Annotated in this window: 215 protein-coding genes, 2 tRNA genes, 1 pseudogene and 1 riboswitch (2 of these 219 cut by a window edge); of the genes and pseudogenes, 116 read left to right on the top strand and 102 right to left on the bottom strand. The window is 66.1% G+C overall.

What is annotated here, in order from left to right:
- On the bottom strand, positions 1-67 hold the start of the coding sequence (locus KUV65_RS05965) for a helix-turn-helix domain-containing protein (protein ID WP_222188461.1). Its footprint begins 1,340 nt before the window's first position; the window shows 67 of its 1,407 coding nt (coding positions 1-67); the start codon lies at positions 65-67; its stop codon lies beyond the left edge, outside the window.
- A gap of 146 nt (positions 68-213) precedes the next feature.
- On the opposite strand from KUV65_RS05965, the gene KUV65_RS05960 reads away from it, so the two are divergent.
- The 6 genes from KUV65_RS05960 to KUV65_RS05935 are packed head-to-tail and all read left to right on the top strand — an operon-like array spanning position 214 to position 6,625.
- Positions 214-1,416 carry a pyridoxal-phosphate-dependent aminotransferase family protein gene (locus tag KUV65_RS05960; RefSeq protein ID WP_222188459.1) on the top strand — a complete coding sequence of 401 codons (1,203 nt, stop codon included), beginning with the start codon at positions 214-216 and terminating at the stop codon, positions 1,414-1,416.
- A gap of 24 nt (positions 1,417-1,440) precedes the next feature.
- Positions 1,441-2,382: an HpcH/HpaI aldolase/citrate lyase family protein gene (locus tag KUV65_RS05955; protein ID WP_222188457.1), complete on the top strand. Its 942-nt coding sequence runs from the start codon at positions 1,441-1,443 to the stop codon at positions 2,380-2,382.
- Positions 2,383-2,424: 42 nt separating this feature from the next.
- A complete protein-coding gene (locus KUV65_RS05950) occupies positions 2,425-3,603 on the top strand; it encodes a malate--CoA ligase subunit beta (protein WP_222188456.1) in 1,179 nt (392 codons plus the stop codon).
- A 12-nt stretch (positions 3,604-3,615) separates the two neighbouring features.
- Positions 3,616-4,512: a succinate--CoA ligase subunit alpha gene (gene sucD / locus KUV65_RS05945; protein WP_222188455.1), complete on the top strand. Its 897-nt coding sequence runs from the start codon at positions 3,616-3,618 to the stop codon at positions 4,510-4,512.
- Entirely contained in the window at positions 4,509-5,387 is an 879-nt protein-coding gene (locus tag KUV65_RS05940) for an FAS1-like dehydratase domain-containing protein (protein ID WP_222188454.1), read from the top strand. The genes sucD and KUV65_RS05940 overlap by 4 nt, the downstream gene beginning before the upstream one ends.
- The gene (locus KUV65_RS05935; RefSeq protein WP_222188453.1) at positions 5,387-6,625 is read left to right on the top strand and encodes a CoA transferase; all 1,239 of its coding nucleotides are present in this window, start codon (positions 5,387-5,389) and stop codon (positions 6,623-6,625) included. Before KUV65_RS05940 ends, KUV65_RS05935 begins: the two co-directional genes overlap by 1 nt.
- Positions 6,626-6,745: 120 nt before the next feature.
- Here KUV65_RS05935 and KUV65_RS05930 read toward each other — a convergent pair whose 3' ends face one another.
- The 5 genes from KUV65_RS05930 to KUV65_RS05910 form a co-directional block, all read right to left on the bottom strand.
- Complete coding sequence (locus KUV65_RS05930) at positions 6,746-7,660, bottom strand: dihydrodipicolinate synthase family protein (RefSeq protein ID WP_222188452.1); 915 nt, start codon at positions 7,658-7,660, stop codon at positions 6,746-6,748.
- On the bottom strand, positions 7,650-8,333 hold the full coding sequence (locus tag KUV65_RS05925; protein ID WP_222188451.1) for an aspartate/glutamate racemase family protein: 684 nt from the start codon (positions 8,331-8,333) through the stop codon (positions 7,650-7,652). The genes KUV65_RS05930 and KUV65_RS05925 overlap by 11 nt, the downstream gene beginning before the upstream one ends.
- Entirely contained in the window at positions 8,330-8,728 is a 399-nt protein-coding gene (locus KUV65_RS05920) for a VOC family protein (protein WP_222188450.1), read from the bottom strand. The genes KUV65_RS05925 and KUV65_RS05920 overlap by 4 nt, the downstream gene beginning before the upstream one ends.
- Positions 8,725-10,143 (bottom strand): dihydropyrimidinase, encoded by a 1,419-nt coding sequence (hydA, locus tag KUV65_RS05915; protein WP_222188448.1) that lies wholly within the window; start codon positions 10,141-10,143, stop codon positions 8,725-8,727. Before hydA (KUV65_RS05915) ends, KUV65_RS05920 begins: the two co-directional genes overlap by 4 nt.
- 203 nt (positions 10,144-10,346) lie before the next feature.
- Complete coding sequence (locus KUV65_RS05910; RefSeq protein ID WP_222188446.1) at positions 10,347-11,726, bottom strand: phosphomannomutase; 1,380 nt, start codon at positions 11,724-11,726, stop codon at positions 10,347-10,349.
- A 134-nt stretch (positions 11,727-11,860) separates the two neighbouring features.
- Between KUV65_RS05910 and KUV65_RS05905 the strand changes: the two genes are divergently transcribed.
- The 3 genes from KUV65_RS05905 to KUV65_RS05895 are packed head-to-tail and all read left to right on the top strand — an operon-like array spanning position 11,861 to position 14,901.
- On the top strand, positions 11,861-12,568 hold the full coding sequence (locus KUV65_RS05905) for a hypothetical protein (protein WP_222188444.1): 708 nt from the start codon (positions 11,861-11,863) through the stop codon (positions 12,566-12,568).
- 3 nt (positions 12,569-12,571) lie between these two features.
- A complete protein-coding gene (locus KUV65_RS05900; protein ID WP_222188442.1) occupies positions 12,572-13,678 on the top strand; it encodes an ATP-binding protein in 1,107 nt (368 codons plus the stop codon).
- On the top strand, positions 13,675-14,901 hold the full coding sequence (locus tag KUV65_RS05895) for a vWA domain-containing protein (RefSeq protein WP_222188440.1): 1,227 nt from the start codon (positions 13,675-13,677) through the stop codon (positions 14,899-14,901). Before KUV65_RS05900 ends, KUV65_RS05895 begins: the two co-directional genes overlap by 4 nt.
- Positions 14,902-14,905: 4 nt before the next feature.
- Here KUV65_RS05895 and betA read toward each other — a convergent pair whose 3' ends face one another.
- From betA to betI, 3 genes are read right to left on the bottom strand one after another with little or no spacing between them, the layout of a single operon-like run.
- Positions 14,906-16,588 (bottom strand): choline dehydrogenase, encoded by a 1,683-nt coding sequence (betA, locus tag KUV65_RS05890; protein ID WP_222188438.1) that lies wholly within the window; start codon positions 16,586-16,588, stop codon positions 14,906-14,908.
- Entirely contained in the window at positions 16,588-18,039 is a 1,452-nt protein-coding gene (gene betB, locus KUV65_RS05885; protein WP_222189637.1) for a betaine-aldehyde dehydrogenase, read from the bottom strand. The genes betA and betB overlap by 1 nt, the downstream gene beginning before the upstream one ends.
- Entirely contained in the window at positions 18,039-18,626 is a 588-nt protein-coding gene (betI, locus tag KUV65_RS05880; RefSeq protein WP_261331598.1) for a transcriptional regulator BetI, read from the bottom strand. The genes betB and betI overlap by 1 nt, the downstream gene beginning before the upstream one ends.
- Before the next feature lie 155 nt (positions 18,627-18,781).
- On the opposite strand from betI, the gene choX reads away from it, so the two are divergent.
- The gene (choX, locus tag KUV65_RS05875; RefSeq protein WP_222188434.1) at positions 18,782-19,711 is read left to right on the top strand and encodes a choline ABC transporter substrate-binding protein; all 930 of its coding nucleotides are present in this window, start codon (positions 18,782-18,784) and stop codon (positions 19,709-19,711) included.
- 41 nt (positions 19,712-19,752) lie between these two features.
- On the opposite strand, the gene KUV65_RS05870 is transcribed toward choX, so the two are convergent.
- A complete protein-coding gene (locus KUV65_RS05870; RefSeq protein ID WP_222188432.1) occupies positions 19,753-20,382 on the bottom strand; it encodes a glutathione S-transferase family protein in 630 nt (209 codons plus the stop codon).
- A gap of 77 nt (positions 20,383-20,459) precedes the next feature.
- On the opposite strand from KUV65_RS05870, the gene choW reads away from it, so the two are divergent.
- Positions 20,460-21,416, top strand: coding sequence for a choline ABC transporter permease subunit (gene choW / locus KUV65_RS05865; RefSeq protein ID WP_222188430.1), 957 nt, complete (start codon positions 20,460-20,462; stop codon positions 21,414-21,416).
- Positions 21,413-22,423: a choline ABC transporter ATP-binding protein gene (gene choV / locus KUV65_RS05860; protein ID WP_222188428.1), complete on the top strand. Its 1,011-nt coding sequence runs from the start codon at positions 21,413-21,415 to the stop codon at positions 22,421-22,423. Before choW ends, choV begins: the two co-directional genes overlap by 4 nt.
- Positions 22,424-22,561: 138 nt before the next feature.
- Here choV and KUV65_RS05855 read toward each other — a convergent pair whose 3' ends face one another.
- From KUV65_RS05855 to KUV65_RS05845, 3 genes are all read right to left on the bottom strand, one after another.
- Positions 22,562-23,623: an acyl-CoA dehydrogenase family protein gene (locus KUV65_RS05855; protein WP_222188427.1), complete on the bottom strand. Its 1,062-nt coding sequence runs from the start codon at positions 23,621-23,623 to the stop codon at positions 22,562-22,564.
- A gap of 8 nt (positions 23,624-23,631) precedes the next feature.
- Entirely contained in the window at positions 23,632-24,819 is a 1,188-nt protein-coding gene (locus KUV65_RS05850; protein WP_222188424.1) for an acyl-CoA dehydrogenase family protein, read from the bottom strand.
- A 147-nt stretch (positions 24,820-24,966) separates the two neighbouring features.
- Complete coding sequence (locus KUV65_RS05845) at positions 24,967-26,181, bottom strand: acyl-CoA dehydrogenase (protein WP_222188422.1); 1,215 nt, start codon at positions 26,179-26,181, stop codon at positions 24,967-24,969.
- A gap of 141 nt (positions 26,182-26,322) precedes the next feature.
- On the opposite strand from KUV65_RS05845, the gene KUV65_RS05840 reads away from it, so the two are divergent.
- From KUV65_RS05840 to KUV65_RS05825, 4 genes are all read left to right on the top strand, one after another.
- On the top strand, positions 26,323-27,558 hold the full coding sequence (locus tag KUV65_RS05840) for an acyl-CoA dehydrogenase family protein (protein ID WP_222189635.1): 1,236 nt from the start codon (positions 26,323-26,325) through the stop codon (positions 27,556-27,558).
- Positions 27,555-28,568, top strand: a complete 1,014-nt coding sequence (locus tag KUV65_RS05835; protein ID WP_222188420.1) for a phosphotransferase family protein — start codon at positions 27,555-27,557, stop codon at positions 28,566-28,568. The genes KUV65_RS05840 and KUV65_RS05835 overlap by 4 nt, the downstream gene beginning before the upstream one ends.
- The gene (locus KUV65_RS05830) at positions 28,565-28,984 is read left to right on the top strand and encodes a PaaI family thioesterase (protein ID WP_222188418.1); all 420 of its coding nucleotides are present in this window, start codon (positions 28,565-28,567) and stop codon (positions 28,982-28,984) included. Before KUV65_RS05835 ends, KUV65_RS05830 begins: the two co-directional genes overlap by 4 nt.
- Positions 28,985-29,094: 110 nt before the next feature.
- Complete coding sequence (locus KUV65_RS05825; protein WP_261331597.1) at positions 29,095-29,892, top strand: creatininase family protein; 798 nt, start codon at positions 29,095-29,097, stop codon at positions 29,890-29,892.
- 144 nt (positions 29,893-30,036) lie between these two features.
- Here the strand turns inward: KUV65_RS05825 and KUV65_RS05820 are convergent, their stop codons facing one another.
- Positions 30,037-31,260: an FAD-binding domain-containing protein gene (locus tag KUV65_RS05820; RefSeq protein WP_222188417.1), complete on the bottom strand. Its 1,224-nt coding sequence runs from the start codon at positions 31,258-31,260 to the stop codon at positions 30,037-30,039.
- 119 nt (positions 31,261-31,379) lie between these two features.
- On the opposite strand from KUV65_RS05820, the gene KUV65_RS05815 reads away from it, so the two are divergent.
- Positions 31,380-32,003: an ATP-dependent Clp protease proteolytic subunit gene (locus KUV65_RS05815; protein WP_222188416.1), complete on the top strand. Its 624-nt coding sequence runs from the start codon at positions 31,380-31,382 to the stop codon at positions 32,001-32,003.
- A 163-nt stretch (positions 32,004-32,166) separates the two neighbouring features.
- The gene (clpX, locus tag KUV65_RS05810) at positions 32,167-33,432 is read left to right on the top strand and encodes an ATP-dependent Clp protease ATP-binding subunit ClpX (protein ID WP_222188415.1); all 1,266 of its coding nucleotides are present in this window, start codon (positions 32,167-32,169) and stop codon (positions 33,430-33,432) included.
- 74 nt (positions 33,433-33,506) lie between these two features.
- On the opposite strand, the gene KUV65_RS05805 is transcribed toward clpX, so the two are convergent.
- From KUV65_RS05805 to KUV65_RS05795, 3 genes are all read right to left on the bottom strand, one after another.
- The gene (locus KUV65_RS05805) at positions 33,507-34,553 is read right to left on the bottom strand and encodes a hypothetical protein (protein ID WP_222188414.1); all 1,047 of its coding nucleotides are present in this window, start codon (positions 34,551-34,553) and stop codon (positions 33,507-33,509) included.
- Positions 34,554-34,631: 78 nt separating this feature from the next.
- A complete protein-coding gene (locus KUV65_RS05800; protein ID WP_222188413.1) occupies positions 34,632-35,300 on the bottom strand; it encodes a sugar transferase in 669 nt (222 codons plus the stop codon).
- 285 nt (positions 35,301-35,585) lie between these two features.
- A tRNA-Tyr gene (locus KUV65_RS05795) sits at positions 35,586-35,669 on the bottom strand.
- A gap of 132 nt (positions 35,670-35,801) precedes the next feature.
- Here KUV65_RS05795 and rlmB point away from each other — a divergent pair.
- The 3 genes from rlmB to KUV65_RS05780 all read left to right on the top strand — a co-directional run bounded on the left by rlmB (position 35,802) and on the right by KUV65_RS05780 (position 37,590).
- The gene (gene rlmB, locus KUV65_RS05790; protein ID WP_222188412.1) at positions 35,802-36,590 is read left to right on the top strand and encodes a 23S rRNA (guanosine(2251)-2'-O)-methyltransferase RlmB; all 789 of its coding nucleotides are present in this window, start codon (positions 35,802-35,804) and stop codon (positions 36,588-36,590) included.
- A 126-nt stretch (positions 36,591-36,716) separates the two neighbouring features.
- Positions 36,717-36,935, top strand: a complete 219-nt coding sequence (locus KUV65_RS05785; protein ID WP_222188411.1) for a hypothetical protein — start codon at positions 36,717-36,719, stop codon at positions 36,933-36,935.
- 175 nt (positions 36,936-37,110) lie between these two features.
- Entirely contained in the window at positions 37,111-37,590 is a 480-nt protein-coding gene (locus KUV65_RS05780) for a CoA-binding protein (RefSeq protein WP_222188410.1), read from the top strand.
- A gap of 9 nt (positions 37,591-37,599) precedes the next feature.
- Here the strand turns inward: KUV65_RS05780 and KUV65_RS05775 are convergent, their stop codons facing one another.
- Genes KUV65_RS05775 through hisA form a run of 3 tightly spaced genes read right to left on the bottom strand, consistent with a single transcriptional unit; the run spans position 37,600 to position 39,439 of the window.
- Entirely contained in the window at positions 37,600-37,908 is a 309-nt protein-coding gene (locus tag KUV65_RS05775) for a phosphoribosyl-ATP diphosphatase (protein ID WP_222188409.1), read from the bottom strand.
- On the bottom strand, positions 37,905-38,666 hold the full coding sequence (hisF, locus tag KUV65_RS05770) for an imidazole glycerol phosphate synthase subunit HisF (RefSeq protein ID WP_222188407.1): 762 nt from the start codon (positions 38,664-38,666) through the stop codon (positions 37,905-37,907). The genes KUV65_RS05775 and hisF overlap by 4 nt, the downstream gene beginning before the upstream one ends.
- Before the next feature lie 56 nt (positions 38,667-38,722).
- Positions 38,723-39,439, bottom strand: a complete 717-nt coding sequence (gene hisA, locus KUV65_RS05765) for a 1-(5-phosphoribosyl)-5-[(5-phosphoribosylamino)methylideneamino]imidazole-4-carboxamide isomerase (RefSeq protein ID WP_222188405.1) — start codon at positions 39,437-39,439, stop codon at positions 38,723-38,725.
- 174 nt (positions 39,440-39,613) lie between these two features.
- Between hisA and KUV65_RS05760 the strand changes: the two genes are divergently transcribed.
- Positions 39,614-40,000: a DUF2147 domain-containing protein gene (locus KUV65_RS05760; protein ID WP_222188403.1), complete on the top strand. Its 387-nt coding sequence runs from the start codon at positions 39,614-39,616 to the stop codon at positions 39,998-40,000.
- Between the two features lie 48 nt (positions 40,001-40,048).
- Here the strand turns inward: KUV65_RS05760 and hisH are convergent, their stop codons facing one another.
- From hisH to KUV65_RS05725, 7 genes are all read right to left on the bottom strand, one after another.
- Positions 40,049-40,687, bottom strand: coding sequence for an imidazole glycerol phosphate synthase subunit HisH (gene hisH, locus KUV65_RS05755; protein WP_222188401.1), 639 nt, complete (start codon positions 40,685-40,687; stop codon positions 40,049-40,051).
- Positions 40,688-40,691: 4 nt separating this feature from the next.
- Entirely contained in the window at positions 40,692-41,279 is a 588-nt protein-coding gene (gene hisB, locus KUV65_RS05750) for an imidazoleglycerol-phosphate dehydratase HisB (protein WP_222188399.1), read from the bottom strand.
- Between the two features lie 59 nt (positions 41,280-41,338).
- On the bottom strand, positions 41,339-42,490 hold the full coding sequence (locus tag KUV65_RS05745) for a DUF1972 domain-containing protein (protein WP_308124532.1): 1,152 nt from the start codon (positions 42,488-42,490) through the stop codon (positions 41,339-41,341).
- Positions 42,491-42,527: 37 nt separating this feature from the next.
- Positions 42,528-42,734: a hypothetical protein gene (locus tag KUV65_RS05740; protein ID WP_222188395.1), complete on the bottom strand. Its 207-nt coding sequence runs from the start codon at positions 42,732-42,734 to the stop codon at positions 42,528-42,530.
- A 171-nt stretch (positions 42,735-42,905) separates the two neighbouring features.
- Entirely contained in the window at positions 42,906-43,604 is a 699-nt protein-coding gene (locus tag KUV65_RS05735) for a YjbF family lipoprotein (protein ID WP_222188393.1), read from the bottom strand.
- Entirely contained in the window at positions 43,595-45,658 is a 2,064-nt protein-coding gene (locus KUV65_RS05730; protein ID WP_222188391.1) for a YjbH domain-containing protein, read from the bottom strand. Before KUV65_RS05730 ends, KUV65_RS05735 begins: the two co-directional genes overlap by 10 nt.
- 349 nt (positions 45,659-46,007) lie before the next feature.
- Positions 46,008-46,082, bottom strand: a tRNA-Gly gene (locus tag KUV65_RS05725).
- Between the two features lie 409 nt (positions 46,083-46,491).
- Here KUV65_RS05725 and KUV65_RS05720 point away from each other — a divergent pair.
- Positions 46,492-47,442 (top strand): hypothetical protein, encoded by a 951-nt coding sequence (locus tag KUV65_RS05720; RefSeq protein ID WP_222188389.1) that lies wholly within the window; start codon positions 46,492-46,494, stop codon positions 47,440-47,442.
- 142 nt (positions 47,443-47,584) lie between these two features.
- A complete protein-coding gene (locus KUV65_RS05715) occupies positions 47,585-47,821 on the top strand; it encodes a hypothetical protein (protein ID WP_222188387.1) in 237 nt (78 codons plus the stop codon).
- A 90-nt stretch (positions 47,822-47,911) separates the two neighbouring features.
- Here KUV65_RS05715 and KUV65_RS05710 read toward each other — a convergent pair whose 3' ends face one another.
- Both KUV65_RS05710 and KUV65_RS05705 read right to left on the bottom strand, forming a co-directional pair.
- Entirely contained in the window at positions 47,912-51,355 is a 3,444-nt protein-coding gene (locus KUV65_RS05710; protein ID WP_222188385.1) for a pyruvate carboxylase, read from the bottom strand.
- Between the two features lie 87 nt (positions 51,356-51,442).
- Positions 51,443-52,591 carry an alpha-hydroxy acid oxidase gene (locus KUV65_RS05705; protein ID WP_222188374.1) on the bottom strand — a complete coding sequence of 383 codons (1,149 nt, stop codon included), beginning with the start codon at positions 52,589-52,591 and terminating at the stop codon, positions 51,443-51,445.
- 142 nt (positions 52,592-52,733) lie between these two features.
- On the opposite strand from KUV65_RS05705, the gene KUV65_RS05700 reads away from it, so the two are divergent.
- Together KUV65_RS05700 and KUV65_RS05695 are read left to right on the top strand one after the other, a co-directional pair.
- Positions 52,734-55,178 carry an ATP-dependent helicase gene (locus tag KUV65_RS05700; RefSeq protein WP_222188372.1) on the top strand — a complete coding sequence of 815 codons (2,445 nt, stop codon included), beginning with the start codon at positions 52,734-52,736 and terminating at the stop codon, positions 55,176-55,178.
- Positions 55,179-55,272: 94 nt separating this feature from the next.
- Positions 55,273-56,316, top strand: coding sequence for a Hint domain-containing protein (locus tag KUV65_RS05695; RefSeq protein ID WP_222188370.1), 1,044 nt, complete (start codon positions 55,273-55,275; stop codon positions 56,314-56,316).
- Here the strand turns inward: KUV65_RS05695 and KUV65_RS05690 are convergent.
- The gene (locus KUV65_RS05690) at positions 56,313-56,936 is read right to left on the bottom strand and encodes a LysE family translocator (protein WP_222188368.1); all 624 of its coding nucleotides are present in this window, start codon (positions 56,934-56,936) and stop codon (positions 56,313-56,315) included. The two genes, KUV65_RS05695 and KUV65_RS05690, sit on opposite strands and share 4 nt — an antisense overlap.
- Between KUV65_RS05690 and KUV65_RS18185 the strand changes: the two genes are divergently transcribed.
- A complete protein-coding gene (locus KUV65_RS18185) occupies positions 56,935-57,462 on the top strand; it encodes an Lrp/AsnC family transcriptional regulator (protein ID WP_308124530.1) in 528 nt (175 codons plus the stop codon). The genes KUV65_RS05690 and KUV65_RS18185 overlap by 2 nt on opposite strands.
- 442 nt (positions 57,463-57,904) lie before the next feature.
- Here the strand turns inward: KUV65_RS18185 and KUV65_RS05680 are convergent, their stop codons facing one another.
- Positions 57,905-58,123, bottom strand: coding sequence for a DUF1127 domain-containing protein (locus KUV65_RS05680; RefSeq protein ID WP_222188366.1), 219 nt, complete (start codon positions 58,121-58,123; stop codon positions 57,905-57,907).
- A 203-nt stretch (positions 58,124-58,326) separates the two neighbouring features.
- Here KUV65_RS05680 and KUV65_RS05675 point away from each other — a divergent pair, with 203 nt between their 5' ends.
- The 26 genes from KUV65_RS05675 to recN all read left to right on the top strand — a co-directional run bounded on the left by KUV65_RS05675 (position 58,327) and on the right by recN (position 86,726).
- Positions 58,327-59,517 carry an MFS transporter gene (locus tag KUV65_RS05675; RefSeq protein ID WP_222188365.1) on the top strand — a complete coding sequence of 397 codons (1,191 nt, stop codon included), beginning with the start codon at positions 58,327-58,329 and terminating at the stop codon, positions 59,515-59,517.
- 51 nt (positions 59,518-59,568) lie between these two features.
- On the top strand, positions 59,569-60,663 hold the full coding sequence (locus KUV65_RS05670; protein WP_261331596.1) for an Mrp/NBP35 family ATP-binding protein: 1,095 nt from the start codon (positions 59,569-59,571) through the stop codon (positions 60,661-60,663).
- Positions 60,664-60,949: 286 nt separating this feature from the next.
- A complete protein-coding gene (locus KUV65_RS05665; RefSeq protein WP_222188364.1) occupies positions 60,950-61,195 on the top strand; it encodes a hypothetical protein in 246 nt (81 codons plus the stop codon).
- A gap of 32 nt (positions 61,196-61,227) precedes the next feature.
- Positions 61,228-61,758, top strand: a complete 531-nt coding sequence (locus KUV65_RS05660; protein WP_222188363.1) for a division/cell wall cluster transcriptional repressor MraZ — start codon at positions 61,228-61,230, stop codon at positions 61,756-61,758.
- On the top strand, positions 61,755-62,759 hold the full coding sequence (gene rsmH / locus KUV65_RS05655) for a 16S rRNA (cytosine(1402)-N(4))-methyltransferase RsmH (protein WP_222188362.1): 1,005 nt from the start codon (positions 61,755-61,757) through the stop codon (positions 62,757-62,759). The genes KUV65_RS05660 and rsmH overlap by 4 nt, the downstream gene beginning before the upstream one ends.
- The gene (ftsL, locus tag KUV65_RS05650; RefSeq protein ID WP_222188361.1) at positions 62,760-63,125 is read left to right on the top strand and encodes a cell division protein FtsL; all 366 of its coding nucleotides are present in this window, start codon (positions 62,760-62,762) and stop codon (positions 63,123-63,125) included.
- The gene (locus KUV65_RS05645; RefSeq protein ID WP_222188360.1) at positions 63,122-64,906 is read left to right on the top strand and encodes a peptidoglycan D,D-transpeptidase FtsI family protein; all 1,785 of its coding nucleotides are present in this window, start codon (positions 63,122-63,124) and stop codon (positions 64,904-64,906) included. Before ftsL ends, KUV65_RS05645 begins: the two co-directional genes overlap by 4 nt.
- A 40-nt stretch (positions 64,907-64,946) precedes the next feature.
- A complete protein-coding gene (locus KUV65_RS05640; protein ID WP_222188359.1) occupies positions 64,947-66,434 on the top strand; it encodes a UDP-N-acetylmuramoyl-L-alanyl-D-glutamate--2,6-diaminopimelate ligase in 1,488 nt (495 codons plus the stop codon).
- Entirely contained in the window at positions 66,431-67,855 is a 1,425-nt protein-coding gene (locus KUV65_RS05635) for a UDP-N-acetylmuramoyl-tripeptide--D-alanyl-D-alanine ligase (RefSeq protein ID WP_222188358.1), read from the top strand. The genes KUV65_RS05640 and KUV65_RS05635 overlap by 4 nt, the downstream gene beginning before the upstream one ends.
- Complete coding sequence (gene mraY, locus KUV65_RS05630; protein WP_222188356.1) at positions 67,856-68,941, top strand: phospho-N-acetylmuramoyl-pentapeptide-transferase; 1,086 nt, start codon at positions 67,856-67,858, stop codon at positions 68,939-68,941. It abuts the gene before it with no gap.
- A 168-nt stretch (positions 68,942-69,109) separates the two neighbouring features.
- A complete protein-coding gene (gene murD, locus KUV65_RS05625; protein ID WP_222188354.1) occupies positions 69,110-70,504 on the top strand; it encodes a UDP-N-acetylmuramoyl-L-alanine--D-glutamate ligase in 1,395 nt (464 codons plus the stop codon).
- 131 nt (positions 70,505-70,635) lie between these two features.
- A complete protein-coding gene (locus KUV65_RS05620) occupies positions 70,636-71,019 on the top strand; it encodes a VOC family protein (protein ID WP_222188352.1) in 384 nt (127 codons plus the stop codon).
- A 125-nt stretch (positions 71,020-71,144) separates the two neighbouring features.
- Positions 71,145-72,317 (top strand): putative lipid II flippase FtsW, encoded by a 1,173-nt coding sequence (gene ftsW, locus KUV65_RS05615; RefSeq protein ID WP_222188350.1) that lies wholly within the window; start codon positions 71,145-71,147, stop codon positions 72,315-72,317.
- Complete coding sequence (gene murG, locus KUV65_RS05610; RefSeq protein ID WP_222188348.1) at positions 72,314-73,435, top strand: undecaprenyldiphospho-muramoylpentapeptide beta-N-acetylglucosaminyltransferase; 1,122 nt, start codon at positions 72,314-72,316, stop codon at positions 73,433-73,435. The genes ftsW and murG overlap by 4 nt, the downstream gene beginning before the upstream one ends.
- Positions 73,432-74,862, top strand: a complete 1,431-nt coding sequence (gene murC / locus KUV65_RS05605; protein WP_222188346.1) for a UDP-N-acetylmuramate--L-alanine ligase — start codon at positions 73,432-73,434, stop codon at positions 74,860-74,862. Before murG ends, murC begins: the two co-directional genes overlap by 4 nt.
- A complete protein-coding gene (locus KUV65_RS05600) occupies positions 74,846-76,066 on the top strand; it encodes an APC family permease (RefSeq protein WP_222188344.1) in 1,221 nt (406 codons plus the stop codon). The genes murC and KUV65_RS05600 overlap by 17 nt, the downstream gene beginning before the upstream one ends.
- 238 nt (positions 76,067-76,304) lie before the next feature.
- Positions 76,305-76,577, top strand: coding sequence for a DUF2484 family protein (locus KUV65_RS05595; RefSeq protein ID WP_222188342.1), 273 nt, complete (start codon positions 76,305-76,307; stop codon positions 76,575-76,577).
- A 43-nt stretch (positions 76,578-76,620) separates the two neighbouring features.
- Complete coding sequence (locus KUV65_RS05590) at positions 76,621-76,797, top strand: hypothetical protein (protein ID WP_222188340.1); 177 nt, start codon at positions 76,621-76,623, stop codon at positions 76,795-76,797.
- Positions 76,794-77,747, top strand: coding sequence for a UDP-N-acetylmuramate dehydrogenase (gene murB / locus KUV65_RS05585; RefSeq protein ID WP_222188338.1), 954 nt, complete (start codon positions 76,794-76,796; stop codon positions 77,745-77,747). Before KUV65_RS05590 ends, murB begins: the two co-directional genes overlap by 4 nt.
- A 57-nt stretch (positions 77,748-77,804) precedes the next feature.
- A complete protein-coding gene (locus KUV65_RS05580) occupies positions 77,805-78,740 on the top strand; it encodes a D-alanine--D-alanine ligase (protein WP_308124528.1) in 936 nt (311 codons plus the stop codon).
- Positions 78,728-79,630, top strand: a complete 903-nt coding sequence (locus KUV65_RS05575) for a cell division protein FtsQ/DivIB (protein WP_222188336.1) — start codon at positions 78,728-78,730, stop codon at positions 79,628-79,630. The genes KUV65_RS05580 and KUV65_RS05575 overlap by 13 nt, the downstream gene beginning before the upstream one ends.
- Positions 79,627-80,961, top strand: coding sequence for a cell division protein FtsA (gene ftsA, locus KUV65_RS05570; protein WP_222188334.1), 1,335 nt, complete (start codon positions 79,627-79,629; stop codon positions 80,959-80,961). The genes KUV65_RS05575 and ftsA overlap by 4 nt, the downstream gene beginning before the upstream one ends.
- A gap of 189 nt (positions 80,962-81,150) precedes the next feature.
- Entirely contained in the window at positions 81,151-82,794 is a 1,644-nt protein-coding gene (gene ftsZ / locus KUV65_RS05565; protein ID WP_222188332.1) for a cell division protein FtsZ, read from the top strand.
- 270 nt (positions 82,795-83,064) lie between these two features.
- On the top strand, positions 83,065-83,982 hold the full coding sequence (lpxC, locus tag KUV65_RS05560; protein WP_222188330.1) for a UDP-3-O-acyl-N-acetylglucosamine deacetylase: 918 nt from the start codon (positions 83,065-83,067) through the stop codon (positions 83,980-83,982).
- Between the two features lie 139 nt (positions 83,983-84,121).
- Positions 84,122-85,024, top strand: a complete 903-nt coding sequence (locus tag KUV65_RS05555; protein ID WP_222188328.1) for an outer membrane protein assembly factor BamD — start codon at positions 84,122-84,124, stop codon at positions 85,022-85,024.
- A gap of 49 nt (positions 85,025-85,073) precedes the next feature.
- Complete coding sequence (gene recN, locus KUV65_RS05550) at positions 85,074-86,726, top strand: DNA repair protein RecN (protein WP_222188326.1); 1,653 nt, start codon at positions 85,074-85,076, stop codon at positions 86,724-86,726.
- Here recN and KUV65_RS05545 read toward each other — a convergent pair.
- Positions 86,723-87,196 carry an SgcJ/EcaC family oxidoreductase gene (locus KUV65_RS05545; RefSeq protein ID WP_222188324.1) on the bottom strand — a complete coding sequence of 158 codons (474 nt, stop codon included), beginning with the start codon at positions 87,194-87,196 and terminating at the stop codon, positions 86,723-86,725. The two genes, recN and KUV65_RS05545, sit on opposite strands and share 4 nt — an antisense overlap.
- A 159-nt stretch (positions 87,197-87,355) precedes the next feature.
- Here KUV65_RS05545 and KUV65_RS05540 point away from each other — a divergent pair, with 159 nt between their 5' ends.
- Entirely contained in the window at positions 87,356-89,050 is a 1,695-nt protein-coding gene (locus tag KUV65_RS05540; RefSeq protein WP_222188323.1) for a chloride channel protein, read from the top strand.
- Between the two features lie 110 nt (positions 89,051-89,160).
- Positions 89,161-90,261, top strand: coding sequence for a hypothetical protein (locus tag KUV65_RS05535; protein ID WP_222188322.1), 1,101 nt, complete (start codon positions 89,161-89,163; stop codon positions 90,259-90,261).
- Between the two features lie 20 nt (positions 90,262-90,281).
- Here KUV65_RS05535 and KUV65_RS05530 read toward each other — a convergent pair whose 3' ends face one another.
- The 6 genes from KUV65_RS05530 to cobS form a co-directional block, all read right to left on the bottom strand.
- Complete coding sequence (locus KUV65_RS05530) at positions 90,282-90,623, bottom strand: DUF427 domain-containing protein (RefSeq protein ID WP_222188321.1); 342 nt, start codon at positions 90,621-90,623, stop codon at positions 90,282-90,284.
- A 78-nt stretch (positions 90,624-90,701) separates the two neighbouring features.
- Positions 90,702-92,501, bottom strand: coding sequence for an aminopeptidase P family protein (locus KUV65_RS05525; RefSeq protein WP_222188320.1), 1,800 nt, complete (start codon positions 92,499-92,501; stop codon positions 90,702-90,704).
- A 149-nt stretch (positions 92,502-92,650) separates the two neighbouring features.
- Positions 92,651-94,528, bottom strand: coding sequence for a cobaltochelatase subunit CobT (gene cobT / locus KUV65_RS05520; RefSeq protein ID WP_222188319.1), 1,878 nt, complete (start codon positions 94,526-94,528; stop codon positions 92,651-92,653).
- Positions 94,529-94,660: 132 nt separating this feature from the next.
- On the bottom strand, positions 94,661-95,155 hold the full coding sequence (locus KUV65_RS05515) for a hypothetical protein (RefSeq protein ID WP_222188318.1): 495 nt from the start codon (positions 95,153-95,155) through the stop codon (positions 94,661-94,663).
- Positions 95,156-95,230: 75 nt separating this feature from the next.
- The gene (locus KUV65_RS05510) at positions 95,231-95,680 is read right to left on the bottom strand and encodes a thermonuclease family protein (RefSeq protein ID WP_222188317.1); all 450 of its coding nucleotides are present in this window, start codon (positions 95,678-95,680) and stop codon (positions 95,231-95,233) included.
- Positions 95,681-95,741: 61 nt separating this feature from the next.
- The gene (gene cobS / locus KUV65_RS05505; RefSeq protein ID WP_222188315.1) at positions 95,742-96,728 is read right to left on the bottom strand and encodes a cobaltochelatase subunit CobS; all 987 of its coding nucleotides are present in this window, start codon (positions 96,726-96,728) and stop codon (positions 95,742-95,744) included.
- Between the two features lie 140 nt (positions 96,729-96,868).
- Between cobS and KUV65_RS05500 the strand changes: the two genes are divergently transcribed.
- The 4 genes from KUV65_RS05500 (at position 96,869) to msrB (ending at position 99,604) form a co-directional block, all read left to right on the top strand.
- On the top strand, positions 96,869-97,408 hold the full coding sequence (locus tag KUV65_RS05500; protein ID WP_222188313.1) for a sigma-70 family RNA polymerase sigma factor: 540 nt from the start codon (positions 96,869-96,871) through the stop codon (positions 97,406-97,408).
- Positions 97,405-98,172, top strand: coding sequence for an anti-sigma factor (locus KUV65_RS05495; RefSeq protein WP_222188311.1), 768 nt, complete (start codon positions 97,405-97,407; stop codon positions 98,170-98,172). The genes KUV65_RS05500 and KUV65_RS05495 overlap by 4 nt, the downstream gene beginning before the upstream one ends.
- Positions 98,173-98,349: 177 nt before the next feature.
- Entirely contained in the window at positions 98,350-98,904 is a 555-nt protein-coding gene (locus KUV65_RS05490) for a fasciclin domain-containing protein (RefSeq protein ID WP_222188309.1), read from the top strand.
- A 211-nt stretch (positions 98,905-99,115) separates the two neighbouring features.
- A complete protein-coding gene (gene msrB, locus KUV65_RS05485; RefSeq protein WP_222188307.1) occupies positions 99,116-99,604 on the top strand; it encodes a peptide-methionine (R)-S-oxide reductase MsrB in 489 nt (162 codons plus the stop codon).
- 71 nt (positions 99,605-99,675) lie between these two features.
- On the opposite strand, the gene KUV65_RS05480 is transcribed toward msrB, so the two are convergent.
- Positions 99,676-101,526: a serine protease gene (locus KUV65_RS05480; RefSeq protein ID WP_222188305.1), complete on the bottom strand. Its 1,851-nt coding sequence runs from the start codon at positions 101,524-101,526 to the stop codon at positions 99,676-99,678.
- 232 nt (positions 101,527-101,758) lie between these two features.
- Here KUV65_RS05480 and KUV65_RS05475 point away from each other — a divergent pair, with 232 nt between their 5' ends.
- The 6 genes from KUV65_RS05475 (at position 101,759) to KUV65_RS05450 (ending at position 110,083) form a co-directional block, all read left to right on the top strand.
- Positions 101,759-102,712, top strand: a complete 954-nt coding sequence (locus tag KUV65_RS05475) for a glycine--tRNA ligase subunit alpha (RefSeq protein WP_222188303.1) — start codon at positions 101,759-101,761, stop codon at positions 102,710-102,712.
- Positions 102,709-103,173, top strand: a complete 465-nt coding sequence (locus KUV65_RS05470; protein WP_222188301.1) for a DUF6446 family protein — start codon at positions 102,709-102,711, stop codon at positions 103,171-103,173. Before KUV65_RS05475 ends, KUV65_RS05470 begins: the two co-directional genes overlap by 4 nt.
- Before the next feature lie 80 nt (positions 103,174-103,253).
- Complete coding sequence (gene glyS / locus KUV65_RS05465) at positions 103,254-105,506, top strand: glycine--tRNA ligase subunit beta (protein WP_222188299.1); 2,253 nt, start codon at positions 103,254-103,256, stop codon at positions 105,504-105,506.
- A gap of 118 nt (positions 105,507-105,624) precedes the next feature.
- Positions 105,625-108,183: a putative PEP-binding protein gene (locus tag KUV65_RS05460; RefSeq protein WP_222188297.1), complete on the top strand. Its 2,559-nt coding sequence runs from the start codon at positions 105,625-105,627 to the stop codon at positions 108,181-108,183.
- Between the two features lie 156 nt (positions 108,184-108,339).
- Positions 108,340-109,020: a cell wall hydrolase gene (locus KUV65_RS05455; RefSeq protein ID WP_222188295.1), complete on the top strand. Its 681-nt coding sequence runs from the start codon at positions 108,340-108,342 to the stop codon at positions 109,018-109,020.
- A gap of 103 nt (positions 109,021-109,123) precedes the next feature.
- On the top strand, positions 109,124-110,083 hold the full coding sequence (locus KUV65_RS05450; protein ID WP_222188293.1) for a dihydroneopterin aldolase: 960 nt from the start codon (positions 109,124-109,126) through the stop codon (positions 110,081-110,083).
- Here KUV65_RS05450 and KUV65_RS05445 read toward each other — a convergent pair.
- The gene (locus KUV65_RS05445) at positions 110,034-110,516 is read right to left on the bottom strand and encodes a GNAT family N-acetyltransferase (RefSeq protein WP_222188291.1); all 483 of its coding nucleotides are present in this window, start codon (positions 110,514-110,516) and stop codon (positions 110,034-110,036) included. The genes KUV65_RS05450 and KUV65_RS05445 overlap by 50 nt on opposite strands.
- A 106-nt stretch (positions 110,517-110,622) precedes the next feature.
- On the opposite strand from KUV65_RS05445, the gene folP reads away from it, so the two are divergent.
- Together folP and glmM are read left to right on the top strand one after the other, a co-directional pair.
- Entirely contained in the window at positions 110,623-111,645 is a 1,023-nt protein-coding gene (folP, locus tag KUV65_RS05440) for a dihydropteroate synthase (protein ID WP_222188289.1), read from the top strand.
- Between the two features lie 40 nt (positions 111,646-111,685).
- Positions 111,686-113,029 carry a phosphoglucosamine mutase gene (gene glmM / locus KUV65_RS05435; protein WP_222188287.1) on the top strand — a complete coding sequence of 448 codons (1,344 nt, stop codon included), beginning with the start codon at positions 111,686-111,688 and terminating at the stop codon, positions 113,027-113,029.
- A 123-nt stretch (positions 113,030-113,152) separates the two neighbouring features.
- Here glmM and guaD read toward each other — a convergent pair whose 3' ends face one another.
- Complete coding sequence (guaD, locus tag KUV65_RS05430) at positions 113,153-114,445, bottom strand: guanine deaminase (protein WP_222188285.1); 1,293 nt, start codon at positions 114,443-114,445, stop codon at positions 113,153-113,155.
- 106 nt (positions 114,446-114,551) lie between these two features.
- Between guaD and mgtE the strand changes: the two genes are divergently transcribed.
- Entirely contained in the window at positions 114,552-115,964 is a 1,413-nt protein-coding gene (mgtE, locus tag KUV65_RS05425) for a magnesium transporter (protein WP_222188283.1), read from the top strand.
- A 151-nt stretch (positions 115,965-116,115) separates the two neighbouring features.
- Here mgtE and KUV65_RS05420 read toward each other — a convergent pair whose 3' ends face one another.
- Both KUV65_RS05420 and KUV65_RS05415 read right to left on the bottom strand, forming a co-directional pair.
- Positions 116,116-119,739: a hypothetical protein gene (locus tag KUV65_RS05420; protein ID WP_222188281.1), complete on the bottom strand. Its 3,624-nt coding sequence runs from the start codon at positions 119,737-119,739 to the stop codon at positions 116,116-116,118.
- Between the two features lie 247 nt (positions 119,740-119,986).
- Positions 119,987-121,279, bottom strand: a complete 1,293-nt coding sequence (locus tag KUV65_RS05415; protein ID WP_222188279.1) for an O-acetylhomoserine aminocarboxypropyltransferase/cysteine synthase family protein — start codon at positions 121,277-121,279, stop codon at positions 119,987-119,989.
- A gap of 261 nt (positions 121,280-121,540) precedes the next feature.
- Between KUV65_RS05415 and KUV65_RS05410 the strand changes: the two genes are divergently transcribed.
- The 3 genes from KUV65_RS05410 (at position 121,541) to KUV65_RS05400 (ending at position 123,023) form a co-directional block, all read left to right on the top strand.
- Positions 121,541-121,918, top strand: a complete 378-nt coding sequence (locus tag KUV65_RS05410) for an NADH:ubiquinone oxidoreductase subunit NDUFA12 (protein ID WP_222188277.1) — start codon at positions 121,541-121,543, stop codon at positions 121,916-121,918.
- 65 nt (positions 121,919-121,983) lie between these two features.
- Complete coding sequence (gene mlaD, locus KUV65_RS05405; protein WP_222188275.1) at positions 121,984-122,442, top strand: outer membrane lipid asymmetry maintenance protein MlaD; 459 nt, start codon at positions 121,984-121,986, stop codon at positions 122,440-122,442.
- Entirely contained in the window at positions 122,439-123,023 is a 585-nt protein-coding gene (locus KUV65_RS05400) for a DUF2155 domain-containing protein (RefSeq protein WP_222188273.1), read from the top strand. Before mlaD ends, KUV65_RS05400 begins: the two co-directional genes overlap by 4 nt.
- Here the strand turns inward: KUV65_RS05400 and aat are convergent.
- The 3 genes from aat to accB form a co-directional block, all read right to left on the bottom strand.
- Entirely contained in the window at positions 122,987-123,640 is a 654-nt protein-coding gene (aat, locus tag KUV65_RS05395) for a leucyl/phenylalanyl-tRNA--protein transferase (protein ID WP_222188271.1), read from the bottom strand. The genes KUV65_RS05400 and aat overlap by 37 nt on opposite strands.
- A gap of 106 nt (positions 123,641-123,746) precedes the next feature.
- Positions 123,747-125,093, bottom strand: coding sequence for an acetyl-CoA carboxylase biotin carboxylase subunit (gene accC / locus KUV65_RS05390; protein ID WP_222188269.1), 1,347 nt, complete (start codon positions 125,091-125,093; stop codon positions 123,747-123,749).
- Positions 125,094-125,106: 13 nt separating this feature from the next.
- Positions 125,107-125,604 (bottom strand): acetyl-CoA carboxylase biotin carboxyl carrier protein, encoded by a 498-nt coding sequence (accB, locus tag KUV65_RS05385; RefSeq protein WP_222188267.1) that lies wholly within the window; start codon positions 125,602-125,604, stop codon positions 125,107-125,109.
- Positions 125,605-125,917: 313 nt separating this feature from the next.
- Here accB and KUV65_RS05380 point away from each other — a divergent pair, with 313 nt between their 5' ends.
- Both KUV65_RS05380 and preA read left to right on the top strand, forming a co-directional pair.
- Entirely contained in the window at positions 125,918-127,261 is a 1,344-nt protein-coding gene (locus KUV65_RS05380) for an NAD(P)-dependent oxidoreductase (protein WP_222188265.1), read from the top strand.
- A 28-nt stretch (positions 127,262-127,289) separates the two neighbouring features.
- Positions 127,290-128,594, top strand: coding sequence for an NAD-dependent dihydropyrimidine dehydrogenase subunit PreA (gene preA / locus KUV65_RS05375; RefSeq protein ID WP_222188263.1), 1,305 nt, complete (start codon positions 127,290-127,292; stop codon positions 128,592-128,594).
- Positions 128,595-128,715: 121 nt separating this feature from the next.
- Here preA and KUV65_RS05370 read toward each other — a convergent pair whose 3' ends face one another.
- A complete protein-coding gene (locus tag KUV65_RS05370; protein WP_222188261.1) occupies positions 128,716-129,327 on the bottom strand; it encodes a TetR family transcriptional regulator C-terminal domain-containing protein in 612 nt (203 codons plus the stop codon).
- 233 nt (positions 129,328-129,560) lie between these two features.
- Between KUV65_RS05370 and KUV65_RS05365 the strand changes: the two genes are divergently transcribed.
- The 8 genes from KUV65_RS05365 to KUV65_RS05330 all read left to right on the top strand — a co-directional run bounded on the left by KUV65_RS05365 (position 129,561) and on the right by KUV65_RS05330 (position 137,936).
- Complete coding sequence (locus KUV65_RS05365; RefSeq protein ID WP_222188259.1) at positions 129,561-130,892, top strand: aspartate aminotransferase family protein; 1,332 nt, start codon at positions 129,561-129,563, stop codon at positions 130,890-130,892.
- A gap of 37 nt (positions 130,893-130,929) precedes the next feature.
- The gene (locus tag KUV65_RS05360; RefSeq protein ID WP_222188257.1) at positions 130,930-132,180 is read left to right on the top strand and encodes a Zn-dependent hydrolase; all 1,251 of its coding nucleotides are present in this window, start codon (positions 130,930-130,932) and stop codon (positions 132,178-132,180) included.
- Positions 132,177-132,431, top strand: a complete 255-nt coding sequence (locus tag KUV65_RS05355) for a hypothetical protein (RefSeq protein WP_222188255.1) — start codon at positions 132,177-132,179, stop codon at positions 132,429-132,431. Before KUV65_RS05360 ends, KUV65_RS05355 begins: the two co-directional genes overlap by 4 nt.
- Positions 132,432-132,521: 90 nt before the next feature.
- Complete coding sequence (hydA, locus tag KUV65_RS05350; RefSeq protein WP_222188253.1) at positions 132,522-133,985, top strand: dihydropyrimidinase; 1,464 nt, start codon at positions 132,522-132,524, stop codon at positions 133,983-133,985.
- 35 nt (positions 133,986-134,020) lie between these two features.
- Complete coding sequence (locus KUV65_RS05345) at positions 134,021-134,815, top strand: ABC transporter ATP-binding protein (RefSeq protein WP_222188251.1); 795 nt, start codon at positions 134,021-134,023, stop codon at positions 134,813-134,815.
- Between the two features lie 72 nt (positions 134,816-134,887).
- Positions 134,888-135,850, top strand: coding sequence for an ABC transporter permease (locus KUV65_RS05340; RefSeq protein WP_222188249.1), 963 nt, complete (start codon positions 134,888-134,890; stop codon positions 135,848-135,850).
- A gap of 151 nt (positions 135,851-136,001) precedes the next feature.
- Entirely contained in the window at positions 136,002-136,889 is an 888-nt protein-coding gene (locus KUV65_RS05335; RefSeq protein ID WP_222189621.1) for an ABC transporter permease, read from the top strand.
- A gap of 45 nt (positions 136,890-136,934) precedes the next feature.
- Positions 136,935-137,936, top strand: coding sequence for an ABC transporter substrate-binding protein (locus KUV65_RS05330; protein ID WP_222188247.1), 1,002 nt, complete (start codon positions 136,935-136,937; stop codon positions 137,934-137,936).
- A gap of 54 nt (positions 137,937-137,990) precedes the next feature.
- Here the strand turns inward: KUV65_RS05330 and KUV65_RS05325 are convergent, their stop codons facing one another.
- Positions 137,991-138,290 carry a hypothetical protein gene (locus KUV65_RS05325; protein ID WP_222188244.1) on the bottom strand — a complete coding sequence of 100 codons (300 nt, stop codon included), beginning with the start codon at positions 138,288-138,290 and terminating at the stop codon, positions 137,991-137,993.
- A 356-nt stretch (positions 138,291-138,646) separates the two neighbouring features.
- Here KUV65_RS05325 and KUV65_RS05320 point away from each other — a divergent pair, with 356 nt between their 5' ends.
- Positions 138,647-140,992 carry a choice-of-anchor L domain-containing protein gene (locus KUV65_RS05320; protein WP_222188242.1) on the top strand — a complete coding sequence of 782 codons (2,346 nt, stop codon included), beginning with the start codon at positions 138,647-138,649 and terminating at the stop codon, positions 140,990-140,992.
- A gap of 278 nt (positions 140,993-141,270) precedes the next feature.
- Here KUV65_RS05320 and KUV65_RS05315 read toward each other — a convergent pair.
- From KUV65_RS05315 to KUV65_RS05300, 4 genes and pseudogenes are all read right to left on the bottom strand, one after another.
- A pseudogene (locus KUV65_RS05315) lies at positions 141,271-142,608 on the bottom strand (IS1182 family transposase).
- Positions 142,609-142,901: 293 nt separating this feature from the next.
- The gene (locus KUV65_RS05310) at positions 142,902-143,699 is read right to left on the bottom strand and encodes an ATP-binding cassette domain-containing protein (protein ID WP_222188240.1); all 798 of its coding nucleotides are present in this window, start codon (positions 143,697-143,699) and stop codon (positions 142,902-142,904) included.
- Positions 143,675-144,751, bottom strand: coding sequence for an ABC transporter permease (locus tag KUV65_RS05305; protein WP_222188238.1), 1,077 nt, complete (start codon positions 144,749-144,751; stop codon positions 143,675-143,677). Before KUV65_RS05305 ends, KUV65_RS05310 begins: the two co-directional genes overlap by 25 nt.
- A gap of 134 nt (positions 144,752-144,885) precedes the next feature.
- Positions 144,886-145,917, bottom strand: coding sequence for a substrate-binding domain-containing protein (locus KUV65_RS05300; protein ID WP_222188236.1), 1,032 nt, complete (start codon positions 145,915-145,917; stop codon positions 144,886-144,888).
- A 150-nt stretch (positions 145,918-146,067) separates the two neighbouring features.
- Between KUV65_RS05300 and KUV65_RS05295 the strand changes: the two genes are divergently transcribed.
- A complete protein-coding gene (locus tag KUV65_RS05295) occupies positions 146,068-147,270 on the top strand; it encodes an ROK family transcriptional regulator (protein WP_261331595.1) in 1,203 nt (400 codons plus the stop codon).
- A gap of 434 nt (positions 147,271-147,704) precedes the next feature.
- Here the strand turns inward: KUV65_RS05295 and KUV65_RS05290 are convergent, their stop codons facing one another.
- Positions 147,705-148,754: a polyheme membrane-associated cytochrome C gene (locus KUV65_RS05290; protein WP_308124525.1), complete on the bottom strand. Its 1,050-nt coding sequence runs from the start codon at positions 148,752-148,754 to the stop codon at positions 147,705-147,707.
- Positions 148,755-149,000: 246 nt separating this feature from the next.
- Here KUV65_RS05290 and KUV65_RS05285 point away from each other — a divergent pair, with 246 nt between their 5' ends.
- Positions 149,001-150,404 (top strand): ferredoxin reductase family protein, encoded by a 1,404-nt coding sequence (locus tag KUV65_RS05285; protein ID WP_308124524.1) that lies wholly within the window; start codon positions 149,001-149,003, stop codon positions 150,402-150,404.
- A gap of 486 nt (positions 150,405-150,890) precedes the next feature.
- Here KUV65_RS05285 and acs read toward each other — a convergent pair whose 3' ends face one another.
- Positions 150,891-152,828, bottom strand: coding sequence for an acetate--CoA ligase (gene acs / locus KUV65_RS05280; RefSeq protein WP_261331678.1), 1,938 nt, complete (start codon positions 152,826-152,828; stop codon positions 150,891-150,893).
- Positions 152,829-153,041: 213 nt separating this feature from the next.
- On the opposite strand from acs, the gene KUV65_RS05275 reads away from it, so the two are divergent.
- From KUV65_RS05275 to KUV65_RS05235, 9 genes are all read left to right on the top strand, one after another.
- Positions 153,042-154,352 carry a helix-turn-helix transcriptional regulator gene (locus KUV65_RS05275; protein ID WP_222188230.1) on the top strand — a complete coding sequence of 437 codons (1,311 nt, stop codon included), beginning with the start codon at positions 153,042-153,044 and terminating at the stop codon, positions 154,350-154,352.
- A gap of 79 nt (positions 154,353-154,431) precedes the next feature.
- Entirely contained in the window at positions 154,432-154,830 is a 399-nt protein-coding gene (locus KUV65_RS05270) for a response regulator transcription factor (protein ID WP_222188228.1), read from the top strand.
- A gap of 11 nt (positions 154,831-154,841) precedes the next feature.
- A complete protein-coding gene (locus KUV65_RS05265; protein WP_222188226.1) occupies positions 154,842-155,129 on the top strand; it encodes a hypothetical protein in 288 nt (95 codons plus the stop codon).
- 1 nt (position 155,130) lies between these two features.
- The gene (locus tag KUV65_RS05260) at positions 155,131-157,815 is read left to right on the top strand and encodes an ATP-binding protein (RefSeq protein ID WP_222188224.1); all 2,685 of its coding nucleotides are present in this window, start codon (positions 155,131-155,133) and stop codon (positions 157,813-157,815) included.
- An 82-nt stretch (positions 157,816-157,897) separates the two neighbouring features.
- Positions 157,898-158,938: a FliM/FliN family flagellar motor switch protein gene (locus tag KUV65_RS18180; RefSeq protein ID WP_222188222.1), complete on the top strand. Its 1,041-nt coding sequence runs from the start codon at positions 157,898-157,900 to the stop codon at positions 158,936-158,938.
- 65 nt (positions 158,939-159,003) lie between these two features.
- Entirely contained in the window at positions 159,004-159,771 is a 768-nt protein-coding gene (locus tag KUV65_RS05250; protein ID WP_222188220.1) for an HpcH/HpaI aldolase family protein, read from the top strand.
- A 213-nt stretch (positions 159,772-159,984) separates the two neighbouring features.
- The gene (locus KUV65_RS05245; RefSeq protein ID WP_222188219.1) at positions 159,985-160,605 is read left to right on the top strand and encodes a DUF6778 family protein; all 621 of its coding nucleotides are present in this window, start codon (positions 159,985-159,987) and stop codon (positions 160,603-160,605) included.
- A 38-nt stretch (positions 160,606-160,643) separates the two neighbouring features.
- Positions 160,644-161,846 (top strand): RSP_2647 family RNA methyltransferase, encoded by a 1,203-nt coding sequence (locus KUV65_RS05240; protein WP_222188218.1) that lies wholly within the window; start codon positions 160,644-160,646, stop codon positions 161,844-161,846.
- Positions 161,843-162,400: an RSP_2648 family PIN domain-containing protein gene (locus KUV65_RS05235; RefSeq protein WP_222188217.1), complete on the top strand. Its 558-nt coding sequence runs from the start codon at positions 161,843-161,845 to the stop codon at positions 162,398-162,400. The genes KUV65_RS05240 and KUV65_RS05235 overlap by 4 nt, the downstream gene beginning before the upstream one ends.
- 53 nt (positions 162,401-162,453) lie before the next feature.
- Here KUV65_RS05235 and KUV65_RS05230 read toward each other — a convergent pair whose 3' ends face one another.
- From KUV65_RS05230 to KUV65_RS05195, 8 genes are all read right to left on the bottom strand, one after another.
- Entirely contained in the window at positions 162,454-163,152 is a 699-nt protein-coding gene (locus tag KUV65_RS05230; RefSeq protein ID WP_222188216.1) for a M48 family metallopeptidase, read from the bottom strand.
- 64 nt (positions 163,153-163,216) lie between these two features.
- Positions 163,217-163,879 carry a DedA family protein gene (locus KUV65_RS05225; protein ID WP_222188215.1) on the bottom strand — a complete coding sequence of 221 codons (663 nt, stop codon included), beginning with the start codon at positions 163,877-163,879 and terminating at the stop codon, positions 163,217-163,219.
- The gene (locus KUV65_RS05220; RefSeq protein ID WP_222188214.1) at positions 163,876-164,268 is read right to left on the bottom strand and encodes a hypothetical protein; all 393 of its coding nucleotides are present in this window, start codon (positions 164,266-164,268) and stop codon (positions 163,876-163,878) included. Before KUV65_RS05220 ends, KUV65_RS05225 begins: the two co-directional genes overlap by 4 nt.
- Positions 164,265-165,449, bottom strand: coding sequence for a vWA domain-containing protein (locus KUV65_RS05215; protein ID WP_222188213.1), 1,185 nt, complete (start codon positions 165,447-165,449; stop codon positions 164,265-164,267). Before KUV65_RS05215 ends, KUV65_RS05220 begins: the two co-directional genes overlap by 4 nt.
- Positions 165,450-165,489: 40 nt before the next feature.
- Positions 165,490-165,651 (bottom strand): hypothetical protein, encoded by a 162-nt coding sequence (locus KUV65_RS05210; protein ID WP_222188212.1) that lies wholly within the window; start codon positions 165,649-165,651, stop codon positions 165,490-165,492.
- Positions 165,652-165,676: 25 nt separating this feature from the next.
- Complete coding sequence (locus tag KUV65_RS05205) at positions 165,677-167,077, bottom strand: DUF2927 domain-containing protein (protein WP_261331676.1); 1,401 nt, start codon at positions 167,075-167,077, stop codon at positions 165,677-165,679.
- Positions 167,078-167,084: 7 nt separating this feature from the next.
- On the bottom strand, positions 167,085-167,534 hold the full coding sequence (locus tag KUV65_RS05200) for a GNAT family N-acetyltransferase (protein WP_222188208.1): 450 nt from the start codon (positions 167,532-167,534) through the stop codon (positions 167,085-167,087).
- Positions 167,535-167,652: 118 nt separating this feature from the next.
- Entirely contained in the window at positions 167,653-168,492 is an 840-nt protein-coding gene (locus KUV65_RS05195) for an AAA family ATPase (protein WP_222188206.1), read from the bottom strand.
- A gap of 301 nt (positions 168,493-168,793) precedes the next feature.
- Between KUV65_RS05195 and dksA the strand changes: the two genes are divergently transcribed.
- Together dksA and KUV65_RS05185 are read left to right on the top strand one after the other, a co-directional pair.
- Positions 168,794-169,216: an RNA polymerase-binding protein DksA gene (dksA, locus tag KUV65_RS05190; protein ID WP_222189618.1), complete on the top strand. Its 423-nt coding sequence runs from the start codon at positions 168,794-168,796 to the stop codon at positions 169,214-169,216.
- A gap of 85 nt (positions 169,217-169,301) precedes the next feature.
- Positions 169,302-170,465: an FAD-dependent monooxygenase gene (locus KUV65_RS05185; protein WP_222188204.1), complete on the top strand. Its 1,164-nt coding sequence runs from the start codon at positions 169,302-169,304 to the stop codon at positions 170,463-170,465.
- 88 nt (positions 170,466-170,553) lie between these two features.
- On the opposite strand, the gene KUV65_RS05180 is transcribed toward KUV65_RS05185, so the two are convergent.
- From KUV65_RS05180 to KUV65_RS05155, 6 genes are all read right to left on the bottom strand, one after another.
- The gene (locus KUV65_RS05180) at positions 170,554-171,294 is read right to left on the bottom strand and encodes a proteasome-type protease (protein WP_222188202.1); all 741 of its coding nucleotides are present in this window, start codon (positions 171,292-171,294) and stop codon (positions 170,554-170,556) included.
- 39 nt (positions 171,295-171,333) lie between these two features.
- Positions 171,334-172,137, bottom strand: a complete 804-nt coding sequence (locus KUV65_RS05175; protein WP_222188200.1) for a transglutaminase family protein — start codon at positions 172,135-172,137, stop codon at positions 171,334-171,336.
- Positions 172,138-172,155: 18 nt separating this feature from the next.
- The gene (locus tag KUV65_RS05170) at positions 172,156-173,097 is read right to left on the bottom strand and encodes an alpha-E domain-containing protein (RefSeq protein ID WP_222188198.1); all 942 of its coding nucleotides are present in this window, start codon (positions 173,095-173,097) and stop codon (positions 172,156-172,158) included.
- A gap of 4 nt (positions 173,098-173,101) precedes the next feature.
- A complete protein-coding gene (locus KUV65_RS05165; RefSeq protein ID WP_261331594.1) occupies positions 173,102-174,529 on the bottom strand; it encodes a circularly permuted type 2 ATP-grasp protein in 1,428 nt (475 codons plus the stop codon).
- A gap of 114 nt (positions 174,530-174,643) precedes the next feature.
- Entirely contained in the window at positions 174,644-175,081 is a 438-nt protein-coding gene (dtd, locus tag KUV65_RS05160; protein WP_222188195.1) for a D-aminoacyl-tRNA deacylase, read from the bottom strand.
- Positions 175,078-176,007: a carbohydrate kinase family protein gene (locus tag KUV65_RS05155; protein ID WP_222188193.1), complete on the bottom strand. Its 930-nt coding sequence runs from the start codon at positions 176,005-176,007 to the stop codon at positions 175,078-175,080. Before KUV65_RS05155 ends, dtd begins: the two co-directional genes overlap by 4 nt.
- Positions 176,008-176,152: 145 nt before the next feature.
- Here KUV65_RS05155 and KUV65_RS05150 point away from each other — a divergent pair, with 145 nt between their 5' ends.
- A complete protein-coding gene (locus tag KUV65_RS05150; protein WP_222188190.1) occupies positions 176,153-176,572 on the top strand; it encodes an Hsp20/alpha crystallin family protein in 420 nt (139 codons plus the stop codon).
- 6 nt (positions 176,573-176,578) lie between these two features.
- On the opposite strand, the gene KUV65_RS05145 is transcribed toward KUV65_RS05150, so the two are convergent.
- From KUV65_RS05145 to KUV65_RS05115, 7 genes are all read right to left on the bottom strand, one after another.
- Positions 176,579-177,805, bottom strand: coding sequence for a TFIIB-type zinc finger domain-containing protein (locus KUV65_RS05145; RefSeq protein ID WP_222188186.1), 1,227 nt, complete (start codon positions 177,803-177,805; stop codon positions 176,579-176,581).
- A gap of 98 nt (positions 177,806-177,903) precedes the next feature.
- Complete coding sequence (locus KUV65_RS05140; protein WP_261331593.1) at positions 177,904-178,494, bottom strand: hypothetical protein; 591 nt, start codon at positions 178,492-178,494, stop codon at positions 177,904-177,906.
- A 110-nt stretch (positions 178,495-178,604) separates the two neighbouring features.
- Positions 178,605-179,744: an SPFH domain-containing protein gene (locus KUV65_RS05135; RefSeq protein ID WP_222188184.1), complete on the bottom strand. Its 1,140-nt coding sequence runs from the start codon at positions 179,742-179,744 to the stop codon at positions 178,605-178,607.
- Positions 179,745-179,862: 118 nt separating this feature from the next.
- On the bottom strand, positions 179,863-180,834 hold the full coding sequence (locus KUV65_RS05130) for a DUF2927 domain-containing protein (protein ID WP_222188182.1): 972 nt from the start codon (positions 180,832-180,834) through the stop codon (positions 179,863-179,865).
- 20 nt (positions 180,835-180,854) lie between these two features.
- Positions 180,855-182,060, bottom strand: a complete 1,206-nt coding sequence (locus KUV65_RS05125) for a toxic anion resistance protein (RefSeq protein WP_222188171.1) — start codon at positions 182,058-182,060, stop codon at positions 180,855-180,857.
- Positions 182,061-182,065: 5 nt separating this feature from the next.
- On the bottom strand, positions 182,066-182,983 hold the full coding sequence (locus KUV65_RS05120) for a 5-bromo-4-chloroindolyl phosphate hydrolysis family protein (protein ID WP_222188169.1): 918 nt from the start codon (positions 182,981-182,983) through the stop codon (positions 182,066-182,068).
- 299 nt (positions 182,984-183,282) lie between these two features.
- Positions 183,283-184,176 (bottom strand): hypothetical protein, encoded by an 894-nt coding sequence (locus KUV65_RS05115; protein WP_222188167.1) that lies wholly within the window; start codon positions 184,174-184,176, stop codon positions 183,283-183,285.
- Between the two features lie 156 nt (positions 184,177-184,332).
- Positions 184,333-184,411, top strand: a riboswitch (SAM riboswitch).
- A gap of 74 nt (positions 184,412-184,485) precedes the next feature.
- On the opposite strand from KUV65_RS05115, the gene metZ reads away from it, so the two are divergent.
- The 4 genes from metZ to folE2 all read left to right on the top strand — a co-directional run bounded on the left by metZ (position 184,486) and on the right by folE2 (position 188,152).
- Positions 184,486-185,691, top strand: a complete 1,206-nt coding sequence (gene metZ / locus KUV65_RS05110; protein ID WP_222188165.1) for an O-succinylhomoserine sulfhydrylase — start codon at positions 184,486-184,488, stop codon at positions 185,689-185,691.
- A gap of 10 nt (positions 185,692-185,701) precedes the next feature.
- The gene (locus tag KUV65_RS05105) at positions 185,702-186,196 is read left to right on the top strand and encodes a GNAT family N-acetyltransferase (protein ID WP_222188162.1); all 495 of its coding nucleotides are present in this window, start codon (positions 185,702-185,704) and stop codon (positions 186,194-186,196) included.
- Positions 186,193-186,927 carry a glutamine amidotransferase gene (locus KUV65_RS05100; RefSeq protein WP_222188160.1) on the top strand — a complete coding sequence of 245 codons (735 nt, stop codon included), beginning with the start codon at positions 186,193-186,195 and terminating at the stop codon, positions 186,925-186,927. The genes KUV65_RS05105 and KUV65_RS05100 overlap by 4 nt, the downstream gene beginning before the upstream one ends.
- A gap of 127 nt (positions 186,928-187,054) precedes the next feature.
- On the top strand, positions 187,055-188,152 hold the full coding sequence (folE2, locus tag KUV65_RS05095; protein ID WP_222188158.1) for a GTP cyclohydrolase FolE2: 1,098 nt from the start codon (positions 187,055-187,057) through the stop codon (positions 188,150-188,152).
- A 73-nt stretch (positions 188,153-188,225) separates the two neighbouring features.
- On the opposite strand, the gene arsB is transcribed toward folE2, so the two are convergent.
- Together arsB and KUV65_RS05085 are read right to left on the bottom strand one after the other, a co-directional pair.
- Positions 188,226-189,233: an ACR3 family arsenite efflux transporter gene (gene arsB, locus KUV65_RS05090; RefSeq protein WP_222188156.1), complete on the bottom strand. Its 1,008-nt coding sequence runs from the start codon at positions 189,231-189,233 to the stop codon at positions 188,226-188,228.
- A 206-nt stretch (positions 189,234-189,439) separates the two neighbouring features.
- Positions 189,440-189,754 (bottom strand): hypothetical protein, encoded by a 315-nt coding sequence (locus KUV65_RS05085; protein ID WP_222188154.1) that lies wholly within the window; start codon positions 189,752-189,754, stop codon positions 189,440-189,442.
- Positions 189,755-190,262: 508 nt separating this feature from the next.
- On the opposite strand from KUV65_RS05085, the gene KUV65_RS05080 reads away from it, so the two are divergent.
- A complete protein-coding gene (locus tag KUV65_RS05080; RefSeq protein WP_222188152.1) occupies positions 190,263-191,711 on the top strand; it encodes a TrkH family potassium uptake protein in 1,449 nt (482 codons plus the stop codon).
- Between the two features lie 75 nt (positions 191,712-191,786).
- Here KUV65_RS05080 and KUV65_RS05075 read toward each other — a convergent pair whose 3' ends face one another.
- Both KUV65_RS05075 and KUV65_RS05070 read right to left on the bottom strand, forming a co-directional pair.
- Complete coding sequence (locus tag KUV65_RS05075; RefSeq protein WP_222188150.1) at positions 191,787-192,989, bottom strand: NAD(P)/FAD-dependent oxidoreductase; 1,203 nt, start codon at positions 192,987-192,989, stop codon at positions 191,787-191,789.
- A gap of 138 nt (positions 192,990-193,127) precedes the next feature.
- Positions 193,128-193,760, bottom strand: coding sequence for a J domain-containing protein (locus tag KUV65_RS05070; protein ID WP_222188148.1), 633 nt, complete (start codon positions 193,758-193,760; stop codon positions 193,128-193,130).
- 76 nt (positions 193,761-193,836) lie between these two features.
- On the opposite strand from KUV65_RS05070, the gene KUV65_RS05065 reads away from it, so the two are divergent.
- Complete coding sequence (locus KUV65_RS05065; RefSeq protein WP_222188146.1) at positions 193,837-194,094, top strand: BolA family protein; 258 nt, start codon at positions 193,837-193,839, stop codon at positions 194,092-194,094.
- A gap of 3 nt (positions 194,095-194,097) precedes the next feature.
- Here KUV65_RS05065 and KUV65_RS05060 read toward each other — a convergent pair whose 3' ends face one another.
- From KUV65_RS05060 to gatB, 4 genes are all read right to left on the bottom strand, one after another.
- Complete coding sequence (locus KUV65_RS05060; RefSeq protein ID WP_222188144.1) at positions 194,098-194,484, bottom strand: DUF4177 domain-containing protein; 387 nt, start codon at positions 194,482-194,484, stop codon at positions 194,098-194,100.
- A gap of 91 nt (positions 194,485-194,575) precedes the next feature.
- On the bottom strand, positions 194,576-194,713 hold the full coding sequence (locus KUV65_RS05055) for a hypothetical protein (RefSeq protein WP_222188142.1): 138 nt from the start codon (positions 194,711-194,713) through the stop codon (positions 194,576-194,578).
- Positions 194,700-194,945, bottom strand: coding sequence for a hypothetical protein (locus KUV65_RS05050; RefSeq protein ID WP_222188140.1), 246 nt, complete (start codon positions 194,943-194,945; stop codon positions 194,700-194,702). The genes KUV65_RS05055 and KUV65_RS05050 overlap by 14 nt, the downstream gene beginning before the upstream one ends.
- Before the next feature lies 1 nt (position 194,946).
- On the bottom strand, positions 194,947-196,470 hold the full coding sequence (gatB, locus tag KUV65_RS05045; protein ID WP_222188138.1) for an Asp-tRNA(Asn)/Glu-tRNA(Gln) amidotransferase subunit GatB: 1,524 nt from the start codon (positions 196,468-196,470) through the stop codon (positions 194,947-194,949).
- A 173-nt stretch (positions 196,471-196,643) separates the two neighbouring features.
- Between gatB and KUV65_RS05040 the strand changes: the two genes are divergently transcribed.
- The 3 genes from KUV65_RS05040 to KUV65_RS05030 all read left to right on the top strand — a co-directional run bounded on the left by KUV65_RS05040 (position 196,644) and on the right by KUV65_RS05030 (position 199,063).
- Positions 196,644-197,204: a type 1 glutamine amidotransferase domain-containing protein gene (locus KUV65_RS05040; protein ID WP_222188136.1), complete on the top strand. Its 561-nt coding sequence runs from the start codon at positions 196,644-196,646 to the stop codon at positions 197,202-197,204.
- A 218-nt stretch (positions 197,205-197,422) separates the two neighbouring features.
- Entirely contained in the window at positions 197,423-198,016 is a 594-nt protein-coding gene (locus KUV65_RS05035; RefSeq protein WP_222188134.1) for a transglycosylase SLT domain-containing protein, read from the top strand.
- Positions 198,017-198,115: 99 nt separating this feature from the next.
- On the top strand, positions 198,116-199,063 hold the full coding sequence (locus KUV65_RS05030) for a transglycosylase SLT domain-containing protein (protein ID WP_222188132.1): 948 nt from the start codon (positions 198,116-198,118) through the stop codon (positions 199,061-199,063).
- Positions 199,064-199,078: 15 nt separating this feature from the next.
- Here the strand turns inward: KUV65_RS05030 and KUV65_RS05025 are convergent, their stop codons facing one another.
- Positions 199,079-199,489 carry a hypothetical protein gene (locus KUV65_RS05025; protein WP_222188130.1) on the bottom strand — a complete coding sequence of 137 codons (411 nt, stop codon included), beginning with the start codon at positions 199,487-199,489 and terminating at the stop codon, positions 199,079-199,081.
- Positions 199,490-199,587: 98 nt separating this feature from the next.
- Positions 199,588-200,535 (bottom strand): lysophospholipid acyltransferase family protein, encoded by a 948-nt coding sequence (locus KUV65_RS05020; RefSeq protein ID WP_222188128.1) that lies wholly within the window; start codon positions 200,533-200,535, stop codon positions 199,588-199,590.
- A gap of 125 nt (positions 200,536-200,660) precedes the next feature.
- On the opposite strand from KUV65_RS05020, the gene KUV65_RS05015 reads away from it, so the two are divergent.
- Positions 200,661-201,434 carry a heparan-alpha-glucosaminide N-acetyltransferase gene (locus tag KUV65_RS05015; protein ID WP_222188126.1) on the top strand — a complete coding sequence of 258 codons (774 nt, stop codon included), beginning with the start codon at positions 200,661-200,663 and terminating at the stop codon, positions 201,432-201,434.
- Positions 201,435-201,723: 289 nt separating this feature from the next.
- On the opposite strand, the gene pepN is transcribed toward KUV65_RS05015, so the two are convergent.
- Positions 201,724-204,321 (bottom strand): aminopeptidase N, encoded by a 2,598-nt coding sequence (gene pepN, locus KUV65_RS05010; protein WP_222188124.1) that lies wholly within the window; start codon positions 204,319-204,321, stop codon positions 201,724-201,726.
- Positions 204,322-204,461: 140 nt separating this feature from the next.
- Between pepN and KUV65_RS05005 the strand changes: the two genes are divergently transcribed.
- The 5 genes from KUV65_RS05005 to KUV65_RS04985 all read left to right on the top strand — a co-directional run bounded on the left by KUV65_RS05005 (position 204,462) and on the right by KUV65_RS04985 (position 207,807).
- Positions 204,462-204,653, top strand: a complete 192-nt coding sequence (locus KUV65_RS05005) for a hypothetical protein (protein WP_222188121.1) — start codon at positions 204,462-204,464, stop codon at positions 204,651-204,653.
- Between the two features lie 54 nt (positions 204,654-204,707).
- On the top strand, positions 204,708-206,246 hold the full coding sequence (locus KUV65_RS05000) for an FAD-binding domain-containing protein (protein ID WP_222188120.1): 1,539 nt from the start codon (positions 204,708-204,710) through the stop codon (positions 206,244-206,246).
- Positions 206,247-206,372: 126 nt separating this feature from the next.
- Positions 206,373-206,546, top strand: coding sequence for a DUF2256 domain-containing protein (locus KUV65_RS04995; protein ID WP_222188119.1), 174 nt, complete (start codon positions 206,373-206,375; stop codon positions 206,544-206,546).
- Positions 206,539-206,925: a RidA family protein gene (locus KUV65_RS04990; protein ID WP_222188118.1), complete on the top strand. Its 387-nt coding sequence runs from the start codon at positions 206,539-206,541 to the stop codon at positions 206,923-206,925. Before KUV65_RS04995 ends, KUV65_RS04990 begins: the two co-directional genes overlap by 8 nt.
- 102 nt (positions 206,926-207,027) lie before the next feature.
- On the top strand, positions 207,028-207,807 hold the full coding sequence (locus tag KUV65_RS04985) for a gamma-glutamyl-gamma-aminobutyrate hydrolase family protein (protein WP_222188116.1): 780 nt from the start codon (positions 207,028-207,030) through the stop codon (positions 207,805-207,807).
- 333 nt (positions 207,808-208,140) lie between these two features.
- Here the strand turns inward: KUV65_RS04985 and KUV65_RS04980 are convergent, their stop codons facing one another.
- From KUV65_RS04980 to KUV65_RS04950, 7 genes are all read right to left on the bottom strand, one after another.
- Positions 208,141-208,608: a hypothetical protein gene (locus tag KUV65_RS04980; RefSeq protein WP_222188114.1), complete on the bottom strand. Its 468-nt coding sequence runs from the start codon at positions 208,606-208,608 to the stop codon at positions 208,141-208,143.
- Positions 208,605-209,162, bottom strand: a complete 558-nt coding sequence (locus KUV65_RS04975) for a DUF2953 domain-containing protein (RefSeq protein ID WP_222188112.1) — start codon at positions 209,160-209,162, stop codon at positions 208,605-208,607. Before KUV65_RS04975 ends, KUV65_RS04980 begins: the two co-directional genes overlap by 4 nt.
- Positions 209,163-209,166: 4 nt before the next feature.
- Positions 209,167-209,535, bottom strand: coding sequence for a spore germination protein GerW family protein (locus KUV65_RS04970; protein WP_222188110.1), 369 nt, complete (start codon positions 209,533-209,535; stop codon positions 209,167-209,169).
- Positions 209,536-209,616: 81 nt separating this feature from the next.
- The gene (locus KUV65_RS04965; RefSeq protein WP_222188108.1) at positions 209,617-211,215 is read right to left on the bottom strand and encodes an ATP-dependent DNA ligase; all 1,599 of its coding nucleotides are present in this window, start codon (positions 211,213-211,215) and stop codon (positions 209,617-209,619) included.
- On the bottom strand, positions 211,212-212,102 hold the full coding sequence (locus tag KUV65_RS04960) for an alpha/beta hydrolase (protein WP_222188106.1): 891 nt from the start codon (positions 212,100-212,102) through the stop codon (positions 211,212-211,214). Before KUV65_RS04960 ends, KUV65_RS04965 begins: the two co-directional genes overlap by 4 nt.
- Positions 212,092-213,111 (bottom strand): ligase-associated DNA damage response exonuclease, encoded by a 1,020-nt coding sequence (locus KUV65_RS04955; protein ID WP_222188104.1) that lies wholly within the window; start codon positions 213,109-213,111, stop codon positions 212,092-212,094. Before KUV65_RS04955 ends, KUV65_RS04960 begins: the two co-directional genes overlap by 11 nt.
- Positions 213,112-213,390: 279 nt before the next feature.
- Complete coding sequence (locus KUV65_RS04950) at positions 213,391-214,161, bottom strand: sulfotransferase family 2 domain-containing protein (protein ID WP_222188102.1); 771 nt, start codon at positions 214,159-214,161, stop codon at positions 213,391-213,393.
- A gap of 209 nt (positions 214,162-214,370) precedes the next feature.
- Here KUV65_RS04950 and KUV65_RS04945 point away from each other — a divergent pair, with 209 nt between their 5' ends.
- The gene (locus KUV65_RS04945) at positions 214,371-215,069 is read left to right on the top strand and encodes a sulfotransferase family 2 domain-containing protein (protein ID WP_222188100.1); all 699 of its coding nucleotides are present in this window, start codon (positions 214,371-214,373) and stop codon (positions 215,067-215,069) included.
- A 4-nt stretch (positions 215,070-215,073) separates the two neighbouring features.
- On the opposite strand, the gene KUV65_RS04940 is transcribed toward KUV65_RS04945, so the two are convergent.
- The 6 genes from KUV65_RS04940 to KUV65_RS04915 are packed head-to-tail and all read right to left on the bottom strand — an operon-like array spanning position 215,074 to position 220,017.
- A complete protein-coding gene (locus KUV65_RS04940; RefSeq protein ID WP_222188098.1) occupies positions 215,074-215,775 on the bottom strand; it encodes a putative nucleotide-diphospho-sugar transferase in 702 nt (233 codons plus the stop codon).
- A gap of 25 nt (positions 215,776-215,800) precedes the next feature.
- Positions 215,801-216,445 carry a sulfotransferase family protein gene (locus KUV65_RS04935; RefSeq protein WP_222188096.1) on the bottom strand — a complete coding sequence of 215 codons (645 nt, stop codon included), beginning with the start codon at positions 216,443-216,445 and terminating at the stop codon, positions 215,801-215,803.
- Between the two features lie 20 nt (positions 216,446-216,465).
- A complete protein-coding gene (locus tag KUV65_RS04930; protein WP_222188094.1) occupies positions 216,466-217,107 on the bottom strand; it encodes a sulfotransferase family 2 domain-containing protein in 642 nt (213 codons plus the stop codon).
- A gap of 13 nt (positions 217,108-217,120) precedes the next feature.
- A complete protein-coding gene (locus KUV65_RS04925) occupies positions 217,121-217,882 on the bottom strand; it encodes a hypothetical protein (RefSeq protein ID WP_222188092.1) in 762 nt (253 codons plus the stop codon).
- Positions 217,883-217,915: 33 nt separating this feature from the next.
- Entirely contained in the window at positions 217,916-218,887 is a 972-nt protein-coding gene (locus tag KUV65_RS04920; RefSeq protein WP_222188090.1) for a mitochondrial fission ELM1 family protein, read from the bottom strand.
- Positions 218,884-220,017 carry a glycosyltransferase family 4 protein gene (locus KUV65_RS04915; RefSeq protein WP_222188088.1) on the bottom strand — a complete coding sequence of 378 codons (1,134 nt, stop codon included), beginning with the start codon at positions 220,015-220,017 and terminating at the stop codon, positions 218,884-218,886. Before KUV65_RS04915 ends, KUV65_RS04920 begins: the two co-directional genes overlap by 4 nt.
- A 158-nt stretch (positions 220,018-220,175) precedes the next feature.
- Between KUV65_RS04915 and KUV65_RS04910 the strand changes: the two genes are divergently transcribed.
- Entirely contained in the window at positions 220,176-220,937 is a 762-nt protein-coding gene (locus KUV65_RS04910) for a phosphatase domain-containing protein (RefSeq protein ID WP_222188086.1), read from the top strand.
- Here the strand turns inward: KUV65_RS04910 and KUV65_RS04905 are convergent.
- The 3 genes from KUV65_RS04905 to purB all read right to left on the bottom strand — a co-directional run bounded on the left by KUV65_RS04905 (position 220,934) and on the right by purB (position 223,820).
- Positions 220,934-222,016 carry a FliG C-terminal domain-containing protein gene (locus KUV65_RS04905; protein ID WP_222188084.1) on the bottom strand — a complete coding sequence of 361 codons (1,083 nt, stop codon included), beginning with the start codon at positions 222,014-222,016 and terminating at the stop codon, positions 220,934-220,936. The two genes, KUV65_RS04910 and KUV65_RS04905, sit on opposite strands and share 4 nt — an antisense overlap.
- A 190-nt stretch (positions 222,017-222,206) precedes the next feature.
- Positions 222,207-222,368, bottom strand: a complete 162-nt coding sequence (locus KUV65_RS04900) for a hypothetical protein (RefSeq protein ID WP_222188082.1) — start codon at positions 222,366-222,368, stop codon at positions 222,207-222,209.
- Between the two features lie 144 nt (positions 222,369-222,512).
- Positions 222,513-223,820: an adenylosuccinate lyase gene (gene purB, locus KUV65_RS04895; protein WP_222188080.1), complete on the bottom strand. Its 1,308-nt coding sequence runs from the start codon at positions 223,818-223,820 to the stop codon at positions 222,513-222,515.
- 64 nt (positions 223,821-223,884) lie between these two features.
- Here purB and KUV65_RS04890 point away from each other — a divergent pair, with 64 nt between their 5' ends.
- The 3 genes from KUV65_RS04890 to KUV65_RS04880 form a co-directional block, all read left to right on the top strand.
- Positions 223,885-224,262 (top strand): hypothetical protein, encoded by a 378-nt coding sequence (locus tag KUV65_RS04890; protein WP_222188078.1) that lies wholly within the window; start codon positions 223,885-223,887, stop codon positions 224,260-224,262.
- Positions 224,259-224,681: a DUF6314 family protein gene (locus KUV65_RS04885; protein WP_222188067.1), complete on the top strand. Its 423-nt coding sequence runs from the start codon at positions 224,259-224,261 to the stop codon at positions 224,679-224,681. Before KUV65_RS04890 ends, KUV65_RS04885 begins: the two co-directional genes overlap by 4 nt.
- 90 nt (positions 224,682-224,771) lie before the next feature.
- Positions 224,772-224,946: the 5' end (the start) of a VHL beta domain-containing protein gene (locus KUV65_RS04880; RefSeq protein WP_222188057.1), read on the top strand. It continues 722 nt past the right edge of the window; the window shows 175 of its 897 coding nt (coding positions 1-175); its start codon is at positions 224,772-224,774; the stop codon falls past the right edge of the window.

Here is a 224,946-nt window from a genome sequence, read left to right as displayed (position 1 = left end):
GTGCCTGGGTCTGTTCATGGTCCAGGCGGAGGCGGCGGAGGCGGGGCCCGATGAAGGTTTTCAGCATGCCTTTGTATCCAGAAAAATTTACAAATTCACAGATATTGTAGCATGTAAAATCTCGCGTTTACAGCGCGACCCGGAATGATTTCACTTGCGCCTGCGAAATGGGCAAACGTCGTCGCAAGCCAACGGCGGAAAAGGACTCAGCCCATGAAAATCGGTCAGACCCATCTCTTCATTCCCGGCCCCACAAACGTGCCGGATGACGTGCGCCGCGCCATGAACGTGGCGCAGCAGGACATGCGGGCGCCCGATTTCGGGGATCTGACCATCGGATTGTTCGAAGACCTCAAGCAGGTGTTCCGCATGCGGACCGGCGAGGTGTTCCTGTTTCCCGGCTCGGGCAGCGCAGCATGGGAAGCGGCGATCACCAACACGCTGAACCCGGGCGACAAGGTTCTGATGGCCCGCTACGGGCAGTTCTCGACCCTCTGGGTGCAGATGGCGGAACGCCTGGGCCTCGATGTGCAGGTGGTTGACGTGGCCTGGGGCGCCGGTGTTCCGGTGGCCGAGTTCGAGCGTATTCTCGGCGCCGACACCAAGGACGAGATCAAGGCCGTCTTCGTCACCCATAACGAGACCGCGACCGGCGTCACCTCCGACATCGCTGCTGTGCGCCGCGTACTCGATGCCTCCTTCCACGATGCGCTGCTGTTCGTCGATGGGGTCAGTTCCATCGGCTCGATCGATTTCCGCATGGAGGATTGGGGTGTCGATCTCGCCGTCACCGGCAGCCAGAAGGGCCTGATGTGCCCGGCAGGCCTTGGTGTGCTCGCCGTCAGCGAGAAGGCGATGGACGCGGCGAAAACCTCGACCATGCGCCGCGCCTATTTCGAATTCGCGGACATGCGGGCGATGAACGCGGGCGGGTATTTCCCCTACACGCCGCCGACGCCGCTGCTTCATGGCCTGCGCGCCGCGCTTGACCGCATCTTTGCCGAGGGTCTGGACGAGGTCATCGCGCGGCACGCGCGACTGGCCGAGGGCATCCGCCGCGGTGTGCACGCCTGGGGCCTGGACCTGGTGGCCGAACATCCCTCGCTCTACTCGAACACGGTATCGGCCATTCGCACGCCGGTTGGCGTGGATGCGACCGAGGTGATCCGCATCGCCTACGAGGAGATGAACACCAGCTTCGGTTCGGGCCTCGGGCGGCTGTCGGGCAAGGTGTTCCGCATCGGTCACCTTGGTGATCTGAACGAAGGGATGTGCCTGACCGCGCTGTCCATCGCCGAGATGGCCCTGGTTCGGGCCGGTGCGCAGATCCCGATGGGGGCCGGCGTGGCCGAAGCTCAGCGACATTTCACCGGGGTGGCCCACCTCCAGCCCAAGCTGCGCATCGCGGCTGAGTAACAGACTGTAAAAAGGAAGAAAATCGTGTCCCACACGCTTCATCCGCTGCGGCGGCAACGGCTTCATCGTTCCGAATTGGCCGTGCCGGCCTCCAACCCCTCCATGGTCGAGAAGGCGGCCGAAAGCGCCGCCGACGTTGTTTTCCTCGATCTGGAGGATGCCGTCGCCCCGCCTGAAAAGGAACAGGCGCGCAAGAACGCCGTGCAGTTGCTCAACGACATTGACTGGGCCGCCAAGGGCAAGACGGTCAGCGTTCGCATCAACGGGCTCGACACCCACTACATGTACCGCGACGTGGTCGACATCATGGAGCAGGCGGGCGACCGGGTCGACACGCTGCTGGTGCCCAAGGTGGGCGTGCCTGCCGACCTCTACATGGTCGAGGCGATGGTCAACCAGATCGAGCAGGCGCGCGGGCAGGAAAAGCGCGTCGGCCTCGAGGCGCTGATCGAAACCGCGCTTGGCATGGCCAATGTCGAGGCCATCGCGCAGTTCGGCGGTCGCCTTGAATGCCTGCATTTCGGTGTCGCCGACTACGCCGCCTCGATGCGAGCGCGGACCACCAATATCGGCGGGCTGAACCCCGATTATCCGGGCGACCAATGGCATGCCTCGATCACGCGCATGGTCATCGCCTGTCGCGCCTACGGCCTGCGCGCCGTGGACGGCCCCTTCGGCGATTTCAGCGATCCCGAGGGCTACAAGGATGGCGCGCGCCGCGCCGCCGCACTGGGGTGCGAGGGCAAATGGGCGATCCACCCCAGCCAGATCGAACTGGCCAACGAGGTGTTCAGCCCACCCGAGGCCGAGGTGACGCGCGCCGAACGGATCATCGAGGAACTTAAGAAGGCCGAGGCCGAGGGGCGCGGCGCCGCCAGCCTCGACGGCAAGATGATCGACGCCGCCAGCGAGAAGATGGCGCGCAACGTGATCGACATGGCCAAGGCCATCGCGGCCAAGGCGTAAGGAACGGAAGGCGCATTCGCGCACAGACCGGAGGGAAGAGAGATGGACATTCACGAATACCAAGCCAAGGAAATCCTTGCGGGGTTCGGCGTTCCCGTGCCGCGCGGCGGCCTTGCCTACTCGCCCGAGCAGGCGGCCTACCAGGCGCGCCAGTTGGGCGGCGAGGCCTGGGTGGTCAAGGCGCAGGTCCATTCGGGCGGGCGCGGCGAAGCCGGTGGCGTGAAGGTCTGCCGGTCCGAGGCCGAGATCCGCGACTATGCCCAGTCGCTTCTGGGCACCCAACTCGTCACCAAGCAGACCGGCGCGGCGGGCAAAGGCGTCTACCGCCTCTGGGTCGAGGAGGCGACCGACATCGCGCAGGAGCTTTATCTCGGCTTCGTGCTCGACCGGAAAACCGAGCGGATCATGATCGTGGCTTCCGCCCATGGCGGCATGGCGATCGAAGACCTCGCCCATTCCGAACCCGACAGCCTTGTGCGCATGGTCATCGACCCGGCCACCGGCCTGATCGAATACCAAGCCCGCGAATTGGCCTTCAAGCTGGGTCTCAAGGGCAAGCAGATCGGCCAGATGGTGACGATGCTGCGCGCCTGCTACCGGGCCTATCGCGACCTCGACGCCATGATGGTCGAGATCAACCCGCTGACCATCACCGGCACGGGTGATCTGGTGGCGCTCGATGCGAAGATGAGCTTCGACACCAACGCGCTTTATCGCCGCCCGCAGGTCGAGGCGCTGCGCGATACCAGCCAGGAGGATGCCCGCGAGGCGATGGCCGCTGACAATGGCCTCGCCTATGTCGGCCTCGATGGCGATATCGGCTGCATCATCAACGGCGCCGGCCTCGCCATGGCGACAATGGACATGATCAAGCTTGCGGGTGGCGAGCCGGCAAACTTCCTCGATATCGGGGGTGGGGCCAGCCCCGAACGGGTCGTCACGGCATTCCGCACGGTGCTGACCGACCCGAATGTCGAGGTCATTCTCGTCAACATCTTCGCGGGCATCAACCGGTGCGACTGGATCGCGAAAGGGGTGGTGCAGGCCTACGAGGAAGTCGGGCTGACCATCCCCGTCGTGGTGCGCCTCTCGGGTACCAATGTCGAGGAAGGCCGTCAGATCATCGAAAACTCGGGTCTGCCGCTCATCTCGGCCGACACGCTGGCCGGGGCCGCAGAGGCCGCCGTCGCCGCCCGCCCGCACCCCATCGCCGCCGAATAAGGAGACAGGACCATGGCTATTCTCATCGACGAAACCACCCGTGTCCTCGTTCAGGGGATGACCGGTCGGATCGGACAGTTCCACACCCAGGAAATGATCGATGCAGGCACGAATGTCGTGGCCGGTGTGACGCCGGGCAAGGGGGGTACTACCGTCCTCAACCGCCCGCAGTTCAACACCGTGCGCGAGGCGGTCGAAGCGACCGGCGCCGAGGCCTCGCTTCTCTTCGTGCCGCCCCCCTTCGCCGCCGACGCGATGATGGAGGCCGCCGCCGCGGGCATCAAGACCTGTGTCTGCGTGACCGACGGCCTGCCCGCGCAGGACATGATGAAGGTCAAACGCTTCCTGCGCCACTTCCCTGATGACCAGAAGATGTGCCTGATCGGGCCCAACTGCGCCGGCATCATCAGCCCGGGCAAAGGCTTCATGGGGATCATGCCGCCGCATATCTACAAGCCCGGTCGCGTGGGCATCGTGGGCCGCTCGGGCACCCTGGGGTACGAAGCCGCCAGCCAGATGTCGGCGCTTGGCATCGGCATCTCGTCCTCCATCGGGATCGGCGGCGACCCGATCAACGGCTCGTCCTTCCGCGACATCCTCGAATTGTTCGAGGCCGACCCGGAAACCGATGCCGTGATGATGATCGGTGAAATCGGCGGCCCGCAGGAGGCAGACGCCGCGCAATATGTCCGCGAGCACATGACCAAGCCGGTCGTGGCCTACGTGGCGGGTCTCTCCGCCCCCAAGGGCCGCAAGATGGGCCACGCGGGCGCGATCATCTCGGCCTTCGGCGAAAGCGCGCAGGAAAAGGTCGAGATCCTGCAAGAGGCCGGGATCACCGTGGCGCCGAACCCATCGGTCATGGGCGACACAATGGCCAGCGTTCTGGGTGTGAAGGCGGCCGCATGAGCCGGGTGGAGACTTTTCCAATGGTGGCGATGCGCGAGGCTGAAGAGTGGGTCGGCCGAACCGAGGAACGCTGGGGCAGCCTGACGCCCGAACTGGCGGGCATGATGAGCGCGGCGGTGTCGCATCCACTCTCGCTCAGGCGGGATGTGCGGCGCGGCTGCCTGATGCCAAGGCTTTGGCATTGGGCGGCGTTCCCCGAATTCGTTCCTCTCAGCCAATTGGGCGAAGACGGGCACCCGAAACTGGGCGACTTCCTGCCACCGCTGGCCTTCAAGCGGCGGATGTGGGCGGCGGGAAAGCTCAGTTTCTTCGGATCGCTAAGGGTGGGCGAACGGCTGCGCCGCCTGTCCACGATCAAATCGGTGACGCCCAAATCGGGCGGCACCGGCGACATGGTGTTCGTGACCGTTTCCCACCAGATCGAGGGCGAGACCGGCAGTTTCGTCGAGGAAGAACAGGATATCGTCTACCTTCACATCCCGGACGAATTCAAAGCGCCAAAACGCGTTCCCGAGTTGGAAGAGCCCGATTTCGACGAAACCGTGCCGATCAACGAGGCGCGGCTTTTCCGTTTTTCGGCAGCGACCTACAACGCGCACCGCATCCATTACGACCTGCCCTATGCGCGCGAGGTCGAGAAATACCCGGCCCTTGTCACGCATGGGCCCATGCAGGCGATCATGCTGATGGAAGCCGCAAAGCGCCATGTGGGCGAGCCGCCCAAGCGCTTTCGCTTCCGTGGTGTGCATCCAATGTTCCACAGCCATGATCTGCGGCTACAAGGGCGCCTTGCGCCCGGCGGCAAGTCGATGGAGCTGGGGACAGCCACGCCCGAGGGCTACCTGGGCATGCAAGCGACGGCGGAGTGGGACTGATGGGCATTCTCGATGGTATGCGCGTGGTCGAGGGCTCGGCCTTTGTCGCGGTTCCGCTGGCGGGCATGACACTGGCGCAGATGGGGGCGGACGTGATCCGCTTCGACCGGCTGCAAGGCGGGCTCGATGCCGGGCGCTGGCCGGTGACCCGCGACGGGCAGAGCCTGTTCTGGGCCGGTCTGAACAAGGGGAAGCGGTCGATCGCGATTGACATGAAGCACCCGCGCGGCCGCGAGATCATAACCGAGATCATCACCGCCCCGGGCGAGGATGCGGGCCTGTTCATCACCAACCTGCGGGTTCAGGGGTGGATGGATTACGAAACCCTGTCGCAACGCCGCCCCGACCTGTGCATGGTCACGTTGATGGGGGATCGCCATGGGCGTCCGGCGGTGGATTACACCGTGAACCCGGCCATCGGGTTCCCGGATGCCACCGGCCCCGAGGGATCGACCGAGCCCGTGGCGCATGCCTTGCCGGCCTGGGACTGCATCGCGGGCAACATGGTGGTGTCCGGTCTGCTTGCGGCGGAACGCAAGCGGCTGCGCACCGGACAGGGCAGCGCGGTGGACCTGTCCTTGAAGGACGTGGCGGCCGCGATGCTGGGCCATCTGGGCATCATCGGCGAGGTCGAGGTGAATGGCACCTCGCGCCCCAAGTCGGGCAATGCGCTCTATGGCGCGTATGGTCAGGATTTCCTCTGCGCCGATGGCGAGCGCGTGATGGTGATCGGCTTGACCGACCGGCAATGGCGCGGGCTGATGAATGTCACGGGCACCACCGAAGAGATGGCCTCACTGGAACAACGGCTAGGGGAAAGCCTTCGCGACGAGGGGGCGCGGTTCCGCCACCGTCACGCGATCACCGAGCTGCTGCGCCCGTGGTTTGCCGCGCGCAACGTGCCTGATTTCGCGACGCATTTCGACGAAGCCGGCGTGACGTGGTCGATCTTTCGTGATTTCCAGCGCGCGGTGGCCGAAGACCCCGACCTGTCGCTGGACAACCCGATGTTCAGCCGGGTCGCGCAACCCGGTATCGGCTCCTACAAGGTCCCCGGCACGCCCTTCGCCTTTTCCGCCGACCCGCGCGAGGCCCCGTGCCCCGCGCCGGTTCTGGGTGAGCATACCGAGGCGATCCTTGGAGACGTGGCGCGGTTGCCGGATGCCGAGATCGCGTCGCTGTTCGATGCCGGAATCGTGCAGCAGGCCGCGAAAAGCCAGGTGCAGATGGCGTCCTGACACCTTGAGGGTTTGCGCCGGCTTTGCCGTCGCCCGGGCGAGCGGCGCAAGGGGCATCGAGCCCCTTGCGCCGCTGTCGCGCGTGCCGCGCTCTTGCATATTTGAAGGATAAAGATGGGATCAGGATCGCGCGGCCAAGCTGGCCTCTTGCCGAGCGATCAGCGTTTCGATCTCTGCGATGGCCTCGGCGGAGAGGGTCGGGGCCGGTTTCCGGGCTGTGGCATGGGCGATCGCGCCGCGTTTGGCCAGCGTGTATTTGCGGATGGCTAGGCCGAGGCCGGGTTGGCTTTCGTAGCGGATGAGCGGCAGGTAGATGTCGAACAGGTCGCGCGCGGCCTCGACTTTTCCCGCGGTCACCAGCCGCACGACCTCGGCCATCAGTTCGGGGTAGGCAAAGCCGGTCATGGCGCCATCGGCCCCGCGCAGCATCTCTTCAGGAAGGAACTGCGCGCCGTTTCCGCAAAGGATCGAAACGCGCCGTGCGCCATCGGCCTCGGCATTGCGGAGCGTCGTGATCTTTTCGAGGCCCGGCCAATCCTCGTGTTTCAGCATCACGCAGGTCGGGTTCTCGGCAAAGATCTGCAGGCAGACTTTGGGCGACATCTGCACGCCGGTCGCCAGCGGAAAATCCTGCAAGACCCAAGGCGTTTTTCCCAGCACCTCGGAGACGTTGCGGAAATAGCCGGTGATCTGGTCGTCGGTGCGCAGGCTGGAGGGCGGAGCCACCATCACGCCTGCCGCGCCTTCGTCCATCGCGGTCTCTGACAGCGCCTTGATCGCGGCGAGGCCCGGCGCCGATACGCCAACCACGATGGGCACGCTGGCTTGCGCGATGACGCGGCGCACGACCGTAACGGATTCCGCCGCCGACAGTTTTCCGGCCTCGCCCATCATCCCGAGAATGGTCAGGCCTGTTGCGCCCTTCTCTTCGTAGTAGGCGACCATGCGGTCGATGCTGTCGAGATCGAGCGCCCCGTCGGGCAGGAACGGGGTGACGGCGATCGTGAAGACGCCTTTAGCGGTTTCATCCAGCATTTGAGCCTCTGATCTTGTGGCTTTGGTTCAGCGCGATGCGCCCGATGGCCGTGGCGGTCGCGGCTTGGCAGGGTTCGACCACCGGTATCCCGAGGGCGTGTTCCAGGGGCGCGCGGAACCGCGCCATGCCGGCACAGCCCATGATCAGCACGTCGGCGCCATCGGTGTCGCGCAACAGGCGGCCGACCTCGATCATCCGGGCAAGGGTTGCGTCTTCATCGGCCAGCGCGGCCACGCCGAGGCCCAAGGCGCGGTCTCCGACGAGCCGGTCGGTGACGCCCATAGCGCCGAAAGCGCGCATATGCCTTGGAATGGAGGCCGGAAGGATCGCGATGACGCCAAAGCCCTGGCCCAAGGTCAGCGCCGTCATTACCGCGCATTCCTGGATTCCGAGCACCGGCTTGGCTGTCCGATCCCGCAGCGCGTGAAGGCCGGGATCGCCGAAACAGGCGATGACGAAGCCTGCGGCGTCGTCCTCCAGGTCCGCGGCGAGGCGCAACAGGGGGGTGACGACCTCGTCAGCCTGGGCCTGCGTTTCGATGCCCGGCGGGCCCTCGGCCAAGGTCAGGCATTCGATCGTCACACCCAGGGCGCGCAAGGGCGTGACGGCGTCGTCGATGCCTTGCGTTACGATTTCCGATGAATTCGGATTGATGACGAATAATCGGCTCATGCACCGGCCCGCGTGGCTTGCTGGATTTCCAGTTGGTAGCCTTCCGGGTCGTCGAAGACGAAGGCGCGGATGCCGATCGTGTCGTTGACGAACATCGGAGACAGGTTCTCCACGCCTTGCGCCTCGATATAGGCGTACCAGGCGTCGACATCGGGCACGCGCACGCACAGCTGTACGGGGCGCGTTTCGGCCCATTTGTGCATGCCATGCGCCTCGTCCACGAGACCGATATGGGCGCCGTCACAGATACGCATGATCTTGGCCAGGCCGCCTTGGTCGATGACGAGGGGAAAGCCCATCACGTCGCGATAGAAGGCCTCAGCCTGTGCAAGATCGCGATAGTAGAGGAACGTGATGGCCAATTCGTTCGGGCTGTCGGGGCGGGGAATGGTCATGTTTGGGCTCCGGTGATGTCGGCGGGGCGGGTGCCGATGGTGGGGCGCGGAATCCAGGCCCCTGTACCCGGTTCGCCGAGATAGGTGCCGTCCTGCATGATGGTTCGGCCGCGCAGGATCGTACGCACGGGCCAGCCACGGACCGTGACCCCTTCGCAGGGATTGTAGCCGACGTTGTCATGCAGGTCGTTCGCGCTGTAGGTCACCTCGCGACCGACATCCCAGAGTACGAGGTCGGCATCCATGCCGGGCGCGATGTCACCCTTTCGAGCAAAGCCATAGAGGCGCGCGGGCAGGGTGGCGGTCAGGGCCACGAAAGCCTCCGGGCCGAGGCGCCCTTTGCTGACCATCGCGTCGAACATCAATGGTTGGCGCAACTCCAAGCCCGGCATGCCGTTGGCGATGGCGGGGAAGGGGGCGTCGGCGCCGTTTGACAGCTTGCCGGTTTCATCGAAGCGGTAGGGGGCGTGATCGGAGGAGACGAGTTGCAGATCGCCAAGCGCGAGCGCGTGCCAGAGGGCGTCCTGATCGCGGGTCGTGCGCTGCGGTGGAGAGCACATCCATTTCGCGCCTTCGACCCCCGGCTTGTCGAGGATGTCCTCGGTCTGGAACAGGTAATGGGGGCAGGTTTCCGCCCAGACGGGGGCACCGCGGGCGCGGGCGGCGCGGATCTCGGCGGCGGCCTCGGTTGTCGAAACATGAAAGATCATCACCGGGGCTCGGGCGTCTTCGGCGAGGCGACACATGCGCGCGACGGCTTCGATTTCGGCGGACCGGGGGCGAGAGGCCGCGTGGTCGATGGGCCGCGTGCGCCCCTCGGACAAGAGCCGGTCGCGCGCCGCGGCGATGATCGCGTCGTTTTCGGCATGGATGCAGGTCAGGGCGCCGGCCTCGCGGGCGATATGCAACACGCGCAGGATCTCGGCATCGCCAAGACCGATATTGTAGGTGGTGAAGATCTTGAGCGACCTGTGCCCGGCGGCGATCAACTCGCGCAGGTCGGCCTCGAGGTTGGGCACGGTGGCATCGGCAATAATCAGGTGAAACGCGTGGTCAATCGCGGCACCGCGATTGGCCCGGGCCGCGTAATCGGCGGCCGCGTCGGACAGGCGTTGACCCTTGGCTTGCGCGGCGAAGGAAATGACGCTGGTTGTCCCGCCCATCGCGGCCGAGCGTGTTGCCGTCTCGAACGTGTCGGCATTCATCAGGCCCATGCCGGACATCTGCTCGATATGGCAGTGGGGGTCGACGCCACCGGGGGTGATGATCAGACCGCCCGCGTCGACAACGTCATTCCCGTCTCCGAGGCTCTGTCCGATTGCCGCGATGCGCCCCTGCGATACCGCGATATCGGCGTGGAACTGCCCGGAGGCGGTTATCACGTGGCCGCCGCGAATTATCAGATCATAGCCCATGCAGGTCCCGTATGTTTTGGGGCGAGCATGGGGCAGGGCGCGGGCGCGAGCAAGGCCCGAGCGGCATGCATTCGGATTGAATACCGCGGCACCCGCTCAAAAGCAGATTCCACAATTCACGCCTCTATCCGGCGGTGGGTAGCGGATTGATCAGGTATCGTGATTCAAACCCGATCTATCCACAGGATATCCACAGAACCGGATCAGCCAGCGATCAGGGCCTGCATCTCCGCCAGTTTTTCCTGAACAAGGGCGGCATCAGCCTTGGACTCGATGTTCAACCGCAGCAGGGGTTCGGTGTTGGATGCGCGCAGATTGAAGCGCCAATCACTAAAGCTCAGGCTCAGCCCATCAGTCTCGTCGCGCGCGTCGGCCTTGGGGCCGTATTCCGCGTCGATCTTGGCGATCATCGCCTTCGCATCGTCCACGCGGAAATTCCGCTCGCCCGAGGACGGGTAGGAGCTGCGCAATTCCGCCACGAGGTCCTTGAGGCTCTCGCCCCGGCGACTGACCAGTTCGGCAACCAGAAGCCACGGGATCATGCCACTGTCGCAGGCCATGAAATCGCGGAAATAGTGATGGGCCGACATTTCGCCGCCATAGACCGCACCGGTGTCGCGCATGACCTGCTTGATGTTGGAGTGGCCGCATTGCGACTGGATCGCCTCGCCACCCATCTTGGACACGACCGCCTGCGTCGCCCAGATGATACGCGGATCGTGAATGATCTTGGCACCTGCCTCCTTGGCGAGGAAAGCCTCGGCCAGCAGGGCGACGACATACTCACCGGGGATAAAGCCGCCTTCGTGATCGAAGAAGAAACACCGGTCGAAGTCACCGTCCCAAGCCACGCCCATATCCGCGCTTTCGGCCACGACCGCGTCGGCGGTCACAGGCTGGTTTTCATCGAGCAGCGGGTTCGGGATGCCATTTGGAAAACGGCCATCCGGCTCGTGATGCATCCGCACGAATTGCAGCGGCGATCCGGACGCCGCCAACCCCTCGGCCAAGGCGTCGAAACTTGGGCCAGCCGCGCCATTGCCAGCGTTCACGAGGATTTTCAGCGGCTTGAGGGCGTCGATCTCGACGAACTTCAGCAGTTTTTCCACGTAGGCGGCGCGCGTGTCCGATGCATCCACAACACGACCGCCCCCGACCTCGGCGGCGAAGCCCCCCGACTCGGCCAGCGCCTGGATCTCGGCCATGCCGTCGGCCTTTCCGATCGGTGCGGATCCGGCGCGCACCATCTTCATGCCATTGTAATCCATGGGGTTGTGCGATGCGGTCACGCAGATGCCGCCATCCGCGCCCAGATGGGTCGTGGCGAAATACGTCTCTTCCGTCCCGGACAGCCCAAGGTCCAGCACCTCGACACCGCAGGCCATCAGGCCGCGCGCCACCGCGTTGGCGAGGCTTTCCGAGGTTGGGCGCACGTCACGCCCGATCACCACGCGTTTTGCCCCCAGAACCTCGGCAAAGGCGCGGCCGATGCGATAGGCGATGTCCTCGTTCAATTCGTCGCCAAGCCGTCCGCGAATGTCATAAGCCTTGAAGCAGGTCAGGGTCAGCGCGTCGAATGCCATGGGGTCGGATCCTTCCTGAGGGAACAAGCGTCACAAGCGGTATACCCAAGCTGGCAGCTACAAACCACCCGAAGCCCTTGGACCTTGTGTGTTTTACGCTAGGCTTTGCTGCAGACACTGTGAAGAGGACGCCAATGCTGGTCGTTACCCGCGACACCTTGCGCAATGCCGGCGTGTTGGAAACACGATCTTTGCCGAAGAAATTCTTCGGACGCGTGGCATTGGTGCCGCGGCGCGCCGGCATCGGTTTGTGGCTGCGGTTGCTTGTTGAAATGCAGCTCTTGCGGTATTTCGCGGCGCTCATCCCTTTCATTTTGCTGGCCTTTTCATCCTCGCGCATGGCCTTGCCCGTGACGCAGGCGCCGCTTGCGATGGTTCTTCTGATTGGCGTGGTCGAGTTGAAGGTGCTGCGCTTGTCCGACCGCGGACGGGAACGGTTGATGAGTGAGGATGAAGCCGCGCGCCGTTTGGACGCGCTCGTCTTTCGGGGCAGGGCGGTGCTGCGCAAGATCGCGGCGCGCCGAGACATGGCAGAGGGGGAGTTGGCGTTGGTGGTCGAGCAATCCGAACTGGCCCGCGTGCCGCCACTGACCCTGGTGTCGATTCAATCGGCGCATCCAGGCCCCCATGTGCTGGACCTCGACCCGGAGGAGCGCGCGCTGATCGAACGCGATCTTTTCGGGCCGGAATTGACGGAGAAAATGCTGCACCAGGCCAACCTGCGCGACGGGCAGATGATCCGCGAAGTGAGGATCGAGGCGCGGGGCGTGTCGGCCCATGCACGGCTTGCGGCATGGATGGACAAGCGCGCCGAAAGCCAGCCCGAACCGGCGGAGGCCTGAGCCATGACGGTGAATGCAAGCGCGGTGTCCGCCGGTGAAGCCTTGCGCGTTCTGCGCGCGGCGTGGGAGGTGCAGGCGAACGGGGCGCTGACCAGCAGCTGGATGCTGCATGGTCGGCCCGGCGTCGGCAAAACCGAGATCGTGCAGGCCCTTGCCCGGGAAATGGACGCTGAACTTTTCGATCTGCGCCTGACCACGATCGAGCCGCAGGACCTGCGAGGCCTGCCGTTCTACGATCACGAGGCCGGACGCACCGTCTGGTATCGCCCCGAGGATTTGCCGGACGATCCCGATCGCCCGGCGATCCTGTTCCTCGACGAACTTACCGCCGCCGCGCCGACGTTGCAGCCTACGGTCTACGGGTTGTTGCAGGAACGCCGCGTCGGTCGCCACCGCCTTCCCGATAGCGTTTTCATCGTCGCGGCGGGCAACATGGTCGAGGACGGGGCCATCGCCTACGACATGGGCACCGCGCTGTCGGATCGGTTGATCCACCTGATCGTGCAGGCCGAAGCCGAGGATTGGCTGAGAAACTACGCCGCGTCCGCTGGTGTTCACCCCGCCGTGGCGGCCTTTCTGCGCGCGCGCCCCGACCTTTTGGAAACGACCGAAGACGCGCTGCGCCGGGGCCAGACTATCGCGTGCACGCCGCGCAGTTGGGCGCGGGTCAGCCAGATCATGCACGCCGTCCCCGACCGCATGACCCGGCAGGTCATGGTCTCGGGCACCGTGGGGGAGGCGGCCGGCGCCGAATTCGCCCTGATCGCCGACGAGATCGAAGCCTCGGTCCACGTTGCCGACATGCTGGAGACGCCACGCGGGAAACGCGCAGATCTCTATCCGTCAACGCTTCACGGGCTGACGGCCCTGATCTACGGATTGATCGGCACGGCAAACGCCCAGACCATGCCCGCCGCGATCGAGATCCTTGCAGATATGCGCGGCCTGTCCGACCCCTCTCATCGCGCCTTGCCGCTGTCGGAACTGACCAGTTTCGGGTTCGAGATGCTGATCTCCAAGGCAATCGAAAATGGCTGGCAAGAGGCCTTTGCCACTTCCGATGCCTATGCCGATTACGCCCGCGCGCGCGAGGCGGCGGGCCTGCCGTGAGCATCCATTCCACCCGCGCCGCCACCGCACTCGCCCATCTCGGTGAGGTTGACCCGGCACTGGCGGTTCTGTCGCTCTGGTGCCGGCACCGAGACGGCACGGGCGCCACGCGCACCCAGGGTGACACGATCCTCTATGGCCCCGGCTTCGACAGCCTGCCTTTGCAGGAGGCGGTGGGGCTTGCGGCCCACCATGTGCTGCACGTGGCACTGCGCCATTCCGACCGGCAGGCGGGGTTGGCCGAACGCCTTGGCGCGCGGTTCGACGGTTCGCTCTTCGGCCTCGCCGCGGATGGGATCATCAACGAGACGCTGCTGTTGGCCGGACATGCCTTGCCGCGTCCGGCCGTGACCCTGACCGACCTGCTGGACGAGATCGGTGAACCAGCCCGTTCCCCGATTGCGGCCCTCGCCGATTGGGATGCGGACCGGCTGGCCATGTTCCTGCACAGCGACCCGAAACGCGCGGAGAAGGCGCGGGAATTCGGCGTGACGCGTGGATTCGCGCAGGATGTCGAGGTGGGCGAGCCCGACCCCGAGGGCGAGCGCCAGAAAACCGCCGATTGGCGCAACCAGCTGCTGCGCGCGATGGAGGCGGGGCGCAAGGCGGGAACGGGGATTGGCCGTCTGGGTGCCGTGCTTGCCGATATCTCGCCGCCCTCCGTTCCGTGGGAGGTGCACTTGCGTGGCATCCTGTCCCGCGCGCTTATCCATCGCCCGCATCTCAGCCACCGCCGCCCCGCAGCACGATGGATTGCCATGACCGCCCAAGCGCAGGCCGTGGGCACGCCTGACCCGGCCTACCAGCCGGGGATGGCCCGGCTCGACACCCGCCCGCGCATCGCCATCGGCCTCGATACATCCAGTTCGATTGCTCCGCTGACTCTGTCGTTGTTCCTGTCCGAGGCCGAGGGGATCACCCGCCGTACCGGGGCCGAGGCGCATCTGCTGGCCTTCGACGAAGAGGTGTTCGAGTCCCGCCGCCTTGACCCCGGGTCATGGCGCGACCTGCATGACATGCCCCTGCGCACAGGTGGCGGAACCGATTTCGTCCCGGTTCTAGAGTGCGCGACACGGCTTTCGCCATCGATCCTCGTGATGCTGACCGACCTCGACGCGCCTTTTGGCCCGGCGCCGGCTTACCCTGTGCTCTGGGCCGTGCCGGGCTTGGGGCCGGTTGACGATCCGCCCTTCGGCCGCCTGTTGCGGATCGGGGCGGGCTGAGGCCCTACTGCGCGGCGGTGGGCAGCGGCGTCTCGCGCTGGGCCTGCTCCCAATCCGGGGCGATCCACGGACCACGGTTGTCGCGGGGCAGGGGATCGCGGCCAAGGATATGATCCGCGGCCTTCTCTCCGACCATGATCGAGGGCGCATTGGTGTTGCCGTTGGTCACTTGCGGAAAGATCGAGCTGTCGGCCAGCCGCAGACCGTCCACCCCGATCACGCGGTTTTCCGGGTCGACCACCGCCGCGGGATCATCGCGCTGCCCCATCCGGCAGGTCCCCGAGGGGTGATAGGCGCTCTCGGCGTGTTCGCGGATCACGTCGTCAAGCGCATCGTCGCTGGCCACATCCGCGCCCGGCAGCAATTCATCGCCCGCATAGGCCTGCATGGCGGGCTGCTGGAAAATCTCGCGCGTGAGCCGGATCGCCTTGCGGAAATCGTGCCAATCCTCTTCGTGGCTCATGTAGTTGAACAGGATCGACGGCGCTGCCGCCGGGTCGGAGGAGGTCAGCGCCACGCGCCCCCGGCTCTTCGACCGCATGGGCCCGACATGCGCCTGGAACCCGTGGCCAGAGGCACTGACCGAGCCGTCATAGCGCACGGCGATGGGCAGGAAATGGAACTGGATATCGGGATAGTCGATCCCCGCGCGCGAGCGGATGAAGCCGCAAGCCTCGAACTGGTTCGACGCGCCGAGGCCCGAGCGGGTCAGCACCCATTGCGTGCCCACAAGCGCCTTGCCCCAAAGGCTCCAGTAGGGGGCGAGGGACACGGGCTGTTTCGCGGCATACTGGATGTAAAGCTCGAGGTGGTCCTGCAGGTTCTGTCCAACGCCCGCGCGGTCGACCACAACGGGAAGGCCATGTTGCACAAGGTGCTGCGCCGGGCCGATGCCGGACAGCATCAGCAGTTTGGGAGAGTTGATCGCCCCGGCCGACAAGACCACTTCGGCGCGGGCGCGGATCAGCTCTGCTTCGCCGCCGCCGCGCCTGATCCAGACGCCTGTGGCGCGGCCGTTTTCGATATGAACGCGCTCCACCAGGCCACGGACAAGGCTGCAATTTTCGCGCTTGAGGGCAGGTTTCAGGTAGGCATCCGCCGCCGACCAGCGCTGTCCCTTCCAGATCGTCATCTCGAAGGCGCCGAACCCCTCTTGCCTGTGGCCGTTGTAGTCCTCGGTCCGGCCGTAGCCCGCTTGCGATCCGGCCTCGATGAAGGCTTCGAAGAGCGGGTTGTCGCGCCGTCCGCGCGTGATGTGAAGGGGGCCGTCTGTGCCACGCCACGTGCCGCAGCCCGCGTCGCCGTGCCAATGCTCCATCCGTCGGAAGTAAGGAAGCACATCTGCATAGGACCATCCCTGCGCACCCATCTCGGCCCAGGTGTCATAGTCGCGCGCATGGCCGCGCACATAGATCATCCCGTTGATCGACGAGGACCCCCCGATCACCTTGCCGCGCGGACAGGCCATGCGGCGTCCGCCCATATGCGGCTCGGGCTCGGTCTGGTAGCCCCAGTCATAGCGCGGCATGTTCATCGGGTAAGACAGCGCGGCGGGCATCTTGATGAACGGCCCCGCATCGGTGCCGCCATGTTCCAGAACGATCACGCGCTTGCCCGCCTCGGCGAGGCGATAGGCGATGGCGCATCCGGCAGAGCCTGCGCCGACGACGATGTAATCGGCTTCCATCAGAACGGCGCCTCCACCGCACTCAGGCCCACATAGACGGATTTCGGCTGGCTATAGGCCTCGATCGCGGCGCGGGCGTTTTCGCGCCCGATGCCGCTGGCCTTGACCCCGCCGAAGGGCATCTCGATGGGCGTGAGGTTGTATTGGTTGATCCAGCACGTTCCGGCCTGAAGGGCGCGGACCATGCGATGCGCGCGGGCGAGGTCGCGGGTGAAGACGCCCGCCGCCAGCCCGAATTCCGTGTCATTCGCGCGGCGCGTCACGTCTTCCTCGGTCTCGAAGTCGAGGACCGACATGACCGGGCCGAAGATTTCCTCGCGCGCGATGGCCATGTCGTCGGTGACGTCGGCGAAAACGGTGGGCTCGATGAAGTATCCCGGACCGTCGATGGACTTGCCGCCCGTGATGAGCCGCGCGCCGTCCTCCAGCCCCTTGGCGATATAGTTCAGCACGATCCCGCGCTGCCCCTCGCTGACCATCGGGCCAAGATGCGTGGCTTCGTCCATCGGGTCGCCGATGACGGCGGCGCCCGTGCGTTCGGCCAGCCGCGTCAGGAACGCCTGTTTGATGCCGGTTTGCACGAACACCCGCGTGCCGTTCGAACAGATCTGCCCGGTCGAGTAGAAATTCGCGTTGATCGCGGCCGAGACGGCATCCTCGACATTCGCGTCGTCGAAAATGATCAGGGGCGATTTGCCGCCCAATTCCATCGTCACGTGTTTCAGGTCGCGCGCCGCCGCCTCGTAAACCTTACGACCCGTGGGCACCGACCCGGTGAGCGAGACCTTGGCGACACGCGGGTCATCGACCAGCGCCGCGCCTGTCTCGCCCGCGCCCTGGATGACGTTGAACACGCCCGGCGGTGCGCCGGCCTCCACAAGGATTTCCGCCAGTTTGAGCGCCGTCAGCGGCGTTTCCTCGGAGGGTTTGAAGACCATTGTGTTGCCGCAGGCCAATGCAGGGGCGGCCTTCCAGCAGGCAATTTGGATTGGGTAATTCCATGCCCCGATCCCCACGCAGACCCCCAGCGGTTCGCGGATCGTGTAGGCGAAATCGGCACCGAGTTGCACCGTTTCGCCGGTGATCGTCGCCGCCATGCCGCCGAAATATTCGAGGCAATCCGCGCCGCTGGCCGCATCGGCCACCAGCGTTTCCGACAGGGGTTTGCCCGTGTCGAGCGTTTCCAGAATGCTCAGGTCCCGGTTGCGCTCGCGGATGATCTGCGCCGCGCGGGTCAGGATGCGCCCGCGCTCGGCGCCTGTCATGGCCGACCATACGGGCAGGGCGGCTTCGGCCGCGCGCACCGCTTCGGCCACCATGTCGGGACGGGCGGCAAAGACGCGGCCTGTCTTCTCGCCGGTCGCGGGATAGGTCAGGGCGATCTCGGCCCCGCCCTCGTCCTCGACATAGGCGCCGTTGATGAAATGGCTGGCGTTCGGTTGCATCTCGATCATTCGCTGTCCCTTTGCTTCAAGTCACAGGCGAGGGCGGCCAAGACCTGTTCGGCGGCCGCCTTGCCGTCGGTGTCGCCCGTATCCAGCGCGGCGTGCAGGTAGAGCCCGTCGATCAGCCCCGCGAGTCGTTCGGCGATTGCGTCGGCGCGGTCACCCACGCGCGGGCGCAGTTCATGGACCAGGTTCGACCGCAGGCGACGCTGGTAGACCGTCAGGAGACGGCGCGCACCGGCGTCGGTCAGCGCCAGAACGTAGAAATTCAGCCATGCAGCGACCACTTCGTGCCGAAAGTTCGAGGGGCCGAAACTTGCGCGGATCAACGCCTCCAACCGGTTTTCGGGCCGTTTCGCGGCGACAAGGGCGCCGCGCACCTCGGCCCCGTAGACCGTCAGGATCGAGCGCATCGCCGCAAGGAACATCTGGTCCTTGCCCTTGAAATAATGGAACGCCAGCGCCGGCGACACGCCCGCGCGCTTCGCGATCTGGCCGACCGTGACATTCAACGATCCGCGTTCACCGATCTCGTGGATCGCGGCGACCACCAGTTCCTCTCGCCGGATCGCTTCCATTCCGATTTTAGGCATTTTCTCACCAACTGCTTGCAATCACGGACCTAAGACGTTTTGATTGACTCATCAATCAATAAAAATCCGGATGTGCCGCTTGCACCGATGCCAAGCGGGTGGTCAACTCCGCGCCGGAAAGACGAAACGAACAAAAACACAAGGGAGTGTTCCAAATGATCCGCCTCACCACCGCCACCGCCATTGCCGCGCTGGCCGCCGCCCCGGCCATGGCCGACTGCGACAGCGTCACCTTCTCCGACGTGGGCTGGACCGACATCACCGCCACCACGGCGGCCACGACCGTCGTGCTGGAGGCGTTGGGCTACGAGACCGAGACGCTGGTCCTGTCGGTGCCCGTCACCTACACCTCGCTGGCCGAAGGGGATGTGGACATCTTCCTTGGCAACTGGATGCCGACCATGGAGGCCGACATCGCGCCCTATCGGGAGGCCGGCACCGTCGACACGCTCCGCGCCAACCTCGAAGGGGCGAAATACACGCTGGCCACCAACGCGGCGGGCGCCGCCCTTGGGATCGGGGATTTCGCCGACATCGCGGGTGCAGTCGAGGCCCTCGACGCCGAGATCTACGGGATCGAGCCCGGGAATGACGGCAACCGCCTGATCATGGACATGATCGAGGCCAACGCATTTGGCCTTGGGGATGCGGAGTTCGAGGTGGTCGAAAGCTCGGAGCAGGGCATGCTGGCGCAGGTCGCGCGCGCCAATGATCGCGATGAGCCGATCATCTTCCTCGGCTGGGAGCCGCACCCGATGAACGCCAATTTCGAGATGACCTACCTGACGGGTGGTGACGACTGGTTCGGCCCCGACCTGGGGGGCGCGACCGTCTACACGAACACCCGCGCCGGTTATGCCGAGGAATGCCCGAACGTGGGCGCGCTGCTGAACAACCTCCAGTTCACCTTGGCCATGGAAAACGAGATCATGGGCGCGATCCTGAACGACGGAGAGGACCCGTCCGACGCCGCGCGTGCGTGGATGGCCGCCAATCCCGACCTTGTGATGGGCTGGCTCGACGGCGTGACCACGATCGATGGCGGCGATGCAGCAGCGGCCGTCAGCGAGGCGCTCGGCCTTTGAGAGGATGACCGGCTTGGGGCGGTGGCGGCTATGCCATCGCCCTATTCTACCTCGTCCAACAATGCGTCATCCAGTTCGACGGCGCGCTTGGCGGCCGGACGGTCCGTGATGCGGGCCACGTAATCCGCGAAACCGGGGCGTTCGGGCAGGGTTCCGAACTGCAAGCCCCAGGCGATCTGGCTGCCGAGATAAACATCGACTGCCGAAAAGGCTTCTCCCAGGATATGTTTTCGACCGTCTTCCAGCAGGTGTTCCAGCGTCGCCGCCACCGCCGTCAGGCTGCCCCAGCCGACGCGCCGGTAAATCTGCGGGTCGTCGGTTTCCACTTCCAGCGAGGCGACGCTGACCGCCGGGTCCACGGCGCCCGCGCCGAAGAACAGCCAGCGATAGTAAGCGCCGCGCTCGGGCGTTCCCGGTGGCGGTGCGAGCCCCGCCTGCGGCGCGAGATCGGCCATATGGGCGCAGATCGCGGCGACCTCGGTTATCACCATGCCCCGGTCGATCAGCGTGGGCACCTTGCCCATCGGGTTGATCGCCCGGTATTCGCGCGACTTCATCTCGTCCCCATAACGCACGACCTTTACCTCGTAGGGCAGGGCGGCTTCCTCCATCATCCAGCGGGCGATACGGCCGCGCGACATGGGATGCGTGTAGAGCGTAAGGTCGGACATAAAGACACCTCCGGGCTGAACTGGCCTCAGCCTGCGCCCTTTGACCGGGTCGCGACAAGACAAAAGGACACCGCCCGATGCTGAGCTGGGTGACGGAGTGCGAGACACCCGAGGATACCGAGGGGTTAGGGCCGCTTGGATACCTGACCGAGTGCAAGATCCGCATCGGGGATGCCGCCGAGGCCGGGTTCGACTGGCTGCAAGCGAACGGTTCAGCGGTGTTCGACTGGATCTCGGATTTCCTCGACCTGATGATCGAAGCGATCCTGACCCTGTTGCAGGAGCCGCCGAATACCGGCTGGATCCGCGATGTTGGCCGGGGTGAAGAGGTCTACCTGTATCCGCCCGATCTGCATTCGATCCTGATCATCGCGATCCTGACCGGGATTGCATGGTGGCTTCACCGGGGCTGGAAAGTGCCGGCCCTGGTCGCCGTCGGGTTCCTGTTCATCGTGAACCAAGGCTATTGGGAAGAAACCACCGAGAGCCTGACGCTGGTCCTGTCGGCCTGCGTGGTCTGCATGGGGTTGGGCGTGCCCATCGGCATTGCCGCAGCCCACCGACCGCGCCTCTATGCCGGGATGCGGCCTGTTCTGGACTTGATGCAGACGCTGCCGACCTTCGTCTATCTGATCCCGGCCATCGTGTTTTTCGGAATCGGCATGGTGCCCGGCCTGATCGCGACGGTGATCTTCGTGCTGCCCGCGCCGATCCGCCTGACACATCTGGGCATCTCGTCCACCCCGCAATCCCTGATCGAGGCGGGGCAGGCCTTTGGCGCAACACCAAGGCAGTTGTTGTGGAAAGTGGAGCTGCCCTACGCCTTGCCGCAGATCATGACTGGTCTGAACCAGACCATCATGCTGTCGCTCTCGATGGTGGTGATCGCCGCGCTGGTCGGGGCGGATGGCCTTGGCGTGCCCGTCGTACGCGCGCTCAACCGCGTCGACACGGGGCTTGGGTTCGAGTCGGGCTTCATCATCGTGGTGGTGGCCATCATCCTGGATCGTCTCTTGAGGGTTCGCACGAAATGACAGCTGTCCGCTTCAACGAGGTCTGCATCATGTTCGGGCCCCATCCCGCGCCCGCGCTGGCGATGGCGGATGAGGGGCAAAGCCGGGCCGAGATCCAGTCTGAAACCGGTCATGTGCTGGGCGTGCATGATTGCTCTCTCGAGGTGGCCGAGGGGGAGATCCTTGTCCTCATGGGCCTTTCCGGGTCCGGCAAATCGACCCTGCTGAGGGCGGTAAACGGATTGAACCCCGTCGCGCGCGGATCGGTAGAGGTGTCCGCCGACGGGCGCATGGTCAACGTGACCGAGGCAAAGGGGGCGGCGCTGCGCCGGTTGCGCCAGAACACGGTGGCCATGGTGTTCCAGCAATTCGGCCTGCTGCCCTGGCGCACGGTGCGCGAGAACGTGGGGCTCGGCCTGGAACTGGCCGGCCTGTCGGCCAGCGCGCGGGCTGCGGCGGTCGACCGGCAACTCAGCCTCGTCGGCCTGTCGGATTGGGCCGAGCGCAAGGTGGGCGAGTTGTCGGGCGGGATGCAGCAGCGCGTGGGTCTGGCGCGCGCGTTCGCCACGGACGCCCCCATCCTGTTGATGGACGAACCCTTCTCGGCGCTCGACCCGCTGATCCGCACGAAATTGCAGGACGAGTTGCTGGACCTGCAGCGCGACCTGAAACGCACGATCATTTTCGTCAGTCACGACCTCGACGAGGCGTTCAAGATCGGCAATCGTATCGCGATCATGGAGGGCGGGCGCATCGTGCAGGTCGGCACCCCGCGCGAGATCTTCTCGGCCCCGGCCAGTGACTACGTGGCCGAGTTCGTCGCCAACATGAACCCGCTCGGGGTCTTGACCGCGCGCGACGTGATGGAGGCAGGCCCGGGCGAGGGGCCGCGCGTGGGGGCCGAGACGCCCGTGCGCGACCTGATGGATCGGTTGGCCGCGGGGGAAACGGCGTTGATCGTGGAAGACGCCGGTACGCCGATCGGGCGGGTCACCTCGGAAAGCGTCGTCGCCCGGCTATGTGACTGAGTCGTTGCGTCGCCCGGGGAAGCGCGGGACGGGGCATCGAGCCCCGTCCTGCGCTGCGGCGCTATGCGCGCCCCTGCATATTTTCCGGGATAAAGATGCGGCAAGGAGGACAGCCAGCCAGGGGCCGTGTCCGGCGCGTCACCCTGTCTGAAGCTGTTCGATCAGGCGTTCGAGATGGTGATCGGTGTCGCCGAGTTGATGGTCGATCATCACCAGCCGCTTGGCATAGTGGCTGACGGGATACTCCCAGGTCATGGCGATGCCGCCATGCATCTGGATGGCCTCCTCGGCGACGGTCCGGGCGATCCGTCCCACGAGATGCTTGGCCTGCGCCACGCGTTTAGCCTGGTCCGGCCCAGCCATTGCGCTGGCGGCGAGGATCACGATGGAGCGCGCCTGCTCGATCTCGATGGCCAGATCGACCGCGCGATGTTGCAGGGCCTGGAACGCGCCGATGGGCTGCCCGAATTGCTTGCGGGTGCCCAAGTAGTCGAGAAGCATGGCATAGGTCGTCTCCATCGCGCCGAGGGCTTCGGCCGTGAGCGCCAAGGCCCCCCAGTCGAGTGCGTCGGTCAGGGCGGATGTCGCATCGGCGATCAGCAATTTGGCTTTCGCGCCATCGAGGAGCAATTCGGCGGCAGGGCCGCCATCGATCATGGGGTAAGGCCGCAGGTCGGCATCGTCTGCGGCCACGTCGAACAGGGCGAGGCGCTCCTCGGCCCGCGCCGCGACCAGCAAACGGTCCGCCACGCCGCCGCCATAGACCACGGATTTCCGCCCGGTCAGGCGCCAACCGTCTCCGCCATCCTCGGCGGTGCAGGTGATCCCGTCCAGATCATAGGGCGCGTCCAGTTCGCCGATGGCGACGGCGTAGCGCTGATCGCCCGAGAGCAGATCCGTCAGGGGCGCGCCCGCCGCCGACAAAAGCCGCGCCGCCATGACCGCTCCGAGCAGGGGCTCGGGACACAGGGCGCGACCGAGCTCTTCGAAGATGACCGCGATGTCGAACCCAGCCCCGCCCATGCCGCCGCGATCTTCGCCTACCAATGCGTAGAAGATGCCAAGCCCGGCAATTCCGGTCCATTTCTGCGGGTCGTGATAGGGGGCGGTGTAGGCCACGCGCAGCCGATGCTCCCAGCCGTATTGCTCGGACAGGTAGCGCCGCATCGTCTCGGCCAGCATCCGGCGGTCGTCGCTCATCTCGAAATTCATCGCTGCATCATCCCCTTGGCCAGGATATTGCGCTGGATCTCGTTCGAGCCGCCGTAGATCGAGATCTTGCGGTTGTTGAAGTAGCTCGCGGCGTGATGGGCATGCCCCTCGGGGGCGATGGGCAGGTTGCCGTCGAGGTCTTCGGAGGGGAAGGGGGCCGCGGCGGGGCCCAGGGCACGCCGGGCAAGGTCGTTGATGGCTTGCCTGATCTCGGTTCCCTTGATCTTGAGCATCGACGGCACGGCCCCAAGCCGGCCGCCTTGCGCAGCGCGCGCCAGCATGCGCAGGTTCGTGATCTTCATCGCGTCCAGTTCGGCCTCGATCCGTGCCAGCCGCGCGGCGAAGAGCGTGTTCTGGATCAGGGGTTTGCCCCCTCGCATGACCTTGCCCGCCAGCTGCTTGACCTGTTCCAGCGCCTGCACGGAAAAACCGACGCCCGCGATATTCGTGCGCTCGTGGCCCAGCAGGAACTTGGCGATGGTCCAGCCCTCGTTTTCCGCGCCGACGCGGTTGGTGACCGGCACACGCACATCGGTGAAGAACACTTCGTTCACCTCGTGCCCGCCTTCGATCAGGCGGATGGGGCGCATCTCGATCCCTGGGGTGTCCAGGTCGACGAGAACGAAACTGATGCCTTCCTGCGGCTTGCCATCGGCTTTGGTGCGCACGAGGCAGAAGATCCGGTTGGCGTGTTGGCCGAGGGTCGTCCAGGTCTTTTGCCCGTTGATGACATAGTCGTCGCCATCCCGTTCGGCGCGGGTCTTGAGGCTGGCGAGATCGCTCCCGGCGCCCGGCTCCGAATAGCCTTGGCACCACCAGTCCGTGCCATCGAGGATGCGCGGCAAATAGGTCGCCTGCTGCTCGGGCGTTCCGAATTTCATCAGTACGGGACCCAGCATCTTGAGGCCGAAAGGCACGATGCGCGGGGCGCCGGCAAGACAGCATTCTTCCTCGAAAATGTGCTGCTCGATCGGTCCCCAGCCCTGGCCGCCGAACGCCTTGGGCCATGGGCCAGCCAGCCACCCGCGCGCGTTCAGGATCGCGTGCCAGCGCTCCATGTCGTCCTTGGTCAACTCGCCGCGCGCGTTGACCTTTCGTGACAGGGCGGGCGGCAGGTTCTCGGCAAGGAATTCGCGCACGTCGGTCTGAAAGGCGCGCTCTGCTGGTGAATAGGTCAGGTCCATGCGGTCACTCTCCCTTCGGCCCCTCCCCGGGCCGGATTGAAGGGCAGAGTAACACGCGCGGTTTGCAGGGCCAGTCCGACGCCACGTCGTGCGGCGCCGGTTCTGGCCAGCGTGGTGCAATTCACGCCGCGAGGGCGCGTTGATCCTTCAGAAAAAGGCCTGCAATCCCGTCTGGGCGCGCCCGAGGATCAGCGCGTGGACATCATGCGTGCCCTCGTAGGTGTTCACCGTCTCGAGGTTCTGGGCGTGACGCATCACGTGGTACTCGGCCATGATCCCGTTGCCACCGTGCATGTCCCGCGCGTGGCGCGCGATCTCCAGCGCCTTGCCGCAATTGTTGCGCTTGATCAGGCTGATGACCTCGGGGGCGCAGCTGCCCTCGTCCAGCATCCGGCCCGCGCGCAGCGCGGCTTGCAGGCCAAGGGCGATCTCGGTCTGCATGTCTGCCAGTTTCTTCTGGAACAGCTGCGTCTGCGCGAGCGGGCGGTTGAATTGCGTGCGGTCCAGCCCGTATTGCCGGGCGCGGTGCCAGCAATCCTCGGCCGCGCCCATCACACCCCATGCAATCCCGTAGCGGGCACGGTTGAGACAGCCGAACGGCCCCTTGAGCCCCTCGACACCGGGCAGGAGCGCGTCTTCGTCCACCTCGACACCGTCCATCACGATCTCGCCCGTCACGCTTGCGCGCAGGCTCAGCTTTCCGCCGATCTTGGGCGCGGACAGCCCCTTCATGCCCTTTTCCAGAACGAAGCCGCGGATCTTGCCGCCATGGGCCTCGGACTTGGCCCAGACGACGAAAACATCGGCGATGGGCGCGTTCGAGATCCACATTTTCGCGCCGGACAGGATGTAGCCGCCCTCGGTCTTCTTCGCGACGGTCTTCATGCCAGCCGGGTCACTGCCGGCATCGGGTTCGGTCAGGCCGAAACAGCCGATCAGCGTGCCGGCGGCAAGGCCGGGCAGGTATTTCCGCTTCTGTTCCTCGGTGCCGTACGCGTTGATCGGATACATCACCAGCGAGGATTGCACCGACATCATCGAGCGATAGCCCGAGTCGATCCGCTCGACCTCGCGCGCGACGAGGCCATAGGTGACATAGCCTGCGCCAAGCCCGCCGAACTCTTCGGGGATGGTGACGCCCAAAAGGCCCATCTCGCCCATTTCCGCGAAGATTTCCGGCGCAACCGTCTCGTTGAGATAGGCATCGGTCACACGCGCGGCCAGCTTGTCCTGGGCGTAGGCACGGGCGCTTTCGGCGACCATGCGCTCTTCTTCCGACAATTGTGCCGACAGGTGGAACGGGTCGGCCCAATCGAACGGGGCGAGCGAAGGGCCGGTGTGGCGGGTCTGTCCGTCAGGCATATGCGTCTCCTCCAAACTTGGGCGCAACTCACCCCATTTGCCCGCGCAAGGCAAGCCTGACCGCTTGCGAGCCCCGGATGCGCGGTCTAGCGTCGCCGGTGGGAGTGAGGCTTTGGGGAGGAGTGGGCCATGACAGCGGCCATGGATCTGGGCATGAGCGAGCGGGTGCGCCCGCTGGTCGAACAGGTGCGGCGCATGGTGCGCGACGAGATCGCGCCGCTGGATGCCGAGTATCACGCCGAGGTCGGCCGGCATCCGTCCGGCAACCGGTTCGCCATGACCGAGCGGCAGGTGGAGATTCTCGACGCCCTCAAGGAAAAGGCAAAAGCACGGGGCTTGTGGAACTTCTGGCTGACCGACAGCGACAAGGGGTACGGGCTGACCACCGTCGAATATGCCTATCTCGCCGAAGAGATGGGGGCGGTGACGATCGCGCCCGAGATTTTCAACTGCAACGCGCCCGATACTGGAAATATGGAAGTGTTGGAGCGCTACGGCACGGACGCCCAGAAAGAGCGTTGGCTGCCCGGATTGATGGAGGGGCGGACGCGCTCGGCCTACTTGATGACCGAGCCGGACGTGGCGTCCTCGGATGCGGTGCAGATCTCTCTCAAATGCGAACGAGACGGCGAAGACTACGTCCTGAACGGTGAGAAATACTGGGCGACCGGCGCGGGCGATCCGCGGTGTTCGTTGTATATCGTCATGACCCGCACCGATCCGGATGCGCCGAAACATTCGCGCCACACCATGTTGCTGGTGCCCGCCGACACGCCCGGCATCGAAGTGCTGCGCCCGATGGAGGTGTTCGGCCATGACGACGCCCCGCACGGGCATATGCATATCCGGTTCACCGATGTGCGCGTGCCGCGCGATGCGGTCGTTCTGGGCGAAGGGCGCGGCTTCGAAGTGGCGCAGGGGCGGCTTGGGCCGGGGCGCATCCATCATTGCATGCGGGCCATAGGACGTGCCGAGTATGCCCTTGAACTGGCGTGCAAAAGGGCCCTCGGGCGCGAGGCGTTCGGCAAGCCGCTGGCCGAGTTGGGCGCGAATTACGACATCATCGCCAATGCCCGGATCGAGATCGAGATGACCCGGCTTCTGTGCCTCAAGGCGGCCTGGATGATGGACAATGCCGGTGTACGGGCGGCGCAGCCATGGATCTCCAAGATCAAGGTGCAGGCCCCGCTCATGGCGCTCAAGGTCGTGGATGAGGCGATGCAGATCTTCGGCGCGACCGGTATCAGCCAGGATACGCCCTTGGCCGGAATTTACACCGATCTGCGGACCTTGCGGTTCGCCGACGGGCCGGATGCGGTGCATCGTCGGCAGGTCGCCCGCGCCGAGTTGCGGAAATACTCGAACACGACGAAATGAGTGATCTTGACCTCGAAGCGATCGGCGCATGGATGGCGCGCCATGCGGAGGGTCTGGACCCGCCCGTATCTGCCGAGAAATTCGCAGGTGGCCAGTCGAACCCCACCTACCTGTTGCGGGGCGTGCGCTTCAGCTACGTGCTGCGCCGCAAACCGCCCGGGCAGTTGCTGAAATCGGCGCATGCGGTGGACCGGGAATACCGCGTTCAGCGCGCGCTGGCCGATAGTGACGTGCCGGTCGCGAAGATGCATGCGCTTTGCGAGGATGAAACCGTCATCGGCTCGGCCTTTTACCTGATGGAACACGTGCAAGGCCGCAATTTTGACGACCCGCGGCTACCGGAACTCCGCAAGGAAGACCGCTCACCCTATTTCACGGAGATGGTGCGCGTTCTTGCGGCCATCCACAGTATGGATCTGGACGCCGCTGGCCTGTCCGACTACGGGCCGCGCGGCAATTACTACCGGCGACAGATCGACCGTTGGACCAAGCAGTATCGCGCGACGGAAACCGGGACGATCGAGGCGATGGACGCCTTGATGGCCAGACTGGACCGCGCCTGCCCCGAGGATGACGGGCGCGTGACGCTGGTGCATGGCGACTACCGGCTCGACAACCTTCTCTTTGCGGCGGAAACCCCTGATATCGTGGCGGTTCTGGATTGGGAATTGTCGACCATCGGCCATCCGTTCGCGGATCTGGCCGCCGTGATCATGCAATGGCAGATGCCGCCCGGATCGCAAGGCCGGGGGTTGGAGGGCGTTGACCGCGCGGCCGAGGGCCTGCCGAGCGATGACGAGGTCGTGGCGCTCTACTGCGAAAACATGGGGTTGGCGCGGATCGAGAATTTCGGGTTCTACGTGGCGTTCTGTTTCTTCCGCATGGCGGCGATCCTGCAAGGCGTCAAAAAGCGGGCGCTGGACGGGAATGCCTCGAACCCCGAGCGCGCCTTGGAGCTTGGCGCCCTCGTCCCCGGCTATGCCACGGGCGGATTGGAGGCCTTGGGATGACGGACCTGAACCCGGTTCTCCGCGAAGATCCCTATGCCATCCAGCAGCATCTCGGCTACGAGGTGACGGGTTGGACCAAGGATTGGGCGCGGGTCGAAATGGACCTGGCCCCGCATATCATGAACCGGCAGGGCATCCCCCACGGTGGAATCCACGCCACGCTTCTCGACACGGCGATGGGCTATGCCGGGTGTTTCACCGGCGACCTAGGCCGCAAACAGAATGCGATGACCCTGTCGATGACGGTGAACTATGTCGGTCAGCCCAAGGGCCGTCGATTGATCGCAGAGGGCCGGCGCGTCGGCGGTGGTCGATCCACCTATTTCGCGGAGGCCGAGTTGCGGGATGAAACGGGCGCGGTGCTGTCACGGGCGACCGGCGTCTTTCGATATCGCCCGCCGCTCGGGCAGGGCTGAATGAAAATGCGGCAACGTCGCGGGCGTGTCGCGGTCAAGCCGCGCAAGCTCTGGCCAAGTGACGGTGGGCAGGATCATCTGCGGATCGCACCGCAAGACAGGAGGATGCGATGAGCCTTCCCAAACGCCATTGGCGCGAGATGACGACTCTCGATTTCACCGAGGCCGATACGAGCGATTGGATCGCGGTGCTTCCGATCGCGGCCATCGAACAGCACGGGCCGCATTTGCCCGTTGGCGTGGATTCGCTGATCGCCGAAGGCATGGTCGCGCGCTGCGCCAAGGCCGTGCCGGACGATTTGCCGGTCACCTTTCTTCCGGTTCAGCAGATCTGCAAGTCGAATGAGCATATCGCCTTTCCCGGGACGCTGACGGTCGATTGGGAACAAGCGGTCAAGACGTGGCTGCAAATCGGCGAAAGCGTCGCGCGGGCCGGGTTGCGCAAGATGGTCATCATCACCAGCCATGGCGGGAACGTGCCCCCGATGGAGATCGTCGCGCGCGAGTTGCGTCAAACGCATGGCATGTCCGTCGTGACGACGGCCTGGACCCGTCTGGCCGGAGAGCGTGTCTATTCCTATCCGGACGGTCCGATGGTGGATATTCATGGCGGTTTGTCCGAGACCTCGATGATGCTGGCGTTGTATCCGGAACTGGTTCGGATGGACCTGGCCGAGGATTTTGCGAGCGCGCAAACTGCCCTGCGGCAGGGCTCGGCCCGGTTGGGTTATCACATGGCAGAGGCGAACATCGGCTGGTTATCCCATGATTTGAACCCCAAGGGCACGGTCGGGGATGCCAGCCGCGCGACCGCGGAGCTGGGCGAGGCGGATTTGGCGTCCCAGGTCGAAGGGTTCGTCGCCTTGATGCGTGATTTGGCGCAGTTCCAGCCACCGGCCCGGGATTAGGCCAAGAACCGGACGAGATTTCGAGGGTTTGGAGCGATCTCTTCTGGCAGTCGCCTTACAAAATCGAACTTCTCTTGGCTGTTTCTGGCGCCAAATTAGCATTGAAGTGACGTAAAGCTTGTATTTTTGAAACTTGCTCGCAGATCACCTTTGCAAATGGCCGATGATGTCTGGAATCCGCTCCTTGAAGCGGAAAAACCCATGGGTTGCGTGGGGCCACGCCGCGTTGTCCCAGTCACGCAAGACCTGAACCAGGGCAATTCCCCGCTCTGCCAGCATCCTGTCCAAGTGTGAAAGGGCCCGCGCCGCCGGGCCGGTTGGCGCATAGGCGGTCACGATCTGGTCAAGCCCGAGCGCCTGCGCCCAATCGGCAATGACGACCGGGTCGGTCGCGTCTGGTCCCGGTGCGCCCATCTTGTCCTGCCACCGCGTGCGGGCGTCCGCGAAGGCACCAGCAGCGAAATGCGCAACGGGCGCGCTGACACCGCGCGGGGATCTCTGATGCGTGGAATTCAAGATGGCATGGGCGACAGGCGGCTCACGCAACGCCGAGAGCAGGACGCGCGGCGACAGGTCCTCTTCGGTCAGCAAGACGCCCGTCACTGCGCCCGGCCTCGGTGTTCCGCCCGCTGGCGGTTCGCGGCGGCTTGGGGGAGGGGGCCCGTCCAGCGGGCCAGGATCCCGCGCCAAGCGGTCGAGCCCGTTTCCGATCGGGCGATCCGTGAACTTCTCGATGTTCGACGCCCGCGCGACATAGTTCTTTCCGCGGGTCTGCAGGCCGGCGACCCAACGCCATCCGAGCGTATTGGATGCGGGGTCGCCATCCAGAAGATGGCGCAGGAAATGGTCGGCCCCAAGCTCCCACGGCAGGCGCAGAGTGAAAATCCAGATTGAGGCCGCCCACATGCGCGCGTGATTGTGAAGATAGCCCGTGTCGCGCAACTCGTGCATCCAGCCATCAAAGACGTCGATGCCGGTTTCACCCTGTTCGGCCTTTGCGACCTGCTCGGCGAACTTGGGGTCCTGCGACAGGCGCGACAGCGCAGCATCCAAACTGTTGCGATATTCGGACCAGACCGATGGCCGCAGTTCCAACCACCCCTTCCAGTAGCTGCGCCACAGAACCTCTTGAATGAACTTCTCGGCCGAAGACATTGAAAAGCGGCCCAGAACCGCTTCGACAACCTCTTCTTCCGTGAGCAGGCGATGGCGCAAATAGGGCGACAGGCCCGAAACATGCGGATGCCCCTGTTCGGGCAGATCGAAGTTGCGTTTCGCGGCGTAATCCTTGCCGGCGTGAGGCAAGAATGCGCTGAGCCGTTCCAGCGCGGCGTGTCGGGTCGGGGTGAAAGCTGCTTCCTTTGTCATCCGGGCGGACTTAGTGCGTAACCGGCCGCTGACCATGAGGCGTCGCGCGCCCTTGCAGCCCCCCACAAGCCCCCCTAAGACTCTTGGTCAAAGCGACGCGCATCAGTGAGGCAGGCGGCATGAAAGATCCCCACGAGTTTTACATGAACACCCTCGTTCCCATGGTGGTCGAGCAGACCAGTCGCGGGGAACGGGCCTACGACATTTTCTCGCGACTGCTGAAAGAGCGGATCATCTTCGTGTCCGGCCCGGTGCATGACGGCATGTCGAGCCTGATCGTGGCGCAGCTCTTGCACCTCGAGGCCGAGAACCCGTCGAAAGAAATTTCGATGTATATCAACTCGCCCGGTGGGGTCGTGACCAGCGGCCTGTCGATCTACGACACGATGCAGTACATCAAGCCCAAGGTGTCGACCCTGGTGATCGGTCAGGCGGCGTCGATGGGCTCTCTCTTGCTGACGGCTGGCGAGAAGGGGATGCGGTTCTCTCTTCCCAACAGCCGGATCATGGTGCACCAGCCCTCGGGCGGCTACCAGGGGCAGGCGACGGATATCATGATCCATGCCCAGGAAACGCAGAAGCTGAAAGACCGTCTTAACCAGATCTACGTTAAACACACGGGCCAAGACATGGAGACCGTGGTGGATGCGCTGGAACGCGACAATTTCATGGATCCCGAACAGGCCAAGGATTGGGGCCTGATCGACGAGATCGTGGAAAGCCGCGCTGGCGCAGAGGGTTGATCACGGTCGTGTTGACCGTTCCGAGGCGGAAATGACACGGTTTCTGGCCTCGGGAATTTGAGATTGTGAAGGCGCCGGGGCTGATTTAGTCTTTTTCAAAGTTCGGCCCGGCGCCGGCGAAATTGGGGCACCCGCCCCGCGACGACCCGTCGAGGGAGACGACATGGCAAGTTCATCCGGCAGCGACTCGAAGAATACGCTCTACTGCTCGTTCTGCGGCAAGAGCCAGCACGAGGTGCGCAAACTCATCGCCGGACCCACGGTGTTCATCTGCGACGAATGCGTCGAATTGTGCATGGACATCATCCGCGAAGAGACGAAAACCAGCGGCCTCAAGGCCACCGATGGCGTGCCCAGCCCGGTGGAAATCTGTGACGTGCTGGACGATTATGTCATCGGCCAGGCGCACGCGAAGCGCGTGCTGTCTGTGGCCGTGCACAACCACTACAAGCGTCTCAACCATGCCGGCAAATCGGATATTGAACTGAGCAAATCGAATATCCTGCTGATCGGCCCGACCGGCTGCGGCAAGACGCTCTTGGCGCAGACACTCGCGCGCATTCTCGACGTGCCGTTCACCATGGCCGACGCCACCACGCTGACCGAAGCGGGTTACGTAGGGGAGGATGTGGAAAATATCATCCTCAAGCTGCTGCAGGCGAGCGAGTACAATGTCGACCGTGCGCAGCGCGGCATCGTCTATATCGACGAGGTCGACAAGATCACCCGCAAGTCGGATAATCCCTCGATCACCCGCGACGTGTCGGGCGAGGGGGTGCAGCAGGCGCTTCTGAAGATCATGGAGGGGACTGTCGCCTCCGTCCCGCCACAGGGCGGGCGCAAGCATCCGCAGCAGGAGTTCCTGCAGGTCGACACGACGAATATCCTGTTCATCTGTGGCGGCGCCTTTGCCGGTCTGGAAAAGATCATCGCGCAGCGCGGAAAAGGGTCGGCCATCGGCTTCGGTGCGGACGTGAAGGACAATGACAGCCGCGGCATCGGCGAGGTCTTTACCGAGCTTGAGCCCGAAGACCTGCTCAAGTTTGGCCTGATCCCGGAATTCGTGGGCCGTTTGCCCGTGATCGCCACCTTGACGGATCTCGATGCCGATGCGCTGGTGCAGATCCTGACCGAGCCGAAAAACGCCTTGGTCAAGCAGTACCAGCGTCTGTTCGAGCTCGAGGACGTGAAGCTGAAATTCACCGATGATGCCCTGGTCGCGATTGCCAAGCGCGCGATCGAACGCAAGACCGGGGCGCGGGGCCTTCGGTCGATCATGGAGGATATCCTGCTGGATACCATGTTCGATCTGCCGGGTGCCGAAGGCGTCGAAGAAGTGGTCGTGAACGAAGAGGCCGTGACCTCGGACGCGCAGCCGCTGATGATCTACGCCGAACGCAAGAAGGACGAGTCGGCGACGGCGGGCTAACACTCGGCTTGACGAAAAAACGAAGGCCCGTCGCTGATACGCGGCGGGCCTTTCTGCTTGCGATCAGGCGCGTTTCATCGAAGCCAGAGGTTTTCTCGCTTCAAGGTATTTCGGATTTGTTGTTCCCGGCGTGGCAGGTCGCCTTGATCGAACAGCGCCCGCGCCTTGGCGCCTTTGCCTTGATAAATCATGCGCTTGAAGGGCTCGTAGGCCTTTAGGACTTTCTTGACCTTGTTCGGCGCGGTGACCTTTTCGAGCACGTCGATGACCCTTTGATCCTCGCGCGCGTAGAGCAACGGCAGGACACGGTAGTGGCAACTGATCTCACCATCGAGCAGGCCAGCGGGGAGTGTCTCGCGCCCGCCGCCGAAAGAATGGATCACGAGGGGAAGCGCCACTTGGTCCAACCACGGATCAAGTGTTTGGCACACCAATTCCGGCGGGGGATCGTCGCGGATGGCGAGGCTGTATTCGAGGAACGGTTCCCCGAATTCCTGCGGGCAGCGGAAAAAGAAGAAGCCGGCGTTGAAGTAAAGGTAGCGGCGCCAGTATTCGTCGGGCTGGCCCAGGTCCAGTGAGCTTTCGAAATCCAGGCCGAATTTGTCGTAGAGCGATTTCCAGATCTGCGTATAGCCAGGACCGTAAAGCTCCAGTTTCGGCCAGGTGCCTTCCACGCGCTTGCTGGCGCCAGGCCTGTCGAAATCGAAGGGCACCGTCGCCAGATCGCCAAGGATCAACGTGTCACTGTCGAAGAACACGAAGGGCTCGTTGGCCGGCAAGGCGGACAAAAGCTCGATCTTGTTGCCGTAGGGATAGGCCTCTCCGAAGTGGTTTGCTTCGAAGGGAAGAATTTCGACGTCCAGGTCACTTAGGAGTTGCCGAACAGCGTCGTCATTCATGCGCGGATTGCGTGACCAAGCGGCATTCGGAACGGGTTCCGCAACAAACAGACGGCCGGCAAAGTTGGGGTTGGTCGCTCGAAACGAGACGCAAAACAGAGCTGCTTCATATTGCAGCCGACCGCTCTGTCCAACGATCACGACGTTGAAGGGGCGGTCTATCCCGGATTTGCCGCCCTGTGGCGACTCCGATGCGGGTTTTGACGTGGTATCGCCGGGCATGGCTGCTCTTCTTGTCCCCGGGCATTGTAGGATTTTTCGTATGCTAGCAGCGTCGGAAACGGGCTGCCATCACTACGATCATTCTCCGTGCATGCCGACGACGGTGCGGATCGTTTGCCACAGGATCCAGGTGTCGAGCTTGAAGCTTGCCTTGCGGATATATTCGATATCAGCCGCCGTCTTCAGTCGTGTGGCCGCGTACCCTTCGGCATATCCCAGTTCAATCTGCGCCAGACCGCTGATGCCGGGACGTACGACGTGTCTGTCGCGGTAGTCGGGGATCGTTCTCATGAAGCGATGGGCGTGAATGTAGTAATCCGGGCGCGGCCCGATCAGGCTCATGTCGCCGCGATACACGTTCAAGATCTGCGGCAACTCATCGAAGCGAGAGCGGCGCAGGAAACTTCCGATCGCCGTAATGCGATCCTTTTCGAGGGGGGCATCGATCGGACGGCACTGCTTCGCCGAGTTCTTGGCCACCCGCATCGTCCGGAACTTGAAGGTCCAGAACGGCTTGCATCCGCGGCCCATGCGAATCTGGCGGAAGAACAAGGGTCCGGGATTGTAGATCGGGTTGAGAACAAGCAGGAGCGCCGCAACCACCAGCATCGCCGGCAGCAAGACAATGGTCGAAAAGACGAGGTCGAACCCTCGCTTGGCGATCAGGTAGCCCTGACTACGCAGCACTTCAACGCGGGAAGGCCGCGCTTTCGTACGAAAGCCTGACGCGTCGGGTGTATAGGTCACCACAATTCCCCCAGTGTCATAGCAGCGGCTGCTTTCAGATTCTCACAGCGCCGTCGGCAGTCATTGACAAGTCCCACTATATGCGACGGGTCGTCAACGGCAGATGCTGAATACAAGCAGGGTGTCGCCGTAGTTTCATTTTTGCCACATTCTTGGGCAGTTTGGGCCGGGTTTTTCAGCCCGACGTGCAGGCGACATCTGGTGTGGCAGCCGAATTAACCGGCTCTGAGCCTACTCGATCCGCGGCAGAACAACGAATTTCTGTTCAATCTGTGGGAGGGGGAATGGTGGGCGACCCTGGAATCGAACCAGGCATGGGTCTCCCCGGCGGAGTTACAGTCCGCTGCCGCACCTTGCAGCACGTCGCCCGACGCGAGGGGGTGAATAATAGCGCACCGCGGGGGCGTCAACGGGGAATCTGTCATAACTGCTGCGCCGGGCTTGGCATTTCAAAGAAGGAGCCGTAACCCCTACCCGAATAGAGAGACAAACGGTGAAAGCATGGCCAGGAAACCCACTTGGGTGATCGAGAAAGAGCGGGGCAAACGGGCTGCCGCGGCGGAAACCGTTTGGCTCTTCGGTCTGCACGCGGTGCGGGACGCATTGAACAACCCCCGCCGCGAGAAACTGCGCCTCGTCGTCACGAAGAATGCCGAGGCCAAGTTGGCCGACGCCATCGCCGTCGCCGGGCTGGCCCCGGAGATTGCGGATCCGCGCAAGTTCCCGGTGCCGCTTGATCCGGGCTCTGTGCATCAGGGCGCCGCGCTTGAGGTCAAGCCCCTCGATTGGGGCAGCTTCGATGACATCGTCTTGCGCGGCGAAGGGAGGGCGTGCCTTGTCCTGCTGGATCGCGTGAGCGACCCGCACAACGTGGGCGCCATCCTGCGCTCGGCCGAGGTGTTCGGGGCGCGCGCTGTCATTGCGCCGGCCAGGCACTCCGCGCCGGAAACGGGCGCGTTGGCCAAGACGGCATCGGGTGCTTTGGAACGCCAGCCCTATCTGCGCGTGGCAAATCTCGGCAACACGATGGAGCGCTTGCGCGAGATGGGGTTCTCGCTGATCGGCCTCGACGGGGACGGAACGGTCGAGATCGGAGAGGCACTTGCCGATCACGCAGACCGACCCGTCGCGCTCGTGATGGGGGCAGAGGGGCCGGGGCTGCGTGAGCGGACCCGTGATTTGTGCGATCTGCTGGCCCGGATCCCTGCGTCTGGCCGATTTGGGTCGCTCAATGTCTCGAATGCGGCGGCAGTCTCTCTATATGCGGTGTCACAAGCCAAGCCGGAGTGAATGCCTGTGCCCTATGACACTAAGATCGCCACCTGTTCCTATTGCGGAAGCCGGCAGACCTTGCGGCTGACGGCACGGCAAGGCCACGAACTGGCCTGCGGTTCCTGCGGGGCGCCCTTGCACGAGATGAAATGGCTCAAGCCCGAAAAAGAGCGGGGCGGAGCCAAGCGCAGCCCACGGACGCCTGCCCCACACGGACGCCCTCAGCCGGACTGGGCCGGCAGCGGGGATTGGCAAGGCGGAGCGGATCCGCGCCGGAAAAAGAAAAAGCACAAGAAACGCAAAGGGATGCTGCGCGAAGTGATGGAAGAAGCGTTCGATTTATTCGACGATATCTTCGATTGATGGTGCGCAAGGCGTGATCACGAATTTGTTTCCACCCTTCAAAACGCGCCAGAAGGCCCCATTTGTTAAATAGATGCAGCGGCCCGGAACGCCGTAGCATCCATCACTGTCCCTCGTTCCGTGACTTGCGCCCGCCGGATTTCCGCTGCGGGCGCTTTTTTGACGTGCTATGCGAATGGGCATGACAACAAACCCGTCAGATGACCTGCTTCGTCGCGTTCTGCGCGAGTCCAAGAGTTTTGCCTGCGTCGGTGTCAGCCCGAACCCGGTGCGACCCAGTCACTACGTGGCGCGATACCTCAAGCTCAAAGGCTACCGTGTGGTGCCCGTCAATCCGGGGCAGGCCGGAAAGGAGTTGTTCGGCGCGACCTGTGTGGCCGACCTGTCCGAGATCGAGGGCGGGGTGGATGTGATCGATATCTTCCGCCGCCCCGAGGCCGTTCCCGAGATCGTGGATGCAGCGCTTGCCATGGAGCCACGCCCCAAGGTGATCTGGATGCAGATCGGGGTCGAACACGCCGAGGCGGCTGCGAAAGCCGAAGCCGCAGGTCTGACGGTGATCCAGAACCGCTGTCCAAAGATCGAATATCAGCGCCTCTTCGGCGAATTGCGCATGGGCGGCTTCGCCACGGGAATCATCAGTTCCAAGCTCTGACCAAGCAGGTCAGCGTCGGGCCTTTTCCTCGATGCCCGAGGTGCCCTCGCGCCGTTCCAGCTCGGCATAGACATCGGCCAGGGCCACGTCGCGCGAGGCGAGCATGACGAGGAAATGGTACAGGACGTCCGCGGCCTCGCTCGTCAGCCTTTCCCGGTCGCCCCGGGCGGCCTCGATGATCGCTTCGACGGCCTCTTCCCCGAATTTCTCGGCGGCTTTCTTGGGGCCGCGGGCCAGCAGCTTCGCCGTCCAGGAGGATTTCGGATCGGCGCCCTTGCGGGATTCGATCGTTGCGGCCAGTCGTTCCAGCGTACTCATGTCAGCCTCATGGGGATGCCCGCCGCGGCCATATGGGCCTTGGCCTCGGCAATGGTGTAGGTCCCGAAATGAAAGATCGACGCGGCAAGCACCGCGCTGGCATGGCCTTCAGTCACGCCCTCGACAAGGTGATCGAGCGTGCCGACACCGCCAGATGCAATCACCGGCACCGGCACCGCATCGGCAATGGCGCGGGTCAGCGGGATGTTGAAACCCTGTTTCGTGCCGTCCCGATCCATCGAGGTCAGCAAGATTTCCCCCGCACCCTTGGCCACGATCGTTTTGGCGAACTCCACGGCATCAATGCCGGTCGGTTTGCGCCCGCCATGGGTGAAGATCTCCCATTTGCCGGGGGCGACCGTCTTGGCGTCGATGGCGCAGACGATGCACTGGCTGCCGAACTTGTCCGCGGCGCGGGCGACGACATCCGGGTCGGCCACGGCGGCGGAGTTGAAACTGACCTTGTCGGCGCCTGCCAATAGCAGGTTACGCACATCCTCGACGGTGCGCACACCGCCGCCGATCGTCAGCGGCATGAAGCAATGCTCGGCCGTTCGGGTGGCGAGGTCATACATCGTACCGCGATTCTCGTGGGTCGCGTGGATGTCGAGGAAACACAACTCGTCCGCGCCGGCGGCATCATAGGCCTGCGCCTGTTCCACCGGGTCGCCGGCATCGATCAGGTCGACGAAGTTCACGCCTTTCACGACGCGCCCATCGGCGACATCGAGGCAGGGGATGATGCGGGTCTTGAGCATGGGACTGAACTACGCGATCGCAGGGGCAGGGGGAAGCGTGTTCGCGCGCAACAGGCTCATCCGAGTGCTGCCAACGCGTCGGCAAGGTCCAGGGCGCCGTCATAAAGCGCCCGCCCCGAGATCGCGCCCGAGATCACGCCCGTGTCGCGCAGGGCCACGAGGTCGGTCAGCGACGACACGCCGCCAGAGGCGATCACCGGGATCGAGGTGGCCCGCGCCAGATCGGCCGTGGCCTGAACGTTAGGGCCGCCCATCGCGCCGTCGCGGTCGATATCGGTATAGATGATCGCCGCGACACCGGCGTCTTCGAAGCTCTTGGCGAGGTCGGTCGCCATCACATCGGTTTCCTCGGCCCAGCCCTTGGTCGCGACGCGGCCATTGCGGGCGTCGATGCCAACCGCGACCTGGTCGGGAAAGGAGGCGGCGGCGTGCCAGACAAGGTCGGGGTTCTCGACCGCGACGGTGCCCAGGATCACGCGGGCAATCCCCTTGTTCAGCCACATCTCGATCGTCTCCAGGTCGCGGATCCCACCGCCCAGTTGCGTCGGCACGCTGGTTGCTTCGAGGATCGCTTCAACCGCCGCGCCATTGACGGGTTCCCCGGCGAAGGCGCCGTTCAGATCGACAAGGTGCAACCATTGGCAGCCCGCATCCTGAAACGCTCGCGCCTGCGCCGCGGGGTCGGTGTTGAACACGGTCGCCTTGTCCATCTCGCCGCGCAGCAGGCGAACGGCGGCTCCGTCTTTCAGGTCGATGGCGGGATAGAGGATCATGGTGTAGTTCCGGGCTTGGGTGGGACGTCGCCGTGCTTTTGCACCCTGGAACGCGGCGGGGCAAGCCGGCCTTTCGAGGGGCGCGGTGCGCGATCCCGCCGCCACGTCAGCCTTGCCAGATCGCGTGAATTGACCGCACCCTCCGCCCTGAGGAGATTTTGGGAGGAAATCCAGATGAAGAAACTGGCTTTGGGCCTTGCCCTCGTCATGGGGCTGGCAGGCACCGCATCGGCCGATATCGCGGAAGGGATTTGGCAAACCCAACCCGATGACGGAGCCTTCGCCTTTGTCCGTATGAGCACCTGTGGCAGCGCCGTTTGCGGGACCATCATCCGCACCTTCGACGAGACGGGCGAGTATCAATCCGAAAATATCGGCCGCCAGATCGTGATCGACATGGTGCCGCAGGGTGGCGGGCAATACGAGGGCTCGGTTTATCGTCCGGCGAATGACCGGATCTATATCGGCCGGATGGAAGTCGAGGGCGACCGCCTGAATTTGCGCGGATGCGTTGCGGGCGGCCTGTTTTGCGCGCGGCAGACCTGGGTGCGCATCCAGTAAGGCGATGTGGGTCGCGACAAAGAGGGCGCCACGCGGCGCCCTTTTTCGTTACGGACGCCAGTTCAGGAAATTCGCGATCAGGCGGAGGCCCGCGCGTTGGCTCTTTTCGGGGTGGAACTGCGTGCCCACCACGGTGTCCTTGCCCACGATGGCCGTGACCGGCCCCCCGTAATCGGCATGGGCGAGCAGCGTGGCAGGGTCATCGACCCGCATGGCGTAGGAATGCACGAAATAGGCGTGATCGCCCGTCTGAAGCCCGTCCAGCACCGGATGGGGCCGATCAATCACCAGATCGTTCCAGCCCATATGGGGGACCTTGAGCGACGGATCCGACGGCTCGATCCGAACCACCTCACCGGGGATCCAGCCAAACCCTTCGACATCCTCGTATTCCCGGCCCCAGCTGGCCAGCATCTGCATGCCGACGCAGATGCCAAGGAAGGGGACGGCGCGCGCCTCGACCGCGTCGATCAGGGCCTCTTCCAACCCGTCGAAGCCGCGCAGTCCCCGGCGGCAGGCGGGGAAGGCCCCGTCTCCGGGCAACACGACCCGGTCGGCGCGGGCCACCAGATCGGGGTCGGACGTGACGATCACGGGGCCTGCGCCGGTTTCGGCGGCCATGCGTTGAAACGCCTTTTCCGCCGAGTGCAGGTTGCCCGAGTCGTAGTCGATCAGGACGGTGGTCATCGGCCTACAAGCTGCCTTTGGTCGAGGGGATCGCGTCGGATTTGCGCGGGTCGGGTTCCAGCGCGTCCCGCAGCGCGCGGGCGACGGATTTGAAGGCCGCTTCGGCGATGTGATGGCTGTTGATCCCGTGCAGCGCATCGACATGCAGCGTGATGCCGCCATGGGTCGACAGCGCCTGGAAGAACTCGCGCACGAGTTCCACGTCAAAGGTGCCGATCTTCTGCGTCGGGAAATCCACGTTCCACACCAGGTAGGGGCGGCCGGAGAGGTCCAGCGCCGTGCGCACCAATGCGTCGTCCATCGGCAACAGGCACGCACCGTAGCGCAGGATGCCGCGTTTGTCGCCCATCGCTTGCGTTAAGGCCTGGCCAAGCGTGATGCCCACATCCTCGACCGTATGGTGGTCGTCGATATGCAGATCACCCTCTGCCATGATCTTCATGTCGATCAGGGCATGGCGCGCCAACTGGTCCAGCATGTGGTCGAAGAACCCCACACCGGTCTGGTTGTCGTAGCTGCCGGTGCCATCGAGGTCGATCTCGACGGTGATCGCCGTCTCGGCGGTCTTGCGGGTGATCTGGGCGGTGCGCATCGGGGTTTCTCCCTTGTCTCGCGGGCGCTTATAGGCGTGCTGCGGCGGTTGGGAAAGCCTCAGAGCCCCATAAGATCGAAATAGGCCGCCGCGACCTCGTCCCAGCGGTAGCGGCGCGCTGCCATTTCCGCGAGGGCCGCGCCCATGGCGGTTGCGGTCTGCGGTTGCCACAGGTCCGGCAGCAGGCGGGCGAGGCTTTGAGCGTCGTCAAACGTCGCGGCCTGGTTTTCGGTCGTGGCACGGTTGTACGCGCAGTCAAAGACCGCAATCGGTCGCCCGAATGGCATCATCTCGACAAGCGATGGGTTCGTGCCGCCGGCAGAATGGCCGTGCACGTAGACATTGGCACGCTCCCGGATGGCACGTAGGCGGCCGGCCTGGTGTTGCGCATCCAGCAAGAAGAGCTGGGGCGCGGGGCCGTACCTGGCCTTGAGGGCGCGCCCGTGGGGCGTGTCCTGCCAGTTCGAGACCACCACGAGGGGACGATCAGGGTAGGGCGCGAACGCCTCGAGGATCATCTCGAGGTTGTTCTCGGGTTCTGCGCGCGCGATTGCCAGGGCGTAGCTGTCGGGCAGGGCAAGGTCGGAAATATCTGCGGGCTCCGCGTCAAGGGCGTGGTCAGCACCGTATGCGATGACGTGCGGTGTGCGGCCATACCGTGTCTCGATTTCCTGGGCGATCGCGGCGTTGTCGGCGATCACCTCATGTGCGTTGCGGACCGCACTGGCCTCGGACCAGCGGAGGAAGCGCCGCGCCGCGTTGCCCCATTTCTCACGCCCCCATTCCCGCCCATCGATATTCACGATGAGGCGTGTCCGGCTTGTCCGCCGCAGAAGTGGGAGGGCCGCTGTCCCGGATGTGCCGAGCACGAGGATGCAATCCGCGCTATCGCGCCCCCAGGCTTCAAGCGCCATCGAGGCGAAATCATAGGGAATGGATTGTATTCCGTTGGCTCTCAGTGGCAGCGTCCTCAAACGCGCGCCGAGCCATGTTCGCGGCAGATGCCGGGCGTTTCGCTGCGCGGGGCACCATACGGTGAACCGTTCGGCGATCCCCTTTCGTGCCGCGCAGCGGATCAATTGTTCCGCCAGGGTCTCGAAGCCGCCATAGCGGGCCGGGACACCGTTTGTGCCTACGATGGCGACAGTCGGGGATCGGGGGGCAGGCAAAGGGGGAGTTGCCGGTCTGGAGAAAAAAGGCCCGCAGCGCACAAGGCGCGACGGGCCACATTCAGTAATCTGCGTGGTATCAGCTGCCGTCGGCTGCGAGACCGATGGCGATGCCGCCCAGAATCACGACGCCGCCGACGACGATGGCGCCCATCGGGATCGTGCTGAGGACCGGAAGGCCCTCGGCCTGGGTCGAGGCCGTGGTGTCCAGCGGCTGAATTTCTTGCGCCGCGACCGAGCCGGCCATGGCGATGACGGCGAGTGCGCCTGCGATGGTCTTTTTCATGGTCAGGTCTCCAAACCAAAAACAAGTTGGCACTTTTATGCACAAAGCCCGGCTCTCTATCAACAGCCGCAGCGGGCCGGGTGGGGCAAAAAACCGGATCATCGCCGCATTTGCCGATATTTGCGGCAGCCTGTGGCAAGGCTGCCGCAGACTTGTCCGGGGCGCACCCCGTCAGTCGGTCAGCCGGTCCAGCCGGATGCTACCGACCTCGTCCGAGATCCACTGCTCCGATCGCCGAATCGTGCCCGAGGCCTCGACCCAGTAGCGGTTGGTGTAGCTGTCGCCATCGGGGCGGCTGCAGACCTCGGAGATCTGGGTGGTGGCATGGTTGCGCCCGACGATCTCGATGCCCGCCTGTCCCTCGACGGTCAATCGGCAGCGATGGATTTCACGCGCCTCGCGCAATTCACCATCCAGGTAAACCATCGTGCGGTTCACTTCGGCGGGGCGGCGCGCGGCCAGCGCTTGGGCCGTTCCCGAGGCATCGGATGACATCAGGTCGAAGCCAAAGCCACGGGTCGCGCGCAACAGGCCTGCATCGCTCAGGGCAAGGCCAAGCCCCGCACTGTCGCGCCAACTGTCGACGCCACGGTTGCGGCCCACGCGGGTCATCAGGCTGGCGCCGGGCAGGGCGGTCAACTCGGCGGTCAATAGGGGCTGGCCGATGGCCTCGATGGTGGCGCGGTCCAACACCTGGCGCGGATCGGACGGGGCGGCATCGCTGCCGCCGCCGACCTGGCCAAAGCCCGAGGCGACGCCACCCAGAACCGTGCCCAGCGGGCTTTCCTCGGCGGTGCCGCAGGCCGACAGCGCAAAACAGGCCGCCGCCGCGCAAACGACCAATGGCCGGGGCAGGGAAATCAACGCCACAGCATCGCCTCCGTCTCTTCCAGAGCGGGTTGGTGATAGTCGGGGATCAGGTCATGCAACCGCCCCTCCACCGACAAGCGCGCGCCGCCATCGCGCAGGATCGGGCGCAGCGTCGTCGTCTGCTCGGACCGCGACGAGGTGCCGGTGAACCAGCCGAGAGGCACGGTCAGTTCGATCCCCTTGTCGAAGGAGCCTTCGCCGAATTCGTCGAAGCTGACATCGGTGAAGGTCGCGAACGCCCCCACCCGCCAGCCATTGGCGAATTCGCGGTCCACCCGCAGGGTCGCGCCGTAATCGCCGGCCAGGTAGCGGCCGACATCCACCTGCCCGGTGAAATCGCCGAAGATCGGGAAATAGGCCGACACATGGCCCGAGGTCACCGAGTAATCCTGCAGGCCGAAGCCGCCGTCGAAATCGCGCCGCCAGACGTGGTTCAACTCGACCCCCAGCCCAAGGCGGCTATCGACGCGTTGCCACAGCACCTCGGCCGAGGCCCCGGCGAACATGCGCTCCATGTAGCCAAAGGTCAGGCGGGTGTAGAGGTCATCGCCCAGGCGCCCGTAATGGGACAGCGTCAGGCGGTCCAGCCGCGCCTCGCTTTCCTGGTAGTAGAGCGCCGATTCCGAGCGGACCGGGAAGGGTCCGCCGGGCTCGACGCCATCCACCACCCGCGCATCCGACAGGTTGCCGATCAGTGGCACGCGCAGCGCGCCCTCGGCGACGAAGCCGCGGCCGAACTCAAAGCGCGCCTGCGCCTCGAGCCCGAGGTCACCGCGGAACGGCGCGTCGGGGTCGAACAGCGCCGTCTCGACATAGGGGCCGATGCCCCAGGTCAGACGATCGGGTGTGGTGCCGCGAATGGTGATCGTGTCTGGGTCCCCCACGCGCCCGGCCGGTTCCACATCGGCGCGCGCCATAAGACCCGAGGCCCCGTTCACGTCATGCTCCAGCGCCTCGACATCCGAGCGGTTCACCCGCACGCGGCTGGCGTCGGCGCCGTTGACGATGAAGATGACCTCGAACACTTCGACCGAGTTGGGCATGGTCACGCTGAGCACGCGCAGCACGCGGCCAAGCGCCATCGCCTCCTGTCCGTAGCGGATGTTGCGCACGCGGATCGTGGCGCGCTGCGGATCGAGCGATAGCGACACCAGTTCCAGCCCGCCGTCTTCCTCGAACAGGCGTTCGACATTGTCGCGCAGGATCGGCGCACCATCGGGCTGCGACACCCAACTTGTCGCGTAGGGTTCCGCGCTGACAGGGCGCGGGCGCACCGGTTCTGGCGCGGCGTCGAGGGTGCCGTTGAACGCGCCGCGGCGGGGGTTGGTGCTAAGCGAATAGCTGAGCCCGAACGTGGTGCCGTAAAGGTAATGCGCCCCGATGGTGCCATAGCGGCCCATGTCATAGGTCGCCCCGAGATTGATAGGGCTTTCGATCTCGATCACGCCATCGGCGGCCTCGGCGGTGTAGATGTCGGTGGAATATTCCAGCTGCAGCCGCAGGCGGTCGCTCGCCTGGTATTCGACCCCGCCGAACACCGCCGCGTCGCCGCGAAAGAACTGGTCGAAATTGACCGTGCCGCCAAGGCCGAAATCCCGCGGCGGGCGGTTGCCGAGGCCAAAAGGATTGGCAAAGCCGTCCCGTTCGCCCAGGCGGCCGAAACCCAGGCCCGCCGTGACCGCCAGCCGGTCATCGGCGCCGAAATGGCGGGTCGCCACGATATATTCGCCGCCATAGACGCCGGTGCCCGCGATGTCGCGAATGCCCACGGCCAGCGACGGCCACCAGCTATCCTCATCGAGGATCTGCCAGTGCAGGTCAAAGCTGCGATCGAGGTAGTAATCCTGGTTGATCGGCGTGCTGTCCGGCGTGAATTCGGGGATCGCGGCGTAGCGGAACGTTGCGGTCAGGCGCGGCATCACCTGGAATGCGATCGTGCCGCGCAGGGTGCCATCGACATAGGAGCCGGTCAGCGAAAGATCGGCATCCGGCATCACGTTGGCGGTGGGCATGTCGACGAGGCCCGGAAGGCCGTAATAGTTCAGCGTCGGCATCTGCGAGAGCGTGTCTGCAGACGCAGCAGGCGCAAGGACCCCGTGCGCAAAACAGCTGATGCCAAGGCAAACGACAAGCCGCGTTCGAACCATTCGGACAGTTTCCCCGTGTGACGCGCCGCAGAAAGCTGTCCCTTCGAAAAGGCTCGCGCAACGCTTCCGGTGTCATGTGTAGCCTGTACACGGCGAAAAGGCACAGCCGCGCCTTGGAAAGCGTCAAAAGGCCGGCGCATAGTTGCAACACGCCCACAGACGCACACGGCGAGGGCCCCCCAAGGTGGGGATATACTCTACTGCGAACATCGATTTTCGGCTTGAGTGCGGTTCTCCGATGGGTCGTCGGAGAAATTGGAGCGGGTGATGAGATTCGAACTCACGACCCTTACCTTGGCAAGGTAATGCTCTACCCCTGAGCTACACCCGCTCTGTGAGGCGTGTATCTATAAAGAGTTTTTCCGGGGCGCAAGAGGGGATTTTCCCATTTTTGCATTTCGCGCGATTTCTTCGCCGAACCTTTCGCAACGTCATGATAAATAACAATTTTCCTGCGGGCGTGTCTTGGGCGCTCTCGTGCCGCCGCCCGGCGGCGCTGTGGCTTGCTGGCGCCTGAGTCTCTTGCGGGCGATTGGGTCTCGGACATTCATGCGCCCTGAAAAGCGGTTTTCCGGCACCACCCGCGAAAGCGGAGGGGACCCGGCGTCGCGGCAGGTCCCCGGGGCGCATTTGCCCCCAGTGCGGTCACGATCGTGATCCACGCATGTGCAGGATTGGCGTGCTTGACCGATCAAGATCGGGGGGCGCACAGTCGATCCGCATATTGCCAGGAGGATTTCATGAATTTCTCGAAAACGATATTGGCCGCTGCGTTGTCGCTTGTTCCTGCTATGGGCATGGCGCAATCCCTGCTCAACCCGAACGCCATCACTGTTCAACGCTACGACGCGATCCCCAATTTCTCGGGCGACAGCGGCATTTTCTGCTGCGCCACCCATGTGCACCGCTCGGGAGACGAGGCGGACTATTTCCATATCCGCATGGTGTTCGACGTGGCCTTCTCCGACGAGGTGGACCGCGTTTCGATCAACTCGTCCGACATTCTGCTCATGCTTCCGGGCGCCGAAGAAGGCTTGCGCGCAATCGGGCATTTCGACCACATGCCGGTCTATGAACCGGGCGCCACGTCGATCTATGCCCGCCGCCCCCGGGATTTCCCGGCCGAGACCGAGCAGGCCTTTCTGGATGCCGTCTGGGTCGTGCCGCAAGGGGTGACCAGTGCCACGATGCAGATCGGCGACCCCGAGGATGGCAATGTCCTGAACGTACCCTTGGATCTCGATGTCGAAGTGACCAGCGTCTTGCGGCCCGCCGCGACCTTGTCGATGGCGGTGTCGGGCGTGGGCGTGACCGACATGCTGACGCTGGAAGAGCGTTTCAATGGGCAGGACGTGCCCGGAACGATCCGACCGACCGGCCCGGGTCGATTGATGCAGGTCGACCTCACCCTGACCCCGGCGATGTCCACTGACACCGATGCGCAGGCGGGTGAAAACCAGTTCTTCTTCTACTCGGACTGGATCGGGGTGACGGGACCGGATGGCCTGCCGCTCATGCCGGTGGGGTATGAAACCGGGCGATCCTACCGCGTCCACTGGTCCACCTCGATCAGTTGGGAGGACCAGCCGCGCGGTTCGGACTTCACACTCTACTTCCTCGGTCGCGCCGAGCCGGGTGTCTACCGGGTCTATTATCTGTCGGACAAGGTCGCCGAATTCCGGATCGAGTAGCGGTTCCAGGCCGGTCGATCACATTGATGTAACCAAAGTGGCGGTCTCTTCTGCGTAAGAATGTCGGCAAATATATTCAGTCGCGAAGGCATGGTGCCTTCGGCTCGCGGCCCGCATGTGGGCCGCATTTCTGGACCCGAAAATGACACGCTTCTTTCTGCCGCTCGTTGCCACCATGGCATTCACGGGTATCGCTGCTGTTGCGCAAACCATGTTGGAAGACACCGACGGGGATGGCGCATATTCCTATGAGGAGATGCTCGCGGCTTATCCCGATCTGACGCAGGAGCTGTTCGACGAGGCCGACGCGAACGCGGACGGCGCTATCGACGCTGATGAACTCGCCGCCGCCCGCGAAGGTGGTCTGTTCCCCGCATGACCACGCCCTGTTCGGTCGCATCGATCGCATGAAAAAGGCCGCTGCGAGAGGATCGCAGCGGCCGATTTTTTCGCGAAATGTCCGGCGCGCTTACGCTTCGAATTCCACCAACAGGTCCTTGGCGTCGATCTGGGCACCGGCGGTGACATGGACCGCCTTGACCACCGCGTCGCGGTCGGCGTGAATGCCGGTTTCCATCTTCATCGCTTCGATTGTCATCAGCAGATCGCCCTTCGTGACCACCTGGCCTGCCGAGGTGCTGATCGAGGCGACCACACCGGGCATCGGCGCACCGACATGGGCGGCGTTGCCGGTCTCGGCCTTGGGCCGCTTCGCTTGCGTGGCCGCCGCCTTGCGGTTCGGCACGCGGATGGTGCGCGGCTGGCCGTTCAATTCGAAAAACACCTTCACCTCGCCATCGTCGGTGGTCTCGCCCACGGCCTGCAACTGGATCACCAGAGTCTTTCCCGGGTCGATCTCGGCCTCGATCTCTTCGCCCGGTTCCATACCGTAGAAGAAGGTCTTGGTGGGCAGGGTGCGAACAGGACCGTAATCCTTGTGGCGGTTGGTGTAGTCGGTGAAGACCTTGGGATACATGAGATACCCCATGAGGTCCTCGCCATCGATCGCGACCTCGAGCTGGTCTTCCAGATCGGCCCGGGTCTTTTCCAGGTCCACCGGGTCGAGGTGCTTGCCGGGCCGGTCCGTCTGGGGCTTTTCGCCCTTGAGCACCTTTTTCACGATCGCATCGGGGAAGCCGCCCGGCGGCTGGCCGAGATTGCCGCGCATCATGTCGATCACGCTGTCGGGGAAAGAGACGTCTTTCTTGGGGTCCTCGACATCGGCGCGGGTCAGGCCTTGGCTGACCATCATCAACGCCATGTCGCCCACCACCTTGGACGACGGCGTGACCTTCACGATATCGCCGAACATCTGGTTCACGTCAGCGTACATCTGCGCGACCTCGTGCCAGCGATCTTCCAGCCCCATCGAGCGCGCCTGCGCCTTGAGGTTGGTGAACTGGCCGCCCGGCATCTCGTGCAGGTAGACCTCGGAGGCGGGGGCCTGAAGGCCGGACTCGAAGGCGGCGTATTGCGTGCGCACGGCCTCCCAGTAGTCGCTGATCTCGCGGATCGCCGCGATGTCTAGGCCGGTGTCGCGGTCGGTGTGGCGCAGCGCCTCGACGACCGTCCCGAGCGTCGCCTGGCTGGTGTTGCCAGACAGCGCGTCCATCGCGCAATCGACCGCGTCCACCCCGGCGCGCGACGCGGCAAGGATCGTGCCGCAGGCGACGCCCGCCGTGTCATGCGTGTGGAAATGGATCGGCAGATCGACCGCATCCTTAAGAGCCGGAATCAGAACCTCGGCGGCCGAGGGTTTCAGAAGCCCCGCCATGTCCTTGAGCCCAAGCACATGCGCGCCGGCCTTTTCCAGCTCTTTCGCCATGGCGACGTAGTATTTCACGTCATACTTGGCGCGATCCGGGTCCATCACGTTGCCGGTGTAGCAGATCGTGCCTTCGCAGATCTTGCCGGACTCGACCACGGCATCCATGGCGACGCGCATGTTCTCGACCCAGTTCAGGCTGTCGAAAACACGGAACACATCGACGCCGCTTTCGGCGGCCTGCGCGACGAAGCCCTGCACCACGTTGTCCGGGTAGTTGGTGTAGCCCACCCCGTTCGAGGCGCGCAGCAGCATCTGCGTCATGATGTTGGGCATGGCCGCGCGGATGTCGCGTAGGCGCTGCCAAGGGCATTCCTGCAAGAAGCGGTAGGCCACGTCGAAGGTGGCACCGCCCCAGCATTCCACGCTGAACAGCTCGGGCAGGTTTGCCGCGTAGACAGGCGCGGCCTTGATCATGTCGATCGAGCGCATCCGCGTGGCCAGCAGCGACTGGTGCCCGTCCCGCATCGTGGTGTCGGTGATCAGCAGCCGGTCCTGCGCCTTCATCCAATCGGCAACGGCTTTGGCGCCCTTCTCTTCAAGCAATTGCAGCGTACCTGCCGGCGGCGTCTCGACCCGCAGAGCGGGCGGTTTGGGCGGTTTCGCCTCGGCCGGGGGCAGGGGGCGGCCCGCTGTTTCGGGATGCCCGTTTACGGTGATGTCCGCGATGTAGCGCAGGATGCGCGTCGCCCGGTCCCGGCGCGGGCGGAAGTCGAACAGTTCCTCGGTCTCGTCGATGAACTTGGTCGTGTACTGGTAGTTCAGGAAGGTCGGGTGTTTCAGCAGGTTGATGACGAAATCGATATTCGTGCTGACCCCGCGGATGCGGAACTCGCGCAGGGCGCGGTCCATCCGGGCGATGGCGGCCTCGGGCGTCGGGGCCCAGGCCGTGACCTTTTCAAGAAGGCTGTCGTAGTAGCGCGTGATGACCGCGCCGGAATAGGCCGTGCCGCCATCGAGGCGAATGCCCATGCCCGTCGCGCCGCGATAGGCGGTAATGCGGCCATAGTCGGGGATGAAGTTGTTGGTCGGGTCCTCGGTCGTCACGCGGCACTGAATGGCGTGGCCATCGAGCGTGACGTCATACTGGCTTGCCACGCCCGTCGCCGTGGTCAGCGACTTGCCCTCGGCGATCAGGATCTGGGCGCGCACGATATCGATGCCGGTGACTTCCTCGGTCACGGTGTGTTCCACCTGCACGCGCGGGTTCACCTCGATGAAGTAGAAGGCGCCGGTGTCCATATCCATCAGGAACTCGACTGTGCCTGCGCATTCGTAATTCACGTGCTCACAGATCTTTTTGCCGAGGCGGCAGATCTCTTCGCGTTGCGTCTCGCTGAGGTACGGGGCGGGCGCGCGCTCCACCACCTTCTGGTTGCGGCGCTGCACCGAGCAGTCGCGTTCGTAGAGGTGATAGATATTGCCTTCCTTGTCGCCGAGGATCTGCACCTCGACGTGGCGGGCGCGGGTGATCATCTTTTCGAGATAGCCCTCGCCGTTGCCAAAGGCGGCCTCGGCCTCGCGGCGGCCTTCGCGCACCTTTTCCTCGAGCTCGTCGGCGCTGTGGATCGGGCGCATGCCGCGTCCGCCGCCGCCCCAGCTGGCCTTGAGCATCAGCGGATACCCGATGGTGTCAGCCTCGGCACGGATGACGTCCATGTCGTCGCCTAGAACCTCGGTTGCCGGGATCACCGGGACGCCCGCCTCGATGGCCACTTTGCGCGCGCTGGCCTTGTCGCCCAGTTTGCGCATCGTCTCGGCCTTGGGACCGATGAAGGTGATTCCAGCCTCGGTACAGGCATCCACGAAATCGGGGTTTTCGGACAGAAGGCCATAGCCCGGATGGATCGCATCGGCGCCCGCCATCTTGGCCACGCGGATGATTTCCGGGATCGAGAGATAGGCCGCGACGGGACCAAGGCCTTCGCCGATCTTGTAGGCCTCGTCCGCCTTGAAGCGGTGCAGGCTCAGCTTGTCCTCGTCGGCGTAAATGGCGACGGTGCGTTTGCCCAACTCGTTGGCCGCGCGCATCACGCGAATGGCGATTTCGCCGCGGTTCGCGATGAGGATCTTCTTGAAATCAGTCATTTGGGCGCAGGCCTCCATCTCGCAGATGCAGAATGTGTAAGCGGCGTGACGGGTTCGGGCAACTGCATAGAAGTCGCGGGCACGCGGTCAGTCGGCGGGTTGCATTCCGCGCGCGGCAAGCGCGTCGAGGGTCTGGGCACCGATTTGCGCCATGTTCGATACCATGTCCCTTGCGAGGATGTCGTGCAGGTGCGCTGGCCCCTGCCGCCCCAAAGCGCCGAGCGCGTAGTGCCAGGGCCGGCCCATCATGACGAAATCGGCGCCCGTGGCGAGGGCTCTCATGATGTCGAGCCCCCCTTCGATCCCGCTATCGAACAGGATCGGCAGATCGGTCGCAGAGCGGATCTCGGGTAACACGTCGATCGAGGCCGGGGCGCCGTCGAATTGCCGCCCGGCATGGTTCGAGACCCAGACCGCATCGACACCCTCGGCTGCGGCGCGGATGGCGACCTCGGGCTCCATCACGCCCTTCAGGATCAGCGGGCCGTCCCACCTGTCGCGCAGCGCCGCGACATAGTCCCAATCCGGGGCCGCGCGCAGCAGGTAGCCGACATGCGCGGTCGAGGGCAGGGGGCCGGTCTTTTTCTGGTCCGCATAGGAGTCCATCAGCCGCATCCGAGGCATGCCGCTGGCCTGGATGCCGAGCGCCCAGGCCGGGCAGCGCGCAACCTGCAACAACAGGCGCGGCGTCAGGCGCGGGGGCTGGACCAACCCGCCCCGCGTCTGCCTTTCGCGGCGCGAGGCAGCGGGCACATCGACGGTCAGAACCAGCGCCTTGAACCCGGCCTCCCGCGCGCGGCGCAGCATGTCGTCGCGGATCTCGGGCGATTTGGGTGGGTACATCTGGAACCAGCCATGGTCTCCGATATGGCCCTTCAACTCGTCCGGTGTCCGCGTCGCCACGGTGGACAGCGTGTAGGGAATACCCGCGCGGGCCGCGTGGCGGGCAAGGATGCGCTCGGCCTCGGGCCAGATCAGGCCGGACATGCCAAGCGGTGCGATGCCGAAGGGTGCCGGGAAATCTTCGCCGAACAGCGTGGTGGACAGGTCTGGCGTGATCTCGCCGCGCAGGGCCGCGGGGCGGAACAGCACCTTGTCGAGCGCCGCGCGGTTGCGCTCGGTGATCTTTTCCGACCCGGTTGCGCTGTCGAGATATTCCCAGACGAAATGGGGAATGCGGCGACGGGCGCGGGCCTTGAGATCGGACAGGGCGGGAAAGCGGCTGTGCAGGTCCATTACGCCGAGATGATCGTCTTGCGCCGCGCTTGTCCAGTGGCGAGCCATCGAAAAACCTGTTGCCTCCGCCGGATTTGAGTGCGGTTGGAACAATCTGCGAACAAACCTTTAACAAGCGCGGTGTCCGACCTATGATCAGCCCATGAGCAGTTTCGACGATTCCGACGCTTTCGAGGCGGCCTCGGCCGCGTCCCTGTCCGCGCGCGCGATGGCGGCGCGCCCGATGCCGCATCTGGACGGGCTGAACCCCGCGCAGCGCGAGGCCGTCGAGCAGATGGAGGGGCCGGTCCTGATGCTGGCAGGGGCTGGCACCGGCAAGACCAAGGCGCTGACCGCGCGGATCGCGCATCTTTTGGCCACCGGGACGGCCCGCCCGAACGAAGTTCTGGCCGTGACCTTCACCAACAAGGCCGCGCGCGAGATGAAAAATCGTATCGGCGCGCTGATGGGGCAGACGGTCGAGGGGATGCCGTGGCTGGGCACCTTTCACGCGATCTGCGTGAAGCTCTTGCGCCGCCACGCCGAGCTTGTGGACCTGAAATCGAATTTCACGATCCTCGATACCGATGACCAGGTTCGGCTGATGAAACAGTTGATCAACGCCGCGGGCATTGATGAGAAACGTTGGCCCGCGCGGCAGCTGGCCGGCATCATCGACGGCTGGAAAAACCGCGCGCTGACGCCCGACAAGGTGCCGGCCGCGGATGCGGGGGCGTTCAACCGGCGTGGGCCGGAGCTTTACGCGCAGTACCAGGCGCGGCTGGTCGAGTTGAACGCGGTCGATTTCGGCGACCTTCTGCTGCATGTCATCCGCATTTTCCAGGGGAACGAGGACCTGCTGGCGCAATACCAGCGCTGGTTCCGCTACATCCTCGTGGACGAGTATCAGGATACGAACGTCGCCCAATACCTGTGGCTGCGGCTGCTGGCGCAGGGGCATTCCAACATCTGCTGCGTGGGCGACGACGACCAGTCGATCTATGGCTGGCGCGGGGCCGAGGTGGGCAACATCCTGCGCTTCGAAAAGGATTTTCCGGGCGCGAAGGTGGTGCGGCTGGAGCAGAATTATCGCTCGACCGGGCATATCCTGGCGGCCGCTTCTGGCGTGATCGAGGCCAACAAGGGCCGCTTGGGCAAAACGCTCTGGACCGAGGGCGAGGACGGCGAAAAGGTCCGCCTGATCGGCCATTGGGACGGCGAGGAAGAGGCACGCTGGATCGGCGAAGAGATCGAGGCGATGGGGCAGGGCACCCGGGGCATGGACCCGATCGGCCCCAACGATATCGCGATTCTCGTCCGCGCCAGCCACCAGATGCGCGCCTTCGAGGATCGGTTCCTGACCATCGGTCTGCCCTACCGCGTGATCGGCGGGCCACGCTTTTACGAGCGGATGGAGATCCGCGACGCGATGGCCTATTTCCGCGTCGTGGTCAGCCCCGAGGATGACCTCGCCTTCGAGCGGATCGTGAACACCCCCAAGCGCGGCCTTGGCGACAAGGCGCAGGCAACGATCCAGCGCATGGCGCGCAGCAATGGTGTCAGCCTGCTGGAAGGCGCGCGGCTGGCGGTCGAGGCCAAGGCGCTGTCCGGCAAGGGCCTGAAGGAACTGGCGCGGCTGGTGGACCAGGTCGGCCACTGGCGGGCCTTGATGCAAGGCGGATTGCGGCAGGTGGGCCCGGTCGATGACCTGATCGAAGAGGATCGTCCCGCCGCCGACGCGCTGAGCCATATCGAACTGGCCGAGGTGATTCTCGACGAGTCCGGCTATACGGCGATGTGGCAAAACGACAAGACGCCCGAGGCGCCGGGGCGGCTGGAAAACCTCAAGGAACTCGTGAAGGCCCTTGAATCCTTTGAGAACCTGCAAGGGTTCCTCGAACATGTCAGCCTGATCATGGACAACGAGCAGGATGACAATGAGCCGAAAGTGACACTCATGACGCTCCACGCCGCCAAGGGGCTGGAGTTTCCGGCGGTGTTCCTGCCGGGATGGGAAGACGGGTTGTTCCCCTCGCAACGCTCGATGGACGAGACCGGGCTGAAAGGGTTGGAGGAAGAGCGCCGCCTTGCCTATGTGGGCATCACGCGGGCCGAAAAGGTTTGCACGATCTCCTTCGCGGGCAACCGCCGTGTCTATGGTCAGTGGCAGAGCCAGCTTCCCAGCCGGTTCATCGACGAACTGCCCGAGGCGCATGTCGAGGTGCTGACCCCGCCGGGGCTCTATGGGCATCAGGGCGGGATGGCGGCGAGCGCAAGTCCCGTGTCGGGCATGATGCGCGGCAGCGATTTGCAGGACAAGGCCGCGCGCGCGGATGTCTACAACTCCCCGGGCTGGAAACGGTTGCAGCAGAACCAGGGCCGGTTCGGAATGCGCCAGCCGTCCGAGGCCAAGAACGTCACCATCGACGCCGAGGCGGTCAGCGCCTTTACCGTCGGCGACCGCGTCTTTCACCAGAAATTCGGCTATGGCGAGGTGATCTCGGTCGAGGGCGACAAGCTGGGCATTGCCTTTGACAAGGCCGGCGAAAAGCATGTCGTCGGTCGTTTCGTCGTGGCGGCAGACGCCGCGGGTGACGTGCCCTTCTAGGTGGCATTTTAAGCATCTTCCCGGCCAGATTCACCAATCGGCAACGGGGCGTTGGTATTCCGGCGGTCGTTTTTGACCTCGCTGGGGGGCTGGCTTGCCTATCGTCTTTACCGCTTTGGACAATGAATTCGCCGCGTCGACCGGCGACAATGTCTATGCGATGGGCAACAGCAGCATTTTCGACTATCCGCCAACCGCCACGAACGACCTGACGATCACCGCCGCGCCGGATGACCCGTCGCCCTACACGTTTGAGGTGGGCGACACCTATCACCTGTCTTGGGACGGAATGGGCGGCGGCGGCGATTTCGAGGCGACGGTCATTCGGTCGGATCCGATCGGCGTGGGCGGCGATAGCGGCCATGCGGTCGTCTTCGAGATGGTGGACGATGCGGGCGACGCGGTTCAGGTCGTCTGGACGCCCGAATTTGACCTTGAAAGCTGGTATTTCGACAATTTCAACGGCGGTGCCTTGCCCGGATTCTACACGGGCGACCAGAACCCGGCCGAGTACCTGACCTATGTCTGTTTCGCCGCGGGCACGCTGATCTCGGCGCCGCGCGGAACCGTCGCGGTTGAGCGGTTGCAGCCCGGGGATCGTGTCCGCACCCTCGATCATGGGGCGCAGCCGATCCTCTGGGTCGGGAAAAAGGACGTCAGCGCGCGAGGCGACATGGCGCCTGTCTGCTTCGAGGCCGGGGTGATCGGAAACCGCAGGGCCTTGCGCCTGTCGCCACAGCACCGGGTGCTGATGCGCGGCGCCCGGGTCGAGATGATGTTCGGTGTCCCCGAGGTGCTGCTGCCCGCGCGCGCCTTCCTCGGGTTGCCGGGCGTCAGCCAAAAGCGTGCTCGATGGGTGACCTACGTTCATATCCTGTTCGAGCGGCACGAGATCGTTTGGGCGGAAGGTGCGCCCTGTGAAAGCCTTCTCTTGGGCGAAATGGCCGTGGCACGGCTGTCTCCGCCCGCCGATTTGGGATTGCGAGAGGCGGGGGCACTGATGCCCGAGGTTCTTGCCCACCCACGGATGGGCCGAATGAAAGCTGCGCGGCCCGTGTTGCGCCTGCGCGAAGCCTCGGCGCTTTTGGGGCGTGCCGTGCCGCGATTGCGGCGACGGGCAGCGACCTCGATGCTCTAGCCGAACCCGCTGGACAGAATCGGCCAGAGCGAGGCGACCAGCAGCAACGCCATCGTGATGTTGAACGCCCTGAGCCGCCCCGGGCCGTCCAGCCAACGGCGCAACTGCGTTCCGCCCCAGGCCCAGACGGTGACCGATGGCAGATTCGTTGCGGCGAACACGAGGGCGACCGCAACGGCCCCGGCCCAGGTGGCGCCGAGGATGCCGGCTTCGGGGGCGAAGTTGGTCTGTGCGTAGATCGCCATATACCAAGCCTTGGGGTTGACCCATTGAAACGCCGCAGCTTGGAGGAAGGTCAACGGGCGGCCCTTGGCCAAGTCCTCGGCCTCGGGCGGGGGCGCTGCGTTGGCGATCTTCCACGCGAGGTAGACGAGGTAGACCGCACAGCCCGCCATCAGGGCCGGGCGCAGCCAGGGCAGCAGCTCGAAAAGCCCGATCAACCCCAGCCCCACCAGGGAGGTCATCAGGGCATGACCCAGCGAGATGCCAAGCATGTGCGGCACCGTCCGGCGCAGCCCGAAATTCGCGCCGGAGGCCAGAAGCATGATGTTGTTCGGCCCCGGGGTAATGGATGCCGCGAAGGCGAAGAGGATCAGCGCTGTCAGAAGATCGGGTGTCATGCGGCGCAATCTATGCGCGCCGTTGCGGAATGAAATTGCAAACCTTGCCGTTGAACGGGTAGTTTTGCAATCCATGGGCAGTGTTGATCAAAAAGACCGCCAGATATTGCGCGAGCTGTCGCGCGACGGCCGAATCTCCAATCTCGACCTGGCCGAACGTGTGGCCTTGTCACCCTCGGCCACGTTGCGGCGGGTGCAGGCGCTGGAAAAGGCGGGCGTGATCCGCGGGTATCGCGCGGTGCTCGATCCCGCCGCCATGGGGGTCGGCTTCGCGGCGTATATCTCGGTTGGGTTGAACGAGCATACGAAAGCCGCGCAAGAGGCGTTTGAACGCGCTATGGCGCAGGCCGACGAGGTGCGCGAGTGCCACAACATCACTGGCAGCGTGGAATATCTGCTGCGGGTCGAGGTGTCGGATCTTGGCGCCTACAAGCGATTCCATACCGATGTGCTGGGCAGCTTGCCGCAAGTGGCGACCCTGCAAACCTATGTCGTGATGGGCTCCCCCAAGGACGACCGCGCCTGAAAAGGTCCGAAAAAGAGAAAGGCGGCGGATGACCCGAGGGAGGAGGAGGGTCAGCCGCCGCCTTTTGTTATCGGCCCCCGAATGGGAGGAGGAGGGGCACCGATGACGTCCGGGAGGGAGGATCCCGGTATTGGGCGGCGGTGATCCTCAAGGGAGGAGGAGAGGATCACCGCCTGAGTACCGGCCCCCAAGGGAGGAGGAGGGGCGCCGATGCCGTTTGGGGCTGCAAGGCCCCGGAATTTTTCGGCGGTGATCCTCAAGGGAGGAGGAGAGGATCACCGCCGCTGTCACGACCCCAGATGGGAGGAGGGGGCCGATCTTTTGCCCGGAGGGAGGATCCGGGCGGATTGTGCGGACGCATCCAAGGGAGGAGGGGGATGCGCCCCGCGACGCTGGCCTCTGAAGGGAGGAGGTGAGGCCAGCGAATTCCGTGTTCGGACGATCAGACGTCCTTGCCGTAAGCGGCTTCGAGTGCTGCACGACGCAGCATCGAGCGGTTCAGGCCGAGATCGGCCATTTCGCGCCCCGACAGGCCTTGAAGCTCGGCCAACGTGCGGCGATACAGACGCCAGGTCGCGTAGGCTTCGGCGGCTTGCTGCCAGATTTCGCCCAGGCGGCTGCCCAGGGCGACGGTGCTGCGATTGCTCGAAACAAATGCCATGTTTCTTGTCCTTGCGTTTTCTGCCGGAGGCGGCTGTGGAACTGCCACGCGTCCTGCTCAGTGTAGTGCTTGGGGCCGCGCCCCTGTTGAGGAAGAAGATAGGCGAATGCTGCGGGTGCACAATAAACAAGGCTTCAACGCCGCTATGCAGAAAATGCATACATCATGCTGACCTATTTTCCCCTACGTAAACGGGCTTTTGCATGATTGCAGGGGGTGCATTCGGGGATCCGCAGTTCCGCCGGTTTTTCGGCGGCGTGTTCTTCGCGGTGCAGGCGATCTGGATCCAGAGGGTGACCATTTCCTGGCTTGCGTGGGAGAGGACGGGCTCTGCCGAGTTCGTCGGCCTGGTGGCGAGCCTCAGCCTTGCACCGACCCTTGTGGCAGGTCCGCTGTTCGGTGTGCTGGCCGACCGCGTTAACATCCGGCGGGCGGCTTTGGTGACCAATGGCGGCATGGCGGCGGTGTTGGCGGCGCTGGCCATTGCCTTGCCCATCGCCGGACCGCTGGCGCTGGCGATGGCCGCATTGGGTGTCGGCGTGATCTCGGCCGCGCATCACCCGGTGCGCATGTCGCTTGGCCCCCGGCTGGTCCCGGCGGACATGGTGCAGCACGTGGTGTCGGTTACGGCGCTCAACTTCAACCTTGCGCGACTTGTGGCGCCGGTCGCTGCCGGTTGGATCATCGCGGGGTTCAGCGGCGCGTTCGCGCTGTGGGTCGCTGTGGCTTGCTATCTCCCGATGCTGGCCGTTCTGCCAGGCTTGCGCCCAAGGGATCTTCCGCCGCGCGCGCGTGCGCCGTTCCTGACCGAGTTGCGGGAAGGGGTGCGCTATGCCTGGCGCACGCCGCTGATCCGGCGCGCTTTGCTGATCACGTTGGTCTTCGCGACGCTCGTGCGTGGTGCCCTGGAGGTCTTGCCGGTGCTGGCTGACGGGGCCTTCGGTCGCGGCGCGGCGGGCTTGGGCATGTTGACGGCGGCGGCCGGGGCCGGGGCGCTGTCGTCGGCCTTGCTGAAGGCGTTCGGCGCCGGGGCGGTCGGCGCGCGTATTCCACCGGCGGTTTATATAGCGGTCGTCCTGGGCTTTGCTGCCGTGATCGGGATGGGCTTGGCCCCTGTCTGGCCGCTGGCCCTGGCCGCGACGGCCTTGGCGGGGTTCTGTGCCACATGGTGTGGCGTCAGTTTGCAAGCCGCGATCCAGACGGAACTGCCCGATGCCTACCGGGGCCGGGTGATGTCGCTCTGGGTGGTGGTCGGGTTTGGCACGGTGGCCATCGGCGCGCTGTCCATCGGGGCGCTCGCCGAGCGGCTCGGTATCGGGACGGCGCTGGCCGTGGCAGGGGGCGCGGGGATGCTTCTGGCCGCGATCATCTTTCTGGGGGGTGCGCGCCGCTGACTTGTGCCCTATGTGGCGGTTGACGGATTTGCTCAGGAAAGGACGCGCCCCATGACCCAGACCCGCGACAGCATCCTCGACGCGTTGCGCGCGCTGACACTGCCCGATGGCGGCGACCTGGTCAGTCGCGACATGGTGCGTGCCCTGCGGATCGAGGGCGAGAAGGTCAGTTTCATCATCGAGGCCGAAACGCCCGAGGCCGCGCGTGGCATGGATGGAGTGCGCCGCGCCGCGGAACAGATCGTCTCGCGCCTGCCCGGTGTCGACGGCGTGAGCGTCGCCTTGACCGCCCATGGTCCGACTCAAAAGGCCCCGCCCGCCGCGCCGCAAGGCGGCGAGCCGCCGACGTTGAAAATGGGCGGGCACATGAAGCCGCAGGAAGGCTCGATGAAACCCTCGGGTGTCAAGACGATCATCGGGATCGGGTCCGGCAAGGGGGGCGTGGGCAAATCAACCGTCGCCACGAACCTCGCCGTGGCGCTGGCGCGGCAGGGGCGGCGCGTGGGCCTGCTGGATGCCGATATCTACGGCCCCAGCGTGCCGCGCATGATGGGTGTGAACAAACGCCCCGCCAGCCCGGACGGCAAGACGATCATCCCGCTCAAGAACCATGGCGTCACCATGATGTCGATCGGCTTCATGCTGCCCGAGGAAAAGGCGGTGGTCTGGCGCGGCCCGATGCTCATGGGGGCGTTGCAGCAGATGCTGACCCAGGTGGAGTGGGGCGAGTTGGACACGCTCCTTGTCGACCTGCCGCCGGGTACGGGCGACGTGGCCATGACCCTCTGCCAGAAAGCCGAGGTGACGGGGGCGATCGTCGTGTCGACGCCGCAGGACGTGGCGCTGCTCGACGCGCGCAAGGCGTTGAACATGTTCGACCTGCTCAAGACCCCCGTTCTGGGCCTGATCGAGAACATGGCGAGCTACATCTGCCCCAATTGCGGTCACGAGGCGCATATCTTCGGCGAGGGCGGCGTCCGGTCCGAAGCCGAAAAGCTGGGCCATCCGTTCCTCGGTGCGCTTCCGATCAGCCTTGAGACGCGGATCGCGGGCGATGCGGGCACGCCGATCGCGGCAGGCGAGGGACCGATGGCCGAGGCCTATGCGAACCTCGCGAAGCGATTCATCGAGGGTGGGCTGGCCTGACACCGACCCTTATCCGCGCATCACGAGAGGGTGATTCGCAAGGCTCGGGGTGGGAAAACCCGCCAATTCCGCCCTCGCGGCGCAAAATCTGGAAAAACCTGCCACGTTATGGGAATGCCCCGGGCGAGGCCTGATTTTCACTACATATGGTGTTTTGATGCGGGCGGCCCACAATCTGGGCCGCCTCTTTCGTTGCAAATGGGCAACGACAGGGGTGCTCAAGGGCCCTGTTTCCCAGTCTTTGGCAGATAAACCCAAAAAAAGGTGTTGAGTGGGGAGGTTTCCCATGGCACAAATTATCCATCGGCAGACGAGATCGAACAACGGGTCGCAAAGACCTGAAAAGACAACAAAAACGGCAGGTGTTCATACAGGCAATCTCGAACGCCAAGACAAAGAGATCCGGCGCGCAAGCGAGCAGACATCCCCCCAGGTGGCCTGCGTAGTCGGACACCCAGCAATGGGACGAGGGCGGCGGATTGAGCAGTGGCAGCTTGCTCAATCCGCCGTTTCCGTTTCGGGGCTGGAATAAGGCTCGAATGAGGCGAAAAAGAGGCAAACGCGGTGGACCGCAGATTTCTGGGCGAAAGCCTCAACAAGGTGGACGGAAAGGGCCGGGTCTCGATCCCGGCTAAGTTCCGTCGCGTCTTGCAGAACTGCGACAAGGACTATGCGCCCGGCGGCGCACCGCGCCTGTACATCGCCTATGGCGACCCCAAGAAAAATTACCTGGAATGCTTGTCGGGCGATGCGTTCGACCAGATCGACCAGATGATCCAGCAGCTTACGCCCGGCAGTCCGCTGAAAAAGGCGATGGGCTATCTCTATTACACCAAGTGTGACGCGACCGTTCTGGACGATACCGGACGTCTCGTGCTGTCACAGGCCGCCCGCGAGAAGATCGACGTCGACGGAGAGGCGCTGTTCCAGGGCCATGGCGACCAGTTTCACATCCTCAAGCCGTCCGAGGCCAGCGCGGCGGACGAGGATTACGAGGCGATGCTGGCCGAGATGGGACAGGATGATGCCTATTTCGATCCGCTCGCGGCCGCCTATCGCGAGCTTGAGGCGCGCAAGGTCGAGCCGGTGGAATGACGGACGCGTCGCACCCGGACAAGGCCCCGCATATTCCCGTTCTGCTGCGTCCGTTGATACGGGCTGTGTCTCCGGTTTCTGGCGTGTGGCTGGACGGCACTTTCGGCGCTGGTGGCTACGCCCGTGGTCTGCTTGAGGCGGGGGCGGATGTCGTGATCGGCGTGGACCGTGACCCGTTGGCCTTTGAGATGGCCGAGGATTGGGCCGGCGCCTATGGCGACCGGCTCAAATTGGTTGCGGGAAATTTCGCGGACCTCGACGCCCATGCCGCAAGCGTGGGCTTTGCCGCCCTGGACGGTGTGACCCTGGATCTTGGCGTTTCCTCCATGCAGCTGGACATGGCCGAGCGCGGCTTTTCCTTTCTGCGCGACGGCCCGCTCGACATGCGCATGGGGCGCGAGGGGCCTTCGGCCGAGGATATCGTGAACGACGCCCCCGAGGCGCTGATTGCCGACATCCTGTTTCACTACGGGGAAGAGCGTGCCGCGCGGCGCATCGCGAAGGCGATTGTCTCGGAGCGCGCCAAGGGGCGCATCACCTCGACCCTGCATCTCGCGACGCTCATCGAGGGCTGCCTGCCGCGCAAGAAACCGGGTCAGAGCCACCCGGCGACCCGCAGTTTTCAGGCGATCCGCATCGCGGTGAACGACGAATTCATGTCCCTTGTCAGGGGGTTGGAGGCGGCAGAGCGCGTGCTAAAGCCCGGCGGCAAGTTGGCCGTCGTGTCGTTTCATTCCATCGAGGATCGCGTGGTGAAACGGTTCCTCGCCGAACGCTCCAGCCGCGGGGGCGGTGGCTCGCGCCATGCACCGGCCGAGGCGCTTCGCGATCCGGGCTTCGACCTGACCCCGAAAAAGGCGATCCCGCCCGACCCCGAAGAGATCGAGGCCAACCCGCGGGCGCGCTCTGCCAAGCTGCGGGTCGCCACGCGGACCGACGCGCCCGCCCGGGGCGTCGATGCCGCATCACTTGGTGTCCCGCAGGTCGAGGGGGGCTGGTAAATGCGGACCTTCGTCACGGCTTTGGCGGCGCTCGCAGTGATCGGCCTTGGGTATTGGGCGTATCACCAGACCATCCTGACCCAGCAAGCCTTGCGCGAGGTCGACCGTCTCCAGCGCGCCATCGGGGCCGAACATGAACGCCTGTCGGTCTTGCGCGCCGAATGGGCCTATCTCAATCGGCCCGACCGTCTGCGCGACCTTGCGGATTTCAATTTCGACAGGCTGGGCCTGATGCCCTTGGCCCCCGAACAGTTCGGCGACGTGATCGAGATCCCCTATCCGCTGCCCGCGCCGGACCCGGCCGACGCGGTTGAAGAATTGTTGCTGGAAAACGCCTCGACCCCCGAGGGGAGGGACGATCCATGAGCCTGCGCACGCCCTTGCGCCCCCTGGCGCGCATTCTGGACGCCCGTCAAAAGGGCGAAAACCCCGACGCGATCGAGCGGGAGAACCGCCGTCTTCGGCACGAGGCGGAACGCGACAAGCTGCGCGTGCGCGCCGAAAGCCGCCTGTTGCTGGTTGCGGTCTGTTTCCTCGCGGCGTTCTGCACCGTGGGCTACCGGATGGCGGCGCTGGCCACGTCCGAACCGGTAGAGCCGCGCGTGGCGAGCGGCAGCGGCGATACGATCCTGAACACGCGGGCCGATATCATCGACCGCCACGGGCGCGTTCTGGCCACGAATTTCGCGACCAACGCGCTTTACGCGCATCCGCACGAGATCATCGACGCGCGCGCCGCAGCGGACGGATTGGCCGAGATCTTTCCGGATATGGACGCCGATGCGCTCCACCGTCGCTTCACCTCGGAAGCGCGGTTCATCTGGCTGCGCCGCTATATCAGCCCCGAGCAGGAACAGCAGGTGCATGACCTTGGCGAACCGGGCTTGCTCTTCGGGCCGCGCGAGATGCGGCTTTATCCCAACGGGTCCGTCGCATCGCATATCCTGGGCGGTGCGGGTTTCGGCCAGGAGGCGGTGAACGCCGCCGAGGTCGTCGGCGTGGCCGGGATCGAGGCGCAGTTCGACAGCGATCTGCGTGACCCGGCGCGCGATGGCCCGCTGCAATTGTCGCTGGACCTGACGGTGCAGGCCGCGGTGGAAGAGGTCCTTGCCGGTGGCATGGCGCTGATGAACGCGCGCGGCGCGGCAGCCGTCCTGATGGATGCCGACACCGGCGAGATCGTGGCGCTGGCCAGCCTGCCCGATTTCGACCCCAACGCGCGGCCGCGTCCCCTGACCGAAGGCGATCAGGCCGACAGCCCGCTGTTCAATCGCGCGCTTCAGGGCGTCTACGAACTGGGCTCCGTGTTCAAGACATTCACCGTGGCGCAGGCGCTGGACGAGGGCCTGGTCGATCTCTCGACCATGGTGGACACGACCGGGCCGCTGCGCATGGCGGGTTTCGCGATCCGCGATTTTCACAGCTATGGACCGGAACAGTCCGTCACGGATGTTTTCGTGCATTCCTCCAATATCGGCACGGCGCGCCTTGCCCGCATGATCGGGGCCGAGCGGCAGCGCGCGTTTCTCGACCGCCTGGGCCTGCTGGAGCCGACAGGGGTGGAACTGGTCGAGGCGGGCGCGGCGCGGCCCCTGACCCCCAGCCGGTGGGGCGAATTGTCGACCATGACGATCTCCTACGGGCATGGCGTTTCCACGTCGCCCGTGCATCTTGCGGCGGCCTACGCGACCATTGCCAATGGCGGCACGCGGGTCACACCCACGCTTCTGCGTCGGGATGCGCCGGTGTTGGGCGAGCGGGTGATTTCCGAGGAAACCAGCGCCCGGATGCGCGAGCTGCTGCGCGCGGTGGTCACCGATGGCACCGCCAGCTTCGGCGAGGTCGAAGGCTATTCGGTGGGCGGCAAGACCGGCTCGGCTGAGCTCCCGCGCCCCCAAGGGGGCTATTTCGAGGACCGCAATATCAACACATTCGCCAGCGTCTTCCCCAGCGATGATCCGGAATATGTGCTGGTGGTCACGCTCTACGAACCGGCGGAAACCTCGGGGCCGGAACCGCGCCGCACCGCGGGCTGGACCAGCGTGCCCGTCGCCGCCGAGATGATCCGGCGTGTCGCACCCCTGCTGGGCTTGCGACCCGAGATTGAACAGCCCCCCGTTTCTCCGCTATCCAGCTCCTCGAATTGAGCGTCGCGCGACAGTCGGGCGGGGCGGAACGGGGGATTTCATGGCCAACCACACCAGCACGCTTTCGGCCCTTGGACTGACCCCGCGCGAGGGGCGGGATGTCGAGGTGACGGGCCTTGTCATCGACAGTCGGAAGATCGAAAAAGGCTGCCTTTTCGCAGCTTTGCCCGGCACGCAGGTCCATGGGGCAAGCTACGTGGGTGCTGCGATCGAGGATGGCGCTGCGGCGATCCTGACGGACCGCGAAGGGGCGATCTTGGCCACCGATGCGCTGTCCGGCGCGGACGTGGCGCTGGTGGTGGTCGAGGACGCGCGCGCCGCCCTTGCGCATGCGGCGAACCTCTGGTTCGGCGCGGTGCCCGAGACGATCGTCGCCGTGACGGGCACGAATGGCAAGACCAGCGTCGCCAGTTTCGCGCGCCAGATCTGGGAGGCTTTGGGCGAGCCTGCCGTGAACATCGGCACCACGGGCGTCGAAGGCAGCCATACCGCGCCCGGTATCCATACCACGCCCGATCCGCTGACGCTGCATCGCCTCCTGGCCGAGCTGAAATCCGAAGGCATCGACCGCGTCGCGATGGAGGCCTCGTCGCACGGTCTCGACCAGCGGCGGATGGAAGCGGTCAGCCCTTGTGCCGCGGCCTTCACGAACCTGACGCAGGATCACCTCGACTATCACGGCACGATGGAGGCCTATTTCGAGGCCAAGGCCCGGCTGTTCTCGGATCTGCTGCTGGATCAGGGCTCGGCTGTCATCAACGTGGACGATCCTTACGGGCGGCGCCTCGCCAACGCGCTGGACGAGCGCGACGGGTTGGAACTGATCCGCATTGCGCAATATGCCGAGGATGCCGAGATCCGCATCACCGGGCGGCGCATGGATGAAACCGGGCAGGACGTGCTGGTCACGGTCTGGGGGCAACCGCGGCGGATCAGGCTGGACCTGATCGGCGCGTTCCAGGCGATGAACGTGCTGACGGCGGCAGCGCTGTGCATCGCGGCGGGCGAGGACCCCGATGCCGTGTTCTCGGTCCTGGGCGAGATGCGCGGCGTGCGTGGGCGGATGCAACTGGCGGCGCGGCGTGAAAACGGCGCCCCGGTCTATGTCGATTATTCGCACACCCCCGACAGTATCGAGACCGCGCTGAAGGCCTTGCGCCCGCATGTTCTGGGGCGGCTCGTGATCGTCTTCGGCGCCGGTGGCGACCGCGACCGAACGAAACGTCCGCTGATGGGCAAGGCTGCGGCCGAGAACGCCGACGTGCTGTATCTGACCGATGACAACCCGCGTTCCGAGGATCCGGACCTGATCCGGGCCGAGGTCAAGCAGGGCTGCCCCGATGCCATCGAGGTTGCCGACCGGGCCGAAGCGATCCTGCGCGCGGTCGATGCGCTCGAACCAGGCGATGCGCTTTTGATCGCGGGCAAGGGGCACGAGACGGGGCAGATCGTCGGGGACGTGGTCTATCCCTTCGATGACGTGGAGCAGGCGAGCGTCGCCGTGGCCGCGCTGGAGGGGCGGGCATGAGCGTGCTTTGGACCGCCGCCGATGCCGCCGCCGCCACCGGTGGCGAAGTGGCGGGCGACTGGGCGGCGACGGGCGTTTCCATCGATACGCGCACGATCGCGCCGGGCGATTTGTTCGTGGCGCTGACGGCGGCGCGCGACGGGCACGAGTTCGTGGCGCAGGCTTTGGAGAAAGGCGCTGCGGCGGCCATGGTCAGCCATGTGCCCGAGGGCGTCGATCCCGCGCGTTGCCTGTTGGTGCCCGATGTGCTGGATGGGCTGGTGGCGCTTGGCCGCGCGGGTCGCGCGCGCACCAAGGCGCAGGTGATTGGGGTCACGGGCTCCGTCGGCAAGACGACCGTAAAGGAGATGTTGCGCACGGCGTTGTCCGCACAGGGCAAAACCCATGCCGCCGAGGCGAGCTACAACAACCATTGGGGCGTTCCCCTGACGCTGGCGCGGATGCCGGTGGAGACGGATTTCGCCATTATCGAGATCGGCATGAACGCCCCCGGAGAGATCTCCCCCCTCGCGCGGATGGCCCGGCCGCATGTCGCCATGGTCACCATCGTGGCCGGTGCACATCTGGAGGCGTTCGGCAGCCTCGACGGGATCGCGCATGAAAAGGCGTCGATCTACGACGGTCTGGAACCCGGCGGCGTGGCCATCGCCAATGCCGACGTGGCAACCGCGCCGATCCTCTTTGCCAAGGCCGAGGGGGTCGGCGCCCAGCTGATCCGCGTGGGCGAGGCCGAGGGCGCCGATCTGCGCCTGCTGGACGCGCGGATCGTTGGCGAGGCCACGGTCATCCGGGCCGAGGATCGCGGCGTCGAGCGGCTCTTGAAACTGATGGCACCCGGGCGGCATTTGGCCATGAACGCCTTGATGGCCCTTGCGGGGGCAGACGCCGCGGGCGCAGACCCGGCCGAAACCGCGATCGCCTTGGGGCACTGGACGCCGGTCGAAGGGCGCGGCACCCGCGAGCGGCTGGTGCTCAGCATGACCGACGACATCGCCATCGACCTGATCGACGACGCGTTCAATGCCAACCCGGCCTCGCTGGCTGCGGGGCTCGAGGTATTGGCCGGTACCGTTCCAGAGCGCGGCGGGCGGCGCATCGCGATCCTGGGGGACATGCTTGAACTGGGGGCCGAGGCCCCGGTGATGCATGCCGAGGTGGCGGATCTGCCCAGCATGGCAGGGGTGGATCTGGTGCACACGGCTGGCCCGCTGATGCAGCATCTCCATGAGGCGCTGCCCGGCGCGAAGCGTGGCCTTCACGCTGAGACCGCCGACGAATTGGCCCGCCTGGTCCCGCGCGAGTTGCGCCCCGGCGATATCGTGCTGGTCAAGGGATCGAAGGGCAGCAAGGTCTCCCGCGTGGTTGACGCGCTCAGGAAACTGGGGCAAGCGGCTGCGGATGATAGGCGAGGGCCCCGCTAGATGTTGTTTTGGCTGAACGAGCTGTCGGATGGCGGCGATTTCTTCAACCTGTTCCGGTATATCACGTTCCGCGCTGGCGGCGCCTTCTTCACGGCCCTGATTTTCGGCTTCATTTTCGGGCGTCCCCTGATCAACGCGTTGCGGCGGAAGTACTCGAACGGTCAGCCGATCCGCGAGGACGGGCCGGCGCATCACATCACCACCAAGTCGGGAACGCCGACGATGGGGGGGCTGTTGATCCTTGCGGCATTGACGCTGTCGACGCTGCTTTGGGCGCGGCTCGACAATATCTATGTCTGGATGGTGCTGGGTGTGACGGTCGCCTTTGGCCTCGTGGGGTTTGCAGATGACTGGGCCAAGGTCAGCCGTAACAATACCAAGGGCGTGTCCGGCAAGGTTCGGCTGGCGATCGGCTTCCTGATCGCGGCGGTCGCGGGGAGCGTCGCCGTCTATGCCCATCCGGACGCATTGTCGGCCCAACTGGCCATGCCGGTCTTCAAGGATGTCCTGATAAACATGGGCTGGTTCTTCGTGCCGTTCTCGATGATCGTCATCGTGGGATCGGCCAACGCGGTGAACCTGACCGACGGGCTGGACGGATTGGCGATCATGCCGGTGATGATCGCGGCGGGCACCCTGGGCGTCATCGCCTACGCGGTCGGTCGCGTCGATTTCACCGAGTATCTCGACGTTCATTACGTTCCGGGCACCGGCGAGTTGCTGGTCTTCACGGCGGGGCTGATTGGCGGCGGGCTGGGCTTCCTGTGGTACAACGCGCCGCCGGCGGCAGTGTTCATGGGCGATACCGGGTCGCTGGCCCTTGGCGGGGCCTTGGGGGCCATTGCCGTGGCCACCAAGCACGAGATCGTTCTGGCGATTGTCGGCGGTCTCTTCGTGGCCGAGGCGCTGAGCGTCATCATCCAGGTCCTCTATTTCAAATCGACCGGCAAGCGCGTCTTCCTGATGGCGCCGATCCACCACCATTTCGAAAAGAAGGGCTGGGCCGAGCCCCAGGTCGTCATCCGCTTCTGGATCATTTCCCTGATCCTTGCGCTCATCGGCCTTGCCACGCTGAAACTGCGCTGAGCGCGCGGAAGGGGGAGGCGCGGCCTCACGCGCCCCTGACGGGGCACATTCGCCCGCGCCTGTGCGCCTGATCCCCGCCGTGCCTGTGTCCCGCGAAGGTGCGGGCGCACTGGCATCGGGGCCGCGAAGCGCCTATGTCGAAGCGACTTGGAACAAAGGGTGCGTGCGATGATCCCCGTCTTGGGTTTCGAAGGCCAAAAGGTCATGGTTCTGGGTTTGGGCCGCTCGGGCATCTCGACCGCGCGGGCCTTGCGTGCGGGCGGCGCCGAGGCGCTGTGTTGGGACGATGGCGAGGCCGGGCGCGCCGCCGCCGAGGCCGAGGGCTTCACCTTGGTGGACCCGATGAAATCCGGCGCCTTCGACGGCGTCGCGGCCCTGATCACGTCGCCCGGCATCCCGCATCTCTACCCTGCGCCGCATCGTGCCATCGCCGCCGCGATGGAGGCGGGCGTGCCCGTAGACAACGATATCGGCCTGTTCTTCCGCTCGCTGGGGCAGGGGGATTGGGTGCATCACGACACGCCCCCGCGCGTGGTGGCGGTCACCGGGTCGAACGGGAAATCCACGACCTCGGCCCTGATCGCCCATATCCTTCAGACGGCGGGCACGCCCTGTCAGTTGGCGGGCAATATCGGGCGCGGGGTTCTGGACCTCGAGCCGCCGATCGACGGCGAGGTGATCGTGCTGGAACTGTCCAGCTACCAGACGGATCTGGCCCGCGCCCTGACGCCGGATATCGCGGTCTTCACCAACCTGTCGCCGGATCATCTGGATCGCCATGGCGGGATGGGGGGCTACTTCGCCGCCAAGCGTCGGCTTTTCGCCGAGGGCGGGCCGGACCGCGCGGTGATCGGCGTCGACGAACCCGAGGGGCGCTACCTGGCGAACCAACTCAGCGAGGGCGACGGAGACGCGCGCCTGATCCGGGTCGCCAGCCGCAAGCTGGCCGGTGCGGGCTGGGATATCGTGACGAAGAAAGGTTGGTTGTCGGAAACGCGCAAGGGGCGGCAGGCCGCCTCGATCGACCTGCGCGGCATCGCCGGCCTGCCCGGCGCGCATAATCACCAGAACGCCGCCTGCGCCTACGCGGCCGCGCGTGCGCTTGGCCTGTCCCCGCGCGTCGTCGAACAGGCGCTTCACACGTTCCAGGGCCTGCCCCATCGCAGTCAGCGCATCGCCGAGATCGCTGGCGTGGCCTATGTCAACGACAGCAAGGCCACGAATGTCGATGCGGCTGTCAAGGCGCTGTCGGCCTTCCCGCGTATCCGCTGGATCTGTGGCGGGCTGGAGAAGGAAGGCGGCATGCAGGCGCTGGCCGGTGCCACGGGCAACGTGGTGAAAGCCTACGTGATCGGGCGCGAGGCGGCAGGCTTCGCCCTGCATTTGGGCGACCTGCCGCACGAGGTTTGCGGCGACATGGCCACGGCCGTGTCCCGTGCCGCCGCCGAGGCGGAGCCGGGCGAGACCGTTCTGCTGGCCCCGGCAGCGGCGAGTTTCGACCAGTACGACAATTTCGAGCAACGCGGCGATGATTTCGTCGCGCAGGTGGCCAAGCTGGGCTGAGGTTGCTGCGGTGTGCGCAACTGGATGTCGCGGCGAAAGCTAGGCCTTTCGCGTAGCGGTCTTTCCATACCCCGTTATGCAATGCGCCATTCATGCTATGGTTAAGGCCATCCCGAACCGGGGGCGGCGACATGGCAAAGGTTCTTGGATTGGGCGGCGTGTTCTTCACTTGCGCCGATCTCGACACGACAAAAGCGTGGTATGCCCGGGTTCTCGGCATGGAGTCTGACGCGGACGGTGGCCTCGCCTTCCTGCACCGTGACAGCGCCGAGGCGTTTCCGCAGGGCGCACGGACCGTCTTTGCCCCATTCCCCGACGCCAGCTATTTCGCACCGTCCTCGGCGCAGTTCATGCTGAACCTGATTGTCGACGATCTGGACGCGATCCTGGCGCGCGCCAAGGCCGAGGGCGTGGACGAGGTGCAACCGCGCGAGGCGCATCCCTATGGGCGCTTCGGCTGGATCATGGACCCCGATGGACGCAAGCTGGAACTGTGGGAGCCGCCGCGCGGCTGACCGGCTGAAAAGCGTTATTGCTGGCCCCGCAGCCCGAATACGGCTAGAGTAACGCGATAGACCCCGGAAAACCGGGGCACGAGGCAGAACCAGGCAACGACAACAAAAAGGGATCGGGCAATCCCATGACGGAAATCGCGCATGGCACGGTGATCGTGCAATCCGGCGAGGCTGTTCTGCCCCGTTGGTGGCGGACGGTCGATCGCGTGACCTTGGGATGCATTCTGGCGCTGTTCGCCATTGGCATCCTGTTGGGCTTTGCCTCGTCTCCGCCCCTGGCCGAGCGCAACGGCCATGATCCGTTCCACTACGTGATCCGTCAGGCGGCCTTTGGCGGCATGGCCCTGTCGGTGATGGTTTTTGTCTCGATGCTGTCGCCCACGACGGTGCGCCGGATGGGCGTGCTTGGGTTCTTCGCAGCGGTTGCGGCGGTGGCCCTGTTGCCGGTCTTCGGCACCGATTACGGGCAAGGCGCGGTGCGCTGGTACTCTCTCGGCTTCGCGAGCCTTCAGCCCTCGGAATTCCTGAAGCCCGTCTTCGTGGTTTTCACCGCATGGATGGTCGCCGCCAGCCAGGAGATCGGCGGCCCGCCCGGCAAGTCCGTCTCGTTGTTCGTGGCGGTGATGATCGTGGGCTTTCTGGCCATGCAGCCTGATTTCGGGCAGGCGGCGCTGATCGTCTTCGCGTGGTCGGTCATCTATTTCGTCGCTGGTGCGCCGATGATGATCCTATTCGTCGTGCTCGGGCTTGTGGGGCTCGGCGGCGTCGTTGCCTATAACAACTCGGAACATTTCGCGCGCCGCATTGACGGGTTCCTGTCGGCCGAGATCGATCCGAACACGCAGCTGGCCTATGCCACGGACGCGATCCGTGAGGGCGGGCTGTTCGGCGCGGGCCTTGGCGAGGGCTCGGTCAAGTGGACGCTGCCCGACGCGCATACCGATTTCATCATCGCGGTCGCGGCCGAGGAATATGGCCTCGTGCTGGTCCTGATCATCATCGCGCTTTACGCGGGCATCGCGATGCGCAGCTTCTTCCGGCTGATGCGCGAACGCGACCCGTTCATCCGGCTGGCGGGCACGGGCCTGGTCAGCCTGCTGACCTTGCAGGCCTTCATCAACATGGCCGTCGCGGTGCGGCTGCTGCCCGCGAAGGGGATGACGCTGCCCTTCGTGTCCTACGGCGGCTCTTCTCTGATCGCGACGGGCATTGCGGTGGGGATGCTGCTGTGTTTCACCCGCACCCGCCCGCAGGGCGACATCGGCGATTTCCTTCTCAACCGGCACGGCAGGACATGATGCACCACCCCCATCTGATCATCGCGGCAGGCGGCACCGGCGGGCATATGTTCCCCGCGCAGGCGCTGGCCGAGGCGATGGTGCGCAAGGGGTGGCGGGTGACGCTCTCGACCGATGCGCGGGGCGCGCGCTACACCGGTGGCTTCCCGCATGTCGTCGAGGTGCGCGAGGTCGCGTCGGCCAGTTTCGCGCGCGGCGGTGTGGGTGCCAAGCTTGTGGCGCCGTTCCGGATTCTCGGCGGCATTCTTTCGGCCACCTTGCGGATGCGGCGCGAGAAGCCCGCCGTGGTGGTGGGCTTCGGCGGTTACCCGACGATCCCGGCGGTTGCGGCGGCGATCCTGACGCGCCGGCCCCGGATGCTGCACGAACAGAACGGCGTGCCGGGCAAGGTCAACCGCATCTTCGCCAAGCGCGTCAACACGGTAGCCTGTGGCACATGGCCCACGGTCCTGCCCGAGGGGGCGCAGGCGATCCACACGGGCAACCCGGTGCGCGCCGCCGTGCTGGACCGCGCGGGCGCGCCCTACACGCCGCCCGGCGACTGGCCGATGAGCCTTTTGGTCTTCGGGGGCAGCCAGGGGGCCCATGTCTTTTCCGAGGCCGTTCCGGCCGCGCTGGCGTTGCTGCCCGAAGAGCTGCGCGACCAGTTGCGCGTCGCCCAGCAGGCCCGCCCCGAGGACGCCGAGGCCGTTGCCGCAGCCTATGAGGCGATGGGCGTTCGGGCCGAGATCGAACCCTTCTTCAAGGACATTCCGCGCCGCCTGTCCGAGGCGCAGCTGGTGATCTGCCGCGCGGGGGCCTCGTCGCTCGCGGATCTGTCCGTGATCGGGCGCCCGTCGATCCTGATCCCTTATCCCTTTGCCGCCAACGATCACCAGACCGCCAATTCCAAGGCCTTGGTCGAGGCCGAGGCCGCGATCCGCATCCCGCAAAGCAAGCTGACCCCCGAGTCGCTGGCCGAAGCCATCGCGTCGGTGCTGACCCAGCCCGAGGCCGCGGGGCGCATGGCCCAGGCCGCGCTGTCGGTCGGTGTGCCTGACGCCACCGAACGCCTTGTCGCCCTGGTCGAGGAACTCGCAGGCCTCAAGCCCGCCAAGACACATGAGGACCAAGAATGAGTGCTGCCGCCGTCACCAAGCTTCCGACCCAATTGGGCGCGATCCATTTCGTGGGGATCGGGGGTATCGGCATGTCGGGCATCGCCGAGGTTCTGCTGAACCACGGGTATCACGTGCAGGGGTCCGACCTGAAACCGTCGAAGATCACCGAGCGGCTGGAACGGCTCGGCGCGCGGATTTTCATCGGGCAGCGGGCGGAGAACCTCGAAAATGCCGAGGTCGTGGTGATCTCTTCGGCGATCAAGCCGGGCAATCCGGAACTGGACAGCGCCCGTCTGCGCGGCCTGCCCGTGGTGCGCCGGGCCGAGATGCTGGCCGAGTTGATGCGCCTGCGCTCCAACATCGCGGTGGCGGGCACCCATGGCAAGACGACGACCACGACGCTGGTGGCGACGCTGCTGGATGCGGGCGGGGTGGATCCGACCGTCATCAATGGTGGCATCATCCACGCCTACGGGTCGAACGCAAGGGTGGGGCAGGGCGACTGGATGGTGGTCGAGGCCGACGAAAGCGACGGCACCTTCAACCGTCTGCCCGCGACCATCGCCATCGTGACCAATATCGACCCCGAGCATATGGAGCATTGGGGCACCGAGGAGAACCTGCATCAGGGATTCCTTGATTTCGTGTCGAATATCCCGTTCTACGGGCTTGCCGTGTGCTGTACCGATGATCCGGATGTGCAGACGCTGGTGGGCAAGATCACCGACCGCCGCGTGACGACCTTCGGCTTCAACGCGCAGGCCGACGTGCGGGCGATGAACCTGACCTACAAGGGCGGCATCGCGCATTTCGACATCGCGCTTCAGCCGGAGGGAAAGATCATCGAGGGCTGCACCCTGCCGATGCCGGGCGATCACAACGTCTCGAACGCCTTGGCGGCCGTGGCGGTGGCGCGGCACCTGGGCATGAAGGCGGATGAAATCCGCGCCGCGCTCGCCAACTTCAAGGGCGTGAACCGCCGTTTCACCCGCGTGGGCGAGGTGGGCGGCGTGACCGTGATCGACGATTACGGCCACCACCCGGTCGAGATTGCCGCCGTGCTGCGCGCCGCGCGGCAGGCCTGCGAGGGGCGCGTCATCGCCGTGCATCAGCCGCACCGCTACACGCGCCTGCATTCGCTCTTCGACGATTTCTGCAGCTGTTTCAACGATGCCGACGTGGTGGGCATCGCCGAGGTCTATGCCGCCGGCGAGGAACCGATCGCGGGCGCAAGCCGGGATGATCTTGTCGCCGGGCTGATCCGGCATGGTCACCGCCACGCGGTCGCGGTGAATTCCGAGGATGACCTCGAAAAACTGGTCCGGGCCGAGGCGCGCCCGGGCGACATGGTGGTCTGCCTCGGGGCGGGCACGATCAGCGCCTGGGCGCATGGCTTGCCCAAGCGGCTGGCCGAAGGGCAGGAGGCCGGTGCAGGCGCGCCCTGAGATAACGCCCCCGGGCACAGAGGCGCTTCAGCGCCGGCTGGGTCTTGGCCTGATGACGGCCTACGGCATCGGCATCATGGTCGGCGCGGGCATCTATGTTCTGGTGGGCGCAGCAGCCGGGGCGGCGGGTGTCTGGGCGCCGGTGTCCTTCCTGCTGGCCGGGTTGGTGGCCGTGCCCTCGGCCCTGGCCTTCGCCGAGTTGTCGGCGCGCATTCCCGAGGCGGCGGGCGACAGTTCCTATGTCGAGATCGGGCTGCGCCAGCATTGGCTGGCCGTCATCGTCGGCGCGATCAACATCATCGCCGGAACGGTCGCCTCGGCGGCCGTCTTGCGCGGCGGGGTCGGCTATCTGACCGGCGTGGTTGATATCGACCCGGTGGTGGCCACCGTGGGGCTTGGCGTTGCGCTGACCGCGATCGCCATCCTTGGCGTCGTCGAAAGCCTGAGTTTCGCGGCGGTGCTGACCGCGGTCGAGGTTGGCGGGTTGATCCTGATCATCTGGGCGGGCTTCGGCGTGGCCGAGCCTGTGGCCGACTGGGTGGCGCCCCCGGCACCCCAATGGTCGGGCATCGCCTTCGCTGCCATCTTCGGCTTTTTTGCCTTCATCGGGTTCGACGACCTCGTCAACATGGCGGAAGAGGCCCGTGACCCACGCCGGACGATGCCGGCCGCGATCCTGATCTCGCTGGCGATCACCGCGATTCTCTACGCGCTGGTCACGATGGCGGCGGTCCGCAGCGTCGAGGTCGAGGCGCTTGGCCAATCCGAGCAGCCCCTGGCGCTGGTCTGGTCCACGGCGACGGGAACCTCCGCCTGGTTCCTGTCCGTCATCGCCGTCTTCGCCGCGCTGAACGGCGTTTTGGCGCAGATCATCATGGCCGCGAGGGTTCTTTTCGGTCTCGGACGGCGCAGCCCGACACTGGCGATCTTCCACCACGCCCACCCGCGTTTCGGAACACCGGTTCTGGCCTCTCTGCTGATCGGGGTGGCGGTGATCCTCTCTGCCCTTGCGCTGCCTGTGGCAGAGCTGGCGGAGATCACCACGCTGGCCCTGTTGATCGTGTTCTCCATCGTGAACGCTGCCCTGATCGGTGTGAAACGCCAAGGCCCGTGGGACGGGTTTGCCGTGCCCGTTTGGGTGCCGTGGCTGGGGATCGCGGCCTGCCTGTCCTGTTTCTCCGCCGCCATATGGGGGAGCGCATGAGCCATCTGTCGATCCTTGCCCGTCTGCCCGCCTCGGAGGATGCGCCCGTGGGCCTGATGCCGGGGCCGGCGCAGGTCATTCGGGGCGTCTCGTGCGCGATCGCGGTGCCCCTGCGACACGGGTTTTTCAGCTTGCAGCCCCGGGGAAATCCCGTTTCTGTCATTTTGGCGGCCACCGCATCGGTGGTCCGCCGCCCACTTGGCGCGTCCGCGCGTCACCTGGTTTGGAGGGCCTGACCATGCCCCTTGCCTTTATCCTGGCCTGCCTTTGGGCGCTGACAGCCTGCCTGGCAGGCATGATGCCAACGCGCTTTCACTGGCCAGCGGCCTGGTTGCTGATCGCAACGGGCATTCCCCTTCTGGGGCTCGTGACCGTGTCGATGGGGCCGTGGTGGGGGTTGGGTGTGATGGCCGCCGGGGTCTCGGTCCTGCGCTGGCCGCTGATCCGGCTTGCCCAAACCCTGCGCGCCTCCTTCGGTGCCAATGAAGCGCAGACGCCCCCGGGCGAATGAGGGCCACTGGACCCGGGCCACGCGCTCGGGCTAGAGAACGCCCATGACCACGGGCGCTGCAATCCTTTCCACCAGTTTCGGCCTATCCGGCCTGATCCTTGGCACGTTCCTGTCCTCCGGTCGGCTCGAGCAGGCCTTGGGCGTGCTCTTGCCCATGCCGGTGGGGCTGGCCATCGGGGCGCAGTTGGGCTGGGCCCGCAGCCGGGAGGGCAGGGGATGACCGAGATCGAGATGCCCGATGTGCGCGGACGCCTGACGCGAAACCGCGATCTGTCTTCACTGACATGGCTGCGCGTCGGCGGTCCGGCCGATTGGTTCTTTCAGCCCGCGGATGAAGCGGACCTGTCCGATTTCCTCGCGGCGCTCGATCCCGAGATGCCGGTTTTCCCCATGGGGGTCGGCTCGAACCTGATCGTGCGGGATGGCGGGATCGAGGGTGTCGTGATCCGGCTCGGGCGCGGGTTCAATGGCGTCGAAATCAAGGGTGACCTCGTTCACGCGGGCGCGGCGGCCCTCGATGCGCAGGTCGCCAAGCGGGCGGCGGAGGGTGGGCGCGACCTGACATTCCTGCGGACGATCCCCGGCTCGATCGGGGGGGCGCTGCGGATGAATGCCGGCTGCTATGGCTCCTACGTGGCTGATCACTTCGTCTCTGCCCGCGCGGTGTTGCGCGATGGCACCATCGTCACCCTGGGGCCAGATGACGTCAGTTTCGCCTACCGCAACACGGACCTGCCGGAGGGCGCAGTGATCACGCAGGTGAGTTTGCGCGCCGAGGCGGGAGACCCCGAGGCGCTGCTTGCGCGGATGGACGAGCAACTGGCAAAACGCGATGCGACCCAACCCACAAAGGACCGGACGGCTGGATCGACCTTTCGCAACCCGGCGGGGTTTTCCTCGACGGGCCGTGCGGATGACAGCCACGAGTTGAAGGCCTGGAAGGTGATCGACGATGCCGGCATGCGCGGCGCGACCCTTGGCGGGGCCCAGATGTCCGAGATGCATTCCAACTTCCTGATCAATGCCGGTGGGGCCAGTGCTGCCGATCTGGAAGGATTGGGCGAGCTTGTCCGAAAAAGGGTTTTCGAGACCAGCGGTTTGACGCTAGAATGGGAAATCAAGCGTGTCGGGCGACCGACACCGACCGGCCCGGCAAAGACCGGGTCGTAGAATAACAAGAAAAGCTGACCGGGCCAAAAGAACACCGGCGGCAGATGAGGCACAGTGGTGGCAAGTTCGAGCAGAACAGCCTCCCGCGTCGTGGTCCTGATGGGCGGCCCCTCGGCTGAGAGGGACGTGTCGCTCAGCACGGGAACGGAATGCGCCAAGGCGCTGCGGGGCGAGGGCTATGAGGTGATCGAGGTCGATGCCGGCCCCGATCTGGCCGAACGTCTTGCCGATCTTTCCCCCGACGTGGTGTTCAACGCCCTCCATGGCCGCTGGGGCGAGGATGGCTGCGTTCAGGGCATGCTCGAATGGCTGCGCATTCCCTATACCCATTCCGGTGTGCTGGCCTCGGCGTTGGCGATGGACAAGACCCGCTCGAAAGAAGTGTACCGCGCGGCGGGCCTGCCCATCGTCGACAGCGTCATTCGCTCCAGGGACGAGGTGATGGCCCGACACGTCATGGAGCCGCCCTATGTCGTGAAGCCCAACAACGAAGGCTCGTCGGTGGGCGTCTACCTCGTGACCGAGGGGGCGAACGATCCGCCGAAACTGTCTGCCGACATGCCCGCGCATGTCATGGTCGAGGCCTTCGCCGCGGGGCGCGAGCTGACCGCCTCGGTCATGGGGGCGGGCGAGGGCGACCCCGGTGCGCTGACCGTGACCGATATCCTGACCGAGGGCTGGTATGACTACGACGCCAAGTACCGCCCCGGCGGGTCGCGTCATGTCGTGCCCGCCGATGTGCCCTCCCAGATCTTCGATGCCTGCATGGACTATGCCACCCGCGCGCATGTCGCCCTCGGGTGCCGGGGGGTCAGCCGCACCGATTTCCGCTGGGATGAGGCGAGGGGGCTCGACGGCCTGATCCTGCTGGAGACAAACACCCAGCCCGGCATGACGCCCACCTCCCTGACGCCCGAGCAGGCGCAGGCCTGCGGATATTCCTTCGGCGCGCTCTGCCGCTGGATGGTGGAGGATGCCTCATGCGATCGCTGATGCGCAGGCGGAGCGGCGTCGATCCCGCGCCCTCGATCTGGACCTACCGGGTGCAGCGCCTGTGGCTGACCCCGTTCTTTCGCCGCCTGCTGCGGGTGGGCCTGCCTGCCTTTGCGCTGGCCTTTGGGACGCTTTGGTATTTCACCGACGAGGACAATGTCACGGCGCTGGTTGAAGGCGTGCAGGAAATCCGCCGCGAGATCGAGAACCGCCCCGAGTTCCGCGTGAACCTGATGGCGATCGAGGGGGCAAGCCCCGTCGTGACCGACGAGGTGCGCGGCGCGATGGGCCTGGACCTGCCGCAATCCTCGTTCGACATCGACCTCGACATGCTGCGCGAGCGGCTCGTTGCCTTGCCGGCGATTGCGGATGCCGATCTGCGTATCCAGTCCGGTGGCATCCTGTCGGTCACCATCACCGAGCGTGTTCCGGCCCTGATCTGGCAAACGCGCGAAGGCACGGTCCTGATCGACGCCGAAGGGCATTTCGTGGCCGGCCTGGAAGACCGCGTGCCCGAGCGTCCCTTGCCGATGGTGGGCGGTGCAGGCGCAGACATGGTCGTGGACGAGGCCCTGGCGTTGTTCGCCGTGGCCGAGCCGCTGGGGGACCGGCTGCGCGGATTGGTGCGTGTCGGCTTGCGCCGGTGGGACGTGGTTCTGGACAGTGGGTTGCGTATCCAGCTTCCGGAAACCGGGGCGCGCGCCGCGCTCGACCGCGTGCTGGCGCTGGATGATGTCCAGGAAATCCTGTCGCGCGATGTCATGCGGATCGATCTGCGCAACCCGCGCCGCCCGACCGTGCAGCTCAGCCCCGATGCCATGACCGCGCTGCGCCAGTTGCGCGACGGCGAACCCAACCCTCAACCCCTCAGCGGAGATCAACGCGGATGAACCTGCTTTATCAGTCCCAACGGGCGATGCGGGCCAAGCGGCAAGAGGCGATGCGCCGTGGCGTCCTCGCCGTTCTCGATATCGGGTCGCACAAGATGTCCTGTCTCGTGCTGCGTTTCGACGAAACCGATCCCGGCGCGGCGTCAGAGGGCGTCGGGGCCATGGCGGGGCAGGCGGGCTTTCGCGTCATCGGCGCCAACACCACCCGGTCCCGCGGGGTGCGGTTTGGCGAGATCGACACGGTGCAGGAAACCGAGCGCGCGATCCGCACCACCGTGCAGGCCGCCCAGAAGATGGCGCAGGTGCGCGTCGATCACGTGATCGTTTCCTTTGCCGGGGCCAGGCCGCGCAGCTACGGCCTCGATGGCGAGATCACCCTGACGACGGGCACAGTGCATGACGCCGATGTCGCCCGTGTACTGGCGGCTTGCGATATCCCCGATCTCGGTCAGGGGCGCGAAGTGCTGCATGCCCAGCCCGTGAACTTCTCGCTCGATCACCGCACGGGCATGGGCGACCCCCGGGGGCATGTGGGCAATCGCCTGTCGGTGGACATGCACCTGCTGACGATCGAGGCGGCGGCGATCGAGACGCTGCTGTATTGCGTGAAGCGCTGCGATTTGGAACTCGCCGGTCTGGCCAGCGCGCCCTATGTCGCCGGCATCTCCAGCCTGGTCGAGGACGAGCAGGAACTGGGCGCGGCCTGTATCGACATGGGCGGCGGCACGACCAGCCTGTCGATCTTCATGAAGAAGCACATGATCTTCGCCGATACCGTTCGGATGGGCGGGGACCATGTGACCAGCGATATCAGCCAGGGCCTTCAGATCCCGATGTGCGATGCCGAGCGGATCAAGACACGGTTCGGCGGCGTGATCGCCACGGGCATGGATGATCGCGAGATCATCGAGTTGGCAAGCGACACGGGCGACTGGAACCATGATCGGCGCACCGTCAGCCGCGCCGAGTTGATCGGCGTGATGCGTCCCAGGGTCGAAGAGATCCTCGAAGAGGTGCGCGCGCGTCTGGATGCGGCGGGGTTCGATCATCTGCCCAGCCAGCGGATCGTTCTGACCGGGGGATCGTCGCAGATCCCTGGGCTCGACGGTCTGGCCAGCCGCATCCTGGGCAACCAGGTGCGCCTCGGGCGTCCGTTGCGCGTGCAGGGCTTGCCGCAATCGACCTGCGGCCCTGCCTTTTCCTCGGCGGTGGGCCTCGCGCTTTTTGCGGCCTATCCGCAGGACGAATGGTGGGACTTTGAAACACCAGCGGACCGTTACCCGGCGCGCAGCCTGAAACGGGCCGTCAAGTGGTTCCGTGACAATTGGTGACCACCGCATCTGGTGGTCACCCCCCAAATCCCGCAAAATCGGCGGTTTTCCGCCCCATATTTCGCGATTTTCGCCAAATTTCCGCGTGACGCGCGCGCGGGAGTTGGGTAGCATGTATCGGAATAAGAGGCAGAAAAGATCAACCGGCACAAGACCGGGGTCGCAAACGAAACACAGGCGGACAGAGCGATGACACTCAATCTCACCATGCCCGACACGCGGCAGGAACTGAAACCGCGCATCACCGTCTTCGGCGTCGGTGGAGCGGGCGGCAACGCAGTCAACAACATGATCGACCAGCAGCTGGATGGCTGCGAATTCGTGGTCGCCAACACCGATGCCCAGGCGCTGGCGCAGTCCAAGGCGCCCGGCAAGGTGCAGATGGGCGCCCGCGTGACCGAAGGCCTGGGTGCCGGTGCGCGCCCCGCCGTCGGCGCAAGCGCTGCCGAAGAGTCGATCGAGGAAATCGTCGATCATCTCGCAGGCGCGCACATGGCTTTCATCACCGCCGGCATGGGCGGTGGCACCGGCACGGGCGCCGCGCCGATCATCGCGCAAGCCGCACGGGAGTTGGGCGTTCTGACCGTGGGTGTCGTCACCAAGCCGTTCCAGTTTGAAGGCTCCAAGCGGATGCGGCAGGCCGATGAAGGCATCGAGCAGCTGCAAAAGGTGGTCGATACCCTCATCATCATTCCCAACCAGAACCTGTTCCGGCTGGCCAATGAGAAGACCACCTTCACCGAAGCCTTCGCGATGGCCGACGACGTCCTGTACCAGGGCGTGAAAGGCGTGACCGATCTGATGGTGCGCCCCGGCCTTATCAACCTCGACTTCGCGGACGTGCGCGCCGTGATGAACGAGATGGGCAAGGCCATGATGGGCACCGGCGAAGGCGAGGGCGAGAGCCGCGCATTGCAGGCCGCCGAGAAGGCAATCGCGAACCCGCTGCTCGACGAGATCAGCCTCAAAGGGGCCCGCGGCGTTCTGATCAACGTCACCGGCGGCTACGACCTGACCTTGTTCGAACTGGACGAGGCCGCGAACCGCATTCGCGAAGAAGTCGACGAAGAGGCCAACATCATCGTCGGCTCGACGCTGGACCAGACGATGGAAGGCCAGATGCGCGTTAGCGTCGTTGCGACCGGCATCGATGTCTCGGAACAGGCAGCGCAGGAACCGGCGCGTCAGAATTATGCGTCCTACCGCTCGGGTGCCGCTCCGGCTCCGAAACCGGCGGCTCCCGCCCCGGCCGTGGCCGAGGTGGAGCCCGAACCCGCGGATATGCCCGAGCTGACCGAAGAGCATCCCGAACCGTCGCTGTTCGAAAGCTTTGCCCCCGGCAAGGTGGAGGAGCCCGGCTTCGACGACGTCGCGGAAGACGATGTTCCGGCCCCGGCCTATCGTCCCGCCCCGCGCCCCGCGGCCAGCGCTCCGCGCCCGGCCCCGATGCCTGTTCAGAACGCCGAAGACGGCTCGGACTACGTGGCGCCGAAACCGGTGCCGGCCGGCGCCCCGACGCCCGAAGCCCTGGCCCGCCTGCGCGCGGCGATCCAGAAGGACGCCCCCCGCCCGGCAGAGCCTGCCCCCCAGGCGCAGCACCAGGCCGAAGGCCACGGAAAGTCCCGCTTCGGCATCAACAGCCTGATCAACCGCATGACCGGACATGGCGACGAGGGGCCGGCCCCGGTCGAGCGTCGGGCGCAGCCGCGCATGCAGGCGCCGCGCCCGCAGCCGGTATCCGTCCCGCAACCGGCCCGTGCCGAGGAAAGCGCAGTTGATCCCGAGCAGGAGCGGATCGAGATCCCGGCGTTCCTGCGTCGCCAAGCCAACTGAATCGAGTCATATTTGCAACAAAGGGGCCAGCCATGCGCTGGCCCTTTATCCTTTTATTTCCGGGTGTTGGGGGTGTTTGGGCGGGATTTTGCCGACAGGGTCCAGGTTTGTTGCAATGCGTCATAAACCTTGAATTGTCTCTTTCCCGGCGCGCCTGTACCCCCTTTCTTCAAGCAAAGCTGCATTGGGCGCAAAGGCTCGCAGCGCAGGCCCAGAAGCTGCACCGAGCATGATGGCAGCCAGGCCGAAGGAAATGGGACGAGGGACGAGATGCAGGCAACCATCCGCCATTCTGTCAGCTTTACCGGAACGGGTCTTCACACCGGGCGTCTTGTCCGCATGTCGATCCAGCCGCAGGCCGCCGACATGGGGATCTGGTTCCGTCGCAGCGACCTGCCCGGGTCGGCCTTGATCCCCGCACGCTACGACCGCGTTCCCGAAAGCCGTCTTTGTACCAAGCTTCTCGGCGAAGATGGTGTGGAAATCTCGACCATCGAGCATGTGATGGCCGCGCTCGCCGGGTGCGGCATCCACAACGCGCTGGTCGAAGTGGACGGGCCGGAAATGCCGATCCTCGATGGCTCGGCCGCGCCCTTCGTGCGCGCGATCCTTGATGCGGGGATCCAGCGCCAGTCTTCCGCGATCCATGCCATCGCTGTGACCCGGCCCATCGAGGTGCGGGAAGGGGACGCTTTTGCCCGTCTCGACCCGTCCGAGGGGTTGGAGATGGATTTCGCGATCGAGTTCGCGGATGCTGCCATCGGTCGCCAGCGCCGCGTTGCCAATCTCGCCAATGGCCGCTTCGTGCGCGAGTTGTGCGACAGCCGCACCTTCTGCCGGCAGGCGGATGTCGACGCGATGCGCGCGGCGGGCCTTGCCCTCGGGGGCACTTACGACAACGCCGTGGTCGTCGATGGTGACATCGTGCTGAGCCCCGGTGGCTTCCGGCATGCGGATGAGGCCGTACGTCACAAGATGCTGGACGCGCTTGGCGATCTCTACCTCGCCGGGGCACCGATCCTCGCGCGATACACCGGTGAACGCGCGGGCCATATGCTGACCAACCGTCTGCTGCGCGCGCTGTTTGCCGAACCGGGCGCGACGCGCGTCGTCGAATGCGACACGACCCTGGCCGCGCGCCTGCCGGGCATGGGTGTGAATGTCGCCGACCTGGCGCATGTCGCCTGAGCCGACACGGCGGTGAAGCGCTTGGCGCAGGCCGTGACGATTTCAAGCGTTTTGCCCCTAAAAGGAATGTGCTAGACGCAATCCGACAGCGCTCGGACGCGGGCGCGAAACGGACGTTACGACCTTGGGGAATGCGCGGATGCTGCTGAGAGAGCCTTCCATCCTGACACAAGCGGCGCGGCGCGCGGCGCTGGTTGCCGTTGTTGCGGCGGTTGCGGCCTGCGGCGGCGGCGATGGCGGTGGCCTGTTCGGTGGCGGCGGCGGTGGCCTTTTCGCCTCGCGTAACGCCACGGTTCCGCTGGAAGAAATGGATGCCCAATCCATCTTCGAACAGGCCGAGTTCGAATTGGAATCCGGCAACCCCGATGACGCGGCGGTCCTCTTTGCCGAGGTCGAGCGCCTGCATCCCTATTCGGAATGGGCCAAGCGCGGCCTGATCATGGCGGCCTTCGCCTATCACCAGGACGAGGATTATGAGAACGCGCGCCTCGCGGCGCAGCGCTACCTCGATTTCTACCCCGCCGAAGAGGATGCGGCTTACGCGCAATACCTGATGGCCTTGAGCTACTACGACCAGATGGACCAGATCGGCAACGATCAGGGGATCACCTACCTGGCCTTGCAGGAACTGCGCAACGTCATCGAACGCTACCCGGATAGCGAATACGTTCAGGACGCCGTGCTGCGCTTTGACCTTGCCTTCGACCAGTTGGCCGCAAGCGAGATGGAAGTGGGGCGCTACTACCTCCGCCGCCAGCATTACACGAGCGCGATCAACCGCTTCCGTGTCGTGGTCGAAGAATTCCAGACCACCAGCCATACGCCCGAAGCGCTCTTGCGCCTGGTTGAGGCCTACCTTGCGCTTGGCCTGACGGACGAGGCCCAGACGGCGGGCGCCATCCTTGGCTACAACTTCCGCGGCTCGCCTTTCTATGACGATGCCTTCCGTCAGCTGACGGGGCAGGGCCTGACGGACGAGGCCGCGGGCGAAAGCTGGCTGCGCGAGATCTGGGATCAGACCGTGCGGGGCGACTGGCTGTAAGTCGGGCGGCAGGCTTGCGCTTGCCCCCGCTTGGCTGGATGGTGCGCCCATGCTGAGGCATCTCGACATCCGTGACATGCTGATCATCGACCGGCTGGAACTTGCGTTTCAGCCGGGTCTCAACGTGCTGACGGGCGAAACGGGCGCGGGCAAGTCGATCCTGCTGGATGCGTTGGGCTTTGTGCTGGGCTGGCGCGGGCGGGCCGATCTGGTCCGTGCCGGGGCGGCACAGGGCGAAGTGGTGGCAGAGTTCCAGATCACCGAAGGCCACCCGGCCCGCGCCGTGCTGGAAGAGGCCGGTCTGCCGGTAAGCGACGAGTTGATCCTGCGGCGGGTCAACACGCCGGAGGGGCGCAAGACGGCCTGGGTCAATGATCGCCGCGCCTCGGGGGAAGTGCTGCGGCAACTGTCGGATGTGCTGGTGGAATTGCACGGGCAGCAGGATGACAAGGGCCTGCTCGACCCTAGGAACCACCGCGCGATGCTGGACGAATTCGGCGGTTTGCAGCCGCTGAAGGCCGAGGTGGCAGAGGCGTGGAGCGCGCGCAGCAAGGCGTCCCGCGCCTTGGCCGAGGCGGAAGCACGGCTGGCCGAGATGAAATCCGAGGAAGATTACCTGCGCCATGCCGTGGCCGAGTTGGACAAGCTCGACCCGCAGCCGGGCGAGGAGGGGGAGCTCGACCAGCGGCGGCGCCTGATGCAGGCGGCCGAGAAGATGCGCGAGGATGTCGCTCGTGCCAGGGCCGCGCTCGGGCTTGAGGGGGCCGAGGGGATGCTCTCGGATGCGCGCCGTTGGCTGGAGGGCGTGACGGATCGGGCCGAGGGTGGGTTGGACGCAGCCCTTGCCGCGCTGGAACGCGCGACGGTGGAACTGTCCGAGGCGCAATCGGCGGTCGAGGTGTTCGCCGACCAGTTGGTGTTCAATCCGGCGGAACTCGAAGAGGCCGAAGAACGGCTCTTCGCGCTGCGCGGCCTGTCGCGCAAGCACGGGGTGATGGCCGACGACCTCTCGGGTCTTGCCGATGATTTGCGCACCCGCTTGGGCCAGCTCGATGGTGGTGCCGAGGAAATATCGTCTCTGGCCAAGGCTTTGCAGGAGGCCGAGGCCACCTTTGCCGCCGCCGCCGCCCGCCTGACCGAGGCGCGCGTCGATGCCGCCGGTCGGTTGGACGCGGCGATGGCCCGCGAACTTGGACCATTGAAGATGGAACGCGCGGTCTTCACCACCGAGGTCGCACCGGCCGATCCCGGCCCCACCGGCACCGACGCCGTCACGTTCACGGTGGCCACAAACCCCGGCGCGCCGGCCGGACCGCTCAACCGCATCGCGTCGGGCGGGGAGTTGTCGCGCTTCCTCCTGGCGCTGAAGGTCTGCCTGACCCATGACGACAGCGGCCTGACGATGATCTTCGACGAGATCGACCGCGGGGTCGGCGGCGCGACCGCCGATGCGGTGGGCCGTAGGCTCGCGGCCCTGGCCGAGGGCGGACAGGTTCTGGTCGTCACCCACTCGCCGCAGGTGGCCGCGCTTGGCGCGCATCACTGGCGGGTGGCAAAGGATGTCGAGGGCGGGGTGACCACCAGCCGGGTCGTGCCGCTGGCCCCGGACGACCGCATCGACGAGGTGGCGCGGATGCTGGCGGGGGATACGATCACCGACGCCGCGCGGGACGCGGCGCGCGCGCTGTTGTCTGGGGCTTAACGAGATCTGCGATAATCCTTGGCCGCCAGACCGCTGCCGTCGCTGACATGGGTTTCCGCCCCCGGCACGATATCCGTGTTCTGCGCCGAAACGGCCAGCCAATCCGCCCCGCGACGTTCAAGGACGAAGCTGAAGATGGTGCTGCGCGCGCCTGCCTCGGACCCATCCGGCGCGCGTTGTCCGCTCAGCCGGACGCGCTGATGCAGCAGCAGGTGATGCGGCCCGAGCGGGCGCAGCTTGCGCCGTCCGGGCGCAAGCCGTGTCTCGGCGAAGAAGCTGTCGAGCGCATATTGATGCGCGCGGGCGATGGCGCCGCGGTCTTCCCACCAGATGCCGACGACATTGACGAAATCGGCGTCCGGCGCGAACAGATCGGCCAAGGCCTGACCATCGCGCGCATGCCACGCCGCGACGAAGCGCGCCACGAAAGCATCTGCCACGGCCTCGGCATCTTCGGGTCCAGTGTCCATGCCGACACAGATGGACCGCTGCCCCTTCCAAGGCAAGCGCCGCCTTTCCTTCGTCTTTTTGGCAAGCTACACGTCAAGTCGGCCTGACGGTGCCGGGTGCGGGAGGCGGCAGCGTGACAGGGCGAACGACCCGATCCTCCCCATGAAAGGGACAGCGCGGTGACCCAACCGCCCCAGAGCAAGGGTTTCCTGCAGACGCAGGCCCGTGATGCTGCCGCAGCCCTGCGCAACGGCTGGCGCGTCCTGTTGCAACGAGGGCCGAGCCAGGTCCAGTTCTGGTTCATCGCGCTGGTGATCGGTATCGCGGCCGGGTTCGCGGCCCTGTTCTTCCGCAAGGGGATCAACGCGCTGCAGCACACCCTTTACGGGGTCGAAGACGTGCGCCTGCTGCACAGCTTCGCGGAAAGCCTGCCGTGGTACCTGATCCTGCTGATCCCGGTTTGTGGCGGGCTGATCGTGGGCCTCTTGCTGCACTATTTCACGCCGGACGCGCGGGTCCGATCGGTCGCGGACGTGATCGAAGGCGCGGCGCTCGACAATGGGCGGGTGGAGCAGCGGGCGGGCCTTGTCTCGGCGCTGGCCTCGATGATCACGCTCGGATCGGGCGGATCGTCGGGCCGGGAGGGGCCGGTTGTCCACCTCGCCGCCGTCATCTCAAGCCGTGTCTCGGACTGGATCAAGGCGGATGGCGTCACCGGGCGTGACCTGTTGGGCTGTGCCGTCGCCGCGGCCGTCTCGGCCAGTTTCAACGCCCCGATCGCGGGCGCGCTTTTCGCGCTGGAGGTCGTGCTGCGGCATTTCGCGGTGCATTCCTTCGCGCCCATCGTCATCGCCTCGGTCGCCGGAACGGTCATCAACCGGCTGGAATTCGGTGACGTGACCGAGTTCAGCCTCGGGCCGGACGAAGCGCTGCAATTCTATGTCGAACTGCCCGCCTTCCTGATCCTCGGGCTGGTGTCTGGCCTGATCGCGGTCGCCTTCATGCGTGGCACCTTCTGGGCCGAGGATGTCGCCAACCACCTGCAACGCAAGACCGGTCTGCCGCGCTGGCTACGGCCTGCGGTGGCGGGGTTGCTGTTGGGTGCGCTGGCGATCTTCTTTCCGCATATCATCGGCGTGGGATACGAGACGACCTCGGCGGCGCTGACGGGCGAGTTGCTGCTCTACGAGGCGATCATCTTCGCCGCGCTCAAGGCCGTGGCCGCGACCATCACAATCGCCGGGCGGATGGGCGGCGGGGTCTTCTCGCCCTCGTTGATGCTGGGGGCTTTGTCGGGGCTGGCCTTCGGCCTGATCGCGACGGCCATCTTTCCCGACGTGTCCGGGTCGCAGACGCTCTATGCGCTGGCGGGCATGGGGGCGGTCGCAGCGGCCGTGCTCGGCGCGCCGATCTCCACCACGCTGATCGTGTTCGAACTGACCGGCGACTGGCAGACGGGCCTTGCGGTGATGGTGGCGGTGTCCCTCTCGACGGCTATCGCCTCGCGGCTGGTGCACCGATCCTTCTTCCTGACGCAACTGGAGCGGCGCAACATCCACCTTGCCGCCGGGCCGCAGGCCTACCTCCTGGTGATGTTCCGGGTGGGCAAGGTGATGCGCCCCATGGACCATGAAAACAGCGCGCCGCAGGAAAAGCTCCTGACGCTGGTCGAGCAGGGGATCTATACCGACACCAACGCAACGCTGGAGCGTGCCCTGCCGATCTTCGAGAATACGGGCCTCGATTACGTGCCGGTTGTCCAGCTTGCCCCGGGGGATGGCCCGCCCGCGCTGGAAGGCGCGTTGTTCCATGTCGATGCACTCAAGGCCTATAACCGCGCGTTGGCGGCGACGGCGGCCGAGGAACACAGCTAAGCTGCCGGTGTCTGGCATGCCGCCGATCCTGGTTGGGCAACGCGTTGTTTCTTTAAGCCAACCGTTCGAAAGGCTTGCCAGCCGCCCCTGGGCGCGGCCATGCTTGCCTCATGAATATTCGGGGGCGTCTGGCCGCATATGCCGCGGCACTGTTTTCAACGCTGGTGATGTGCCTGTCATCCGCGCCGGTCCAGGCACAGGGCGGGGCAGAGCTTGCCCGAAGCACGCTGTCGCGGATCCCGCAAGCCGCCCTATCGGGCGCGTCAGAGGCAATCGTGATCGGTGTGGGCAATGGCGACGCCGTGCGCTGGCCCGCGGTGCGCGGCGCGCAGATCGGCGCCAATCCCAATACGCCGAACCTGTTCTCGGCGATCCGCAGCGCCTCGCCCCTGCAAATGCGGGTCTGGCAAGAGTTCACCGACGACGAGGTGCGCGAGGCCAGCGGCATGAACCCGTCGGACTGGATCACGACATTCGAGGTCGCGTCCGGTGATATCCGCCTCGGGGGGATGGAGATCCACCCCGACAGTTCCATGCGACTGCGCGGCAACCTCTTCGGCAACGGGTTCGAGATGGGCGAGCGGGGGGGCGTCACCGTCATGTGGCGCGGCGATGCCGATTACGAGGCCGCCGAGGCGCGCGTCGATCCGGCCAACCCGTTCGGTGGGGACAGGGGGCTTTCGACCCGTTTCGCGATCTACGATGACCGGATGCTCTGGGCCACCGGCTGGCCGACGCTGGACGCGGCCATGGCCCCGTCCGGGGCAAGCCTTGCTGCCATGCCCGAGGTCGAGGCGCTGCTGTCTGGCCTTGCACGGGCGGGCAACCTCGGCGTTGCGGCCTCGGTGCGGATCTGGCTTCGCAATGGCGGCACGCTGCCGATTGCCAATGCGGACGCAGCGGCGCTCGAAGGCCTGTTGCTCAGCGACGCGGCCGCGCGCGAGAACGAAGGCGCGGCGCTCGTCTTGCTATTTGCACCGGGTACGGACCTGGATGGTCTGGATACGCGCCTGTCCGAGGCCTGGCCGATCCTTCATGCCGGAAGCATCACCGAGCCCCCGAGCATCACCCTCAGCCCCGGCGCACAGCCAACCGTGACGATCTCGCTGAATGGCGGCTGGGGCGAGGATGGAGCGGCCACGAATGGCGCCTATGACACGCTGGTTTCGGCGCTTGAGGGCGGGCGCCTCGGCTTCCTGCTGTCGCAATAAGCGGCACCCGGACGGCCAGGTTACAGCTGCTCCACCGTTACCTTGTCGCTGTAGAAGGCGATGTGATCGCGGATGCCTGCCACGCGCTCGATCGGGTCCTCGTAGCTCCAGGCCGCGTCGGGGATGTCACCGGCTGCCGTGGAGACGGTGTAATAGGTGGCCTGACCCTTGAACGGGCACCGCGTGGTCGAGTCGGTCTTTTCCAGAAACGCCATGCCGACGTCGGCGCGGGGGAAATAGATCACCGCGGGCATGTCGCCTTCGGTCAGTTCCTTGGCATCCGAGGATTCCGCCACGACGGCACCACCTGCACGGACCACCCATGTGCCCGTCGCGTTCCTGATCTTGATATGCTCGCCCATCACGGTCCCCTCCACTGTTCTTGAGGCTGCTTATAGCCTCCGCTCCCGGCTTTGCCCATGTTCTGTGACAGGGGCGTGTCAAACCGGCGCGGTTGCCTGCGCCAGCCACGCAGCCGCTGCCCCATCGAGGCGCGGCCCGATCCGCCGCGCGACGCCCTCATGATAGCTGTTGAGCCAAGCGCGCTCGGCTGGCGACAGCATGTCGGCCATGACAAGGCGCCGGTCGATCGGGGCCCAGGTCAGCGTCTCGAATCCGAGCAGCGCGCGATGCGCATCGCCGCCCGGGGGTGTGTCGGCCTCGGTCACGACGACGAGGTTCTCGATCCGGATGCCAAAGGCCCCCTCGCGATAGTATCCCGGTTCGTTCGACAGGATCATCCCGGGCTCCAGCGGCAGCGTCGAAACACGGCTGAGCCGTTGCGGCCCTTCATGCACGCTGAGATAGACACCGACACCATGCCCCGTGCCATGGTCGAAATCGCGGCCCGCAGCCCAGAGCGGCGCGCGGGCGAGCGCGTCGAGGTGCCCGCCTGTCACCCCCTTGGGGAAGCGCGCCCGGTGGATGGCGATCATGCCCTGCAACACCTCGGTGAAGGCTGTCTTCTCCTCGTCGCCAACCTCGCCTACGGGCAGGGTGCGGGTGATGTCGGTGGTCCCATCCTCGTATTGGCCGCCGCTGTCGATCAGGAACAACTGGCCCGGAAGGACCCGCGCATTGGTTTCTTCTGTCACGCGGTAATGCACGATGGCGCCATGCGCGCCGGCCCCCGCGATGGTGTCGAAGCTGATATCCTTCAACGCGCCCGTCTCGGCGCGGAAGGCTTCGAGCGCCCGCACGCAATCGATCTCGGTCAGGTTGCCCTTGGGCGCCTCGGTATCGAACCAATGCAGGAACCGCGCCACCGCCGCGCCGTCGCGCAAATGCGCCTCGGTCGTGGCCCTGATTTCGGCCGGCGTCTTTTTCGCCTTGGGCAAGAGGCAGGGATCGGCCGCTTTCGCGATCTCGACGCCGGCCTCTTCCAGAACCTGCGCCACCCGCACCGGCGCGGTCGCCGGATCCACGCGCACGGGTCCCGTGAGGTTGGCCAAGGCCGCGTCGAATGCCTCCCAGCCGAGGACCGTGACCGCCGGGTCCGGTCCCAGCCCTTTGAGTTTCGCCGGATCGGTGAACACCGTCACACGGGCGTCGTCCTCGATGATCGCGAAGGCCTGCGTGACCGGCAGATGCGGCAGGTCACCGCCACGGATGTTCAAGAGCCACGCGATGGAGTCCGGCAGGGTCAGAATCGCGGCGCACTGGCCCTCTTCCCGAAGAAGCGCCGCGATCTCCCCGCGCTTCTCGCCCGAGGTCTTCCCGGCATACTTGACCGGGTAGCCGCGAGCCGGTTCGGTCGGAGGGGCAGGGCGGTCGGTCCAGATCGCATCGACCGGGTTCGCGATGGGGCGCAGGCTGATCTGCCGTTTCGCCAGGGCCACCTCCAATCGATCGATCTCCGACGAGCTGTGCAGCCACGGGTCATAGCCGATCACACCGCCCCCCGGCACATGGTCGAGCAGCCAATCCTCCAGCTTGGTCTCGGGCCAGTCGACCGGGGTGAAGGCGCCCGTGTCCACCTGCGCCTTCACCTGCACCCGGTAGCGTCCGTCGACGAATACACCGGCGACGTCGGGCAGAACCGCGCAGAACCCGGCCGACCCGGTGAACCCGGTCAGCCAAGACAGGCGCTCGTCACGGGCGGCGACATATTCCCCCTGGTGTCGATCCGCGCGCGGCACCAGACAGCCGGTCACGCCATCCTGCGCAAGATGCGCGCGCAACCGTGCCAGCCGCTTCGGCCCGTCCTCGGGCCGCGTTGTCGCTGAAAACTCCTGAAACATTGCCACCTTTCCCCGCACCAGACAGGAGGGCGCTGTCCCACCCCATCTTTATCCCAGAAATATGCACGCGCGGACCGCGCGCGCTCGGCAAGGGGCTCGATGCCCCTTGTCGAGCGGTCTCCTGCGACGGGTGTCCCCAGTCGCGACCGTCAACTCGCCCGTTTCATGCCCATCACGCGGGCGCGCGCCCGCGGGTCGCTGTCAAACAGCGAGGCCAGTTGCTCGGTGATCGCGCCGGCCAGCTGTTCGGCATCGGTGATCGTCACCGCGCGTTCGTAATAGCGCGTTACGTCATGGCCGATCCCGATCGCCAGCAGTTCCACCGCGCGGCGCTTCTCGACCATGGCGATCACGTCGCGCAGGTGCTTTTCAAGGTAATTCGCCGGGTTCACGCTGAGGGTGCTGTCATCCACCGGCGCCCCGTCCGAGATCACCATCAGGATCTTGCGTGCCTCGGGCCGGTTCAGCATCCGCCGATGCGCCCATTCCAGCGCCTCGCCGTCGATGTTTTCCTTCAGCAGCCCCTCTTTCATCATCAGGCCAAGATTGTCACGCACTCGCCGCCAGGGCGCATCGGCTGGCTTGTAGATGATGTGGCGCAGGTCGTTCAGGCGTCCGGGTTGCTGCGGCCGTCCCTCGGCCAGCCATTCCTCGCGCGACTTGCCGCCTTTCCAGGCGCGGGTGGTGAAGCCGAGGATCTCGACCTTCACGCCGCAGCGTTCCAACGTGCGCGCCAGCACGTCGGCGCAGATCGCCGCGATCGAGATCGGCCGCCCGCGCATCGAGCCGGAATTGTCCAGAAGCAGCGTCACCACCGTGTCGCGGAACTCGGTATCCTGCTCGACCTTGAAGCTGAGCGGCGTCGTCGGGTTGGCCACCACGCGCGCAAGGCGTCCGGCATCGAGAATGCCTTCCTCGCGGTCGAAATCCCACGACCGGTTCTGTTGCGCCTGCAAGCGGCGCTGCAGCTTGTTGGCGAGGCGACTGACCGCGCCTTTCAGCGGGTCGAGTTGCTGGTCGAGATAGGCGCGCAGGCGTTCCAGCTCCTGCGGCTCGGCCAACTCGCTGGCCTCGATCTCTTCGTCATGCTCGGTCGTGTAAACCTTGTAATCGGGGTCCGCGTCGGAATGGGGCTGCGGCGGGGGCGGCTCCAGCGGGGCCTCGCCTTCGGGCAGTTCCTGTTCTTCCGCCTCCTCCATGTCGCCCTGGTCGTCCATCTCGACCTGGGCCTGGCTGGCATCCTGTTGCTCGTCCTGGCTGCGTTCCGGGCTGGCCTCGGCGTCGTCTTCCTGGCTGTCGTCTTCGCCCGTGGAGTCGGGTTGATCCTCTTCCGACTCGTCCCCGGCTTCTTCCTCGCTCTCGTCGTCCAGATCGTCCGGGTCTTCGCCCAGCTGGTCGCCATAGCCGAGGTCCTGGATCATCTGGCGCGCGAACTTGGCAAAGGCGGTCTGGTCGGACAGCACCTCGGACAGATCGCCAAGGCGGTCGTCGCAGCGATCCTCGATGAAGCCGCGCCACAGTTCCATCACGTTGGCAGCCTCGGGCGGCAGGTCGCGCCCGGTGGCAAGATGCCGGATCAGGTAGCCCGCGGCGGTGGCCAGCGGCGCATCGGCGGCTTCGCGCACCTCGCCATAGCCCTTGCGGCGGGCCTCGTGTCCGATCTTGGCGTCGATATTCTTGGCGGTGCCGGGCATGTCGCGCGCGCCCATCGCCTCGCAGCGGGCGGTTTCCATCGCGTCCATCAGGTCGCGGGCCATCGCCCCGGAGGGCGCGTAGCGCGCGGCCGTTCCCGCATCGTGATAGCGGTGGCGCAGGGCCAAGGCATCCGCGGTGCCCCGCGCCAGCAGAACCTCGTCGCGGGTCATGCGGCGGCTGATCTGGGGCAGCCGCACGCTGTCATTCGTCAGACCCGGCGGGTCGACGGTGTAGCTGACGGCCAGATCCGGGTCGTCGGCCATCACGCGGGTGGCTTCGGCCAGGGCCTTCTTGAACGGCTCTGCGGGGTTGTCTGAGGTCGGTTTCGCCATGGCGTGGAATGTGGACCGCGAATAGGCCGAGGGCAAGGTGGCTCGCGCGCTATTCCTCGCCGTCAGCGTCGTATTTCGGAGGGGGTGAGCAGCAAGCCACGGATGTCAGGCCGCAAAGGCCTGTGCCCTGTCTCATTGATCGCCGTCTGGCGCCGCGTCCGCAGGTGCATCGCCGGCCAGCCGGTCGCGCAACGCGTTGCAGAACCCGAGATTGCCTTCGAGGTTCGCGTCGAACACCGTGCCGCTTTCGGCCTGGTTCGCCGTCATCCGGTCGAGATACAACTCTGTCGCCGCGTCGACCCACGGCACCACGACTTCGAAGGCGGCCTCCATATCCTCGGAGCCGGTCTCATCCTGCCAGACGAGGACCGAGAACACGGCCATGTCGGTTTCGCGCTCGGCGGCCATCCGCCCGACCTCGGTCTGCTCGCCGGCGTAAAGACGAAAGGCACGGAAGAGCGCGGTGCATTGCACCAATGTCTCGCCGGCCCCCGCTGCGGCCAAGGCGGCCCCCATCGCTTCGTCGAAACCTTCGGGGGCGGCCGGGGCTTCGCTCATCTCTTGCGCGGTGGCGGGCAAGGCAAGGCAGAGCGCGCAGAGCGCCGCGCGGATCGGGGGGAGAGGCATGCAAAGTCCTTCGAAGGTCGGGTCGGTCGTGGGCCCCAGCCTAGCAGGCCCGCCACGAAACACCACCCAACGCGGTCAGGTCAGTCGCGCGCACCAGTCGATGCGGGACCCGCCGCTGTAGCGCACCGCCAACCCCTCGGCGATCAGGGTGCGCCCGACATCCACCCCGTCAAGACGCAGCTGCACGAGGCGGCGGTCGTAGCGGTCGACGCCGCCCAGTCGCGCGTCGACGCGCGCGGCATTGCGCAAAAGCTGACGCAACCGGTCGGTCGCGCGCCGGGCAAGCTCCGCCTCTTCCCGGCATCCGGGCTGATAGCTTTCGGGCGTGTCATACCCGGTCAGACGGGCGCGAAACCGGCCTTCTGTCGCACAGGTCATATCCACCGTGTCGCCATCGACCACGTTGGTCACGCGGCATGCGTCACCGTCTTCGGATACGGGTGGCAGGCCTGGTGTGCAGGAGGCAACGGCCAGTACGACGGCAACCGAACCGGCAAAAAGAAAACGGGCAAGAGAACCACTCATGCCCGTTTCTTAACAGATCGTTAACGGTTGGCCAGCCGTTCCAGCCGGACCGTGCGTCGGGTCAGCCGAGGCTCATCGAGGCGGCGCTTTCCGGCAGTTCCTCGTCGAAGCAACGCTGGTAGAACTCGGCCACGGTCTGGCGTTCAAGCTCGTCGCACTTGTTGAGGAAGGACACGCGGAACGCATAGCCCACGTCGCGGAAGATCTCGGCGTTCTGGGCCCATGTGATCACCGTCCGCGGGCTCATCACCGTCGACAACTCGCCATTCATGAAGGCCGTGCGCGTCAGGTCGGCCACGGTTACCATCTGGCTGACAGTGCGGCGTCCCTTCTCGGTGTTGTAATGTGGGTTCTTCGACAGAACGATCGCGGTTTCCGCATCGTGGCTGAGGTAGTTCAGCGTGGCCACCAGCGACCAGCGGTCCATCTGCGCCTGGTTGATCTGTTGCGTGCCGTGATAAAGGCCGGTCGTGTCGCCCAGGCCCACCGTGTTGGCCGTCGCGAACAGGCGGAAATACGGGTGCGGTGTGATGATCTCGTTCTGGTCGAGCAGGGTCAGCTTGCCGTCATGCTCAAGAACACGCTGGATCACGAACATCACGTCGGCGCGGCCCGCGTCGTATTCGTCGAACACGATGGCGACGGGGTTGCGCAGCGCCCAGGGCAGGATGCCCTCGTGGAACTCGGTCACCTGCTTGCCGTCGCGCAGCTTGATCGCGTCCTTGCCGATCAGGTCGATCCGGCTGATGTGACTGTCGAGGTTCACGCGAACGGCGGGCCAGTTGAGGCGCGCTGCGACCTGTTCGATATGGGTCGATTTGCCCGTGCCGTGATAGCCCTGGATCATCACGCGGCGGTTATGGGCAAAGCCCGCAAGGATCGCCAGCGTCGTGTCGGGGTCGAACTTGTAGGTCGAGTCGAGGTCGGGCACGCGGTCGGTGGCTTCGGCAAAGCCCTTCACCTTCATGTCGGTATCGATCCCGAACACCTCGCGGACCGAGATCTCCTCGGTCGGTTTTGCATCCATGCTCAAGCTGCCATCGGCCATGTCGTCCTCGGGTGTTGCTGTCGGAAAGGGATCGAACCTGCTGGTGGTGCAACATATTGCTTGGGGCTGCAAGGGGAAGGGGTGGTTTGCGCCCGCAGCGGGGGCTGGTGAATCGCCACCGGGCGTGATCTTTTGCGCCCATGGAAGCGCGCGACGATCTTGAAAACCTGCTGGCACGGGTGGCCCTTGGGGACCGCGCGGCCTTTTCCGCGCTTTATGATGCCACGTCCGCGAAACTTTTCGGCACCTGCCTTCGTGTCCTCAAGGTAAGGGCTGAAGCCGAAGAAGTCCTGCAAGAGGTGTATGTCCTGATCTGGCAAAAGGCGGAGCGCTACCAGGTCACGGGGCACAGCCCGATGACATGGCTGATCACGCTGGCGCGCAACCGTGCTATCGACCGGCTGAGGGCGCGTAAGCCCTCGACCGAGATCGACGATGCCCTGCCGCTTGCGGATGCCGCCCCAGGACCTGAGGCGAAGGCGATTGCGGCAGGCGAGGCGCGGCGGGTCGTGGCCTGCATGGACGAATTGAAGGCGGACCGCGCCGCAGCCGTGCGCGGGGCCTATCTGGACGGGATGAGCTACGCCGATCTGGCCGAGCGTCACGCGGTGCCGCTCAATACGATGCGAACCTGGCTGCGCCGCAGCCTGCAACAGTTGAAGGAGTGCCTGTCGAGATGAGCGACCGTCCCGACATGATGGGCGGGGGGCTGGGCCCCGACGATGACGCGCTCGCCGCGGAGTACGCCCTCGGGCTGCTCGCACCCGGCGAGGCGCGGATCGTCGAGCAGCGCATGCTCGACGACCTGTCCATGCGGCGCGCGGTCGAAAGATGGCAGGCGCAGTTCGCCGGCATTGCCGAGGTCGAGGTCGACGCCATCTCGCCGCCCGATCATGTGAAGGCCGCCGTCGAGCGCAGACTCTTTGGCGAGGAAAGCGCCGCGTCACGGCCCACGCTCTGGCAGCGTGTCGGGTTCTGGCGCGCCTTGTCCGGTGTGAGCACCCTTGTCGCGGCGGTCGCCATTGGTTTCGCCATCCTTCCCGTGATCCAGCCACCCGAGCCGGGCCCGGACCCTGAGGCACCGGCCCAGGGCATCCCGCCCGGCACGATCCTGATGACGCACCTGATCCCCGTCGAAGGGTCGGGCCTTGGGCTGGCCCTCACGCGGGAACCCAATGGGACTTTGCGGGTCAACCGCGTGGCGGGCGCGCCGACACCGGGCCGCGAACAGCAACTGTGGCTGATCGTGGAGGGGCAGGACGCGCCCATCTCGCTTGGCCTTCTGGCCGAAGACCAGATCACCACTCTGACCCCGGACGGGGAGACGGCACGGCTTTTCGCAGCGGGCGCTTCCGTCGCGATCTCGGATGAGCCGCCCGGCGGGTCGCCCACCGGGCTGCCGACCGGGGCAATCCTCGCCCTCGGCACGCTCGTGCCGCTCTGATCGTACGGTCAAGCGGCCCTGCCTTGCCTCATCGGAAACCGCCAATCCCGGCCCGGCCAAGGGTCTGAAGTTTTTTTCCGACCCATCTGAAACTCCCGCCCACCCCCTCTCGTGGCTGCTGATATCTCCGGGACATGGAAACGCCCCGGTGACCAAAGCAACAGAGAGGACAACCACATGTTCACCCCCAAGACGCTTGCAGCCACCGCCACCGCCGTCATCCTTGGCGGCACTGCCTTGGCCCAATCCGTGCCCATGGTGGGCGGCGCGCCGATGTATCCCAACATGAATATCGTCGAGAATGCCGTGAACTCGGCCGACCACACCACGCTGATCACCGCCGTGCAGACCGCGGGCCTTGTCGATACGCTGGCAGGCGACGGCCCATTTACCGTGTTCGCGCCCACCAATGACGCCTTTGCCGCCTTGCCCGCAGGGTCGGTCGAGGCGCTGCTGGAGCCTGGCAACCGGGACCGCCTGATCGAGATCCTGACCTGCCACGTGGTGGCGGTCGAGGCCTTTTCCTCGGCGATCGCGGGCATGATCGCCGATGATGGCGGTGCACACCCGATCGACACGGTCGGCGGCTGTACCTTCACCGCGCGGATGCAGGGTGGACAGATCATGATCGAGGACGAGCAGGGCCGCACGGCCACCGTCACGCAGGCCGATGTCGATCAGTCCAATGGCGTGATCCACGTCATCGACACGGTGCTCTTGCCCGACGCGTAAACGCGCCGCGCAAGACACAGCCCGATCCGGCCCGGATTGCCCCGGGCCGGACGGCGGCCGAGGCGCGGGTCCAGTCCGCGCGTGTTTGTCCCCAACGTGGTGGTGCCGGGTCCCTTCGAACCAAGGGGGCCCCTCCCGGCGCCATCGCCTCGGCCGCCACCCTTTGAAACAAGGGGCGTCCTCCCCACATAACGAGCGAAAGGAGATCTCCATGATATCCAGACGCACGCTGATGAGCGCGGTGGGCGCGGCCCTGGCCGCAACGCCGTTCAGCACCCGCCATGCGCAAGCCGCCCTTGCCGAGGGGCCGTTCGAGATCACGCGTACCGAGGCAGAATGGCGCGCGATGCTAAGTGATGCGGAATACGCCGTTCTGCGCGAAGCCGCGACCGAGCGCGCCTATACCAGCCTCCTGAACGAAGAAACCCGCGAGGGCCTCTACCTTTGCCGGGGCTGCGACCTGCCGCTTTATTCCTCGGAAACCAAGTTCGACAGCGGCACGGGCTGGCCCAGCTTCTACGAGGCGCTGCCCGACGCCATCGGCACGATGGAGGACCGGTCCTTCCTGCTGATGGTGCGCACCGAATGTCATTGCGCCCGCTGCGGCAGTCACCTCGGCCATATCTTCGAGGATGGGCCCGAACCGACCGGGATGCGCCATTGCATCAACGGCGTGGCGCTGCGGTTTCAGCCCGCCTGAGCGGCAACGGCTGCACCGAAAAAGGCCGGGCGTTCTGCCCGGCCTTTTTTTAGTCTCGTGTCGCGCCAGCGTCAGTTCCAGCAGCTCACCCGAACCGCGATATCTGCGCCCAGGCGCGACAGGTTCTCGCGGTTCATCATCCCGGCGGGCGTGGCGATCTGCGGCGCGACACCGGCCTGCTGCAGGATCGGCAACAGCTGATCGCCGCGCAACGCCAGCGTCACCTCGTCGGGAAGGGCGCGGCCATCCAGCATGCCGGGCAGCACCATGCCCAGAACGGCACCCGAGGCGTCGATGACCGGGGCCCCCGCTTCGCTATCGGCGGTTTCCACGTCCAGCCGCTGCACGGTGGTTTCGCCATTCACGCCGGACAGGGCCGAGATCGAGCCGAAGCTGGTCGACGCCGCCGACAGCGCACCGTTGAACGGAAAGCCTGCGACCGCGATCTCTCCGCGCACGCGGCCCGGCGTTTCCGCCATCCGCGCATAATCCAGCGGGGCCAGCGCCGTGCGGGGGCGCAGAACCGCGATCCCGAGGGCGTCGTCGCGATAGGCGATATCGGCCTCGTAGGCATTGTCGATCAGCACACGGGAACATTGCCCGGTGGGTCCCGTCACGGCCTCGGTCGTGGTCAGCACCGTGCCGCGGCTGTCGATGAAGAACCCCGTCCGCAAGACCTCGGGGCGGCGCACTTCGAACCCGGAGACGAGGTCGATATCCTGGCCTGCGCCCTCCGGCACGAAGGCCGGGTCGAGCGCGCCGTCGAAATAGCTGATCGTCTCCTGCATGATTGGCAGGATCTGCTCGACATCCTCGTCCCGCTCGGGGCCCCAGATCAGGGTGAAGCCCTTGACGGCCCCGCCCACGACGCGCGCCTCGGTATGGCTGCGCAGGGTGGCCGACTGACCCGTCAGCAGGAAGCGGTCGCCCTGGCGTTCCCGCTCGCCCTGCATCGGCACGATTTCAAGCGTCTGCATGATCTCGTAGAGGCCGAAAAGCGTGGCGCGGTCGCCCGGCTGGCTGATTAGCAGCACCTGCAATCCGCTGTCGTTGATGCTGTCATACTGCGCAAAGGGGAAGTTGTATTCCGAGAATTCGACCATGCCGAGCGGCAGATCGATTTCGATGCCAGCGCCGTCGTCCCGCACGGTGGTGATGCCAAGCCTTGCCAGTTCTTCGGCGCGTTGGTTCAGCAACTCGGCCCGCTGCCGCGTGGTCAGGATGCCAGTCGGCTCATAGCCGCGCGATTGCTGCCAGGCAGACATGGCGTTGCGGGTGCCGGGGCCAAACGCCCCGTCGATGCCACCGCGGTAAAATCCGTAATACTGAAGGGCGATCTGCAGCGCGTCGCGCTGTTCGCGGGTCAGCTGGGCCTCGCTCTGGCGCGCCTCGGCAACGGTTTCCTCGGGCAGGGGGGCGGGTTCGGGCGGCGTTACCTCTTCGACGACCTCTTCCGCGACCTCCTCGGCGACCGCGTCCACGACCTCTTCCGCCAATTCCTCGGACGCATCCTCGGCCGAGGCGACGACACCTTCGGTGGTCTCGACCCCGTCCCCGGCCAGCGTGTTCACACCCACCGGGAAGAACTGCTCGGTGAAGGCCTGTCCGTCCTGCAGGAAGCTGTCGCCGGGGATCAGGCCCTGTGCGCGAAGCTGGCCCAGCAGCGTAACCGCCTCGGCGCGCGCGTAGGGACCAAGCGCGATGGCGTAAAAGCGCGCGCCGGCGCGGAAGCCGTTCACATCCTCCAGAAGCTGCGCATAGGCGCGCGTGCGCTGTTCGGTCGTGGCAAGATCCGGGTAGCTTTCGATCTGGATCCAGACCCGCTGATCGGGGTCCTGTGCGCTGGCCGGTCCGGCCAGCGATACGCCAAGTCCCAAGACCAGCGTCAGGGCGAGAATGCCCCGCAGAAAAGTCGTCAACATCGTTTCAAAAACCCTGTCGTTTCGAGGCTTTGTGTATGGCGCGGTGTAAAATCTCCGCACGTTCCCGGCGGACGTTAGCAGAGGGCCCGCCCCTTGCGCCAGTGAAGAAGCACGTTTTCGGGCCGTGCGGTGTGGCGCATCCGCCCTGCAAGGCGGTGCACCCTGATTGACCCTTTGGTGCCGCGCGCATAGGAAGGCGCCGAACCCCCACAGACGCCACGGGATCGACGCCATGTCCGCCGCCACGACCAAAGCCGACGCTCCCCGCAGTTTCCAGGAGATCATCCTGCGGCTGCAGACCTACTGGGCCAGCCAGGGCTGCGCCATCATGCAGCCCTACGACATGGAGGTCGGCGCGGGCACCTTTCACCCGGCGACAACGCTGCGCAGCCTTGGCTCCAAGCCTTGGGCCGCCGCCTATGTCCAGCCCTCGCGCCGCCCGACCGACGGGCGCTACGGCGAGAACCCGAACCGGTTGCAGCACTACTACCAGTACCAGGTGCTCATCAAACCCAGCCCGCCCGATTTGCAGGCGCTCTACCTCGGAAGCCTCGAAGCCATCGGCATCGACCTTGCCCTGCATGACGTGCGGTTCGTCGAGGATGACTGGGAAAGCCCGACGCTAGGGGCCTGGGGCCTCGGGTGGGAGGTCTGGTGCGACGGCATGGAAGTCAGCCAGTTCACCTATTTCCAGCAGGTTGGCGGCCATGACTGCCATCCGGTCTCTGGCGAATTGACCTACGGGCTGGAGCGTCTGGCCATGTATGTGCTTGGCATCGACCATGTCATGGACATGCCTTTCAACGACCCCGATGCGCCGATCCCGCTGAGCTATGGCGACGTGTTCCGCCAGACCGAGGAAGAATACTCGCGTTTCAATTTCGACGTGGCCGAGACCGCGGTCCTGTTCCGGCATTTCGAGGACGCCGAGGCCGAATGCCAGCGCATCCTGAACGAACCCCATGACGATCCGAAAACGGGCAAGCGCATCGTGCTGGCGCATCCGGCGTATGACCAGTGCATCAAGGCCAGCCATATTTTCAACCTGCTGGACGCGCGCGGCGTCATCTCGGTGACCGAGCGGCAGGCCTATATCGGGCGCGTCCGCGCGCTGGCAAAACTCTGCGCTGATGCCTTCGTGGCGACCGAGGCGGGCGGGTTCCGCCCGGCGGACAGCGCGGCATGACGGCGGGCAAATGGGTCGTCCTTGCGTTGGTCGCAACGGCCATCGCGGCCGGTGTGGGCCTTTGGTACGCCCAGACCCAGGCTTGGTATGGCCCGGTGGATACGCCCGACATCACCTTCAGCGCGCCGGACGGAACACCGATGGAGCGGCCCCTGCTGGCGTTCGAGGGGATCGACGCCAGCACCTCGCCGCTGCGCTACCGCGCCTGTTTCGCGCTTGACCCGTCAGAGGTCGCCCCGCTGATCGAAGCGGGCATGGCCTATGACACGCCCGAACCGCTGGTCGCGCCCGGCTGGTTCGAGTGCTACGACGCCGAAACCATCGCGCTGGCGCTCGACCGCGACGAGGCGACTGCGATCCTCGGGGTGCGCAACATCGCGACCGGCGTGGACCGCGTGATCGCGCTTTTCCCCGATGGGCGTGGCTTTGCGTGGCACCAGTTGAACGGCACGCTGGAATGACCCTCACCGAACCCGGTTGCCCCCGCGCGCCCTTCGCGCGATAGACCGACCAACCCGACCCGAGCTTCAGGACCGATCCGATGCCCGACCTTCTGCTGGAACTCTTTTCCGAGGAAATCCCCGCCCGCATGCAGACGCGCGCGGCGGACGACCTCAAGCGTCTCGTCACCGACGGGCTGGTCGAGGCGGGTCTGACCTATGCCGGGGCAGGGGCCTTCTCGACCCCGCGGCGGCTGGTCCTCGCGCTGGAAGGGCTGAGCGCCGAGTCCCCGACCATGCGCGAGGAACGGCGCGGCCCCCGCATTGACGCGCCTGAAAAGGCGCTGGAGGGGTTCCTGCGGTCGACCGGCCTCAGCAAGGACCAGCTTGAGGCGCGCGAGGAAAAGAAGGGCAGCTTCTGGTTTGCCACCATCGAAACCCAGGGTCGCCCCGCCGCCGAGATCGTGGCCGAGGTCGTCACCCGGACCGTCCGCACGTTCCCCTGGCCCAAGTCGATGCGTTGGGGGGCGGGGTCCTTGCGGTGGGTGCGCCCGTTGCATTCCATCCTCTGCGTTTTGTCAGACGAGAACGGCGCCAGCACCGTCGCCTTCGACATTGATGGCATCGAGGCCGGCAATACGACCGAGGGGCACCGCTTCATGGCGCCCGGCCGCTTTGCCGTGAATTCTTACGACGACTACGCGGCCAAGCTGGCCAAGGCGTATGTGATCCTCTCGCCCGAGGAACGGGCAGAGAAGATCTGGCACGACGCGACCACGATGGCCTTCGCCGCCGGCATGGAGGTGGTCGAGGATCGCGCGCTTCTGGCCGAGGTGGCGGGGCTGGTCGAATGGCCGGTCGTGCTGATGGGCGACATCGGGGAAGAGTTCCTTGGCCTTCCGCCCGAGGTTCTGCAGACCTCCATGCGCGAGCACCAGAAATTCTTCTCGGTGAAGAACCCGTCCACGGGCCGGATCGAGAAATTCGTCACCGTCGCCAACCGCGAGACCGCCGATCATGGCGCGACGATCCTTGCCGGAAACCAGAAGGTTCTGGCCGCCCGCCTGTCGGATGCCAAGTTCTTCTGGGAAAACGATCTGCGCATCGCCAAGTCCGGCATGACCGATTGGATGGACGCGCTGGAAAACGTGACCTTCGAGCGCCGTCTTGGCAGCCAGGCCGACCGCATCCAGCGCATCGCGTCGCTGGCGCGGGAAATCGCGCCGGTGGTGGGCGCCGACCCCGAGGATGCCGCAACCGCGGCCAAGCTCGCCAAGGCCGACCTGTCCTCGGAAATGGTCTATGAATTCCCCGAGTTGCAGGGCGTCATGGGCCGCTACTATGCCGAGGCCGCCGGCCATGCGCCCGATATCGCCGCCGTGGCAGAGGAACATTACCAGCCGCTCGGCCCGTCGGATGACGTGCCGTCCTCGCCGCTTTCGGTCGCCGTCGCCCTGGCCGACAAGATCGACACGCTGACGGGTTTCTGGGCCATTGACGAGAAGCCGACCGGGTCGAAAGACCCGTTCGCGCTGCGTCGCGCCGCGCTCGGGATCATCCGCATCGTGCTGACCGAGAATCGCCGCCTGTCGCTGGATCGGTTCATCGACAGCCAGCTGCTCCGCCACAAGATCGCGTTGGAGCGGCCTGTCGTCGGCGATGACGTGATCGATACGCTGGAGGAAATCCTTGACGAGATCGCGGAGCGGGGCGTCTTCGGCGCCGCCTTCCGCGCCGTTACCGACCGGCTCAAGGCCGATGGCAACGGGCCTGATCTGGAAGAGGGCTCGCCCCTGCGCACCGTGGGGGAGATGGTGCCGGACCTGTCCACGGACCTGCTGGCGTTCTTCCATGACCGGCTGAAAGTGCACTTGCGGGCCGAAGGTCTGCGCCATGACGTGATCGACGCGAGCCTGTCGAAGCCGCCCGCAGACGACCTGACGCTGGTGGTCGCCCGCGCCCGCGCCCTGCAGGAGGTCATCGCGACCGAGGATGGCGAGAACCTCGTTCAGGCCTATCGCCGCGCGGCCAACATCCTGACGCAGGCCGAGGAAAAGGACGGGGTCGAATACCGCTTCGGCGCCGATCCGAAATTCGCCGAGACCGACGAGGAAACCGCCCTGTTCGCGGCCCTCGATCAGGCGAAAGCGGCCATCGCTCCCGCGCTTGCGGCCGAGGATTTCACCGCCGCGATGGGCCATATGGCAGGTTTGCGCGCGCCGATCGACGCGTTTTTCGAGGCGGTGCAGGTCAATACCGACAACGAGATCGTCCGGCGCAACCGCCTGAATCTGCTGCACCAGATCGTGGAAACCTGCGGCCAGGTGGCCGATCTGGACAAGTTGGAAGGATAGGGCAGGCGGCCCCGGGCGGGCCGCTTTGCCACAGGCAACGTGGCGTCGCATCCTGTCACCTGAACTGGACAGGTCATTTCGTGCTAGTATGGTGTGCTGCACGCGCGAAAGGACGAGCATGATGCTCACCACACCCGACTTCACCGAGATCACGCCGACGGCCGACATTCGCAAGGACCGGCACGGCAATCGCGCGAAATGCCTGCAACGCCTGGTCCGGCTGGATTTGCCGGTGCCGCCCACGGTCGCGCTGCCCTTCGACACGGTGCGCGCCATCGCCCAGGGGCGGATGCCGGACCTCGCGCAGGTGCTGGGGCTGTTCGGCCCCGATACGCTGGTTTCGGTCCGGTCCTCCAGCGAAGCCGCCGATTGGGGCGGTCCGGGCACAATCCTGAATATCGGCATGAACGACGCGCAGGCCGAGCGGCTTGCCGCCATCCACGGTCAATCCGCCGCCGACGCCTTTTATGTCAATTTCATCCGCAGCTATGCCGTGGATGTGCTGCGCCTTGACGAAGATGCCTTCGAAGGGCCGCTGACGCCCCGCCTCGCCAAGTCCCAGTTCGAGGACGAGATGGAGGAAGAGTTTCCGCAGGACCCCACCGTGCAACTGGCGCAGGTGCTTAAATCCATGGCCCGCGCGTGGGAGGGGACGACCGCACGCCTTTTGCGGCAGGCCAAGGGTGCGCCCGCCGATGCGGGCCTCGGGCTGGTGGTGCAGCAGATGGCCCTTGGTCCCGGCAAGGGGCTGTCGGGGGCGGGTGTCGTGCAATTCGTCTCGTCGGAAACGGGCGAGCCGCAGGTCACGGGCCGCTACCTACCACAGGGGCAGGGCCGTGCCGCCCTGTCGAAATCCGAGGCCCGTTATATCGAGCATGACGAGCGCGGCCCGTCGCTTGAAGACGATGCGCCCGAGACCGTCGCCGCCCTGCGCGAGGCTGCGCTGCTGATGCGGACCCGCCTGCGCGAGGAGATGCAGATCGAGTTCACGCTGATGGACGGGCATCTGTCGCTGCTCGATGCCGTGCGCGCGCCACGCTCGGCCCGCGCCGAGGTCGCCATCGCCGTTTCACTGGCCGAGGACGGCATCATCCCCCGGCACGAGGCGTTGACCCGCATCGCGCCGAACACGCTGAACCAGATGCTCCACCGGCAGGTTCTGCCCGACCCGCATCGCGATGTGCTGACGACCGGCATCGCCGCGGCTCCGGGCGCTGCGCAGGGCCGCATCTGTTTCACCGCTGCCGCCGCGCAAGCCAGCGCCGCGCAGGGAGAGCCCTGCATCCTTGTCCGGCGCGAAACCAGCCCCGAGGATATTCGCGGCATGCATGCCGCCGACGCCATCCTGACCGAGCGGGGCGGCATGACCAGCCACGCCGCCGTGATCGCGCGGGGCCTTGGTGTTCCTTGTGTTGCCGGGGCCACCCAGCTTCAGATCGACAGCCGAAAGAAAAGCCTGACCGTTCCGGGCCGAAAGGTGTTTCACGAGGGAGACATCATCACCGTCGATGGCTCCTCGGGCGAGGTGCTTGTGGGCGCCGCCACGATGATCGAACCGGCCCTTGGCGGGGCCTTTGCGACGCTGATGGACTGGGCCGATGCCGAACGCGATATCGGCATCCGCGCCAATGCCGACACGGCCGGGGATGCCGCGATGGCGCAGCGCTTCGGCGTGGACGGGATCGGCCTGTGCCGGACCGAGCACATGTTCTTCGAGGCCGGTCGCCTGACGGTGATGCGCGAGATGATCTTCGCCGAGAACCCCGAGGATCGCGCCGCCGCGCTGGAACGCCTCCTGCCGATGCAACGTGCCGATTTCCAGGGCCTGTTCGAGTTGATGCGCGGGCAGCCCGTGTGCATCCGCCTGTTCGACCCGCCGTTGCATGAATTCCTGCCCGGCGATCGCGAGGGCATCCGTGCATTGGCCGAGGCGCTGGACCTGCCCGTCAGCCGCGTCGCCTCGCGGATCGAAAACCTTCAGGAATTCAACCCGATGCTGGGGATGCGGGGGGTGCGACTCGGCATCACCGTGCCCGAGATCTACGAGATGCAGGCGCGCGCCATTTTCGAAGCCACCATCGCCGCGTCCCGCAAGGGCGCGCCGGTCGTGCCCGAGATCATGATCCCGCTCGTCTCGGCCCGGCGCGAGGTCGAACTGGTCAAGGCGCGCATCGACGGGGTGGCCAGCGCGGTCAAATCGGAAACGCGCAAGGAGTTCACCTATCGCCTTGGCGTCATGGTCGAAACGCCGCGCGCCGCGTTGCGCGCGGGCGAGATCGCGGAACACTCCGCCTTCCTCTCCTTCGGGACGAACGACCTGACCCAGATGACCTATGGCCTGTCGCGCGACGATGCGGGCCGCTTCATGTCGGCCTATGTCCACCAGGGCGTGTTCGAGGAAGACCCCTTCACCCAGCTCGATATCGACGGTGTGGGCGAATTGCTCTTGCTCGGGGCTGAGCGCGGGCGCGAGGCCCGGCCGGACGTCACCTTGTCGCTCTGCGGCGAGCATGGCGGCCATCCGCAATCCATCGGGTTTTGTCGGCGCGCGGGTTTCGACTACGTCTCCTGTTCCCCGTTCCGGGTCCCGGTCGCCAAGTTGGCGGCGGCGCAATTGTCCATTCTTGACAAGGATTTGCCGTGCGACGTTGATTTGGATATTGGTACCGATCACTGATTTCGGCGCCCGTGTTGTCAACTATTTGTGACCTGTTCAGCGTCAATCACTAGATTCGGTGCGAATTTTGTGACGCAGGCGAAACAAGGTACACCACTGGTCGACGGTCGAATCAACGGCTGCGCACGGGCCATGCCGTCCGTGGAAAGGGGTAAGATGTCGAGAAAGATGCAGCTGGCCGCCCTTGTGGCCGGCCTTATGAGCTTTGCGGTGCCCGCCGCCGCCGATACACTTAATCCCGAGGTGACGATGTCGACATCGAGGACCCCGGGTGGCGGAATTTCAGGCCGACTGGGCGCTTTGATGGGGATCGAGCAGGCCTCGCTCGCCACGCTCTCCGAAACGCGCCTGCGCCGCTTGGGTGCCCCTTACACCGGTGGAGCGGGCGATGACGTGCGCATCATGGACGCCGCGGAGCTCGATGACTTGCGCCGCCCGCGCGGCAACCGGCAGTGGCAGTGCCTGACCGAAGCGCTGTATTTCGAGGCGCGCGGTGAACCCATCGTCGGCCAGTATGCCGTTGCCGAGGTAATCCTGAACCGCGTGGACAGCCCGAACTATCCCAACACGATCTGCGATGTGGTGCACCAGGGCACCGGACGCCGGTTCGCCTGCCAGTTCACCTATACCTGCGACGGCCAGCCCGAAGACATGACCGACCGCGCCGCGTGGCACCGGGCAGGGCATATCGCGCGCATCATGATGGACGGCGCGCCGCGGGACCTGACGGGCGGGGCCACCCATTACCACGCCGATTGGGTCAGCCCGAACTGGGCGCGCGTGTATCCGCGCACCGCCGAATACGGCATCCACCTGTTCTATCGTCAGCAATACTAAGCGGCGTCGTCTTTCGCGCCCGAACCGCCGCGGCCTGTCATGGCGCGTGGCGGTTTCGCATGTTAGGCCACCCGCGCAGGACGACAGCGGGTGGGTTCCAACCATGAGTGACGAGATTTCCCTGGCCTTCCGCCATCCTTCGGAGCGCGCCAAGGCGACGGCGGGCGACGCGCCATGCGACCGGATCTCGATGACCGAGCATCTGCGCGAGGTCGAGATCGGCGCCTTCCAGGCCGAGCGGGGCGTAACCCAGACCATCCGCTTTGACGTGGTGGTCGAAGTCAGCAGCCGCGCCGAGAGCGCTGCCGACGACGTGGACCGGATCCTGAGCTATGACACCATTGTCGAGGCGATCGACGCGGCACTGGCAGCCGAGCGGGTCAACCTCCTGGAGACGCTGGCCGCGCGTATCGCCGACGGCATCCTCGCCCACCCGCTCGCCGCGCGCGTCTTCGTGCGCATCGGCAAGCTGGATCGTGGCCCCTACACGCTTGGCGTCGAGATCGTGCGTGAGGCACCCGAGGGGCGCCGCCCCTTGCGCCTTCTGGCCGAGACGGCGCCGCAACCGCTGGTCGTGTACTTGTCGAACGAAGCGGTCGCGCGACCGGATCTTTCGGAACTGCTCGACCGGTTCGAGGCCGCCGGTGCGCCGGTGATCCTCTGCGTCGACCGACCCGACCTGCCGGTGCCCCATGCCGCCCATCCGATGCCGCAGCGTCGTATCGACTTGCTGGCGATCGAGCAGGGCGCTTGGGTGCTGGCGGCGCGCGATCGGCGTTGCGTGGTGGTCGACAGCCGAACCGAGCTGGATTGGGCCATGCGGCAGGGGCAGATCAGTGTCTGGGCGCCCTCGAAACTGGTGCTCGACGCGGTCGAGGGGCCTGCGCCCGACGTCACGCACCCTTTGTCGCTGGCGCTTTGGCTGGCCGCCGCGTTCCACGCGCGCGAGGTCCTGTCCCTTGGTGCGACCCCGCCGGAGGGCGCGCCCGATCCGCATTGCCCGCTGCGCCTGCTTAGCGCCGACGATTTGCCGGGCGTGCCGGGCCTGCCGACCAACACATGACTTGCGTGCCGGGTTTATACGGAGAGGTCAGGTCAGGCCGAAAGCCTGACTTTTCCAGGACCTTCAAGGCCGCGCGATGCTCGGGGCCGATGATGGCGTACACATCCGTTTCCCGGAACACCCGCACAGCGTAATCCAGCGCGTGGGCGACGAATTCGCTGGCCAGCCCGTTGCCCCATTGCTCGGGCAGCAGGTAGCAGCTTAGTTGCAGGCCCTTGCGCCCGAACCCGATATTGAACCCGCCGACGCCCAGGTCATGGCCCGCATGCGACAACGTCCAGGGGGCCACGCCGCGCCGTTCCCATTCGGCGCGGTCAAGGGCCAGACGCGCCGGACCCTTCTCGTTGAAGAGCGCTCGGTAGGTCGGGGCCGAGTTGGCCTCGGGCGGGCGGCAGGACAAACGTGGCGTTTGAAACGGGACAGGAGCAGACATGGGGCCCAGCACTAGATTACTTAGCGTCACTCAATAACGTGGGACAGGCTCATATACCATCGACAGCACCTTGCGGTGCAAGGCCCCAGACGCTACTCGGCGCGTCATGAGCCGCTATTTTCGACCGATCCCGAGCCTCGATCCCGCAGATATACCGGGCAGCTTCGTCTTGGCGGGGGGCTGGGCGCGGTTCAGCCAGGTCGAGTGCCTGTCACGCGGGGCTGCGCCCGAGATCATCGCCGCGGCCGATCTGCCCGAAGAGGACCGCGCGCCGCTGATCGCGCCGCGTGTACCCATTGCCGGGCTGAGCATGGACGTGCCGCGGCTCATGGGCATCCTCAACGTCACCCCCGACAGCTTTTCCGATGGCGGCAAGCATACCGGTGTCGAAGATGCCTGCGCGCATGCCGCGCGGTTGCTTGAGGAAGGTGCCGACCTGATCGATATCGGCGGTGAAAGCACCCGACCGGGCGCGCCCGAGACGCCCGAGACGGAGGAGATCGGCCGCATCGCGCCAGTCATCTCAGCGCTCAGGGCGCAGGGGGTGTCCGCTCCGATCAGCCTCGATACGCGGAAATCGGGCGTGGCGCAGGCCGGCATGGCCGCCGGGGCGGCGATCCTGAACGATGTTTCAGGCCTGCGGTTCGACCCGGCGTTGGCCAATGTCGCGGCCGAAACCGGCGCGCCGCTGATCCTGATGCATTCCATCGGCACGCCCGAAACGATGCAATCCCTCGCCGAAGGGGCCTATACAGACGTTCTGCTCGACATTTATGATGCGCTGTCGGCGTCTGTCGCGCAGGCCGAAGCCGCGGGCGTGCCGCGCGAGCGGATCACGGTCGATCCCGGCATCGGCTTTGGCAAGACGCAAGCGCAGAACCTTGCGGTGCTGAACCGGATCAGCCTGTTCCATGGGCTTGGATGTGCCATCCTGCTGGGGGTGTCGCGTAAGGGGTTGATCGGGCGCATCGGCGGGGCGACCGACCCCGAGGCGCGCGGCCCCGGATCGGCGGGTGTTGGCCTATGGGCCATATCGCAGGGCATACAGATGCTGCGCGTTCATGATATGGAGATGCATGCGCAGGCGATCCGCCTGTGGCGCGCCGTCTCCGGCGCGACGAGAGGCTAAGCGAAGGTCCGGGGCCAACCCGGGCGGGGGGCAGAGAACGATGACACGCAAGCTGTTTGGCACCGACGGGGTGCGGGGCCGTGCGAACACCTATCCGATGACGGCAGACATGGCGCTGCGCCTGGGCGCGGCGGCGGGCCGCTTTTTCCGGCGCGACACCAGCCGCGAGCATCGCGTGGTGATCGGCAAGGATACGCGGCTGTCGGGCTATATGCTGGAAAACGCGCTGACGGCGGGGTTCACCTCGACCGGCATGAACGTGTTCCTGCTGGGGCCTGTCCCGACGCCAGCGGTGGGGCTGCTGACGCCGTCGATGCGCGCCGATGTGGGCGTGATGATCTCGGCCAGCCACAACCCGGCCGAGGATAACGGGATCAAGTTCTTCGGACCGGATGGCTTCAAGCTGTCGGACGCGGCCGAGGCCGAGATCGAGGACCTCGTCTCGGGCGCGGTCGAACCCGCCCAGGCCGAGAATATCGGGCGTGCCAAGCGCATCGACGATGGCCGTTTCCGCTATGTCGAACGGGTCAAGGGCACGTTTCCGGCGGGTCTGACGCTTGAGGGGCTGAAGGTCGTGATCGACTGCGCCAACGGCGCGGCCTACCGCGCCGCGCCCGAGGTTCTTTGGGAACTGGGGGCCGAGGTGATTGCCGTGGGCGTCTCGCCCAACGGGATGAACATCAATGACGGCGTGGGATCGACGAAGCCGCAGGCCGCCGCCGAGAAGATCCGGGAAACCGGCGCGGATGTGGGCATCTGCCTCGATGGCGACGCGGACCGGGTGATCCTGATCGACGAGACGGGCGCCGTGGCCGATGGCGACCAGGTCATGGCGCTTCTGGCCGCGCGTTGGGCCGAGGAAGGCCGACTGACCGGCGGCAAGCTGGCCGCGACCGTGATGTCCAACCTCGGGCTTGAGCGGTTCCTGGCTGGCAAGGGGATCGGGCTGTACCGCACCGCCGTCGGCGACCGCTACGTGGTCGAGGCGATGCGCGCGCACGGCCTGAACCTGGGCGGGGAGCAGTCGGGCCATATCGTGATGACCGATTATGCCACCACCGGGGACGGGCTCATGGCGGGCCTGCAATTCCTGGCCGAGATGGTGCGGACGGGCCAACCCGCCAGTGCCCTGGCCCGCAGCTTCGACCCGGTGCCGCAGCTTCTGAAGAACGTGCGCTACGGCGTGGGCCAGACGCCGTTGGAGTTGCCGCAGGTGCAGGAGGCCATCGCCGAGGGCGAGGCGCGGCTTGGTGAGCAGGGGCGTTTGCTGATCCGCAAATCGGGCACCGAGCCGTTGATCCGTGTCATGGCCGAGGCCGAGGACGAGGCGTTGATGATGGCCGTCGTCGACGAGATCGTCGGCGCGGTCGAAGCCGCCGTCTGAGGGGGAACGGGCGCGCTCGGGCCCCCGGTGTCCGGGGGCCGCTCCCTTGCCCGTCGGGGGCGCTGCCCCCACACGGCCTTCGGCCGGTCCCCCGGAGTTTTTCAGCCAAGATGAAGGGCAGGGTCAGTGCGGTTTCACAGGCTGGCCGGCGATATAGGTCTGGGTGATGGCGCGGTCGTCGCCCATCATGATCGTTGGGAAGATGGCCTGCCAGATATCCTCGGCGCGTGCGGCGGCCTGTGCGATGGCGGGGGTCGATCCGAGGTCGAGCACGATCATGTCGGCCTCGTACCCGCGGGCCAGCCGCCCGATCCGGTCACCGAGCTTCAACGCCTCGGCCGAGGCGCCCGTGGCGAGCCAGATCAGTTCTGACGGATGCAGCGCCGTGCCGCGAAGCTGTGCGATCTCGTAGGCGGCGGCCATGGTGCGCAGCATGGAGAAGCTGGACCCGCCGCCCGTGTCGGTGGCCAGCCCCACGCGAATCCGGGCGCGCAGGCTCATGTCAAACAGGCCCGACCCGATGAAGGTGTTTGACGTCGGGCAGTGGACCAGCGCCGCGCCGACCTCGGCCAACCGGTCGATCTCGCTAGGGGTAAGGTGGATGGCATGGCCATAGAGGCCGTTTTCGCCCAAGAGGCCATGTGCCTCGTAGGTGTCGAGGTAATCGCGCGCCTCGGGATAGAGGCTGTGCATCCAGGCGATCTCGTCGGTCTGCTCGCTGAGATGGGTCTGCATCAGACAGTCGGGATGCTCGGCCCAGAGGGCGCCGAGCGCATCGAGTTGCCCGCGTGTCGAGGTGGGCGAGAAGCGCGGCGTGACGATGTAGGACAGGCGGTCGACCCCATGCCAGCGGTCGAGCAGCGCCTTGCTGTCGTCATAGGCCGATTGCGCCGTGTCGCGCAGGCCCTCGGGCGCCGTGTCGCGGTCCATGCAGGTCTTGCCGGCCAGCATCCTGAGGCCGCGCGCCTGCGCCTCGACAAAGAACGCCTCGACGCTTTCGGGGTGGATCGTGCAGTAGCTGGCGACGGTGGTGGTGCCGTGCGACAGCACGAGGTCGAAATACCGCGCCGCAACCCTGGCGGCATAGTCGGGATCGCCGAAGCGCATCTCCTCGGGGAAGGTGTAGCTGTTCAGCCAGTCGATCAGCCGCTTGCCCCAGGAGGCGATGATCGCGGTCTGGGGGTAGTGCGCATGGGCGTCGATGAAGCCGGGCAGGATCAGGTGATCGCCGTGGTCGGTGACGGCGGCCTCGGGGTGGGCCGCGCGCAGGGTGTCGGCCTCGTCGACCGCCCCGATGTGCCCGTCCGCCACCAGCACCGCACCCCGCCGTCTGTGGCGCGCTGCACCGGGCCCCTCGCGCACGGGATCGCCGGAAAATTCCAGAACCTGCCCAAGGATCAGGCGCTTGCCGGTCATGCGTCTATCCCGCCTTGTTCCATCCTAACCCTGCATAGCGATCCGATGCGCCCTATGTTAGGCCCAATCGCAACAGGTCACGCGCAACAGACCCCGGGAGGCAGGCATGAGCGACATCGAGGATGACGTGCTGGACGAGTCTGCCGGGGGGCAATCCGGCGAGGCCCGCGACAGCTATGCGCTTGACGACACGCTGCTGGGCAAGCTGCGCGCCGCCGTGGATATCGGCGACCCGGCGGCCATCGACGCGTTGATCACCCCGTTGCACCCGGCCGACATCGCCGACCTCCTGGAACAGGTGTCGGCCCCGGTGCGTGAGGCTTGGCTGAAGCTGTGGCCGTCGAACATCGACGGTGCGGTCCTGTCGGAACTCTATGGCGATCTGCGCGAGGAGGTGATCGGGCTTCTTCCCGACACCGTTCTGACGGACGCCGTGCGCGACCTCGATTCCGACGACGTGGTCGACCTTGTCGAGGATCTCGAGGATGACCAGCAGGTGGCGATCCTCGATTTCCTGCACCCTACAGAACGAGCCGCCGTCGAACAGGCGCTGAGTTACCCAGAGGACTCCGCCGGGCGACTGATGCAGCGCGAGGTCGTGGCCGCGCCCGAGCATTGGACCGTGGGCGAAGCCATCGACTACATGCGCGCCCACAAGCGTGAATTGCCCGAGCAGTTCTACCACCTGATCCTGACCGATCCGCGGATGAAGCCCACCGGCTACGTCACGCTGGGGCGGATCATGTCCTCGGCGCGCAAGACGCCCCTGACCGATCTGGTCGAGGACAGTTTTCGCGCCATCCCCGCGACCCAGCACGAGGACGAGGTGGCCTATGCCTTCAACCAGTATCACCTGATCTCGGCCCCGGTGGTCGATGATGACGGGCGGCTTGTGGGGATCATCACCATCGACGATGCCATGATCGTGCTGGACGAGGCGAACGAGGAAGACATCCTGCGCCTTGCCGGTGTGGATGGAGAAAGCTCACTCAACGACCGGGTGATCGACACGACCAAGCGGCGCTTTCCATGGCTGTTCGTCAATCTCATCACCGCGATCCTCGCCTCGCTGGTGATCTCGCAATTCGAGGAGGCCATCGCGCAGATCGTGGCCTTGGCCGTGCTGATGCCGATCGTCGCCTCGATGGGGGGCAATGCGGGCACGCAAAGCCTGACGGTTGCGGTGCGCGCACTGGCCACGAAGGACCTGACGCGCTCGAACCTGATGCGGGTCGTGATGCGCGAAGCCGGGGTGGGATTGATCAACGGGGCGGTTTTCGCCGTCGTGATGGGGGTGATCGGGCTGGCCTGGTTCGGCAGCGCGATGCTGGGCGTGGTGATTGCCGTCGCGATGGTGATCAACCTGCTGGTGGCGGGATTGGCCGGGATCCTCGTGCCGGTCGTGCTGGATCGGTTGAAGGTCGATCCGGCGCTGGCCTCGGGGGCGTTCGTGACAACGGTGACCGATGTGGTCGGCTTCTTCGCCTTCCTCGGGCTGGCCGTCCTGCTGCTGTTGTAAGGGGTTGCGCCGCGCGGTCGCGCGTCGCCGGGGGCAAAAAATCGGAGATTTTCCGGGGCACTGGCATGGCCGCCTGCGCCGGTTGCGTGCGACCCGAAAGCACCAGCGGCGGTCTGGAGAAAGACAGGCGACCGTCTTTGGAGGCGTGCGCTCAGCCCGGCACTTCCAGCGTGATGGTGCGGCCGTTGCGCACGTATTGCAGGGTGCTTTCGCCGATTGCGGCCACCGTGCCGCCGTTCAGGCTGTCGCCGACGGCCACCCGCACGAACCGGCCCGAGGGCAGGCGGACAAGGGCGCGACGGCTGGAGTTCGTGCCTGTCACACCGATCAGGTTGAGGTCCCGCAGGCGAAGCGCATTGCGTTCCGTGGCAGCGCGCGCCACGTCGGCGTTCGAGGGGATCTGCGGCTGCGGCGCGATCTGGCTGGGCGCCACGGCAGGCGCTGTGGGTTCAGGGGCCCGCTCTGCGCTGGCGACCAGTTCGTCGATATTCGCGGGACGGGTCGGCGGCACCAGCGACTGAGCTACGGCCAGCGCGGTGCCCTGGATTTCGGGCTCTTCGCCATCGGCCGGGGCGGCCGCATCCGCCTCGGCATCCGCATCTGCGTCGTCGCCGGGGAAGAGCGAGGCCTGCGCTGCGGCTTCCTGTGCCGACAGCGGGCGGGCATCGGGCCGCAGCTCGTTCAGCTCGCCCAAGGTCAGGCCACCCAGCACCTGGCGCTCGCGGGTTTCGTCCAGATCGGTCGGCCGGGGCGTCGGCTGGAACGTGGCGAGGATCGCGCCCTCGACCCCGTTCACCACCGGCGCGTCGGCGGTGGGCTCGGGGGCGATCTCGCGCGGGCGCGGCACGGCGACGATGTCGGGGCGGCCCTGAATGACCAAAGCCCCGTCCGGGGTCACGACGCCCTCAGGCGTGGGCACGACAAGTCCGCGCGCGTCCGTGTCGATCTCGGTGCCGAAGGGCGGCGGGGGCGGCATTCGGCGCAGCATCTCGGAGGGGTTCACACCGGCGGCCGGCAGGGCCAGGGCATCAAACGTGCTGAGCGTCGGGTCGATCGAGGCCACGTAGAGGTCGTTCAACCCGGTGATCGTGCCCGGGTCGGGGCGTTCGGGCGTGCGGGGCCAGATCCCATCCTCGGCGTAGATCTGCTGGGTTTCCTCCAGCGAGGGCAGCAGGTCTTCCGGTGTCGGCGGCAGTGGCGGCAGGTCCAACTCGGCGTCGATATCCGGTAAGTCCTGCGCCGGGGCGGGGGCGGCTTCGGGCACCGCGACCGGCTCTGCCGGGTCGGCGGCCTCCAATGCCGCAAGGTCCACGCCATCCGCGGCGGCCTCGTCCTCCGCATCGGGTTGCGCTTCGGGGGGGGCTGCCGCGGCGATCTCGGGGCGTTGCACCGGGGCGGTGGCCGAGGCCGCCGCCGGGTTGGGCGCTTCGCCCAATTGGCCGATTGCGGGCGGTGCCGTGATCGCGGCGGGTGGGGCCGGTGCGGTCAGCGGGTCTTCGGCGGCGACGTCGATCGTGTCGGAGCCCGAGACCCATCGCGCCATCGGGCTGTCCGGCAGGAACAGGACCGACCAGATGGCGATCAGCGCCAACAGCACCAGAAGCACCACGGTCAAGATCAACCCCGTGCGAAGCGACGGTCCTGAACCCGCGGTCGTATCGCTCTTGCGTGCCAGAAGCCCGCTGGAGAAGGCCCCGTCGGCGGTGGTCGCGCCATCGGCTGCCGGGGCCGTCTTGCCCGCAGGGGTGGGCTGTGCCCGGCTCTCCTCGGTGTCGCTGCTGCGCAGCGCCGCGCCAAGCGCCGAGAGACGGCTTTCCGGTGCCGCATCGGTGGGGGTGGGGGGCGTCGGTGTACGCGTTCCCAGCCGTGCTGACAGCTTCGCCTGCCGCCCCTGACCACGATCTGCGCCCGTATCGCCCTTGTCTTGGCCACTTAGCCCCTTTGCGCCTTGCCGCGCCGCGTCTAGCAGGCCGGACAAGCGCCCGGGCCGCGTCGCCTCGGTCGGTTTCGTCGCGCCCGGGGCTGGTTGGCCTGCCGCGCCGGCCTTGGCCGAGCCCAGAAGGCCGGTCAGCCGCCCGCGACCGGACGCCCCGCTTGTCGGTGTGCCGCCAGAAACTTTCTCTCCGCCCTTGGGGCGACGGACCTTGGCGCTGCCGCCAGCCGCTTTCGCAGCCGTCTTGGCCAAGGGATCGGGGGTGGACGGCTTGGCCGCGGCGGGAGCGGGCGGTGTCCCCCCCTTGCGACCCTTGGTTTGCGGCGGCGTCGCCGCGTCGTCCCGGGGCTTGGCGCGGCTGATGTCGCGCAGGCGCGTCAATCGGCTCGTCAGCGGGCTGGACTTGGCCGCGTCTGCCGGGGCTTGGGTCGGTGCATCGCTTGCAGGTGCCGTCGGGGCCATGCCCGTCGCAGGTTGGGGGCGCGTCGCGGCAAAGCCGATCCGCGGCTTGCGTTGCGCGACACTGGCTGCTGCGGTCGGCGTATCGGCGGGCGGGGCGTCCTTCGCCCGACGAGCCGAGAAGGTGGGCACAGCTGCATCGGGAGAGCCCGGCGTAGGCGCTGCCACGGACGGTTTTTTATCTTTGCCGGTCGGCGTTTTTCCGGCGTCCTTTTCGTCTCGGGCGCGTTGACGTGCCGCGAGGACAGCCGTCGCCGGAAGGGGCGGCAGGTCGTCGTCCCCTTCTTCGCCCATGTCATCGAGAAACGGCACGGGAGAGGAAGGCGCTGCCGCAGCGGGCGCTGAGGGCCGCGGCGCATCGGGGGCGCTTTTCGCATCTTCTGCCGCTGACTCGGCTTCGTCCTCTGGCGGCAGGGGGGCGACCGGCCCATCGAGCATCGGATCGGTGATCGGGTTCGGCGGGGGCTCGTCCTCGGGCGTGCTTTCTTCGGAGGGTGCGTCCTTGGTGGGCGCATCGCGCTCGGCGGCAACGGTTTCAGCCTCTGCCTTCTCAGGCGCGGCTTCAGGCTCCTCTCCGGGGCTGACCGTCTCGGCCTCCGAGGTGCCGTCGGCTGTGACAATCGCTTCGGCAGGCTCGCCGGGTGTCTCCTCGGGCGATGCCTCGTCCGGCGCCGGGGCTTTGTCCTCGTCCTCTGCCGGTTCGATCACCTCTGCTTCTGCGGGGGCGGTCTCGGCAGGCAGGTCGGCCGCGTCGGCCGCGTCCGCGTCAGGCTCCGGTACATCCGTGGCCTCGGCGGTGTCGTCCGGCGTCTGGGGCGCGTCTGGCGCGGCCCCGGTCGTCTCGTCCCAGGCGTCTGCACCAAAGGCGAGCCCTTCGTCGGGAAAGCTCAGCCCGTGCGCGGGGCCGGACAGGTCGAAGAGCGGCACGCCGGGGAATTTCTCAAGCGGTGGCATGGCCGCAAAGCCAACCCCGTTGAACCCGTGTCCCTCGGCAAAGGCGCGCGCCTCGTCCAGCGTTTCCTGGGCAACCACGGCCAGCTTGACGCGATCCTCTTCGATGGTGCGCCAGTCATAGACCAGTTCGGTCACGGCATAGGGCGTCAGCCCTTCCAGTCCTTCCTCGATCCGGAAGGTCGTCAATTCGTCATCGCCCGTGGGCGCGGTCAGCGAGGTATAGAGGATCTGGTCGTCCGGCAGTACCAGAAGCGTGGCGAACCCCTTGCCCTCGCGTTCCTCGCCCTTGGCCCGCAGCTTGGCCATGGCGTCGTCGAGATTGGGCGCGTCGAAACTGACATCGCCCAGAAAAGCCCAATGGCCAGCCCCCTGGCGATGCGCAAGCGCGATGCCATCGGGCGACAGAAAGAGCGCGAAATGAACCGTCAAGACAGACCTCTGTCGGCAGCAGCGGGCGCAGATACCCGCACAATCGCCCCCTCATATAGGTATCGCGCCCTTGGGGAAACAGGGCGCGGCCCGAGGGGTCGCTATAAGCGGAATTTAGACTACCGGGATTCCCCTTTTGAAAAAAGGGTTTGTTGCCAGCCCGTTGTCTGGCCCTGCACAGCCTGTGGATAAGTCCGGATTCTGTGGATAACCCGGGCCGTGTTCTGCGGCCCGGGTTGACGGCGACTCAGGCGGTCGCCTTGGCCAAAGCCTGGTCCAGATCGGCGATCAGGTCCTCTGCATTCTCGATGCCGATCGACACGCGCACCACGTTGGGCGCGGCGCCGGCGGCCTCTTGCTGTTCCGGCGTTAACTGCCGGTGCGTGGTCGAGGCCGAATGGATGATCAGCGACCGCGTATCGCCCAGGTTGGCGACATGGCTGAAGATCTCGAGGGCATCGACCAGCTTGACGCAGGCGTCGTAGCCGCCCTTCACGGCAAAGGTGAACAAGGCCCCTGCACCCTTGGGGCAGACCTCGGCCACGCGGTGGTGGTAGGGGCTGCTTTCAAGGCCGGCATAGGTCACGTAATCGACGCGGGGGTCGGCCTCCAGCCACTTGGCGACCGTCACCGCGTTCTCGACATGGCGCTCCATCCGCAGCGACAGGGTTTCGATCCCCATCAGCGTGTAATGCGCGGCTTGCGGGTTCATGGTCATGCCCAGGTCGCGCAAGCCCACCGCGATGCCGTGGAAGGTGAAGGCGAGCGGTCCGAAGGTCTCGTGGAACTTCAAGCCGTGATAGGCGGGTTCGGGCTGGGAGAGGCTGGGGAACTTGTTGCTGGCCGACCAGTCGAACTTGCCCGAATCGACGATGCAGCCGCCGGTGACCGTGCCGTTGCCGGTCAGGTATTTCGTGGTCGAATGCACGACCAGCGTGGCGCCGTGCTCGATCGGGCGGCACAGGTAGGGCGTGGCCGAGGTGTTGTCGATGATCAGCGGCACGCCCGCCGCATCGGCGATATCGGCAATGGCGCGCACATCGGTGATGTAGCCGCCGGGGTTGGCGATCGCCTCGCCGAAGACCGCGCGTGTGTCGTCGTCGATGGCGTCGCGCACGGCATCGAGGTCGTCGAAATCGACGAACTTGGCCGACCAGCCGAAGCGTTTGATCGTCTGACTGAACTGCGTGACCGTGCCGCCGTAAAGCCGCGTCGAGGCGACCACGTTCTTGCCCGGCCCCATCAGCGGGAACAGCGCCATGATCTGCGCCGCATGCCCCGACGAGCAGCAGACCGCGCCGACACCGCCCTCCAGCGTCGCGATCCGTTCCTGAAGGACGGCGACGGTGGGGTTGGTCAGCCGCGAATAGATGTAGCCCACTTCCTGAAGGTTGAAGAGCGCCGCGGCATGTTCCGCGTCCCGGAAGACATAGGCCGTGGTCTGGTAGATCGGCGTCTGCCGCGCGCCCGTGGCCGGGTCGGGGCGGGCGCCCGCGTGGATCTGAAGCGTGTCGAAGCCGTAGCTGGGTGCGTCACTCATGGGGTCATCCTTCCTCCCGAACTGCATCGCGACAGGAGTAGGCGAGTTGTCGAAACGTCACAACGGCCCAGGCGTGGATAGGAACGCGTGTCATGCGACAAGATGCGATTGGAGATGCCTGTTCGTCGAGTATTGCCGCTTTCGAACGTTCGGACCAACGCCGCGCGCGACCATCGGATCGGCCCCTTGCCACTGGACGCCCGCGCGGCGATCGGGCATTACCCTCTGCAAACGACCGACCCCGAGCGGAGACGCCCTGTCATGCTGGATTTCATCAAACGCCTTGTTACCTGGTGGAACGGCCAGACCCTTGGCACGCAGATTTTCACCGCCCGCAAGGGTGTGAAGGTCGGCGAGGACGATCAGGGCAACATCTACTACCGCTCGCGCGACGACAAACGCCGCTGGGTCATCTATAATGGCCTGTCCGAGGCCAGCCGCGTCAGCCCCGACTGGCATGGCTGGCTGCATCACACATGGGACGAGCCGCCGACCGAGAAGCCCGTCGCCCACAAGGCGTGGGAAAAACCACACCTGCCGAACCTGACGGGCACACCGGCAGCCTATGCGCCGGCGGGCTCCATCCGCCGGATTGAGCCGGTCGAGCGGCAGGATTACGAGGCGTGGACCCCGGAGTAAGCGTTTGACGCGTCCGGCCTTGAACCACCGGTCCCCACATCGGGCGCAAGGAGGCGACATGCTCCATGGCTGAGCGTGACGACACCCTGACCGAGATCCTTGTCGGCGGCCTCGTGCTTGCCGCCGCCGCCGGGTTCTTTTTCTACGCGGCGACCAGCGCGGGGGGGCTCGGCACGCCCGGCGGGTACCGGCTCGAGGCGTCCTTCCGGTCGGCCGAAGGGATCGGCGTCGGAACCGAGGTGCGACTGGCCGGGGTGCGAATCGGTACCGTCACGGCGATGGAATTGAACCCCGAGACCTTCCTCGCGGACACGACCTTCATCGTATCCGACGACGTCATCCTGCCCGATGACAGCGCCATCGCGATCGCGTCCGAGGGTCTTTTGGGCGGAAATTTCGTCGAGGTGATTCCGGGCGGGTCGCCCTTCAACCTCGAACCGGGCGACGCGATCCTTGATACGCAAAGCTCGGTCAGCCTGCTGACGCTGCTGATGCGCTTCGTCAGCGGGGAGGGGGGCGAATGATGCGCCGCGCCGCTGCCGCGCTTGGCCTGTGCATCGCGATCGCCGCACCGCTCGGGGCGCAGCAATTCGACAATTTCGGTGACGATCCGTTCGAAGGGTTTCAATTGCCCAATCCCGATGGCCTGGTGATCGAAGGGCTCGGCGAGGAGGACAACCAGACCGGCGAGATCATAATCCAGCCGCTCGGCGAGAAAGGTGTCATGCTCGAAGACGGGATCGAGGGGGGCGCGGTGCTCCAGACCTTTCCGGGCGTGACCGGGCCGGTCACCTCGGTCAGCCAGCCTGAAACCGAGAGCGCCTCTCGCGTGACCTTGCGCGCCCTCGATCGCATGCGCGGGTCGCCGACCGATCTCGACCTCGCGATGGGGGAAACTGTTCTCTTCGGGCGGATCGCCATTCGCGTGCTCGACTGCCGCTACCCGGTGGATAACCCAAGCTCGGACGCATTCGCCTATGTGCAGGTCGTCGACTCGGCGGGCAGCGAATTGTTCGATGGATGGATGATCGCCTCGTCGCCCGCGCTGAACGCGCTGGAGCATGCGCGCTACGACGTCTGGGTGCTCAACTGCAGCACGTCCTGAACGGGCAGGTCGCTTGGCATGGCGTGGAAATCGGCAGTCTCGGTCAAGGCCTGCGCCAAGCTTTCGCGATAATCGGCACGCGGGACTTCGACCGCCCCGAGGCTGATCAGATGCTCGGTGACGAATTGCGTGTCGAAGAGGCGAAAACCGCCATAGTTCAGCCGCGCCACCAGCCACGCAAGGGCCAGTTTCGAGGCGTCCGGGCGGCGTGAGAACATCGACTCGCCGAAATAGGCCGCCCCAAGCGTGATGCCGAAAACGCCGCCGGTCAGGTCTCCGTCCTCCCAGAGCTCGACGGAATGGGCAAAGCCGGCCTGATGCAGGGCGAGGTAGACGCCGAAGAGTTCCGCGTTGATCCAGGTCGGCTCGCGGTCGGCACAGCCATGGACGACCTCGGCGAAAGAGCTGTTGACGCGAACCTCGAACCCACCCCTGCGGATACGGCGCCGCAAGCTGCGTGAGATGTGGAAGCCGTCGAGCGGAAAGACACCGCGCCGCTGCGGGTCGACCCAGAACAGGTCGTCGTCATCGGCCCCTTCGGACATGGGGAAAATTCCCGCCGCATAGGCGCGCAGCATCAGCTCGGGGCTGAGCGGGGGCCGGGTGCGGGGATACATGTCATGCGCCATACCCTAGAGGTAGGCGCATGCGCGGCGATTTCCCATTGAAAAACGCGTTTGACCCGACCGGGCAGAATTTTCCGGAAAAATTCTGCGGCCCGGCTCAGTCCATGTTCTCTTCCAGCCAGCGTTCCAGCCAGTGGATCGTGTAGTCGCCCGACTGGATGTCAGGTTCCTGCAAAAGCGCATGGAACAGCGGCACGGTCGTGTCGACGCCATCGACGATCAACTCGCCAAGCGCGCGGTTCAGACGCGCCAGTGCCTCGGGCCGGTCGCGGCCATGCACGATCAGCTTGGCGATCAGGCTGTCGTAATAGGGCGGGATCTTGTAGCCGTCATAGAGTGCGGAATCCATCCGGACGCCCAGGCCGCCCGGCGCGTGATACTGGGTGATCTTGCCGGGGCAGGGGGCGAAATTCGGCAGACGCTCGGCGTTGATGCGCACCTCGATGGCGTGGCCGCGCAACTCCAGGTCGTCCTGGGTGAAGGACATCGGCTCGCCGGCGGCAACGCGGATCTGCTCGCGCACGAGGTCGACGCCGAAGATCGCCTCGGTCACCGGGTGTTCCACCTGCAGGCGGGTGTTCATCTCGATGAAGTAGAACTCGCCATCCTCGTAGAGGAACTCGATCGTGCCCGCGCCTTCATAGCCGAGGTCGGCCACGGCCTTGGCGCAGGTCTCGCCGATGCGGGCGCGCGTCGCCGCGTCGATGGCGGGGCCGGGCGCCTCTTCCAGCACCTTCTGGTGGCGGCGCTGGAGCGAGCAGTCGCGCTCGCCCAGATGCACGGCCGTGCCGCGCCCGTCGCCGAAAACCTGCACCTCGATATGGCGCGGCTTGCCGAGGTATTTCTCGATATACACCTCGTCATTGCCGAAGGCGGCCTTGGCCTCGGCGCGGGCGGTGCGGAAGGCGGTTTCGAGGTCGGCCTCGGTCCGGGCGAGCTTCATGCCGCGCCCGCCGCCGCCAGCGGTCGCCTTGACAATCACGGGGTAGCCGATGGACTTGGCCACGGCCTCTGCCGTTTCGAAATGATGGACGCCGCCATCCGAGCCGGGCACGCAAGGCACGCCAAGCGCCTTCATCGTGTCCTTGGCGGTGATCTTGTCGCCCATCATGCGGATATGCTCGGCCGAGGGGCCGATGAATTTCAGGCCGTGATCCTCGACCGCCTGAACGAAATTCGCGTTCTCCGACAGGAACCCATAGCCGGGGTGGATCGCCTCGGCGCCGGTGATCTCGCAGGCGGTCAGGACACCGGCCATGCTGAGATAGCTTTCATTCGACGGCGCGGGGCCGATGCAGACCGATTCGTCGGCCATGCGGACATGCATCGCGTCGGCATCGGCGGTGGAATGGACGGCGACGGTGCCCACGCCCATCTCGCGCGCGGCACGGATCACGCGAAGCGCGATCTCGCCGCGGTTGGCGATGAGGATCTTGGAAAACATGGCGCGGCCCCGCTTACTCGATGATCATCAGCGGAGCGCCGAATTCCACGGGCGCCTTGTCCTCGACGAGGATGCGCTTGACCGTCCCGGCGCGCGGGCTGGGGATCTGGTTCATGGTCTTCATCGCCTCGACGATCAGCAGGGTCTGGCCCTCGGCCACCTTGTCGCCAACCGACACGAAGGACGGCGCGCCCGGTTCGGGCTGCAGGTACACGGTGCCGACCATGGGCGAGGTGACTGCGTTGGGGTTCTGGGCCGGGTCCTCGGCGGTGGCCGGTGCCGGTGCGGCGGTCTCTGCGATGGGGCCGGGGGCGGGCATCATGGCCGACGCGGCTGGTGCGGCGTACTGGACCGGGGCGGGGGCCGGTTGCTGGCGCGAGACGCGGACATTCAGGCTGTCGTCTTCCCCGTAGTCGCGCTTGACCTGCAATTCGGTCAGATCGTTCTCGTTCAGAAGCTCTGCCAATGCGCGGATGAACTCCACGTCCTGCTCATGCGTCTTGTTGGTCATGTATATCCTCTGAGCTCATCCCTGGGCGGCGTCGCGCCGGGGCTGCATCACCACGGTATCGACGCCCTATAACGCAGCATGACCCGGGGGAAAAGCCGCGCAATCACCTAGGGATTTGGGGAGGCGCGGGCGTATTGGAACCCCGTGCTGCCCGAATTTCAGGCAAACGCGCCGGTTTGGACGGCAAACTGCACCCGTTGCGGCGCGATCCAATAATTTACCATTTGATAAAAAATCGGACCCGTGCCAGCGTGATTGCGACGAAAGAGGCCGTGAAAGGCCCGAGCCATCCATCCGACCGGGAGAGCCACACATGAGCAACACCCCCTTCACCCCCGGCATCGCGCCTGCGCGTCTTGCGCCCGCGACGCTGGAGGAGAATTTCTCCGATCTGCACCCAAGGCTGGACGACCACGAAGCGCTCGTGGCCGCCGACCGCTGCTATTTCTGCCATGACGCGCCCTGCATGACGGCCTGTCCGACCGATATCGATATTCCGCTGTTCATTCGCCAGATTGCCACCGGCACGCCCGAGGCAGCGGCGAAGACGATCTTCCAGCAGAACATCCTTGGCGGCATGTGCGCCCGCGTTTGCCCGACCGAGACGCTCTGCGAAGAGGTCTGCGTGCGCGAGGTGGCCGAGGGCAAACCCGTCGAGATCGGGCGCTTGCAGCGCTATGCGACCGACACGTTGATGGAGCAGGGCGTGCACCCGTTCGAGCGGGCCGCGCCGACGGGGCGCAAGATCGCCGTCGTGGGCGCCGGGCCGGCGGGCCTTTCCTGTGCGCATCGGTTGGCGATGAAGGGCCATGACGTCACCATCTTCGAGGCCAAGCCCAAGCCCGGTGGCCTCAACGAATACGGCATCGCCTATTACAAATCCGTGGGCGGCTTCGCCGAGGCCGAGGTCGATTGGCTGCTGAAGATCGGCGGCATCACCGTCGAGAACGGCAAGGCGCTTGGGCGCGACCTGACCCTTGGCGAGTTGGAAAACGACTTCGACGCGGTCTTCCTCGGAATGGGTCTGGCGGGGGTGAACGCCCTGCGCGCGAATGGCGAGGCCAAGGACGGCGTGGCCGACGCGGTGGGCTTTATTGCCGACCTGCGGCAGGCCGAGGATCTGGCGACGCTGCCGGTGGGCCGCAACGTCGTGGTGATCGGGGGCGGCATGACCGCCATCGACGCTGCCGTGCAGTCGAAACTGCTGGGCTCCGAGACCGTGACGCTGGTCTACCGCCGCGGGCGCGAGGCGATGCCGGCCAGCCGGTTCGAACAGGATCTCGCGGCGTCGAAAGGCGTGCGCTTCATCTTCAACGTCATGCCGATCGAGGTGGTCGGCAACGGGTCGGTGACGGCGCTGCGCTGCGAATACACGCGATCCGAGGGCAAATCCCTCGTGGGCACCGGCGAAACCTTCGACATCCCCGCCGACCAGGTTCTCAAGGCCATCGGCCAGACCCTTGGCGAGATGCCGGAGGGGCTGGACCTGGCCGGCGGCAAGATCGCCGTGACCGGGGCGGGGCGCACCAACCTCGCCAAGGTCTGGGCTGGCGGCGACTGCGCCGCGGGGGGCGAAGACCTGACCGTGACAGCCGTGGCCGAGGGCCGCGATGCCGCCGAAGACATCCACGCAATGCTGACCGAGGCAGCCGGCTGAGCGCCGCGCAACCGAAGGAGTAAGACACATGGCAGACCTGACCACGACCTTCTGCGGCATCACCTCGCCCAACCCGTTCTGGCTGGCCTCGGCGCCGCCGACCGACAAGGAATACAACGTCCGCCGCGCCTTCGAGGCCGGCTGGGGCGGTGTCGTCTGGAAGACCCTCGGCGAAGCGGGGCCGCCCGTCGTCAACGTGAACGGCCCGCGCTACGGCGCGATCTGGGGCGCGGACCGGCGCCTGCTGGGCCTGAACAACATCGAGTTGATCACCGACCGCCCGCTCGAGGTGAACCTCGAAGAGATGACGCGGGTGAAAAAGGACTACCCAGACCGCGCGCTGATCGCCTCGCTCATGGTGCCGGTGAACGAGGACAGCTGGAAAGCGATCCTCGACCGGGTGATCGAAACGGGCTGCGACGGGGTGGAGCTGAACTTCGGCTGCCCCCACGGCATGAGCGAGCGCGGCATGGGATCGGCGGTGGGGCAGGTGCCCGAATACGTCCAGCAGGTCACCGAATGGTGCAAGAAACATTCGGACCTGCCCGTGATCGTGAAGCTGACGCCCAACATCACCGATATCCGCAAGCCCGCGCAGGCGGCCAAGGATGGCGGCGCAGATGCGGTCAGCCTGATCAACACGATCAACTCGATAACCTCGGTCGACCTCGACCTGTTCGCGCCGGAACCCACCATCGACGGCAAGGGCGCGCATGGCGGCTATTGCGGCCCGGCGGTCAAACCCATCGCGCTCAACATGGTGGCCGAGATCACGCGCACGCCGTCGCTGGCGGGTTTGCCGGTCTCCGGCATCGGGGGGGTGACCACGTGGAAGGACGCGGCCGAGTTTATCGCGCTTGGCGCGGGCAACGTGCAGGTCTGCACGGCGGCCATGACCTATGGCTTCAAGATCGTCCAGGAGATGATCTCGGGCCTGTCGCAATACCTCGATGAAAAAGGCATGAGCTCGGTCGATGAGTTGGTCGGCCGCGCGGTGCCGAACCTCAGCGACTGGCAGCACCTGAACCTGAACTACGTCACCAAGGCGCGGATCGACCAGGAGGCCTGCATCAAGTGCGGGCGTTGCTATGCCGCCTGCGAGGATACCAGCCATCAGGCGATTTCCATGTCCGAGGATCGCACCTTCGAGGTGATCGATGCCGAATGCGTGGCCTGCAACCTGTGCGTGAATGTCTGCCCGGTCGAGGGCTGCATCACCATGGAGCGGATGGAGCCCGGCACCACCGATCCGCGCACCGGCAAGGTCGTCGAGGAAGAGTATGCGAACTGGACGACGCATCCGAACAACCCCGGCAGTTGCGCCGCTGAATGAAGGGTTTCGCCGCGCCTGCGCGCGGCGACCCGGGGGGGGCTTTGCCCCCCGCACCCCCCAGAGTTTTCTTGCCAAGATGAAGGAAGGGCCGCCCGCGCCAGGGCGGCCTTTTCGCGTTGCGTCAGGGAGCGAGCAGGCGCCGGAACAGCGTGTCGAGAAATGTCTCGGCCTCGGCCAGCGGGTCATGGCCGGGGCCGAGCACGGCGCGGACCTGTACGTCGAAATCGGCGTAATGCTGGGTCAGCGCCCAGACCGAGAAGATCAGGTGATGCGGATCCACGTCGGCGATCTGGCCTTCCGCGATCCAGCCGCGAATGACGCCGGCCTTTTCATCCACAAGCGATTTCAGGTCGGTGGCCAGCAGGTGTTCCATGCGCGGCGCGCCCTGGACGATCTCGTTGGCGAAGAGGCGCGATTCGCGCGGGAAATCGCGGCTGAGTTGCAGCTTGCGCCGGACATAGGCGAGCAGTTCCTCGATCGGCTCACCGCTTGGGTCCAACTCGCGCAGCGGGTCCAGCCAGGTTTCCATCAAGCCGCTGAGAAGCGTGATGAAAATCGCCTCTTTCGACGGGAAATAGTAAAGCAGGTTGGGTTTCGACAGCCCCGCCTCTCCGGCGATCTGGTCGAGGGTGGCGCCCCGAAACCCGTGCCGCGAGAAGACTTCGAGCGCAGCGTCGAGAATCGTGGACCGGTTCTTTTTCTGGATGCGGGTGCGGGGTGGATTGGCGTTCATGGGGTCCAGAGTGGCGGTCGGCTGGCGTGGAGGCAAGGCAGGCCTTTCCACCATGCCCGATTGCTGGGCATGTTTGCCTTTTCAGGCATCATTTGCCTTGCGATTGGGCAGGCGAGGGCGTTCAATTCATTGACTGGCACAGCGCCTCTGCTAGCGTGATCTTGACCGTTTGGTCAAAAACAATCGAAGCCCCGGCGGCGCGCGACCGGGGCAGTAGACAGGGAATGACCACGATGGCCCTCGACCGTTCCAACCCGGTGCCGAACGACCTTTCCGCTTTCTGGATGCCGTTCACGGCCAACCGGCAGTTCAAGAAGACGCCGCGGATGTTCGTGTCGGCGGACGGGATGTACTACAAGACATCCGACGGGCGCGACGTGCTGGACGGCACGGCGGGTCTGTGGTGCTGCAACGCGGGCCACAACCGCCCCAAGATCGTCGAGGCGATCCGCCAACAGGCCGGCGAGTTGGACTATGCCCCCGCCTTTCAGATGGGCCACCCCAAAGCCTTCGAACTGGCGACACGCCTGCGCGACATGGCGCCCGAGCCGATGGAGCATGTGTTCTTCACCAACTCGGGCTCCGAGTCGGTTGAGACCGCGCTGAAGATCGCCATCGCCTACCAGCGCGCCATCGGGCAGGGCACACGCACCCGCCTGATCGGGCGCGAGCGCGGCTATCACGGGGTGAATTTCGGCGGCATCTCGGTGGGCGGGATCGTCAACAACCGCAAGTTCTTCGGCTCGCTCCTGACCGGGGTCGACCACTTGCCGCATACGCATCTGCCTGCCAAGAACGCCTTCAGCCGCGGTCAGCCCGAGCATGGTGCCGAACTCGCCGACGAGTTGGAGCGCATCGTCGCCCTGCATGGCCCCGAGACCGTGGCCGCCGTGATCGTCGAGCCGATGGCGGGCTCGACCGGGGTGCTGATGCCGCCCAAGGGATACCTGCAACGCCTGCGCGAGATCACGCGCAAGCATGGCATCCTGCTGATCTTCGACGAGGTGATCACCGGGTTCGGGCGGCTCGGGTCGTCCTTCGCGGCGGATCATTTCGACGTGATGCCCGACATGATCACCTGCGCCAAGGGCCTGACCAATGGCGTGATCCCGATGGGCGCGGTGCTGGCCACCAAGGAGATCCACGACGCGTTCATGCATGGGCCGGAAGAGGCGATCGAGCTGTTCCACGGCTACACCTACTCGGGCAACCCGATCGCCTCGGCCGCCGGCCTGGCGACGCTGGAGACCTACAAGGAAGAGGGGCTGTTCGAGCGCGCGGCCGAGTTGGCGCCCTATTGGGAAGACGCCGTGCACAGCTTGCGCGACTGTCCGCATGTGATCGACATCCGCAACATGGGCCTGATCGCGGGGATCGAGTTGGACCCGATCGCGGGCGCGCCGACGAAGCGGGCGTTCTCGGCCTTCCTGCAGGCCTACGAGAACGACGTCCTGATCCGCACCACGGGCGACATCATCGCGCTCAGCCCCCCGCTGATCATCGAGAAGCACCATATCGACACGCTGTTCGGCAAGTTGGCCGACATCCTGAAGGGCCTGGACTAACAGGGCCCCGGACGAAACTGACAGGGAAGGACTATTCATGGCGGCCCCGGCTGAGAACATGACGATCAATGGCGAGCGGCTTTGGGACTCGCTGATGGAAATGGCCAAGATCGGGCCGGGCGTGGCGGGCGGCAACAACCGCCAGACGCTCACCGACGAGGATGCCGAGGGCCGCGCCCTGTTCCAGTCCTGGTGCGAGGCGGCGGGCATGACGATGGGCGTGGACGAGATCGGCAACATGTTCGCCCGTCGTGAAGGCACCGACCCCGACGCCCTGCCTGTCTATGTCGGCAGCCACCTCGATACGCAGCCCACTGGCGGCAAATACGATGGCGTTCTGGGGGTCCTTGGCGGGCTTGAGGTGATTCGCACCCTCAACGACCTGAACATCAAGACGAAACATCCGATCGTCGTGACCAACTGGACGAACGAAGAGGGCACGCGCTTCGCGCCCGCGATGCTGGCCTCGGGCGTGTTTTCCGGGCGCCACACGCTCGACTGGGCCTATGACCGCGTCGATGCCGAGGGCAAGCGGTTCGGCGATGAGCTGGAGCGGATCGGCTGGAAGGGCGAGGAAAAGGTCGGTGATCGCAAGATGCACGCCATGTTCGAGTTGCACATCGAACAGGGCCCGATCCTCGAAGCCGAGGGCAAGGATATCGGTGTCGTCACGCATGGGCAGGGGCTGCGCTGGATCGAATGCACCGTGACCGGCAAGGAGAGCCACACCGGTTCTACCCCCATGCACATGCGCAAGAACGCGGGCCGTGGCCTCGCGCTCATTACCGAGCTGGTGCACGAGATCGCGATGAAGAACCAGCCGAACGCGGTTGGCGCGATCGGGCATATCGACGTCTACCCCAACTCGCGCAACATCATTCCCGGCAAGGTCGTCTTCACCGTCGACATGCGCACGCACCTGCTGGATAAGCTCAACGCGATGGTGGACGAGTTGATGGAGCGTGCGCCGAAACTCTGCGAAGAGATCGGGGTCACGTTCAGCGCCGAGATCGTGGGGCAGTTCGACCCGCCGGCCTTCGACGAAAATTGCGTGAGCGCCGTGCGCCAAGCCGCTGAACGTCTTGGATATTCCCACATGGATATCGTGTCGGGCGCAGGCCATGACGCGTGCTGGATCAACGATGTCGCGCCCACCGCGATGATCATGTGCCCCTGCGTGGATGGGCTTTCGCACAACGAAGCCGAAGAAATTTCACCTGAATGGGCGACCGCGGGCGCCAATGTGCTATTCCACGCCGTAGTGGAAACTGCGGAGATCGTGGAATGAAATTTGTGAAGTTCGTGGCCCCGGCGGTCATGCTGGCCCTGTTGGCGGGCTGCGTGACGCCGACGCCCGAGGGGGAAACCGAGGCCCTGAGCGAAGAGATCCTGGCGCTCGCGGCACCCGGGCAGGACACGACGAGCGTGCGGCTCGAGTCCGACGGCTGCTATTGGTACCGTTACGAGGGGCCGGTCGAAACGACCTACCTGCCGCTCATGACGCGCGATGACCGCATGATCTGTGTCGTGGCGCAATAAGCCACGCGCAGACCTGAAAATGCCCCTGAAAACAGGGGAATGACATCAAACCGGGGCCGGGAAAGGCCCCGGGCAAACGGGGAGTACGAGATGAGCAAGGTGATCAAGGGCGGGACCGTCGTCACCGCCGACCGCCAGTACAAGGCGGACGTGTTGATCGAGGGCGAGAAGATCGTCGAGATCGGTGAGAACCTCAGCGGTGACGAGGTGATCGACGCCTCCGAGGCCTATGTCATCCCCGGCGGGATCGACCCGCACACCCACCTGGAAATGCCCTTCATGGGCACCACGGCCGCCGAAACTTTCGAGTCGGGCACCTTCGCCGCGGCCGCTGGCGGCACCACGATGCTGGTTGATTTCTGTCTGCCCGGCGCCGATGGCTCGCTCCTGAACGCGATCGACGACTGGGACCGCAAGTCGAAGGACCAGATCTGCGTCGACATCTCGTACCACATGGCCATCACCGGCTGGAACGAGAACATTTTCAACGAGATGGAAGCCGTCGTTAAAGAGCGTGGTATCAACACGTTCAAGCATTTCATGGCCTACAAGGGCGCGCTGATGGTCGAGGACGACGAGATGTTCGCCTCGTTCAAGCGCTGCGCCGAACTGGGCGCGCTGCCGCTGGTCCATGCCGAGAATGGCGATATCGTCCAGGAATTGCAGAACAAGTACCTCGCCGAGGGGGTCACCGGCCCCGAGGGCCACGCCTATTCCCGCCCGCCCGAGGTGGAGGGCGAGGCCGCGAACCGCGCGATCATGATCGCCGATGCCGCTGGCACCCCGCTCTATATCGTGCACGTGTCCTGCGAGCAGGCGCATGAGGCGATCCGGCGCGCGCGCCAAAAGGGCATGCGCGTTTATGGCGAGCCGCTGATCCAGCACCTGACGCTGGATGAAAGCGAGTATTTCAACAAGGATTGGCAATATGCGGCCCGCCGCGTGATGTCGCCGCCCTTCCGCAACAAGGAACACCAGGCAAGCCTCTGGGCCGGCCTGGCGGCGGGATCGTTGCAAGTGGTTGCCACCGACCACGCGGCTTTTGACGACTCTCAAAAGCGGATGGGCGTCGGCGATTTCACCAAGATCCCCAACGGCACCGGCGGGCTGGAAGAGCGGATGGCGATGCTCTGGACCAAGGGGGTCGAGACGGGCCGCCTGACGCCCGAGGAATTCGTCGCCGCCACCTCCAGCAACATCGCAAAGATCCTCAATATCTACCCGATGAAGGGCGCCCTGGTGCCCGGCGCGGATGCCGACGTGGTGGTCTGGGACCCGACGATCAGCAAGACGATCTCGCCCGCGACGCAGAAATCCATCATTGATTACAACGTCTTCGAGGGCATGGAGGTCACGGCGCAGCCGCGGTACACGCTGTCACGCGGCGATGTCGTCTGGGCCTACGGGCAGAACAGCCAGCCGCAACCGGGCCGCGGCAAGTTCGTCAAGCGCGCGCCGTTCGCGAGCGCGTCCAAGGCGCTGAGCAAGTGGAAGGAACTGACCACGCCGCGCAAGATCGAGCGTGATCCGCTGAATATTCCGAGCGGGGTGTGATGGCTGTTGCAAGCGAGATCGACGGGTCTGCCAGCATGAGCACCGCCCCTCAATCCCCCGTGATCGAGGCCAAGGGCCTGGACCTGACCTTCCAGACCAATGACGGTCCGGTGCAGGCGTTGCGGGACGTGAACCTGACCATCAACAAGGGGGATTTCGTCAGTTTCATCGGCCCCTCGGGTTGTGGCAAGACCACCTTCCTGCGGGTCGTGGCGGCATTGGAGCATCCCACGGGTGGCTCCATCACCGTCAACGGCATGACCCCGGACGAGGCGCGGCGGAAGCGGGCCTACGGCTACGTGTTCCAGGCGGCGGGCCTTTACCCGTGGCGGACCATCGAGAAGAACATCAAGCTGCCGCTTGAGATCATGGGCTTCGACAAGGCCGAGCAGGATCGGCGCGTGAAGAACGTTCTGGAACTGGTTGATCTTGCTGGGTTTGGCAAGAAGTACCCGTGGCAGCTTTCGGGCGGGATGCAGCAGCGCGCCAGTATTGCGCGGGCCTTGGCCTTCGATGCCGACCTGCTGTTGATGGACGAGCCCTTCGGTGCACTGGACGAGATCGTGCGCGACCATTTGAACGAGCAATTGCTGGAGCTTTGGGCGCGGACGCACAAGACCATCGGCTTCGTCACCCACTCGATCCCCGAGGCGGTGTATCTCTCGACCAAGATCGTCGTGATGTCGCCGCGCCCGGGGCGGATCACCGACGTGATCGAAAGCACGCTGCCGGCCGAGCGCCCGCTCGATATCCGCGACACGCCCGAGTTCCTGGAGATCGCGCACCGGGTGCGCGAAGGGCTGCGCGCGGGGCATGCCTATGACGACTGAGGCCGCGAACATGGCACGTCACACCCCGTACACACCCTGTACACAGCCCGTACATACACGCGGGGGCCGGGCATGAGCGCGGCGGTCGATCCGGCAACCCGGCCCGGCGGCGCTGGCCTGCTGAGCCGTGGCGTCAGCGCGGTCGGTCGGTCCCTCCTGCCGATCCTCGTGGTGGTCGGGGTGATCGTGGCGCTGTGGTACGCGGCGGCGATCATGATGAACCGGGCCTGGACGCTGGACCAGATCGAGCGGCGGGGGCTGGAGATGACGACCTCCGAGATCATCGCCGACACGCTGAGCCAGGAACGCCCGGTTTTGCCAACGCCGGTGCAGGTCGCGACCGAGTTGTGGAACACGACCATGGGCGAGCCGATCCTGCGGGAACGCCGGGGCGAGTATCGCCCGAACCCGCGCAGCCTGTTCTTCCACGCGTGGCAAACGCTGGCGCCGACCATGCTGGGCTTCGCGCTTGGCACGCTGGGGGGCATCCTGCTGGCGGTGGGGATCGTGCATAACCGCGCGATGGACCTGAGCGTCATGCCCTGGGCCATCGCGTCGCAAACCATCCCCATCCTTGCCATCGCGCCGATGATCATCGTGGTGCTGAACTCGATCGGTTTGGAGGGGTTGCTGCCGAAATCGCTGATCTCGGCCTATCTGAGTTTCTTCCCGGTGGTCGTGGGCATGGTGAAAGGGCTGCGCAGCCCCTCTGGGATGGATCTGGACCTGCTTCGGACCTATTCGGCTAGCGGCGGCGAGACCTTCTGGAAACTGCGCCTGCCGGCCTCGGTGCCGTTCCTTTTCGCCTCGCTCAAGGTGGGGATCGCGGCGGCGCTGGTGGGCACGATCGTGGCGGAACTGCCCACGGGGGCGCGGTTCGGCCTTGGCGCGCGCCTGCTGACGGGCAGCTATTACGGCCAGACGATCCAGATCTGGTCGGCGCTGTTCATGGCGGCGATCTGCGCCGCGGCCCTGGTGGGCATCCTGGGGCTGATCGAACGGCTGGTCCTCAAACGCATGGGGTTTGCGCGATGACGGGGTGGTGCATGCCCGCCGCGCCGCGCGCGGCGCAGAAAAACTCGAGTTTTTCTGGCCGTTTTCCTCAAGGAAAACGCGCTCTGGCCGGACGGATGGAGGCAGGTCGATGAGAGCCGCGATGCAACAAAGCCTGGTCAGAAGCGGGATGATGCCGGCGGTCGGCGTCGCGCTTGTCCTGCTGGGCGCGCTGGTCGACTGGCGGCTGGGCGCGATCCTTGCGCTGTGGATCGGGGCTTGGCTGGTCAACGTGCTGATCTCGAACACGGCGCGTGGCGGCGGCGTCCGGTTCCTCGTGCCGGTGATCTTCGGTGCGACGCTTCTGGGGCTGTGGGAACTGGCGGTGCGGTTGTTCGAGATCTCGCCCATCATCCTGCCCGCGCCCTCGGTCATCGCGGAGACCTTCGCGGCGAATACAGACATCCTGTGGGCCGATTTCCAGCAGACTATCTTGAAAGGTGCGCTGGCGGGCTACCTGATCGGCTGCGGCGCGGCCTTCCTGACGGCGCTTCTGATCGACCGGTCGCCCTTTCTGCAACGCGGGCTGTTGCCGGTGGGCAATTTCATCGCGGCGCTGCCCATCGTGGGCACGGCCCCGATCCTGGTGATGTGGTTCGGCTTCGGCTGGCAATCGAAGGCGGCGGTCGTGGTGGCGATGGTGTTCTTCCCGATGCTGGTCAACGCGGTGCAGGGGCTGAAGGCCTCTGAGCCGATGCAGCGCGACCTGATGCACACCTACGCGGCCAGCTACGGCCAGAGCCTGATGAAGCTGCGCCTGCCCACGGCGCTGCCCTTCCTCTTCAACGGGTTGAAAATCTGCACAACCCTTGCGCTGATCGGGGCGATCGTGGCCGAATTTTTCGGCTCGCCCACGGTCGGCATGGGTTTCCGCATCAAAATCGAGGTCGGACGCCTCGCCATGGATATGGTCTGGGCCGAGATCGCGGTCGCGGCGCTGGCGGGGTCCGGCTTTTACGGGCTGGTGGCGCTGATCGAGCGCAAGACGACATTCTGGCATCCGTCGCAACGGCGGGGCTGATAAAACGGCATAACAAACCAAGAGAGCCCAACAGGAGGGAAGACCATGAAAAAGACGATGATGGGGGCCGCGGCCCTTGCCATGACCACCACCGGAGCCTGGGCCGAGGCCCATGGCGGGATGGATACCGTGAACCTGCAGCTTCAGTGGGTCACGCAGGCGCAGTTCGCCGGCTACTACGTGGCGCTGGAAAACGGCTATTACGAGGAAGAAGGCCTCGACGTGAACATCATGCCGGGCGGCCCCGACATTGCCCCGCCGCAGGTGCTGGCCGGTGGGGCGGCCGACGTCATGCTGAACTGGATGCCGTCGGCCCTGGCCGCGCGCGAACGCGGCCTGCCGGTGGTCAACATCGCCCAGCCCTTCGTGCGCTCGGGCCTGATGCTGACCTGCTGGGCGGATGTGGGCATCAGCGAGCCCGCCGACCTGGCCGGTCATACGGTGGCGCATTGGTTCTTCGGCAACGAGTACCCGTTCCTGTCCTGGATGAGCCAGCTTGGTATTCCGACCGACGGCTCCGAGGGCGGAGTGACGCTGTTGCAGGCGGGCTTCAACGTCGATCCGCTGTTGCAGCGTCAGGCCGACTGCATCTCGACCATGACCTATAACGAGTACTGGCAGATCATCGACGCGGGCATCACGCCCGAGGAACTGGTGACCTTCAAGTATGAAGATTACGGCGTCGCCACGCTGGAAGACGGGATCTGGACGCTGGAAGAGAACCTCGAAGATCCGGAATTCGTCGAGCGCATGTCGCGTTTCGTGCGCGCCTCGATGCGCGGCTGGACCTGGGCGGTGGAAAACCCCGACGAGGCGGCGATGATCGTGCTCGACTATGACGAGACCGGAGCCCAGACCGAAGAGCACCAGCTGCGCATGATGGGCGAGATCGCCCTGCTGGTCGAAGGCGGTGACGGCACGCTGGACGAGGAAGCCTACCAGCGCACGGTCGACACGCTGCTGGCCGGCGGCTCGGACCCGGTGATCTCCGAGGCGCCCGAGGGGGCGTTCACCCATGCCGTGACCGATATGGCGCTGGGCGAATAATCCTGCTGAACGGTTGAACAAGAGGCGGCCCCGCATCTGTGCGGGGCCGCTTTTTCATGCGCCGTCGCGTTTTGGCGCACCGTCGAGACGGGCGGCGAACAGCGCCTCGGCCGGCGTTCGTGGCCTGGCGTCGGGGCTGTCGGAATCGCCCACCCGCGTCACGTCGAGCGGCGGAATGCCAAGGCCCTTCACCGGCGGCGGATCGGCGGGTGGGTCCAGCGGTTCGACCTCGCTGCCCCGGTTTGGTGCCTGCCGCATGTCGGCCTGCGTCGCATCGGATGCCGGCGTGACGGCTTGCCGGCCGGTTTCCGTGGGCGTTCCGGGCGCGGGTGTGTTGGGGGACGTAGGGCCCATGACCGGGGCCGCGCAACCTGTGGTGACAGGGGGAAAAGGCATGGTCAGCATCACGATCACCCTTGGTTTGCATGGTGATGCCCCGACCCGAGAGCCGTTTAGCACAGCCGGCACCGTTCTGTCCCGAGATGGTTAAAATCCGAGCTTGATGCGGCCCGGGCGCGCCTCGCTCCGTCCGGTGCCCCCGTTCCGGCCCAGAGTTCGCACAAAATGCCACGTTCTGGCCGCACTCGCGGCACCTTGGCCCGGTAGCGCATGATCGAGGCAACGTGCAGGCAGACCCTGGCCCCCCATCTCTGATGGGCCGTCTGGCATGCGTTGTCCCTTGTATGGATGAACGCGCGCAGGATTTCAGAATGGCCACCGCCGAGGAACTCGATGTCACCGTCACCACCGACGCGACGACCGTTGCCAACCAGCTTTTCGGCGACGGGATCACCGTTCAATCGGCCACGCTGAGCGGGGCCACGGGCCAGACGGGGCTGTACAGCAATGCTGACACGACCTCGCCCGGCGTGGCGGCCGGGGATTCCGGCGTCATCTTCTCGACCGGGAATGTCACGGATTTCACCAATTCCGACGGGTCGACGGACACGAACACCGCGGCCGGGACATCCACCAACCATGGCGGGGCGGGGGATGCGGATATCGGGGCCATTACCGGCACCTCGACCTTCGACGCGGTCGTGTTCGAGGCGGTGTTCGTGCCCGATGGTGACTACATCACGATGCAGTTCACCTTCTCGTCCGAGGAATACCTGGAATACGTGAATTCGGGGTTCAGCGACACGCTGGGCGTCTGGGTGAATGGCGAGTACATCGCGGTGACGCCCTTGGGCGACGAGGTTTCGATCGACACGGTCAACGACGCCTCGAATGCGAACCTCTACATCGACAATCCCGACACGACCGATCCCTACAACACCGAGATGGACGGGTTCACGGTCGACCTCTCCTTCAAGGCGCCGGTCAATGCGGGCGAGGAAAACACGATCAAGATCGCGCTCGCCGACGAGGGCGACGGGGCCTTTGACACCAATGTCCTCTTCGCGGCCGACAGCATCCAGACCGTCGCGCTGGCCTTCGATGACGAGGTGACCTTTCCGGTCAATGCCGCGCGCGTCGTCGACGTGCTGGCCAATGACGTGGACGATCTGGGCCAGGGCCTGACCATCACCGAGGTCAATGGTGAGGCGATCTCGGTGGGCGGCAGCGTGACGCTGGCCACCGGCGAGGTCATCACGCTGAACGCGGATGGTACGCTGACCATCCAGACCGACGGCGATGTCGGCACGACGCTGATCACCTACACGATCGAGAATGGCGAGGGCACGACGGATGTCGGCTACCTGACGCTGAATACCGAGGCCGCGCCGGCCCTGGACGGGATCGTCGATGGCACCACCGCCGGAGAGGTGATCGACACGGCCTACACCGGTGACCCCGATGGCGACATGGTCGACGCGGGCGATGCGACCGGCGTTCTGGGCACGACGGGCGATGGTGACGTGATCCAGGCCTGGGGCGGCGACGATACGGTGCTGGCCGGGGCGGGCGATGACATCGTCTTTGCCGGCAGCGGTGACGACAGCGTGGATGCCGGAGCCGGGGCAGACAGCGTCGATGGCGGCACCGGCAGCGACACGATCCTGGGCGGGGCCGATGACGACTCGATCACTGGGGGCGCGGGCGGCGACACCCTGTCGGGCGAGGGCGGCAATGACGTGCTCGACGGCGGCCTGGACGATGACAGCCTCGATGGCGGTGTCGGGAACGACCAGCTGACCGGCGGGGAGGGCAACGACACCTTCGCCTATTCCGGTGGCCTCGACACGATCACCGATTTCAACGACACGACCGCCGGTGCGATCGATGATGGCGACGCCACCAATAACGACGCGATCGACCTGTCCGGCCATTACGACCATATCTCGGAGCTTTATGCCGATTATGCCGATGACGGCATCCTGAACCAGTCCAACACCACCGATACCCGCGGCAACACGGTCGATTACTCGGACAACACGCAGTTCGGCTCGGGCGAGGGGATCGTCTTTCAGGGCGGCGCGGCAGACGAGACCTTTTTCACGGAGGAAAACACCGGCGTGGTCTGTTTCGCCGAAGGGACCATGATCGCGACGCCCTCGGGCGAGGTGCCCATCGAACGGCTCGGACCCGGCGATCTGGTCCAGACCCGCGACAACGGGCTCAAGCCGATCCTCTGGGTCGGGTGCAAGCGGCTGGGGCCAGCGGAGCTTGCGGCTTCGCCATGGCTCCGGCCGATCCAGTTGCAGGCGGGCCATTTCGGGCTGGAACGCGCGTTGATCGTGTCGCCGCAGCACGGCGTGTTGCTGACACCGCGCGACCAGCCGGGCGGAGAGGTGCTCTACCGCGCGACGCACCTGGCGCGCATGCCGGGCGGCGCGGCGCGGGTGAAAAACGGGGCACGGTCGGTGACCTACTACCACATCCTGTTCGACCGCCACGAGGTGATCTGGTCGAACGGCATCCCGAGCGAAAGCTTCTATCCCGGCCCGATGGGCTATGGCAGCCTGGACCACGCGGCGCTGGAGGAATTGCACCGCCTGTTCCCCGAGTTGACCGGCGTGAATGTCGACAAGGTGCTGGGCGAAGCGGCCCGCGAGTATTCGCGGAACGGGACACTGCCCCCGCATCTGAAGGATCTGATGGAGGCGGCGTAAGGGCTGCCCCCCCCCGGGGGGCTGAAAAAGGGCCGCGCGGATCGGGTGCCCCTTTTGGATTCGGTGTGCAGATGAGCGCGGAGGCGAAGGAGGGTAATGTCCGTTTGGAGCCCTTCACGGACCTTGCTGTCCTGCGCAGTATTCTTGGCGAGGGGCGGATGCTGTTGGAAAAGTCCGCCCAAGAACGCGTTTTTGGCTACCCTCAGGCTTGGGTGTCGCCGTTAGGTTCGGGCAATCGCCCGTCGCGCCGCCTGGAGGCGTTTATCTGGTCGCTCAGCTCATGCCGTCGCCGCCGGTTTGGCGCACTGAGGCCGCAGCTTCGCGAGTTTTTGGAGGTTCTGGGCGATGGCGGCGAGGAGGCATTCGTCTTTCGCACCATTGGGGCCGCGCAGGTGTAGCCGATTCAGGCCGAGGATGCGCTTGAGGTGGGCGAAGAGCATCTCCACCTTCTTCCGCTTGTCTCGGGATACCTTGGAGGCCTTTGTCGTGCGGCCTGCGCGGGCGAACTCGCGTGCTTCCTCGTTGGGTTCACGGGTGACGTATCGGGCCTCCGCTTTCGGGCAGCAGATGTCCTTGGATGGACAGGCCTGACATGTCGCCTTCAAGGCACGATATTTCTTCCGCCCGCCGGTGTCCTGACCCCGGTTCGCATCGGAGTAGTTCCGGCGATATTGCTTGAGGGCGTGTCCTTCGGGGCAGATGTATTGATCATTCGCCTCGTCCCATTCGAAGTCGGGTCTGGACCAGGTGCCATCGGTCCGCTCCGACTTGTCGATCACCGGAATGAAGGGGACGATGCTGCGCTGCTTAACCAGCCATCCAAGGTTCTCGGCGTTGCCATATGCCGTGTCGGCCGCCAGCCATTCCGGTCGACTGCCGAACCGCTTCTCCGTCCTGTCGAGCATGGTCCGCGAGGACCCGACCTATGCCTGACGGATCGCTCTCGTGGCTTCGACATCCATAATCACCGAGCTTTTTCAGTCGATCAGGTAGTTGGTGGCATAGGCAAAATAGGGGCAGCTCTCCTCGGCGCGGGCCCATTGCGCCGCCGGGTCGGACTTGGCCACGAACTTCGGCTGGACCGGGGATGCGGCACCGAAAGCGGCATCGTCGAGTGTCTCCAGGTACTCCCGCGCCGTGCGGTTGCCAGCCTCGCGCGCGACCTCAGGGCTCCAGTCCTCGGCTGCGATTGATCGGCCCTTGTTGGCGTCAGCGGCGATCAGGCTGGCGTCCACGGCAAAACCCTCGCCGGATACCAAATCCTCCCTCAGGCACCGCTCGACCGTGGCCTAGAAGACCTGTCGCAGCAGATTGCTGTCGCGCAACTTGCCATGGCGATAGCGCGAGAAGGTCGAGTGATCCGGGACCTTCCCCTCCCGGCCCAGCCGACAGAACAAGCGATAGGCGAGGTTCAGATGAACCTCGTCGCAGAGGCGACGTTCCGACCGGATGCCCATGACGTAACCGATGACCAGCATCCGGATGATCAGTTCCGGATCGATCGAAGGACGCCCGAGGTGGCTGTAGAAGGGGCGAAGGGCTTCCCGCATCCCATCCAAATCGAGGAACCGGTCGATCGCGCGAAACATGTGATCGGACGGGACATGACGCTCCAGATCGAAGTCTTAGAACAATTGCGCCGATGCCGTTTGGGTGCCCATCATGACGAAATCCTCCAATCCGCTCATAATCGAGTGAATCAAGGGACTTGCCGCACTGCAACAAAGACTTTTTCAACAGCATGGGCGGAGAGCGGCCATTCGCTGCGAGCTCTGCCAAGGTCGGCTTTTCGGCACAGGCAGTGTTGCCCGGCAGTTCGAGCCACTTCAATCAAGGCAACGGCTGCTCAACCGCCTTGTCCACTTGAGTGTCCAAGGCGATCAGCAGCATTTGATGCCTTGAAATGCCATCACGCCGCAGACACCTGTTCGGGCTGCATCGCGCCAGTCATCAACGCCACTGCGTCTGACATGCTGATGGATTTCGGATCGACCACGCAGAGCCGTCGCCCAAGGCGGTGAATATGGATGCGGTCAGCCACTTCGAAGACATGGGGCATGTTGTGGCTGATGAGCACGACCGGCGTGCCGCGCGACCGCACATCCTGGATCAGGTCCAGCACCTTGCGGCTTTCCTTGACGCCGAGGGCGGCCGTGGGTTCGTCGAGGACAATGACCTTGGAACCGAAGGCCGCGGCGCGGGCCACGGCAACGCCCTGACGCTGGCCACCCGAGAGCGTCTCGACCGCCTGGTTGATGTTCTGAATTGTCATCAGCCCGAGCTCGGATAATTTCTCGCGGGCGAATTTCTCCATCGCTTTTTGGTCCAGCATGCCGAACCATTTGCCCATGACACCGGGTTTGCGCAGTTCGCGGCCGCAGAACATGTTGTCGGTGATCGACAACGCGGGGCTGAGGGCGAGGGTCTGGTAGACGCATTCGATTCCCGCTTCGCGCGCCTGCAACGGCGAGGCATAGCTGACCTCGCGCCCTTCCAGCGTGATTGTTCCTTCGTCGGGCACGGTTGCGCCCGAGATCGCCTTGATAAGCGAGGACTTGCCTGCGCCGTTGTCGCCGATCACCGCCAGGATCTCGCCCGGCATGAGATCGAAATCGGCATGGTCGAGGGCGGTGACGCGGCCGTAGCGCTTGACCAGCCCGCGCGCCTTGAGAAGAGGTTCCGTCATGCCGACACCTTTCTGATCCATTGGTCGATGGCGACCGCGATGATGATGAGCCAGCCGATGGCGAAGACCTGCCAGAGGACATCGACCCCGGCCAGCCTGAGGCCAGACTGGAAGACGCCCACGATAAGCGCCCCGAAAAGGGCGCCCATGATCGAGCCTCGCCCGCCAAAAAGCGAGATGCCACCGATCACCACGGCGGTGATGCTTTCGAGATTCCCCTCGTAGAAACTTTGCGGCGAGATCGATCCGACCCGCCCGATCGAGGCCCAGGCTGCCAGCGCGCAGATGAAGCCGGCCAGCATGTAGACCTGTCGCAGCGTGCGGTCGGTTCGGATGCCCGCGAGCTCGGCAGATTCCTTGTCATCGCCGATCATGTAGACGTGCCGGCCCCACGCAGTCTTGTTCAGCACGTACCAGAGCGCGACGAAGACCGCGATCATCAAGAGCGTGCCATAGGTCAGCCGTGCCGAGCCTATCGCGATGCTCTGACCGAAAAATTTCAGTAGCGGTGCCGTCGTGTCGATGTCGGCCCCGCGGATCGACTGCGCCCCAGACAGGTAGAGGTTGAGCGCGAAGAAGACGTTCCAGGTGCCCAACGTGGCGATGAAGGGTGGCAGCTTGATCTTCGTGACGAGCCAGCCATTCAGGTAGCCTGCGGCGATGCCGCCGATGAAGGAGATCACAATGGCAATGGGGGCAGGCACGCCGAACTCGACCGCGAGCTTGCCCGAGATCACGCTCATCAGGACCATGATCGCAGCGACCGAGAGGTCGATGCCCGCGGTCAGGATGATCAGGGTCTGCGCTGCGGCGAGGATGCCGATGATCGAGACCTGTTGCATGATGAGCGACAGGTTGAACGGCGAGAAGAAACGTTCGCCCGCGATGAAGCCAAAGACAGTGATGGACGCGACGAGGATGATGACCGGCACAAAGGTCGGGTTCCCATGTAGAACGTGCTGAATGGTTCCGATCATGCCGCGCGGCGCGTGTTCGAATTCCGCGACAGCAGAGGCGCTGTCCTTCAGACTCGCTTCATATTCCTGGCCGCCGGGGGTTGGACTTTCCGACATGTCGTGGTCTCCGTCCGAAAAGGTGCCATGGCTTTGCCACGCAGGGCAAGGCCGACCATTGCGATGGGGATTGGGTTGGGTGGGGCGGCATGCAGCGCCATATGCGCCACATGCCGCCTGGATTCAGCGAGGGCTCAGCCCCAGCAGAGTTCCAGAGCTTCTTCCGAGGTGATCGACTCCACCCCCTCAACCGGCTGGTCGGTCACCAGCATTACGCCGGTGTTGAAAAAGTCGAGGCCTTCGGTGTTCTCCGGCATGGTGCCGTCGGTCGCATGTGCGATGATAGCCTCGATTCCCAGCGACGCCATGCGCAGCGGGAATTGCATAGACGTCGCCCCGATCACGCCGGAGGCCACGTCGCGGACGCCCGGGCATCCGCCGTCGACCGAGACGATGAGCGCCTGGTCGGCAAGGCCGAAAGCGTTGAGCGCTTCATAGGCACCGGCCGCTGCGGGTTCATTGATCGTGTAGACGACATTGATGCCCGAGTTGATCTGCAGCAGATTTTCCATGGCGGTACGACCGCCTTCGGCATTGCCGTTGGTCACGTCGCTACCGACGATGCGCGGATCGTCCTCGTCACCGATATCGGTCGGATCGTTCACCTCGATTCCGAAACCGGTCAGGAAGCCCTGGTTGCGCAGGTAGTCGACCGAAACCTCGGAGGCGTTCAGGTCGAGCGTTGCGATCAGCGCGTTCTCGGCCTCATCGCCGAGGGTCGCCGCGGCCCATGCGCCAATCAGACGGCCTGCTTCGAAGTTGTCGGTGGCAAAGGTCGCGTCTGCCGTGTCCGCGGGCTCGAACGGGGTGTCGAGCGCGATGACCAGAAGACCCGCTTCGCGTGCTTGGGTGATGACCGGCTCAAGGGCGCGGCTGTCGGAAGGCGTGATCAGGATACCCGAGGCACCGGCCGCGATGCAGGTCTCGACCGCGGCGACCTGGCTTTCGACGTCGCCATCGATGGCGCCGGCATAGGTCTGCAGCGTGATCCCTGCCGCTTCGGCGGCCTCGGTCGCGCCTTCGCGCATCTTCACGAAAAAGGGGTTGGTGTCGGTTTTGGTGATCAGGCAAGCGGTCACGTCGCCGTGCGCTTCGGCTTGAGCCATGCCCGTGAATGCAACAGCGGCAGCACCGCTCAGCATGAGCGCCTTGAGGGTCTTCGTCATGGTTTCCTCCCAGAAATATGGTCCGGCGACTCTTGCGCCTTCACCAGAAGACCATGCGCCGCCACACGGGCCCTGTCAATAATTAAATCACTCTTATTTAGTAATTGACAGATGGTCTGGAAAGATCAAGATGCCAATGGGAGGACAACGATGAAGGACGCGCCAGATACACCTCGGGCCGGTGGGCATGCCGATGCACTGGGAACGAACCAATCGGGCATGCGTGCGCAGAACGAACGCCTTGTCCTGACCCTAATTCGTCGCCACGGCGCGCTTGCAAAATCCGAGATCGCCCGCTTGACCGGCCTGTCGGCCCAAACGGTGTCGGTCATCATGCGCGCCTTGGAGGACGAGCTCCTCATTCTTCGCGGAGAGCCGCAACGCGGCCGCGTCGGACAGCCCTCGGTGCCGATGACGCTGAACCCGCGCGGCGCTTTCTTTCACGGGCTCAAGATCGGTCGCCGGTCTGTTGAGATGGTTCTGACCGATTTCCTGGGCACGATCCTCGCCCGTCGCGCACGGCAGTACGACTACCCAGACTACGAGATGGTCCGCGCCTTTGCACTCGAAACCGCCAACGACCTTGTCGGCGTCCTGTCTGCCGAGGAGCGTGAGCGGGTCGAGGGGCTCGGCATCGCGATGCCCTTCGAGATCTGGGGATGGGCGAGCATGCTGGGCATGGCGCCCGAAGCCATGACCCCCTGGAAAGAACGCGATATTCAAGAGGAACTGTCCGAGGCCCTCGCATTGCCAGTGTTCCTGCAGAACGATGCCACCGCGGCCTGCAGCGCGGAACTGGTCTTCGGGACCCCGGAACAGCCATCGGATTTCCTGCATTTCTACGTCGCTTTTTTCATTGGCGGCGGCGTCGTCCTCGACGGCCGTTTGTTCCGGGGGCAGACCGGCAATGCCGGCGCGGTGGGGTCCATGCCGGTGCCGGACAAGACGGGCAAGATGCGCCAATTGATTGACCTTGCATCGCTTGTAACGCTCGAGCAGCGATTGCGGGCCCAGGGGTTCGAAGCGTCAGCTTTGTGGGCCTCCTCTGAGCGGTGGACGCTGCCGGACGACATCGTCACGGCTTGGCTGGAAGAGGCTGCCGAAGCCATCGCTCATGCCGTTCACGGGGCACTTGCCGTTCTGGATTTCTCAACGGTCAAAATCGATGGATGGATGCCGGAGGACATCCGCGGAGACCTGACCAAACGCATCGATGCCTGCCTGAGAAGACATGACCTGACGGGCCTCAACATGCCCGATATCCAGGAGGGCAGCATCGGCCCGGATGCCCGCGCACTGGGCGCGGCGAGCCAACCGCTCCTGGCCAGTTTCCTGGTGGCGTACCTACGATAGCGTAGAATTCCATGAAGTCTTGCTGATGGAGCAAGATAAACGCCCCACGCCGCCGACAATCATAGTCGCAGACGAAATCCAAGGTCGGCTCCAAGTAGCGAAACGGGCGTCCCCTGTTCCTGGACCGATACGGCAGCTATGGGCCGTCCACGTTGAGGGTGCGACCGACCGGAGCGTCGGATTGCTTCGCAGCCGCAGGTCAGCTTCAAGCCCTGAACGGACTCGGCGCACGATAGAAATTGTGCATGAGCGGCGAGACCGCTTTCGACGCGAATGGTCCTATTCCAACTTTTATCGCGCGCGGCACATGTCCTACCTTCGCGTCCAACCTGGCCATTGATTGTTTTGCAATGGACATTTCTGATTTCAGTCATTCCTCGTCACGAGTCTGTCTGCCAGCGGCTTCATACGTGGCATGGTTTTTAATCAGAAGGTCACGGACGGGTGAGTGCGCCGATGTCCACCTCGACCCGCTCGGAGAGGCTTTCGATACTGTCGTGAAGCAGCTGGATCGCGTAGGCAGGGTTGTGGACCCAGGCGCCACCATCCTTGGCCACAACCTGGTAATTATACGCCGCCATTAAGAGGCGCGGTGTCCAACTTGCGTAGCGGTTGGGAAAGATGGCCTCCTCGGGGACGATGGTCCCGTCGTCGTCGCTGTCGGCGAAGAAATAAGGGAAGCTTTCGGAGGCATAGCCGATGGGGGCCTCGGCGACCTCGCGCGCGTAATCTGCGATGGCGGTCCCGAGGATGGAATGTAGCCCCTCGATCTCGACGCGGATGCCACCGCTGACCAACCCGTCGCCGTCGAAGTCGGCATGGCGGGTGCGAATGGACCTGATGTCGTTCACCCCTTCGTGGCAGGCCAGGCACCTCTGGGTCTCGACGTCGGTGGTATGCGGTTCGTGGCAGGCGACGCAGGTGCCCGCGCTCGGGACATGGGCGAAGCGGCCGGCATAGGCGCGGCCGGGATACTGAAAGCCGCCGCGCACATCGCCGCCATGCATCAATGCCGCCGCAATGGCGTAGTGGACGTTGATGAAGCCGAGATCGGGCGACACCGCGTCAAGGTCTGGTCCGTCGGTGGCGGTCAGCACGCGATCGGTGGACGCCCGGCCCTGGTGGCACATGGTGCAGGTGGCCGAACCGCCCAGACCGCCAATCGTCACGCCCGATGGGAAGGTGACGGCGTCAAGCGTCTGGGCCTCGGAGACGTGACAGGAGGCGCAGCCGATCACCGTGTTGATCGTACCGGGATGCTCCACCGAAAGGGCGGGGGTGTCGTCGGCGCCTAGCCAGTCGAGCATCCCCGTCTCGGAATGGCAGGCGGCGCAGGCCGGCGGCACCTCGCCGTCCTCGTTCCAATGGGTGAAGGAGGGCGAGTGGTAGTCGCTATGCGGCCCCATGAGCCACGCCTCGGTGACCTCGCTTAGACTGAAATCCTGTGCAACACCCGGCGCTGCGGCCGCGATGATGATTCCCACGAGCCCTGAAATCAGACGGAACTTGCGCAAAACGACCTCCGCTCGACAAATGGTACACGGATGTGCACGGATGTGTACAAGTGTGCCTTGCCCGAGCGCATCGACCTTAATCCAGATCAAGGACACGCAGCGCCGCCGCAGCCCTGAGTTATGCAAGGCCGGCAAGAAGCCGCCGATAAGGAGGATGCCGCGATAGGAGAGAGGTCAAAGGACGGCGCAAGAACACTGCGTCTGCCGACATGGGTCGTGGCAGCGCTCTATCCGGTCGCCTGTCTGGCCCCACTCCTGTTCGCCGCGAAGCGGGATGTCGTCCCGACCTCTGGCTGGGCGATCGCGGCGGCGGGTATTGGCCTTGTCGGGCTTGCTTCTATCGCGGCGCAATTCGTAACGTCAGGCCGTTTCGAGCTTGTGTCGGGGCGCCTCGGCATCGACCGGGTAATGGCGTTTCACAAGATGGCAGCCTTGTGGGTCACTCTGACCCTTCTTCTGCATCCCGTGATCTATGTAGTGCCGACCTTCCTTGCCGACCCAGCGCTGGGGGCCGAACGGCTGGTGGCGTATCACACGTTGCCGCATTATCGCAGCGGAGTCGTAGCACTTTGGGCGCTTGTTTTTATGGTGGTGGGCTCAGCGCTGCGCGAACACCTGCCGCTGCGCTACGAGGCGTGGCGCGCTGCGCATCTCGTGCTCGCCGTCGTGACGATTGGTGCGGGTCTCCATCATGCTGTCAGCGTGGGCCGGTTCAGCGCGGCGGGGGGGCTCAACGGGTATTGGTGGGCCGTCGGCGCGGCGGCTGTCGGGGTCGTCGCAATCCTTTACGGGCTGCGCTGGGCAGGGCTGAACCTGCGGCCTTGGCGCCTCGTTTCCGTGACCAAACTGGCCGACCAAATGTGGGAGCTCAATGTTCAACCCGCCAAGGGTACACCACCGCTTTTCTATCACGCAGGCCAGTTTGTCTGGATGACCGAAGGTGTCCGGCGCTTCCCTCTGTTCGATCACCCCTTTTCCATTGCCGACAGTCCCTTGCGTCCGGGCCTGAGCTTCGTCGTCAAGGAAGCGGGCGATTTCACGAACCAGATCGGGACACTCGCGATCGGAACACCGATCGGGATCGATGGACCTTACGGCAGTTTCACGCTCGAGGATCACGACGGGGATGCTATCCTACTGATCGCCGGGGGCGTCGGCATCGCGCCGATCCTCGGCATACTCCGAGATCTTGTGGCGCGGGACGATCGGCGTCCTGTTCGCCTCGCCTATGCGGCCGGTCATCCCGAAAACTTCGCGGGCAAGAACGAGATCGAGGTAGCGCGATCTACGCTCGATCTCGAAACGCTTTTCCTCAGCGAGGAGGACACGCCCGGCTGGGACGGAGAAACCGGACGGCTCGACGCGGATCGGCTGTCGGAGATGCTGCGCGGGCTCGACCCGGCGCGGACCGTCGCGCTGATTTGCGGGCCGGGACCGATGGTGACGGCGGTTGCCGACAACCTCATCGATCTTGGCCTTCCCTCGGACCGGGTGATGTACGAGCGCTTCGATTATTCCGAGGGCACATCGCGCCTCGATCGTCGCCTCAAAGGGCGTTTAACAGGGCTTGGTTTGGCACTCCTAGCTGGCATCGCTGCATTCGTTGCACTGATGACCTGACGGGCCGCACCATACGAGGCGAGCACTGGGAATGCCAATCCCGGCCTTCGCAACCCCATGAGAAAGGCCCCCCCTTCTTGCGGGACCGACGGGGCCAAAATCTCGACGAACGGTCGCTTGGTGTCCGTCCTCGCAAAGCCTTATTGGCGACCAGCAGGAAACGACGACTTTATCCTGCCCTGCTGACCTCCGGCCACTGCGTGATGCTATCTGCGACATTAATGGCAGGTTCGGTGCGCCGCAGCGAGGCGCTAGCGGTCGACATCAATGTCCGGTATGGGCCGGAACCCACGGCCTGCTTGGCGAGTTCAAAGGTCTAAAAACTCCGCCAAGCCGACACCCGGTGCAGAGGTCTCCCGAAACATTCTTTGGGGCACTTTGTCGGACTTGGCATCATGCCCGTAGGGATCTCGCCCATGAGGGGCAACGCGACATGAAAAAGGGCCACCCGGATCGGGCGGCCCTTTTCGTCCCTGCAGGGGGACGTCAGCCCTTGTTCATGCGGTTCTCGATCAGCTCGTCCACCACGGCGGGTTCGGCGAGCGTCGAGGTGTCGCCGAGGCTGCCGTAATCGTTCTCGGCGATCTTGCGCAGGATGCGGCGCATGATCTTGCCCGAGCGGGTCTTGGGCAGGCCGGGGGCCCATTGGATCAGGTCGGGCTTGGCGATGGGGCCGATCTCGGTGCGGACCCAGGTCTCCAGCTCCTTGCGCAGCTCGTCCGAGGGCTCGACCCCGTTCATCAGGGTGACATAGGCGTAGATGCCTTGCCCCTTGATCTTGTGCGGGTAGCCGACCACGGCGGCCTCGGCGACCTTGGCATGGGCGACCAGCGCGCTTTCGACCTCGGCGGTGCCCATGCGGTGACCGGAGACGTTGATCACGTCATCGACGCGGCCCGTGATCCAGTAATAGCCATCCCCGTCGCGGCGGCAGCCATCGCCCGAGAAATAGTAGCCCTTGTAGTCCGAGAAATAGGTTTTCTCGAACCGCTCGTGATCGCCCCAGACGGTGCGCATCTGGCCCGGCCAGCTGTCCTTCATGCAGAGCACGCCCTCGGCCTCGGTCGTGGTTATCTCCTGCCCGGAATGCGCGTCGAGGATGACGGGCTGCACCCCGAAGAAGGGGCGCGTGGCGCTGCCGGGCTTGGTCGGGATCGCGCCGGGCAGGGGGGTGATCAGGTGGCCGCCGGTTTCCGTCTGCCACCACGTGTCGACGATGGGGCAGCGGCCCTGTCCGACGACGCTGTTGTACCAGTTCCACGCCTCGGGATTGATCGGCTCGCCCACGGTGCCCAGCAGTTTCAGGTCCGACAGGTCGTATGTCGTGACGAACTCGTCCCCCTGTCCCATCAGCGCCCGGATCGCGGTGGGGGCGGTGTAGAACTGGTTGACCTTGTGCTTTTCGCACACGGCCCAGAACCGGCCCGCGTCGGGGTAGGTGGGCACGCCTTCGAACATCAGGGTCGTCGCGCCGTTCGCGAGCGGGCCATAGACGATGTAGCTGTGGCCCGTGACCCAACCGACATCCGCCGTGCACCAGAAGATGTCCCCGTCGTGGTAGTCGAAGGTGTAGGCGTGGGTCATCGAGGCATAGACGAGGTAGCCGCCGGTCGTGTGCACCACGCCCTTGGGCTGCCCGGTGGAGCCGGAGGTGTAGAGGATGAACAGCGGATCCTCGGCATTCATCTCGACCGGGGCGGCGTGGTCATCCGCTTCAAGCCGCATCTCGTTGTAGTCGTAGTCACGGTCGGCGATCCAGGTGGTCTGGCCGCCCGTCCGCTTCACGACGAGGCATTTGACGCTGTCCTTGCAATGCAGCAGCGCCGCGTCGGTGTTGGACTTGAGCGGCGTCTTGCGCCCGCCGCGCGGGGCCTCGTCGGCGGTGATGACCACCTTGGCGTCGCAGCCATTGATCCGGGCGCCAAGCGCGTCGGGCGAAAAGCCCGCGAAGACGATGGAATGGATCGCGCCGATCCGCGCGCAGGCCAGCATGGAATAGGCCGCCTCGGGGATCATGGGCAGGTAGATCACCACGCGGTCGCCTTTGCGCACGCCCATGTCTTCGAGGATGTTGGCCATCTTGCACGTCTCGCGGTGCAACTCGGCATAGGTGATGTGCTTGGCGTCGTCGTTGGGGTCGTCGGGCTCCCAGATGATCGCGGTCTGGTCGGCGCGCGTGGCAAGGTGGCGGTCGATGCAGTTGGCGGCCACGTTCAGCGTGCCGTCCTCGAACCATTTGATGTCGATATTGCCGGGCGCGAAGCTGGTGGATTTGACCTTGGTATAGGGTTTGATCCAGTCGATACGCTGGCCATGTTCGGCCCAGAAGGCCTCGGGGTCGGCGACCGAGGCGGCATACATCTTTTCGTAGGTTTCCGCGTCGATATGGGCGGATTTCACGAAATCGGCGGACGGGGGCGTCATATCGTTGGGCATGGGTCCTCCCCTTCATGTCTGATTGGCGGCCGAACCCTCCCCCGGTTCGGCAGTCGAGGGGGAGTGTTTCGCATCGTTGCGAGTGAGGCAAGGCCCCTTGGGGTTTACCGCTTTTGCCCGCGATCTTGTGCTGACCCGGTAAATTCTTGGCCCGTTTTGTAAAGCCTGTTAATCTGCGTGCGTCTTGGGAGGAGAAATCAGATGGCCGGATTGCCCGACGGGATGCGGCGCGCGCAACTGACCGGTAATCGGATCCGCGAACGCCGCCTTGCCCGCGGCATGAAGCAGGCGGCGCTGGCCGAGGCGGTGGGCATCTCCGCCTCGTATCTCAACCTGATCGAACACAACCGCCGCAAGATCGGCGGCAAGCTGTTGAACGCGCTGGCCCGCGCGCTGGACGTCGAACCGGCGGCGCTGTCCGAAGGGGCGGATGCCACGCTTTACGATACGTTGCAGGCCTCGGCGCGCGACACCCGCGCGGGGCTGGGCGGGGTGCTGCCCGAAACGGCGCGGATCGACGAATTGGCCGCGCGCTTTCCGGGTTGGACCGGCCTGATCGCCGCGCAGCACAAGCGCATCGCGGGCCTTGAGGCGGTGGCCGAGGGGCTGCGCGACCGGCTGGGCCACGACCCGGTTCTGGCCGAGGCGATGCACGAGATGCTCTCCTCGGTCGCGGCGATCCGCTCGACCGCCGACATCCTCGCGCGCGACCCCGATCTGGACGCGGCGTGGCGCGGACGGTTTCACCGCAACCTCCACGAAGAGGCCGAGCGCCTGTCGCTCCGCGCCACGGCGATGCTGGCCCATTTCGAAGCGCCCGATACCGAGGAGTCGGGGGCCAGTTCGACCCCCATCGAAACGGTCGAGGCGCTGTTCGAGGCCGCCGGCCACCATTTCCCCGAGATCGAGACGCAGGGCCGTGCCGGGATCGAGGGGGTCATCGCGCGGGCGGCGGGTATGGAGGATAGCGCCAGCCACGCGCTCGCCCGCGACATGCTGGAGCGCTACGCGCAGGATGCCGCGCGCCTTCCGCTGGAAGTGATCCTGCCGGCCGCGCGCGAGGCCGGGTTCGACCCGGGCCGCCTGCTGATGCTGGGGCAGGGGGACGTGGCGCTGGTGTTGCGGCGACTGGCGAGCCTGCCGCTCTCGGCCGGGGCGCCGGATTTCGGGTTGGCGGTCTGCGATGCGGCCGGGGCGCTGTTGTTCCGGCGGCGTTTGCCGTCCTTTTCCATCCCGCGCTTTGGCCCCGGTTGCCCGCTTTGGCCGCTTTACGCCGTTCTGGCCCGTCCCGGCCAGCCCGAGGCGGCGCGGCTGGACCTGCCGCAAGGCGGGATCTTCGACGCCTGGGCCGTGGCGCAACCGGTGGCGCAGACCGGCTTTGGCCGCGCGCCGGTGGTGCAGGCCACCATGTTGGTTGCGCCCGCCAGTTCGGACAACGGGGGCGAGGCGGCCATTCCCGCCGGGCCGGGATGCCATTTATGCCCGCGTGAGGCGTGCCCCGCGCGGCGCTGAGTGCTGCCAGATGGGCCATTGCCTATTTGGTCGGCGTTTTGCAGACTGACCGAACCGACCGGAGGGAGGGCCGGAGTACTTGGGCAAGCGTATCTTACTGATCGAGGACGAGGCCAATATCCTCGAAGCCATCGGGTTCCTGCTGTCCCGCGAAGGGTGGGAGGTTCAGGGCCATGGCAAGGGGGAAAGCGCGCTGGCCGAGATCGCGCGCGTCTCGCCCGATATCGTGGTTCTGGACGTGATGCTGCCGGGGCGGTCGGGGCTGGAAATTCTGCGCGACCTGCGCGCCGACCCTGCCACGCGTGATCTGCCGGTCCTGATGCTGACGGCCAAGGGGCAGGCCAAGGACCGCGAACAGGCGATGGCGCTGGGCGCGAACGCCTTTCTGACCAAGCCCTTTTCCAACGCGGAATTGGTCTCGACCCTTGGCACGTTGACAGATGCCCCGGCCGCGGCGCGGTCGGGCGGCGGGGCCTGAGGGCCGGATCCGTGGCGCGGCGGCTTTTCCTGGAGCGACGCACCTACCGGCACAACCGGTTGCAGGATGCCGCGCGGCTGTTGCCGGTTCTCGGCGCAGTGCTGCTGTTCGGGCCGGTCTTCATCCGCTCCGAGGCCGAGCAGACGGCGGCGGCCGGGCTGGATGCCTGGCTGGTCTATTTCTTCGCGATCTGGGCGGGGCTGATCGGCGCGACCTACTGGATCAACCGGTCCCTGATGCGCGACATGCCGGGCGAGGCGGATGCCGCCCCCGCACCGCACGGCGCGCCGGATCCCTGAGATGCTGAGCTTCAACGGCCTCGTCGCGGTGTGCGTCCTCTACGTGGCGGGACTGTTCGCGGTGGCCTTCCTCGCCGAGAAACGCGCCGCCGAGGGCAAGGCGCGCTGGCTCAATTCGCCCATCACCTACACGCTCAGCCTATCGATCTACACGACGGCCTGGACCTTTTACGGCGCCGTCGGCTCTGCCGCGCGTTCGGGGCTGGAGTTCCTGACAATCTACCTTGGCCCGACGCTGGTTTTCATCGGGTGGTTCTGGCTTTTGCGCAAGATGGTGCGGATCGGGCGGGCGCAGCGCATCACCTCGATCGCCGACATGATCTCCAGCCGGTATGGCAAGTCGGGGGCGCTGGCGGCGATGGTGACGTTGCTCGCCGTGGTGGGCACGACGCCGTATATCGCGCTGCAACTGCAATCGGTGACGCTGTCTTTCTCGGCCTTTTCCAGCAATGGCGGGGCGGGGACACCGGATGCGGAGGCCACGGCGATCTGGGTGGCGGCGGGGCTTGCGCTGTTTACCATCGTGTTCGGGACGCGGTCGCTGGATGTGAACGAACGCCATCCCGGCCTGGTCTCGGCCATCGCGCTGGAGGCGATCGTGAAGCTTTTCGCGATCCTCGCGCTGGGGGTGTTCGTCGTCTGGGGCGTGGCGGACGGCCCCGGCGACATGCTGGCCCGGATCGAGGCCAGCCCCGTGATCGACACAAGCTGGAACGGTGCGCGCTGGGTGGGGATCACGGCGCTGGCGGGGGCGGCCATCCTGTGCCTGCCGCGCATGTTCCAGGTGCTGGTGGTCGAGAACTCGGACGAGCGGCACCTTGCGACGGCGGGCTGGGCCTTTCCGCTGTACCTGATGCTGATCAGCCTGTTCGTGGTGCCCATCGCCGTGATCGGTCTGGACCTGCCGAGCGCCGGGGACAACCCCGACCTCTTCGTTCTGACCGTGCCCTTGGGCCTCGGGCGCGACGGTCTGGCGCTGTTGGTGTTTCTCGGCGGCTTCTCGGCGGCGACCTCGATGGTCATCGTTGCCGCGCTAGCGCTGTCCACCATGGTGTCGAACCACGTGATCGTGCCGCTCTGGCTGCGGTTCTCGCGGGCCGAGGGGCCGACCTCGGGTGACATGCGGCGCGTGGCGCTGACGGCGCGGCGGCTGTCCATCGCGGGCGTGCTGTTCCTGGGCCTGTGGTACTATCGCCTGTCGGGCGGGGCCGAGGCGCTGGCCGATATCGGGCTGATCGCCTTCCTCGGTGTGGCGCAGGTGCTGCCCGCGCTTCTGGGCGGCATCCTGTGGCGGGGGGCGACGCGGGTGGGGGCGGCGCTGGGCATCGGGGCGGGCTTCCTGATCTGGGCGTGGCTGCTGCTGATCCCGAACATGGCCGAGACCGGGGGCCTGATCCCCGCCATGCTGGAAGAGGGGCCGTTTAGCATCGGCTGGCTCAGCCCCGCGACGCCCCTGGGCTTGCAGGCGACCGATCGCCTTCTGACCGCGATGATCCTGTCGCTGGGGACCAACACGCTTCTCTTCATCCTCGGGTCGCTGTTTTCCTTCCCCAGCCCGCTGGAGCGGTTGCAGGGCGCGCAGTTCGTCAATGTCTACGACCATTCCCGCGCGCTTCTGGGCTGGCGCGGGGCGGCGGGCACGGCCGATGACCTGCTGATCATGGCGCAGCGTATCCTCGGGTCGGGCCGGGCCGGGCGGCTGTTTCAAAGTGCCGCCGCCGCGCAGGGGCGCGAGGGGGCCTTGCCGGAACCGACCGCCGATTTCCTTGAAACGCTGGAGCGTGAACTGGCGGGGTCGGTCGGCGCGGCGACGGCGCATGCGATGGTGGGGCAGATCACCGGGGGCGCCAGCGTGTCGGTGCGCGACCTCTTGGCCGTGGCCGATGAAACGGCGCAGATCATGGAGTATTCCAGCCAGCTGGAGGCGAAATCGGCAGAACTGGCCCGCACGGCGGAACGCCTGCGCGAGGTGAACCAGAAGCTGACCGAGCTGTCGGTTCAGAAGGACGCCTTCCTCAGCCAGATCAGCCACGAGCTGCGCACGCCGATGACCTCGATCCGGTCGTTTTCGGAGATCCTGATGCAGTCCGATCCGCTGGACGATGCCGCGCGGGCGCGCTTCTCGCGCATCATCCATGACGAAAGCCTGCGGCTGACGCGGCTGCTTGATGACCTTCTGGATCTGTCGGTGCTGGAAAACGGGCGCGTGTCGCTGAACGAGGGAGAGGCGAGCCTGTCGGACGTGCTGGACCGGGCGATCTACGCGGCCGGCGCGCTGGAAGAGGGCGGGCGCATCGCCATCCGCCGCGACCGCGCGCGCGAGGCGGTGACGCTCTGGACCGACGCCGACCGGCTGGCGCAGGTCTTCATCAACCTGATCTCCAACGCGCAGAAATACTGCGATGCCGAGGCGCCGGAACTGTCGATCACCGTGCAGGGGCGCGGACCCGAGATCGAGATCGATTTCGCCGACAATGGCTCGGGCATCCCGCCGCGCCAGCAGACCCTGATCTTCGAGAAATTCGCCCGGCTGGACACGGCCAAGGGCGCGCCGGGGGCGGGGCTGGGCCTGGCCATCAGCCGCGAGATCATGGCGCGGCTCGGCGGCGACCTGGCCTATATGCCATCGCAGGTCGGCACGCGGTTTCGTGTGCGCCTGCCCGCGCGCGCGCAAGAGGCGGCCTGACCGCGGCGCGTTGGGGTTTTCTTAACCCTTTCCATGGCAGAACCGGGGTGATGCCCATCACCCCTTTCGCAGGCCAAAGACCGTGACCCACCAGCGCGCGACACCCGAGGGAGAGGCCGTGCTCCGCCGTATCGTCGCGGCCCATGCGGGGCAGCGACCGCCTGCGCCCGACCTTGCGCCGGTGTTGCAGCGTGCTTTCACGCGGGCGCTCCGGCATGCGAGCGTGCCGTTCGAGGGGCTGGGCCTGTCGCCGAGCTCCGTTACTGTCACCACGTCCGTGCCATTGGACGCCGCGCTTGCCGCCTTGCCCGCGCATGGGCTGGTCGCCGTGCTGGAGGCCGAGGGCGGATTGCGCGGCATGATCGCCCTGTCGCATGGCGCGATGGACCCGCTGATCGAGGTTCAGACAACGGGGCGGGTCGAGGCCGCCGATCTGCCGCCGCGCCGCGTGACCGCCATCGACGAGGCGCTTAGCCGCGATTTCATCGACCTGACGCTTGCCGCCTTCGCGCGCGAGGCCGCGGAGGGGGAGGGGCGCGACTGGCCCGAGCGCATGGCCTATGGCAGCCGGGTCGAAGCGCGCGATCGGTTGACCCTGTTGCTGCCCGAGCGGGCGTATCACGCCCTCACCGCCGAGGTCGCCTTGGGTGAAACGGGCGCGCGCAAGGGGCAGATCGTGCTGGTCCTGCCGCGCGACGCGGCGCTGGCCGACGGCAAGGGGGGCAAGCTTGGCACTGACGCGCCCAAGACCCCGCCGGGCTGGGAGGCGGGGCTGCGCGCGTCCCTGTCCGAAGCGCCGCTGCTGCTGGATGCCGTGCTGATGCGCCTGACCCTGACCTTGGGCGAGGTCGAGGCGCTGTCGGAGGGCGATATCCTGCCGTTCGACCGTGCGGACCTCGCCTCGGTCGCGCTTGAAACGCCGGATGGCACCGTGGTCCTCAGCGCCGCCCTCGGGCAGCAGGGTGGCCGCCGCGCCTTGCGGGTCGCGGCGCCGGACAGGCCCCCGTCGGCCCCGGACAAGGCGGCGTTGGAGGGCGGTGACCGGCCCGCAGCCGACACCCCGGCGCCCGCGTCCGCATCCGGGGGCCAGCCCCGCGCCGTGGCGCAGGTGGCAAAGGGCTGAGATGCGGTTGCAATCGGACCGGAGCTTGGCCAAGCTCGCGCGGCAAGGGCGAAAGGGGCAGGCGCATGGGCATCGCTGATTTCAAGGCCAGGGTCCGGTCGGGCACGCCGCTGGCGGGCACCTTCATGAAGACGCCTTCCATCGACGTGCTGGAGGTTCTGATCCTCGCCGGGCTCGATTTCGTCTGCCTCGATGCCGAACACGCCCCGTTCGAGCGCGCGGCGATGAATGCCTGCGCCGCCCTGGCGCGCTCCGCCGATTTCCCGCTTTTGGTGCGCGTGCCGTCCAGCAGCGCCGAGCGGATCGGCATGGTGCTCGATCTCGGGGCCGTGGGCGTCGTCGTGCCCCATGTGACCGATGCCGAGACCGCCGCCCGCGTCGCGAGGCAATCGCGCTTTGGCCCCGGCGGGCGCGGTTTCGCCGGGTCCACGCGTTGGGCGGGGTTCGCCACGCGCCCCATGCCTGAGCTTCTGGCGCAATCGCGCGAGGAAACGGTGGTCATCGCCCAGATCGAAGACCCCGAAGCGGTCGACGCGGTCGAGGGGATCGCGGCCACACCGGGGATCGACGCGCTGTTCCTGGGGCCGGCGGACCTGTCCGTGGGCTATGGCAAGGACAGTCAGGAGAGCCCGGAACTGACTGCCGCACTGGCCCGCGTGGGGGCGGCGGCCAGGGCCAACGGGCTGGGCTACGCGACCTTCGTGCCGAACGCCGCCGCGGCCGGGACGCTGGCCGAAACGCATGGGCTGGGCATGTTCTTCATCGCCTCGGAACAGGCCTGGATGCTGCAAGGCGCGCGCGCTGCCGTCGCGGGCATCCGCGAGTTTACCTGAGCGATCCAGCCGCCGGTCGGTGGCGATCAAGGCAAACCTGCCGCAATTGCGCCTTGAAATGACCCAGAAAACACCCCGCTGCTGCGCGGGTTCGATCTCGATTTCACCTGGTCAAGCCGCGATGTTCGCGAAGTCGACCGGGGCCAAAACCCGCGCGACAGAGGCAGAAACACCATCCGGTTGGCACGAACCGGCCCTAGAAAAGGGACAGTCATGACCATCAAGCGCATCCTTCCCGCCGTCACGCTCGGCGCCGCAATGATCCTGTCGGGGTGCGTGACGACGCCCGCCGTGAACGTTTCGTCCCGGAACGCCGGCCTTGACCTTGGCCCGGTGATCGACGTTTCGACGCAGAACTGGGATTTTGCCCGCCTCGTGGTGTTGGTTCCCGAAAGCCTTGAGGGCTCGGAAGCCAACACGATCAAGCCGCGCGCCGATATCGTCTGGCGCGAGGACCCGGTCGGCGACCGCCACGCCCAGGTGCAGGCGGTGCTGCAAGCGGCGCTCGAGCCGGCCCTGGCCCCCATGCAGGGCGCGACGCCGGTCACGGTCCAGATCGAGGTCACGCGCTTTCACGCCCTGACCGAGCGCGCCCGCTACACCATCGGCGGCGAGCACGAGATCGAGTTCACGGTCACCGTCGCCCATGCCGAAACGGGCCAGATCCTGTCCGGCCCGCGCGAGGTGGACCTGACCTTCCGCGCCTATGGCGGCCAGCAGGCCGTCGATGCCGAGGCCCAGGGCATCACGCAGCGCGTGCGCATCACGCAGCGCCTGCAGCAATGGGTCCATACCGAGTTTCCGCAGACCCTTGTGGGCGCGCTCGGCAGCTAACCCTTTCGCAAATTCCGAACCCGGTTTAAGGGGGGCGCATGACAGCGTCCCCCTTTCCCGTTCTGCGCCTGAAACCCAAGGCCGATGCCCGCCGCATCCGCCATGGCCACCCCTGGGCCTGGTCCGACGACCTCGTGCTTGACCGGCGGTCGCGCAAGATCGCGCCCGGCGCCCTGGCGATCCTCGAAGATGCCGAGCGTCAGCCGCTTGGCGTGGGCATCGCGACGGTCGAGGCCCGCATCGGTCTGCGGCTTCTGGATCGCGACGCGTCGGCGAAGATCGATGCGGACTGGCTGCGCGCGCGGCTGTCGGCGGCGCTGGAGCTTCGGACGCGGATCCATGATCAGCCCTTCTACCGCCTCGTCCATGCCGAGGGGGACGGGCTGCCCGGCCTGATCGTCGACCGCTTCGGCGACACGCTGGTGATGCAGCCCAACGCGCTCTGGCTGGAGGAGCGTCTCGACACCCTGACCGCGCTGCTGTCCGAACTGACCGGGGCGCAGACGATCCTCAAGAACGGCACCTCGCGCGCCCGCGCGGCCGAGGGGTTGCCCGAGGAGATGGCGGTTCTGACCGGTGACGCGCCTGATGGCCCGATCCCGGTGCCGATGACCGGGGCCACCTATGCCGCCGACGTGATGGGCGGGCAGAAGACCGGCCTGTTCTACGACCAGCGCCCGAACCACGGCTTTGCCGCCGGGATGGCGCAGGGCGCGCGGGTGCTCGACGTGTTCTCGCATGTGGGCGGCTTTGCGCTGGCCTGCCTTGCCCATGGCGCGCAGAGCGCACTGTCGGTTGATGCCTCCGAGGCCGCGCTGGCGCTGGCGGGGCAGGGGGCGGAACTGTCGGGCGTGGCGGATCGGTTTTCCACCCGTTCAGGCGATGCCTTCGACGTGATGACCGCGTTGCAGGGCGAGGGCGCGCAGTTCGACCTCGTCATCTGCGATCCGCCCGCCTTTGCGCCGTCGAAGCAGGCGTTGCAACAGGGCTTGCGCGCCTATGAGCGGGTAGCGCGTCTTGCCGCTGATCTGGTTGCGCCGGGGGGCACGCTGATCCTGTGTTCCTGTTCGCACGCCGCGGACCTCTCGAAATTCCGCATGGCCTGCCTGCGCGGGATCGGGCGGGCGGGGCGCGACCCGCGCCTGATCTACACGGGCTTTGCGGGGCCGGATCATCCGCAGCATCCCAGCCTGACCGAGACGGGCTACCTCAAGGCGCTCGCGTTCCGGCTGATGCCATGAGCGCGCCGCGCTACGTGCTGGATGCCTGCGTGCTCTATCCCACCGTGCTGCGCGAGATCCTTCTGGGCTGCGCGGCGGGGGGACTGTTCGCGCCACTCTGGTCGCCACGCCTGCTGGAGGAATGGGCGCGCACGGCGCTGAAACAGGGCGGGCCGTCGGACGAGTTGCTGGCGCGCGGCGAGATCGCGCGGCTGCGCGCGGCCTTTCCCGAGGCCGAGATCCGCCATGAGGCCGAGGAAGAGGCGCCGCTCTGGCTGCCCGATCCGGGCGATATCCACGTGCTGGCCACGGCGCGCGCGGGCGGGGCGCAGGCCATCGTCACGCTGAACATGCGCGATTTCCCGTCGCGGGAACTGGCCGGGTTCGACCTGATCGCGCTGCATCCCGACACGCTGCTCTTGAACGCGCTGGAAAGCGACGCTGGGACGGTCCGCGCCGCCGTCACCGCGACCCATGCCGAGGCCGAACGCCTGGCCGGCGAAGACCTGCCCCTGCGCGCACTGTTGAAACGGGCCCGGCTGCCGCGCCTCGCCAAGGCAATGGCACGGACCTGATCCCCATCTTTATCCCTGAAATATGCCGGGGGTTTGGGGGCAGCGCCCCCAAGTCACTCGCTCGGCAATTCGCGGCGCCAGCGGGCCTCCATCGCCTCGATGGCCGCGATCCGGTCCTCGGTCTTGGGGTGGCTCATCAGCCAGGCCGGTGTGCCGCGCCCGGCCATGCCGGTCAGGTGTTCCAGCTTTTCGAATAGCGATTTCTGCGGCGTTGTGCCGATCCCGGCCTTGGTCAGCAGCGCCGAGGCATAGGCGTCGGCCTCGTATTCGTCCTGCCGGCTGAGCCGTGCGGCCAGAAGCGAGGCGAGGGTATTGGCCAGCCACACGCCAACGCCGGGGATCAGCCGGCCCAGGATTCCCGCCAGCACCACGCGCACGGCGTTCTGGCCGGAAAAATCGATCATCCGCCGCCGCGAATGGCCAAGGGCGACATGCCCCATCTCGTGTGCGATCACACTGGCCAGCTCCTCGGCGCTGACCTCTCCGCTGCGGTAGCGGTCGTAGAATCCGCGCGTCAGGAAGATCCGCCCGTCGGGTGCTGCGAGGCCGTTCACGACCGGCACCTCGTAGATATGCACCGGGATGCGCTCCAGCCCCAGCGCCTCGGCCATGCGGTCGGTCAGGCGCTTGAGCGTCGCATCGGCCAGTTCGGTCGATTTCGCATCCAGCTCCTTGCGGGTGCGCCAGGCCGAGAACTGGTACATCGCAAGCGCATAAAGGATGGCGAGAAGGATGGGCGTGAATTTCAACATGCCCCAGATATGGGGCGCGGCGCGGGACCCGGCAATGGGCGCATGCGCGCAGGTGGGGGTGGCTTCAGGATTTGCGGCGTTCCTGAAGGCGGACGAGGGCCTCTTTCGCCCGCCGCCCGGCTTCGCCACGGGGGATCAAGGGCCGTTGACGCAGCGCGGCGCGCAGCCAGAGCGCGCAAAGCCCCAGCGCCACAAGGGCGGCCAGAAGGCCCGTCACGTCGCCCAGAAGCTCCCCAAGGACCACGATATTGTCGGCAAAGACCGCGCCGAGGCCGACATAGACGGTGACCCAGACGAGTTCCCCGGCCACGCCCGCGCGGGTGAAGCGGATCCAGCGCAGCCCGGCCGCCCCGGCGGCGAAATTCACGTAAGGGCCAAGCGGCGAGACCAGCCAGCGGCTGAAGAACACGGCCCACCCGCCATTGTCGATGATCTGGCGCCGGGCCTTTTCCATCAGTTGCGCGCGGCGGGGCGAGCGGCTGGCGCTGGCCGCGTAGCGCCCGCCCGCGCGGCCGATGTAATAGCCCAACTGGTCGCCGAGGATCGCGCCGGTCAGCGCCGCCGCCGCGGCCTGCCACAGGACAAGGTCGCCCGAGACGGCGAACCCGCCCGCCGACAGCATCAGCAGTGAACTGGGCACGGGCAGGGCGAGACAGGACAGGAAGGTGCCCACCCCCAGCACGACCAGCCCGTAAACCGGGACAAGGGCGAGGATGTCCTCGGTCATTCGCCGCGCCTCGGACGTCCGGCGCCCGTGCCCGTCCCTGTGGCCGCAAGGGCAGCCTCGATCTCGGCGATGACCTGCTCAAGCGGAACGCCCCGCGCCTCGGCGATCTGGTTCAGCGTCGGGCGCGCGGTGGGAAACTCGGGGTGCGCCAGGCCGATCGCGTCGCGCAAGATATCGCCCTCGACCTGGTAGGAGCGGGCGATATAGCCCGGCGTCATCCAGCCTTCGAGCGGCTGGTTCCGATGCGCGGGATCGGCCCAGTAAAGCGTGTGAAGTACGAGGCGCACGAGGAAGAAGATCGCCACGGCCAGCGCAAGGGCGAAGGCGACCAGGGCCGGGCGGTGATGCGCCCAAAGGTAGGACAGGGCGCGGGGGCGTTCGGCCCTCACCGGCCCAGTTCCCGCATGCCGCGGTCGATGCCTTCCAGCGTCATCGGCACCATGCGTCCTTCGAAGATCTGGTCGATCATGCCGATGGATTGCGTGTATTTCCAATGCCTCTCGGGCACCGGGTTGATCCACATGTGATCGGGCCATTGCGCCCGCGCGCGGTGCAGCCAGACCTGCCCCGGTTCCTCGTTCCAATGCTCATTCGCGCCGCCGGCAAAGGCGATCTCGTAGGGCGACATGGAGGCATCGCCTACGAAGATGCATTTGTAGTCGGAGCCGTAGGTGTTCATCACCTCATGCGTCGGGATCTGCTCGTTCCAGCGGCGGCGATTGTCGCGCCAGACCGACTCGTACAGGCAATTGTGGAAATAGTAGTATTCGAGGTGCTTGAACTCTGCCCGGGCGGCGCTGAACAGTTCCTCGACCACGCGAATATGGTCGTCCATCGAGCCGCCCACGTCGAGAAAGAGGATCACCTTCACGGCGTTGCGCCGCTCGGGGCGGGTCTTGACGTCGAGATAGCCGTGTTCGGCGGTGGCGCGGATCGTGCCGTCGAGGTCCAGTTCCTCGGCCGCGCCGTCGCGCGCCCATTGGCGCAGGCGCTTGAGCGCCACCTTGATGTTGCGGGTGCCCAGTTCCACGTCGCCATCGAGGTTCTTGAACTCGCGCTTGTCCCAGACCTTGACCGCGCGGCGGTGGCGGCTTTCGTGCTGGCCGATGCGCACGCCCTCGGGGTTGTAGCCATAGGCGCCGAAGGGCGAGGTGCCGGCGGTGCCGATCCACTTGTTGCCGCCCTGATGGCGGCCTTCCTGGTCCTTGAGCCGTTCGCGCAGGGTTTCCATCAGCTTGTCGAAGCCGCCAAGCGCCTCGATCTCGGCGCGTTCTTCCGCGGTCAGGTGCTTTTCGGCGAGCTTTTCCAGCCATTCTCGGGGGATCTCGGTCGCTTCCAGCACATCCTCGGCGGTGATCTGCTCCAACCCGCCGAAGGTATGGGCAAAGGCCTGGTCGAAGCGGTCGAGGTGGCGTTCGTCCTTCACCATCGCGGCGCGGGCGAGGTAATAGAACCCGTCCACGTCATAGGTGACGAGGCCCTTCGACATGCCTTCGAGAAAGGCGAGGTACTCGCGCAAGCTGACCGGGATGCGCGCCGCGCGCAGGGTTTCGAAGAAGGGCAGGAACATGCCCCCTATCTAGGAGCAGCGTGGCCCGGTCCGCAACCGTTCAGGGCGCGGGCATCAGCAGCATGGCGAAGGTGCCCAGCATAAACCCGATGATCGCAAGGACAGCCGTGTATTGCGCGATGTCCAGTCGGCTGCCGTTGCGCCGCCATGCCAGAAAAGCGCCAAGCGCCGCGCCCAGAAGGGCGCCGATCAGGTTCAGCATCTGATAGGTCCTCGTCTCGCCTGCCTCAGCCGCCGGGTGACAGGGCGGCCACCTCGGTCAGCCGCGCGCCCACCGCCGCGCTGGCGCCGAAGCCATAGCGGCCCCAGGCCAGACTGTCGAGGCGCACGGCCCGCGCTTCGGAGGCGCGCCCGACATCTTCCAGCGCCTCGGCCCGGATCATCAGCAGCGTCGAGAGAAGCGCCGCGTTCTGCGCGCGCGTGGCCGCCGGCATCGCGGCATTGGTCAGGCGCAGCGCCTCGTCCGCGCGGCCCGAGGAAAGCGCGAAGGCGGCCAGCTGCATGTCCACATGGGCGGTCTGGATGCCGTTCGGCGCGATCCGGTCGTAGATCCCCGCCGCGCGCTGGAAGGCCGCGACCGAGGTTTCCACGTCGCTGGACAGCGTCAGGCGGCCAAGGGCGAAATGCGAAAAGGCCAGCCGCCCGTCGTTCCATCCCGCGTTGCGGGCAATGGTCACGGCGTTCTGGGCGGCGGCGATGCGCGCGCGGTCCGAACTGCCCGGCCCAAGCGCGGTTTCGATGGCCTCGATCCAGCTGCGGGGCGTGGGGCTGATGCGGCCGCCCGCGCTGTGGTTCCCGCGCGGGTTCAGGCGCGACAGGATCTCAGGCAGGGCGGCGGCCACCTCGGCGCGTGTCATGCCGGAGCGCAGCGATTCGTCGTAGTAGGCGCGCAGGATCAGCATGTCGAAGCCGGTCAGCACGGCGTTGAAATTGTCGTCGTTGAAGACGGAATCGGGCAGGCGATAGAGGTCGTTGAGCGGCCCCAAGGCTTGCGAGACCTCTTCGTGCAGGCAGTCGCGGATTTCCTGCGGGGCCACGTCGGACGGGATGAAGACGGCCACGCGTTCGCGGGTTTGCAGCGTCGTCCAGTCCAGTGTCCCGCCGGACCGGGCGCGGCGGAACTCGCCCCAGCTGCTGACGCGGGGCACCACGAAACAGGCGGCTTGCGGCACGACGCGTTGCATGCGGTCACGCGGCAGGGTCTCGATGGTGATGCCGGCGGGCCCGTCGCCCGCGCCGATGCGGCGGATGTCGAGCCCCGCCTCGGCGCGCAGCCGCGCGATCAGCCGGTCGAGATCGGCGCCAAGGGTCGCAGGCGCCCCGGCCGCCACTGCGACGGTGATTGGCCCTTCGAACCGGCTCAGGCGTTCGATCGGGCGGCCCGATTCCATCATGAAGGACAGGTCGAGGAAATCGCGCGCGATCTCGGCGTTCGAGCGGCTGGGCGGGTCCGTCCGCTCGGGGCCGAAGCGGTTCATCGGCGGCATGTCCTGCGGCAGGGCCGCGTCATGGCGTGCCGAGACCTCGGTGTAGCTGACCGTTGACGGGGTGCAGCCCGCAAGCGTCACGGCCGAGAGGCAGGCGATGCCGGCAAGGGTCCGGGTCAGGCGCTTGGGGCAGGGGGGCATGGTCACCTCAACTCCGGCTGTATTTCATGAAATCGGTGGCGACACCGATCCGGTCGTAAAGGCGACGCGCGGTGGCGTTGCCCGTTTGCGTCGTCCAGTAGACCGAGGGCCGATCATGGGCATCGGCATCGGCATAGACCGTCTCGATCAGCTTGCGGCCCACGCCCGTGCCGCGCGCCTCGGGCCGGGCGTAGAGGTCTTGCAGATAGGTGATCGGCGCCACCTGCCAGCCATGGGCATGGACGATCACATGCACCAGCCCCACGGCGCGCCCGCCATCCCAGGCCAGCCACGCCTTCATGTCCTCGCGCGCGGGATCGGTGTAGCGCCCGAAGGACGTGTCATAGACCGCCTGATCTCGCTCGGTGCCGTAAAAGGCCAGGTATTCCCGCCATAGCGGGGCCCATGCCTCCCGGTCGCCCGGTTCGAGGGGGCGGATCTGGATGGAGTTCGTCACTCTGCCTGCCTTGCGCGTCTGCCCGTTTATCCACGAGCCTTGGGGGTGATTATGGCAGGAATCGGGATGGGAACCAGCCGCTTTGCGATCGCGTCGGCGGTGTGTTGCCGGAACGCCCTTACCTTTGCCGCCGCGCCATGAAGGCCAGCCGTTCGAACAGGGCCACGTCCTGTTCGTTCTTCAAGAGCGCCCCGTGCAGTTTCGGCAAGGCGCTGGCCCCGTCGCGGCGCAGGTCCTCGGGATCCAGATCCTCGGCCAGAAGCAGCTTGAGCCAATCCAGGACCTCCGAGGTGGACGGCTTTTTCTTCAGCCCCTGCTGCTCGCGGATTTCGTAGAACTGCGTCAGCGCGGTGCTCAGAAGCTGCTGCTTGATGCCCGGGAAATGCACCTCGACGATCTGCTTCATCACCTCCATCTCGGGGAAGCGGATGTAATGGAAGAAACAGCGCCGCAAGAAGGCGTCGGGCAGTTCCTTTTCATTGTTCGAGGTGATGATGACGATGGGGCGCGTGACGGCGCGGATCGTCTCGCCGGTTTCGTAGACGAAGAATTCCATCCGGTCGAGTTCCTGCAACAGGTCGTTCGGAAACTCGATATCGGCCTTGTCGATCTCGTCGATCAGCAGAACGGATTTGCCCTCGGATTCGAAGGCCTCCCAGAGCTTGCCCTTCTTGATGTAGTTCTTCACGTCATGGACGCGTTCGTCGCCCAACTGGCTGTCGCGCAGGCGGCTGACGGCGTCGTACTCGTAAAGGCCCTGCTGCGCGCGCGTCGTCGACTTGATGTGCCATTCGATGATCGGCAACCCCAGCGAGGTCGCCACCTGCCGCGCCAGTTCGGTTTTCCCCGTGCCCGGCTCGCCCTTGACCAGCAGGGGCCGTTCCAACGTGACGGCGGCGTTGACCGCCACGGTCAGATCCTCGGTCGCAACATAGTCGGATGTGCCTTCGAACCGCATGGGTGCCCTCGTTTCCGCTCGCATTCCCTCCGACCTAGGCGGCGCGCGCGGCGAAGTCCAGCCGGGCGCGGCCCGTCGGTCCCGCGCGGGCAAGGCTGGTCCCGACTTGATACAAATCAGGGCGCGAACGCGCGGATGCGATGACATAGGTCCCGTCAAGGCGAGGGGGGCGAGGTTTCCTTTTTGTCCCGCGCGCATTAGGAGGTGACAAGCCAAGGCCGCTCGGGTAATCGGGCGGCGGGTGGCCGGAAAGGACAATATCATGTCTGATATCGAACCCGGCCCCGTCGAGGGGAGCAAGATGAAAGCCGAGATCTTTCTGCCGGAAGATTACCGTCCTGCCGAGGACGAACCGTTCATGAACGAGCGCCAGCTCGAATATTTCCGTCGCAAACTCGAATCCTGGAAGGCCGATCTGCTAGAGGAAAGCCGGTCGACCGTGGAGACGTTGCAGGACGGCACGCGCAACATTCCCGACGTGGCCGATCGCGCCTCGGAGGAAACGGACCGCGCGCTGGAACTGCGCACGCGCGACCGCCAGCGCAAGCTGATCGCCAAGATCGACTCGGCGCTGCGCCGCATCGAGGAAGGCGAGTACGGCTACTGCGAGGTCACGGGCGAGCCGATTTCGCTCAAGCGCCTCGATGCCCGTCCGATCGCCACCATGAGCCTCGAGGCGCAGGAACGTCACGAGCGCCGCGAAAAGGTGCATCGCGACGACTGACCGCGCGGTATTCGCCGGCCAGCAGGACTAAAGAACTAGGGCGTTCCGGATCCGGAGCGCCCTTTTGGTTTTTCGGGGGACAGGCATGTTGATCGGGCAAGAGATCACGGTTCTGGGGGGCGGCATCGGCGGGCTGGCGGTATCGCTGGCGCTGGCGCGGCACGGGGCGCAGGTCACCGTGCTGGAACAGGCGCCTGCGATCACCGAGGTCGGCGCCGGCATCCAGATCAGCCCCAATGGCTGGGTCGTTCTGAAAGCGCTCGGCGTGGCCGAGGCGGTGGCCGAGCAGGCGCCGCGCTCGCGCGCCGTGCGGCTGCGCGATTTCCGCCGCGGGGCCGAGGTCTTCTCCATGGCTCTGAACGATCCCGCCAAGCCCTGGCATTTCGTCCATCGTGCCGATCTCGTCGATGTTCTGGCCGCGGCCGCGCAGGGCGCCGGGGTCACCTTGCGGCTGGGCACCCGCATCACCGCCGTCACGCCCGAGGGCGAGGGCGCGCGGATCACGCTGGAGGATGGACGCGAGGAAGCCCATGGCCTGACAATCTCTGCCGACGGCCTGCATTCTCCCGCCCGCAAGGTGCTGAACCCGCGCACGCGGCCCTTCTTCACCGGTCAGGTCGCCTGGCGCGCGACCATCCCGCAGGATGGCAGCCTCGCCCCCGAGGCGCATGTGTTCATGGGGCCGGGCCGTCACCTCGTGCGCTACCCGCTCCGGCAGGGCAAGCTGGTCAACATCGTCGCCGTCGAGGAACGCGATGGCTGGGTCGCCGAGGGCTGGCATCATACCGATCACCCCGCGAACCTGCGCCGCGCCTTTTCCGATTTCTGCCCCGAGGTGAAGAACCTCCTGGCCCGCGCGGAGGAGGTGAACCTCTGGGGGCTTTTCCGTCACCCGGTTGCGGTCAACTGGTACCAGGGCGGCCTTGCGCTGCTGGGCGACGCGGCGCATCCGACGCTGCCCTTCCTTGCACAGGGTGCGAACATGGCACTCGAAGACGCCTGGACCCTCGCGCGCTGCCTCTCCGAGGAGGATCTGCCCGAGGCCGCGCTCGCCCGCTACCAGGCCCTGCGGCGCGACCGCACCGCCCGCATCGTCGAGGCCGCCACCGATAACGCGACGAACTACCACCTGCGCCCGGGTCCCTTGCGCTTCGCTGCCCATAGCGCGCTGCGGCTGGCCGCCCGCGCCGCCCCGCAAGCGGTGACCAACCGCTACGCGTGGATCCACACCCACGATGTGACGGCCTGATTCCCTCTTTATCCCGGAAAATATGCCGGGGGAGCGCGAGGGGGCATCGCCCCCTCGCACGGGTCGACCGCGCAGCGGGCGAAACCCCTCAGGACAGTGAGTAATCCGGCAGGTGGCTGAACGCCTCGCGCAGGGCCTCGCCCCAACCCGAGGAGATCGACTCGAAAAACGCGTCGTCGCGTTCGATCCGGCGCACGATCCCGGTGCGAAACGTGTCCGCCTCGTAGATATGCAGGTCCAGCGGCAACCCCACGGACAGGTTCGCCTTGATCGTCGAATCGAAGCTCAGCATCAGAAGCTTCACCGCTTCCTCGAAGCTCATGCCCGGATGATAGGCGCGCACGAGGATCGGCTTGCCGTATTTCGTCTCGCCGATCTGGAAGAACGGCGTGTCGTCGGCGGCCTCGACGAAATTGCCCTCCGGGTAGATCAGGAACAGGCGCGGCTCGCCGCCGCGGACCTGGCCTGCAAGGATCAGGGTGGCGGAAAACGGGCTGTCGGCCTGCGGTCCTTCGATGCCGGACTGGTCGCGGATCACCTCGCGCAGGGTCTCGCCCACCAGCCTGGCCACCTGGAACATCGACGGCGCCTCAAGGATCGAGGGTGCGCCGCGATCCTCGGCGGGCTTGCTGCGTTCGTTCAGAAGGCTGACCACGGCTTGCGTGGTGGCGAGATTGCCGGCCGTCATCAGCGTGATCGAGCGTTCGCCCTCGGTCTCCCAGATGAACATCTTGCGAAATACGCTGATATTGTCGATGCCCGCATTGGTGCGGGTGTCGGACATGCAGACCAGCCCACGGTCCAGCTTCAGCCCCACACAATAGGTCATTGCCCCGGCGCCTTTTCGATTGGATGCGGACGCATCGCTTTACTGCTGCTGCACCATGATGTCGATGCCCATTGCATCACCCGCGCCGCCGAAATGCATGCCCGAAACCGGGGCGGCCTCGCGGTAGTCCAGCCCGGTCGCCACGCGCACGTAACGTGCATCCGGCGAATAGCCGTTGGAGACGTCGAACCCGACCCAGCCCAGCCCCTCGACATGGGCCTCGGCCCAGGCGTGGCTGGCATCCTGGTGGATGCGGTCTTCCAACATCAGGTAGCCCGAAACATAGCGCGCCGGGTAGCCCATCGACCGCGCCGCGGCGACGAAGATATGGGCATGGTCCTGGCAGACGCCGCGTCCATGCTCGATCGCTTCCTCGGCGGTGGTCGTGGCGTGGGTGGTGCCGATCTCGTAGGGCACCTCCTCGATGATCCGGGCCGACAGCGCGTGCAGGCGCGGGATGTCCTGCTCGACCTCGTCGCGCAGCCCCTTGGCAAGGCGGCGCACGTTCGGCCCGGCCCGGGTCAGCTCGGTGGATCTCTGGAAAAACCACATCGGGGCAAAGCCGGTGTTCTTGCCCACGATCCCGTGCAGGTCGGCGGTTTCGACCTCGCCCTCGCTATGGACGACGATCGAGGTCGCGTGCGGATCGAAGGAGATCAGCGTCACCCGGTTCTGGTGGTGATCGTTGTATTCCGTCTGGATCTCGCCGCCCTCGACAGACATCTGCCAATCGACGACCGCCTGACCGGCCCGGCTCTTGGGGGTCAGGCGCAGCTGTTGCAGCCCGTAAGGCACGGGCTGGTCGAAATTGTAGGTCGTCGTATGCTTGATCTTCAGTTTCATGAGGGTCCTGGCGCGCCGCTATCCGAGGAAACGGTAATCCTGTTCGATCTGCCCGCCAAGGCGCGCGATATCGGTCAGGAAGTCGGTAAGGAATTCGTGCAGCCCGTCCTCGAAAACGCGCTCGATCGTGGCGTTGCTCAAGCGCGCGTTCAGCACGTCGATCTGGTCGTGGCTGGCGTGGCGCTGGTCGTATTGTTCGGCGAGGTAGCGCAGGTTCGTCGACATCTTCGCAACCGAGAATTTCAGCGAGCGCGGCATGCGCCCGTCGAAAATCAGGAAGTCGGCGATGCCCATCGGGTTCGACTCGCCCTGGTTCAGCCAGCGATAGGCGCGTTGCCCGGCGACCGAGCGCAAGATCGTTTCCCACTGCACGTTGTCGAGGCTGGAGCCGATCTGGTTGATCGAGGGCAGCAGCACGTAATACTTCACGTCAAGGATGCGCGCGGTGTTGTCGGCGCGTTCCAGGAAAGTGCCGAGGCGCGAGAAATCGAAGATGTCGTTCCTGAGCATCGTGCCCGCCATGGACCCGCGCACCAGTGCCGATTGCTGCCGCACCATGGCCAGAACCTCGGGCAGGTCGCGCGGACGCACGGGACGGGCCAGCGCGTCCTTCATCAGCATGTAGGTGTCGTTCACGGCCTCCCACACCTCGCGGGTGATGGCCGTCCGCACGAGGCGCGCATTCTGCCGTGCCTCCGTGATTGCCGACAGGACCGAGGACGGGTTCGACTTGTCGCGCAACATGAAGTCGATGGCCTTGGCTGCGTCCAGTTCCTCGTGGCGCTGGTAATAGAGGTTCGACGCGGCCGCGGTCTGCAGCACGCTGTGCCATTCGTCGTCGTCCCCCGCCGGCCGGGTCAGCGCGATGCGAAACCCCGCCTCGATCAGGCGCGCGGTGTTTTCAGACCGTTCGAGATAGCGGAACATCCAGAAGAGCCCGCCGGCTGTCTTGCCCAGCATGCGCCTACTCCTCCAGAACCCAGGTGTCTTTGGTGCCGCCGCCCTGAGACGAGTTCACGACGAGGCTGCCTTTCTTCATGGCGACCCGGGTCAGTCCACCCGGCGTGATGGTGCAGCCTTGCGGGCTGACCAGCGCGAAGGGGCGCAGGTCGACATGGCGCGGGGCCAGTCCCGCCTTGGTCAGGATCGGGCAGGTCGACAGCGCCAGCGTGGGCTGGGCGATATAGTTGCCCGGCCGGGCCTCAAGCTTCTTGCGGAAGGCCGCGACCTCCTTCTTCGAGGCGGCGGGGCCCACCAGCATGCCGTAGCCGCCCGAGCCGTGGACTTCTTTCACGACCAGCTCTTCGAGGTGATCGAGGACATAGGCCAGACTGTCGGCCTCGGAACAGCGCCAGGTGGGCACGTTTTGCAGGATCGCCTTCTCGCCGGTGTAGAATTCCACGATATCGGGCATGTAACTGTAGATCGCCTTGTCATCGGCGATGCCCGTGCCGGGCGCGTTGGCGATGGTGATCCCGCCCGCGCGATAGACATCCATGATCCCCGGCACACCCAGCATGCTGTCGGGGTTGAAGTTCAGCGGGTCGAGGAAATCGTCGTCGATGCGGCGGTAGATCACGTCGATGGGCTTGTAGCCGCGCGTGGTGCGCATGGCGATGCGTCCGTCGACGACCCGCAGGTCGTGGCCTTCGATCAGTTCGACGCCCATCTGGTCGGCGAGGAAGGCATGTTCGAAATAGGCCGAGTTGTGGATGCCGGGCGTCAGCACCGCGACCGTCGGTGTGTCCGTGGTCATGGCGGGGGCGCAGGCCGCGAGCGACCGGCGCAGCTGGATCGGGTAATCCTGCACCGGCTGCACCTTGATGCGGCTGAACAGCTCGGGGAACATCTGCAGCATCGTCTCGCGGTTTTCCAGCATGTAGCTGACCCCGGAGGGCGTACGCGCGTTATCCTCGAGCACGTAGAACTCGTCCTCGCCGGTGCGGACAAGGTCGGTGCCGACGATGTGGGTATAGACGCCGCCCGGCGGCTGCATCCCGATCATCTGCGGCAGGAAGGCTTCGTTCTTGGCGATCAGCTCGACCGGCACACGGCCGGCGCGCAGGATCTCCTGCCGGTGATAGATGTCGTAGAGAAACGAGTTGATCGCGCGCACCCGCTGCTCGATCCCGCGCGTCAGGCGCGCCCATTCGCGGCCCGAAATGATGCGCGGCACGATGTCGAAGGGGATCAGGCGTTCGTCTGCCTCGGCCTCGCCATAGACATTGAAGGTGATCCCGGTGCGCCGAAAAAAGGCCTCGGCATCGAGGGATTTCTTGCGCAGTTCCGTCAGGTCCTCGCCCGAGAACCACGCGTCATAGGCGCTGTAGGGGGGGCGGGCCCCGTCGGCACCGCCCGTCATCTCGTCGAAAAACTGAGTCGTGTCTGACATGTCACTACTGTCGCATCCCGGTCACATTGCTGCAAATGTGACGGCAAAACCGCTTGCATCCAAGGGGTTGTCGCGCCTCGGCGCGGGCAAATGCCTGAATTTTGGGCGGATCGCCTAGGTTTCGAGCCAAATCGTGATCGGCCCGTCATTGGTCAAGCTGACCGCCATCTCGGCGCCGAAGCGTCCGGTCTCGACCTTGGGGCCAAGCGCGGCCAGAGCGCGGGCGTAATGCTCGTACAGGCGTTCGCCCTCGTCGGGCGGGGCGGCGGTGGAAAAGCCGGGTCGATTGCCCGAGCGCGTGTCAGCGGCCAGCGTGAACTGGCTGACAACCAGCGCCTCGCCGCCCACGTCCAGAAGCGAGCGGTTCATCTTGCCCGCGTCGTCGTTGAAGATGCGCAGCTTGGCGGTCTTGGCGGCCAGTTTCTCGGCCTCGACCTCTGTGTCGCCCTGCATGGCGCAGACGAGGATCATCAGACCCGGACCGCATTGGCCGACCACCTCTCCGGCAACCTCGACGCGGGCGCCGGTGACGCGTTGGACCAGCGCCCTCATGCGATCTCCTCGCGGCGGGGCGGGTTGGCGCCGGCGCGCGTCACCGTCACGGCGGCGGCCTTCACGCCCAATTCCAGCGCGGCGCGCAGCCCGTCCTCGGGCAGGCCCTCGGCCAATGCGGCCTTGTCCAGAAGCCCCGCGTCGGACAGCCCCGCCAAGAGGCCTGCGTTGAACGTGTCGCCCGCGCCGACGGTATCGACGACTTCGACCATGGTGGCATCGACATGCACCTCTCCGCCGGGGCCGAAGGCGGTCACCCCCGCGGCGCCCTGCGTCACCAGTACCAGCTTCGGGCCTTTCTTCTGCAACTCGCTGGTCAGTTCGACAAAGCTGCGGTCGCCCATCAGCCAGCGCAGGTCTTCGTCCGAGAGCTTCACGATATCGGCATGCGACAGCATCCGGTCCATCCGGGCGCGGAACCGCTCTTCGTCGGCGATAAAGCTGGGGCGGATATTTGGATCGAGCATCACGACCCGGCCCGCCCCGGCGGCGCGGGCGGCCAGCGTGGCATAGGCCTCGGCGCAGGGTTCGACGGCAAGGCTGATGCCGCCGAAGAAGCAGGCCGCGCAATCCTCGGGGATCGCGGGCAGGTCGGCCTCCGTCAGCATGCGTCCGGCGGTGTTCTCGTCATAGAAGGCGTAGCTGGCCTGCCCATCGGTCAGCGTGACGAAGGCCAGCGTGGTCGGCCGGTCCGAGCGCGCGGCAAGCCCATGGCCCACGCCATTCGCGGTCAGCACGTTGGCCAGACGCTCGCCGAACAGGTCGGTGGACAGGCCGGTGAAGAACTGCGTCGCCACGCCGAGGCGCGACAGCGCCACGGCGGTGTTCAGGACTGAGCCGCCGGGATAGGGGGCAAAGGCCGCCTCGCCCTTCTCGGTCTTGCGCGGCAGCATGTCGATCAGCGCTTCTCCGGCACACAGGATCATCGGAGCCCTCCGTTCTTGGCACGGCCCAAGTGCTAGCCCGTGGACCGGCCGGTCGCCAGCCCCTTTTGACGCAAATCAAGGTGCATTGTGCTTCGAGGCAGGATGATTGCGCCTGCAATGAAACCATTTCTCGAAGGAGGGTGTCATGGTCGAATCTGCCCACAAAACCGGCTTTTTCCCATCTCTCGCCGACCCGTTGCGCCAGTTCGGATCGAAGGTCGCGGACTGGTTCGCGCCCGCCGCCGAGGCGGCGGTGAACGGCAGCGCCTACCGCATCTCGATGGAGGTGCCGGGGGTTGCCGAAAGCGACATTGACGTCACCGTGCACGAGGGCGTCGTCACCGTCACCGGCGAGAAGAAATCCGAGCGCGAGGAGAAGGGGGAAACGTGGTTCTTCTCGGAACGCGAATACGGGTCGTTCTCGCGCAGCTTCCGCCTGCCGCCCGATGCCGATGGCGACAAGGTCGATGCCGACCTGAAGGACGGGCTGTTGACAATCACCGTGCCCAAGCGGGCCGAAACCCCGCCCGAAGGCGCGCGCAAGGTGCCCATCCGCAAGGGTTGAGGCGGGTTACTTGGTCGGTGGCGTGAAGGTCGGCGTCTGGACGGGTTGCGGCGGCGTGAAGCCGGTCGTATGGCTGGGGGCGGGCAGGCTGCCGCTTTGCGAGAAGCCGCCATTGTCCAGCACTTCCAGACCATAAAGCACGCCGCCCGCGATGATGATCGCCGCCAGGATCGCCAGCGCGATCTTGATCCAGCTATAGGGGCGTTCGCCCTGCACCTTGCCGGTCTGGCCGTTCACCACGAAGCGGTAGGATTTGCCGCGATATTTGTAGGCGGCCAGCCAGACCGGCAGCAGCACGTGCTTGAACGTCACCGCAGAGACGTTCACGTCCATCTTCGAGATGCGCTGCGCGTCGCCGCCGATATCGCGGCGAATGTCGCGGCGGATCTGGTTGTCCATGATCGCGCGCGCTTCGACCATCCCGTCTTCCAGGTCGATCTGGTAGGCCTCGGCCCGGAACCCGGACAGAAATTCCGGCTTGTAATCGGCCAGTTTCGTCAGGTCCCAAGGCGCAAGACCGTCGGTATAGGACTTGGGCAGCGAGCGGGAGGCCAGCACCAGCACATCGTCGAAGAAGCGCGCCACGCGGCCCCGCACGAAGGTCCAGCGCATGCGCCGTTGCTGACGTGGCTTGCCATCCGGTCCGCGGACGGTGACGTAATAGGCATCGCCGCGCTGACCGCGATAGGCGGTCTGGGTATCGGCGTCATAGGTCCAGTAGGGCACGTAGATCCCGTCGAGCTTGCGCCCGTTGCGGGCGTATTCCTTCAGCCCGTTGGGCGCAAACCACAGCTTGCCCAACCAGTCGTTCATCGCCTTGTGCGCCTCGCGCTCGGTCACGCCGAAGGGCAGGACGCCCTGCGGCTTGATATGGCGGTGCGTGCCGGTATCGGTGACCACGGGCGTGGCGCAGAACGGGCATTCCTGGCTGTGCACATTCGGGTCGAATTCCACCTGCGCGCCGCAGCTCGGGCATTGGGAAACGCGGGTTTCCTCCATCTCGATCTCGGGGTGGTCCCTGCGCCGGGCTTGCTCGAAATCGAATTCGACATGCGCCTCGCCGGTGCCGTCCAGCTCGCCCGCCTCGATCCCTTCCTCGTGGCCGCAATGGTCGCAGATCAGTTTCCCGTCGGCGGGGGCGTAACGCATGTCCGACCCGCAAGACGGACAAGGAAAGCGATGCTCGTCCTCGGGGCGGCGAGCTTCGGGGTCGGCGTCGAAAGTATCGGGCATGGGGGATTCCGCGGCTCGGGAGGCTTGGGGCAATCAGACACCCCATGCGCCCGCGCGGCAAGGGTGGATTTCCTTATCTTTCCCGGTCATTGGCCGCGTCAGAGAAAGCGGTGCAGCATCTTTGGCGCCATGATGCGCAGCGCGTTGTCCCTCAGCCGGAGATGCCGCCAGACATGGAAGCCCGCGTGGATCACGATGATCCCGGCGAGGGCGTAGAACTGGTAGATGTGGATCTTGCCGATGATCTCGTTCGCGCGCTCCAGCCCGAGGGGCGGCGCGATGGGCAGCCAGCCGCCCGCGAACAGCATCCGGTCCGAGGTCAGCCCGATCAGGAAACCGCCCACCGCCACCAGGAACAGGCCCCAGACGATGGTCTTGTGCAGCACCTGGTGAAACAGCTTCAGCCGTGGCGAGAGTTTCGGCCCCGGACGCCCCGCCAGCCCGCGAAAGAAGGTATCGACCGACCAGATCAGGCAGATCGTCACGAAGACCAGCGCAATGTCGGAATTGATCTCGGCCCCGCGAGCGCCCCAGATCGAGCGGACGAATTCGGGCGTGGCGATGACGAACCAGACCGTCAGCGGGATCATCGCCAGATGCATCGCTTTCAGCACCGTGCGGCGGCGCGGAAGCCGCCTGCGCAGCGCGCTGAGCGGGCGAGGGGGCGGCGATGTCAGCGTTTCGGTCATGGGGCAGTCACGGGCGACGGCGCGGGAAAGTTTCGGCAAAAAACCCCGGCAACCTGGGGCGCCGGGGTCGCTGCCCCAAGATGTGAGGCAGATGATGCTGCGATCAAGTCTCAGCCGGCCGGCGGCGGCGGTGGCGGCGGGGGCGGCATGACGGTAAAGAGCTGCGCCAGTTCCTGCACGTCATCGGCCTTCATCCAGCCATCCTGCCCTGGCGTCCAGACCAGCGTCTCGCGGGTCAGGCTGCCATCGGTCGCCATACGGCCAAGGTCGGCCTTGGAGAACGGGCCCTTGGTCTGGCCGTTCTCGGCGATGTGCCAGACATGCTCGACCGGCGGGGGCGGCGGTGCGGCATGGGCGGCCTGATGCGGCTGCGGCTGCTGCGCGGCCTGGCCCCAGGGACCTGCATTGGCCATCTGGTTGGCCATCGCCATGCCCATCCCCATGCCAAGGCCCGCGCCCATGCCGCCATCACCGGGGTTCTCGGCGGCGGCGCGCATCGCCTCGGCGGTCTGGAACTGGGTGTATTTGTGCAGGTCGCCCACGACCCCCATCGAGGTGCGCTTGTCCAGCGCCTCTTCGACGGCGGGCGGCAGGCTGATATTCTCGATGTAAAGCTCGGGCAGCGACAGACCGTATTCCGCGATCGTCTCGGAGATCTTGCCCGCGACCAGCCCGCCGAACTCGCCCGTGTTGGCCGCCATGTCGAGCACCGGGATGCCCGACCCCGCGACCGTCTGGCTGAACTGCTGCACGATGATGTTGCGGATCTGGAAGGTGACCTCGTCGGTGGTGAATTCGCCATCCGTGCCCACGATCTCGGTCATGAACTTGCCGGCGTCGATCACCTTGACGGAATAGGTGCCGAAGGCCCGGATGCGCGTCGGCCCGAACTCGGGATCGCGCAGCATGATCGGGTTCTTCGTGCCCCATTTCAGGTCGGTGAAGCGGTTGGTGTTGACGAAGTAGATTTCCGATTTGAAGGGCGATTTGAACCCGTGCGACCAGTGCTGAAGGCTGGTCATGATCGGCATGTTGTTGGTCTCGAGCATGTAGAGACCGGGGGTGAAGATATCGGCGAGCTGCCCCTCGTGGATGAAGACGGCGACCTGCCCCTCGCGCACGGTCAGCTTGGCACCGTACTTGATCTCGTGGCCGTGCCGCTCGAAGCGGTAGACCATCGTGTCACGGGTATCGTCGGTCCATTCGATGACGTCGATGAACTGGCCGGAAAGGAAATCGAAAAATGGCATGGCGCTGCAATCCCTGTCGAAAAGCCGATCTTTGCACACATGATATAGGGACGCGCCGCCCCTAGCTACAGGGAATCGGGCGGGGAAAACCCGACCTTGTTTCACCCCGTGGGGCGCCTCAGGACGGTCTGTTCATCACCTCTTCCGCGATTTGGCGCACGATGGGCCGCGCCTCGTCCGGCTGCATCCCGGGTGTCAGCCGGTCGTCGTAGAGGATGCGCAACAGCAGCTCGTCATGGCGGGTCAGCAGGGCGAATTCCTCGTCATCGTTGAAGATCGAGGGGCGGGCGGCGGGGCTGTCATTGGGCAGGCCCATGCCCTGGGCCACTTCCTCGTGCACGCAGGACCGGCGCAGCAGGTCCGGGTGTTCGTCGCGGATGATCGCGATGGCCGCCACATAGGTCGAGCCGCCCCCGGCCTGCGAAAAGGCGTAGACCGAGCAGAAGGTGAAGCGCGACAGCGTCTGGATCTCGTTCACCGTCTCGGCGCTGATCCCGGGCACCAGTTGGCGCACGAGATCCCCGGCGGTGCGCTGCTCGTCGCGATTGATGTAGAGCACGTGGAAATTGCCGCCCGAATTGACCACGCGGATCGGATGGCCCGAGACCCGCGCAAGCCGCGACACGTAGGTCGACAGGACCGAGCGGTCCTCGGCCTGCTGCGCGTCGTCCACATAGGCGCCGAAATGGGGCTGGATGCGCACCGGCTGGTCCCAGCGGCGCAGGCGCGACGGGGTCTGCTGCGCGATGAAGCGCCCGCCCGACAGCGCGTATTCGTCGTAAAGCGCGATGCGCTCGAAATTGGCGGCCAGTTGCGCGGCGGAAAAGGGCGTGTCCACCCCGCCGCCATCGGTCCTGAGCATCCCGTCGCTGACCAGCCGCGCCTGGACCGAGGCGTAGTAGCGCGCGAAGCTTTCGCTTTCGGCAGAGGGGGGCGGCGGTCCCTCGTCCTCGCGCGGTTCGGGGCGGGGCGAGGTGTCGGGGGTGGGCATGACGCAAGCCGCAAGGGCAAGGCAGGCGCTGACGAGGGCCGCGCGCCCGAGGATGCGTCCGATCCCCATCGCCTTGTCTGAATGCAACCGTGCGGGCACGCGCGCCCCCTTTCTTCAAGTCAGCCGTTCTGCGGCGGGGTGGGGGGCGTCGCGGCAGCGGCCTGGCCGCTGGGCGTTTGCCCAGCCGAGGCGGCGGCCAGCGTGTCGCGCAGCTCCGCCTCCATCTTTTCCATCTCGGCTTCGGCCTCGGCGCGGCGGCGCTTGCCTTCGTCGGCGATTTCCAGGCTTTCCTGGATCGTCGCGATCAGCTCGGCATTGGCGCGCTTGACGGCCTCGATGTCGAAGACGCCGCGCTCCATTTCCTCGCGCACCATCTTGTTGCTCTCGCGCAGGTTCGAGGCGTTCTGCTCCAGCAATTCGTTGGTCAGGTCGGTCGCCTCGCGCACGGCCTTGGCGGCCTCGGTCGAGCGCTGGATCGTGACCGCCTGCGCCAGCTGGGTTTCCCACAGCGGCACGGTGTTCACGAGCGTGGAGTTGATCTTGGTGACGAGGCTCTTGTCGTTTTCCTGCACCAGGCGGATCGAGGGCAGCGATTGCATCGTGACCTGGCGCGTCAGTTTCAGGTCATGCACCCGGCGTTCAAGGTCGTCGCGCGCGGCGCGCAGGTCGCGCAGTTCCTGCGCCTTGATGACCTGGTCGCCCTCGGGGGCGGCTTCGATCTCGGCGGATTTCGCGGGGATCTCGACGTCGTCCAGCAGGCGCAGCTTTTCCTCGCCCGCGGCGATGTAGAGCGCCAGCTCGTCATAGAAATCAAGGGTCTTTTCATAAAGCTTGTCGAGCGACTTGATGTCCTTCATCAGGACATGCTCGTGCTTGAGCAGGTTGTCCGTGATGCGGTCGATCTGGTCCTGCACCTCCTCGTATTTCGCCATGAAATCGTGGATCGGTTTGGCCTTGCCGAACAGGCGCTCCCACCAGCTGCGCTTGCGGTTGGGGTCCAGCTCATCGACCGAGAAACCGCGGATCGTGCCGACGATCTCGCGCAGGCTGTCGCCGGCGGGGCCGACATCCTTGTTCTTGACGCCTTGCAGCATTTCCTGGCTGATCGCCTGCAACTCGGCCTGTGCGTTCGAACCGAAGGTCACGATCGAGTTGGTGTCCGACATGTTGATCTCGGCCATGCGGCGGTTGATCTGTTCGGCGGTCGGTGCGTCGGCGGCGGGCAGCGGCACCATGTCGGCGCTTGGTTCGGGCAGGACGACGGCGTTGATTTCATCGACCAGCTTGGCGGCCTGTTCGGCCTGTTCCCTGACTTGTGTGCTCATTTTTGTTACCCTTCGATCCTAAGGTTTTCCCGGTTCAATCTCTCGCGCAGCACCTCGATCTCGATATCGAGGCCTTCGCGGTCATCTGTCAGCATTTTCTGCGTGCGCAGGGCGAAATTGGTTTCCATGTCATCGAGAAAGGCCATGTAATCGGCCCGGACGGAGGTCTCGCGATTGCGCGCGTAGAGATCGGCGAACTGCACCGTCGCGTCGCGCGCCCCTTGCAGGTAGACCCCGAGATACCGGCGCGAGGAGGCAAGGTCGCGCGGGTCGGCCTCCACCTGGCGGAACATCTGGCGCACCGTCTCCTCGAAGCTGGCGACGCGGGCCTCGATCTCGCGGTCGCGGGCGCGCTTGATGGCGTTCGTCATCTCGCTCAGCACGGCCTCGGCTTCCTCGATCTTGCGGGCGATCCGGTCGGTCTGGAACCGGTCGACCCCCTCTAGCCCCTTGTCCTGAAGCGGGTCCAACCCGAAGGAGAACAGGTGCAGCCCCGCCGCGATCAGGCCGATCAGCGTTGCCGTGATCGGGTTCCATTGCCCGCCGAAGACCAGCAGGAACACCCCGATCCCGGTCAGGACCGAGCCGAATATCTTGCGCGGGATCGCCGGGCGGCGTGCCACCTTGCGTTCGTTGAAGGCATCCTCGGCCCGCACGCCGTCGCGCGTCAGCCATGCGGCCAGCAGGATCGCGGCCGCGCCGGCCAGATCGGTGGCCATGGCCGTGACCGGCTGGAAGAAGGCGGTGAAGAAGCTCAGCAGCGGCAGCACGAACATCAGGTTGATCTTCGCGCCGTGCCGCAGGGGTTTGCGCCCGGCAAAGCTGGCATGGGTGATGCGCTCGGCCGTCACCATCTCGCGGGGGGCGCCGCTGTCGGGGCGCTGGCCGGTGGGGCTGAATTCTCCGCCGTATCGCTTCGCCATGATCAAAGCGCCCCGAATCCGCCGAAGATGGCCATCAGGATGATGATGGTCAGCGCGAAGAACGCCACGCCCTGAAGAAAACTCGAACTCATGTCGGCCCCGTGGTCGTTTCAGGCGCAATCATACGCGCCTGTCGAAACGATAGGCAGGATTCTTTGCGAAAACCAGACATTGCCGCCCCTTGTTGCAGTTTCTTGCCACCGCGCGCCGCGCCGCCGGTGATGCCTATCAGATCGGTACACCTGCGCGATCTTTGAAGGGGGAAAGCGCATTGTCCTCTCCCCGAGGCGGCGGCCGGGTCAGGCGCGGACCATGGCCTTGTCCAGGCTGACGGGGTCCGGCGCTCGGCGTGCCGCGCCCGTTCGCGTGGCGATCCGGGCGAGTGTTTCGGCGCCGTTCGGCCCAAGCACATCGCGGTACAGCGGAAAGAGGCCTGGGCGCAGATAGCCCGACCAGTGGCAGACCCGCGTGACGGGCGGGCGCGTGCGATAGCCCATCGCGGACAGGGCCGCTCGCGTGTCGGCGCAGTCGATTCTCAGGTCCGTCCAGCCGGGCAGGCCGGGCAGCCCGGCGCAGAGCGCCCGGTCGGCGGGCCAAAGCGGCGGTGCGGCCACCCGGAACATCGCGTCAAAGGGCAGGTTTTCGCCGCTGGTCACGTTCAGAACCTGCGCGCCGCGTCCGGCGGGTGCGGCCATCGCGGCCCGTGCCGCGCTGCGATACTCGGCCCCGCTGAGCAGGATCGCCCGGCTGACGGAACCCGCGGGCGCATCCGCGATGGCCGCGAGCGCCACCCGCGCCCCCAGCGAATGCGCCACGAGGTTAATGCGCAGATCGGGATGCCGTGCGTGGATCTCTCCGATCAGGCCACCGAGGATACCGCCCACGCGGCTCGCACGCAGGGCCACGCGGGGCAGGGCGCCCGTCGCATGCCAGCCGAGCGCGAGGCCAAGATCGGCCCCCGCGCGGTGCAGATGCAGGTGCCGCGGCCAACTGACGGCCTTCCAGCAGGGGCGCGAGGGGCGCAGGGACAGGATATGGGTATGCGGGTCGGTCTCGGGGCTGCGGGGGCTGTAGCGGTAGCCATGGGTCATCACGGTGACCGCGCGGCCCTCGGGCAGCGCATCGAGCGCCGGCCAGATCGCCTCTGTCCCCTCGATCCCCGTGCCGTCCACGTTGAGCCCGATCAGCGCCATCCTGCCGCCCGTTTTCCACCAGAGCTTGATGGCTGGATAGCTGGCCTCCGCAACATCTCGGTAACGCGGGCACGACAGTTCGGTGACGTGACCCGCGCGCCACCTGCTTGCCGCCCGTCATTTCGCTTGACCGTCCCGCGCCGCGGGCTTAGGCATCGCGCCATTCGTGGCGATTTGTGAACCGGATTGCGGGCCACGCTAAAGAAACCGCTAAAGAGGTCGAGGAGTGCGCCAGAACCGCCCGCCCCCGGCCAGGACATGGTGCGGGGGCTTTTTGGTCCGCGCACCCGGATCAGGAGGATTGGGCGCATGAAGGACGCTCCCGCCAAACCCGTTTTGAAACCGCGCACCCGCGCCGTGCACGCCGGCACCCGCCGCAGCCAGTATGGCGAGGTGTCCGAGGCGATGTTCCTGACGCAGGGCTTCGTTTACGACAGCGCCGAGGCCGCCGAGGCCCGTTTCATCGAAACCGGCCCCGACGAGTTCATTTACGGGCGCTACGGCAACCCGACCGTCGCCATGTTCGAAGAGCGTATCGCGTCGCTGGAAGGGGCCGAAGATGCCTTTGCCACCGCCTCGGGCATGGCCGCGGTGAACGGGGCGCTGGTGTCCCTGCTCAAGGCCGGGGACCATGTGGTTGCAGCCCGTGCGCTCTTCGGATCGTGCCTGTATATCCTCGAAGAGGTGCTGACCCGCTATGGCGTCGAGGTGACCTTCGTCGATGGCACCGAGCTCGACCAGTGGCGCGCGGCGATCCGTCCCGAGACCAAGGTCGTGTTCTTCGAGACCATCTCGAACCCCACGCTCGAGGTGATCGACATCGCCGCCGTCGCCGACCTGGCCCATGCCGTCGGGGCCAAGGTCGTCGTGGACAATGTCTTTGTCACGCCCGTCTATTCCAACGCCATCGCGCAGGGCGTCGACATGGTGGTCTATTCCGCGACCAAGCATATCGACGGGCAGGGGCGCTGTCTGGGCGGCGTGATCCTCGGCTCGCGCGAGATGATCCGCAAGACGGTCGAGCCCTACATGAAACATACCGGCGGCGCGATGAGCCCGTTCAACGCCTGGGTTCTGCTGAAATCGCTGGAAACGCTGGACCTGCGCGTTCGCGCGCAAGCGGATAGCACGCAAACCATCGCCGAAGCGTTGCAGGGACAGCCGGGGCTTTCTCGCGTCATCTACCCGGGCCTGTCCGATCACCCGCAGCACGCACTGGCCGCGCGCATGATGGAGCGGTCGGGCACCGTGATCGCGCTGGATATCGAGGGCGGGCAAGAGGCGGCCTTCCGCTTCCTCAATGCGCTTAAGATCATCACGATCTCCAACAACCTCGGGGATGCGAAGTCGATCATCACCCATCCCGCGACCACCACGCATCAGCGCCTGACCGAAGAGCAGCGCGATCGCCTCGGAATCACGCGCGGGTTGGTGCGGCTGTCGGTGGGCCTCGAAGACCCTGAGGACCTGATCGAGGACCTGATGGCGGCGCTGGCCGCCGCAAGGTCCGCCTGAGGGCCGCGCGGTGAGCGGGCTCATCATCCGACCCTACCGCACCGAGGATGCGGCGGCGCTGGCGACCGTGTTTCACCGCGCCGTGCGCCGCGGGGCCGCGCGCCACTACACCCTACCGCAGCGCATGGCGTGGTCGCCGCGCCCCCAGACGGCCGAGCATTGGGATACGCGCCTGTCGCGCCTCGACACGATGGTGGCCGAGGATGGGCGCGGCCTGCTTGGCTTCATGGCGCTGAACCTCGACGATGCCTTCCTCGATTTCGCCTATGTCCTGCCCGAGGCGGCGGGGCGGGGCGTCGGCGGCACGCTGCTTGCCGTGCTGGAGGGGCGGGCGAAATCCGCCGGGATCGACCGCCTGGAAACCGAGGCCAGCCGCGTGGCCGAGCCGTTCTTTGCCGCGCGCGGCTGGTCGGTCTTGCGTCGGCAGAGGGTCAGGCGCCACGGCATCGGCCTGCCCAACGCGGTGATGGAAAAGCCCCTCGTCGCGGCGGAGGTGGCGGCGTGAAACGGTTCCTCGTCCTGCAACTGCGCCCCGAGACCGAGGCCGCCGACGAGGAGTTCGACGCCTTTCTCGACCGTGGCGGGCTGAGCGCGGCCCAGGTGCATCGCATCCGGCTGGACGAGGCGCCGATGCCCGCGCTGTCACTAGACGATTACGCGGGCATCATCGTCGGCGGCGGTCCGGGATGCGTCAGCGATGCGCCCGAGGACAAGGACCCGCTGGAAGCCCGGATCGAGGCCGACATCCTGTCGCTCATGCCCCAGGTCCTGTCGCGCGACATGCCCTTCATGGGCTGTTGTTACGGCATGGGCATCCTGGGCCATACGCTGGGCGGCACGGTCGCCAAGGGCCGCTACGGCGAGCCGATCGGCGGCGTCGATTGCACGATGACCGAGGCGGGGGCGGCCGACCCGATCCTTGCCGATCTGCCCCGCGACTTCCGCGCGCTGGTGGGCCACAAGGAAGCGGTCGAAACCCTGCCCGAGGGCGCCGTGCATCTCGTCGCCTCGGCCCCGTGCCCGTTCCAGATGATCCGCGCCGGGCGCAACGTTTACGCCACGCAGTTCCACCCCGAAGCCAAGGGGCAGAATTTCGCCAACCGCATCCGCATCTACCGTGATCGCGGCTATTTCGACCCGTCCGACGCCGAGGCGCTGACCGAGGCCTGCCTTGCCGAAGAGATCACCGTGCCGGAGCGCATCCTGTCGAATTTCACCCATCGTTTCGGCGGATAACGTGCTCGTGAACGTTGGAAAATAATCCGTTTCCGGGCGCATAGCGTAACTCTTTCGAAAGACAAGACTTGGGCCGTGACCCTCGCGCCCCATATCCTTGGATGAGAGACAGGACAGGGTGACCCCCATGAACATGCATGTAACCACCACCCCCGAGCAGCCGAACCGCGAGGATGCGGCCGAGGCACTGCGCCTTTTGAAGAACTGGGCCGCCTGCGCCAGCGACGCCGATCTGGCCGAGCTTGATCCGGGCATCGCCCGCCTGCTGACAGGGCAGGGGGACTACCCGTCCTTCTCGCGCGAGTATCCCGAGGCGTTCACCGTCGATGCCGCCTACAAGGCCGGTCTGCCGGACCTTCAGAACGGGCCGTCCTCGCTGATCCGCGGGGCGCAGCGGCAAATTCAGCATGTCGGTATCTCGAATTTCCGCCTGCCGATCCACTATCACACGCGCGACAATGGCGACCTGACGCTGGAAACCAGCGTCACCGGCACCGTCAGCCTCGAGGCCGAGAAAAAGGGCATCAACATGAGCCGCATCATGCGGTCCTTCTATGCCCATGCCGAAAAGACCTTCAGCTTCGAGGTGATCGAGGCGGCGCTCGATGACTACAAGGCCGATCTCGAAAGCTTTGACGCCCGCATCCAGATGCGCCTGTCCTTCCCGATGAAGGTGGACAGCCTGCGCTCGGGGCTGTCGGGCTACCAGTATTACGACATCGCGCTGGAACTGGTGGAACGTGGCGGCGTCCGGCAGAAGATCATCCATCTCGACTATGTCTATTCGTCGACCTGCCCGTGCTCGCTGGAACTGAGTGAACATGCGCGGGCCACGCGCAACCAGTTGGCGACGCCCCATTCGCAGCGCTCGGTCGCGCGGATCTCGGTGGAACTGGCCGACGGGCAGGACTGCCTGTGGTTCGAGGATCTGATCGACATGGCGCGCGCCGCCGTGCCGACCGAAACGCAGGTGATGGTCAAGCGCGAGGATGAACAGGCCTTTGCCGAGTTGAACGCCGCCAACCCGATTTTCGTCGAGGATGCCGCGCGTCTGTTCGCCGAGCAGTTGGAGAATGACAGCCGCGTGGGTGATTTCCGCGTGCTGGCCAGCCATCAGGAAAGCCTGCACAGCCACGACGCGGTCAGCGTGCTGACCGAAGGACCCACCTTCGAGGCGGCGAGCCTCGATCCGCGCCTGTTCCAGTCACTGATACACGCAGGCTGACCCGTCGCCTGCGCGGCGCTCCTCCCAAGATCGCCGAAAGGCCCCCGCATTCTGTGCGGGGGTCTTTTTTTTCTCAGGTGAACCGTGCCCGCGTGCGGTTGGCGAAGGCTACAAGGGACAGCATCACCGGGACCTCCACCAGCACACCGACCACGGTCGCCAGAGCCGCGCCCGAGTTCAGGCCGAACAGGCTGATCGCCACGGCGACGGCCAGTTCGAAGAAGTTTGACGTCCCGATCAAGGCGCAGGGCGCGGCAATGCGGTGCGGCACGCGCAGCATGTAGGCCGCCGCGTAGGCCAGCGCGAAAATGCCGTAGGATTGCAGCAGGATCGGCACCGCGATCAGGGCGATCACCTGCGGGCGGTCCAAAATCACTTGCCCCTGCAAGCCGAACAGGATCACCACTGTCGCGATCAGGCCGATCACCGACCACGGCTTCACCCGGTTGCGAAACGCCTCGATCCGGTACTCGCTGCCCAGCCGTGCACGGGTCCAGAGGCCCGCGGCCAAGGGCAGCGCCACGAAGAGCACCACCGACAGGATCAGCGTGCCCCAGGGCACGGCGATATCCGTGACCCCCAGCAGGAAGGCCACGATGGGGGCGAAGGCGAAGACCATCACCACATCGTTCACCGAGACCTGCAGCAGCGTGTAGCTTTCATCGCCCCGGGTCAGGTGTGACCAGACAAACACCATCGCCGTGCAGGGCGCGGCGCCGAGCAGGATCAAACCGGCGATGTATTGCTGGGCATCCTCGGGGGCGATCAGGTCGGCAAAGACCACCTCGAAGAACAGGACGCCAAGCGCGGCCATGGTGAAGGGCTTGATCAGCCAGTTCACCGCCAGCGTGATGGCAAGACCGCGCGGCTGTTTCACCACGTCCTTCAGGCTGCCTGGGTCCACGCCCACCATCATCGGGTAGACCATCGCCCAGATCAGGACGGCCACGACAAGGTTGACGCTGGCCAGTTCAGCCGCCGCGATGGCCTCGACAAGGCCGGGGAGCGTGGCACCGATGGCAATGCCCGCGACCATGGCCAGGGCGATCCAGACGGACAGGTAGCGTTCGAACAGGCCCATGGCGGCGATCTCCCGGGTGTTGCTGCGCGGTCCTGCGCCCCTTGGACTGGGCGGGCGCGGCGTTCAAGCCCTTCGCCGGGTTTCGCCAGCGGTGCGGCGCAATGGCGACAGGCGATGCGCCGCGCGGAACCGGAGCGGGTTCCAATGAAAAAGCGGCCCCGGCGCCTGGGCCGGTGACCGCTTCGTCATGAACAGCTTTGATCGCCTCAGCAGGTGCGCGGACCGCGGCCCTGGCCGCCCGGATCGACGATCGGGCCGTTATCGGCGTCGGTGTAGCCGGTGTAGTAGCCCCGGCGCCCGCCGCGCCCGCAGCCAGCGGGGTCGATGATCGGGCCGTTGTCGGAGTCGGTGATGCCGCTGGCATAGCCAACGGGCACACAGCCGGTTGCCGCCGCCGTCCCAAGGCCAAGGCCCCCGATCCCGAAGCCGCGCAACATGGTGCGCCGGTTGAGGCCTCGCTTGGTGTCGATCTGGCTCTCGTCCAGCGTCGGCTTGGCCTTGTCTTCCTTCTTGTCCGTCATCGGTCCTGTCCTCCGTGCGTGAATGGGTGGATTGAAAATTCAGGATGAAATCGGCCTATCCCGCGTCCCTGTCATGGGCGGGGGCGGGGTGGCTCGTGTCTGAATCGGTGCTGTGCGCGGGCGCAGCGTCCGAATCGGTATGCGCGTGCGCGTCGCTGTCGACGTCATGACCACCGCCCGCAGGTCCGCGATGATAGCGGATGGTAGCAATGTCATCGTCGGTCAGCGTTTTCTGACCTTTTTGGTCCTGGGCGCCCATGGCGTCCCCTTTGTCCTGGCGGGCCACCCGAGGGCGGCTGGCGGGGGTTGAGCTCCACCGAAGGGCCAAAATCGCCTTCAGTCTGGAACCTTTCCAAAAAAGGCTAACGACCAAATGACCTTGCGGCAACATTTTCCTGCTACAGGCTGCCACGGTTTTTCCAAGCGGCAGCGGGGTTTGCCCGGAAACCGCGCCCGCGAAGCCTCGGTCGCTTGACAGGGGGGGCGGCGCGCGCCAACGCTCCGCGCCATGTTCGACCTGCGCCCCGTCGTCTATGTTCTCGGTCTTCTCGTGCTCGCGCTCGGGGCGACGATGATCGTGCCGCTCGCCTTCGACCTGGCGGCGGGCAACGGGCATTGGGGCCCCTTCGCCGAGGCCATGGCGATCACCACGGTGACGGGGCTGCTTCTGACGCTGGCCTGCGCCAATGGGGTGAGCGAGGGCCTGTCGATCCAGCAGACCTTTCTGCTGACCACCGGCGTCTGGCTGGTCCTTCCGATTTTCGGGGCGCTGCCCTTCGTGCTCGGCGCGACCGAGGCACGCTATGTCGACGCTTTCTTCGAGGCGATGTCGGGCCTGACCACGACCGGGGCGACAGTGTTTTCGGGGCTCGACGATCTGCCCGTGGGGCTGAACCTCTGGCGTGGGTTGATGCAATGGTTCGGCGGTATCGGGATCATCGTCGTGGCCATGGTGTTCCTGCCCGAGCTGCGCGTGGGCGGCATGCAGATCTTCCGCTCCGAGGCGTTCGACACGATGGGGAAGATCCTGCCCCGCGCGACCGAGATCGCGGCGCGGATCTCGGTGATCTACCTGGGCCTGACGGTCGCCTGTGCGCTGACCTATGCCGCTCTGGGGATGCCGGGGTTCGACGCGCTGATGCATGCGCTGACGACCGTGTCCACCGGAGGGTTCTCCAGCCGAGATGCCTCGTTTGGCGCGTTCCAGGGGCCGATGGAATATGTCGCCGCCGTGTTCATGATCCTCGCAAGCCTGCCCTTCGTGCGCTACATCCAATTGGTCGCGGGCACCGCGCGCCCGATCCTGCGCGACAGCCAGGTGCGCGCCTATATCGTGACGATCCTTCTGTTGACCGTGTTCCTGACGCTCTACCGGGTGTTCGCCAATGACGACCATTGGGAACACGGCTTTCGCGAGGGGATCTTCAACGTCACCTCGATCATCTCGGGGACGGGCTATGCCAGCGTTGACTACCAGCTCTGGGGGCCGGTGCCGGTGGTGATCTTCTTTTTCGTTGGCCTGATCGGAGGCTGCGCCGGGTCGACCTCCTGCTCGATCAAGGTCTTCCGCTACCAGTTGCTCTTCGCCTCGATCGCGACGCAGGTGCGCCGCCTCTACGCGCCCCACGGCGTGTTCGAGCCGCGCTACGAGGGTCGCCCGATCTCGGAAGAGATCCTGTCCTCGGTCATGGCCTTCTTCGTGCTGTTCTTCGTGTCGCTCGGCATCGTCTCGGTGGCGCTGGGGCTGACCGGGCTGGATTTCATCACCTCGGTCTCGGGGGCTGCGGCGGCGCTGGGTAATATCGGGCCCGGCCTGGGCGATATCATCGGACCCTCGGGCAATTTCGCATCGCTCAACGATGCCGCGAAATGGATCCTGTCGCTGGCCATGCTGGTGGGGCGGCTGGAACTGATGGCGGTCTTCGTGCTGTTCACCACCGCCTTCTGGCGGACGTGAGGGGCGGAAATCTCGAGATTTCCGGACCGGAAAAGCCGGCTTTTCCGGCGTTTTCCGTTGCGGAAAACGCCCCCCTCACCGCGTGGCGATGGCCCGTCCCGCCGCCACGCCCGAGGACCAGGCCCACTGGAAATTGTAGCCGCCCAGCCAGCCGGTCACGTCCAGCGCCTCGCCGATGACGAAGAGGCCGGGGACCAGCGCGCTTTCCATCGTCTTGGAACTGATCGCATCGGTTGCCACGCCGCCCAACGTCACCTCCGCCGTGCGGTAGCCTTCGGAGGAGGTCGGCGTCAGCTCCCACCGGGTCAGCTGGTCGGTCAGCGCGCGCAGCGCGCCGTCGGACTGGTCGGCAAGATTGCCCGCAAGGCCCAATTCGGCGGCCAGGTGCAGGGCGAGCTTGCGGGGCAGGATCTCGGACAGGACCGTGGAGAGCGCCTTGCCCCCCGCCTCGGCGCGGCGGGCGCGCAGATGTTCGAACAGGTCGAGATCGGGGCGCAGGCAGACCGACAGGCTATCGCCCTCGCGCCAGTAGGACGAGATTTGCAGCACCGCAGGGCCGGAGAGGCCCCGATGGGTAAACAGCATCGCCTCGTCGAAGCTGGCGCCGTTGCAGGTGATGCGCGTGTCCACCGCCGTGCCGGGCAGGTCGGCGAACCCGGCCTTGCGCGTCTCGTCGAAGGTGAGCGGCACGAGGGCGGGGCGCGTCTCGGTCACGCGGTGGCCGAATTGCGCGGCGATGCGGTAGGCCAGCCCCGTCGCGCCCATCTTGGGGATCGACTTGCCCCCCGTGGCCAGAACGAGGTTCCGCGCGGTGACGCTGCGCGGCGTGCCGCCTTGCGTGACCTCGACCCGGAACCGCCCGTCGGCATGGGTGATCTCGCCCGGTTCGGCCTCGAGCCAGAGATCGGCCCCGGCGCGCTCCATCTCGGCGCGCAGGAGCGCGATGATGTCCTTGGCGGAGCGGTCGCAGAACAGCTGGCCCAGCGTCTTTTCGTGCCACGCGATGCCGTGGCGGTCGACGAGGTCGATGAAATCCCACTGGGTGTAGCGGCTGAGGGCGGATTTCGGGAAATGCGGGTTCTCGCCGAGGAAATGTTCGGCCTCGGTGTAGAGATTGGTGAAGTTGCAGCGCCCGCCACCCGAGATGCGGATCTTCTCGCCCGGCGCCTTGGCGTGGTCGATGACCAGCGTGCCGGGGCCGGCATGGGCCGCGCACATCATCCCCGCCGCGCCCGCGCCGAGGATCAGGGTGGTCACGTCTGTCGGTTTCGCACTCATCGAGGGATTGCGCCGCCTTTGGCGTCGCCCGGCGAGCGCCGCACGGGGCATCGAGCCCCGCGCGGCGCTGGCGCCTCCGGCGGGCATATTTGATGGATAAAGATCAAGACGCGGTCCCGGGCGGGCGCATCATCTGGCTCAATCCCCGAAATTGCGGCTGTCCTTGATCTGGTCCCAGGCCCAGACGACCTCTTGCAGGCGGTCTTCGTCCGAGCGGTCGCCGCCGTTCATGTCCGGGTGCAGCACCTTGATGAGGGCCTTGTAGCTCTTGCGGATCTCGGCCTTGGTCCAGTGATCCTTGGCGTCGAGGATTTCGATCGCGCGGCGTTCGGTGGGCGGCAGGCGGCGGCCGGTCGACCCGTTCGAGCGGCCCGGGTTGCGCGTCGCGTTCTCGCCCAGCACCTGGTGCGGGTCCTCGATTCCGAGCCGCGCCCAGGCGCGTTCCTCGGTCGATTTCTTGAACGGCTTGGTGGGACGGTCCCAGACCCGGTCGCGGTCCAGCTGCGCCTCCATCTCGGCCTCGGTGGTGCCTTCGAAGAAGTTCCACTTGAGATTGTACTCGCGCACATGGTCGCGGCAGAACCAGTAATAATCGTCCAGCACGTCGGGGGCCTTGGGCGCGCGATACTGGCCCGGCTCGTTGCAGCCGGGATGCTCGCAGACGCGCTGCGACGTCTCGAACGCGCCCGACATCCCGCGCCTGCCGGAGCGGCGCTTTTTCTTGTCGGTGGAGACGCGCAGGTCGAAATTGAACGGGTCTTTGTCACTCATGCTCGGCCCCTTCTCGACTCGGAACAGGCAGTTTAGGGTTTTGGACGGCAAGGGAAAGAGGCGAGGAGCGGATTTCGTGACGCGGACAGAGAAAATCAGATCACGACTGCAGGAGGCCTTCGCGCCCCGGGTTCTGGAGGTGGTTGATGACAGCGAACGCCACCGGGGTCATGCGGGCTACCAGGAGGGCGGCGAAAGCCATTTCCGGGTCCGCATCGAGAGCGAGAAATTCGACGGTTTGTCGCGCGTCGCCCAGCATCGCGCCGTGCATGAAGCGTTGGGAAAAGACCTCGTCTCGGAGATCCACGCGCTGGCGCTGAAGATCAGTGCCTGAGCCTTATTCGGCGGCGCGGTCGGCGGGGTCGGCCACGAGACGCCGCCCGGCGGCGGGCGCTGCGTGCGGTTCGGTCCAGCTGTCCTCGGCACCCTCGGGGGCAGGGGCTTCGGCGGTATCCTCGGCGTGCTCCGTCGTAGCCTCGCCTTCGTAGAAGATCTCGCGGCGGAAGATCAGGACGCAGCGCTTGACCGTCGATTTCGCGCCAAGGCCCATGCCCTTGCGCTCGGTATCCTCGAACGTGTCGGCGCGGACATATTCCCAGCCCTCGGCGCCCATTTCGCCCAGGATCGTTTCGAGCGTGTAGGCGAAGCGATCAGCCCCCTTCAAACCCCGCACGCGCGGCGTCTTTTCGGGGGCGGGCACGACCTTGTACTCGAAATAGGGCATGGATCTCTCCGGAGCGCGGCGTTGGATCGGCGCGTCTTAGCCCGTGCCACGGGGCCGGGGCAAGAGGGATCGGGGCGCATGGCCCCAATCTTCACTCGGCTGGATGGCGGCGCCGGGCCTCGGCCTCGATGCGAGCATCGAGTTTGCGGGTCTCGTGACGCATCAGCATGACACCGATCCCGGCCACGGCCAGGGCGATCAGGGGAATGGCGATTTCAAAGGGCGTCATGGGAAGCCTCCTTGCGCATCATGCCAAGAATATAGTGCGCAATGGCGTGCAATGCGAGTCCCGCGGGCGCCCAGATGGCGGTCATGATGGTCAGCGGAATGGCGTCATCGGTCAGCGGGCGCAGCACGGCAAAGCCGATCAGGCCCAGCCCGACCGCGTTCAGGAACCCCGCCAGCAGCTTCACCCGCTCGTTATGGGCGGCCAGCTCGTCGCGCAGGCGGGGCCGCGCCATGCTACAGCCCCAGCTTCGCCGTCACGATCTCGTTCACGACCTTGGGGTTGGCCTTGCCGCCGGTGGCTTTCATCACCTGGCCCACGAACCAGCCCGCCAGTTTCGGGTTGGCCTGCGCCTTTTCCACCTGCGCGGGGTTGGCGGCGATGATCTCGTCCACCGCCGTTTCGATCGCGCCGGTATCGGTGACCTGTTTCATGCCCTCGGTCTCGACGATCTCCTCGGGGTCGCGCCCGGTGGTGTAGGAGATCTCGAACACGTCCTTGCCGATCTTGCCCGAGATGGCGTCGGACTTGATCAGCTTCACGATCTGGCCCAGCTGCGCGGGCGTGATCGGGCTGTCGGTGATGGATTTCTCGTCCTTCTTGAGACGACCGAACAGCTCGTTGATGACCCAGTTCGCGGCGGATTTGCCGTCCTTGGCCTCGGCCACGACGGACTCGAAGTAATGCGCGGCCTCCAGATCGGCGGTCAGCACGCTGGCGTCGTAATCCGACAGGCCGTAATCGCCGATGAAGCGCGCCTTCTTGGCGTCTGGCAATTCGGGCAGGTTGGCCGCGATCTCGTCCACCCAAGCCTGCTCGATTTCCAGCGGCAGAAGGTCGGGGTCGGGGAAATAGCGGTAATCATGCGCCTCTTCCTTGGAGCGCATGGAGCGCGTCTCGCCCTTGTCGGCGTCGTAGAGGCGGGTTTCCTGGTCGACCTTGCCGCCGCCCTCGACGATGGCGATCTGGCGGCGCGCCTCGTATTCGATGGCGGCCTGGATGAACCGCAGCGAGTTCATGTTCTTGATCTCGCAGCGGGTGCCGAGATAGCCGAAATCGCCCGTCTCGCGGTATTTTTCATACGCGCCCGGCTGGCAGATCGACACGTTCACGTCGGCGCGCAGGTTGCCGTTCTGCATGTTGCCGTCGCAGGTGCCCAGATAAAGCATGATCTGGCGCAGCTTGCTGACGTAAGCCGCCGCTTCCTCGGGACCGCGGATGTCGGGGCGGCTGACGATCTCCATCAACGCGACGCCCGTGCGGTTGAGATCGACAAAGCTCATCGCCGGGTCCATGTCATGGATCGACTTGCCCGCGTCCTGTTCGAGGTGAATACGCTCGATCCGCACCGTGCGCGCGGTGCCGTCGCCCATCTCGACCAGCACTTCGCCTTCGCCCACGATCGGGTGATAGAGCTGGCTGATCTGGTAGCCCTGCGGCAGGTCGGGGTAGAAATAGTTTTTTCGGTCGAAGGCCGAGTTCAGGTGGATCTCGGCCTTGAGGCCCAGCCCGGTGCGCACCGCTTGCGCCACGCAGGCCTCGTTGATGACGGGCAGCATGCCGGGCATGCCCGCGTCCACGAAGGCCACGTTCGAGTTCGGCTCGGACCCGAATTGCGTCGAGGCGCCCGAGAACAGCTTGGCGCGGGTCGAGACCTGCGCATGCACCTCCATGCCGATCACCAGTTCCCAATCCTGCTTGGCGCCGGGGATGATCTTGGGTTTCGGGGTCGGTTTTTCGTCTGGGGTCAGGTCGAGCATTCTCGGGCCTCCGTCTCGTTTGTCCAAGCGTTTAGGTCAGCGGCGCGAAGCGGGCAAGGGGGCGGCATGCGGCAAGCGATGGAACGCAAGCCGGGCGCGCGCGTTTTGACTGCGAAGGGCGCGCCGAACGGGCGCGTTCCAACGTCAATGCAAGCGAGCCGAAAGGACATCTCATGCCAAGCATCACCGAGTCGAACATCCTGATCATCGCCACCCACGGGTTCGAGCAGTCGGAACTGGAATTCCCGCGTGACCAGTTGCGCGTGAAGGGCGCGACGGTCCATGTCGCCACGCCCGATGGCAAGCCCATCAAGGGCTGGGAAGGCAGCGACTGGGGCCGCGAGGCCGAGGCGGACCTGTCCTTCGACCAGATCGATGTCGCGGCCTATGACGCGCTGGTTCTGCCGGGCGGCCAGATCAACCCCGACCTGCTGCGCGTCGATGACCGCGCCATCGAGACGGTCAAGGCGTTCGCGCGCGACGGCAAGGTCATCGCCGCCGTCTGCCACGCGCCGTGGCTGCTGGTCGAGGCTGGCCTTGCCAAGGGCCGCCAGATGACCTCGTATCACTCGATCAGGACCGACGTGATCAACGCGGGCGCCGAGTGGGTCGATCAATCCGCCGTGGCCGACAGTGGTATCGTCACCAGCCGCAATCCGAACGATCTGAAGGAGTTCGTCGGCAAGATCGTCGAAGAGATCGAGGAAGGCCGCCACGAGAAAAAGGCCGCCTGATCGCAGGATCTTTCCCCCCGGTCGGCTTCAGGCTGACCACCCCGGCGCCCCGTTTCGGATGTCCGAACGGGGCGTCGGTCGTTTTCTGGCGGATGCGGTTCTTTCCGCCCGGTTTCGGCGGGCTTCTGCCGACCTTGCCGGGTTTTCCACAGGGCGATGGACTCAGCCATACAGGCTCGGGCACACCGCGCTGTCTGCAATAGTTTCGAGAAATCATTATGCGAGCGTTCATTCTGGCGGCGGCTGCCGTGCTGGGCCTGTCGGGTTGTTCCATGCTGCCGCTCGGCGCGTCCGAAGTGGAACCGACCGAGTTCGTGATGCGCTGGGACCACCGCCCCGAAGCCCCGGCCTGGACCGATGCCAGCCTTGCCATGCTGGAAGAGGGCGCGCCCGCAGGTCATCTGCCCGACCTTGTCCCCGCCGATATCGAGGCCTGGTGCCCGGCCTATACCGAGGGCACCCGCGCCGAGCGCGAGGCCTTCTGGGTTGGCCTGCTGTCGGCATTGGCCCGCCATGAAAGCACCTGGAACCCGCAAGCCGTGGGCGGCGGCGGTCGCTGGTTCGGGCTTGTCCAGATCAGCCCGGCCACCGCGCGCCATTACGGCTGCCGTGCCACCAGCGGCGATGCCCTGCGCGATGGCGAGGCCAACCTCTCCTGCGCGCTGCGGATCTGGGGAGCGACCGTGCCGCGCGATGGCGTGGTGGCCAGCGGTCGCGGAGGCGTGGCCGCCGATTGGGGGCCGTTCGTGCAATCCGACAAGCGCGAGGACATGCGCGCCTGGGTCAGCGCACAGCCCTTCTGCGCGGGCTGACGCGGGCCAAGCCCCATGTTCGCCCCTTGTTTTCCTTGCCTTTTCGCGCGTGCGGGTGCAGTGTCACGCGGTGCGCGATCGCAACTGGGGGGAGAGCGCATGGCTGCCAAGCCATTGACCAAGGCTGTGGCATTGGCCGTCTGCATCGTGCTGGCGGGGCTTTTGCCCCGGCCCGCGACGGCGCAGGACGGCCCTGCCGGGGTGTCGTCGCTACGCCCGATCCCGCGCCCTGTCGCGGCCACACCCGAGATGACTCTTCCAGGCACGCCCGAGGTCGAGGTGACGGCCGGCCAGATGGTCCTAGCGCCCCCCTTGGCCGATGCCGACACCCCCGTCAGCCTGCCGCCCGAACCCGAGATCAGCGCGCTGGCCCCGCAGCGGAGCCTCAGGCCGCGCCGCCGCGACGGCTGGCTGGTGCCCGCCGCCCGGTGGGACGAACATCCGCGGGGCGACCGCTGGACCGCCGCCGTCATGGCCGCGCTGCGTGGGCCGGGCGCGCCGCTGCTCGACACCGTGCCCGAGGATATCGAGGCTTGGTGCCCCGGATACATCAATGCCGATCGCGGTCAGCGCGCGGCCTTCTGGGCCGGGCTGATCTCGGCCCTGGCGTGGCATGAAAGCACGCATAACCCGCGCGCCGTGGGTGGCGGTGGGCAGTGGTTCGGCCTTGTCCAGATCGCGCCGGGGACGGCGCGCTGGCGCAATTGCGACGTGACCAGCGCCGAGGCGCTGCTCGACGGGTCGGCGAACCTGCGCTGCGGCATCCGCATCATGGGGATCACCGTGCCGCGCGATAATGTCGTCTCGGAAGGGATGCGCGGGGTGGCCGCGGATTGGGGGCCGTTCCATTCGCGCCGCAAGCGCGAGGATATGCGCAACTGGGTCCGGTCGCAGGATTATTGCCAATCCGCCACCCGCCCGCAAATGCGGCCCGCCGGCCTGGCCGAGGCCGCGCGGCCCGGCGGATCGGTGGTGATGGAGGCCATCTCGGGGCCGATGAACCGGTTGAGCCTCCGTCCTGTCGTGCGTCCGGCGCGCGCGGGGTAATCCTGCCGGGACGGGTCAGGCGTGGCGCACGGGGATGCCGCGGCTGGTCGCCTCGCGGATCAGCACGAGGGGATCCGGCAGCGCCTGTTTCGGCATCGCGATCCGCTCGCCCGTCTCCAGAACCACCGCGATGCGGGTTTGTCCGCGGCGGTCCGCGACCTCCAGATAGGCGATCCGGCCGACCGGGATTGAGGCCTTGTCGCGCCCGAGATCCAGCTGCCAGACCGAGCGTCCCATGCGCAGCCCCCAGTTCGGCACGAAGATCATCTGTGCAAGGCTGATCGCGAGGGCGGGCAGCAGCAGAAGCAGCACGTAGCCCGGGATCACGGCCCAGAGTTGCACGGTCAGAAACGAAAGCCCGGCAAAGGCTGCGAGGCTGATCGCGGTATTGCCCGGACGGGCTGCGTATTCGAACGTGTCGGTCATGGCGATGTTAAACCGCCCGATTTGGACAAGTTTGTGTCACCACTGGGAAACCTTGGAGACAGGTCGCTTTTTCGGCCGGATCGGCGGCCCTCGGGCGCTCAGCCGAGGCCCAACCGGGGCGACGGCAGCAGGCGCGGCGGCCCGGCCTTGAGCAGCGACAGCCCCCCGCCGCCCTGGTCCTCGCCAAGGGCAAGGGTGGCGCGTCGCAGATGGGCAATCGCCGCCTCCGGGGCGCGGGGCAGATCGGCGGCCGGGATCGGCGCGCCGATGGTGACGCGAAACGGTTGGCGCGCCTTGTTCAGCACCTCGTGGAACAGGGTGATGTCGCGCAGCGTGGGGTGGATCGCGTCGAAGGCATAGAACAGCGCCGAATTGCGGGCCCGGATATGGATCGGGATCACCGGCACGTCGAAGCGCCGCGCGATCTGCGCGGCGGAGGCCATCCAGGGCCGCTCATGCAGGCGCAGCCCGCGCCGCTTGGCCAGCCGCCCCGACGGGAAGATCACGCCGAGACGCCCGTCTTCGACCAGTGCCTGCCGGGTGTAGGCCATGGTGGCGCGCGCCTTGGCGTGGCAGCGTTTCTCCTCGCGCCATTCGACGGGGGCGATGACCTGAGACAGTTGCGGCAGGACGCGCAGGATATCGGCATTGGCATAGAAGAAGAGATCGGGTCGCCGCGTGGCCAGCGCCCGCCAAAGCGTCAAGCCGTCGGCGATGCCGGTGGGATGGTTGGCCACGATCAGGGCGGGTCCGGTGGCGGGGATGTTGCCGAGCCCCGTGACATCGAGCCTGCGACACACGAGGCGTGCCGCGGTATCCATGACGCGCGGGCCCGCATGCGGGTCGAGCGCGGTGGCAATCTCGACGGTGCGTTTTTGACCCAGAAGCCGGTCGAGCACGGCACGCGCGGTCGCCGTGCCGCGCCGTCCCGAGAAGAGCCAGGGCGCGCGCTCCTCGATCAGCGGGGCAAGCCGGTCCTCGACCGGGCCAGGCGCCGCGGCGGGCGGCCAGTCGAAGGCATCGGAGTGGTCTGCGGCGGGCTGCATGGCACCCTTCGGATCACATGCTCCTGTAACGCCGTCATGACATGGGGATCCCGCAGCGCCCTTTCCAGCCCCCCGCTTGCGTCGGGCATGGGCAAGGCGAAGTGCCGCTGCTAGGGTCGGGCGCGATGGTTGATCTTGTGCACAGGCATGGCCCCGCGGTGGGGGCCGGGACGTGGTTGCGGCGCGGGCGGGTGCTGGCGCTCGATCATGCGCGGAGCCTCGCGCTTCTGGCCATGGCGATCTTTCACTTCGCCTATGACCTCGAGACATTCGGATACCTGCCGCGCGGCACGGTTCTGACCGGGGGCTGGCGGATGCTGGCGATCTGCACGGCGGGGTCGTTCCTGTTTCTCGCCGGGGTGAGCCTGTGGCTGGCGCACGGGCAGGGCGCGCGCTGGCCGTCCTTCTGGAAACGCTTTGCCAAGATCGCGGCGGCGGCGCTTCTGATCACAGTGGCGACCCGGATCGCGATCCCGCAGGCCTTCATCTTCTTCGGTATCCTGCATGCCATCGCGGCGGCGAGCCTTGTGGGGATGCTGATGATCCGCATCCCGGCGGTGGGGTTGATCCTGCTGGCGGCGCTGGCCTTCGCGGCGCCGCATGTGGCGCGCTCTGCGTTCTTCGATCCATGGCCCTTGTGGTGGACGGGGTTGCAGACCGTGCCGATCATCGCGGTGGATTACGTGCCGCTGTTCCCATGGCTGGGGCCGTTCCTGCTGGGGCTGGCGGCGGGGCGGATCGGAACGGTCACCGGCCTCTGGACCCGGGCCGCGACATGGAATGGCGGGCGCCTGGCCCGCGCGCTGGCCTGGCCGGGCAAGCATTCGCTTTGGGTCTACCTGTTGCACCAGCCGGTCCTCATCGCGCTGGTCTGGTCCTACACGCAACTGATCCGCTGAGGCGGGCGGCTCCCGCCCAAGGCCGGCATGGCTGCGCCACGCCGCCTTGGTTTGGGCGTGGCGCGCGGGTCGGCCTTTGGCCGGGTCCGCGCGGGGGCGCGCCCGGCCGGATGCGGCGCGCGGCATGGCGGGGGTCGGCTTTTTGCAGAGAGGCCGTTTGCTGGCCATTCTGCCAGGCAAACAGGCCATTCCGAGCCTGCAGGCGAGTCGCCGGTCGCCTCAAGGACAAGCCGCGCGTTGCGCGGTCGCCCTTCGGGCGATCCTTGACCCGCCCGCCGACTCGCGCGGGTCACCCGCGGATGCGGGCCACCATCTCGGTCATGTCGCGGCTCAGCCCCTCGGTCGCGGCGATGCGGTCCAGTTCGGCGCGGATCATCTCCTGCCGGTCGGTGTCATAGCGCGGCCAGGTCTCGAACAGGGTGGAGAGCCGCGCCGCCGTTTGCGGGTTGGCGCCGTCCATCCGGATCAGCCAGTCGGCCACGAAGCGGTAGCCCGCGCCGGAGGGATCGTGGAAGGCCGCCGGGTTCATGCTGAGCCCGCCGATGACCGAGCGGAAGCGGTTGGGGTTCTTCCAGTCGAAGAGCGGGTGTTCGGTCAGGGTCTGGGCGACCGCCAGGGCGTCGGCGGGCGGCGTTGTGCTGACCTGCAGCATGAACCACTTGTCCATCACCAGCCGGTCGCCTTTCCACTGCGCCTCGAAGGCGGCGGGGGCCTCTCGGTCTCCCGCGGCGATCAGGCAGGTCAGCGCCGCGACCTGGTCGGTCATGTTGGTGGCGGCGTCGAACTGTGCGCGGGCCAGCGACGGGTCGCTTGGTGGCGACAGGAAGCGCAGCGCGGTGTTGCGCAGGGCGCGCTTGCCGGCCGAGGCGGCGTCGGGGCTGTAATCGGGACCGGGGTCATGCGCCGCGTACAGCTGGCGGAAGAGGGGGGCCAGGGCCGTGCCCATCCGCTCCGACATGGCCTGTCGGGTTGCGTGGATCGCGGTCGGATCGGGCACGAGGCCCGCATCATGGACGGCCTGCGCGATGTCATCCTCCGACGGAAAGCCGAGCGCAAGCGCGCGGAAGGCCGGGTCGAGCGTTTCGTCCCCGGCCAGTTTGCCGATCGCGTCGATCACCATCCCGGTGTCGAACGGCGTTCCGGACAGGTCGGCGACAATGGCCTCGCGCAGCAGGCTGCGGCCTGCCTCCCATCGGTTGAACGGGTCGCTGTCATGGGCCAGCAGCACCGCGCGATCCTCGGCCGAGAGCGGCGCGTCGAGGATGACCGGCGCCGAGAAGCCGCGCAGCAGCGACGGGATCACCCGGTCCGGGCGGGGCACACCGGCCTCGCGCGCGAGGGCGGCGAGGTCCCATGTGCGGGTGAGGTCCGGGCTGTCGAGCTCCAGCACCGTGTCGGGCAACAGGTCCACGCCCTCGGGGCTGAGAAAGCCGAGCCGCACGGGGATCAGCGCGGGTTCCTTGAGCGGCTGGCCGGGGGTTTCCGGCACCTCTTGCTGCAGGGTCAGGGTCAGGTCGTCGCCCGCGATGGACCACTCCGCCGTCACGCGCGGGGTGCCCGCCTGCGAATACCAGCGCTTGAACTGGCTGAGGTCGCGTTGCGCGACATCCTCGAAGACCTGAAGCCAATCCTCGATGGTGCAGGCCTGCCCGTCATGGCGGGCGAAATACACGTCAAGGGCGGCGCGCCACGCATCGGGGCCGACCAGCTCGCGCAGCATCCGGATGACCTCGGCGCCCTTCTCGTAGACCGTGGCGGTGTAGAAGTTGTTGATCTCGATATAGGTTTCGGGCCGGACGGGGTGGGCCAGCGGGCCGGCATCCTCGCGGAACTGGCGCGCGCGCAGTTGCAGCACGTCCTCGATGCGCTTGACTGGGGCGCTGCGCATGTCGGCGCTGAACTGCTGGTCGCGAAAGACGGTCAGCCCCTCCTTGAGGCACAGCTGGAACCAGTCGCGACAGGTGATGCGGTTGCCGGTCCAGTTGTGGAAATACTCGTGCGCGACGATCCCCTCGATGAAGTCGTAATCGCGGTCGGTGGCGGTCTCGGCGCTGGCGAGCACGAATTTGGAGTTGAAGATGTTCAGCCCCTTGTTCTCCATCGCGCCCATGTTGAAATCGTCCACGGCGACGATGTTGAACACGTCCAGATCGTATTCGCGGCCATAGACCTGCTCGTCCCAGGCCATCGAGCGTTTCAGCGCGTCCATCGCATAGGCGCAGCGGGTCTCGTCCCCGGGCCGCACCCAGATATTGAGGTCGACATCCGTGCCGCTGGCGGTCGTGAAGCGGTCGGAATGGGCGACAAGATCGCCCGCGACCAGCGCGAAAAGATAGGCGGGTTTGGGCCAGGGGTCGTGCCACTCGGCCCAGCCGTCGCCCTGGGCGATGGGGTTGCCGTTCGACAGGAGCACCGGAAGGTCGCTTTCAATGCGCACCGTGAAGGGTGCCATCACGTCGGGGCGGTCGGGGTAGAAGGTGATCTTGCGGAAACCTTCGGCCTCGCACTGGGTGCAGAACATGCCGTTCGAGGTGTAAAGCCCCTCCAGCGCGGTATTCGCCTCGGGGTCGATGGCGACCTCGGCCTCCAGCGTGAAGGCGTCTCCGGGCAGGCGCTCGGCCGGGATGGTCAGGCCCTCGGGCGTCAGCAGGTAGTCGAAGGCCGTCAGCGGCTTGCCGTTCAGCGACAGCGTGATCAGGCGCAGGTTCTCGCCGTCGAGGCGCAGGTTGCCCTCGTCCAGCCCCTCGGGATTGGCGCGAAAGGCGATTTTCGACTTCACGCGCGTGTCGTTGGGCGACAGCCGGAAGGTCAGGTGTACGCTCTCCACCAGGTGGCTGGGTGGACGGTAATCGGCAAGGTGGATCGGCTGGGGGGCGGCGTCCTTCATGGCGCGGGTCCTGTCGTTGGGGCTGTCTGAAAGCTAGGCCGCGCGGGGCGGGGCCGCAACCGGGCCAAGCGGCAGAACGGGAACCATTTCGCACCTGCGGCGTTGAGGGGGTGACGCAAGAACAGGACAGGAGACCTCAGATGAGCGCCCCCGACACCAATCTGGAAAAACAGGAACGCCGCCACAAACCCTCGATGATCGCCCTGCGGTTGGTCATCGCCTTTGCCGTGTTGGCGCTGGTCGGTTTCGTTGCGCTGCAAATGCTCGGCTCGGGCGACCCGATTGCCGAAGGGCTGGAATCCGGCAGCGCGCCGTCTGCTGCGGTCGATTGAGGCAGTTCGGGGAATCGCTTTGACGCGCGGCGATTTCCCCTTATCTGACCGCCCATGAGCGGCAATGTTCTCGTTTGGTTCAAGCGCGACCTGCGCATTCACGACAACCCCGCACTCGCCGAGGCGGCCGGGCGGGGTGCGTGCGTTCTGCCCCTTTACATCGTCGAGCCCGAGCTTTGGGCGCAGCCCGACGCCTCGGCCCGGCAATGGCGCTTCGTGGCCGAGAGCCTGGCCGGGTTGCGGGACGACCTGGCCGGGCTGGGCGCGCCGCTGGTGGTGCGCACGGGCGATGCGGTGGAGGTGCTGCAGACGCTCTGCGCGCGGCACGGCATCGCGCAGATCGTCAGCACCGAGGAAACCGGCAACCTCTGGACCTATGCGCGGGATCGCCGCGTGGGGGCCTGGGCGCGCGAGGCCGGGATCGCCTGGGTCGAGGTGCCGCAACTGGGCGTGGTGCGGCGGTTGTCGGGGCGCGACGGGTGGGCCGCCGGCCGCGAAAAGGCCATGCGGCGCAAAGCGACGGCCGCGCCCGAGGCGCTGAAGCCCCTGCCGGAAGAGGCGGGGGCGATCCCGGATGCGCGCGACCTGGGCCTTGCCTTCGACCCCTGCCCGGGGCGTCAGAAGGGCGGGCGCGCGCACGGCCTTTCGCTGATGCAGGGGTTCCTGACCGAACGCGGACGCAGCTATCGCCGCGACATGTCCTCTCCCCTGACCGGGGAGGGCGCCTGTTCCCGCCTGTCGCCGCACCTGGCCTGGGGCACGCTCAGCCCGCGCGAGGTGGTGCAGGCGACCAAGGCGCGCAAAACCGAGGTGAAGGGCACGCGCGAGGGGTGGGCCGGGTCCCTGAAAAGCTTCGAGGCGCGGCTCGCCTGGCGCGACCATTTCATGCAGAAGCTGGAGGATCAGCCGAGCATCGAGACGCGCTGCCTGCACCCGGCCTATGAGGCTCTGCGCCCGGCCACGCCCGATGCCGCGCGTCTGGCGGCGTGGCAGGCCGGAGAGACGGGCCTGCCCTTTGTCGATGCCTGCATGCGGTACCTCGCCCATGGCGGCTGGCTGAATTTCCGGATGCGCTCGATGCTGGTGGCGGTGGCCTCCTATCACCTGTGGCTGGACTGGCGCGCGACCGGGCCGCATCTCGCGCGGATGTTCACCGATTACGAACCGGGCATCCACTGGCCGCAGGTGCAGATGCAATCGGGCACGACCGGCATGAACACAGTGCGCATCTACAACCCGGTCAAGCAGGGGCATGACCAGGACCCGGACGGGGTTTTCACGCGGCGGTGGGTGCCGGAACTGGCCGAGGTGCCGGATGCGTTCCTGCAGGAACCGTGGCGTTGGGAGGGGGCGGGGCGACTCCTGGGCAAACGCTATCCGGTCCCGCTGGTGGATGTGGCCAGGGCCGCGAAGGAGGCGCGCGAAAAGGTCTGGGGTGTGCGGCGCGGCGCGGCCTTCCGCGACGAAGCCGCGCGGATCGTGGAGAAGCATGCCAGCCGCAAGGATCGGGGCGCGGGGCGGCATTTCGTGAATGACCGTGCACCCCGGCGGCGCGGGGGCGGCGACGCCCGGCAATTGCGCATGGACCTGTGAGAGGGTGCGCCGCGCCTTCGCCGCGTCGCCCTGGCAAGCGCCTCAAGGGGCCTTGAGCCCCTTTCGGCGCTGGTTTGCATATTTGAGGGATAAAGATGGGGCGGGGTGGCCCGGAAAGGGGAAGCGATGGCCAAGATGCGCCGGAAGTCGGATTTGCCGCAAAAGACCTGCGCGCAATGCGGGCGGCCCTTTGCCTGGCGCAAGAAATGGGAGAAGGTCTGGGACGAAGTGCGCTATTGCTCGGACCGCTGCCGGGCCGAGGCAAAGCGCGGGCGCAAGAGCGGGGGGCAGGATGGCTGACAAGTTGATTTCGACCGGATCGCCCTTCGAGGCCGAGATCGGGTATTCGCGCGCCGTGGTGGCCGATGGCTGGGTCTTCGTCGCGGGCACGACCGGGTTCGACTATGCGACGATGGAGATCTCCGACGACGTGGCCGCGCAGGCCGATCAGACCTTTCGCACCATCGCCGGCGCGCTGGCCGAGGCCGGGGCCTCGATGGCCGACGTGGTGCGGGTGCGCTACATCCTGCCCGATGCCGAAGATTGGCCCGCCTGCTGGCCGGTGACGCGCAACTGGCTGGGCGAGGCGCGGCCCGCCGCGACCATGATCGTGGCGGCCTTGCAGGACCCGCGCATGAAAATCGAGATCGAAGTGACCGCAAGACTGCCCAACTCTTAGGCATGTGCACGGGCTGCGGGCGGTCTGCGCGGGGCTGTCCCTTTGCGGCGGCGATTTGCCGGGCTATATCGGGGTGGATCGGAACCACCCGGAAGGACAATCATGGCCCGGCCCGTCATTGGCATCATCGGCAACCATCACCTCGTCAATGACGAGTATCCGACCCATGCGGGCGGGACGATGAATTCCGAGGCGATCGCCTGCGTGGCCGATTGCATGCCGCTGCTGATCCCGGCCGATCCGCGCTTCGTGGCGACCGAGGAATTGATGACGGCCTGCGACGGGTTCCTGTTCACCGGCGGGCGGCCCAACGTGCACCCCGAGGAATATGGCGAGGACGCGACCGAGGCGCATGGCGCGTTCGACCGGGCGCGCGACGCGGTGGCCTTGCCGCTGATCCGCGCCTGCGTCGAGCGGGGACAGCCGATCTTCGGCGTTTGCCGGGGCTTCCAGGAGGTCAACGTGGCGATGGGGGGCACGCTCTACCCCGAGATCCGGGACCTGCCCGGACGCATGAACCATCGCATGCCGCCCGATGGCACGATTGAAGAGAAATTCGCCCTCCGCCATACCGTCACCTTCACCGAAGGCGGGCCGTTTCATCGGCTCTTCGGCTCGACCGAGGTGATGACGAACACGCTGCATGGGCAGGGGATCAAGACGCCGGGCGCACGGATCGTGATCGACGGCCATGCGCCCGACGGCACGCCCGAGGCGACCTATGTGAAGGACGCGCCCGGCTTCACCCTGTCGGTCCAGTGGCACCCGGAGTATCGCGCGGCGACCGACCCGGTCAGCCGCCCGCTGTTCGAGGCCTTCGGGCAGGCGGCGCGGGACTGGCAGGCCAGGAAACGGCCTGTCTCGGTCGCCGAGGTCGCCTGATCGGCCCTTCGCTGTAAGGAAAACCCCGCTTTTGCGCCGCTTCGGTCATGCCTTGGGCCGATGGCGATACGTTTGACCCTCTCGTTTTCATCTCGAAAGGGGGTCACGAGGCGCCGTTCCCTAATAAGCGCCGCCATGGCGGCCAGCGCATTGGCAAGCCCCGCGCTGTCCGATTGGGCCGCATCGCCGCAAAGCATGGGCGTGGCGGGCCACCACCGGCGCGCAGCCAAGCGGCACCGCCAGCGCGATGCGCGGTGTGACCATGTCGAGCCATGGCGCGTGGAGCGCGCGTTTCGCCTTGCAGCAAGGCACCCCGCGCTCCGGCGTGTGCGCTCAGGTCGATTTGGGGCCGCGCAACTCCTTGATATGGAGGCGGATCTTGTCCCATTTCTCGGCGTCTGCGGCGTTGCCCTCGTCGCGGGCGGCGGCAGCCTTCTGCGCTGCTTCGGCCTCGGCCTTGTCGCCATGGGCGTCGTAAAGCGCATGGGCGTATTGGATGATGTCCTTGGTTTCCATCTGGTCTCCTCCTTGGTTGATCCGGTCTGGTGTCAGGTGAGCCCGCGCACCCGGGCAGAGCGCGTCGAGCGTGTCGGGGGCGAGGGGGCGGCCATCGGGCGTGGTGGCGATGAGGCCGCCGGGCGTCTGGATCAGGATGGCAAGGGGGCGTTTCTCGCCCCATCCGGCCAGACCGCGCTCGGGGGACGGGCCGCGCCTCACGTCGAGCGTGACCTCCTCCACGGTGCTGACCGCGTTGGGTCCGCAGTGCCGCACCGGGCCGAGGGAGACGCGCCGCCGTCTCATGCGGGACCCCGTGAAAAGAGCATCCCGCGATTGACCCAGGCAAAGCGCAGGCCGGTTCCCAGCACCCGGTCGGGGCGGATCGCCAGGGTGCCCGCGGCGCTGAACTCGAACACCCGGTGGGCGAAATCCGGCACGATCTCAATCCGGCGCACGGCCTGTCCCGGCCCGTAGATCAGGGGGGTGAGGCAGCCCCAGAGCGTGCCGGTATCGGCGGGGTCACCGGTGCCGATCCGCCCGTCCAGTTCAAGGTCGCGCAGGCGAAAGGCCGATAGCAGGCCTGCGACCAAGGCACCCACACCCTGCATCTGTTGCAACCTGCGCAGGTGGCGCGAGGCGCGGTGGGTGGCGGGACGTTTTTTCCGATCTCGCGCAGGCTTGTCGCGCCGTTTGCCACCCGTCAGCGGGATGGCTGGCGCATGGCCGGCCAACAGGCGCAGGTCCACCCGGACCTCCGCCGGTGCGGTGCGCGCCCGAAACCGCAGGTGCCACGGCAGCAGGGCCAGCAACACCACTGCCACGAGCAGAGTCAAAAGGATGCCGAGCGCGGTCGCCATCTGTTCAGGCGTCGTCTTCCTTGGCCGCGTTGCGCCCCATGGCGCGGCCCGCGGTTTCGGCCAGCACGGTCGCGACCGAGGTCATGGCGCCTTTCACCGCTTCGACGCGCGCGCCGTTCTGGTCGATGATGATCGCCCCCAGCGGCTTGATCCCGCCACCGGCGCCAGCGCCGCCGCCCTTGCCCTGCGCTTGGCCCTTGCCGGCATCGCCGGCGCCTTCGCCGCCGCCCGCGCCAAAGCCGAAGCCGTAGCTGACAATGGGAATGACCGTTGCGCCATCCCGCTCGATCGGGTCGCCGAGCACGTTCTTTGGATTGAGCAGCTTGTCGAGTTCTTCGACCGTCGATTTCAAAAGCGCGTCCACGTCCGTCATGGCAACCTCCCTGCGTGCCGAGAAAAGACGCCGGTATGTTGCACATGAGATGATCGAGTCGCCTTGATGCAGGTCAGGGCATCAGCCGTATTGCGCCAGCATCGCCTTCAGGTCATCGAGCGTGTTGGCCTCGGATACCGGCTTATCCTGGCGCCAGCGCGCCATGCGGGGAAAGCGCAGGGCAACGCCGGATTTATGGCGGGGGCTTTCCTGGATGCCTTCGAAGGCGATCTCGAAGACATGGTGGGGCTTGACCGCGCGGACCGGGCCGAAGCGGTCGGTGGTGTTCTTGCGCACCCAGGCGGTGATCTTGCGAAACTCGGCGTCCGTCAGGCCGGAATAGGCCTTTGTGAAGGGCACAAGCGCGTCCCCGTCCCAGACCGCGAAGGTGAAATCGGTATAGAGTGTCGCGCGCCGCCCGGAACCCGCCTGCGCATAGATCATCACCGCGTCGATGGTCAGGGGATCGACCTTCCATTTCCACCAATCGCCCTTCTTGCGGCCCGCGAGATAAGGCGCGGCGCGGCGTTTCAGCATCAGCCCCTCGGCCCCGATCTCGCGGCTGATGGAACGGGCCTCGGTCAGCTCGGCCCATGTGTCGGCCTCGACCGAGGGGGACAGGCGCAGGGGCGCGCCCTCGGGCAGGTCTGATGCAAGGGTTTCCAGCTGCGCCCGCCGCTCGGACAGGGGGCGATCGCGCCAGTCTTCGCCGCCCCATTCCAGCAGGTCATAGGCCATGACGATCACGGGCGCCTCTTTCAGAAGCTTTTTCGGCACCGTCTTGCGCCCGATGCGCGGCTGCAAGCGGGCAAAGGGCAGGGGGCGGGCGGCCTCGGCGTCCCAGGCCAGCACCTCGCCGTCGATCACGGTGCCCTCGGGGATGAAATCGCGCAGGCGCGCCAGTTCCGGGAAGCGGTCGGTCATCAGGTCCTCGCCCCGCGACCACAGCCAATGCGCGCCCCCGCGCAGAATCACCTGGCCGCGAATGCCGTCCCATTTGCGCTCGGCCAGCCAGTCGGAGACATCGCCGAGGTCCTCGGGCGCGTCCTCCAACTGGTAGGCGAGGTAGAACGGGTAGGGGCGCGACAGGTCGGCGGTCGGGTCCGGCGCCTCGATCAGGGTTTGCCATGTCACGCTGTCGGGGGTCCAGTCGCCCATAAGCCGGTGGGTCAGTTCGGCCTCGTCTATGCCGGTGGCCTGTGCCAGCGCGCGGGTCATCAGTTTCTGGCTGACTCCCATGCGCCAGCCTCCGGTTAGAAGCTTGTTGAAGACGAAGCGTTCCACCGGGCCGAGGCTGTCCCACGCGTCGAGGATGGCGGTTTTGCGCGCCTCCTCGTCCTCGGCATCCAGGGCGCGCAGACGCGCAATCCACTCGGCCAGGCTGAGCTCCGCGTCGCGCGTGTTGGGCGGCAGGACCAGCGCGATGGTTTCCGACAGATCGCCCACCACGGGGTAGCAGGCCTCGAACAGCCAGAGCGGGATGCCCGCGCGCTCGGCCGCCCATTCGCGCAGCTTGGTCGTGGTGATCGTCCGGCGCGGGCGGCGGCCTGACAGAAGCGCGATGCACCACAGCTTGTCGGCCTCGGTCGCGTCGCGGAAATAGTCCGCAAGCGCCTCGGTCTTGGCCTTGGTCGAGTTGGTCTGATCCAGCCGCGTGAACATCGCGGCGAAGCGTTTCATGCCGCCGCGGTCTCCTTGATCCAGGCGCCGAGTTCTGCGCAGGCGCGGGTGCCTGCGGGGGTGGTGCCGGCGCGCAGGTGCCAGACATGCTGCAACCCGTGCCACAGGTCGAGCCGCGTCTCGGGCAGGCGGGCGGCCAGCGCGCGGGCGTCGGGCGCCAGCGCCTCGCCGTCATTGGCCTGCACCATGATCGGCGGCAGACCCGCCAGATCGCCCTTAAGCGGGCTGAGGCGCGGATCGGTCGGGTCGGCCCCGTCGAGATAGGCGTCGAAGACGCGCTGCGCCCAGGCCGCGGGGATCAGGTATTCGGCTTCGGCTTCGGCGGCGCGGGCCTCGATATCGCCGCTCAGATCCAGCGCAGGCGCGATCAGCGCGATGGCGCGCGGCAGGGGCAGGCCCGCGTCGCGCGCGGCCATGACGGTCCCGAGCGCAAGGTTGCCGCCCGCGCTGTCCCCGCCGATGGCGGCCGGCGGGTCGCCCGCGTCGCAATGGGCGCGGTAGGCGGCAAGGATCGCGTCAGGCGCGGCGGGAAACGGGTTTTCCGGCGCCAGCGGGTAACCCGGCATATGCATCCGCATGCCCGCCGCATTGGCGACGTGGCTGGCCAGCGCAAGGTGCGTGCGCGGGCTGCCGATGGTGAAGCCGCCGCCATGGATGTAGAACAGAAGCGGCGCGTCCGGGCCCACGCCCGGCGGGGTGATCATCAGCCCGTCGCGCCCATCGCTTTCAACCTGCGTGCCGCGTGGTTTCTTCCCGCCCGACAGCGCGGAGACCGCAAAGAGGACACGCAACGCCTTTTGCCACGGCACGTTCGCCAGCGTGGGCTTGTCCACGTATCGTGCCATGCCGCGATAGAAGCGGTCCTTGAGGGTCAGCTCAGCGTTCATCAGGTGTTCCTTCCGGTTCGGCGTCATCGAGCGTTTCGCCGCCATATTCGGTTTCGACAATCCCGGCCTCGTAGCCTTGGTCCGACAGCCATCGCGAAAACTGCGCGGTGTAGCCATGGGTGACATAGACGCGGCTGGCCCCGGTCTCGGCGATGGCGGTGTTCAACCCGTCCCAATCGGCGTGATCGGACACGATGAAGCCGCGGTCCGCCGCCCGCCTGCGCCGCACGCCCCTCAGCCGCATCCAGCCTGAGGCAAAGCCGGTCGAGACCGGCCCCAGCTTGCGCATCCAGTGCGTCCCGAGCGCCGAGGGCGGGGCCAGAACCATCGCGCCGGGATAGGCCTTGAGGTCGGTTTCGGCCCTGATCTGAACCGTGTCGGGCAGGGACAGCCCCTGGTCGCGCAGCACCTGTGTCACCGCCTCGACCGCGCCATGGGTCAGGATCGGGCCGATGGACGGGTCCAGCAGCCGCAGGATGCGCTGCGCCTTGCCAAGGGCATAGACGCCAAGCACGGCGCGCTTGCCCTGCGCCGCGCTGTCGGCCCACCACTGGTTCAGCTCCTCGGCCAGCACGTCCTGTGGCGTCCATGTGTAGATGGGCAACCCGAAGGTCGACTCGGTGATGAAGGTGTCGCAGCGCACCGGTTCGAACGGCTCGGACAGCCCGTCATCGACCACCTTGTAATCGCCCGAGGCGACCCAGACCTCGCCCCCCACCTCGACCCGGATCTGGGCCGAGCCGGGGACGTGGCCCGCGGGATGGAAGCTGATATTGGCGTCGCCGATCCGGTGCACCTCGCCGTAGGGGGTGGTTTGCAGACGGATATCGCCCAGCCGATGCCGGATCACCGGCGCGGCGGCCTCGGTCGCGAGGTAGGCGCGGTGGCCCCATCGCGCATGGTCGCTATGACCGTGGGTGATCAGCGCCCGCTCGACCGGCCGCCACGGGTCGATATAGGCGTCGCCCGCGGGGCAATAGATGCCGGCTTCGGTAAATTCCAGAACCATGGGATTGTTATAGGAAGGAATGCACCTCCCGAACAGGCGCGTCAGGCGGTCTGGTCCGTCACCTTGGCGTAGAGGGCGAGATCCCGAGGATAGAGGCGCTCGATCATGGCCATTTCCGCGTCCGAGACGTTGTCGCGTAGGGACCTTGCCCCGGTCCGCTCCGAGTGGCGCTGCTCCACCCGTCGAAATGGCCGAACACCTCCTGGCAGACCTCGCGCAGGCCGGTTTCCAGAGGCGCGGCTCGCGCAAAACAACGGATCCGTCAACGGGGCGCCCGGATCAGTCGAACCTGTGCAGGTGGTCGTGATGCAGCGTGAAATCCCGCTCGTAGATCTTTTCGACCCGGGCGATCTGCTGGCGCGTGGGAGTGAAGGGCATGCGGCGCGCGTTGACGTTCGTCTTTTTCTCGACGGTCGCGCGCGGCGGCGGCTGCAGGCCGCAAAGCTCGTGCACCAACGCGATGCCCTTGTCGAAATCCCTCAGGTCGAAGACGTGACTGAGCAGGATTTTCCCGTCTTCGTCCACGATATCGGGCCACATGGGCGCGGTGTGCGTGGCGAAATGCACGCCGTGCGGCTTTTCCGCGACCGGGCTGGCGAGGCAGGCTTCGATCTTGCCCAGGTGACGGTCAAACCGGTGGTTCAGCGCGGTCCGGCGCAGGGGGCCGATCGGCAGCCGGGCCGAGCGGCTCAGCAGCCCGCCGCGATAGCCCGGCTTGTCGAGGTAGAAGAACCCGCTGATGCAGCGCTCAAGCGGGTCGCGGCTGAAGGCGAAGCGCACCATCTTGTCCCAATGCTCGCGGTAGATGAAATCGCGCGCGTAGATGCAGCGGCGGAACTGCCAGCGCCCCAGCGGAACGCGGTGGTTGTTCAGCACGTCGTTCCATTCGCTCGGCGGGCTTTCGGGAAAGTTCTGGATGTTGCCGCGGCGGCAGGACTGGGCATAGGTCTCGTGCAGCACCGCCCGGGTGGATTGCCCCGCGCTCTTGCGGATGTGCAGCCAGAAGAAGGGCGGCATGGGCTCGGTCGTGGTCGGCAGAACGGCCGTCATGGGTGCATATCCGTCAGATCTTCTTCGGTCAGCGGCGCGGGGATGCGGACGGAGCGGTCGCATCGCTCCATGCATCGCGTCTTACTGGCCTGCCCCTGGCAAGGCAAGCGACCGCGCCGGGGGCGCGAACTGGACAAGGGGAAGGGGGGCGCGTAAGCCTGACCTCCAGCCCAAGGCCGTTCTGGCCGATCCGACCCGGCCCGCGCCCCATGATCATCTCGCACCGTCACAGGTTCATCTTTCTCAAGACGCAGAAAACCGCTGGGAGCAGCGTCGAGCTGGCGCTGTCCGAGATCTGCGGCCCCGAGGATGTCATCACGCCGATGAACGCCGTGGAACGCGAGGACGATCCGGCGCGGCGCGGCCCGCAGAATTACCATGTTCCGCCTGCCTACCGCCCGCTCGGCGCGGCGCTGTTGCACCGGATGGGAGCACGGGCGCGCAAATCCGGCTTTTCCTATTTCCAGCACATGCCGGCCGCGCTTGTCCGCCGCCGCATGGACCCGGCAGAGTTCGACAGCTACCGCAAGGTGACGATCGTGCGAAATGCCTGGGACCGGGAAGTGTCGCTGTATTTCTGGGCAACGCGAAAGCTGGATGAGAAGCCCAGTTTTGAGCAGTTCGTGCGTCGCAGGGTCTGGCGGCCCGAGATGAAGACGTTCGAGATCTACTCGATCAACGGCAAGAGCGTCGCCGATACCGTGATGCGTTATGAAACGCTGGCGGAGGATTTCGCCAGCTTCGTCGGCAGCCTCGGGCTTGACCACGTGCCTGTCCTGCCGCGCGCCAAGGGCAGTTTCCGCACCAAGGCCAAGCGCGATTACCGCGATTTCTATACCGACGAGTCCGCCGAGATCGTCCGCCGCCGCTATGCGCGCGAGATCGACCTGTTCGGCATGACCTTCTGAGCGGTCAATCTTTGCGGCCCCGCAGCTTGTTCCACGCGTGCCGCAGCTTGCCGGTCCGGCCCGAGGTGAATTCCGGGTAATGCAGGATCTTGGGATGCGCTTCGTTGTCGTCCCAGACTTCGAGGTATTTCGGATAGCGGATGTTGTATTCAGGCGGCAGCACGAACAGCCGCAGATCCGACAGCCAGATCAACTCGCGCAGGGTGACCTGGTCGCGCGCGAAGTCGTTCGCATGGTAGGCGTCGGCCCACTCCCGAAACATCGCGACCACGGCTTCGGACCTGCGGAACAGGAAGACGCCGCTGTTGAGTTGCGGAAAACAGCTTGGGATCTCGGTGCGCCAGGTCTGGTTGGTCGAGGGACGTTCGCGCGAATGGGCATGCGCGAGGCACAGGTCGAACCGGTCGAGCAGGTCGAACAGATTGGAGATATCCGCGACGATCCGCGTGTCGTTGTCGAGAAACAGCGCCCGGTCGAAGCGGGTTTGCCAGATGTAATCGACCTTTGAGCGTTTGTGCGGGTTCTCGATGATATGGATCTTGTCGAACAGCCCGTCCTCGACCCCGTCGGCGGCGTCGCAATAGAGGTCGATCTCGATGCCCGGGCTTGCCTCGCGCAGCGTGCGCGCCGAGGCGCAGGCGTCGGTGACATAGGCGGCCCCGGTTGCGACGTAGATCACGCCGCGTGTGTCGGTGGTCTCGGGCACGGGATGTCCTCTTGTGTTGCGTGGCTCAGGGCAGGCGCGCGTAGATCGGCGCGATCAGGGCGTTCAGCTTGCGGTTCAGCGCCCGTTTGCCCTTGGCGGTCTTGTTGCGGTGGGGCGTGGGTTCATCCGTCGGAACCGGGTGACCGAGGAACGGGCAGAGCTTGTCCCAGCTATCCCCGTGTTCGAGGCAAAATTCCATGAATAGGCCCGGCTTGTCGGCAAAGAACGCCCGCACGGCGGCGTTGTGGTCGCGGTAAAGCGCCGTGAACTGGGCCTTGCGCCCGAAAGGCCGGTAGTGGCCGTAGGCATCCTTCATGGATTTCAGGGGGCTGGTGCCATAGCCGTGCTGCTCGATCGAGCGAAACCAGGTGTCTTCGTCCCGGCGCACGGTCAGGATGAAGCGCGCGCGGTCGCCATAGACCTCGTAGGCCTTGCGGTAGACCAGCGGCCAGGGCCAGTCCTCGAAGGCGTCATAGGCCTCCATCACCGGCAGGGCCGCGTCCATGTCACCGGCGCGGATCGCGGCCAGCAGGGTCTTGGACGGGCCGCGCACGCGGTAACCCAGCGTCGTCAGCATGTCCTTCATCGTGGTCGTGCCCGTCTTGGACAGGCCGATGACGAAGACCTTTTCGACCGGGTCAGCGGCGGTGATGGCGGCTGTGTCGGTCATGGTGGGGGCAGTCTTTTCCATCACGGCAGCATATCCGCGCCAAGCCCGGCCTCCAACAGGGCGTCGCGCCCCATGCCATAGCCGTAGCGGGCGAGGTCTTCGGCATAGACCGCCTCGATCCGCGCAAGGTCGCCGCTGGAAAAGGCGAAGGCGCGGGCGGGGGAGGGTTTCTCGCGGATCTGCTTGGCGGGCGGCGGTGTTCCCAGCCGTTCGGCCAGAATCGCGATGCAGGCATCGACACCGTCTTCGAAGCGGAACACCTCGGCGCCAGGCAATTCGAACTCGTGCTGCGGCCGGAAATGGTTGTCGCGGTACCAGGGATTCATCGCGCGCCGGGTCAGGGCATAGCGCAGCCACCCGGAAAAGCTCAGCCGGTCGCGCAGCCAGCCGCGCTTGCGCATCTGGTAGCGGTATTCGCTGGCGATCCGGGCGACGGGGTGGCGCACCATCATGAAACTCAGGTCGACCGTGGCCGCCTCGACCAGGCTGGACAGCGGTTCGGCATGCAGGTGCTGCGCCGAGCAGGGAAAGCCCTCGGCGCGCCGGTCTGACTTCAGCGTCACCGTCCCGTGCGTCGCCAGGTACCGCTCGATGGAGGAGCCGCCCGTCTTCGGCACATGGGCGAAGAGGACGGTCTTTCCATTTATCTCGGCCAGGGGCATGGGTTTTTCCCGCTCAACGCCAGTGATCGGCGATCCAGGGGGCGGGGCGGATGTGCTTGTAGAGCTTCTTCCAACCTGCGCGCACTGGCCATTCGCCGCGCGTCGCCTCGTCGATATCGGGCTTGCCGGTAAAGGCCACGGTGCGTGCCTCGGGCGGCAGTTTCGGCGCCACGAAGAAGCGCAGCGGCCAGGTCGGAACCAGCGAATGCTTGAAGCTGAGGCACCAGTCCTCGGGAAAGAACTCCACCTCGCCCAGCGTGCGGCAGACGAAGGTCTGGCTGTTGCGGTAGAGGTCCATCATCGCGCCGGGATCGGGGCGGAAGCGTTCCCACACCTCGGTCAACTCGCCCACGCGGAAGCGGAAAACCGACATGTTGCCGATGCCCTGGCCCTTCTGCGTCCAGTTCTCGGCCACGACGAAGCGCGCCTCGGGCTTGTAATCGAAGAACGCGTCGATCGAGCCGGTTACCAGAAGGTCGAGGTCGAGATGCAGCAGCGGACCGGAGAGGTCGTCCAGCGTCTCCTCGAACAGGAACATGCGCCGGAACGGGTGAAAGCGCATCCGCTCGGGCAGGTCGAAGGGCGGCATGGGCTTGACCTCGACCCCGTCGCCGATGCCGGTCGGGTCATCGGTGAAGCAGACGAAGCGCAGGGGCCGCGCCGTGTTGCGGCTGACCATGCGATACATCCGGTTGACGTAATCGGGCCCGTAGCGATCCCCCCATTTAAGGCAGATCACCGTCTGGCGGCTGTCATCTGTGCGTGTCTCAGTCATCGCGGCGTTCCTTCCCGCGTAGGGCGTCCGGCGTCAAGCGCTGTTGCGGGCGCGGTGGGCGGCAAAGCGTGCCTCGATCTCGGCCAGAACGTCCGCGGTCGTGTCGATGGGCGGGTAGGCCGTGCCGTCGAGCGGCCCCGGAAAGGGGCGGATATTGGCGGCGCGTCCGAGGATCTCGTAGGCGCGGGTGATCTTCGGATGCCCGCCCGAGGGGTGAAACAGGTGGATCGGGGCGCCGGTGGCCGCAGCTTCGCCGACCATGTTGGTGGAATCGGCGGTGACGACAAGCGCGTCGGAGAGCGCGAGGATCGCGGTCAGGGGATTCTCGCCGGTCCCGTCCCAGACATAAACGGTCTCGGCCTTCCCAAGCGCCGTGATCGCGTCGGCGAGCGGTTCGGGCGTGCGACGCGAGAGCGTCACCATCAGGCCCGCGCCGCTTTCGGCAAGGTTGTTCAGCCCCGCCGTGAGGCGCGCAATATCGTCCGGCGTGAAGGTATGATGCCGGCTGTCGCCGCCGATCAGCACAGCGACGCGAGGCTTTGGAAGGCCCTCCAGGGCGCTGGGCGGTGCGGCGCGGGCGGCGCCCAGCCGGTCGGGCGAGAAGCGATGCGGCAGGACCGGGACAGTGATGGCGTTCGGGGCGGTGAACCCGTCATGCTCGGGCACCACGATCAGGTCCGCGCCCGTCCGCGCCGTGCGCGGCATGCGGAACAGCACGGTGAAGGTGCAGGGCGAGACGCACTTGAGGTGCCGCAGGTACGGGATCGTCCGCCGACCCGAGGCCATGCAGATATCGGGGTAGGGCGGGGCAAGCGGGCTGTCCGCGCGGCCCGGCGCCTCGGCCGGGTCGATGGGGCCGAAGGGGGCCAACAACTCGAAGGGTTTGCGCGGGGCGACCTGCCGCATCTCGTAGGGCCATCCGGCGCGCTCGGCCACGCCGATCATGGGCACTGCATGGCCGATCCGGCCATCGCCCAGGATCCAGACTCGCGGGGCGTCGGTCATGCCGCCCCCCGTTCCGCCAGCGCGCGGCGGTAGCCCTCAAGCTCCGCATCGAGCGTGTGGCGCGTGGTGAAGCAGCTCAGCACATGCGCGCGGCCCGCCCGGCCCATGGCCCGCGCGCCTTCGGGGTCGGTCAGGGCGGCGCGAATGCGCGCGGCCAGCGCCGTCGCGTCCCCGGGGGGGACCGTCCAGCCGGTTTCGCCCGCGATGAGTGTCTCCACGGTGCCGCCATGGGCCGCGCCGATCACCGGGGTTTCCATCGCGCCCGCCTCGATCACGGCGCGCCCGAAGGCCTCGGGCTCGGTCGAGACGGAAAAGGCGAGGTCGGCGGCGGCCAGGATCGCGGGTATGTCCGAGCGGCTGCCGGTGAAGATGACGCGGTCTGTCAGCGGCCCGTCCGAAACCCGCGCCCGCAACTCGGCCTCCAGCGTGTCGGAATCCGTCCCGCCGACCAGCGCAAGGCGCCACGGCAGATCCGTGACCTGCTCCAACGCCTCCAGCAGCAGCCTATGGCCCTTCCAGCGGCTGATCCGGGCGACCAGCACCAGAAGGGGACGGTCCCCGGCCCCGAATTCGGTGCGGATCGCAGCGGTCGCCGCTCCGCTTACCTTCGCAGGGTCGAAGCGCGCCTCGTCCACGCCGCGCGGGGCGACGAGGATGCGACCCGGCGCAACGCCATAGACCGTTTGCAGGTGATCGCGGATGAACTCGGAATTGGCGATCACGACCGGGCCGCGCAGCATCGCGCCATTATACCAGCGCTTGAGCGCGCCCTTGTGGCCGTAGACCCCGTGAAAAGTGGTCAGGAAGGCAGGCTTGCGCCGTGCGCGGCGGCTGGCCAGCCAGCCGACCCAGGCCGGTGCGCGGCTGCGGGCGTGGATGAGGTCGATCCCCTCGGCGTCGATCCAGCGGGCAAGACGGGTGGCGTTGGCGCGGATGGCCAGGGGCGACTTGCGCCCGATCTCCAGCCGAAGATGGCCGGTAACCAGGGCCGCAAGCTCGGCCTCGAGCCGACCGCCCGCGCTGACCACCCAGTTCGGGTGGCCCTCGGCCGAGAGCCGCGCGGCCATCTCGACCGCGCTGCGCTCGACCCCGCCATCGCCAAGCGCCGGCACCAATTGGGCGACCCGCATCGATCTGGCCTCCGTTCCCGTCATTTCCCCTCCGTCTCTATTGGGTCCCGGCCGGCAAGAGAAGGGGGCGCACCCGCTTGGCGGTGTTGCCCTGCACCGTCGCCTGCTTTACCAGACCGCCAGCGCCGGAGCGGGCGCTGTCACCACACGGGCCGTTCATGACCGAAGACCAGCACCAGCCATCGGTCGCCGATGCCAAGGAACGCGCGGCGCGGCGCGCGCGAAAAGCCGCGAAAAAGCATTCCGTGAACAAGTCGATGAACCGCTGGCTGCGCGATGCGTTCTCGCACCGGATCGACAGGCCGTGGGACCGGTTCATGTCCGGTGTCTACACGCACCTGTTCGATCACGCGGCCCTGCGTGCGGGATGGCACAACTTCAAACAGGTCGCCCCCAAGCTTTACCGGTCGAACCATCCCAGCCCGCGCCGCTTGCGTCGCTACGCGGGCATGGGGATCACCCATGTTCTGACGCTGCGCGGCGGGCAGCACGTGGCCCCGTACCGGTTCGAGGCCGAGGCCTGCGAGAAGCACGGGATGACGCTGCTGCAGATCCCGCTTTCGGCGCAGCGCGCGCCCAAGCGCGCCCGCTTGCTCAGCCTTCTCGATCTTTTCGAAGACCTCGACGCGCCGATGCTGGTGCATTGCAAATCCGGCGCCGACCGCACCGGGCTGGCGGCAGCGATGTACCTGATCGCGAAGCATGACGTGCCGGCCGCTGAAGCGAAGCGCGAACTGTCTTTGGCGCGGCTGCATGCGAAATGGTCGAAGGCCGGTGTGCTGGACCTGTTCTTGGCCGATGCGGCCGAGGCCGAGGCGCGTGGCGTGCCGCTACGGCAATGGATCGAGACCGAATACGACCAGGAAGAGACCAACCGCCGGTTCCGTGCCATGAGCCGGGCCGAGCGGCTGCGGCTTTAATCTTCGGGCGGAATCAGGCGGATCTCGCCTTCCTCTTCCAGGGCGCGGATGGCCGAGACGACCTGCGCCATGGCGCCCTCGCCATCGTCTTCGCGTGGGGTGGGAATGGCTTCGGCCTCGTCGCGCAACTGCTCGGCCATGCGTTTCGACATGTTCTCCAGCAGGAATTCCACCGAAAGCGGGGCGCTTTTCAGACCTGCCGCCAGCGCGGTGTTCAGTACGTCCGGCTCCACCCGACGCAGGATGCGTGGCACATCCGTCGCCTCGACCCGCTTGGGGATGTGATGGAAGGTGAAGATCGCGCGGCGCACCTCGGCGGCGAAACCGGCATCGCGCGCGTCCAGACCTTCGAGCAGGGTATCGCGCGCCGCGCCGCTCACGGCATTGAGGATGGCGCCGACGCGGTCAACCGGGCTGGCGCGGAAGGCCGGTTGCGGCCTGGTCGTCATCTGCTGGAACAGGTGCTCGCCGATCCGGGTCACCATGTCGGGCGTGACGGTGGCCGTCAGCGCCACGGCATGGGCGATAACCTGGGCGCGGTCGGGGGGCAGGTCGGCCAGGAGACCCGCGGCCTTGGCGACCCCGAGCTTGGACAGCAGGATCGCGCAGACCTCGGCGCTTTCCTGTTCCAGAAGCGGGCGCAGGCGGTCGGGCTCCATCGCGGCCAGCCGCGCCCAGGGGTCGGTGGCGTCGCCCAACTCGGCCTCGGCCCTCAGCCCGTCGCGCGCAATGGGCGAGATGTGGCCATCGAGCAGGATCAGCGTGTCGGACAGCCCCGCCGGGAAGGTGAGCGCAAGGCCATCGAGCCGCCCGGTGAATTCCTGCACCACATGCGCCAGCGTGGCACGGTCGATATTGCCCAAACCCGCCATCGTGCGCGCCAGCCGGGCCTGTTGGTCCGGCGTCAAGCGGTCAAGCCCGGGGGAAACACCCTGTCCCAGCAGAAGCCGCACGATCACGGCGGCCTTTTGCCCCGGGCTGAGCGGCCGGGGCGTGATTTCCCGCGGCGTCGCGTCCCGCATCTCGTCGACGTCCATGGCGTCGGATTGCGACGCGCCAATTGCCTGTTGAATGGTCATCGGTTCCACCCGTCCTGCGCCACTGACGCAGCGCCACTTCACCCGGACCCGACCATGCCGGGCGCGGATTAAGACGGGCTTGACGGGGCCGTCCCCGTTGCACGGGATTTTCCGACAATTGCGCAAAGACGGAAAAGCCCCGCGCAGGGCAATCTGCGCGGGGCCGGAAGAGAGAGAAGGTCGAGTCGCCTCAGCTCATGCCGGTGGGCACGCAGCTCTGGCTTTCGGAATCCCAGCTGGTGCCATCGGCGCAGCTCATCGTGACCTGATGGTCATAGGGGCAGTCGGCAAGGGCAAAGCTCGGCGCGGCGATCAGCGCGGCGGCGGCCAGCAGGGTCTTCAGCTTGGTCATCTTGGCACTCCTGTCAGGATCGGTCTGGTCGTCGTCGTGTGACGGAAAGGTAGCATGACGTTGCGGAAAGACAAAAAAGAACCTGCCCCGCGGTGGGCGCAGGGCAGGGTCCGTGCCTGTTTCGCAGGCAGATCGCGCGGCAGATCAGCTTTCGCCGAAGACCCGCTGGAAGATCGTGTCGACATGCTTGGTGTGGTATTCCATGTCGAATTTCTCGTTGATGCCGTCCTCGCCCAGGGCCGCGACGACCTCCGGATCGGCCAGCAGCAATTCGCGGAAATCGAGGCGCTCTTCCCAGACCTTCAGCGCGTTGCGCTGCACCATCGAATAGGCGTCTTCGCGGCTGACACCGGCTTGCGTCAGGGCCAGAAGCACGCGCTGGCTCATCACCAGGCCGGGGAACTTGTTCATGTTCTCCAGCATGTTCTCGGGGAAGATCAGCATCTTGTCGATCACACCCGCCAGACGGTTCAGTGCGAAATCCAGCGTCACGGTTGCGTCCGGCCCGATGCCGCGCTCGACCGAGCTGTGCGAGATGTCGCGTTCATGCCAGAGCGCCACGTTCTCCATCGCGGGGATCACGGTCATGCGCACCAGCCGGGCCAGCCCGGTCAGGTTCTCGGTCAGGACCGGGTTCTTCTTGTGCGGCATGGCGCTGGAGCCCTTCTGCCCCATCGAGAAGAACTCGGCCCCTTCCAGCACCTCGGTGCGCTGCATGTGGCGGATCTCGATCGCGATGTTCTCGATCGAGGAGGCGATGACGCCCAGCACGGCGAAGAACATCGCGTGGCGGTCGCGCGGGATGACCTGCGTGCTGATCGGCTCGGGGCGCAGGCCCAGCTTCTCGCAGACATGCTCTTCGACGCGCGGGTCGATATTGGCGAAGGTGCCAACGGCGCCCGAGATCGCGCCGGTGGCGACCTCTTCGCGAGCTTGTTGCAGGCGGGCCTTGTTGCGGTCCATCTCGGCGTAGAACCGGGCGAAGGTCAGGCCCATCGTGGTCGGCTCGGCATGGATGCCGTGGCTGCGGCCCACGCGAACCGTCATCTTGTGTTCGAAGGCGCGCTTTTTCAGCGCGGCCAGCACCTTGTCCATATCGGCCAGAAGGATGTCGGCGGCGCGCACGAGTTGCACGTTCAGGCAGGTGTCCAGCACGTCCGAACTGGTCATGCCCTGGTGCACGAAGCGCGCCTCTTCGCTGCCCACATGCTCGGCGAGGTGGGTGAGAAAGGCGATCACGTCATGCTTGGTGACGGCCTCGATCTCGTCGATGCGGGCGACGTCGAACTCCACGTCCTTGGCTTTCCACACGGCCTCGGCGTTCTCGCGGGGGATCACGCCCAACTCGGCCTGCGCGTCGCAGGCATGGGCCTCGATTTCGTACCAGATGCGGAACTTGGTGGCGGGCTCCCAGATGGCGGTCATCTCGGGGCGGGCATAACGGGGGATCATCGGCAGGCCTTGCGTTGCTTGGCAGTTCAGGGGTCTCATAGAGGCGCAAAACGGGAGGGACAAGGTGAGCGTTTCACGAAAACTGACGCAAGGTCCGGTCTGGGCGGTGCTTCTGGCGCTTCTGCCCGGTCCGGCGCTGGCCGAGTGGCGCGTGCTGAGCGATGCCGAGATCGAGGGCGTTCTGACCGGGCGGACCGTGGTCTACGACGATGTCGGCTGGCAGATCTTCACCGAGGCGGGCCGCACCGCGTTCCACGCGGGCGAGGCGCGGATGGGCCAGACCAGCCTGGGCGAGTGGATCGTGCGCGACGGGCAGTCCTGCCAACGCTGGGTGCGTTTGGGCGACTGGGCCTGCTACACGGTCGAATATGACGGCGAGGATGGCGTCCGCTTCATCGACGACCACGGCAATGTCAGCGCCGGGCGGTTCCAGGCGGAATGATCGCGCTGGCCGATCTGGAAGGGCGCTGGCAGCTCAGCCGCGTGATCGAGGATGCGCGCGCCGGACTGACGGGGCACCTGGAGGGCATGGCGGTCTGGCGGCCCGATGGTGACGGGCTGCGGCAGGAGGAAAGCGGCCTTCTGCATTACGGGGCGGCGGCGCCGATGCGCGCCGAGCGGGTCTACCTCTGGCGGGCGGAGGGGGGTGATCTGGCCGTATTCTTCGAGGACGGCCGCCCGTTCCACAGGATCGGGCCGGGCCGGGCGGGCGACCGTCACTGGTGCGATCCCGACACCTATGACGTGACCTATGATTTCACCGATTGGCCGCGCTGGGGCAGCGTCTGGCGTGTCTCGGGGCCGCGCAAGGACCTGATCATTCGCTCGCGTTTCGTTCCCGAAGATGCCCCGGTGACGTAGGGAAACCCCGCGCTTGCCAGATCGCGGGCGGGCTGCGTAGGCTGATCGGGCATTCACGGTTTCGATCCTTTGTCCCGCAAGGAGACGCCAATGCCTGGTTCCCGATTTTTCAAACTCAGCGCGGCGCTGCTCGCCCTGTCGAGCGCCCCGTCCTTCGCGCAAGTCACCGGCTACGAGTGGAGCTACTTCCGCGATATTCAGCCCAACCCGATGAATACCGTCATGGCGCTGCGGCTTGGCGTACCGGAAACCGATGACGTCGTGC

This window comes from Maritalea mobilis (genome assembly GCF_019800885.1).
GTDB lineage: Bacteria > Pseudomonadota > Alphaproteobacteria > Rhodobacterales > Rhodobacteraceae > Roseibacterium > Roseibacterium beibuensis.
Note: the sequence above shows the minus strand (reverse complement) of the source record. Positions and strands in the feature narration are given on the sequence as shown.

Excerpts from the sequence above, each read along its gene's own strand:
- KUV65_RS05960 (WP_222188459.1), top strand. The coding sequence starts at position 214 with ATGAAAATCGGTCAGACCCATCTCTTCATTCCCGGCCCCACAAACGTG.
- KUV65_RS05950 (WP_222188456.1), top strand. The coding sequence starts at position 2,425 with ATGGACATTCACGAATACCAAGCCAAGGAAATCCTTGCGGGGTTCGGC.
- sucD (WP_222188455.1), top strand. The coding sequence starts at position 3,616 with ATGGCTATTCTCATCGACGAAACCACCCGTGTCCTCGTTCAGGGGATG.
- KUV65_RS05940 (WP_222188454.1), top strand. The coding sequence starts at position 4,509 with ATGAGCCGGGTGGAGACTTTTCCAATGGTGGCGATGCGCGAGGCTGAA.
- KUV65_RS05935 (WP_222188453.1), top strand. The coding sequence starts at position 5,387 with ATGGGCATTCTCGATGGTATGCGCGTGGTCGAGGGCTCGGCCTTTGTC.
- KUV65_RS05930 (WP_222188452.1), bottom strand. The coding sequence starts at position 7,660 with ATGCTGGATGAAACCGCTAAAGGCGTCTTCACGATCGCCGTCACCCCG.
- KUV65_RS05925 (WP_222188451.1), bottom strand. The coding sequence starts at position 8,333 with ATGAGCCGATTATTCGTCATCAATCCGAATTCATCGGAAATCGTAACG.
- KUV65_RS05920 (WP_222188450.1), bottom strand. The coding sequence starts at position 8,728 with ATGACCATTCCCCGCCCCGACAGCCCGAACGAATTGGCCATCACGTTC.
- hydA (WP_222188448.1), bottom strand. The coding sequence starts at position 10,143 with ATGGGCTATGATCTGATAATTCGCGGCGGCCACGTGATAACCGCCTCC.
- KUV65_RS05910 (WP_222188446.1), bottom strand. The coding sequence starts at position 11,726 with ATGGCATTCGACGCGCTGACCCTGACCTGCTTCAAGGCTTATGACATT.
- KUV65_RS05905 (WP_222188444.1), top strand. The coding sequence starts at position 11,861 with ATGCTGGTCGTTACCCGCGACACCTTGCGCAATGCCGGCGTGTTGGAA.
- KUV65_RS05900 (WP_222188442.1), top strand. The coding sequence starts at position 12,572 with ATGACGGTGAATGCAAGCGCGGTGTCCGCCGGTGAAGCCTTGCGCGTT.
- betA (WP_222188438.1), bottom strand. The coding sequence starts at position 16,588 with ATGGAAGCCGATTACATCGTCGTCGGCGCAGGCTCTGCCGGATGCGCC.
- betI (WP_261331598.1), bottom strand. The coding sequence starts at position 18,626 with ATGCCTAAAATCGGAATGGAAGCGATCCGGCGAGAGGAACTGGTGGTC.
- choX (WP_222188434.1), top strand. The coding sequence starts at position 18,782 with ATGATCCGCCTCACCACCGCCACCGCCATTGCCGCGCTGGCCGCCGCC.
- KUV65_RS05870 (WP_222188432.1), bottom strand. The coding sequence starts at position 20,382 with ATGTCCGACCTTACGCTCTACACGCATCCCATGTCGCGCGGCCGTATC.
- choW (WP_222188430.1), top strand. The coding sequence starts at position 20,460 with ATGCTGAGCTGGGTGACGGAGTGCGAGACACCCGAGGATACCGAGGGG.
- choV (WP_222188428.1), top strand. The coding sequence starts at position 21,413 with ATGACAGCTGTCCGCTTCAACGAGGTCTGCATCATGTTCGGGCCCCAT.
- KUV65_RS05855 (WP_222188427.1), bottom strand. The coding sequence starts at position 23,623 with ATGAGCGACGACCGCCGGATGCTGGCCGAGACGATGCGGCGCTACCTG.
- KUV65_RS05850 (WP_222188424.1), bottom strand. The coding sequence starts at position 24,819 with ATGGACCTGACCTATTCACCAGCAGAGCGCGCCTTTCAGACCGACGTG.
- KUV65_RS05845 (WP_222188422.1), bottom strand. The coding sequence starts at position 26,181 with ATGCCTGACGGACAGACCCGCCACACCGGCCCTTCGCTCGCCCCGTTC.
- KUV65_RS05840 (WP_222189635.1), top strand. The coding sequence starts at position 26,323 with ATGGATCTGGGCATGAGCGAGCGGGTGCGCCCGCTGGTCGAACAGGTG.
- KUV65_RS05835 (WP_222188420.1), top strand. The coding sequence starts at position 27,555 with ATGAGTGATCTTGACCTCGAAGCGATCGGCGCATGGATGGCGCGCCAT.
- KUV65_RS05830 (WP_222188418.1), top strand. The coding sequence starts at position 28,565 with ATGACGGACCTGAACCCGGTTCTCCGCGAAGATCCCTATGCCATCCAG.
- KUV65_RS05825 (WP_261331597.1), top strand. The coding sequence starts at position 29,095 with ATGAGCCTTCCCAAACGCCATTGGCGCGAGATGACGACTCTCGATTTC.
- KUV65_RS05820 (WP_222188417.1), bottom strand. The coding sequence starts at position 31,260 with ATGACAAAGGAAGCAGCTTTCACCCCGACCCGACACGCCGCGCTGGAA.
- KUV65_RS05815 (WP_222188416.1), top strand. The coding sequence starts at position 31,380 with ATGAAAGATCCCCACGAGTTTTACATGAACACCCTCGTTCCCATGGTG.
- clpX (WP_222188415.1), top strand. The coding sequence starts at position 32,167 with ATGGCAAGTTCATCCGGCAGCGACTCGAAGAATACGCTCTACTGCTCG.
- KUV65_RS05805 (WP_222188414.1), bottom strand. The coding sequence starts at position 34,553 with ATGCCCGGCGATACCACGTCAAAACCCGCATCGGAGTCGCCACAGGGC.
- rlmB (WP_222188412.1), top strand. The coding sequence starts at position 35,802 with ATGGCCAGGAAACCCACTTGGGTGATCGAGAAAGAGCGGGGCAAACGG.
- KUV65_RS05785 (WP_222188411.1), top strand. The coding sequence starts at position 36,717 with ATGAAATGGCTCAAGCCCGAAAAAGAGCGGGGCGGAGCCAAGCGCAGC.
- KUV65_RS05780 (WP_222188410.1), top strand. The coding sequence starts at position 37,111 with ATGGGCATGACAACAAACCCGTCAGATGACCTGCTTCGTCGCGTTCTG.
- KUV65_RS05775 (WP_222188409.1), bottom strand. The coding sequence starts at position 37,908 with ATGAGTACGCTGGAACGACTGGCCGCAACGATCGAATCCCGCAAGGGC.
- hisF (WP_222188407.1), bottom strand. The coding sequence starts at position 38,666 with ATGCTCAAGACCCGCATCATCCCCTGCCTCGATGTCGCCGATGGGCGC.
- hisA (WP_222188405.1), bottom strand. The coding sequence starts at position 39,439 with ATGATCCTCTATCCCGCCATCGACCTGAAAGACGGAGCCGCCGTTCGC.
- KUV65_RS05760 (WP_222188403.1), top strand. The coding sequence starts at position 39,614 with ATGAAGAAACTGGCTTTGGGCCTTGCCCTCGTCATGGGGCTGGCAGGC.
- hisH (WP_222188401.1), bottom strand. The coding sequence starts at position 40,687 with ATGACCACCGTCCTGATCGACTACGACTCGGGCAACCTGCACTCGGCG.
- hisB (WP_222188399.1), bottom strand. The coding sequence starts at position 41,279 with ATGCGCACCGCCCAGATCACCCGCAAGACCGCCGAGACGGCGATCACC.
- KUV65_RS05740 (WP_222188395.1), bottom strand. The coding sequence starts at position 42,734 with ATGAAAAAGACCATCGCAGGCGCACTCGCCGTCATCGCCATGGCCGGC.
- KUV65_RS05730 (WP_222188391.1), bottom strand. The coding sequence starts at position 45,658 with ATGCCGACGCTGAACTATTACGGCCTTCCGGGCCTCGTCGACATGCCC.
- KUV65_RS05720 (WP_222188389.1), top strand. The coding sequence starts at position 46,492 with ATGAATTTCTCGAAAACGATATTGGCCGCTGCGTTGTCGCTTGTTCCT.
- KUV65_RS05715 (WP_222188387.1), top strand. The coding sequence starts at position 47,585 with ATGACACGCTTCTTTCTGCCGCTCGTTGCCACCATGGCATTCACGGGT.
- KUV65_RS05710 (WP_222188385.1), bottom strand. The coding sequence starts at position 51,355 with ATGACTGATTTCAAGAAGATCCTCATCGCGAACCGCGGCGAAATCGCC.
- KUV65_RS05705 (WP_222188374.1), bottom strand. The coding sequence starts at position 52,591 with ATGGACCTGCACAGCCGCTTTCCCGCCCTGTCCGATCTCAAGGCCCGC.
- KUV65_RS05700 (WP_222188372.1), top strand. The coding sequence starts at position 52,734 with ATGAGCAGTTTCGACGATTCCGACGCTTTCGAGGCGGCCTCGGCCGCG.
- KUV65_RS18185 (WP_308124530.1), top strand. The coding sequence starts at position 56,935 with ATGCGGCGCAATCTATGCGCGCCGTTGCGGAATGAAATTGCAAACCTT.
- KUV65_RS05690 (WP_222188368.1), bottom strand. The coding sequence starts at position 56,936 with ATGACACCCGATCTTCTGACAGCGCTGATCCTCTTCGCCTTCGCGGCA.
- KUV65_RS05680 (WP_222188366.1), bottom strand. The coding sequence starts at position 58,123 with ATGGCATTTGTTTCGAGCAATCGCAGCACCGTCGCCCTGGGCAGCCGC.
- KUV65_RS05675 (WP_222188365.1), top strand. The coding sequence starts at position 58,327 with ATGATTGCAGGGGGTGCATTCGGGGATCCGCAGTTCCGCCGGTTTTTC.
- KUV65_RS05670 (WP_261331596.1), top strand. The coding sequence starts at position 59,569 with ATGACCCAGACCCGCGACAGCATCCTCGACGCGTTGCGCGCGCTGACA.
- KUV65_RS05665 (WP_222188364.1), top strand. The coding sequence starts at position 60,950 with ATGGCACAAATTATCCATCGGCAGACGAGATCGAACAACGGGTCGCAA.
- rsmH (WP_222188362.1), top strand. The coding sequence starts at position 61,755 with ATGACGGACGCGTCGCACCCGGACAAGGCCCCGCATATTCCCGTTCTG.
- ftsL (WP_222188361.1), top strand. The coding sequence starts at position 62,760 with ATGCGGACCTTCGTCACGGCTTTGGCGGCGCTCGCAGTGATCGGCCTT.
- KUV65_RS05645 (WP_222188360.1), top strand. The coding sequence starts at position 63,122 with ATGAGCCTGCGCACGCCCTTGCGCCCCCTGGCGCGCATTCTGGACGCC.
- KUV65_RS05640 (WP_222188359.1), top strand. The coding sequence starts at position 64,947 with ATGGCCAACCACACCAGCACGCTTTCGGCCCTTGGACTGACCCCGCGC.
- KUV65_RS05635 (WP_222188358.1), top strand. The coding sequence starts at position 66,431 with ATGAGCGTGCTTTGGACCGCCGCCGATGCCGCCGCCGCCACCGGTGGC.
- mraY (WP_222188356.1), top strand. The coding sequence starts at position 67,856 with ATGTTGTTTTGGCTGAACGAGCTGTCGGATGGCGGCGATTTCTTCAAC.
- murD (WP_222188354.1), top strand. The coding sequence starts at position 69,110 with ATGATCCCCGTCTTGGGTTTCGAAGGCCAAAAGGTCATGGTTCTGGGT.
- KUV65_RS05620 (WP_222188352.1), top strand. The coding sequence starts at position 70,636 with ATGGCAAAGGTTCTTGGATTGGGCGGCGTGTTCTTCACTTGCGCCGAT.
- ftsW (WP_222188350.1), top strand. The coding sequence starts at position 71,145 with ATGACGGAAATCGCGCATGGCACGGTGATCGTGCAATCCGGCGAGGCT.
- murG (WP_222188348.1), top strand. The coding sequence starts at position 72,314 with ATGATGCACCACCCCCATCTGATCATCGCGGCAGGCGGCACCGGCGGG.
- murC (WP_222188346.1), top strand. The coding sequence starts at position 73,432 with ATGAGTGCTGCCGCCGTCACCAAGCTTCCGACCCAATTGGGCGCGATC.
- KUV65_RS05595 (WP_222188342.1), top strand. The coding sequence starts at position 76,305 with ATGCCCCTTGCCTTTATCCTGGCCTGCCTTTGGGCGCTGACAGCCTGC.
- KUV65_RS05590 (WP_222188340.1), top strand. The coding sequence starts at position 76,621 with ATGACCACGGGCGCTGCAATCCTTTCCACCAGTTTCGGCCTATCCGGC.
- murB (WP_222188338.1), top strand. The coding sequence starts at position 76,794 with ATGACCGAGATCGAGATGCCCGATGTGCGCGGACGCCTGACGCGAAAC.
- KUV65_RS05575 (WP_222188336.1), top strand. The coding sequence starts at position 78,728 with ATGCGATCGCTGATGCGCAGGCGGAGCGGCGTCGATCCCGCGCCCTCG.
- ftsA (WP_222188334.1), top strand. The coding sequence starts at position 79,627 with ATGAACCTGCTTTATCAGTCCCAACGGGCGATGCGGGCCAAGCGGCAA.
- ftsZ (WP_222188332.1), top strand. The coding sequence starts at position 81,151 with ATGACACTCAATCTCACCATGCCCGACACGCGGCAGGAACTGAAACCG.
- lpxC (WP_222188330.1), top strand. The coding sequence starts at position 83,065 with ATGCAGGCAACCATCCGCCATTCTGTCAGCTTTACCGGAACGGGTCTT.
- KUV65_RS05555 (WP_222188328.1), top strand. The coding sequence starts at position 84,122 with ATGCTGCTGAGAGAGCCTTCCATCCTGACACAAGCGGCGCGGCGCGCG.
- recN (WP_222188326.1), top strand. The coding sequence starts at position 85,074 with ATGCTGAGGCATCTCGACATCCGTGACATGCTGATCATCGACCGGCTG.
- KUV65_RS05545 (WP_222188324.1), bottom strand. The coding sequence starts at position 87,196 with ATGGACACTGGACCCGAAGATGCCGAGGCCGTGGCAGATGCTTTCGTG.
- KUV65_RS05535 (WP_222188322.1), top strand. The coding sequence starts at position 89,161 with ATGAATATTCGGGGGCGTCTGGCCGCATATGCCGCGGCACTGTTTTCA.
- KUV65_RS05530 (WP_222188321.1), bottom strand. The coding sequence starts at position 90,623 with ATGGGCGAGCATATCAAGATCAGGAACGCGACGGGCACATGGGTGGTC.
- KUV65_RS05525 (WP_222188320.1), bottom strand. The coding sequence starts at position 92,501 with ATGTTTCAGGAGTTTTCAGCGACAACGCGGCCCGAGGACGGGCCGAAG.
- cobT (WP_222188319.1), bottom strand. The coding sequence starts at position 94,528 with ATGGCGAAACCGACCTCAGACAACCCCGCAGAGCCGTTCAAGAAGGCC.
- KUV65_RS05515 (WP_222188318.1), bottom strand. The coding sequence starts at position 95,155 with ATGCCTCTCCCCCCGATCCGCGCGGCGCTCTGCGCGCTCTGCCTTGCC.
- KUV65_RS05510 (WP_222188317.1), bottom strand. The coding sequence starts at position 95,680 with ATGAGTGGTTCTCTTGCCCGTTTTCTTTTTGCCGGTTCGGTTGCCGTC.
- cobS (WP_222188315.1), bottom strand. The coding sequence starts at position 96,728 with ATGGCCGATGGCAGCTTGAGCATGGATGCAAAACCGACCGAGGAGATC.
- KUV65_RS05500 (WP_222188313.1), top strand. The coding sequence starts at position 96,869 with ATGGAAGCGCGCGACGATCTTGAAAACCTGCTGGCACGGGTGGCCCTT.
- KUV65_RS05495 (WP_222188311.1), top strand. The coding sequence starts at position 97,405 with ATGAGCGACCGTCCCGACATGATGGGCGGGGGGCTGGGCCCCGACGAT.
- KUV65_RS05490 (WP_222188309.1), top strand. The coding sequence starts at position 98,350 with ATGTTCACCCCCAAGACGCTTGCAGCCACCGCCACCGCCGTCATCCTT.
- msrB (WP_222188307.1), top strand. The coding sequence starts at position 99,116 with ATGATATCCAGACGCACGCTGATGAGCGCGGTGGGCGCGGCCCTGGCC.
- KUV65_RS05480 (WP_222188305.1), bottom strand. The coding sequence starts at position 101,526 with ATGTTGACGACTTTTCTGCGGGGCATTCTCGCCCTGACGCTGGTCTTG.
- KUV65_RS05475 (WP_222188303.1), top strand. The coding sequence starts at position 101,759 with ATGTCCGCCGCCACGACCAAAGCCGACGCTCCCCGCAGTTTCCAGGAG.
- KUV65_RS05470 (WP_222188301.1), top strand. The coding sequence starts at position 102,709 with ATGACGGCGGGCAAATGGGTCGTCCTTGCGTTGGTCGCAACGGCCATC.
- glyS (WP_222188299.1), top strand. The coding sequence starts at position 103,254 with ATGCCCGACCTTCTGCTGGAACTCTTTTCCGAGGAAATCCCCGCCCGC.
- KUV65_RS05460 (WP_222188297.1), top strand. The coding sequence starts at position 105,625 with ATGATGCTCACCACACCCGACTTCACCGAGATCACGCCGACGGCCGAC.
- KUV65_RS05455 (WP_222188295.1), top strand. The coding sequence starts at position 108,340 with ATGTCGAGAAAGATGCAGCTGGCCGCCCTTGTGGCCGGCCTTATGAGC.
- KUV65_RS05450 (WP_222188293.1), top strand. The coding sequence starts at position 109,124 with ATGAGTGACGAGATTTCCCTGGCCTTCCGCCATCCTTCGGAGCGCGCC.
- KUV65_RS05445 (WP_222188291.1), bottom strand. The coding sequence starts at position 110,516 with ATGTCTGCTCCTGTCCCGTTTCAAACGCCACGTTTGTCCTGCCGCCCG.
- folP (WP_222188289.1), top strand. The coding sequence starts at position 110,623 with ATGAGCCGCTATTTTCGACCGATCCCGAGCCTCGATCCCGCAGATATA.
- glmM (WP_222188287.1), top strand. The coding sequence starts at position 111,686 with ATGACACGCAAGCTGTTTGGCACCGACGGGGTGCGGGGCCGTGCGAAC.
- guaD (WP_222188285.1), bottom strand. The coding sequence starts at position 114,445 with ATGACCGGCAAGCGCCTGATCCTTGGGCAGGTTCTGGAATTTTCCGGC.
- mgtE (WP_222188283.1), top strand. The coding sequence starts at position 114,552 with ATGAGCGACATCGAGGATGACGTGCTGGACGAGTCTGCCGGGGGGCAA.
- KUV65_RS05415 (WP_222188279.1), bottom strand. The coding sequence starts at position 121,279 with ATGAGTGACGCACCCAGCTACGGCTTCGACACGCTTCAGATCCACGCG.
- KUV65_RS05410 (WP_222188277.1), top strand. The coding sequence starts at position 121,541 with ATGCTGGATTTCATCAAACGCCTTGTTACCTGGTGGAACGGCCAGACC.
- mlaD (WP_222188275.1), top strand. The coding sequence starts at position 121,984 with ATGGCTGAGCGTGACGACACCCTGACCGAGATCCTTGTCGGCGGCCTC.
- KUV65_RS05400 (WP_222188273.1), top strand. The coding sequence starts at position 122,439 with ATGATGCGCCGCGCCGCTGCCGCGCTTGGCCTGTGCATCGCGATCGCC.
- aat (WP_222188271.1), bottom strand. The coding sequence starts at position 123,640 with ATGTATCCCCGCACCCGGCCCCCGCTCAGCCCCGAGCTGATGCTGCGC.
- accC (WP_222188269.1), bottom strand. The coding sequence starts at position 125,093 with ATGTTTTCCAAGATCCTCATCGCCAACCGCGGCGAGATCGCGCTTCGC.
- accB (WP_222188267.1), bottom strand. The coding sequence starts at position 125,604 with ATGACCAACAAGACGCATGAGCAGGACGTGGAGTTCATCCGCGCATTG.
- KUV65_RS05380 (WP_222188265.1), top strand. The coding sequence starts at position 125,918 with ATGAGCAACACCCCCTTCACCCCCGGCATCGCGCCTGCGCGTCTTGCG.
- preA (WP_222188263.1), top strand. The coding sequence starts at position 127,290 with ATGGCAGACCTGACCACGACCTTCTGCGGCATCACCTCGCCCAACCCG.
- KUV65_RS05370 (WP_222188261.1), bottom strand. The coding sequence starts at position 129,327 with ATGAACGCCAATCCACCCCGCACCCGCATCCAGAAAAAGAACCGGTCC.
- KUV65_RS05365 (WP_222188259.1), top strand. The coding sequence starts at position 129,561 with ATGGCCCTCGACCGTTCCAACCCGGTGCCGAACGACCTTTCCGCTTTC.
- KUV65_RS05360 (WP_222188257.1), top strand. The coding sequence starts at position 130,930 with ATGGCGGCCCCGGCTGAGAACATGACGATCAATGGCGAGCGGCTTTGG.
- KUV65_RS05355 (WP_222188255.1), top strand. The coding sequence starts at position 132,177 with ATGAAATTTGTGAAGTTCGTGGCCCCGGCGGTCATGCTGGCCCTGTTG.
- hydA (WP_222188253.1), top strand. The coding sequence starts at position 132,522 with ATGAGCAAGGTGATCAAGGGCGGGACCGTCGTCACCGCCGACCGCCAG.
- KUV65_RS05345 (WP_222188251.1), top strand. The coding sequence starts at position 134,021 with ATGAGCACCGCCCCTCAATCCCCCGTGATCGAGGCCAAGGGCCTGGAC.
- KUV65_RS05340 (WP_222188249.1), top strand. The coding sequence starts at position 134,888 with ATGAGCGCGGCGGTCGATCCGGCAACCCGGCCCGGCGGCGCTGGCCTG.
- KUV65_RS05335 (WP_222189621.1), top strand. The coding sequence starts at position 136,002 with ATGCCGGCGGTCGGCGTCGCGCTTGTCCTGCTGGGCGCGCTGGTCGAC.
- KUV65_RS05330 (WP_222188247.1), top strand. The coding sequence starts at position 136,935 with ATGAAAAAGACGATGATGGGGGCCGCGGCCCTTGCCATGACCACCACC.
- KUV65_RS05325 (WP_222188244.1), bottom strand. The coding sequence starts at position 138,290 with ATGGGCCCTACGTCCCCCAACACACCCGCGCCCGGAACGCCCACGGAA.
- KUV65_RS05320 (WP_222188242.1), top strand. The coding sequence starts at position 138,647 with ATGGCCACCGCCGAGGAACTCGATGTCACCGTCACCACCGACGCGACG.
- KUV65_RS05310 (WP_222188240.1), bottom strand. The coding sequence starts at position 143,699 with ATGGATCAGAAAGGTGTCGGCATGACGGAACCTCTTCTCAAGGCGCGC.
- KUV65_RS05305 (WP_222188238.1), bottom strand. The coding sequence starts at position 144,751 with ATGTCGGAAAGTCCAACCCCCGGCGGCCAGGAATATGAAGCGAGTCTG.
- KUV65_RS05300 (WP_222188236.1), bottom strand. The coding sequence starts at position 145,917 with ATGACGAAGACCCTCAAGGCGCTCATGCTGAGCGGTGCTGCCGCTGTT.
- KUV65_RS05295 (WP_261331595.1), top strand. The coding sequence starts at position 146,068 with ATGAAGGACGCGCCAGATACACCTCGGGCCGGTGGGCATGCCGATGCA.
- acs (WP_261331678.1), bottom strand. The coding sequence starts at position 152,828 with ATGACGCCCCCGTCCGCCGATTTCGTGAAATCCGCCCATATCGACGCG.
- KUV65_RS05275 (WP_222188230.1), top strand. The coding sequence starts at position 153,042 with ATGGCCGGATTGCCCGACGGGATGCGGCGCGCGCAACTGACCGGTAAT.
- KUV65_RS05260 (WP_222188224.1), top strand. The coding sequence starts at position 155,131 with ATGCTGAGCTTCAACGGCCTCGTCGCGGTGTGCGTCCTCTACGTGGCG.
- KUV65_RS05250 (WP_222188220.1), top strand. The coding sequence starts at position 159,004 with ATGGGCATCGCTGATTTCAAGGCCAGGGTCCGGTCGGGCACGCCGCTG.
- KUV65_RS05245 (WP_222188219.1), top strand. The coding sequence starts at position 159,985 with ATGACCATCAAGCGCATCCTTCCCGCCGTCACGCTCGGCGCCGCAATG.
- KUV65_RS05240 (WP_222188218.1), top strand. The coding sequence starts at position 160,644 with ATGACAGCGTCCCCCTTTCCCGTTCTGCGCCTGAAACCCAAGGCCGAT.
- KUV65_RS05235 (WP_222188217.1), top strand. The coding sequence starts at position 161,843 with ATGAGCGCGCCGCGCTACGTGCTGGATGCCTGCGTGCTCTATCCCACC.
- KUV65_RS05230 (WP_222188216.1), bottom strand. The coding sequence starts at position 163,152 with ATGTTGAAATTCACGCCCATCCTTCTCGCCATCCTTTATGCGCTTGCG.
- KUV65_RS05225 (WP_222188215.1), bottom strand. The coding sequence starts at position 163,879 with ATGACCGAGGACATCCTCGCCCTTGTCCCGGTTTACGGGCTGGTCGTG.
- KUV65_RS05215 (WP_222188213.1), bottom strand. The coding sequence starts at position 165,449 with ATGTTCCTGCCCTTCTTCGAAACCCTGCGCGCGGCGCGCATCCCGGTC.
- KUV65_RS05210 (WP_222188212.1), bottom strand. The coding sequence starts at position 165,651 with ATGCTGAACCTGATCGGCGCCCTTCTGGGCGCGGCGCTTGGCGCTTTT.
- KUV65_RS05205 (WP_261331676.1), bottom strand. The coding sequence starts at position 167,077 with ATGCCCCCCTGCCCCAAGCGCCTGACCCGGACCCTTGCCGGCATCGCC.
- KUV65_RS05195 (WP_222188206.1), bottom strand. The coding sequence starts at position 168,492 with ATGCGGTTCGAAGGCACATCCGACTATGTTGCGACCGAGGATCTGACC.
- dksA (WP_222189618.1), top strand. The coding sequence starts at position 168,794 with ATGAAAGCCGAGATCTTTCTGCCGGAAGATTACCGTCCTGCCGAGGAC.
- KUV65_RS05185 (WP_222188204.1), top strand. The coding sequence starts at position 169,302 with ATGTTGATCGGGCAAGAGATCACGGTTCTGGGGGGCGGCATCGGCGGG.
- KUV65_RS05180 (WP_222188202.1), bottom strand. The coding sequence starts at position 171,294 with ATGACCTATTGTGTGGGGCTGAAGCTGGACCGTGGGCTGGTCTGCATG.
- KUV65_RS05175 (WP_222188200.1), bottom strand. The coding sequence starts at position 172,137 with ATGAAACTGAAGATCAAGCATACGACGACCTACAATTTCGACCAGCCC.
- KUV65_RS05170 (WP_222188198.1), bottom strand. The coding sequence starts at position 173,097 with ATGCTGGGCAAGACAGCCGGCGGGCTCTTCTGGATGTTCCGCTATCTC.
- KUV65_RS05165 (WP_261331594.1), bottom strand. The coding sequence starts at position 174,529 with ATGTCAGACACGACTCAGTTTTTCGACGAGATGACGGGCGGTGCCGAC.
- dtd (WP_222188195.1), bottom strand. The coding sequence starts at position 175,081 with ATGAGGGCGCTGGTCCAACGCGTCACCGGCGCCCGCGTCGAGGTTGCC.
- KUV65_RS05155 (WP_222188193.1), bottom strand. The coding sequence starts at position 176,007 with ATGATCCTGTGTGCCGGAGAAGCGCTGATCGACATGCTGCCGCGCAAG.
- KUV65_RS05150 (WP_222188190.1), top strand. The coding sequence starts at position 176,153 with ATGGTCGAATCTGCCCACAAAACCGGCTTTTTCCCATCTCTCGCCGAC.
- KUV65_RS05145 (WP_222188186.1), bottom strand. The coding sequence starts at position 177,805 with ATGCCCGATACTTTCGACGCCGACCCCGAAGCTCGCCGCCCCGAGGAC.
- KUV65_RS05140 (WP_261331593.1), bottom strand. The coding sequence starts at position 178,494 with ATGACCGAAACGCTGACATCGCCGCCCCCTCGCCCGCTCAGCGCGCTG.
- KUV65_RS05135 (WP_222188184.1), bottom strand. The coding sequence starts at position 179,744 with ATGCCATTTTTCGATTTCCTTTCCGGCCAGTTCATCGACGTCATCGAA.
- KUV65_RS05125 (WP_222188171.1), bottom strand. The coding sequence starts at position 182,060 with ATGAGCACACAAGTCAGGGAACAGGCCGAACAGGCCGCCAAGCTGGTC.
- KUV65_RS05120 (WP_222188169.1), bottom strand. The coding sequence starts at position 182,983 with ATGGCGAAGCGATACGGCGGAGAATTCAGCCCCACCGGCCAGCGCCCC.
- KUV65_RS05115 (WP_222188167.1), bottom strand. The coding sequence starts at position 184,176 with ATGGCGCTGATCGGGCTCAACGTGGACGGCACGGGGATCGAGGGGACA.
- metZ (WP_222188165.1), top strand. The coding sequence starts at position 184,486 with ATGAAGGACGCTCCCGCCAAACCCGTTTTGAAACCGCGCACCCGCGCC.
- folE2 (WP_222188158.1), top strand. The coding sequence starts at position 187,055 with ATGAACATGCATGTAACCACCACCCCCGAGCAGCCGAACCGCGAGGAT.
- arsB (WP_222188156.1), bottom strand. The coding sequence starts at position 189,233 with ATGGGCCTGTTCGAACGCTACCTGTCCGTCTGGATCGCCCTGGCCATG.
- KUV65_RS05085 (WP_222188154.1), bottom strand. The coding sequence starts at position 189,754 with ATGACGGACAAGAAGGAAGACAAGGCCAAGCCGACGCTGGACGAGAGC.
- KUV65_RS05080 (WP_222188152.1), top strand. The coding sequence starts at position 190,263 with ATGTTCGACCTGCGCCCCGTCGTCTATGTTCTCGGTCTTCTCGTGCTC.
- KUV65_RS05075 (WP_222188150.1), bottom strand. The coding sequence starts at position 192,989 with ATGAGTGCGAAACCGACAGACGTGACCACCCTGATCCTCGGCGCGGGC.
- KUV65_RS05070 (WP_222188148.1), bottom strand. The coding sequence starts at position 193,760 with ATGAGTGACAAAGACCCGTTCAATTTCGACCTGCGCGTCTCCACCGAC.
- KUV65_RS05060 (WP_222188144.1), bottom strand. The coding sequence starts at position 194,484 with ATGCCCTATTTCGAGTACAAGGTCGTGCCCGCCCCCGAAAAGACGCCG.
- KUV65_RS05055 (WP_222188142.1), bottom strand. The coding sequence starts at position 194,713 with ATGACGCCCTTTGAAATCGCCATTCCCCTGATCGCCCTGGCCGTGGCC.
- KUV65_RS05050 (WP_222188140.1), bottom strand. The coding sequence starts at position 194,945 with ATGGCGCGGCCCCGCCTGCGCGACGAGCTGGCCGCCCATAACGAGCGG.
- gatB (WP_222188138.1), bottom strand. The coding sequence starts at position 196,470 with ATGCTCGACCTGACCCCAGACGAAAAACCGACCCCGAAACCCAAGATC.
- KUV65_RS05040 (WP_222188136.1), top strand. The coding sequence starts at position 196,644 with ATGCCAAGCATCACCGAGTCGAACATCCTGATCATCGCCACCCACGGG.
- KUV65_RS05035 (WP_222188134.1), top strand. The coding sequence starts at position 197,423 with ATGCGAGCGTTCATTCTGGCGGCGGCTGCCGTGCTGGGCCTGTCGGGT.
- KUV65_RS05030 (WP_222188132.1), top strand. The coding sequence starts at position 198,116 with ATGGCTGCCAAGCCATTGACCAAGGCTGTGGCATTGGCCGTCTGCATC.
- KUV65_RS05025 (WP_222188130.1), bottom strand. The coding sequence starts at position 199,489 with ATGACCGACACGTTCGAATACGCAGCCCGTCCGGGCAATACCGCGATC.
- KUV65_RS05020 (WP_222188128.1), bottom strand. The coding sequence starts at position 200,535 with ATGCAGCCCGCCGCAGACCACTCCGATGCCTTCGACTGGCCGCCCGCC.
- KUV65_RS05015 (WP_222188126.1), top strand. The coding sequence starts at position 200,661 with ATGGTTGATCTTGTGCACAGGCATGGCCCCGCGGTGGGGGCCGGGACG.
- pepN (WP_222188124.1), bottom strand. The coding sequence starts at position 204,321 with ATGAAGGACGCCGCCCCCCAGCCGATCCACCTTGCCGATTACCGTCCA.
- KUV65_RS05005 (WP_222188121.1), top strand. The coding sequence starts at position 204,462 with ATGAGCGCCCCCGACACCAATCTGGAAAAACAGGAACGCCGCCACAAA.
- KUV65_RS05000 (WP_222188120.1), top strand. The coding sequence starts at position 204,708 with ATGAGCGGCAATGTTCTCGTTTGGTTCAAGCGCGACCTGCGCATTCAC.
- KUV65_RS04995 (WP_222188119.1), top strand. The coding sequence starts at position 206,373 with ATGGCCAAGATGCGCCGGAAGTCGGATTTGCCGCAAAAGACCTGCGCG.
- KUV65_RS04990 (WP_222188118.1), top strand. The coding sequence starts at position 206,539 with ATGGCTGACAAGTTGATTTCGACCGGATCGCCCTTCGAGGCCGAGATC.
- KUV65_RS04985 (WP_222188116.1), top strand. The coding sequence starts at position 207,028 with ATGGCCCGGCCCGTCATTGGCATCATCGGCAACCATCACCTCGTCAAT.
- KUV65_RS04980 (WP_222188114.1), bottom strand. The coding sequence starts at position 208,608 with ATGAGACGGCGGCGCGTCTCCCTCGGCCCGGTGCGGCACTGCGGACCC.
- KUV65_RS04975 (WP_222188112.1), bottom strand. The coding sequence starts at position 209,162 with ATGGCGACCGCGCTCGGCATCCTTTTGACTCTGCTCGTGGCAGTGGTG.
- KUV65_RS04970 (WP_222188110.1), bottom strand. The coding sequence starts at position 209,535 with ATGACGGACGTGGACGCGCTTTTGAAATCGACGGTCGAAGAACTCGAC.
- KUV65_RS04965 (WP_222188108.1), bottom strand. The coding sequence starts at position 211,215 with ATGAAACGCTTCGCCGCGATGTTCACGCGGCTGGATCAGACCAACTCG.
- KUV65_RS04960 (WP_222188106.1), bottom strand. The coding sequence starts at position 212,102 with ATGAACGCTGAGCTGACCCTCAAGGACCGCTTCTATCGCGGCATGGCA.
- KUV65_RS04955 (WP_222188104.1), bottom strand. The coding sequence starts at position 213,111 with ATGGTTCTGGAATTTACCGAAGCCGGCATCTATTGCCCCGCGGGCGAC.
- KUV65_RS04950 (WP_222188102.1), bottom strand. The coding sequence starts at position 214,161 with ATGACGGCCGTTCTGCCGACCACGACCGAGCCCATGCCGCCCTTCTTC.
- KUV65_RS04945 (WP_222188100.1), top strand. The coding sequence starts at position 214,371 with ATGATCATCTCGCACCGTCACAGGTTCATCTTTCTCAAGACGCAGAAA.
- KUV65_RS04935 (WP_222188096.1), bottom strand. The coding sequence starts at position 216,445 with ATGACCGACACAGCCGCCATCACCGCCGCTGACCCGGTCGAAAAGGTC.
- KUV65_RS04930 (WP_222188094.1), bottom strand. The coding sequence starts at position 217,107 with ATGCCCCTGGCCGAGATAAATGGAAAGACCGTCCTCTTCGCCCATGTG.
- KUV65_RS04925 (WP_222188092.1), bottom strand. The coding sequence starts at position 217,882 with ATGACTGAGACACGCACAGATGACAGCCGCCAGACGGTGATCTGCCTT.
- KUV65_RS04920 (WP_222188090.1), bottom strand. The coding sequence starts at position 218,887 with ATGACCGACGCCCCGCGAGTCTGGATCCTGGGCGATGGCCGGATCGGC.
- KUV65_RS04915 (WP_222188088.1), bottom strand. The coding sequence starts at position 220,017 with ATGCGGGTCGCCCAATTGGTGCCGGCGCTTGGCGATGGCGGGGTCGAG.
- KUV65_RS04910 (WP_222188086.1), top strand. The coding sequence starts at position 220,176 with ATGACCGAAGACCAGCACCAGCCATCGGTCGCCGATGCCAAGGAACGC.
- KUV65_RS04905 (WP_222188084.1), bottom strand. The coding sequence starts at position 222,016 with ATGACCATTCAACAGGCAATTGGCGCGTCGCAATCCGACGCCATGGAC.
- KUV65_RS04900 (WP_222188082.1), bottom strand. The coding sequence starts at position 222,368 with ATGACCAAGCTGAAGACCCTGCTGGCCGCCGCCGCGCTGATCGCCGCG.
- purB (WP_222188080.1), bottom strand. The coding sequence starts at position 223,820 with ATGATCCCCCGTTATGCCCGCCCCGAGATGACCGCCATCTGGGAGCCC.
- KUV65_RS04885 (WP_222188067.1), top strand. The coding sequence starts at position 224,259 with ATGATCGCGCTGGCCGATCTGGAAGGGCGCTGGCAGCTCAGCCGCGTG.